This window comes from Erythrobacter sp. MTPC3 (assembly GCF_042854385.1).
In the GTDB taxonomy this organism is placed as follows: Bacteria; Pseudomonadota; Alphaproteobacteria; order Sphingomonadales; family Sphingomonadaceae; genus Erythrobacter.
The window spans coordinates 115,344-343,275 of sequence record NZ_BTGP01000001.1; the positions used below are offsets into that span (position 1 = coordinate 115,344).

Here is a 227,932-nt window from a genome sequence, read left to right on the forward strand (position 1 = left end):
GGCTTGAAGGCGCGATGATGATCATGCTTGGCCATGGTCTCGTATCGGGCGCGCTGTTCCTGTGCGTGGGTGTGATCTACGACCGGCTGCACACGCGCGAGATCGACCGATATGGCGGCCTCTCGATCAATATGCCGTATTACGCGCTGTTCTTCCTGCTGTTCACGATGGCCAGCGTCGGTCTGCCAGGCACAAGCAACTTTATCGGCGAATTCCTCGCCTTGGCCGGGATCTACCAGACGTCCACATGGGTCGCATTCGTCTGTACCACCGGCATCATTCTGGGCGCTGCTTACATGCTGTATCTTTATCGCCGCGTTGCCTTTGGCGTGCAGAAGAATGAAGACGCAGCCGCAATGCCGGATATCAGCGCGCGCGAATGGGCCATGATGGCACCAATCGCCGCAGCCGTGCTGTGGATGGGTGTTTACCCGGAAAGCTTCCTCGCCCCGATGCGGGCCGATATCGCTGCGCTCGATGCGCGGATCGCATCCGCTGCGCCGGCAGATGACAGCCAGCTGAAAAGCGGACCTCCACGCGCCGAGGCGGCGAATGCTATCGCCTACGAAGCGTATGAAGGGGGAGAGCACTAATGGATTTTGCAGCCTCTTTCGCGCTGATCGCGCCTGAATTGCTGTTGACTGCTGCGGGCCTCGCCCTGCTGATGGTCGCTGCGTTTGCCGGCGATAAAGCTGCCCGCTTTGTTTCGATTGCTGCGGTTACCGTGCTGTTCGGAGCGGGCTTCATGCTTGTCCCCGGACTGCATTTTGGAACCGACGGTCCGGAAACCTTTGCTTTCGGCGGGTTGATGCAGATCGACAGTTTTGCTCTGTTTGCCAAGGCGTTGATCTATCTCGCGGCGATTGCCTGTCTGATGGTGGCGCCTGCGTTCTTCAACAGCGCCGCTGCGGGGCAAGAGCGGGGGCTTCGCGCAGAATACCCGATCCTCGTTCTGTTCTCTGTGCTCGGCATGAGCATCATGGTTTCGGCCAATGATTTCATGACGCTGTATCTGGGGCTCGAATTGAACAGCCTTGCGTCGTACGTCCTCGCCGCCATCCTGCGGCGCGACACACGGTCTGCCGAGGCTGGCCTTAAATACTTCGTACTTGGCGCGCTTGCCTCAGGCATCCTGCTTTACGGGATGAGCCTGCTCTACGGCTTTACCGGCGGCACCGACTTCGCAACCGTGCGAGCAGGACTTACAGGCGAGCTGGCAACAGGCGCTTTGTTCGGCCTCATTTTCGTGCTGGCCGGGCTCGCTTTCAAGATTGCTGCTGTGCCGTTCCATATGTGGACCCCGGACGTGTACGAAGGCGCTCCGACGCCGGTCACGGCGTTCTTTGCCACTGCGCCAAAGGTTGCGGCCGTCGCTTTGACCGCGCGGGTGGTGTTCGAGGTGTTCGGCACTCAGGTTCTCGCTTGGCAGCAGATCGTGATGTTCACCGCGCTGGCATCCATCGTATTTGGCGCGCTTGGTGCGATCGGTCAGGAAAACCTGAAACGGCTTCTTGCCTATTCGTCGATCAACAATGTCGGCTTCATCCTGCTCGGTCTGGCAGTTGCAAACGAGGCGGGGGCCAGCGCGATGCTCGTTTACCTCTTCATCTATGTCGCCATGAGCATTGGTGCTTTTGTTGCGCTGTTGATGCTGCGCAGCGAAGATGGCGAGCTGTTTGAAACCTTCGCGGACATCAGCGGGCTTTCCGTGACGAAACCGGCGATTGCATGGTGCCTGCTGCTGACGATGTTCAGTCTGGCAGGAATTCCGCCGCTGCTCGGCTTTTACAGCAAGTTTGTGGTGTTCCAGGCGACGGTCGAGGCAGGCCTTATCGCATTCGGCGCTATCGCCATCGCGGCGAGTGTCATTGGCGCGTTCTATTACATCAAGTTTGTGAAGGTGATGTTCTTCGATGAGCCCGCCGATGTCGTCAAAGGCAAGAGCGGCGCGGCGCATTGGGTGCTGCTGTTCCTGACGGCCGTGATTATCTCACCGCTTGGATACCTGCTCACGCCGTCGCTCACCGATCTTGCCGATAAGGCGGCAGCTGCGCTGTTCATGGCGGTTTGACGAACACACCCTCAATCGAAGTTGTCGAGGAAACCGGCTCCACCAACGCAGATTTGCTGGACCGGTTGAGATCCGGCGAGACCCTCCGTGAGGGTTATTGGCTGCGAGCGGACAGGCAAACGAGTGGTCGTGGCAGATTGGCCCGGCATTGGGAGAGCCCCAAGGGCAATCTGCATTGCAGCACGGTCGTTAATCTAGGCGTCAGTGGCCCTGCACCCGCAACCTTGTCTTTTGCCGCTAGCCTCGCGGTGTTCGATGCGGTGAAAAGATGCTTGTTCGACCACACACCGATGATGTTGAAATGGCCTAATGACTTGATGGTGAGCGAGGCCAAAATTGCTGGAATTCTGCTCGAGAGGTACGGCAATTCTGTCGTTGTCGGGATTGGTATCAACGTTTCACACGCCCCGGATATTCCCAATCGCAAAACAACGCACATCGCTTTTGAAAATGGCAAGTTTGCGAATGGTCCGCAATCGGTTCTGGAAACGCTCGTGCCTGAATTCGCCAAACGGCTGAAACAGTGGCGCGAATGCCCGCTATCCGAAGTGTTGTTGGATTGGGCATTTCGCGGCCATCGCTTCAATGACCGGCTGACCGTTACGACATCCGACGGTAAGGCCACTTATGGAGCATATTGTGGGATAACCGGTGACGGGGGCCTGCGATTCAAGCCTTTGGGTGGACACGAATGTGTTATCCACGCGGGCGATGTCTCGCTTTTGTGGGAAGATGAAGAGGTAGAAACATAATGCTGCTGGCTGCCGATGTCGGGAACACCAATGTTGTATTCGCCCTGTTCGAACCGGACGGCGGGGGCGGTTTTAAGACCCGCGCACGCTGGCGCATCGCCACCGATCCGCGCAGGACAGGTGATGAATATGCGGTCTGGCTTCTCCAATTGCTCGCCATTGAGGATGTCCCGCGCGAGGATATTACGCAGATCGTCTATGCATCGGTCGTACCGCGCGCTGACCATAACCTTTCAGTGCTCGCGCAAAAGTATTTCGGCATCACTCCGATGAAAGCTGGTGAGGGCAAGGCGGCCTGGCAATTTGAGATCGACGTCGATCAACCCAGTTCACTCGGAGCGGACCGCGCCTTGAATATCCTCGCCGCGCACCACAAATATGGCGGAGACCTGATTGTTATCGATTTCGGCACCGCGACCAAATTCGAAGCGATTGATTTCAACGGAACTTACAAGGGCGGCTCCATCGCGCCGGGCATCAACCTGTCGCTGGACGCGCTCGTTGGCAAGACTGCCAAATTGCCGCGGATCGCAATCCGCGCGCCAGGATCCAAGAGCGTGATTGGCCGCAATACAGAGGACCAGATGCTGATCGGTGTTTTCTGGGGCTATGTCGCCATGATGGAAGGCATTGTCGAACGCATGAAAAGCGAAATCGGGCGCCCGGCAAAAGTCGTTGCGACTGGCGGCCTCGCCATCCTGTTCGACGATGCGACAGAAATTTTCGATTACGTCGATGCCGATCTCACGATCGAAGGGCTCGCCATCCTGGCGAAGCAGGCATCGCAATAATATCACTCAAATACAAAGCACTAAACAACCTAAGTGAAAAAGAACTTCAAACCTGAAAACGAACTTCTCTTCCTTGCCCTCGGTGGTTCGGGAGAGATTGGCATGAACGTCAACCTATACGGATGTGACGGCAAATGGCTCATGGTCGATCTAGGCATGACCTTTTCCGGCAATGAATATCCCGGAGTTGATCTGGTTTTTGCAGACCTGGATTTTATCGAGGAGCGCCGCCGCGATTTGCTCGGCATTGTGCTCACCCACGCGCACGAAGATCACATCGGCGCGGTCCCGTATTTTGCCGATGAACTTGGCGTGCCGCTGTATGCAACGCCGTTCACCGCTGATCTGGTCGCTCGAAAGCTGGAAGAGGCCGGACTGCTCGGCAAGGTCAAACTGAATATTATCGAGGAAGATCACGGACAGATCAATATCGGTCCGTTCTCCGTCGAATACCTGCCGCTTGCACACTCCATTGCGGAGGGCAACGCGCTGCTGATCGACACGTCATATGGCCGCATATTCCATACCGGTGACTGGAAATTGGACGAAGAGCCTATCATTGGCGAACCCACCACCGAAGAAGAACTGCGTGAGATTGGCGCAGAGGGCGTGCATGCGCTCGTCTGCGATTCCACCAATGTGTTCAATCCGAACCCGTCCGGCAGCGAAGGCGCCGTCCATCGGGCGCTGATGGAGGAGGTTGCACGGCACAGCGGTAAACGCGTGCTTGTCACGACGTTCGCCAGCAATGTCGCACGCCTGCAGACCCTTGGCGAAGTGGCGCGTGAAACCGGGCGGCAGGTTTGTGTGGCCGGACGATCACTCGACCGCATTATCGAGGTGGCGCAGGATAACGGGTATCTGGAAGATTTTCCGCCTACCGTCGATTTCAACACCGCCATGCGGCTGCCCCGCGGAGAGGTGATCATCCTCGCCACAGGCGGGCAGGGCGAGCCGCGTGCTGCTTTGTCCCGCATTGCCGACCAGAACCATCAAATCGACCTAGCGAGCGGTGATGTTGTCCTGTTTTCGTCGCGGCAAATTCCGGGCAATGAAATCGCCATTGGTAAAATCCAGAATATGCTCGCTGCGCGCGGTATCACCATGGTGACCGACAGGCAGGCGGGTATCCACGTATCCGGCCATCCCGGGCGGCCCGAACTCGAAGCACTTTACAGCTGGCTCAAACCGGAGGTGCTCATCCCTGTGCATGGAGAGATCCGGCACATGCGAGAGCAGGCGAAGGTGGGTAAAGAGGCCGGGATCCCGCACAATGTCGTTCAGAAAAACGGCGATATCGTGCGTCTCGCTCCTGGTGAGCCGGGCGTGATTGCGCAGGTTCGCAATGGCCGGCTTGTTCTGGATGGCGACATCATTGCCCCGGCGGATGGTGAATCCATCACAATGCGCCGCCGGATCGCGCAAGAGGGCGCGATGGTCGTTGTCCTCCAGCGCGGCGAAGCGCCTGCTATCGAGGCGTTCGGTCTGCCGCTTGATGAAGACATGCCGGACTTCATCGCGGAGGCGCAGGACGATATCCTGAAAGCCATCGGCAAGCTGAAAGGCCGCGATGCGCAGGACCCTGCAAAAGTGCATGAGGCTGCGCGCGTTACCGCACGCCGTGCCGCACGGCGCTGGGCTGGCAAAAGCCCGCAGGTGCGGGTCGTCATGCCGGGCCGGGCGAGGGAAGGGCGCCGCTAATGGGTTGGACCTCGATCCTCGCGATCTATTTTCTGTTCTGGGTGATGACCGCATTTGTCATGTTGCCATTCGGGGTGCGGACGGCAGACGAGGAAGGGATCGAGAAAGTCCCGGGCCAGGCAGAAAGTGCGCCAGTCAATTTCCGGCCCCGAAAGATCGCAATCGGCGCGACATTAATCGCTGCGGTCTTGACGAGCGCGTTCGTTCTTAATTTTGAATACGGTTGGGTGAGCGTCGATATGCTCGACATTCTGCCCAAACCGCCGGAGAGCGCCGCGCGCTGATTGCAGCGACCCTGTTCAGCTGCGGAACCGCTCGATCGCCTGCGCCAGAACGACATACAGCTTGCCCATATCCGACCCCAGCATGGTCACGCCAAGTGCGTTACCGTTGTGGGTGGAGAGCATAGACCGCAGCATCGCTTCGAAATCGTGGATGTAGCGTGAAACGTTGCCTTTAAATTCGGGGTCGCGCTGGTAAAGATCGGCGATCTCGCGAGCTTCGCCATTGTCGATCAGGCGCACTGCCCGCCGGGTAAAGATACCGCGATCGCCCTTAAGATACGCATCCCATGCCGTGTCGGTCACGTCATTCGACAAAGCGGCGGTGATGTCGATTGCGTTGGAATTGAGGTTATCCGTAATCAGCGCCATTCGCCGTGAGAAGTCGTTGTTGACCTGTTCTTCGGCCAATTCATGCGCGCGGGCGACCCGATGTTCCAGATTGCCTGTAAGCTCATTCACCTTCACTAGCTGATCGCGCAATTGCACTGCTGCTTCGCGGCCGACGCCGGACGCGTGAGCAGCCGCCTGTTCCAGCGCACCGATGGTTTCGGCGCTTTGCGAGCGAAGAGACCGTTCCAGCGCCTCGACCGCTTCTGAACTGATATCGCCTGCCAACGCGCCAATCTTTTCGCGCGCGCCTTCGTCGAGTGCAGCGAAGGCAGAGCGCGTGGCGCTTTCCAGCCCGGTCAACGCTTCGCGCAAAGTCGCCTGTGTTTCCTCACCGAATGCCTCCCCTTCTTCGGTTAGGCGGGCAAAGCCTGATCGAAGGCCATTTAGCTTGGCGAGTGCATCTTCGGATTGTTCAGATAGCTTGGACTGCAACGCATCAATCGAGACATCGGTTTCAGCGATCGTTTCGCGTGTTTTCAGCAGATAATCGGAAAGCTCCGTTGTCTGCTGGCTGGTCCTAAACATGACACTGTTGAGAGAGGCAGCCCGTTCCTCGACCTTGCGCAGATCATTTGCCGCTGTGCCGATGGCTGCTGGCAGATCCTCTCCTGCATGGAGCGCGCCAGAGCGGATGATCTCAAGCAATCGGATGCCGGATTCTGTAAGTTCGGCAATCTGTTTTTCGGTGTCCGCCAAGGCGGTGCGTTTTTCGCCGAGCTGGTGATCGAGTTCGGCCATCCCTTCGCCGAGTTTCGCGCGGGTCAGCTCGCCATGTTCTCCAATTTGCCCGATCAAGGCGCCAAGGCTATCTAGCTGATCGGCCATTTCCTGACTGTGCGCGACAAGCTTCGCTGTTTCAGCGGTTTGCGCCTCGCGTCGTTCGGCAATTGCCTCGTCCAGGTCTGCCAGGCGCTGGGCCAGCACTTCGCTCGCCTGTGTTTCGCGCGTTTCAAACGTGGCCTGACGGCGCTCCATCTCCTCCATGAAACGCTGATCGCGCTGCGCCAGGGTATCGTCGAAGCGCGTGGCCTCCGCATTCAGCTCCTCGACACGCAGACGCGCGGCTGACATCGCTTTCTGGTCGAGCTTATCGAGCGCTTCAACGGTGCTGCCGACCTCTTCATAGAGCCGGTCTTTCGCAGCGTGCATTTGTTCCATCGCACCGATTTCCGCCTCTCGAAGTTTGCCCGATACGGCTTTAACCTCGGACTGAAGCACCGTGATGCGATCGTTCAGAGCAGCAATCGCCTGTTCCTCCGCTTCGCCGATCTCACCGCGATATTCATCGGCCTGCACCTTGAGCGTTTCGAACCTACCGGAAACAAGCCCTTCGATCTGCCCGAGCTGCGTTTCAAAGCCTGTAAGCGTATCGCCTACGCGGCTGCCAAGGGCGGCAACCTGATTTTCGCTTGCTTTGCCAAACTCGTTCAGGCGTTCAAAACCGGCGATCAGCTTGTCCAGCTGGTCATGCGCGGTACGGCCAGCATTGCCCACCTGATTGGACACGTCGCGCGCGGAATTGGCCACCACTGGCAAATCGTCGCGAAGTTTGGTCATGTTGCTGAGCGCGGTATCGCTGGCGCTGCCAATGCGGTCGACCTGAGAGCCGTTCGTCTTGATCAAATCCTGGAGCTCAGAGGCGTGCGCAGAAATTTTCTCGCTGGCCATCCGGCCAAGCGACTCCAATTCTAGCGACTGGGCGCTGAGAAATTCGCGCGCCAGGCTGAGTTCGCGATTGACCACGTTCAGGCGGTCTTCCAACTGGCTGCTTTCGCGGCTGAGCAATGCCGCCGTGTTGGCGAACCGGTTCGCCTCTGAACGCGAATTGCGCATCGCGATCAGCCAGATGATCCCCACCAGCAAAACCGGCACGGACCAGTCGATGATCCAGCGCGTCCATTGCGCAGGCGCCGCGCTTGCCGCGTTGAGCAGTTCATCACGCATCGCCCAACCGTAAAGTGCGGTCCATGCTGCAACTGTAACAACAGCGATTGCGGGCCATATCCAGTCAAACCGCTGCTGCTGATACGCTGGATTATCCGGGTATTCTTCCTCGTAGGTGGCGAATCCCTCGGCGGGTTCAGCTACCAGATCGGGCTCCGTTTCCTCGGCATATTCTTCCAGCGACAGGACGTCATCTTCAGAAACCTTCTTGCTGGAATTGGCGGACATGCCAACGGCGCGAATGATGTGGTTTTTCCCGTTCATTCCGGGAAGATACCACAGGTTGGATCAGGATAAACCCCGCTTTAACTCCGATTGTCCTATGTCTGGCAGCATGGCTTATGAAACCGGCGCACTTGATTCGACATTGGCAGCGGCGGCGGGAGATGATCCCGTCCTTATGCGCGAGCTGCGCGGCGCATTCTACGAAAGTGTGGGCAAACAGCTCGATTTGCTGAAACGTTCGCGCTGCGATGGCAATTGGCACGTTGCGGCAATGCGGTTGAAAGGTCTCGCCGCCAGTTTCCATTCCGAAGACCTGCTAAACGCAGCAGAGAATGCCCTCAGCAGTGCGCCGGGCGAACCCGCAGCAATTCGCGAGATCGAGTCGGTTCTGGCCCGCTTCGCCGCTTGAGCAGATCGCTGGCTCGCAGAAAATAGCGGTAAATCACCGCCGCACTCCTTGATGAAGGCAGCGTAAGGCGGGTAGCGATAACGCAGATCGGAAAAGGACCGTCTGCGTGATCACAGCCATATTGTCTGCTCGGAAGATGACCGCTGATGGCGGTCTACGTGCCGGACTAAAGATGGGCGGCCGGTCGGTTTTGGCGTGGCAGACCCAAGTCATGCGTTCGCTTGGCTGTGAGCGGTTTATCTGCCTCTGCGACAGTCTACCAAAGGAGGTTGCAGACGTGCAGCTTTCCATCGAGGCAAGCGGTCACGAATTTCACGCAGTCCGGTCTTCACTGCAATTCGTCTCTTTGCTGCGCGCAGACGATGTCGCGGTGGTGATGCTGGATGGGCTGATGCCGCAAGAGGCGGTTTGCCATGACATGCTGGTCGGAAAAACCGGACTCAGACGAGCGATCCTGACCATCCCTGCCGATCATCCCCTAGCAGAGGCTCACCCAGAGGATTTCGAGCGGATAGATGCCCAGCGCAATTGGGGCGGCATTGCCGTAATGCGCGCGGTTCACGCGCAAAAACTTGCCGAGATGCCGCCGGATGTCGAGATTATGTCGCTTCTGCTGCGGTTGGGATTGCAGGCACGCTGCGACACAGTCCCGGTCCCAGCGGATGCGCTGACAAACGGCGACTGGCTGCTGGCCAATAGCGAACGCGCCATAGCCAGCCGCCAGAGTGCCCTGATCGCACGCAATGCCGCAGCGGCGCCGATTATCGCGCCACTCGATGCAATAGCTGCGAAAGTCGCGACAATGCTTGCGCCAAAAGGGATGAGCCAGGATTACGCGCTCATCGCGGGATTATCGGCGCTGACCCTGTTTGCAGGTGGCGCGATTTTCGCATGGTTTGGCTATGCGATTGCGGCTCTTTTTACCGGTGCTGTTGCTGCATTGCTCGCTTCATTCGCAATCTCTTGGAAAGAGTTGAAGTCCGCACTCTTGGGTGAGGGTAGGGATGAACGAAATACCATAATAATCAGATATATATTGGCAGCTATTGCCACAGTATTGCTCACTCTTTCCCTCATGGCATATGGCCAGAACAGCGCTGTTCTCGCGCTTGCGCCGCTGTTGTCCGGTCTGGCTCTGCTCGCCGGAACGGGCCGGCGATCAAGGCTAGCCGCGTTTTGGGGTGATACCGCGTTCCATCTGGCGATACTGGGGGTGTGCGCAGCTTTCGGTTTACTGGCGGAAGGTATGGCGGTGCTTGCACTGGGGGCTATGTCCGCTTTGATGCTGCGCTCCTTTCGCAACTGAGCTAACGCGCCCTTAACCAAGCCTGTGCAAAGGCGGTTCAATGGGCAAGATGGCGACCGATAAAAATAATTCACACGCTGGTGCAGAGGCTCGGATTCCCGCAGTGGAAGCCGCGCTGAAAGACGCGCTTGTCCGCGGCGACCGCGCCTTGAGCGGGGTTCCGCCTGTGCTCTCGCATATGCTGGCGACATCGGGGCAATCACTGGTCAGCGATGCCATCGTTGCCAAGATACGCGGGATGCTAGGTTCATTGGCAGAGCAGCTGCTCGCTGCGCGCAGCACGGCAGGCCGACAGCCGGTGGAACCGCGCGAGATCGACCATTTATCAGACCGGCTCGCCAATGACAGCGCGGTGCTGAGCTATTGTTATGCCCTGGCGATGGAAGGCCAGCTCGCCGAAAGGCTGGAGCAGCGCACATCAATTGACCCCATCCTAAGCCCGCTTTTGCAAGAGCTGATCGCGTCCGATGACGCATCCACGGCGGAACTCGCGATGTCCGCACTCGCCGCACAATCGCGGTTTGTGCAGAACCAGCGGCGCATGGACCTCGCGCTGACCGAATTGCCAGCCGATTTGTTTCATACCGTCCTCAAACGCTGGGAGGTGCATGATCGCAGCGATCCCGCGATTGCCCCGGCTATAAAGCGCCTAAAGGCCAGCTATGATGAAGGGGCGGGCCGCATCGGGCTGCTGGCCCGGCTGACCGCTTCGATGCGGGGAGGGATCCTTGCCGGGCTCGATCTGGAGCATGCCGGGTTCGCCATGTTTGTCAGCGCCCTGGCGCGGCTTAGCAATCAGCCGCGCGAACTCGCCATCCTTGCCTGCCATGAACATCAGGCCGTTAGGCTCGCGCTTAGCCTGCGGGCCGCGGGGCTGGATGCTGCGACAATCGAACGCCAGTTTGTGGCTCTTGAGCCGGCAGGCCGCCTTCCCAGTGATATCGGCGCAATTGCCCCAGAACGGGCCAGTGCCATGCTTAGCAATTCCAATACGCGGAATGCTGGGTGACTGGGCTGGTTATGGAGCGCCAGAAATCCTCCCTTGCCGCGCGGGGCATCACCGACGATCGCGACCGGCTGATAAGCGCGGACGAGGCACTCGCGCAATTGCAGGAGGATTGCGGCGGCACCGTGCCCGGCGCGCTGGCGGTACCGGAGCTGCGCGCCATCGTGCGACAGGGGCGCGAAATGGGCCTCAAGGTGGCAAGGGAATTCAGCGCATTTGACGGCGCAGACATAGTTTCGGGCTTCGTTCGGGTTCATCCGATCGACAGCGATGCAGGTGGCGGCTGCGAATTGCTGGTCGATAACTGGCAGCGCACACCCAGCGAGCAGGCAAGCACCAAGGAATTGGCAGAACGGCTCGATTCCATTGACCGGGCTGCGGCTGAAATTACGGCGCGGCTTGATGCGGATCAGCGGGTTCAATTGTTAAGCGCAGTCGCACCCGATGCGCAGCAGTTGGAAAAGGATGTTGCCGCGTCGGCGAGCAAGAACTGGATCGACTTTGTGACGCTGCGCGACGTAGCCCACCAACAGCCGCTCCACTGGCGGTTGCTGGATGGAGTGCATTGCACCGTTCCCGGTTCGGACCGCCAATGGCGCGTCCGGTTGCTACCTATGGGGTCACAGTCGCGTGAGCCAGTCGGATTTGAGTTGCTGCTGGTTGCCGATGAGCCGTTGCTTACTCCAATCGCCCAGCAGGGTGATGCGGAAGAGGCAGGCTATTCACGGTTGATGGGAAGCACGCTGACACCGGTCCTTCGCCAACCGGTTGCGCGGATCATCGCAAACGCGGAGACCATACGCGCAAAGCTCGCCGGGCCGCTGCGCAGCGAATACAGCGATTATGCCGGAAACATCGCGGCAGCCGGGCAGCACCTGTCCGCCATGCTCGATGATCTGGTCGATCTGGACGTAGTCGAATCGCCTGATTTCACGACTGCGAGTGAGAAAGTGGATCTGGGTGACGCTGCGCGAAAAGCTGCCGGTATCCTCGGCGTTCGGGCGCAGGCGAGGTCGATTGCGCTTGATCTGCCGGGAGAGGGCGAGGCAATTTTTGCCCGCGCCGAAGTGCGGCGAGTCCTGCAAATCCTCATTAATTTGATCGGTAATGCGATTGCCTATTCCCCGGAAGGCAGCACGGTTAGCGTAGCCGTACATCAGCAAGGCGATGGACAGGTTGCGTTGTCAGTGGCTGACGAAGGCGCAGGAATAGACCCTGATCAGGCCAGCCGGATTTTTGAGAAATTCGAGCGGCTAGGGCGCGATAGTGCGGGCGGAACCGACACCGGTTCTGGCCTTGGTCTGTACATTTCCCGAAAGTTGGCCCGCGTGATGAAGGGCGATCTGGCAGTGGATTTGCCGATTAGCGGTAACGGGGATGCGGGAGCGAGGTTTGTCCTCACCCTGCCAGAATTTGGCGAGTAACCTTTGGGCTTTGCAAGCTAGCTGCCGCGGCCGATCCTTTGGCCGAGCAAGATCATCACCACTCCGATCAAGGCGGTGACGCCGCCATAAAGCGCCCATTCGCGCTGTGCGAGCATAAAGCTTCCCGCAGGCCACATTAGAATGCCCAGACCTTGCAGCGCCCACATCGCGCCGGACACAAAAAGGGCGGCCCCGACGACTTGCAGTGCAAGTTTGATCGCGGGCCGCCCCATTTGCTGTCTTTCTTCGCGGGCTTAGCGGTTGCTGAGCGGCACGTAATCACGCTGCGTCGGGCCAGTGTAAAGCTGGCGCGGGCGGCCGATGACCTGGCCTGGATCCGAAATCATTTCGTTCCACTGCGCAACCCAGCCAACTGTGCGGGCGAGGGCGAACAGTGCGGTGAACATGGTGGTCGGAAAACCGATGGCCGAAAGGATAACGCCGGAATAGAAATCGACATTCGGGAACAGCTTTTTCTCTTGGAAATACGGATCGTTAAGAGCCATTTCTTCCAAGGCAAGTGCAGTTTCAAACACCGGATCCTTGACGTTCAGCGCCTCGAACACTTCGCGCACGGTTTTCTGCATGACAGTCGCACGCGGATCGTAGTTTTTGTAAACGCGGTGGCCAAAACCCATCAGACGGAACGGATCGTTCTTGTCCTTGGCCCGCTCAATGTAATGAGGGATGCGGTCAGGCGTGCCGATTTCGCGCAGCATGTTGAGAGCCGCTTCGTTGGCGCCGCCATGCGCAGGACCCCACAGACAGGCAATGCCCGCAGCGATACACGCAAATGGGTTCGCGCCCGATGACCCGGCAAGCCGCACGGTCGATGTCGATGCGTTCTGTTCATGGTCGGCGTGGAGGATAAAAATCCGGTCCATCGCCCGCTCTACTGCGGGAATGACTTCGTATTCCTCTGCCGGAACGCCGAATGTCATCCGCAGGAAATTACCCGTGTAGCTCAGCGAATTGTCCGGCTGCATCATGGGCTGGCCGACCGAATATTTGTAAGCGGCAGCCGCAATCGTCGGCATTTTTGCAATAAGGCGGTGTGAGCTGATCTTGCGGTGCTCTGGGTCCGAAATATCGGTGCTGTCGTGATAGAACGCCGAAAGCGCGCCAACCACACCGCACATGATCGCCATCGGGTGCGCATCGCGGCGGAAACCCTGATAAAACTGGCGCAGCTGATCGTGCAGCATCGTGTGGCGCGTAATGGTGTAGGTGAAATCGTCCAGATCTTCACCGCTCGGCAGCTCGCCATTCAGCAGCAGATAGGACACTTCCATAAAGCTGGAGTGTTCTGCCAGCTGGCCGATCGGATACCCGCGGTGCAGCAGGATACCTTCGTTGCCGTCGATATACGTCAGTGCGCTCTCGCAGCTGGCGGTGGATTTATAACCCGGGTCAAATGTGAATTTGCCCGTTTGGCCATACAGCTTGCGGATATCGACCACGTCGGGTCCGGTGCTGCCCTGGAGCACGGGAAATTCGTGGGTCTCTCCGCCGATATCGAGTTTGGCGTTTTGATCTGCCAAGATGTGTCTCCTGCTCAATTCCTGCCCGTTGATCCGGCTCACGCAGCGTGTGCGTTGAGCCGGGCGAGGGCTTCTTCCCGTCCAAGAAGGACCAGAACGTCGAAAATTCCGGGCGATGTCGTCGTCCCGGTAAGCGCAGCGCGCATTGGCTGCGCAAGCTTGCCAAGTCCCAATTCCAGTTCCTCGGCGAGCGACTTCGTAGTGGCTTCGAGAGCCTCGATTGTCCAGTCATTTTCCGCCGCAAGCGCACTGGAAATCTTGCCCAGCCGCGCCCTTCCGTTTTCGTCAAGCAGCTTTGCGGCCTTTTCAGTCATGGCTAGAGGCCGCTGAGCGAACAAAAACTGCGCTCCTTCAGCAAGTTCGTGGACGCTCCTCGCCCGCGTTTTCAGGACCGGCATCGCCTTGGCAAGCAGATCGATATCGACATCGCCGTCCATACCTTTTGCTGCCAGGTTGGCCAGCATCCTATCGTCAGCTTCGCGGATGTAGTGCCCGTTCAGATTCTCGAGCTTTTTCATATCGAAACGAGACGGACTTTTGCCCACTCCGCCCAATCCAAAAAGCTCAATTGCTTCATCCCGCGTGATTTCTTCGCGGTCGCCGTGGCCCCAGCCGAGGCGAAGGAGGTAATTGAACAGCGCCTCTGGCAAAATACCCATCTCGTCGCGGTAGGCATCAACGCCCAATGCGCCGTGACGTTTGGACAATTTTGCCCCGTCCGATCCGTGGATCAACGGAATGTGTGCGTAAACTGGCTCTGCCCAATCGCCCTCTATCCCGTCCATCGCATGATAGATCGGCAATTGGCGGAATGCGTTGTTGAGGTGATCGTCGCCGCGGATGACATGCGTAACTCCCATATCGTGATCGTCCACCACCGCTGCCAGCATATAGGTCGGCGTGCCATCTGCGCGGAGGATGATGTAGTCGTCGATCTCATCGTTCTTGACCGAGACAGATCCCTGAACCTCATCCTGAATTGTGGCTTCCCCGTCCTGCGGGGTCTTGAGCCGGACTGTATAGGATGCTCCATCGGGAGCCTCGGACGCGCTGCGATCCCGCCAGCGTCCGTCATACCGCATTGGCTGCTTATTTACGCGCTGTTCGGCGCGCATTTCCTCCAGCTCCTCACGCGTGGCAAAGCATTTATAAGCATGGCCAGCATCCAGCAGCTTGTGCGCGACTTCGGCATGGCGATCTGCGCGCGCGGACTGGAATGTCGGCTCCTCATCGTAATCAAGGCCGAGCCAGCTAAGTCCGTCGAGAATGGCGTCTATGGCTTCTTGTGTTGAGCGTTCCTTGTCAGTGTCTTCAATCCTGAGCAGCGCCTGCCCGCCGTGATGGCGGGCATAAAGCCAGTTAAAGAGCGCCGTTCGCGCACCGCCAATGTGCAAAAACCCGGTTGGCGAGGGCGCAAAGCGTGTAACCACTGCCTTACCGCCGTTTGCGCTTTCGCTAGCCATGTCCTTCAAATTCCTTTTCATTTCTGCCCTGATGCTTCAGGGGAAACACCATGCGCGACGCGCCATTAGTGCCTTTGGGCGGCGGTGCATCCGATGTTCCGGCCGCCGACAATGTTGCAATGCAGCGCCCTTGGCAAAGGGGCGCAGCGTTGTCCAGCATCCCGCGTATCATTGCGAGCGGCGCAAACAGGTTCCTGAGCGCTTCGGGGTTTGACCGTGCCCCGTGGCTCGCCGTTCTGTTTGCGAGCGGGATCTTAGCATGGTTTGCACTGAAATCGCCGCTGCAGTGGATCATGGCTATCACTGCCGCGTTGCTGGCCGCGCTGTTTGCACTCGCTGTCTGGAGACCGGGGGAGGGGCGAGATCACCTTCGCAGCGCGGTCGTCGCTGGAGGTGTTATTTTCGCCGCAGGAATATTGGTTATCTGGCTGCGTTCGGAGACCGTCGGTGCAGAGCCGATCGACCGGCCAACAATCGAGCGCGTCCAGGGTTACATCCTCGCCAGAGAGGACCAGCCAGCCCAAAATCGTGTGCGGCTGACGATGGCGGTACGCGACGCGGGAAGCGGTGAAAGCCGGAAAATCCGCGTTAATGTTCCGTTGGACACGCCAGTTTCAGGCGACAAATCGACTGCGATATTGCTGGAGGGTGCGATCATTCGGGCCCGCGTGCGCCTTATGCCACCTGCCAGCCCGATGCTGCCTGGCTCTTATGATTTTGCGCGTGCTGCATGGTTCAAAGGATTGGCTGCAACCGGCAGCGTGATGGGCGGCATCGAAGTCATGGAACAGGCCCCGCCTGCAAGCGGTCTGGCGGCTATTCAGCGCGCGCTTTCATCGCATGTCAGGGAGCGCGTGGACGGCTCCGCTGGAACAATCGCAGCCGCCTTTGCCAGCGGAGACAGAGGCGCCATTACCGAAGCTGACGAAGACGCGATGCGCGATTCCGGTTTGACGCATCTGTTATCAATCAGCGGACTTCATGTGAGCGCCGTGATCGCCGGTGGCTATCTGATCGCACTGAAGTTGTTGGCGGCGTTTCCTCCCCTTGCCCTTAGGGTGCGATTGCCGGTGGCGGCTGCGGCGGCAGGCGCGCTTGCCGGGATTGGATACACGCTGCTGACCGGTGCGGAAGTTCCGACTGTGAGAAGCTGCGCAGCCGCTATGTTGGTCCTTATTGCTCTGGCGCTGGGCAGAGACGCGCTATCATTGCGGATGGTGGCGGCTGCCGCAGTCTTTGTGATGCTTCTGTGGCCGGAAAGCGTGGTTGGGCCTAGCTTTCAGATGAGCTTTTCAGCCGTGCTCGCCATCGTCGCATTGCATTCTTCGGCACCTGCCAAGGCGTTCCTCGCCGCACGAGAGGAGCCTTGGTTGAAGCGAACCGGGCGAAAGGTCGCTATGCTGTTCATCACCGGCCTTGTGATTGAGATTGCGCTCATGCCGATTGTGCTATTCCATTTTCACAGGGCAGGGTTTTACGGCGCTTTTGCCAATGTCTTTGCGATCCCTTTGGTCACTTTTATTTCCATGCCACTGATTGCGTTCGCGCTGGCGCTCGACCTGCTGGGGTTGGGCGGGCCTGCGTGGTGGCTGGTTCAGAAATCGCTCGATGTGCTTCTTGGGCTCGCCCACTTCACATCCGCGCAGCCTGGTGCCGTCAAACTGATGCCGCAGATGGGTTATGGAACCATTGCCATGTTTGTCATCGGCGGCATGTGGCTCGCGCTGTGGAGCGGGAAGGCCCGTTTATGGGGACTGCTGCCTTCGGGCTTGGCCGCCGCGACCTTGCTCGCGACGCCAATCCCGGACCTCCTGATTGGCCGCGAAGGCCGGCATGTCGGCATCACAATCGAAAACGGCGAAGGCGCGCGCGATATGCTGTCATTGCGGAACAGTCGGTCGTCCTATTCGAAGGACAACCTGCTGGAACTCGCCAGCGTGGAAAGCGAACCTATCCCATTGGATCAGTGGAGCGGCGCCAATTGCTCGACTGAATTCTGCCTTGTCACGATCACGCGAGCAGCGCGAGAATGGACGATCCTGATGGCGCGTAACCGTGACATGGTCGAAGAACGCGCCTTGGCTGCAGCATGTGAACGATCCGACATTGTGGTCGCTGACCGGTTCCTGCCGCGATCCTGCATGCCGCGATGGCTTAAAGCGGACCGTCGCTTGCTCCAGAAAACTGGTGGTCTGTCCATCGACCTTGCCAATGAACGGGTCGTCAGCGTTTCAGCTGGTCAGGGACAGCACGGATGGTGGCGCGGGACGCAGGAATAGACCTGCTGCCCCGCGCAACACATCAGTGGTAGCGCCGCAGTAAGCCTGCAAGCTTGCCCTGAACCTTTACCTCACCCGCGCCGTAAACTTGCGGGTCGTACATCGCGTTGGCCGGATCAAGGCGGATATTACCGCCGTCCTTATGGAGGTATTTCAGCGTCGCTTCTTCATCACGGACCAAGGCAACCACGATTTCGCCATCGCGGGCATTGTCAGTCCGACGCACAAGTGCGAAATCACCGTCGAAGATCCCCGCCTCGATCATGGAATCTCCCGATACCTCGAGAGCGTAGTGCTCACCAGGACCAAGCAGCGCAGCCGGAACCGGAAGCGAGCTTTGACCCTCCAGCGCCTCAATCGGAGCACCGGCGGCAATCCGGCCATGCAGCGGGATCTCGATCACGTCATTGGCAGGCTCTGGCGCCTGTTTCATGACCGCAGAGGCCGAGGCGACCGTATCATTGGCATTAACCGTGGCGCGGGGCGTAGGCGTGGAATCTTCGGGTTGGCGGATCACTTCCAGCGCCCGCGCCCTGTTGGGCAAACGCCGGATAAACCCGCGTTCTTCCAAGGCAGAGATCAGGCGGTGAACACCCGATTTGCTCTTGAGATCGAGCGCCTCCTTCATTTCTTCGAAACTTGGCGAGATACCGGTTTCATCCAGACGTTTCTGGATGAATTGGATCAATTCGTGCTGCTTTGCAGTCAGCATGGGGTCACTCCCTAAAACGCACGTGCCGGACCGACAAATAGCCCGTAGTGCCTGTTTCACGCATCCGAAGAGGCACCGATAGCTGGTGCTTTGCCGATACTCCCCGCGCACCGATAAGGTGAACGAATGCGGAACGAATAGGCAACCCGATTCGACCTGTCAAGTTTCGTTAAGCGCGATAACCCGCAGAATTCAGCCGTTGTGGAGGTAAAACACCGGAACTGTCTCGCCTTTCCGCACGAAAAGCGATCCAGCGGGTCGGTCAATCAGGCAGTTCGCCGTGGCAAGCGCCTGCAACGCACTCGAATCCTGAACCGCCGACTGGCTGACGGTTTCACCATCGGCAATTCCTCTCAGGAATTCGCGGCGGCTCCCAGTAGCGGGCAAATCCTCCGCGGCGATGAGGTTGCGCGGCGCGCCCATCGGCGACGTCGATCCAAGCGCGGCGCGGACCAGCGGAATGCCGAACAGAAAACACGTCACGAAACTCGACACCGGATTGCCGGGGAGCCCGAGTATGATTTGCTCGCCGCGCGTCGCCACCATCAATGGCTTGCCGGGCTTTATCGCGACTTTCCAGAACGCGAGGTTCGCCCCCCAGTTGATCAGTGCCTGCTGGACAAGATCGTGATCGCCGACGGATGCGCCGCCTGATGTGATAAGGATGTCATGACCTTCAGCCAGAGCAAGTGCATCGGCCAATGCCTCCGTGTCATCCGCCACCGGGCCAAGCCGGGTTACACCGCCCACTAGAGGGCGCAGCATGGCGGCGATCATCGGGCCGTTGCTTGCAGGAATTTGGTCGGGGCCGCAATCCGCTGGATCGGAGGCCAGTTCATCGCCGCTGTCGAGCACTGCGATCCGTGGCAGCCTGCGCACCGGCAACAGGCCGTGTCCCGCCGCGATGGCTAGCGCGATCTGCGCCGGGCCCATGCTCGTTCCGATCCGCATCACCCGTTCGCCCGCAACAAAGTCGAAACCCTTGCTGCGAACGTGCCGCGCTGCTTCCGGCCGCGTCTCGCCTTGGGCAAGCGATACCGTATCACCCTCGACCACCGCATTTTCCTGTATCAGGACGCGGTCGCTTCCCTCAGGCATTTGGGCACCTGTAGAAATACGGGTGCATTGCCCTTCATCAAGACTGCCCGCAAAGGGGGTGCCGGCGCGGCTTTCTCCTACCTTTGACCACGGCCCGCCGCCGCAAATGGCGTAGCCGTCCATGGCGGACAGGTCCGCTGGCGGCTGCGTTCGCGCGGCCATGAGGTCCTCCGCCAGATAACGCTCTCCGGCAAAGCCATCCGCTGAAACGCGCTCAACACCGAGCTCTGGCGCAAGCGCGAGGAGGCGTGCCTGCGCCTCTTCCAGCGTGAGCATATCAGCCATCAGCTATCTGCTTTCCACGTGCCCGATTTACCGCCGCGTTTCTCAATCAGGCGCACGGCTTCGATAACCATCCCCTTGTCGATCGCTTTTGCCATGTCATAGATTGTCAGCAGCGCGGTGGAGACCGCCACCATCGCCTCCATTTCGACACCCGTTTTGCCGGTTAGCGATGCGCTGGCCGTGACAGCGACTCCGTCTTCTTCGAAGGTGAAGTCGATGCTCACCGCTTCCAACCCGAGGGGATGGCATAACGGGATCAGCTCGCCGGTGCGCTTGGCTGCCATAATGCCCGCAATGCGGGCCGTGCCAAGCACATCGCCTTTTGGCGCATTGCCTGCGCGGATCGCGGCCAGCGCGCTTTGCGACATGGTGATGCGCCCGGCAGCAATGGCAAGTCGCTGGGTTTCAGCCTTCGCGCCGACATTCACCATATGCGCCGCGCCGCTGTCATCGAGGTGGGTCAGATCGCTCATCAGACGCCTCCCTGCAGGGGAGACATGGACCGCATGTTACACGGTCCTGAGCGGGAAGATGGGGCGGCTGAAAAAGGGAGTGGATGCGCTGTCATTCGCCAACCATACCGCGATCCTTAGTGGTAGGACAGACCCGCTCTCAACCGTTCAAAAGCGCCGCCGTGGCCCCTGTGACATCATTCGCGCGCATCAGGCTTTCCCCGACCAGGAATGTGCGCACGCCGGACCGCGCAAGCCGATTGCAATCGGCGTGAGACGAAATCCCGCTTTCCCCGACGAGCAACGCGCCTTCAGGAGCGAGCGGGGCCAGCCTTTCGGTCGTTTCGAGCGTGGTAGTAAAGGTCTTCAGATCGCGATTGTTGACCCCGATCAGGCGCGATTTGAGCTGTTTTGCCGCGCGTTCCAGCTCGGTTTCATCGTGAACCTCGACCAGCACGTCCATCCCGTGATCCAGTGCCGCGCTTTCAATCTCGGCCATCTCGCCGTCTTCCAACGCAGCGACGATAACCAGAATGGCATCCGCACCCAGTGTCCGGGCCTCAAGACACTGCCATGGATCAACCATGAAATCCTTGCGCAGCACAGGCAGAGTGCAGGCCGCCCGCGCCGAGATCAGATATTCATCCGCACCCTGAAAATACGGCGCATCGGTCAGGACCGAAAGACAGGCAGCTCCGCCTGCCTCGTAATCGCTGGCATGTTGGGCGGGACGAAAATCTTCCCGGATCAAGCCTTTTGACGGGCTCGCCTTCTTGATCTCGGCAATAAGCGCATAGCTGGTTTGCGATTTTGTCCGCAGTGCTGCCTCAAACCCGCGAGGGCGGGTCTGGGTGCGCGCGGTCGTTTCCATTTGCGAAAGCGAAATGGCCGCTTTTCGAGCGGCAACGATTTCGCGTTTCGCCGCGCAGATTTCTTCCAGCTTGTTCATAAGGTTACTTTGCCAATTCAATCCATTTTGCGAGCAAGCCAGATGCTTTCCCGCTGTCGAGCGCTTCTGCTGCCATTGCGGCGCCGGTCTGCCAATCCTCCGCATCATCGGCGACCATCAGCGCGGCCGCTGAATTGAGCAAGACCGCATCGCGGTATGCGCTTTTGCCGCCTGCAAGCAGGCCTTTCAATGCCTCGGCATTGTGTGCCGGGTCTCCGCCGCGAATTGCCTCCACCGGAGAATTGGGAAGGCCGGCCATCCCTGCATCAACGCGCTTCATGGCGAAATCTGCGCCCGCGACATCTGCTAGCTCATTCCCGCCCGCAAGGCTCAATTCATCCAGCCCCTCATCACCCGAAACGATGAATGTGCGCTCTGTGCCAAGCCGAGCTTTCGCCTCGGCATAGATGGGGACATAGGCAGGGCGCGCGATCCCGATCAACTGACGTGACACTCCGACAGGGTTGGAAAGCGGCCCCATCAAGTTGAAGATTGTGCGGCGGCCCAGTTTCTTCCGGATAGGCTGAATACGGCCCATCGCGGGATGGTGGTTCGGCGCAAAAAGGAAACAGATGCCGATTTCAGCCAGCGTTTTTTCCGCTGTGCGTCCCGCCGCCTCCATGTCGAGGCCAAGCACCTCAAGAGTGTCGGCTACGCCCGCCTTTGAAGAGATCGCGCGGTTGCCGTGACGCGCGACCGGCACGCCGCAGGCGCCGACCACTAGGCCAACGGCAGTGGAGACGTTGAGCGTGTGGTGTCCATCGCCGCCAGTGCCGCAAACGTCGATAGCGTTGTCTGGTCCAGGCACCGGGATCAACCGGGCACGCAGAGCGCGGGCGGCGCCTGCGATTTCTTCTGCCGTTTCGCTGCGTTCGGTCATTGCGAGCAGGAAGCGGGCGATCTCCTCGTCACTCGCCTCACCGTCGAGGATCCATCCGAAAACCTCTTCGGCCTCGGCTTCATCCATGTGCGGAACGGCTAGCGGCAGCGTCTTCATTGGGTCAGCCTTTCGGGGAGCTTGGCATCGATGCCGCACACCTTCAGGAAATTGGCGAGCATGGCATGACCGTGTTCGGTTGCGATGCTTTCAGGGTGAAACTGCACGCCGTGAATGGGCAGCGTTTCGTGGCGGAAACCCATAACGCTTTGCTCGTCAAGTCCGGGCGTTGCAGCGTGGGCATTGGCGACGAGGACATCGGGCACGTCCACGACTTCAAGGCTGTGATACCGTGTCGCTGTGAAGGGCGAGGGGAGGCCTGCAAAAACGCCGCTATTGTCATGTGTTACAGGCGAGGTTTTGCCGTGCATCAACCCGCCGCGCACCACGCTCCCGCCAAAATGCTGCCCGATCGATTGATGGCCAAGGCATACGCCAAGCAGCGGTTTGCCCGCATCCGCACACGCAGCGACCAGATTAAGGCTGATCCCGGCTTCATTAGGAGTGCAGGGGCCGGGCGAAATGAGATAGCCTGCCGCGCCGATTGCCAATGCTTCAGACGCGCTGATGGCATCATTTCGCTCCACGCGGACGTCAACGTCCAGTTCCATCAGATAATGGACCAGATTGAAGGTAAAGCTGTCGTAATTGTCGATGACGAGGATCATGCGGAATGCTCGGCAAAGGCATCTGTCGCTCGCACCAGCCCATCTATGATCCCCGGTTCGCTGGCGCTGTGCCCGGCATCATGGACCATCCAAAGCTGGGCTTCGGGCCATGCCTTTTTCAGCGCCCATGCCGCTGCGGGCGGGGTGCAGATGTCGTGACGGCCCTGAACGATAATGCCAGGGATGTGTTTGATCCTGTCCATGTTTGCCAGCAGCTGACCTTCTTCAAGGAAGAAGTCCTCAAGGAAGAAACGCGCGCAGATGCGGGCAAATGGCACGGCTTTTGATGGGTCGGCAAATTCTTCGAGCAAACCTTCATTGGGCAGCAGCGTTGCCACGGTGCCCTCCCAAAGTGACCATTCGCGTGCTGCATCCAGACGGGTCTGTTCATCCTCGCTGGTCAGCCGCGCGTAATACGCTTTGACGAGGTCATCACGCTCGCTTTCGGGGATCAGGCCGGTAAAATTGTCCCATTGCTCCGCCATGATCTCGCTTGCACCAAAGCGATAGAGCCAGCCTTTCTCTTGCTGGCGGGCCAGAAACACCCCGCGCAGGATCAGTTCTGTCGTGCGTTCAGGATATGCCTGCGCATAGGCGAGCGAAAGGGTTGCGCCCCAGCTGCCGCCGAATACCTGCCACGCATCATGGCTGCACATCTTGCGCAGCGCCTCGATATCCTCGACAATGCGCTGAGTGTCGTTGTTTTCGATCTCTGCAAACGGCGTGGATTTGCCGCAGCCGCGCTGGTCGAACAGCAGGACATCATACCTGTCCGGGTTCCATTGCCTGCGATGCGAGGGGCTCATTCCGCCGCCGGGGCCGCCATGCAGGAACACTGCCGGTTTTGCGCCAGGTGTCCCGCATCGCTCCCAATACAGCGAATGCCCCTCTCCGACATCGAGCATACCGGTCTGGTAGGGCTCAATTTCGGGATAGAGCGTCCGCTCATAACTCTGCATGTTGGATGGCGGCATTACTTTTTCTCCACCACGAGCAACGGGCCCACGCGGCCTGTATCCATCCGGCCCGTCGCCGGGTTCCACAGCGATGACACATTGCCATCAAGATAGAGCGCATTTGGCGTCTGCAACTCATCGCGGAAGTACCGCGCAAACACTCCAAAGCTGACGGGTTCATCTGAAATGACAAAATGCGCTTTGCCATCGGCATCTACGCCGACACCGTTGCGGATCGCGCGCGACGGGCCGTTTTCCTGAAAGTCAGGGTGAAGCTCTCCGTTGATGACGAGCATCGGGCCGGATTGCGTGCCGAATTGCGGGCGGTCGCCAATAGTGCGAAAAAACGTATCGGTATCGAGCACCCGCCAATTGCAATCGCTGCCGAAGAAAACGCCGTTGGGTTTCATGTGGAAGTTGCCCTCACCATCGGCGCGGTTCAATTCTTTAAGACGCTGGCTGTCCTGCACAAAATATCCGATTGCATTAAGGTCATCTCCGTACATTCCGGCATTCGTCGCAAACGCTACCGTGCCCGGCTGCGCGATTGCCGCATATGAAGCGATCCGCCCGAAATCATCGCCGCTAACGGCGGCCTTGGCCGTGGTGATTGAGTGGCTGGCGGGATCGGCGATGCAATGGGTGAAAGCAGCCCCTTCAAACGTAACGCCCGAACAGTCGGAGGGAAGGGCGATCTGTTCGGCGGGCGCGTTGCTCGCATCATCAGAAGCAATGACCGTAACGCCGCCATCGCTTTCCAGTTGCGCGCGCATCACAGGCTCACCCGATGGTTCGGGATTGCACGCGGCCAGCGATACGATCAGGGCGAGGGAAAGGGTGCGTTTAATGGTCATAATTTCGCTCATTGTCCAAAACCAGGTTCGCTGGCAATGCGCACAGCCTCGCCTGCAGCTGCAATCAGCGCGCCTGCTTTCGCGCGGCATTCTGCGTATTCATAATCGGGGTTGCTGTCTGCCACGATCCCCGCGCCCGCCTGCACATGCATTGTCCCGTCTTTTACGACCGCCGTGCGAAGGACGATGCAGCTGTCAACGGAACCGTCGGGCGCAAAATAGCCGACGCCGCCAGCATAGGCCCCGCGCGTTTCCGGCTCCAGCTCTGCGATGATTTCGCACGCCCTTATCTTGGGCGCGCCGGACACAGTTCCCGCCGGAAAGCCTGCAAACAGCGCATCAAGCGCGTCTTTGTCATCATCCAGTGCGCCGATCACATTGCTGACGATATGCATCACGTGGCTGTAACGTTCGATGGTAAAGCTGTCGGTGACTTCAACACTGCCGCGCGCGGCGACGCGGCCTATGTCATTGCGCCCCAGATCGAGTAGCATCAGGTGCTCCGCCAGCTCTTTGGGGTCAGCCAATAGGCTTATTTCGTTATCGCGGTCCTCGGCAGGGTTTGCACCGCGCGGGCGCGTTCCGGCGATGGGGCGGATCGTGACTTCCTTCCCGCCCTTGGCATCATCGCGAACGCGCACCAGTATCTCGGGACTTGAACCGACAATCGCAAAGCCCGGCAGGTCGAGGAAATAAAGAAATGGGGAAGGGTTAACCCGGCGCAGCGCACGATATAATTCCAGCGGCGGCAGCTCGAACGGGCAAGTGAACCGCTGGGCCAGCACCACCTGAAAGATATCGCCTGCCACGATGTAATCCTTGGCGCGGGCGACCATGTCCTTGTAATCGCTTTCTGCCATGACCGGTGTCAGCTGCGGCGCAGGAGTGCCGCCGGCAACACGCGGTTCCGGGGGGCGCGGACGGGTGAGGGCGCGCAAGGTCTCGTCTATCCGTTCTTCCGCATCGGCAATTGCAGCTATCGGAGATGCGGCTTCCCAAATCGGGGCGATGCAGAACAGCTCATCGCCAAGGCTGTCGAACACTAGGATGATTGTCGGCCTGACAAACAGCATGTCTGGCAGCGCCAGCTCGCTCGCCTCGGCGCGGGGAAGCGTTTCGACAAGGCCAATCGTTTCGTATCCAAAATATCCAACCAAACAGGCAAGGGCAGGCGGCAGAACGTCGGGCGTATCGATCCGGCAGGCATCGGCTAGGGCGCGCAGTTCTGCCAAGGCGTCTTTGGCGCATGGCTCGAATGCGTCCCGATCCGTTCGCCAGGCGCGATTGATTGCCGCCTTGCCTTCGCTGCCCCTGAATACGAGGTCAGGGTCGAGCCCAAGCAGGCTGTAACGGCCGCGCACCTCGCCGCCTTCCACCGATTCCAGCAGAAAATCACCGCGGCCCGGCTCAATCAGCCGCCGCGCTGCGCCCACCGGTGTGTCGCTGTCGGCCACGATCTTGCGCCACACCAGCGCAGGTTTGCCAGCGGCGAGCGCATTTGAAGCGCCAGCGGCATTCTCAAGCGATGCGGATACGGATGGGGCGGAGGTCACGCGGCGAGGAGATTAAGCATCGATCAGTTCGTCTCGCCCAGCAGCTGGCGGCGCACGGCTTCGATAGCGTCTTCGTTGCGCTCGACACCGATCTCGGCACGGATCGCATTGGTCAGCTGCTCGGTGTACTCCCCGCTAAGGGCCGCTGCGAGCTGCTGGCGTGTCTGTTCGACAAGCGGATTGTCGTCCGGGATATCCTCGGTCACGATTTCGTTCAGGTTCACGATATACCACCCAATGTCCTGCGGCGCTTCGTAAATCTTGGTCGATCCCTGCGCCATGCTGAACATCAGCACCAGCGGCGGCGGCGGGTTTTGATCCTGCCGGGCAAACAATTGGCGGCGCTCCAGATCAATCTGCTCGACCGGGGGCAGGGCGGTGTCCTCTTCTGCGATGGCCGATGCCAGATCGCTGTCAGCGCGAACCTTTTCCAGAATGCGATCAGCGCTTTCTCGCGCGGCCTTGGCACCCTCAGCAAAACGCCACGCCATCTCGACCTCTTCGCGGTTTTCTGAAAGCGGCGGCGCTGCGGCCTCGGTGATGCTCGACACTTCGTATATGATGAACTGTGTGCCGGGCACGATTTCGGCCAGCTGCGGTTCACTTTCGTCCATCTGGAACGCTGTCTCCAGCGTCGGGACCAATCCGGGGTTAACCTGGCCGCCCTGCGGACCAAAAACCCGGCCATCTGCAAGCAGGGGCGGAGTGGTGGCGACCTCAAGATTATAGGCTTCGGCGACTTCGGTCAGCGGGTTGCCGGTATCGACTTCCTCTTCGATTCGTGCGCTCAAATCAGCGAGAGCGAGCGTGCGTTTCTGTGCCTGCAATTGATCGGTGATCTCCGGGGTTGCCTGGGCAAGGGTGCGCGCCGGCGTGCGTTCGATCCCGTCGACGCGCGCGACATACCAGCCAAGCCCGCTTTGCGCAGGCTCGGCAATCGCACCATCAGCCGCGGCAAATACATTTGCTGCGACTGCCGGGCTCAGCGTGCTCGCGACTTGGGACTGCGTCTGGTCCTGAGCGGTTGAAACGCTGAAACCGGCCTCCCTGGCTGCGGCTTCGAGAGAAAGTCCGCCGCGAATGCGCGAAACCAGCGATGTGGCGGCGTCCTGTGTCGGCACGAGGAAGGAGGACACGTCGCGCGTTTCGCTGGCCGCAAACTGCTCTGCGTTTTCTTCATAGAAAGCGCGGATTTCCTCCGGCGTCGGTTTGATACTGGCGTCAACGCTATCGGGCCCAAACACCGCATAACGCAGCGTGCGCCGTTCCGGCAGGACAAAGCGGGAGCGGTTTTCACTGTAAAACTCTTGCAATTGCTCATCGGTAGGGTCGCCTTCCGGTGCGAAAGCAAAGCTGGGGACAAATGCAATGCCGCCGCGTCGGCGTTCCAGCAGCAGCGCGGCGTATTGCTTGGCCGCCTTTGTTGGCATTCTGGGTGCAGACAAAGCCGGGACAAGCAATTGCTGGGCCAGCAGGCCATCGGCAAGGTCCCGGCGAAGGATTGCATCGGTCAAATTCTGTCTGGCCAGCGCAGCTTGATAAACGCCCTCGTCAAAATCGCCGGTCGGTCCGCGAAACGCTGCAATCTGAAGGATTTCGCTATTCACCAGATTGTTTCCGGCGCGCAGGCCATTGGCCTCCGCATACCCGCCAATGGCGTAGCGATCGATCAATTGCCGCAGCACTTCATCCAGCCCGCCTTGCTCGATAAATTCGGGCATTGTGATCGTAGGGTTCTCCTGACGCACGGTCTGGATCGCGGAATTGGTGGTGCTGACCAGTTCTGACGTGTCGATCCTATCATCGCCCACCACGGCAACCCTGTCACCGCCTGAAACGCCGCCGAACGTGCTGCCGGTTATGTCGGCAGCCGCAAATGCGAGCGCAACCAGAATGAGAAACCCGATAAAGATGGGCAGCCCGATTTTCGACTGAAAGAAATTGCGGAAAAACGAAATCATGGGTCGGTCAATTCCTGCCGGTTGCTGGCGCCCCCGGAAACACGCATGGGACAGTACGCCTGCGTCATTCCCGGGTGCGGGATCGGGTGCGGGCTTTATCGCCCCTGCGACCTCGCGGCAACAGGTTGACGCACGTTTTGACTGTATTCCTTTACTCGGGTAGCGGACGCGGCCCCTCGACCCTACATGGTTGTTCCAGATTCGAATTCGATCTTATTTCTCAGGATTACTTGATGCCTCAACGGCCCTACATTGTTGGAAACTGGAAGATGCATGGCACACGGGCCATGCTGTCTGAAGCGCGCGCGATTGATCGTGCGGCGCAGCGGCACATGAAAGTGGAGGTGGCCATCGCTCCGCCTTACACCCTGATTCACCCGGTTCACCGCGAAGCAGAACAGATCGGCGTCGGCGCGCAGGACTGCCATTATGAAGAAGGCGGCGCGCACACCGGCGATATCTCCGCCGCAATGATTGCCGATGCGGGCGCAAAGTTCGTGATTCTGGGGCATAGTGAGCGGCGCGAAAATCACGCCGAAACCGATGCTCTGGTGAAAGCCAAGGGCGAAGCGGCGCTCGCAACCGGTCTGCGCGTCATCCTGTGCTGCGGCGAAAGCGGGGATATTCGCAGTGCCGGCGACGCTGTCGAGCATGTGACGCAGCAAATCAGGGCATCTCTCCCTGACGGCGCGGCTGATCTGGAAGATTTGCACGAACGTATTACAATCGCATACGAGCCAATCTGGGCGATTGGCACGGGCGACACGGCAACAACTGCCGATATCGCAGAAATGCACGCCGCGATCCGCGCTTTGCTGGTAGAGCTTTACGGAGCCGAACTGGGCGGCGAAGTCCGCATCCTGTATGGAGGTTCGGTGAAACCTGATAATGCCGGCGAAATCCTTGGCACGGCAGAGGTCGGCGGCGCGCTGGTCGGCGGTGCCAGCCTTACAGCCGACAGCTTCATGGGCATCGCCCTTGCTGCTGGAGAAACCGCCGAAGGGTGATCGCGCGATCCACGCAGGCACAGGCTTACCCTTGCCGCACGCAATCACGCGCCCTAGATAGCGGCCACATTTGTAATAGAGACACGCATCCATGTTCCTTTTCCTGACCGTTCTTCAAGCAATCGTCGCGGCCGCGCTGGTCGGCGTCGTTCTCATGCAGAAATCCGAAGGCGGCGGCCTGGGCATTGGTGGCAGTCCGAACGGAGCCCTGGGGGCTCGCGGTGCTGCAGATTTTCTCACCCGCGCCACAAAATGGCTGGCGGTTGCGTTTGTCGCTCTGTCGATCTCACTGGCAGCGGTGGCAGTGAAGGAAACCGGCAGCGGTGGTATCAGCACCACGCTTGACCGGAATGTCGGCGGTGCTGCCGGTCCCGATCTGCTGGGCGAGCCTACTGGCACCAGCACAGACGGCGCAGCCCCGGCAGGCGCTTCGGAAACGCCGGCTGACAGCGATCCGCTCGCTGAATAATCTGCCAATGGTCACCCATAGAGATGGTGTGATCCGCCGGCTTTAGACCGGTATCTTTCATCGAATGCTGTGGATGGCACGCGTTTATCGTGTGTTATTTGCTTGCCCCGAATCCACTACGACGCTTAAGGCCCAACTCCCATGGCGCGGTACATTTTCATCACCGGCGGCGTGGTTTCCTCGCTCGGCAAAGGTCTCATGGCGGCTAGCCTCGCATCGCTTCTTCAAGCGCGCGGGTATAAGGTCCGTATTCGTAAGTTCGACCCCTATCTGAATGTCGATCCCGGCACGATGAGCCCGTATCAGCATGGCGAGGTCTATGTGACTGATGACGGGGCGGAAACGGACCTCGATCTCGGCCATTATGAACGCTTCACCGGCGTATCTGCGCGGCAAAGCGACAACATCACCTCTGGCCGAGTATATCGCGACATCATCGCCAAGGAACGCCGCGGCGATTACCTCGGCGCAACCGTGCAGGTGATCCCGCACGTGACAGACGCGATCAAAGAGTTCGCGCTCGCCGATCAGGACGATCACGATTTTATCCTGTGCGAAATAGGCGGCACCGTTGGTGACATCGAATCGTTGCCGTTCATGGAGGCGATCCGCCAGCTTCGAAACGAGCTTGAGCCGATGCAGACGCTCAGTGTGCACGTGACGCTGGTGCCTTACATTGCGGCTGCGGGTGAGCTTAAGACGAAGCCCACGCAGCACTCTGTTCGCGAACTGGCAAGCCTGGGGATCAAACCGGACGTCTTGCTGTGCCGCGCCGAACATCCGCTCCCCGATGGCGAGCGGCAAAAGATCGCGAATTTCTGCAATGTACGCAAAGAGGCGGTGATCCCGGCGCTGGATGCGCCATCGATTTACTCCGTTCCGCTGCAATACCATCTCGAAGGGCTGGATGCAGAGGTTCTGCGCGGTTTCGGGATTACCGATGCGCCGGCTCCGGATCTGTCTTCGTGGAACGATGTGACCGACCGTTATTTCAAACCAGAAGGCGAAGTGACCATCGGCGTGGTCGGTAAATATGTCGGATTGCCCGACGCCTATAAAAGCCTGAATGAGGCGCTTGTCCACGGCGGGCTGGCCAACCGGGCCAAGGTCAATATCAAGTGGATCGACGCCGAACTGTTTGAAGGTGACGAAAGCGAAATCGTCTCCGAGCTTGAGCCTCTCCACGGCATTCTCGTGCCCGGCGGCTTTGGTGAACGCGGCAGCGAAGGGAAGATTGCCAGCGTGCGCTTTGCCCGCGAACGCAAGGTGCCTTTCTTTGGCATTTGCCTAGGGATGCAGATGGCCTGCATCGAAGGAGCGCGCGAGGCCGGTTTTGCCGATGCTTCTTCGACCGAATTCGGCGAGACGCAGGAACCCGTAGTCGGCATCATCACCGAATGGATGACCGAAGCAGGTCTTCAGGAACGCGAAGAGGGCGGCGATCTGGGCGGCACCATGCGTCTTGGCGCGTATGACGCGAAACTCGGCGCTAACAGCCATGTCTCACGCATCTATGGCGGGGCAGAACAGATTTCGGAACGGCACCGCCATCGTTATGAGGTGAACGCGCGGTATATCGAACCGCTGGAGGGACAGGGCCTCGTGTTTTCCGGCATGTCGCCCGATGGCCTGCTGCCCGAAATCGTCGAGCGCCCGGACCATCCGTGGTTCGTAGGCGTCCAGTTCCACCCTGAGCTAAAGTCACGCCCGTTTGATCCGCATCCGCTTTTTGCAGGCTTTATCGAAGCGGCGTTAGCCCATTCCCGGCTTGTTTAGCGGCAATTTCCGCAGATAAATCAACCAGTCAGGCCCCCAAGCCTCTGGTTTTTATATGAATTTAGCTGAAGCGTGTGAAAATCACAGCTTTTTCGGCGGTTAAGTGACATGTGTCGCTTTCCTACAAGCCTGAAATTTAAGGGTTGCGTGTTGGTGCAAAGGGGCTTTACCCGCAGTTAGCACTACAGCTTTTCTTAAGGGACTAGGTGGGACAATCCCATCAAAGGCCACAGGACAGGGGTTGGCAGCGAACACCGCAAAATCTCGTTTCAGCTTCGCTTCGGCGGCTAGACCGGGATGGGGTTCGCGCAAAAGAGCTCGAAGCGTGGTTGACCGCCTTCTGCGACCCGGACGGTGAGCAACGCAACGAGGCGACTTATGGTCGCGAGGGCGGATCATTGCGATCCGCCCTCACTTGTTTCAGGGGTTGATTCTGCGCTGAATTGAACCGGCAGTTCAGGCCGCGCCTGCTGCCTTGTCCTCTTCATTTGCCGTATTATCGGTGACGGCGGTTAGTGTCGGCGTGGATGTGCCGTTCACTGCGATCTTTTTCGGCTTCATCGCCTCTGGCACTTCGCGCACCAGATCGATGGTAAGCAGTCCGTCGGCAAGACCGGCATTTTCCACCCGCACGAAATCGGCGAGCTCAAAACGGCGTTCGAAACCGCGATTGGCGATGCCGACATGGATCAGCTCCCCGCCTTCATCGGTTTCTTCGCGTTTCTTGCCTTGAACGACAAGCAGGTTTTGCTGCGCGGTAATATCGATATCCTGCGGCCGGAAACCGGCGACTGCCAGGGTGATACGATAATTGTCTTCGCCGCTCCGCGTGATGTTGAAAGGCGGGTAATTGTCGCCCGAATTGGTCCGTGCCTGGCTTTCAAGCAAATCGAAAACGCGGTCGAAACCAACGGTGCTGCGGCGATAAGGGGTAAAATCCAAACGTGACATAATCTTCAAATCCTCTTCGTTGAGCAATTTGTACAATTGTGCGAGGCCTGCCTCATGCAGCGCCTGCGTGTGTGCTGCCGCCGATTGCGTTTCCCATGACTGGCGAAACACGGCGACACGCCCTATTTGGGTAAAACAAAATCACGTTTCAAGAGGCCCGGGACACCCAATGAGCACACCAAAAATCGACATCTACAGCAAATTTGCCTGCCCATTTTGCGTGCGGGCAAAGCGTTTGCTGTCGTCCAAAGGGGCCGAATTCAACGAATTTGATATTACGATGGGCGGTCCGAAGCGTGACGAAATGCTCGCCCGTGCACCGAATGCGCGCACAGTGCCGCAGATATTTATCGGCGATACATATGTGGGCGGGTCAGATGAACTGGTCGCGCTCGACCGGGCTGGGAAGCTTGACGCATTGCTGGCGGGGTAAACGCGGCAAATGGCGAAAATCGCGCTTCTCCAGATGACTTCGGGCGTCGATCCGCAGGCGAATTTTGACGTAATCGCAGATGCAATGGAGCAAGCGCAAGCGGGCGGTGCAGAGGTGCTCTTCACCCCTGAAATGTCGCTGCTGCTGGACCGCAACCGGACCCGCGCTGCTGAAACTTTACAGAGCAGCGATTATTCCGGTTTTCTTCCGAGGCTGGCAAAACTTGCAACGCGCGGACAGACCGATCTAGCCATAGGATCAATGCCCATTGCGCTGGGTGATGGCAAATGGGTCAACCGGGCGCACTATTTCCCCGCCGACGGCCGAGATCCTGTGACGTATGACAAGATTCACATGTTCGACGTGGAACTGTCCACCGGTGAAACATGGCGGGAAAGCGCCACCTATGAACCGGGGAGGGCGGTGCAAACCTTGGCCGGAACCCCGCTGGGCATGCTGGGATTTACCATCTGCTATGACCTGCGCTTTCCGGCCCTGTTCGAGGCGCTGGGCACCGCGCGCTGTGATGCGATTTCCGTGCCGGCTGCGTTCACAGTTCCTACCGGCCAGGCGCATTGGCATGTGATGCTGCGCGCCCGCGCGATCGAGGCCAGCGCCTTTGTCATAGCAGCCGCGCAGTTCGGCACGCATGAGGATGGCCGCGAAACCTATGGCCACAGCCTGGTTGTCGATCCGTGGGGCGAAGTCCTGCTCGATATGGGCGGAGACGGCGCGGGGATTGCCTTTTGCGATATCGACTTAGACCGCATTGCCGATGTGCGCCAACAGCTTCCCAGCCTTGCCAACAAGCGGAAAATACCCAACTAGCGCGTCTATGATCGTATTCGACTTACACTGCGCACACGGCCACAAATTTGAAGGGTGGTTCGGTTCGACCTCTGATTATGAAGATCAGCGCGAAGGCGGTCTTTTGACGTGCCCGGAATGCGGCGTCGATGCGGTGAGCAAAGCTCCGATGGCGCCGTCTGTGCCCGCAAAAGGCAACACCAAGCAGGTGCGTCCTGTCCGTGCCGGAACAAACGACGCTGAGGAAACCGGCGCAGGTGCAGCGCGGCCGGTATCCAACACGCCCATGCCTGCTGAGGTTGAAAAAGCCATGAAGGCACTCGCCAAGGCTCAGCAAAAGGCGCTCAAGGACAGCACATTTGTCGGCGACAAATTCGCCGAGCAATCGCGCGAAATGCATTACGGTGAACGGGACGAAGCCCCGATCCATGGTCAGGCTACGCTTGAAGAGGCCAAAACGCTCATCGATGAAGGTGTGCCGGTTGCTCCGCTGCCTTTTCCGGTGGCGCCGTCCGACAAACTCAATTGATTCGAGAAACAGCGGTGCTATTGCGCATCGCGGCGACCCCGTAGCTCAGCCGGATAGAGCACCAGATTCCTAATCTGGGGGCCGCGCGTTCGAATCGCGCCGGGGTCACCAATTTTGCGCGTGGTAGTTTCGCGCTATCGGTTCGCTACTTTAGCGCGTTTTGTGCGCTATCGCTTCGCTACTTTAGCGCGGGGTCCGCCCATAGCGATTTGGCAATCACCGACAGCCCGACCACCAATCCCGAAATCGCCAGCAGCAATACACACGTGCCGCCCCATCCAGCCCAATCATATACCGCTGTGCCCAGAATGCTGCCGGCTGCTCCGCCCAGAAACATGATGACGATATAACTGGTGGTGAGCCGGGTTCTTATTTCGGGCTCCAAAGAAAGGAATGTCATGCGGCCGGTCACGTCGATGCTGGGACCGACAAGATTGACGATGACCAGAGGGATCAGGATGGTCCAGACGTCGAACCCGAACGGATAGAATAACGAGATGCCGATCAACTGGATCACGGCGGCGATCACGCGTGCACGGCGCGGCCCAACTTTATCAGCCCAGCTGCCGAGGCGCGGCGTGGACAAGATGCTCAGCGCCGATATTCCCGCCAAATATCCGACCGTGTCGACGCCATAACCCAGCTCATCACTGGTCAGATGCAGCGCCAGCGCCAGCCATGTTGCGATAAATGCTGCAAAATTGAGCGCCTGTATCGCAGCGGAAACCATCGTGTCGCGGTGCTGGGCGGCCAGCGTAAATACCGATGCAATAAGTGCGAGATACCCTGACCTAGGGGTCTTTGCAGGCGCTGTACCCGCCCGCATGGTGATCGGCAGAAACACGGTCACCCCGGCGATCAGGACGAACGCACACCAATATACCGAACGCCATCCGAATGTCTCGGCAATCACACCCGCACCCACCCGCGCGACCAGAATGCCGAAAATGACCCCTGCCGTCAGCAATGCTGTCACCTGTCCCAACCGCTGCGGCGCGACCCGTTTCGATGCGAAGGCTGGAATGAGGTAAGGCGCGATGGTCACGAAGCCGAGTAAGGTCGAGGCTATGGTAAATGCAGCGAAACTTTCCGCTAAAGCCATGATGAGCATGAAGATCGCCTGCGCGCTTACAAAAATGATGCACAGGCTCTTGTTCGAATAGCGATCACCGAGCGGCAGCAACAACAAGATCCCAATCGCAAGCGCAAGCTGGTTGAGCGCAGGGACAATCCCGATGCGCGCCTCGCTCACGCCGAAATCTTGGGCGACTTCTCCGATGATCGGGTGGATGTAATACGCATTCGCCGTCACCACGGCTACCGTCACTGCAAGCGCATATTCCTGCGTGCGGGAAAGATAGGTTGGCGCTGTGGGGGCGGGGGAGACACCTGCGGTCAAGCGAGAAAACCAGCTTTTCGTGCGGTGTCGATCATCCCTTGCGCAAGTTCGGCCGGGCGATCTTCCTGAGAGAAATGCCCGCACGTCTCCAGCATTGCATGGGGCATATCCTTCGCCCCGACGATCCGGTCGATCAAATGCTGCGACAAACCGCCGGTAACGGGATCGTCCTCTCCAAACAGGGTCAGGAAAGGCTTTTCAAAAGCGGCTAGACCCTGCCATGCGGCCTTGTTCTGCGCGATGCCGTCCATCCCGTCTTCAACCGGGACCAGGGCGGGGAAGGCCCGCGCTCCAGCCTTGCTCGCCTCATCGGGAAAGGGCGCGTCATACGCGGCAATTTCCGCATCCGTCCGCGGCGTCGCAGTGGCACGTTGTAGAAGGTCGCCAATTTTGAAATCAGGGGAGCTTTTCGCGAATTCGCGCCATGCGAGAAATGCGGGCGAGGGGGTGCCGCCGACCGGCAGAAAAGTGTTGCTCGCTGTCACGCAGGTGAAACGTTCGGGCTCTTCGCCGACCATGCGAAGCCCCAGCAATCCGCCCCAATCCTGACAGAACAGCGCCGCCGGTTGCGGGACGACCGCGTCGCGCCATTGTTTCAGCCAGCTTATGTGACGGTCATAGGTGTAAAACGCGATATCATCCGGCTTGTCGCTTTTGCCAAATCCGATCAGGTCGGGCGCAAGGCAGCGAAAGCCCGCATCTACGAGGTGCGGAATCATCTTGCGGTAGAGGAAGCTCCAGCTTGGCTCACCGTGGAACAGCAGGACAGGCGGTGCGTCCTTTGGTCCGGCGTCGACATAATGCATCCGGCCTTCAAGACCATCGCCAAAATCGATTTCGGTCCAGTTTTCCGCATAATCATAGTCCGGCAGATCGGCGAAGCGGGCAGCATCGTAGGTAAGAATTTTCATGATTCTCGTCTCCCTGAGCGCAAGATGAGTAGCACGGAAAAACCTATCGGCCACCGCCCGTCATGCAAAAAGATGCATGGGGATCAGCCGCCAGTGCTAGGTTCGCCCGGATCCTGGCCCATCGGCACACGCTCTTTAAAGGTGTGCGTGATGTATGGGAACGGGATTTCGATGCCTGCATCGTCCAGCCCGCGTTTGATGGCGCGCACAACCTTATCCTTGCTTTCCCAGCCATTGCGCGGGGTCGAGCCTGCCCACCACCGCACTAGGAAATCGACGGAGGAGGAATTGAATTCCTGTGCGAACACATCGAGGCCTTTTTCGGTATCGACCTCGTCGACGGCGGACACAGCTTTGCGGATAACCTCGGCGGCTTCGTCAAGGTCGGTGTCATAAGATACGCCAATCACCACATCGTGACGGCGCTGTTCCTTGTCGGTGAATATTTCGACCGGATTTTTGAACAGGATGGAATTGGGCACGACGGTCAGTTCGCCTGAAAGCGCGCGGATATGCGTTTCCCGCAAGGTGATGTGCTCAACCTTCCCAATGATCTCTTCGCATTCGATGACATCGCCAATGCGCATCTTTTCGCGCACCATGATCAGGACGCCTGCGAGAAAGTTCTCGAAGATATCCTGAAATGCAAAACCTATCGCGACCGCGCCAATGCCCAGTCCGGCAACCAAGCTGCCCACCGTCAGGCCGGGAAACACGACGATCATCGCGATCAGCAATCCAATGATCCACACGCCCAGTTTTACCAGCGTTTCAATCAGGTTGCGCAGCGAAGGCCGCAGGTCGGTCTTGCCGATGAAGGCATCGGCAATCTTTGCCGCAAAACGGGCGACAATCGCGGTCACGATAATGATGATGATCGCGATTGCGATGCTTGGCAGCGCGCGCACGAATTCCGTGCCCATGTCGTTCAACTGGTCGAGCAATGTGTTCAGCATAACTATCCGCTGGTCCTCCTGATTTAAACGACTAACGGGGACGGGGCGCGGACGTTCCGGCCCGCATTCACTCGAAAACGCCTTAAATCGGCAATTTCAACTTGATGCGGAGCGTTAACTATGATTCTGTGCAGATAAGGGGATAGTTTAGATGCGCAGACCACCAAGGGAACAGTTGCGGCAGGGCCTTGCGCTCTTTGCGCTGCTGATCCTGACCGGATTTGCCATCGCTGGCCCGACCGGCCTGCTTGCTTGGAGCGAAAACGCACAGGCGCTCGAGGTGAGCAAGGCGCGAATTGCACATCTCACTGAAAAGCGCGATGCGCTGCGCAACCGGGTCGACCTGCTCAATCCAGAAGCCGCTGATCCTGATCTCGCCAGCGAATTGGTCCGGCGCAATCTCGGCGTGCTGCATGCCGACGAAGTTATGATCACCATCGAAGACGAATAGATTGCTGAATAGCCGGTGCACTTTTTGCATTGCCTGCGCATACGAATGCGCATTGCCGCCAGCCTCGTGAACTCCTGAAATTGCTGTAAGGCTTGGCCTGTGGGCGCGCTTTACGTTGCGTCTACGCTGCACTCCTGCCTATAGGGGCCGTGGGAAATCCGGTGCGCACTCCTCCCCATTTGCGCGCCCGTAGATCAAGAGGAAACAAGACTTTGGCGAAACAGCCTGCTTCCGAAAAATCACCTGCAAAGGCGAAAGCGCCAAAGAGCGCGGCAAGAGATATTTCTGCCGATAGCGACGATTTTATCCTTCATTCGCTGCAAGAAGAATTCGAGAACAATAAGCGGTTCGATGCCGATGCCGACCAGATGCTCGAATTCTATCGCCAGATGCTGCTCATCCGCCGGTTCGAGGAAAAGGCCGGCCAGCTATACGGCCTCGGCCTGATCGGGGGGTTCTGCCACCTTTATATCGGCCAAGAGGCGGTTGCTATTGGTTTGCAAAGCGCGCTGGACGGGGACAAGGACAGCGTTATCACCGGGTACCGCGATCATGGCCACATGCTCGCTTACGGTATCGATCCGAAAGTCATCATGGCAGAGCTGACAGGGCGCGAAGCTGGCATTTCCAAGGGGAAGGGCGGCTCAATGCACATGTTCAGCACCGAGCATAAGTTTTATGGCGGCCACGGCATTGTCGGCGCGCAGGTTGCGCTGGGCGGCGGGCTCGCTCTGGCGCATCAATACAATGAAGACGGCGGTTTTTGCCTCGCCTATTTCGGCGACGGCGCAGCGAACCAGGGGCAGGTTTACGAAACCTTCAACATGGCGGCGCTTTGGAACCTCCCCATCGTGTTCGTGGTCGAGGACAACCAGTACGCCATGGGCACATCGACCAAGCGCAGTTCGGCTGAAACCCGTTTTTACCGGCGCGGCACATCGTTCCGCATTCCCGGCATGGATGTAAACGGCATGGACGTGCTCGAAGTGCGCGCCGCAGCCGAGGTTGCTTTCAAACATGTGCGGGACGGCAAAGGCCCGGTTCTGATGGAGCTGAATACCTACCGGTATCGCGGTCACTCCATGTCCGATCCCGCCAAGTACCGCACCCGCGACGAAGTGCAGGACCAGCGCGACAATCACGACCCCATCGAACGTTTGAAGAAAACATTGATTGATGCAGGCAAGACTGAGGAAGAGTTGAAGGCCATCGACAAGGAAATTCGTAAAGTTGTCGCTGAAGCAGCGGATTTTGCAGAAAATTCTGCTGAGCCGGAAGCGGGCGAGCTCTACACCGATGTTCTGGTGGAGGAGTATTGATCCATGGCTATTGAACTCAAAATGCCGGCGCTCTCCCCCACGATGGAGCAAGGGACGCTTGCCAAGTGGCTTAAATCCGAAGGCGACGCGATCGAGCCGGGTGATATCATCGCAGAGATTGAAACAGACAAAGCAACGATGGAATTCGAAGCCATCGACGAGGGCGTATTGTCGAAAATCCTGATTGCAGAAGGGACCGAAGACGTGGCTGTCGGCACGGTAATCGCCCAGCTTGAAGGAGAGGGCGATGAAAGCCCTGCTCCGGCGCCAGCACCTGCTCCCGCTGATCCAGTGCCAGGCGAAGGCAAGGACGAAGGCCGCGATGAACCGGGCGGCGTATCCGCTCCGGACAAACCCGCTAGTCAGCCGAAATCCGATCCAGCCATCCCTGATGGCACCAGCTTCACCAGCACCACCGTTCGCGAGGCATTGCGCGATGGTATGGCTGAAGAGATGCGCAGCGATCCGCGCGTGTTCGTTATGGGCGAGGAAGTTGCCGAGTATCAGGGCGCTTACAAGGTCACGCAGGGACTGCTGGACGAATTTGGTCCGAAGCGTGTGATTGATACACCGATCACCGAATACGGATTCGCCGGAGTGGGCACGGGCGCGGCAATGGGCGGTCTGCGCCCGATTGTTGAATTCATGACCTTCAATTTCGCGATGCAGGCGATTGACCACATCATCAATTCCGCCGCCAAGACGAACTACATGAGCGGCGGCCAGATGCGCTGCCCTATCGTCTTTCGCGGGCCAAACGGCGCCGCCAGCCGCGTGGGCGCACAGCATAGCCAGAATTACGGCCCGTGGTACGCCAGCGTCCCCGGTCTTATCGTAATCGCGCCATATGACAGCGCCGATGCGAAAGGCCTGCTAAAGGCGGCGATCCGTTCCGAAGATCCGGTCGTCTTCCTCGAAAATGAGCTGGTCTACGGCAAAAGCTTCGACGTTCCCGATTTGGATGATCATGTGCTCCCGATTGGCAAGGCGCGGACCATGCGCGAAGGATCTGACGTGACCATCGTCAGCTATTCCATCGGCGTCGGTTTTGCCTTGGAGGCGGCGGAAACGCTCGCTGGTGAAGGTATCGACGCCGAGGTGATTGACCTGCGCACATTGCGTCCGCTCGATAAAGACGCGATCTTGTCCAGTCTGTCGAAGACCAACCGTCTTGTAATTGCCGAGGAGGGCTGGCCGACCTGTTCCATCGCCAGCGAGATCATCTCGATCTGCATGGAGGAAGGCTTCGATGATCTCGATGCCCCGGTGCTGCGCGTCTGTAACGAAGACGTGCCGCTGCCCTATGCGGCGAACCTTGAGAAACTGGCGCTGATCGATGCGCCGCGTATTGTCGAAGCGGTCAAAAAGGTTTGCTACGTAGACTGACCGCCAGAGCTTTAGATATGAAGAGGGCCGCGCTGGCAGTACCGGCGCGGCCCTATTTTATTGCTCGTCGGATCTGACCTAATTGACGACCCAGACCGGCCGTTCATACGTGATCTTGCTTCCCGGTACTTCGATCGGCAAAAAATCGTTGAGCGTATATTGCAGCGTGATATCGATTTCGACTGCACCGGTGACCCGGCTTGTGCCCGAACGGTCGACTGTGATCACGAGGCGATCGGTATCCAGCATGTAGGGCGCGTTCACCGCTTCACCCAGAAGAACGGAACGGATTTGATCGTCCGTCAGGGGATTTTCCTTCTGATATTCCACAGTGACATAGCGCGCGCCGTCCGAGGCAAGCGATTGCACTGCGTTATAATTCTGCAGGTAAATTCCGGTCTGAAAGACGCCAAAGAGCATCGTGAAGAAAATCGGCGCAAGTAAGGCGAATTCGATCACGGCAGCGCCGCTATCGTCGCGTTGCAAATGCCGGTTTGACCGGCTTGCAAGTGTTTTGAGTTTGGCAATCATGAAATCTGCACCGTGCGGTTCACTGCGAAGTTAATGGTCGAGCCAACACCGAACGAGGTCCAGACGGGGGTGTATCTGTCCTTCACCCGAACCGTGAGGTACTCGGAAATCGTCGCAGTGGTGGGGCAGTTGCCCTTATTCTTGGTTTTACCGTTGCTTTGGTTGCAGCGGAATTCCCGTTCGACAGTTACCTGCTCAGAGGTGAGATCAACGCTGCTACGGATGATCTCCTTGATCTCTGATATCTCAACGGTGGCACCGCGATTGGTTGCAAGGATGATGATCTCCGCTTCGTTGGCGGCGGACTGCAATTCATGCTGCCGCGCGACAATCGTGCCGACTTCGAATGTGCCAAGCGTCATGATCATCAGCACCGGAGCGACGATAGCCGTTTCGATCGCTATTGAGCCGCTGATATCGGCGAGGAATTTTTTGATGCGCGATTTCATCATGCCACCAACCTGACATCAGCCACTGTATTACCAGCTTCGGTGGTATCATCTGTCGGACAAAGCGTTTCAAGAAACGCACCGCCGCGTACGTCGATCGTGTAAGCGGAAATTTGCAGACACTGCGCCGCGACGTTGGCCGTACCGTTTACCCTCATGTCGCCATCGGGCAGATAGATCAGACCTTCGATCAACGAATCCGAATTACCATTGAATATATGGCTCTGGGACGAATCATTGTCCCGATGTTCAAAAACCAGAATGTCGGAATAATCGTCCGCCTGTCCGGCATAAGGGCCACCGGCAAAGTCAGCGGCATCCATCGGCGTCAGGTTCAGCTTGTTCCCGTTGCCTGATCCGCCAAGCTTGATGTTGGCGCCGTTTTTAAGGACAAACATCACACCATTGCCGGTCACATCGTAATTACCGGTAAGGTCCAGAGTGCCTCCGTCGATTACATAAATCCCGCTGGCGAGAACGGTTTTGCATTTGACGACTAGGCCCTCATACGTGCCAGGAAGCAGAGAGGCCTGTTTGTTTTGGCCTTTACCCGAGCACTTGTTATCGCGCGGAGTATCGTTCTCCGGCGGATCTAGTTGAGCATAAGCATCAAACAGCCCGCGCACACCTTCCGTGGCCACATCTTCATTGTTGACCGCGTCAATGGTGCCGCACGCTGCAATCGAGTCTGTGTTCACGGTTGCATTGGAATCGATGACGATGGCATCTTCGCTGCATGAAAGGGCGGCGAGACCGCACTGCGCATTCACCGTCGAATTGCCGCCAATTGCCGTCCCCGTTCCGTCATCGCGCAACGAAATAAGGCAGGCGCTGAAAACGCCGCCCGCCTGAAAGCTTGCCTGCGCCGTGGCACGAATGGTTGCGGCGCCTCCATTCATAAGAAAGCTGCTGAAGGGAAGGGATTTCGTTGCTGTAGAGGTAACCAGTACGCTGTTTTGCGAACCTCCAGCATAATCCTGAACCTGAATCACCGGGACGGTGTCAAAGCCTTCGACCTGCGAAACGTTGGCATCATATTCCTGCTTTGCCCGTTCCTGGTAAAAGGCCTCTGCATCGGGGTTTGACTTCGCAAAAGCACCTGCATAAGCCGCCTGATCGACAGCATACTGCAGTTCGCGTTTCCACATATACCATTGCGCCGTATCGACTGCGAAACCGGCACCGCCGATCAACACAGGAAGGCCGGTGGCCACAATGATCAAGGCGTTGCCGCTGCGATTCGTGCGCAGTTTCGTTAGGAATTTGCTCAACTTACCCATGCGGTCCCTCATGTCCTTCTCTGCAAATCAAATTGCATCGGATGGAAATACCGCAGGCGTGGTATCGAATTCGTTTAATGCCATAGTTAGCAGAAACTTAATCGCGTGCCCGCGCCGTTTTTCCCGGAGCAGATCGCGTTTGGCGAGTTGACAGTGCGGGTTTTTTCATTGCCAAGAAAGCCGCACGATGACAGCTGCTCCAGACACACTCCCCCCTGAAATAGAGCTGGCTCTGGCGTACACGCCTGCCGACCTGCGCCCATTGCTTCAAACATTGTTTGCGCTGGATCAACGATTGTCGCGGATTGTGGCTGCGACCACTGAACCAATGTTAGGACAAATGCGGCTCGCATGGTGGCGCGATATGCTCGCTGCATCGGCGGATGACCGGCCATCCGGCGATGTCGTGCTTGATCTGATTGGCAAGCACTGGGACGGACGCGAAAGCGCGCTTTCGGACATGGTCGATGGATGGGAAATCTTGATTGTTGCCGAAAAACTTGACCGGCAGCAGCTCACAGAATTTGCCCGGCTGAGAAGCGCGCCATTTGCTGCGATCCTGCGGGCGCAGCAGAAGGAACCTCGCAGCCGAGCGGAACATGCCGCCATGCTCTGGGCGCTCGCCGATACGGCCAGCCGCATATCGGACGATGAGGAGCGCAGCGCAGTGCTGAAATGCGCCGCTTCGCTGGAGCGCCGGCCCGGAAAGCTGCCAAAAACACTGCGGGGCATCGCCGTACTGGAGGCATTGGCGAAACGCGCACTATCAGCTGGGGGACGTCCGCTGATGGAAGGGCGCGGCGCATCAATCGCCGCTTTAAGAGCGGGTATGCTTGGCCGCTAATTACGTGTAATCCCGCAACAATTCGCATATGGGAGGGAAACTTTGCGGCAGACTGTACTCGGTGTTTTTCTTGGATTGATCTTTGCGGGGGTCGGCGTGTTCTGGTGGCAGGGCCGTGCGCAGGTTGAAACGAACGCGCCGCCTCCGCCCGAAGCTGAAGAGCCCGCACCGCAACCGGAAGAACTGCCGATCACCGACCCTGGCGATATGGAGGGGCCGACCCCGCCCGAGGCCAGCGAGCTGACGCGCGAAGAAAAGCGGTTTTTCCGTTATGACCGCAACCGGGACCGCAAGATAACCCGCAATGAAATGCTTTCCAGCCGCTCGGACGGGTTTCGCAACCTCGATATCGACGGCAACAATCTGCTGACGTTCGAAGAATGGGCGGTGACGACCGCGACCCGGTTTGACGAGATGGACGCGGATGGCAATGCGGAACTTTCGCAGAGTGAATTTGCCACCAGCGCGCCCAAGAGACGGCCCAAACGCCCGTCCTGCCGCTGTTAGCGATCAGGCAGGAACCGCTTCGCTGGTTTCCGCGATCCATCGCTCAAGATCGGCTTTGGCACGCGAAGTGTAAGCCTCCTTGCGCTGTTTCTTCTTCACTTCGTGCAGCGGCGGGAAAAGGCCGAAATTGACGTTCATCGGCTGAAACGTCGCTGCCTCTGCATCACCGGTGATATGGCTAAGCAATGCGCCCAAAGCGGTTGATCGGGGCAGAGGGCTCCAGCTGCGGGCAGCCAGTTCGTTCGCCGTCATCATACCCGCAACCAGCCCGATTGCTGCGCTTTCGACATAGCCTTCACAGCCGGTAACTTGCCCCGCAAACCGAATATGCGGCGCTGCTTTCAACCGCAATTGCCGGTCGAGCACCTGCGGCGAATTGAGGAATGTGTTGCGGTGCAAGCCGCCTAGGCGGGCAAATTCGGCATTCTCAAGCCCCGGAATGGTGCGGAACAGGTCGGCCTGCGCGCCATATTTCAGCTTCGTCTGAAAACCGACCATATTCCACAGTGTGCCTAGCTTGTTATCCTGCCTTAGCTGCACAACCGCATAGGGCCAGCGTCCCTGCGGGTGCTCTTCATTGGTGTCGTAAGGATTGTCGAGGCCGACACCTTTCATCGGCCCATATCGCAGCGTTTCAACGCCGCGCGCAGCCATCACCTCAATCGGCATACACCCGTCGAAATAGGGCGTATCCTTCTCCCATTCCTTGAATTCGGTTTTGTCACCATCGACGAGGCCTTGATGGAATGCGAGATACTGCTCTTTCGTCATCGGGCAGTTGATGTAATCGCCGTCTTCGTTGGAAGCCTCTGTACGCTTGTTCCAGCGCGACTGGATCCAGCATTTGGACATGTCGATGCTGTCGCGGTGGACGATCGGCGCGATAGCATCGAAGAAGGCTAACCGCTCCTCGCCCGTCGCACCGACGATGCTCTGCGCGAGCGATTGCGCAGTAAGCGGCCCAGTGGCAACGATGGTGAGGCCTGCCTCGGGGAGGGTGTCCACCCGTTCCCGAACGACACTTATATTGGGATGCCCGGCGAGCGTCCGCTCGACTTCGGCGCTGAAGACATCGCGGTCTACGGCCATCGCGCTGCCTGCGGGAACGCGGGCGACTTCACCGGCGCGCATGACGATGCTGTCCAGTTCGCGCATCTCATGGTGGAGCAGGCCGACGGCATTCTGCGTGTCATCATCACTGCGAAAACTGTTGGAGCAAACCAGCTCAGCAAGACCATCGGTTTGATGGGCAGGCGTCATGTTGCCGCCGTCCGTGCCGCTTCCGCGCATTTCGGAAAGGCGGACCTTTACACCGCGCTTGGCAAGCTGCCATGCGGCTTCCGACCCGGCGAGCCCGCCGCCAATAATATGGACATCGTGGGATTTTGCGTTGTTGCTCATGGAGCGCGAAGTAATTGCGTGTTAGCGCCAAGGCAAGCGGCAGGCGCTGTAAGAAGGATGTTGTATGTCGAAACGCGCTCTGATCGAACACCGCCCCTGGCTGCTCGCCAGCGTCATCGCTGCGTGCGCGTATTACTTTCTAAATGACAACCCCATCGGAGAGCTGTGGCTGTTTCTGATCAAGGGTTCGGCAGTCGGGCTGCTGGCAGTTTACGGATATCAGCGCACCTCCGGACCGGATGGCGGTATCCTTGTGTTCGCGCTCGCTTTATCGGCCGCAGGCGATACGGTGCTGGGATTGTCGTTCGCGGGCGGCGGGGCGCTGTTCTTACTCTCGCATATTGCCGCCGTGGTGCTTTACCTTCGCAATCGCCGGGCATCGCCATCAGCCAGCCAAAGCCTGCTTGGCCTCGCGCTTTTGGTGGGTGTCCCAGCCGTTTCCTATCTCGTCAGCCGAGACCCGCTGATCGCAATCTATTCGATCGGCCTTGGTGCGATGGCGGCCGCCGCCTGGACCAGCCGTTTCCCGCGTTACCGCGTCGGGCTGGGGGCAGTGCTGTTTGTCGTCAGCGACTGGCTGATCTTCAGTGAAAGCGGCGCGATTGATCTGGGTGATCTGCCGGACCTATTGATCTGGCCGCTTTACTATGCTGGTCAATTAATGATTGCGACCGGCGTCGTGCAGACCCTGCGGGGCGAACACCCCGCAAGGTAAGCACGGGCTGCTGCGCCCTTACTCGGGCGGAGCCTTGCCAATGTCGTCGTCGGTTTTCGGCGTTGTTTCCGGCGCGGTTTCGTCACCGCCACCGCGCCGTTCCACCATTTCTTCCACCACGGCTTCTTCAGCTTCGTTCTCTGGCTCTTCGGTCTCGTCAATTTTCACGGCGCTAACGATGGTTTCGTTCTTGCCGACGTTGAAGAGCCGCACTCCTGCGGAATTCCGCCCGATCACTCGTAGGGCTTCCAACCCGATGCGGATCAGTTTCGCCTGATCGGTGACAAGCATCAACTGCTCGCCTGTCGAGACCGGGAAGCTGGCAACAACCGGCCCATTGCGAGCGATATTGTCGATATTGATCAGGCCCTGACCGCCGCGTCCGATGCGGCGATATTCATAGGCGCTGGACACTTTGCCATACCCATTGGAGCACACAGTGAGGATGAACTGCTCTTTTTCCTTGAGCGTTTCATACCGTTCTTCGGAAAGGTCCGGTTCGCCTTCCTTTTCACCCTTCCACGGCGCAAATTTGATGTATTGCTCACGCTCTTCGGGCGTGGTGCCCGTCGCACCGAGGGTGGAGAGCGAGACAACCTCGTCCCCGTCCGCCAGTTTCATGCCGCGAACACCGGTCGAGGTGCGCGAAGTAAACTCGCGCACATCCTCAGCGGCAAACCGGATCGCCTTGCCCTGACGCGAGGCGAGAAGGACATCGTCACCGGCCGCGACCAGACGGACGCCGATCAACTCGTCTTCGCTTTCTGCATCGAACTTCATCGCGAACTTCCCGTTTGACGGAATATTCGTAAACGCATCCATGTTGTTGCGGCGCACGCTGCCCTTTGCGGTGGCGAACACCACTGATAGCGCGCCCCATTCCGTTTCGTCTTCCGGCAATGGCAGCACGGTGCGGATCGTCTCGCCATCGTCTAGAGAGGGAAGCATATTTACAATCGGCCTGCCGCGCGTGGCCGGTCCGCCTTCGGGCAGTTTCCAGACCTTCAGACGGTAAACCTTGCCTGCGGTTGAGAAGAACAGCACGGGATTGTGCGTCGAGGTGACGAACATTTCCGCAATCGCATCTTCGTCCTTCGTCGACATTCCAGCGCGGCCTTTGCCCCCGCGCGCCTGGGCGCGGAAGGTCGAAAGCGGCGTTCGCTTGATATAGCCGTCGAGTGTCACGGTCACGACCATGTCGTCGCGCTCGATCAGGTCTTCATCGTCAAGTCCGTCCCATGCAGGCGCGATTTCCGACATGCGCGGTGTGGCATAGGTCGCTTTGATCTCTTCCAGCTCTTCGCGCATCACGCGGTAGAGCTTTACCCGGTCGCCCAAAATGGAAAGCAGCTCTTCAATCTGGATCGCGAGTTCTTTCAGCTCGTCGCCAATCTCGTCGCGGCCCAATGCCGTCAGGCGGTGCAGGCGCAGCTCAAGAATGGCGCGAACCTGTCTTTCGGACAGCGAATAGGTGCCGCCCGCCTCTTCGGCGTTTGGTTCAATTGCCTCGACCAGCCGGATATACTGCGCGATATCGCCAATCGGCCATTCTTTTGCGAGCAGTTTCGCGCGCGCTTCGGCAGGGTTGGACGCGCCGCGGATCATGGCGACAACCTCGTCCAGATTTGACACTGCCACCACCAGGCCGAGCAACAGATGCGCGCGTTCGCGTGCCTTGTTCAGCTCGAACTTGGTCCGGCGCGTGATGACTTCTTCGCGGAAACTGATGAACGACTGGATGATATCGCGCAGCGACAGCGTCTCAGGCCGCCCGCCACGGATGGCCAGCATGTTCGCCGGGAAAGAGGATTGCGCAGGCGTATAACGCCACATCTGGTTGAGCACGACTTCGGGTGACGCATCACGTTTCAGATCGACGACGACGCGCACACCCTCGCGTGAGCTTTCGTCGCGGATATCGGCGATACCTTCGATCCGTTTCTCTTTCGCGGCATCGGCGATCTTTTCGACCAAGCCTGATTTGCCAACCTGAAAAGGGATCGAGGTGAGAACGATAGACTGCCGATCACCGCGACGCTCTTCAATTTTGTGGCGGCAGCGCATCAGGATTGACCCGCGCCCAGTCGTATAGGCTGCCTTGGCACCCGCAGAACCGAGGATCAGCGGAGCCGTCGGGAAATCGGGGCCTGGGATGATCTCGAACAATTGCTCGGTCGTGATCGTTGGATCTTCAATGAATGCGAGGCAACCGTCGATCACTTCACCCAGATTATGCGGCGGGACATTCGTTGCCATGCCAACCGCGATGCCGCCTGCGCCGTTGACCAGCAGGTTAGGGAAGCGCGCCGGAAGAACCTGCGGCTCCTGTGTGCTGCCATCATAGTTATCGGCAAAATCGACCGTGTCCTTGTCCAGATCATCGAGCAGCGTGTTCGCAACCCGGGCAAGACGCGCCTCGGTATACCGCATGGAAGCGGGCGGGTCGGGGTCCATCGACCCGAAATTCCCCTGACCATCGATCAGCGGGACACGCAGCGACCAGTCCTGCGTCATCCGGGCAAGCGCATCGTAAATCGCGCTGTCGCCGTGCGGGTGATAGTTGCCCATCACATCGCCGACGATCTTCGCGCTTTTGCGGTAAGGACGTCCGGCGACAAAGCCGCCTTCCTGACTGGCGTAAAGGATGCGGCGATGCACCGGTTTCAGACCGTCGCGAACATCGGGAAGTGCGCGGCTGACGATTACGCTCATCGCGTAATCGAGATAGCTCGTCTTCATCTCATCAACGATGTCGATGCGCTCGTAATCTCCTGCGGGAGATGGTGCGGGGTTTTCGATGGTGTCGTTATCGTCGCTCAAGGTGCGGGCCGTTTCTGATTGTTATCTAGATTATCATCTAATGTAGGGTTTCGGCGGAGGAATCCCTAATTGGACGGAAGAACAAGAGGGGTACAAAGGCGTTTTTTCCACACCTGACGCGATGGTTTCGTATGATCTGGCGAAAACCCGCAATTACCGCCCGTTGAATTCGTATTCAGCGGCAGGTCTGCCCACCATTCAAAGGCCGTTCAGGCCGGTTCACCTAAGTTGAATTGCAAATCTGGGCGCACACGTTCAAAGGCGCATGACAGATTAAATTCGACCGCGAACCGCAATTCAAGGCAGGCGCGGCGTATAACACCCGCAGGAGATACTCTCAAATGACACTTTTCAATATGCGCAAGCGTAGCTCTGGCCTTGCCCTCGCGATTGCTTTGGCAACCGGTTCGGCAGTGGTCGCTACCGCCGTTTACCCGGCAGAAGCACACGCACAGCGCAAGAAAAAGAAAGACAAAGAAGGCGATGGCGGCGGCTATTCCAAAGAATTCGTGGCTGTGTATCAGCCCGTAAACGAAGGGTTGCAGGCCGAAGGCGCCGATGTCGCCGCGTTCAAACCGCAGCTTGAGGGTCTTATCCCGCTCGCCACCACCGCTGATGAAAAGATTGCTGCTGGCGGCCTGATCTTTAATTCCGGCATCAAATTGAGCGACCGCCCGCTCCAGCTTTCCGGCATGGAAATGATGCTGGCGAGCGGCAAGGTTCCCGTTGATCAGATTGGCCGGTATAACTTTATTGCATACCAGCTTTCCAACGCGGAGCAGGATTTCGCAAAGGCTCGCACCTATCTGCAGGGCGCTATCGACAACAATTTCAACACGCCCGATATTTCATCATCCGATCTTCAGATTGCGATGGCGGAAAGCTTTTTCTCTGCCGAGCAGAACCTTGAAGGACTTGCTTACCTTGAACAGGCGATTGCATCGCGCAAAGCCGCCGGTCAGCCGGTCGAGGAACAGTGGTATCGCCGCGGCCTGACTGTCGCGTACAACAATGAGATTACCCCGCAGGTCTATGACTTTGCCGCACAGTGGATTGCTGAATTTCCGTCGCCGACCAACTGGCGCGATGCGATCAATCTGACGCGTAATCTCAACAGCTATGAAGGCCAGCAAATGCTTGACCTTCTGCGTCTGCTGCGGACCACCGACGCGCTTCAGGACAAGCAGGATTATCTGTATTACGTCGAAGTGGCCGATGCGCGCCTGCTTCCAAAAGAAGTGAAAGACGTGATCGAGCAGGCTTATGCCAATCAGGCTGTTAGCCGCGATGATATTTTTGCCGCTGACGCGCTGAGCACGGCGAACAACCGTATTGCATCGGACCGCGCCGACTTGCCTTCGCTTGAACGCGATGCCGATGCGGCGTCTGCCCAGTTGCGCACTGTCAGCGCAGCAGCAAACGCGTTCTACAGTTACGGCGAATACGCAAAGGCGGCGCGTTTCTACGAAAAGGCGCTGGCTATGCCCGGTGTGAACACTGACGAAACGCTGACCCGTCTGGGCATGTCGCAGATTGCGCTTGGCAATTACGACGCGGCGCGCACCAGCCTTGAAAAAGTGGGCGGCGTCCGTGCACCGCTTGCCAAGCTCTGGATCGCTTACGCCAATGAAAAGAGCGGTCCCGCGACTGCCGCAGCGCCAGACATGAATGTGCAGGCTGACGCGACTAGCTAAACCTGCATCACCACCGATGTAAGAAGGGGCGCCGGGATTTGATCCGGGCGCCCCTTTTTCGTGCTTCCATCACTTTCAGAATTCAGCGCAGACGTTTTACGAATACCTGATTTCCGTCACGCCGCTCCAGCTTGAAATTCTCAAGCGAGGCAAACAGTTCGGACAAGCTATTGTATCCGTAATTGCGCACATCGAAGCTGGACCGGTTGCCAGCGATCTGGCCGACCTGCTGCAATTTAGCAAACCCTTCATCGTCGCGTTTTGCCTCGCGATAGGCAGCGAGAACCAGTTCGTTAAGGTCGTCGAGTTCCGCCTGTGAGCTGCGTTTGGCCTTGGACTTGCCATTATCGTCCGATGCGCTGGCGATCAGTTCATCAATATGCAGGAAACGGGTGCAGACCGCCTGAAACGCGGGCGGCGTCTTCTTTTCCCCAAAACCGTATACCAATATTCCGTCCTGTCGCAGGCGCGTGACGAGCGGCGTAAAATCGCTATCCGATGTCATGATGCCGAACCCGTCGACCTTGCCCTGATACAGCAGGTCAATCGCATCGATGGTCATCGCCATATCGGTCGCATTCTTGCCCTTCGACACGTCGAATTGCTGCTGCGGACGGATGCCGAATTTGTTCGTGATCTTGTCCCAGCGCGCGAGGTTTTCCTTGGCAAAGTTGCCGTAGGCGCGCCGGATATTGACCTGCCCAAGCTCTGCCATGACGGTCAGAACAGGGTCTATAGCCTGCGGAGAGGTGTTATCCGCGTCGATAAGCAGGGCGATATTTTTGAGTTCGGTAATAGACATTGCGTTCCTATGCAGATGAGGGGAGGGGGCGGCAAGTCATGGGGCGATAATCACTCGATTACTTCAAATTCGCCCTTACCTTCATCCAGCGAATACAGCCGCCCCTCGGATATGGCGAAATGCGTTCCGCGCAGCTTTAGCTCGCCGCTGGCTTCCTTTGCCGCGATCCACGGGAAAGTGCGCAGATTGGCAAGGCTTTGGCGGATGGCGGCAAATTCCATCGCTAACTCCGCCTCTGGCCCGTCTTTGCCGTACTTCGCCACAACCGGCGCGCGCGCCTCATCCAGCAGAGAAACCCACTTCGCCAGAAAGCCACCTTCGCCGGGAGCCGCATCGACCAGCGACCGGTCGAGCGCAGCCTTGCACCCTCCGCAGCGGCCATGGCCCATGACCAGGATTTGCCGCACTTCCAAAACCTGAACGGCAAATTCCACTGCCGAGGATACCCCCTGCTGCGCAGTCGATGTTTCAAATGGCGGGACAAGAGCGGCGACATTGCGCAGGACAAAGATATCGCCCGGATCAACGTCGAATATCTGCGCTGGATCGACGCGGCTATCGCTGCAACCGATCACCATCAGCTTGGGACGCTGGCCCTCTTCAATGGTCTGTTCAAACCGGGCACGCTGGCGCGGATAGACATCGCGGCGAAACCGGCGATACCCTTTTAACAGTTCGGCAAATTCAGGCACGCGTGTTCCCCCGTATACTCAAGGGGTTGGCGACGCGGTCAGAACCGCTCTCCCCTGATGACCTCGACATCCCACATGCTGAGGATGAAGCCGTATTTTGTAAGCATGGGAGCAAGATCCTCGGCAAGGGCCATCGCGCGTTCGTCCGCAGCTATTGTCAGGACGAACACCTTGTCAGTGCCCATGACCCGCTCTTCACGCCACGGGCCTTCGCGGCCTTTTCCGCTGGTGACAGGAACGATAGTCCAGCCGGTAATTCCGGCACGGTCGATCGCATCGGTGACGCGTCTTTTCAGCTGCACATCGGTGAGGATCTCAATCCGTTTGCGAATGACAGTTTCGATCATGGTCCGGTCCCTCCGCCGCCGGTCAGATAGACCGCGAATGTCGTGATAATGCCGATATTGATCAGGACATTAAAGGGGAATGTGATGCTTAGTGACATCGTGAGGTAAATGCCCGGATCGGCCTCTGGCAAGGCCAGCCGCATGGCTGCAGGAACAGCGATATAGCTGGCGCTGGCACACAGCACGCCAAGCGCGGCAGAAGATCCCGCATCCAGCCCGACAAATACACCCAGCGCTGTGCCAACGGCGCCGTTAAACAGCGGCAGAAAAATTGCGATTGCTGTTAGACGCCATGTGATGGAACGCGCATCCATGACGCGGCGCGCGGCGATCAATCCCATGTCGAGCAGGAAGATACACAATACGCCCTTAAAGCCTGCCTCGAAAAATGGACTGACCGGGGCGAACCCTTGCTCTCCTGCCAGCATACCGATTGCAAAGGCACCCAGCAGCAACACGATGGAGGAATTGGTAAATACCTCATGGAACATCTCGCCAGTAGACTGTCCGCCGTCATCCTTGCTGCCCAATCCGCGGGCCAGCAGCAGGCCGGAAAGGATCGCCGGAGCCTCCATCGCGGCCATCACCGCTACCATGTAGCCGCCCGGTTCCCGCGATTGTCCGGTCAGAATTTCAACAGCTGTCACGAATGTCACGACGCTGATCGACCCATAATGCGCCGCGACCGCGCCGGAATTGATCCGGTCGAGTTTGCCGAAAGTCTTGAGGACGCCATAGGCAAAGAATGGCAGTAAGAAACCGGCCACGATCCCCGCACCCAATGCGGATATAACGTCTGGACCGATGCCCGATTTCGACACCGCCACTCCGCCTTTGAGCCCGATCGCTGCCATCAGGTAAAGCGACATCGCCTTCGCGATGGCTTCCGGTATGGCCAGATCAGACCGGACAAAGGCTGCAAGCAGCCCCAGAACGAAGAAAAGAACCACAGGAGAGGTGAAGGTCTGGATTGCGGTTTCGAACATTGCAGGCCCCCTTAACGTCCATTGTGTTGCATGAATAGCAAAACCGATTGCGCCGATTTACGGCCCCATAGCCAGTTTTGTGAGGTCCACACAGGTTGCGGCAGGCGGCGTTGCAGCCTAAATGACAGCGTATGAACGATCTCGCCAATACGCCGCAGGCAAAGCCTGAGGGTGATCGCCCGCCGCGCCAGCGCAAGCCTGACTGGATTCGCGTCCGTGCGCCTGTGAGCGAGGGGTATCATGAAACCCGCCGCTTGATGCGCGACCTCAACCTCAACACGGTATGTGAAGAGGCTGCCTGCCCAAATATCGGCGAGTGCTGGACTCAGAAACACGCAACCGTGATGATCTTGGGCGATGTCTGCACGCGCGCCTGCGCATTCTGTAATGTTAAGACCGGTATGCCGCGCGCCGTTGATCCGATGGAGCCGGAAAACACCGCGATTGCGGCTGCGAAGATGGGGCTTAAACACATCGTCATCACCAGCGTCGACCGGGACGACCTGCCCGATGGCGGGGCAGGGCAATTCGTCAAGGTAATCGAGGCTCTGCGCCGCAACACGCCTGACACCACTATCGAGATCCTTACCCCCGATTTTCGCGGCAAGATGCGCCCTGCGGTAGAGGCGATCTGCGAAGCCGGGCCGGATGTTTACAACCACAACCTCGAAACGGTCCCGCGTCTTTATCCGATGATCCGCCCCGGTGCGCGCTACTACGCGTCGCTACGCCTGCTCGAAGAGGTGAAAGCGCACAACCCGCTCATATTCACAAAGTCGGGCATCATGCTGGGCCTTGGCGAGCAACGCCTCGAAGTGCATCAGGTTATGGACGACATGCGCAGCGCAGAGGTCGATTTTATCACGATGGGCCAATATCTTCAGCCAACGCCGAAACACGCTGCGGTCGAAGAATTTGTCACGCCCAAGGCTTTCGGCGCATATGGTTCCATCGCGCGGGCCAAGGGGTTTTTGCAAGTTGCATCCAGCCCGCTTACCCGGTCCAGCTATCACGCTGGGGATGATTTCGCGGTCATGAAAGCGGCGCGTGAAGAGAAGCTGGGCAAGTCAGCGGCGCGCAAAAAAGACCGTCTGGTCGGCTAATGGTTGGAATTCGCGAAACCCGCCGACTGCCCTACAGCGCAGAGCAGATGTTCGACCTCGTCGCGGATGTAAAACGTTACAACCAGTTTCTGCCGTGGGTTATCGCGACCCGCGTGCGCTCCGACAGCGAAACCGAAATGGTTGCGGACATGGTCGTCGGGTTCAAGGCTATCCGAGAGAATTTCACGTCCCGCGTGGCGAAGGATCGGCCGAAACAGATTGCCGTGCATTATGTCGATGGGCCGCTGTCCGATCTCGACAATGTCTGGACCTTTCGCGCAATCGACGAAAAGACCTGCGAGATTGATTTTTGCGTTGATTTCGAATTCAAGAACCGCGTTTTTCAGGCGCTTGCCGGGCAATATTTTGACCGGGCATTCCGCAAGATGGTCGCCGCGTTTGAACAGCGCGCGCACGACCTTTACGGCAACAACAATTCCAGCGCGCAAATCGTTGCTTGACGCCGGATAGAAGCGCGTTCGCTAAGGCCGTCTTCGCCGCTGTCGAAGTGCCTTAGTTCACCCTCTGGCTCCCCGTCCTGATTGCGAAACGCGCGGGCGAATACCACCGTGCCAACCGGTTTCAGCTGAGTTCCGCCGCCCGGACCGGCGACACCGCTGATCGCGACTGCAACATCGGCGTTGGAATATTTAAGAGCGCCCGCCGCCATCGCCCAAACACAGGCGATGGACACAGCGCCAAACGTCTCGATAATGTCGCTGCTGACACCGAGCGATTCCATTTTTGCCTCATTGGAATAGGTCACAAATCCGCGGTCAAGCACTGAAGAAGAACCGGGAATCTCGGTAATAGCCGCAGCCACCAGCCCGCCCGTACAGCTTTCAGCCAATACAACCGAGCGTCCGGCCGCCTTATTCTCGGCCACGACACGCGCGGCGAGATCATCAATATCGGCAGGTAGCAATTGCTTGGTCATATAGATTTCTTTCAGGCGCTTTTGCTGAGGCCGACAATGGCCTGCGCAGCGATACCTTCACCGCGCCCGGTAAAGCCGAGCCTTTCGGTTGTGGTTGCTTTTATACTTACGGCGCTCTCATCCAGCCCGGTCAGGCGGGCGACCTCGGCGCGCATCACGGGCCGGTGAGGGCCGATTTTTGGTGCTTCGCAGATGATCGTGAGGTCGATATTGCCAAGCGCGTAGCCCGCATTGCTTGCCAGTTCTACCGCATGTTCGAGGAACTGCGCTGAGCGCGCACCAGCCCATTTCGGATCGCTCGGCGGGAAATGGGTACCGATATCGCCATCGCCAATCGCTCCGAGCACCGCATCGGTGATCGCGTGAAGCGCGACATCGGCATCGGAATGTCCGGCCAGTCCTTTGTCGTGATCTAGCTTGATCCCGCACAGCCACAGTTCTTCGCCCGTGACGAGCCGGTGGACGTCATAACCCTGACCAATGCGGAACTGCGGCGCTTTCATCGTGTCGTCGAAATCCTCGGCAAATGTGATTTTCTTGAGGCGTTCGTCACCCTGCACGAGGGCGACTGAACTGGCGCTGTCCGGTCCTGCCGCTGCCAGCACCTGCGCATCATCGCCAGCATCGGTCGGACCTGTCCACGCGCGGTGCGCTGCGAGGATATCGCCAAACCGGAAAGCCTGCGGCGTCTGAACCCGGCGCAGCGCGCCCCTGTCGGCTTTTCCGGCCATGGTGCCGTTTTCTGCGGCGCGCGCAAGGCTGTCCACAACCGGCAGGGCAGGAATGGCGCCTGCATTGGCTTCCAACGCGGAAAGCAGACGTTCAATGACAGCAAAGGGCAGATCAGGGCGAGCCGCATCGTGGATGAGAACGCGATCGGGCGAAAATTCTACAAGACATTCCAACCCCGCGCGAACCGAATCCTGCCGTGATGCGCCGCCGTCGACTGCGGTGGCAATTTCCGGTGAACCTGCGGCGGCGAGTGCCTCGTCATGGAGGCCTGGCGGAGCAACAATCACGATCCGCTCGCATCCTGCTGCGACCAGCGCCTCTGCGGAATGCTGCAAAACGGGCTTGCCGCGCCAGCTGCGAAACTGTTTTGGCGTGTCACCCCCGACGCGCAGCCCTTTGCCAGCGGCAACGATAATCGCGGAGAGAGCGGGGAGGGCAGTGGTCGCTGGCATAGGGTCACCGCGCTTAGGGTCTGGACGGCCTTTGCGCAATCCACTATGCGCTGCCCAATATTTAGGCACTCCTGACATGATGAACCTTCCTACCCCTCCCGCGATGAAGCCGATCCAGATCGGTCCTGTAGAGATCGCTCAACCGGTGCTGCTCGCGCCGATGACTGGCGTGACCGATATGCCCTTCCGCACTTTGGTGCGGCGCTACGGATCTGGCCTCAACGTGACAGAAATGGTCGCGAGTGAAGCTGCGATACGCGAAACCCGCCAGTCGCTGCAGAAAACCGCGTGGGACCAGATCGAAGAGCCGGTTTCGATGCAGCTCGTTGGCTGTGACCCCGGCAGCATGGCAGAGGCTGCGAAGCTGCAACAGGGTAACGGCGCGGCGATCATCGACATCAATTTCGGTTGCCCTGTCCGCAAGGTCGTCGGCCAGTTTGCTGGCAGCGCGTTGATGCGCGAAGTGCCACTCGCTGCGAAACTGATGGAAGCCACGGTGAATGCCGTGAACGTCCCAGTGACAGTGAAGATGCGCATGGGCTGGGACCATTCCAGCCTCAACGCGCCGGAAATGGCCCGTATTGCCGAAGATCTCGGCGTGAAGATGATCACGGTTCACGGACGCACGCGCAACCAGATGTACAAAGGCAGCGCAGACTGGTCGTTCATCCGCAAGGTAAAGGATGCCGTGTCCATCCCGGTCATCGTCAACGGCGACATCTGCACGATTGACGATGCGTCCAAGGCGCTCGATCAATCCGGTGCAGACGGACTGATGATCGGGCGCGGGGCCTATGGCAAACCGTGGTTGCTGGGTCAGGTGATGCACTGGCTGCGCACCGGCGAAAGCGTGGAAACGCCCAGCTTTGATGAGCAATACAGCGTGCTGGTCGAACACTATCACCGGATGCTTGACCATTACGGCCGCGACGTCGGGACCAAGATAGCTCGCAAGCATCTTGGCTGGTATACCAAGGGAATGCACGGCTCTGCCGAATTCCGTAACAAAGCGAATTTCATCGACGACCCGGATGAAGTGCTCGGCGAAATCGAGCGGTTCTATGAACCGTTTCTCAAGCGCAGAGCCGCCTGAAATGCCCATTCCCGAGGTCGATCAAGGCCCCGAGCAACCGACAGCCGAAGCGCAAATCGGCGGATTGCTCTTCGCAATGTTCCTGATCGACGGGGAAGGGCGCATCGCTCAGGCCAACCATGCCGGAGAAAACCTGCTTGGCCAAAGCGAGAAACGCCTGAAAGGCAAATTGCTGGTCGAAGTTTTGCAAGGTGTTGATGCGCGCGTCGCCGACCGGCTTAACACCGATAGCGGCGCGCTGGTCGCCCGCGATATTCGGTTCGTTGCGGGAGAGACCGAAACAAGGGTAAACCTGACCGTGTCCCCGCTTAGCACGCATCCGGGCTGGCGCGCGGTAACCCTGTCCGAAATCACGCACGAAGAGACCGCCCGAGATTCCGATCTTGGCGCGACCATCGGTGCGCCTTCGATCCTTGCCCATGAAATCAAGAATCCGCTTTCCGCCATCCGGGGGGCGGGGCAACTGGTCGCACGAAAGCTGCCCCACAAGGATAAAAAGCTCGCGCGCATGATAACGGACGAGGTGGATCGTATCGCGCGGCTCATCGACCGGATGCAGCAATTGGGCAGCACGAAAACCGAACCCTCCGCGCCGTGCAACCCGCACGAAGCGATCCGCAGCGCAATCGCGACGGTCAGGGCAGGGGACGCTGCACAGGTCAGCATAAGAGAGGAATTCGACCCGTCATTGCCGCCGGTCATGGCCAACCGGGATGCGCTGGAACAGGTGCTCATCAACCTTGTCTCGAATGCCAGAGATGCAGCGAGCGGGTCTGACGACAAACCTTCGATTGCTGTGCAGACGCGCTTTGTCAGCGGCCTTGCTTTCAGTGCAATCCGCCTTGGCCGATCGGTCCGCCTGCCAATAGAGATCACGGTTACCGATAACGGTGCGGGCATCGATCCTGCACTGCGCGAACATGTGTTCGAACCGTTCGTCTCGTCTAAGCAATCGGGGCAGGGTTTAGGCCTCGCACTGGTGCGCAAACTCGTGCGCGATATGAACGGCAGCATCACCCACGAACGCGACGTGAAGCGCGGACTTACGCATTTCAGGCTTCATCTCCCGCAGTGCCAGACCGGCAGAAACGACGCGTAATGCCATCATCCAAGAAACATACGGTTCTTCTGGTCGAAGACGATGTGGCGATTGCCACCGTCATCATAGCGGCGCTGGAAGATGAAGGCTTTGCCATTGAACATTGCACCAGCGTTGCCGCGCGCGATGACTGGCTTTCGCAATGCCGTTTTGACGTCATGCTCACCGACGTCATGCTGGAAGATGGCGACGGATTGGACAGTCTGGACAAGGCGAGAGACGCGGCTCCCGACATGCCTTTCATCGTCCTTTCGGCCCAGAATACGCTGGATACGGCTGTGCGCGCCAGTGACAGCGATGCGTTTGAATACTTTCCAAAACCGTTTGATCTCGATGAGCTGGTGCAGGCCGTCCAGCAGGCGTGCGGCACCACCGAAAGCGCCTCTGGCGAGGCAGCCTTGCTGGGTGATAATGATGGAATGCCGCTGGTCGGACGTAGTCCGGCGATGCAGGGTGTTTACCGCATGATCACGCGCGTTTTGCGCAATGACCTCACCGTGCTTGTCACCGGCGAGAGCGGAACTGGAAAGGAATTGGTCGCAGAGGCCATTCATCAATTGGGAAGCCGCCGGTCCGGGCCCTTCGTTCCGGTTAACACTGCCGCGATCCCCGCAGACCTTATCGAAAGCGAACTGTTCGGTCACGAAAAGGGCGCTTTCACCGGTGCCATCGCGCAAGCGATTGGCAAGTTTGAACAGGCCAATGGCGGCACGCTGTTCCTCGATGAAATCGGAGACATGCCGGCAGAGGCGCAGACGCGTCTGCTGCGCGCGCTGCAATCGGGGCGTATCCGGCGGGTCGGCGGGCGGCAGGAAATCGCGGTCGATGTGCGTATTGTCGCCGCGACGAACCGCGATCTGGTACCTATGATCACTGCCGGGACATTTCGCGAAGACCTGTATTACCGGCTCAATGTTGTTCCGATCGAACTGCCGCCGCTGCGCGACCGGCGCGAGGATATCGAGGTGCTGTCGCAGCATTTCCTTGCGCAAGCTGCCGATGATGGCCTCCCCCGCCGTCAACTAACAGCAGGAGCGTTGGAGCAGCTGACATATCGTAGCTGGCGCGGCAATGTGAGGGAGCTGCGCAATGTCATCTATAGGCTGTCACTGATGGCCCGCGATGACATAATCGATAGCGCCAGCCTGACGGATATTTTGGGCGAAGAGACACTGCTGGCAAAGCAATCCGGCCGTCCAATGGACAATGGTATCGCAGCCGCCCTTGGCGCATGGCTGGACGAGGAAAACCCGGCGTCTGGGACCGTATATTCACAGGCAATCGCGGCGTTTGAAAAGCCGCTGATTGAACATGCGCTTGGCCGGACCAATGGCAACCAGCTGCGGGCGGCAAAATTGCTCGGCATAAACCGCAATACTCTGCGAAAGCGGATCGGCGAACTCGATATCGAACCCGACCGCTTTTCGCGCCCGCTTTAGCGTGCAAATAGGGGTTAACGGCTTATTGCCCCTTGCATATTGGCAACACTGGCGTTGTAACTAAGCAACGATGGCGACCTCTGTATCACCAGCGACAAAGACTTCGGCCCGCCAGATGCCGCGCTGGGTCAGGCAATTCATGGTGTCAGGTCGCCGCGCGAACATATTTCGCTGGCTGGAGGCTATTGCTGGCGTCTCTCTGATCGCCGCCATTATCGCCAATTACCTCGCATATTCAGCAGAGAGGGAACAGGGCGATCTGCTTTCGCCGATGCAGGTTTCGCTCCTTCTCATGTCGGTGCTGGTGCCTGCGATGGCCATTCTGATCCTCATCGGGCGGCGCTTTGCCTTGAGCCGAGCGGCAGGAAGCACGGCGCGGCTGCACGTGCGGCTTGTTTTCTTCTTCTCAATCGTCGCAGCGGTGCCGACCCTGCTCGTGTCAGGCTTTGCTGCGTTCCTGTTTCAGACCGGCGTGAATTTCTGGTATTCCGACGATTCCCGCGGCCTTATGGAAAACGCCAACACGCTGGCGCAAAGTTATTACGACGCGAACCAGCGCGAGGTGCAGGACGAAACCATCACCATGGCAAGCGACATGCGCGTGATCCTGGAGCGTGTGCCGATTACAGACGCCGATTTTGCGGATTTCTATGCCTATCAGGCGCAATCGCGCGACATTTCCGAAAGCGCTATTTTCCAGCGCCTGCCCGACAACACTTTGCGTACAGCAGCAATTTTTGAATTGCTGGCAGATAATGAACCGATCTCCTTCAGCGAAGATGTCCTGCCGCAGCTTGACGCTGGGGAATTTGTTGTCGTCCAAGGCAGCCCGGACAGGATTGCGGCGTTGGCGGCGATTGACCGTGAAAGCGGCATTTATCTGTATACCGCCCGCAATACAGAAGCGGCGATGTTCAATTCATGGACCCGCGCGCAGGCGGTGGCGAATGCTTACGAGACGCTGACCAATGAATCTGCCACGCTGCAATTGCGGTTTAACCTGGCGCTGCTGTTCGTAAGCCTGTTTCTGGTTGGAATGGGTGTTTGGTTTGCGCTGCGTTTTGCTGACCGGCAGGTGGAACCACTTACTGATCTGGTCGGTGCCGCCCGAAAAGTGGGGCAGGGCAATTTTGCACTTCGGGTCGAGGGGCGCACCGGCGCGGACGAAATCGGGCTGTTAAACCGTGCGTTTAACCGCATGACCGCTCAGCTCGAAAAACAGACAGATGCACTGGTCAATGCCAACCGCCAGATCGATGATCGCCGCGCATTCATGGAAGCGGTGCTGGAATCGGTGAGCGCCGGGGTCATTTCCGTCGATCAGGAAAGCCGCATCCTGTTGATGAACGAATCCGCACAATTGCTTCTGGCCGATGGAGACACGGCGAGCCTGGTGGGGCGTTCTCTGGACGAGCTTTCCCCTGAAATCAGCCAGATGGTCCGCGATGGGCAAGAGCGCGCAATCGTCAGCTACGCCAAGGGCACCGATCTTTTGACGCTGGCTGTTACGCTTGCCCCGGGCAACGCAGGATCGGTCATAACTTTCGAGGATATTACCCGCCAACTGCTCGATCAGCGGCAGGCTGCATGGTCCGACGTGGCCCGGCGGATCGCGCACGAAATCAAAAATCCGCTTACCCCGATCCAGCTGGCGACAGAGCGATTGAAGCGCCGCTATCGCAAACAGGTGGATGATGCGGACGGCGAACTGTTCGATGAACTGACCAGCACGATTGTCCGTCAAGTGGGCGATTTGCGCAAAATGGTCGACGAGTTTTCTTCCTTTGCACGGCTGCCCAAACCTGTTTTCCGGTCGGAGGACGCGGTCGACCTCGTCAAGCAGGCGGCATTTCTGCAAGAGGTCGCGCACCCGAAAATCGCCTTCGGTGTTTCAGCTGATGCTCTGGATCAACGCATGATCCGCTGCGATCGCCATCAGGTCGGGCAGGCGATGACTAACGTGCTTAAAAACGCTGTCGAAGCAGTCGAGGCGCGCGCTGGCAGCAGCGATGAGGATTATCAGGGCAAGATCGCCGTCACTATGACCGATGACGCCGATTATCTGTCCATCACGGTCGAAGACAACGGCATTGGCCTCCCGCAGGAACGCGACCGGTTGACCGAACCATACATGACCACGCGCGAGAAGGGCACCGGCCTTGGCCTCGCCATCGTAAACAAGATTGTCGATGAACATGGCGGCGACATGAGCTTTGCCAGCGTCGATAGCGGCGGATCGCGTGTCACACTGAAATTTGCCCGTGATCCGCAATTTTCCGGCGATGATGCCTCATGATCCCGCATTTCAATTTCCCCCGAACCAAGCCCCCGAGGAACCGTGAATGGCTCTAGAAATCCTGATAGTCGACGATGAACGGGATATCCGCGAACTCGTGTCCGGCGTGCTGGGCGATGAAGGCTACGAATGCCGCACCGCCGCCGACAGCACCAGCGCGCTCGCCGCGATAGACGAGCGCCGGCCAAGCCTTGTTCTGCTGGACGTCTGGCTCCACGGAAGCAACATGGATGGACTGGAATTGCTCGACGCGATCAAGGTTCGCGAACCAGACTTGCCAGTCATCATTTTCTCAGGCCACGGAAATATCGATACCGCTGTTTCGGCAGTGGGTCGCGGGGCGATGGATTTTATCGAAAAGCCGTTTGAGGCAGAACGGCTGCTGCTGCTGGTCGAACGCGCAACGGAAACCGAAAGGTTGCGGCGGGAAAACACCCAGCTTCGCGAAAACGGTTGGACGGGCGCAGAATTCACCGGCAATTCCTCGGCCATCAATGCGGTCCGTGCGACGCTAAAACGGGTCGCCAATACCGGCAGCCGGGTTCTGATTTCAGGACCCGCGGGGGCTGGGAAAGAGGTCGCGGCGCGGCTTCTGCATACGTGGAGTGGGCGTTCGGATGCGGCATTCGTGCTCGTCAATAGCGCCCGCATCACTCCCGAGCGGTTCGAGCAGGAACTGTTTGGCGAAGAGGCTGACGGCAAGCAGGTTCGTCCTGGCCTGCTGGAACTGGCAGATGGCGGCACGTTGTATCTTGATGAAGTGGCCGACATGCCGCTTTCGACACAGGCCCGCATCCTGCGCGTGCTGACCGACCAAAGCTTTGTCAGGGTTGGCGGCACACGCCAGATCGGCGTTGATGTCAGGGTGGTGTCATCCACAACGCGCGATCTCGATACCGAGATGGAAGAGAAAAGGTTCCGCGAGGATCTGTTTTATCGCCTGAACGTGGTTCCGGTGACCATCCCGTCGCTATGTGAACGGCGCGATGACATCCCTGCATTGGCGGAACATTTCTTCACTCGGTATTCGAATGACCAGGGGCTGGCCCCGCCCAGCATCTCTCAGGAGGCGATGGCCGCGTTGCAGGCATATGACTGGCCGGGCAATGTTCGCCAGCTGCGCAATGTGATTGAGCGCACAATCATCATGACGCCGCGCGACCGGCTGACCACCGTTGAGACCGACATGCTGCCATCGGAGATCACCGGCGGTAAACTGGCCGGATCGGGGCCGGGCTTGAGCGGTATGATGGGCGTCCCCTTACGGGAGGCGCGCGAGAGTTTCGAGCGGGAATACCTTACCATCCAGATCCGCCGGTTTTCGGGAAACATTTCGAAAACTGCGACGTTTATCGGCATGGAGCGATCGGCTCTTCACCGGAAGTTAAAGCTGCTGGGGATGGCCGACCGGCGCGAGGCCAGTCCGAAAGAGTAGCCATTTCGTCCGGCACAATTCCGCCCAAATCTTAGTTGTAATAAATTCAAGGATTGCCCGCAGCGCAGGCAGTCGCCATTATACAGTCAAGACGGGTTTGATAGAGGATCAGCACACTTTTGCCTGTGGACCGTAACAGCGGCCGCCAATAATATGGAGCATGACACATGTCGAATGGACGGACCCTCTCCCCGCGTCCAACCACCAGCACGGATATTGCTGGCGAAACCCCGCCCGCCGCTGGCCGCAAATCGAGCGGCAACCCTGCGGCGCAGGGAAACCTTCAAGACGCATTTTTGAACCTGCTGCGCAAGAACAAGGTGCCCGTGACGATGTTCCTCGTCAAAGGGGTCAAGCTTCAGGGGATTGTCACCTGGTTTGACAATTTTTCCATCCTGCTGCGGCGGGACGGTCAGGCACAGCTTGTATACAAACATGCGATCTCGACCATCATGCCGGGGCAACCGATTGACGCCAGCCAGTTTCAAAACCGCGCTGTGAATAAGAAACAGCGTCTGTTGCAGGATGTATTTCTGACCCGTGTCAGCGATGCGCATGTGCAGGTGACGATGTTCCTTGTGAACGGCGTAATGCTGCAGGGCCGCCTCGCTGCTTTCGATCTGTTCTGTATGCTTTTGGAGCGCGATGGTGCAGTTCAACTTGCCTACAAACACGCGGTATCAACCATCCAACCTGCCAGCCCCATCAATCTCAGCGATGAGGAAGACGATGACGAATACGGCGACGATTTTGGGGCGGTCGACTGAGTTTCGATGATGACCTAATGGACGAAGTGACCCGCGGTGCGCGGGCGCTTGTGCTGTGCCCGGATATCAGGACGGTCCGGTATGACCTCGACGCGCGAGAGCGGTTGGAGGAGGCAGAGGGGCTTGCGCTCGCAATCGGGGTGATCATCGGTCATTCCGAAATTCTTCCGATCCGGCAGATGCAGCCGAATACGCTTTTTGGCTCAGGCCAAGTGGAAAATATCTCCGCCCTGTGCGAGCTGCACGAATGCGAATTGGTCATTGTTGATGGCGCTCTTTCGCCGATCCAGCAGCGCAATCTCGAAGAGACGCTCAAACGCAAGGTGATCGACCGGACCGGGTTGATTCTGGAAATCTTTGGCGAGCGGGCGGCGACGGCCGAGGGGCGCTTGCAAGTTGAACTGGCGCATCTGGACTATCAGCAAAGCCGCCTGGTGCGCAGCTGGACCCACCTCGAAAGGCAGCGCGGCGGCTTTGGCTTCCTAGGCGGTCCGGGTGAAACGCAGATTGAGGCTGACCGCCGGATGATCCGCCAGCGCATGGGGCGTTTGCGGCGAGAACTTGAGCAGGTGCGGAAGACGCGCGCGCTTCATCGGGAGCGACGGGGAAGGGCGCCTTGGCCTGTCATCGCGCTCGTCGGTTACACCAATGCTGGCAAATCCACGCTATTCAACCGTTTGACCGGTGCCGAGGTGATGGCCGAGGATTTGCTGTTCGCAACGCTCGATCCGACGATGCGGGCGATCAGCCTGCCGGGGGTAGAGAAAGCTATCCTGTCGGACACCGTGGGATTTATTTCCGATCTTCCCACGCAGCTTGTCGCTGCGTTCCGCGCCACGCTGGAAGAGGTGACGGGGGCCGATATCATTTGCCACGTCCGGGATATGGCAAACCCGGCTCATGCCGCGCAGAAAAAGCAGGTGATGGACGTTCTCGCCGATCTTGAGGTGGTCGACCGCGAAACCGGGTTAAGCGATATTCCGATTATGGAAATCTGGAACAAGGCAGATTTGCTGTCGCCGGAACGAGAAAACGAACTGCGCGAAGCCGCACAAAATCATGACGCTGTGCTGCTATCGGCGGTTAGCGGCGCCGGGATTGACGAATTTACCGCCAAAGTTGCGGATATTCTTACGCAAAAGGCGGAAGAACTGACGGTCACCTTGTCTGCATCAGACGGGCGCAGGCTCGCCTGGCTCCACGCTCATGGCGATGTGTTGGCTGATGAAGATGCCGGGGAAGGGGAGGACGGCCCGCTTCGGAAACTGACGGTTCGCTTGAACCCGAAGGAACTGGGTCAGTATGACAGCCTAGAGGTCTGAATTATTGGCGCGATTTTGTTTTCACCGCCTGCCATAGCTCCTCTTTTTCATCGAGAGACAACGCGTTGAATTGTCCGGCGGCGAGTTCCTCCATCGCGCGAAACCGTTTCTCGAATTTTGCATTGGCTGCGCGAAGCGCCTGTTCTGCGTCAATGCCCTGCGCCCGCACATAATTAACCGCAGCGAATAACAGGTCGCCTGCTTCCTCGGCTCGCTCGTCAACCGAGGTTGCCGCTTTAACTTCCTCTATTTCTTCGTATATTTTCGCTTCTGATCCGGCCGGATCGGGCCAGTCGAAGCCAGTGCGCGCAGCCCGCTTTTGTATTTTCTGGGCGCGCATCAAGGCTGGCAAAGCAAGCGCAACACCATCAATCGCGCTGGTTGACCCTTTGCTGCGCCGCTCGGTTTCCTTCAGCGCTTCCCAGCGCGTTTCTTCCATCGTGCCGCCTTCGCCGCCAAAGATGTGCGGATGGCGGCTTTCCATCTTGCTGCTGATTGAGGCGGCCACATCGGTGAAATCGAATGCGCCTGTTTCCTCGGCCATGCGCGAATGGAAGACTACCTGAAGCAGCAAATCGCCCAATTCATCACGAAGCTCGCTCATATCCTGACGTTCGATCGCGTCGGCGACTTCGTACGCTTCTTCAATTGTGTACGGTGCGATGCTGGCAAAATCTTGAGCCAGATCCCATTCGCATCCGCCATCGGGATCGCGGAGCCGGGCCATGATGGCGAGCAGACGATCAATTTGCCTTGGTTCATCGGATGGCGGGGCACCTTGGCGCATAGCTTACCTTTAGATTGATAATATATATTATGTTAAATAATGGATACGCTCATCTTGGAATACTGGGTTCACATTAAGAAGCTGGCGATAACGAAACCACCTGCGAAAATCGCGAACCACACCAGCGCCATTTGCAGCACCTTGCTCCAGCCGAGTTGAAACGATGCCAGTGCACTGCCTGCCAGAAACAGCCAGCCAACCATTGCAACCACCGAGATGACCGTCATGTCATTCACGCCGTCATCTCCAAACCGTCATACCCAACTGTCACGAAGTCCGGAACTTCCTCAACAAGAGAACGGTAGTCCATGCTCTTGTCCAGATGGCTGAGCACCAGACGACCCGCATTACAACGCTCTGCCAAATCGATAGCCATTTCCAGATGTGCGTGTGTCGGATGCGGTTTGCGCCGCAGGCAATCGCTGACGAGGATGTCGACATCCTCATACAAGTCGATCATTTGATCGGAAATCGCGCTGTAATCAGTCGCATATGCGATCGACTTGCCATCAGCTTCGAACCGGAAACCGGTGGTTTCGCCGGGACCATGCTCCATTTGGCACCATTCTACCCCGAACCCGGAAACCATGCGTAACCGGTCAAGCGTATCGAGCGTGATGATCGTGGGATAACCGTCTTGTCCGGCAAAGACGTAGCCAAAACGTTGCCTTAACCGGCGGACGGTTTCTGTCGATGCAAACCCCGGAATAGGTCCGCCCCGTCCATAGCGCATCACGCGAAGATCATCGATCCCGTGGCAGTGATCGGCATGATCGTGCGTCCAGAACACGGCGTCTATGGATGGTATCTTGTTCGCAAGCAGCTGCGCGCGGCAGTCACTTGACGTGTCGACCAGCAGCCTTTTGCCTTCATCGCTTTCGACAAGGATTGAGACGCGGGTGCGGCGATTGCGCGGTTCATCCGGGTCGCATTCGCCCCAGTCTCCGGTTCCGTCAAGCCCACCGACCCGCGGCACACCGGTCGACGTGCCGGAGCCCAGCATTATGAACTTCACAGGCTAGCCTTCTTAAACAGGTTCGCAAAATTCGCGGTGGTCTGCTCTGCGAGCGTTTCCATATCGACGCCGCGCAGCCCCGCGACGAAGCGCGCCGTATCAGCCACAAATGCCGGTTCGCATGGCTTCCCGCGATTAGGCACAGGCGCCAGAAACGGGCTGTCGGTTTCTACCAGTATTCTGTCAGACGGCACCATTTTGGCCGTTTCCTGCAATTCCTTGGCGTTTTTGAAAGTGACGATGCCGGAGAGCGAAATCGTCAGACCCAGTTCGAGCACTTTGTGGCCGAAATTCTCCGATGCGGTGAAGCAGTGGATGAGAGCGGGGAACGCGCCCTTTTCCATTTCGTCGCTGAGGATTTGAAACGTGTCATCTTCTGCATCGCGCGTGTGGATGATGACAGGCAGTCCGGTTTCGCGCGCAACATCGATATGCATCCGAAACAGCTTGGCCTGAGTGGCGCGGTCGGAATGTTCGTAAAAGTAATCGAGCCCGGTTTCGCCGATGCCGATGACTTTCGGGTTTTCAGTGGCAGCGAGCAGAGCGCCCCGCCCCAAATCTTCGTGCGCGTCCGCTTCGTGCGGGTGGATCCCAACGCTGGCAAAGACATCGGTTTCGCGAGTAGCCGTTCCGACGACCTGATCCCATTCGGACTGCCTGGTCGAAATGTTGAGAAACGCCCCCACCCCTGCATCGCGGGCTCGGGTAAGAACGCCCTGCTGGTCTTCCACCACGCCTTTATATTCGAGATGGCAATGGCTATCGACGAGCATCATTCAGCCTCCGCCGGTTCGGGCAGTTCCAGCCTAGGGAAAATTGGCGTTGGCTTGCCTACGGTGAAACCGGATTTCACATGCCGTTCAAACCACTCAAGGTCTTCTAAAGAGGCAAAACTGCGCTCATTTTCGGGGATGCCGAGCTGGTCCAGTAGGTTCGCTGCTTTCTCCGGCACGACTGGCTGTATCGCGATGGCAAGGTCACGCAGCGCGATGAAAAGCGTCTGTAAAACAGCTTTCATTCGGTCGGGATCCGTCTTCTTAAGCGTCCACGGTGCCTGCTCGTCGACATACTGATTGCAGGCATAAACCGCGCGGAGCCATGCCTCGATACCAACAGAAAAAGCCAGTTTTTCAAACTCTCTTGGTAACTCAACTTTGCAAGCGTCGGATACAAGCCCTTGAATATCTGCGTCAGCGTCGATGGACTCGAAAGATTCCAATTCCCCGTCCATGTTTTTCGCGATCATCGATAGCGTGCGCTGCGCCAGATTGCCGAAAGAATTCGCAAGCTCTGCATTGGCACGCGTAACAATTGCCTCTGGCGAATAGCTGCCATCCTGCCCGTATGCGACTTCCCGCATAAGGAAATAACGCAAGGCATCGACGCCGAAATTCTCGGCCAGTTCCAGCGGATCCGTGACGTTGCCCAGCGATTTCGATTCTTTCTCGCCGCGGTTGAGCAGAAAACCATGACCGAACACCTGCTTGGGCAGCGGGAGGTCCGCGCTCATCAGGAACGCCGGCCAATAAATCGTGTGAAAGCGGACGATATCCTTGCCAATGATGTGGAGGTCAGCGGGCCAGAAATCGCGCATATCATCGGTGTCACTGGGAAATCCCAGCCCGGTGAGGTAATTGGTCAATGCATCGACCCACACATACATCACATGATTGTCGCTGCCCGGCACCTTCACACCCCAGTCAAAACTGGTGCGGCTTACGGAGAGATCGCGGAGCCCCTGTTCGGCAAATGCGATCATTTCATTGCGGCGGCTCGCCGGTTCCAGAAAACCGGGCTTTTTGAGCAGCTCAATTAGGCGGTCCTGATATTTTGAAAGCCGGAAAAACCAGCTTTCCTCGACCGTCCATTCTACCGGTGTGCCCTGAGGTGAAAGTTTGGCCCCGCCCTCACCCTCGGACAGTTCGCTTTCATCGTAATACGCCTCGTCGCGGACCGAATACCAGCCTTCGTAACGGTCAAGATAGAGGTCGCCTGCCGCCTCCATGCGCTGCCAAATTGCCTGACTGGCTGCATGGTGATCGTCTTCGACGGTGCGAATGAAGCGGTCATGCGAAATATTAAGCCCGGCGCACATCTCACGGAAATATCCGGACATTTCGTCTGCCAGATTGCGCGCTGTGCGGCCCTGCTCCTCCGCTTTGCGCGCCATCTTCAGGCCGTGTTCGTCGGTGCCGGTCTGAAACCGGACCCGCCGCCCGCGAAGGCGCTGGAAACGGGCGATAACGTCCGCCGAAATAGCTTCATAGGCATGGCCGATATGTGGGCGGCCATTGGGATAGCTAATCGCGGTCGTGATATAGAACGGAGAGGTGTTTTGGTCAGCCATTGGCGTGCTCGCTACCCGCGCTGGCATTGCTAAGCAAGGTTCCGATTTCCATCGCAAGCAATCCGGTATCGAAGTTGTATGTGGGTGCCTGCGCGGCCAGTTTCACAAGGTCACCATGCGCGGTTATCAATGGCAGCCGAACCTCGGCACTTTCCGCGTTGCGGGCGCGGTCAGCGACGATGGCCTGCGCCAGTTCCAGAACCGATTGAATGCGCTCCCTATCGGCGCGCGGTCCGATGGCGCGCGACAGTTCACCGCGGCCGGTGAATGCGGGGTCTCCTTCTGCAAGGATTCGCGCGATCAACTGGGCAAGCGAACCCATATCCTGTTCAATAAAGCGCAATGCGGCGCCAAACGAGCCTTCCGCTGCGTGAATTGCGGCCTGCCGCGCATCCTCGCCGGGCACACCGCCCTCTTCGTCCAGCATGGCAGACAAGTCGCCGTCAGCGATCAAAGGGAAACGTAACAGGCGGCAGCGCGATCTTATCGTGGGCAACAGCCGGGATGGCCGGTGGGTGACGAGCAGGAAGAAAGTGCCCTGCGGTGGCTCTTCAAGGCTTTTGAGCAAGGCGTTCGATGCACTTGGCTCCATATCGTCAGCCGGATCGATGACGATCGCGCGTCTTGAGCCCAATGTTGGGCGGGTTGTCAGCCGTTTCTGCATCGCCCGGATCTGGTTGACCGAGATATTGCGTTTGATCTGATACGGTTTGCCCTCGTCCCGTTTCTTTTCTTCCTTTTCGTCCTTTGGAAGATGCGTCAGCGTGAGAATATCAGGGTGATTGCCCGCAGGCATCTGGACACCTTCTTCGGCGACCAATTCGCGCGCTGCGGCGCTTGCAAAGTCGCGCTTGCCCAGTCCGCTTTTCCCGGCGAGGATCCAGCCATGGTGCATCCGGTCACCGCCAAGGGCGCGGCGCCATTCGGTCCAGGCATCACCGTGATTGCGCCAGTTTGTCACGCGCGGGCCTGCCTGCCCTGGGCTTCGGCGATCATCGGAGCGAGCGCGTACATGACCTGCCTGTGGACTGCTGCCGCATCACCGCTGCCATCGATAACCGCAAAACCTGCAGGATCCGCCTCGGCCAGAGCCGCGAAGCGCGCCGCGACCTTCCCGTGATAATCCGGCCCGCGTCCGCCAATGGCATCGCTTTCATCACCATCGCGCAAGGCGAGGCGCTGCGTGACCTTGTCCGGATCAGCTTGCAGCAATATCGTGAGATCGGGGCGTAACCCTTTGCTGCCAAAGTCATGCAGCATACAGATTGCTTCGTCCCCGATACCTCCAGCGCCGCCCTGATATGCTCTGCTGGAATCGACGAAGCGGTCGCAAACGATCCAGGTGCCTGCCGCAATCGCCGGGCGAATGCGTTTCTCTACATGGTCGGATCGTGCCGCAGCGAACAGCAACGCTTCCGATCTCGCCCCCCAACCGCCGCTGAGACCTGCATCGGGCGGTGACAGAAGCAGTTCGCGGATGGCCTCGGCCCCTGCCGTTCCGCCCGGTTCGCGGGTTACATCGGCGTCGATCCCGTGATGCTTGAGCGCATTGGCGAGCATACGGGCCTGCGTCGATTTGCCGGCCCCTTCCCCGCCTTCAAACGCGACGAAGCGCCCTGCGCGTTTTTCGGCGGTCATGCGAACCATCCGGTTATACCGTTAAATATACGCGCAAAAAAACCCGCCGTTTCAACGTCATGGCTGGCGAACAGGGGAATGCGCGCATCGTTCATGCCGGGCACCTCGACTTCTAGCATCGCGACCTCTTCTCCGGCGGATATCGGCGCGCGAAGCGGGCCATCATACACGATCCGCGCCGTGATTTCGGCATCGCTTCCTTTGGGGACGCTAACCAGCACCTCTCTGCCTGCTGTCACTTCGAGTGTGCGCGAGCTGCCGCCTTGCACCTGAACGTGGCCCACCAAGCCACCTTGTGTGAACAATCGCTTTTGATCGAATGCTTCAAAGCCCCATTCGGCAAAGCTGCGCGCAGCCCGTGCCCTTACCGGACTGCGCGGCACGCCCGCCACCACCAGAACAAGGCGCCGGCCGCCGCGCACGACAGTGCCCAAAAAGCCAAAGCCCGCCTCATTGGTGAAGCCGGTCTTGATCCCGTCAGCACCCTGCACGCGGCCCAGCATCGGATCGTGGTTAGGCTGTGTAATACCGTTATATGTGAATTGCGGCCTGCCAACATACCGCGCAAATTTCTGCGGATGCCTGCGCACCATCGCTTTCGCCAGCTTCGCAAGATCATTGGCAGAGGTGAATGTTCGACCTTCGTCGGGCCATCCGTTGGGCGTTCCGAAATGGCTGTTTTCCATGCCGATCTCGGCCGCTTTCGCGTTCATCATCTCAGCCCAACCCGCAACCGATCCCGCGGCGCTTTCTGCCAGAACGATGGAACCATCATTGGCTGATACATTGGCGATCCCCAGCAGCAAATCATCTACGCTGACGCGGGCATCGGCAGGAAGGAACATGGTCGATCCCTTCATGCTCCACTCACGCCAGCTTTCACGGCGCGGCGAAACAATCTGACGCGGATCAAGCACCCCCTCCTCGATCAGTTCGAAGGCGAGAAACAGCGTCATCGCTTTTGTAATTGAGGCCGGGATAAACCGCCGGTCTGCATTGCGGGTATGCAGCACCTGACCAGAGCTTGCATCGACCAACAGGGCGATGGGCGCGTCTTCTTGATCGGGCGGCGCTGGCGCCGTTCCTGTCTGTGCGGGTGCAGTCTGCGCGTGTGCAGCCAGCGGAGATGCCGCCAGGATGCAAGCTGCAATCAGTCGGGAAACGATGGTAGTCACACGCGGGATATAGCCCCCGCCAACCGGATTGGCGAGGCGGCGCCCGTGATTAGTTCACGATTTCGTCAGCGAGTAGGCCGACGCTCATCGCGTAATAGTTGGAGCAATTGTATTCGAGGATAACGCGGTAATTTCCGGTCAGCAGCCACGCAGGCGCGCCCGGCCCATCGGGTTGGAACAAGGATACAAGGGCATTGTCATCCAATGGGCGCTGCGGTCGCACGCCAAGGGCGCGCCATTCTGCGACGGTTTTCCATTGGCTGTGACGTTCATGCACACGCGAACAAACCTGCGCGTTAATCTCGCTTTTAAATGCATCGACGTTGAGGCCGCGCGGCACACTGGCGCGCACACCCCATGGCTGTCCGGTGCGCCAACCCGCATCGCGGAAATAATTGGCGATGGATGCAAAGGTATCGGCGCGATTGGTGAAGATGTTGGCGCGCCCGTCTCCATCACCATCAGATGCAAGCCTGAGGTAAACAGACGGCAGGAACTGCGGATTTCCAAACGCACCGGCATAGCTGCCGACCAGTTGCGACCGGGAATACCCCTTATCCGCGACTTTCATCAGCGCGATAAACTCACCGGAAAACAGATCACGGCGGCGCCCTTCCCATGCCAGCGTCGCCAGACTGCGCGACAGGTCGAAATTGCCGCGGATACGGCCGTAGCTGGTTTCATGGCCGAAGATCGCGACGATCACTTCTGCTGGAACGCCATATTCGGCCTCTACCGCGCGGAGGGTGGACCGGTTGTCGCGGTACACCGCCCTGCCCCCGGCAACTCTCGTCGAATTCACATGCGTCGCGATGTACGGTGCGAGAGCTGGATAGCCGCGCCGGGTCGGCCTGCCCGGCTGACCGCGATCAAGCCGGATAACACGGTCGTTCGGCGTCAGCCCCGTGGTCATGCGCTGAATGGTGTTTTCACTGACCCCTTCGGCCCGCGCGCGAGCCTTTAGCAGTTCCATGTAGGCATCGAAGGAAATCCCGTCGACTGCCGCACTTTGGGCGATACCCGGAGACATGGGAGTAGAAAGAGAGACGAATGCAAGGGCGCCGAGCGCAAGACGTTTGATCATGTCGACTATCTCACACATATTTCTTTGATTCCCAACAACTGAAGTAACGTGACAAGGTCGAAATGCCCCGTTATCAGGCCAATCCGCGCGGACAGGTGGCAGAGCGGTTGAATGCACCGGTCTTGAAAACCGGCAAGGGTGCAAGCCCTTCGTGGGTTCGAATCCCACCCTGTCCGCCAACCACTTCCCTCGTGTTTCAAATTGCGTCTTTTGCTGACTTTTCAGCAGCCGATCAATTCTCGAAAACGGCAATGAATTTGCTGCTGCTCAAGCGATTCAGTCACTGGAACCGCAAAAATCACAGTTATTCTAGTGCGATACCTTAGGCGCTCATTCTTATTACAAATGAACGATCTGGCAGATTTTGTTACCATTTTAACCTTCTCGATAAACGAAACCTGAGAAGGCCAAAGCCTAAATCCAATCCAGTCAGGCGCAGAATCGCGCCAGAAAGGTTTGGATCGACGGATGGCGTTTACGCCAACTCATGCTGATATTGCTGCGCGTGCTTCAGCGCTTGCCCAATCCGGGCGAGCGAAGGCGCACGCACCTGCTGTGCTGCGTAAGTGCATTCGTCAGGCCATCCGAACCATCCTGCCTGCAACCTTGATTGCGGCGACAATTCCCTTGCAAGCGATGGGACCGGATGCTGCGACCAGCGCCCCTCTGCCCGACGATCTGCTTGCTCACAGCCAGAACCCCAATCACACCATCACGACTTTGGATGACGTGCAGGCGGCTCGCAAGATAGGCGAGGAACTGCTGCTATCGGGCAATCTCGCCGAAGCCCTGAACATCGTCGATGCAGCTGCGGACAGGGCAGAAACAATCGCCCCCGATCACCCGGTGAATGCCGATCTGCATTTGATTCAGGGGCAAATCAGGACGCTGCTTGCAAACTATGAAGACGCGTTCCTTGCGTTCGATAAGGCTCGCGGGCAATATGCGGCATTAGGCGAAAAACGAAATCGCGCGCTCGCACGTCAAGGGATCGGTGCACTTCAACTGATTGCTCACGATTACGAGCAGGCGCTGACAAGTTTTGAAGCTGCCTACAACGTGTTTTCGGACGAAGCGCCGCTGGCCCTCACCGCGCACGAAAATCGCGGGATGGCTTTGCAAAATCTGGGCAGATTCGATGAGGCGAACGCGCAGTTCAGGCTCGCGCTGGGCATTGCAGGCGAATTGCGAGATGCCGAAGCTGAAGCGCGCATTCTGGTTTCTATCGCTTCGATTCAGCTTGCGGTCGGCCAATTCGCAGCCGCAGAGGAAACGGCGAGCCAAGCTGTCCGCTTGGCAGCAAAATCCGCGCCGCAGCAATTGCCTTTTGCTCAAGGTTTGAAGGCACAGATATTTGCCGCACGAGGCGACCTGGAACGCGCAGACCGCGAGCTGGCGGCTGTTTTCGAAGATCGCGATATCGGCCAAACGCCCGCCGCATTCCTGCGCCTTCATGAAGCGGCTTACCAGGCCTATGTCGGGCTGGGTTCATATGAACTAGCAATGGCGCATTTGGCCGCCTTCAATCGCCTGGACCGGACAATTCGAGAGACGGCGAGGGTTGCAAGCAACGCCCTCCTCGCAGCGCGTTTCAATTCGGAAAGCCGCGATCTGCGCGTTTCGAAATTGTCAGCAGAAAAAGCTGCAAATGAGGCGCGCCTTTCGACCGAGCGTGCGAAGAATGACGCGTTGATAATGCTAACAGCGCTGTTGGTATTCTTGTTCGTTGTGACACTCGTCAACTTGCGAATTGTATCGCGCAACCGCGCGATCATCGAGAGCAACAATGAGAAGCTCACCTATGCCTCCCAGCGAGATAACCTGACGAACCTGTATTCAAGAAACCATTTTCGCGCGCTTCTCGATCAGGAATGTCGGCGGTACGAGGGCGGCGGGGAAAGCGGCGCGTTCATGCTCATCGATCTCGATCGCTTCAAACAGGTAAACGACATATACGGCCATGCGGCAGGCGATGTCATTCTGGTGGAAACTGCGAAACGCTTTCGAATTGCAGCAGGATCCGAAGCCGTCATCGGAAGGTTGGGCGGCGATGAATTCGGGTTGTTCCTGCCCGGCCCTGTCACAATTGGGAAAGCCAGCGAGGTTGCAGCTGACATAATCGAAGCGGTCAGCACCAGCTTGCCGGTCGAGGGCAAAGAAATTGCAATCGGTGCCTCTATCGGCATTTCCGCAATGGGACCTCAGGAATGCTCTACCAGCGTGGTCATGACCAATGCCGACCTCGCCCTTTACGAGGCGAAGGACCGCGGGCGCAGCACCTTTGCGGTATATCGACCCGAGATGCGCAAAGAGCTGGAAAGTCGGGCGCAGCTGGAACTTGACCTGCGACAGGCACTGGAGCGCGGGGAGATCACCGTGTCATATCAGCCTATCGTTGATAGCGGAGGCACCAACGTCCTTTGTTACGAGGCTCTCATGCGCTGGACGCATCCAGAGCGTGGCCAGGTGCCGCCGCGCGAATTCATCCCGATCGCAGAGGAAGCTTTGTTGATCGAACCGCTGGGTGAATGGCTGCTGCGCACCGCCTGCGAAGAAGCGTGCAATTGGCCTGATGACGTCAAACTTGCGGTCAACATATCCGGCCTGCAACTGGGCAACCGCAAATTCCTTGGCACCGCTGTCGAGGCGCTTGCCGCAAGCGGCCTATCGCCAAACCGGTTGGTTTTGGAACTGACCGAATCCATCGTAATGGACATGGACAAAGACCTTGAGAAACTGATCAAGAGCCTAGGCGATATCGGCATTACCTTTGCTCTCGACGATTTCGGGCACGGCCACTCATCGCTCAATTATGTCGAGAAGATGAATTTCTCGATGATCAAGTTCGACCGTCATTTCGTCGAAGCGGCCACCGCAGGTTCGATCAAGAGTCAGGCCATTGTCTCAGCCATCGTCTCGCTCGCGCAATCGCTCAATATGGCCGTGGCCGCAGAAGGTATTGAAGCCGCCAGACAGGCTGATATCATGCGCGCGCTGGGATGCTCCTGTTTTCAGGGCTTCCATTTCGGTGTGCCATCCGCGACGGTCGGGGACGAAGCATCGCGAGGCAGCCAAGTCGCCTGACGCCGATCGGCCTAGCGCCTAAAAATGCAGCGCGCGGCCATATGCGTCGAGGACGCTTTCGTGCATCATTTCTGACAGGGTCGGATGCGGGAAAACCGTCTGCATCAACTCTGCCTCGGTCGTCTCCAGCGTCTTGCCCACGGTGTAGCCCTGGATCAGTTCGGTCACTTCAGCGCCGATCATATGCGCGCCCAGCAATTCTCCGGTCTTGGCATCGAACACCGTCTTGATGAAGCCTTCCGCTTCGCCAAGCGCGATTGCCTTGCCGTTGCCGATGAAGGGGAAGTTGCCAACCTTCAGCTCGTATCCTGCTTCTTTCGCCTTCGCTTCGGTAAGGCCGACGCTGGCGACTTGCGGATGGCAATAGGTGCAGCCCGGTATGGCATCGCGATTAAGCGGGTGCGGATGAACCTCCGTATTGCCCAACTCCTGGGCAATGGCCTCCGCGCAGGTCACGCCTTCGTGGCTGGCCTTATGCGCGAGCCACGGGCCCGGAGTGCAATCACCGATGGCCCATAGCCCTTTCGACTTTGTCCGGCCGAATGGATCGATCTGGACAAAGCCGCGCTCCATATCGGCAAGAGTATCGATGCCGATATTCTCTGTGTTGGGCTGGATGCCGATAGCGACGATGACGTGGCTGAATTCGCTCGGCGCGGACTTGCCCGCCTTGTCCTTGATCGTGGCAGTTACCCCTTTATCGGTGACCTCGAGCCCTTCGACCCCGGCGCCGGTCATGATCGTCATGCCCTGTTTGGTGAGGCTCTTTTCAAGGAAGACAGAAACATCCTTGTCTTCCACCGGCACCACGCGGTCCAGCATCTCTACCACGGTCACGTCGCAGCCCATATCGTTGTAAAAGCTGGCGAATTCTATCCCGATAGCGCCCGATCCGATCACCAGCAGCTTGCCCGGCATTTCGGTGGGCACCATTGCGTGGCGGTAGGTCCACACACGCTTTCCATCGGCGGGGGCAAACGGAAGGTCACGCGCCCGCGCTCCTGTGGCGACGATTACGTGTTTGGCGGTGAGCTTCTCTTCGCCCTTGTCACCTTTTACGGTCAGCGAAGTTGGCCCGGTCAGCGTGCCTTCCCCCATGTGCACGGCGATCTTGTTCTTCTTCATCAGGTGACCGATGCCCTGATTAAGCTGTTTTGCGACACCGCGGCTGCGTTTTACGATGGCGTCCAGATCAGCCTCGATCGCGCCAGCGACCTTGAGGCCGTAGGACGAGGCCTGATCCATGTAATGCTTGATCTCGGCAGAGCGAAGCAGCGCCTTGGTCGGGATACAGCCCCAGTTTAGGCAGATACCGCCAAGGTTCTCCCGCTCGACAATCGCGGTTTTCAGGCCAAGCTGCGCGCAGCGGATCGCCGCGACATAGCCGCCGGGGCCCGATCCTAGAACAACGACGTCGTAATTGGTGTCAGCCATGCTGTATTCCTGTGATCCCGATTGGTTTTGAGCCGAATGATACGTTGAAACATGGACCGCTTGTTACACGGTCTTGGAGACGAAAATTCCGCTGAAATTCAATGATAATTTTGCGCGCAAGCATGATGGAGGATCGAGACGAAATCATGCACAGGCCCTGCCATGTGCCGCGCCCTGTAGGACAGCGAAAATTCATGCGATGGCCCCGACTTGCCGCGGCTTTCCAGCCTCGTCGAGCAGCACGAATTTGAACGTGCCTTGCGATACCGACGTTTCAGTTTCGCCATTGCGCTCTCGCCCGACACCCTTTGTCAGGATCGTTAGCGACGTTTTGCCCGTGGCGATCACCTCACAATAGACCGACAGTTCATCGCCTAGCGCCATGGCTCCAGGAAAGGTGAAATCGGTAGCGTGAACAACAACCGCCTTCCCCTTCCCCACCCGGCTTGCGAGAGCGCCTGCGCCAAGCGCCATCTGCGCCATCAGCCAGCCTCCGAACACCCCGCCATAGGGATTGAGGTCCGTCGGCATCGCGGTGGCGCGGATCATGGGGTCACGAATGGTCACGGCCTAACTCGCAATCAGCTCGACAAAATTTTCGTTTATCCAACCAGATTTGCACGGCCCCTCATAGGCGCGAACACTCGGAACCGGCGATCCGGTGCCGCAGCGGTCAAGGCCATCGCTGCCGGTCGCGTAGACAATGCCGATCCAGTTGCCGACCTGCTGGCACATGGATACGCCCTGCCCTGCATCAATGCGGTCCACTTCCTCTGCGCTGCCGGATGGAGCGGAGCGCACGGGTAAGGCTCTACCAGTTGCGGCATTAAGGTTGGTGACACGGCCATAGCCTGCACATGCATCGAAACGCGGACCATCGAAACCGATTTGCACGGCACGCGGCGGCACGCTGTCCTCGATTGTGCGCGCTGTAGGGGCCGACGTGTCGCGCTCATCACGCTCGGCACATGCAGACAGGCCAAGGCCCGCTGCCAGAATTGTAGTCAGGAAAAGGCTGCGCGGCACAATCAAACGACGAGACCCATCGGGTTTTCGATGAGGCTGCGGAACTGGTCGAGCAATTTGGCACCGTCCACCCCATCAATTGCACGGTGGTCGAAACTGCCGGTTACGCTCATCACGGTCGCGACCTGCAATGCGCCATCGACGACATGCGGACGCTGTTCGCCTGCGCCCACGGCAAGGATCATGGCCTGAGGAGGGTTGATGACAGCATCGAAATTCTTCGTTCCGAACATGCCGAGATTGGAAAGCGATGCTGTGCCGCCCTGATATTCATGCGGCTGCAATTTCCCATCGCGTGCTTTTCCTGCAAGCTCTTTCATCTCTGTCGAGATTTCGGACAATCCCTTTCGCCCGGCATCGCGAATGATCGGAGTGATCAATCCGGTCGGTGCAGCCACCGCGACAGAGATATCCTGCCGCGAATACTGGTGCATGAAATCGCCTTGGAAACTGACGTTGCATTGCGGTTCGCGCTGCAGCGCGCGGGCCAGCGCCTTGATTATCAGATCGTTCACCGACAGCTTCACACCGTCGGCTTCGAGCGATGCGTTGAGCTGTTTGCGCAGCGAAAGCAGCGGGTCGAGGCGCACGTCAACGGTGAGGTAGATGTGCGGGATTTGCTGCTTCGCCTCTGTCAGGCGGCGAGCGATAACCTTGCGCACATTATTGAGCTTCTGCTCTTCATATGGCGCGTCAAATTCGCTTGCCGGCTGCGCTGCGGATGGTGCTGGCGCGCTGGAAGCAGGCGCCGGGGTACTGGCTGCGGGAGCGGGCGCGCTGGCGGGATCGAAGTTTTCGATGTCGGCTTTGACAATGCGGCCATTGGGACCGGTGCCGGTAACTGCCGATAGGTCAATGCTGCTTTGTTCGGCGATCCGTTTGGCGAGCGGGGACGCGATGATCCGTTCCCCCGGTGAGGATGATGCGGGCGCCGGTGCCGGGGATGGTGCGGGCTGAGGTGCAGGAGACGCGCCGGTGACGGTGGCCGCTCCGCCGCCGCCCATGGCAGTTTCAATATCACCCTTCGTGATCTTGCCATTCGGGCCGGTGCCTTCGATCTGGCCAAGATCTACGCCATTTGCCTCCGCCAGCCTACGCGCGGTCGGAGTGGCGGCGGGACCGTCTTTGGCCGCCGGAGCCGGGCTTGGCTCGGACTCGGGCTCGGGCGCAAGTGCTGGGGCGCTATCGCTGGAAGGTGCGCTCACTTCGCTGGCATCCTCACCCTCTTCGGCAAGCATGGCGATGACCGACCCGACTGATACGTTCTCGGTGCCTTCTTCGACCACGATGGCAGCCAGGACACCTTCGTCCACAGCCTCGAATTCCATAGTCGCCTTATCAGTCTCGATCTCGGCCATAATGTCGCCGGAATTGACCGTGTCACCGACCTTCACCAGCCATTTGGCCAGAGTGCCCTCTTCCATTGTGGGTGAGAGGGCGGGCATCTTGATTTCTAAGGCCATGTGCTTCCTGAATTTCCCTTGCGCCGATTGCCTAACGTCTCTGACGAATCCACAGGCATCGGGCAAGGCCTTGCATACGAAACCATTTGAAAGGATAGCTGCGCAAGGAGACTTTTCATGCGGACATTTCTGGTAGTGACCGACGATAGCGAGGAAGCGCGCGCTGCGCTGCGCTATGCCGCCCGCCGCGCTGTGGCGGTCGACGGCGCGGTGCATATCCTCGCACTAGTGCGCCAGCAGAATGTCAGCGCATTTGGCGCGGTGCAGGCCACCATCGAACAGGAAGCGCGCGACCGGGCAGAAATGCTGGCGCACGGTGTCGCCGGCAATTTGCTCGCGGAAAGCGGGATCATGCCCACAATCTCGGTCAAGATCGGCAACGGCCAGAAAATCGTCACGGAATTTCTGGGCGGCCACAAAGAGGTCGCTGCCCTTGTCCTGGGCGCAGCCAAGGGGAGCAATCCCGGCCCATTGGTGCAGCACTTTTCAGCGCATGCAGGAGAGCTCCCCTGCCCGCTTTACATCATCCCGGCAGATTATGACGAAAAGGCGAGCGACCACACGGTCTGATAGGGCCGCCTCTTACGTAAGCGTGCCGCGCGTCGGATAATCCTTGTCCATCACGAAATCGAGACCTTGCAGCAGCTGATCTAGCGGTGGACGGGTAAACGGCGCATTCTGGACGCTGGCAAAATACAGCTCGCCATCGGGGCGGATTACGAACAGGCCCGGTTCGGAAAACATTTCCGGCTCATCGCTGTCGGGACGTTTCTGCGAAATATAAAGACCCCATTCGCGCGCGGTCTCTTCACTCATGTCGTAAGCGAGCGGCACGTCGCCGGTATTCCATTCGCCATCCGTCACCATGGCGCGTTCCTTAGAATCCATTGAGACTGCGACGGTGTTGATCCCGCGCTTCGTAAACTCGCCCAGTTTGCTGCCCAGCTCTTCCAGATATTTCTTGCAGATTGGGCAATGTTTGCCCCGGTAGAACACAACCAGAGTGAAATTTTCCGGTGTCTGTTTGGCGAGGTCATACTCCGCATCGATCGTCAGCGGCAGGTTCAGTGCGGGCACTTTGGTTTTCGGTTTCAGCATTTTGATCTCCTGTTGTAAGACCAATGGCTGCTGACCGGCAGCGTTCCGAAGATTGCTACATTCGTTTACCCTTGTGCCGGATGTTGCCGGGGCGGCCGCGCTTGCCGGTTTGGTATTTGCCCTTCTTGGGACCGCCCGGGTTCCCAGAACCGCGCGGCCCGCCCGGTGCACGACGGTCATTTCGGCGCGCGCGCGTTTGCAGCACATTGCCATCCTCATCGACCGGCACGAATTTGAGCGCGCCCGTCAGCGCATTGGCCTCGTCCAGCTTCAGTTTTACCCGATCACCCGGCGAATAGGTCTGCCCAGTCTGCTCTCCGGTGAGCGTCTGCGACGCTTCGTCATGGCGGAAATATTCATCACCCAGGCTCGAAATCGGCACAAGCCCGTCTCCGCCCAGCCCGACAATGGTCGCGAAGAACCCGAAGTTCTGCACGCCGGTGATGCGCGTTTCAAACACTTCGCCGACGCGTTTGGACAGCCACGCAGCGACATAGCGGTCGATAGTATCCCGCTCCGCCTCCATCGCGCGGCGTTCGGTCTGGCTGATTGCGTCGGAAATTTCCTGAAGGCTTGCGCGATCTTTGTCCGAAAGCCCGGATTTTTCCGGCATGTCGCCCGGCGGTTTCGGCTGTTCCAGTTTATAAGCATCCACCAATGCGCGGTGGACAAGCAGATCGGCATAGCGGCGGATCGGTGAGGTGAAATGCGCGTACGATCCGAGCGCGAGGCCGAAATGCCCTGCATTTGCCGGACCGTAATATGCTTGCATCTGGCTGCGCAGCACAGCCTCCATAACCTGAGCTTTTTCAGACTCGTCGGTCACGTCTTTCAGCATCCGGTTGAAGAGGCTGGGTGTGACGACCTGACCCAAGGCCAGCTTTTTATCCATCGTCGCCATGTAGTCGCGCAGCGCGATCAGTTTTTCCCGGCTTGGCGTGTCATGCACACGGTAGACGACTGGCGAGTTTTTCGCCTCCAGCGCCTTGGCTGCTGCGACATTGGCGGCGATCATGAAATCCTCGACTACGCGGTGTGCATCGCGCCGTTCGCGCACGGCGATCTCCTCGATCTGCCCTTCGTCATTCAGCATCACGCGCCGCTCCGGCAGGTCGAGATCGAGCGGATCGCGCTTTGCCCTCGCCTCTGCGAGCAATTTCCACGCGGCCCACAAATTCGCCAGATATTCAGGCGGCTTGCCGGTGTCGACCGATGCCTGCGCGTCTTCGTAAGCGATGTTGTGATGGATGCGCACGATCGCACGGGTGAAACGGTGGCTCGTGACCTTGCCGTCTGCGTCAATGGTGATGTGGCATGCCATCGCGGCGCGGTCTTCATCCTCCCGCAGGCTGCACACATCCGCTGACAGGATTTCTGGCAGCATCGGCACGACGCGGTCGGGAAAATACACCGAATTGCCGCGCTTTCGCGCCTCTTGGTCCAACGCAGAGCCGGGGCGCACATAGAACGACACGTCGGCAATCGCGATCAGCGCGCGGAAACCGCCCTGCCCGTCAGGTTCGGCCCAGATCGCGTCATCGTGGTCCCGAGCGTCCGCCGGGTCGATGGCGACGATGGGAAGCGCGCGCAGGTCTTCGCGCTTGTCTTCGGAAAGTTTAAGCTCCGCCGCAACGCGTGCATTTTCGTGCACCGCTTCTGGAAAGACGTGCGGGATGCCGTGTTTGGCAATCGCGATCATGCTGAAACTTTTGGGAGCAAGCGGATCGCCGATGACCTCGATCACCTTGACGCCCGACCGATCCGACCGGCCCGTGCGTTCTGCGAGCACCAGCTCGCCTTCTTTCGCCTCACCCACATCGCTAATGGGGGAAGATTGCCGAATGCGTTTGTCCACCGGGGCGAGCCAGGCTTTGCCGCCGCCGTCGATCTCGACCACGCCCAGCAACCCTTCGCTGCGCGCGGGAAGTTTCTTCATGGGATAGCCGATCCAGCCGGTGTCGCGCTCTTCGGTTCGGGCCAGAACACGGTCGCCGCGTTTTAACGCGGGCGCGCGGCCGCTTTTCCCCTTGGCCTTCATTTCCTTAAGCACGATGCGCGGCGGCTTGCCCGGTGCATCGGGGGACCAATTGTCCGGTTCGGCAACCGGTTCGCCCTCTTCGATGGCAACAACGCGCAGCACCGTAACCTTGGGTACGCCGCCCATGCGGTGATAGGCGGTTTTCCTACCGTCGATCAGCCCTTCTTCTGCCATGTCTTTCAGCAGTTTTTTGAGCGCGATCTTTTCCTGACCTTTAAGGCCGAATGCTTTCGCAATCTCGCGCTTTCCTGCCGGAGTGTCGGAAGTCTGGATGAATTCAAGCACCTGCTTGGACGTGGGCATACCAGCGGGGCGTTGGGGGGTGCGTTTGGCCATGATTGCGGCCTATGGACGAGTGGTCACTCGCTGTCACCTTCTGGCTGCTCGACCGGCTCATACGCGCCGCCGGGAACCGCGCTGGAAATGGGCGAGCAATACTCTCCATTGCAGGCGGCCATGCCAAACAGCCAATCGTCACCGCGCAGCGGCACTTTCATCGAAAGCGGCCCTGCTTGCGCCGAAGTCACCAACAGGTTGGCCCACTCCTCACCCAGCGTGCCTTCCGGGTTTTGTTCCCGCCAGGCGCTTTCATCGGTCCGGCGGACAAATATCTGATATGTGCCCGCACCGGGCACCGCGTCCCACGTCAGTTCAGTATCGACCCGCACCGCTGCATCTGCCGTTACCTTGGGCGGCATCGGAGCCATTGCCAGGTTGTGCAGTGCGCGGACATTCAGGCGAGAGGCCCTGGTCAGGTATGTGAAATCCAGTTCATCGACCGTGTCGCCATATGTCACGCCGTCTTCGGTGCGCAGATCCTGATGCTGATGCTCATAATCCTCAACCGAAACGGTGATCCGCACCGCCGGATAGCCTTTATCGAGGAACGGGATCTGATCACCGCCACGCCCCATCCTGTCGGTGCGCCAGATTTGCCGGACCTGCATACCTGCCGGGTGGTCGCTGGCCAGATCACCGAGCCAGCGCGACAGATTGCGCCCGGGAGAATCGTTTTCGCCCCCGAACCGGCGTTGGCGGGCGCGAAGCTGTGCTGTCGAATCCGCGCGCAGACCTTCGGAGAAAACGCGCACATGATCAGGGTCGCAAAACCCGTCCGATCCGCAAGAATTGCCGATCATGTCGTTATTAAGGACAGCCTTCACCGTCATGCCCTGCTCTTCGACCCAGTCGGCAAGGATACGTGCGCCGTAGAGCCCCTGCTCCTCACCGGTCAGCAGTGCGTAGATGATTGTCGAGGGATATTCCTGCTGCGACAGGATGCGCGATGCCTCCAGTATCATGACGCTGCCCGACCCATCATCGTTCGCGCCCGGCGCATCGTCCGTCCCGTTCAGCGGATCGGTGACGCGGCTGTCATAGTGACCCTGCACGATGATGACTTCGTCGGGGCGCTGCGTGCCGCGCTGGATGGCGACGGCATTGCGGATGAGTGTCGGCTGCGGAATACGCCTGCCGTCAGGCTGGATCAGGCGCTCGACCGACTGGACTTCGAAACAATTGTCGCATGTCGCACCGATCCGGCGAAATTCATCAAGCGCCCAATTCACCGCAGCGCCAATCCCGCGCTCCGGATCTGTCTGGGTCGAAAGCGTGTGGCGCGTCCCGAACCTGACAATCTGGTCCATGTCGGCGCGCAAACGCTCTTCGGAAACCTGCTGGGCCAGCTTGGTGTCGATAGTATCTGCTTCGTCGTGTGCAGCAAGAGGCGCGGATACGAGCGCGGCGATTAAAGCGAGACGTTTGATCATGCGCGCACTTGTGCCGTGACTGTTTCGGCGGCGCAAGTGGCTTACCGAACTCTCGTCATCAAACCGGCACGCCGCCATATTTGTTGGGACCGGGCTGTGATTTGAGGACGCCAAACGCAATGACCACCAGATATCCCAGCCACCCCACGAAACTTAGCGGAGCAACCTGCGCCTGTATCGCAATCGGATTGACCCGCATCTGTGACCCTGCAAGGAGCTCGGGATTTTGCATCAAAGCCATGATGTCATCGATCACGGCAAATCCATACGCCAGACTGAACAATTGCGCGGCCACCGGGATGGCTGCGATCCAGCCCGCAAACCCAGCGTCATGCAACCGGCGAACGAATGCGGCGGTGATCAGGAACAGTATGATAAGACCGACGCCAATCGACGCGAGCATCTGTGTTTCGAGATAACCCGCCATTTCGGTCATCATGCTGGCCGCGATTTCCTCTTCGCTTGTGCCAGCAGAAATGGCGCCAACCGATTTCGTCACCGCACCGACCAGCATGGGAAGCGAGATGATCATGCCGATCGCATATTGCAGCACCACAAGGAACAGGACGTAAAACCAGAATGTCGCCCGACCATCGCGGCCCGACAGATCCCCGAGATGGGCCAGATTATACCGGATCGCATTCCACATATGTGCCCTCTCCCAAAGTGTTGGCGCGTGTTGTCAATAAGCGCGCGCGATCAGCACCCTTTCAGTGGCTGGTGCGCCTGTGAAAATGCACACGCCGTCAGCAGGTTCGCTATCGCGCGGCACGTTGCGGATCGTCAGTCTTTCGCCCTTAAGCTGCTCGACAACCTTGCCCAGCGCATCGCCGGTCGGTTTTGACCACTGCACCTCGACCCAGCCAGGATATTTACCATTCGACTTGTAAAATTCGACGACCGCGTCCCAGTCGGTCACGCCGCGCGTTATGTTGGCGTCGCGGCGCTCTCTCGCTTCGTTGAAGAGGTTGGCTTGTATCTCGGTGAGCAGATCCGCAATTCCGGCGATGAATTCCTCACGCTGGGGAAACTGCGTGGCGAGCTTTCCGTTATCCGCGTTCCAAAGCGCATCGCGGCGGATTGCGGCAACCTTGCCATTTTCCATGTCGCGCGGACCGACTTCGAGGATGACCGGCGCACCGCGGCGGACCCAGTCCCACCGTTTTGCCGAAGCTTTGCCCGGCGTCTTGTCGAGCAGGACGCGCACAGGTTCGCCCATCGCGCTGTGCGCAGCCAGACCGGCACGCAGTTCTTCGCAATAGGCGAGCAGCGCTTCGTCTTCGGGTTTTTCGCGCAGCATCGGCAGAATCACCACCTGATGCGGAGCGACACGCGGCGGAACGCGCAGGCCGTCATCATCGCCGTGCGTCATCACGATACCGCCGATCAGCCGGGTCGATGTGCCCCAGCTGGTCGTGTGGCAATGCTGCTGTGTGCCCTCGCGGTCCTGATATTGAATGCTCGCCGCCTTGGCGAAATTCGTGCCGAGGTAATGCGATGTGCCAGCCTGCAAAGCCTTGCCGTCCTGCATCATAGCCTCAATCGACCATGTTTCATCCGCGCCGGGGAAACGCTCATTCTCTGGCTTTTCGCCAGCGATGACCGGCACAGCGAGATCGTCTTCGACGCAGGCGCGATACATTTCGAGCGCGCGGTGCGTTTCCGCCAGTGCATCTTCGCGTGTTGCGTGGGCGGTGTGCCCCTCCTGCCAAAGGAATTCACTGGTGCGCAGGAACATGCGGGTGCGCATTTCCCATCGCACGACATTGCCCCACTGGTTCAGCATCAGCGGCAGATCGCGCCAGCTTTGCACCCAGCGGCTCATCGCATCGCCAATGATGGTCTCGGATGTCGGACGCACCACCAGAGGCTCTTCCAGCTTGGCCTCGGGATCGGGGATCAGTCCGCCTTCCCCATCGGCAATCAGCCGGTGGTGAGTGACGACAGCCATTTCCTTGGCAAAGCCTTCGACATGCGCCGCTTCGCGTTCAAAATTGGCGAGCGGGATGAAGATCGGGAAATACGTGTTTTGCACGCCTGCCGCCTTGATCCGGTCATCCATCAGGCGCTGCACGCGTTCCCAGATTCCATAACCCCACGGTTTGATAACCATGCAGCCGCGAACGCCCGATTCTTCGGCAAGGTCGGCGCTGCTGATGACTTCCTGATACCATTTGGCGAAGTCGTCTTCGCGCTTCACGGTCAGGGCGTGACGGATGTTGGACACGGTTTCGGATTTTCCTGTTTTTGAAAGAGCGCGGATCGGCGCAGACGACCTGCGCCTTTGCGTTATTTGCCGAGTTCGTCGAGCTTCTTTTGCATCGCGGCCATCTGTTTGCGCAGATCTGAAATTTCAGAGCCGGTATCGCTCACTGTTTCCGGGGAGGCGGCGGGCCGCTTTGCCAGAGATTTCTTTTGCCCAGGGATGAAAGTTTCTGCCGCCGCGCGCATCATCGCCATGTTCGTTTCATGAATCGCGGCGAGCGGTCCTGCCGACATGCCCTTTTCAAACGCATCGCGGATTTTCGACTGGTTTTCACGGAAGTTGGTCATGCTCGCTTCAAGATAGGACGGCATCAACGTCTGCATCGAATTGCCATACATGCCGATCAACTGGCGCAGAAAACTCACCGGCAGCATCTGCTCGCCATTGGCCTCTTCATCCATGATGATCTGGGTCAGTATCTGATGGGTGATGTCATCACCGCTTTTGGCATCGACCACTTCGAAATCGATATTTTCGCGAACCATCCGCGCAAGATCTTCCAACGTGATGTAGCTGGACGAGCTGGTGTTATAGAGCCGCCGGTTCGCGTATTTTTTGATGACGATGCTATCGCCCGCTTCTGCGTCTGGTTTCTTGGCCATGCTGATCCCTATGCCTGTCCCTGTTCTTGCATTGTGCACAGCCGTTTAGCATCTGCACAATGTGCAGTGCAACATCGCGTTAGCCGCCGCGCAGACGTTGTCCCAATACGGTAAGCAATTCATATTGAGAAACAGAGCTTTGCCGCGCAGCATCGGGTAAGTTGAATGGCACTTCCAGCCAGTCGCCTTCGTCCAGATCGGGAGCGGATTCCAGATCGGCGACGATCATGTCCATCGAAACCTTGCCCAGCAGCGGCAGATCAAGTCCGGAGTTTCGGAGCGAAAAATCTCTCCCCCGCGCGCGCAGGAATCCATCGGCATAACCCAGTGACACCGTCGCAACGCGCATCGGTTTGTCAGCTGTAAATTCTCCGTTGTATCCGACCCTGTCGCCCGGCTTAAGCATGCGCACCTGTATGATCGCGGCCTCGATATAGGCGACCTGTTTGATAATACCGGCAAGCTCTGGTCGGGGCACGCCGCCATACAGCGCAAGGCCGGGCCGGGTCAGATCGACCGCGAAATCCTTACCAAGCGCGATGCCCGCGCTGTTTGAAAGCGACAGGCGGCGATGGTCGATCTGCGGGATGGCGGCGCGAAATGCGGAAAGCTGGCGCGCATTGGTTTCACCATCCTCATCCGCCGCAGCAAGGTGCGACATCAGCGCATCGATATCGAGCGCCTGAACCGCCGGATCGGCCAGTTCTTCAATCGAAACGCCAAGCCGGTTTATGCCTGTATCGACCATCAGGTGGCAGATGCCGCCCCCACCATCGGTCCAGCGCCGCGCCTGCTGCAGGGAATTGATGACCGGCCGCACCCCCGCCGCATTGGCATAGCGCACATCATGTTCGGTCATCGGGCCGTGAAGCACGGCGACCTGTTCTGGGGGTACATGCGCAAGCACTGCGGAAACTTCGCTCCAATGGGCAACAAAGAACGCCTCGCAGCCCGCATCGCGCAGCACCGGCACGCAGATATCTACGCCGAGACCGTAACAATCCGCTTTTACAGCAGCGCCAGCCTTCGCTTCCCCGGATAACCGGTCAAGCTCACGCCAGTTGTGCGCCAGTGCATCGGTATCGACCCGAAGCCGGTGGCTGGGCGGCGGGGGCGGCAGGGACGAACTAGTCAGCGACTTCATCCGCAAAATCGCGCGGCGGGCCGCCGGGCAGTCCCCACCACGCCACGATTGTTCCGAAAGCGACAACGCCCCACGTATACCAGAGCCCGGAATAAATGTTGCCGGTGCTCGCCACGATCACACCAGCGATCAGCGGCAGAAAACCGCCGAGATAACCAGCGCCGATGTGATACGGGATAGACATGGAGGAATAGCGGATGCGCGGCGGGAACATCTCGGAAAGCAACGCTGCAACCGATCCGTAAGTCAGCGCTGATAGCATCCCAAGCCCCAGCAAAACCGCAATAATCCCGACAATGTTGGGTAGCGCAGGCTGCTGTTTTGAGAAATCGAAACCATATTGATTTAACGCGCCGCGAATGCCCTCGGTACGGGCTGCGCCGGTTTCAAACCATGCTGGGTCGATTGCAATCGCTTCTCCGCCAGCACTTAGCGTCAAATCGCTCCCTTCAACCAATGTGTAAGAGACCCCGGCAGCGGTCAGTGTTTCTAACACCTTGCCGCAATCGGTCTGTTCGCGGTCGAACAGGTCTGCAAACGGATCGGTCACGCATTGCGGCCCGCTCACTGTAATCGGAGTGCGCTCAGCAGCCTCGGCAAGGGCCGGATTGGCGAGAGCGCCCATCGCCCAGAAAGCTGGAAACAACAGAAACAAAGACGCGATTGCGCCGATAATGATCGGCTTTTTCCGGCCCACCCTGTCCGACCATTTGCCGATGATGATGTAAAACGTCATCGCGATAAGACCGGAAATCAGCAGGATCAGTTCAACCGTCAGATCATCGACATGCATCGGACCACGCAGAAAGCTCATTCCAGAGAAAAATGCGGTATACCAAATGGTCGTCAGGATTCCCGTGACACCGAACAGCGCGACGAAAATGCGTTTCTTGTTTCCGGGGTATGTAAAGCTTTCCTTGAACGGGTTGCCCGACGTTTCGCCTGCCTCTTTCATCGCCTGAAACACCGGACTTTCCGACAGCATCAGCCGCATCCACAGCGAAATGACCAGCAGGAAGATCGAAAGCAGGAATGGCACGCGCCAGCCCCAGCTGACAAAATCGTCTTCCGGGATCAGGAAACGGCAGGCGAGCACAACGATGATCGACAGAACGAAACCGCCCGCCACGCTGGCCTGAATGAAACTGGTATAGAACCCGCGCTTTTCCGGCGGGGCGTGTTCGGCGACATAGATAGCAGCGCCGCCATATTCACCGCCCAGCGCAAGTCCCTGTATCACCCGCAACAGGATCACGATGATCGGCGCCGCGATACCGATCGTATCAACCGTCGGGATAAATCCGACGCCGGCGGTCGCGATGCCCATAAGCGTCACTGTCACCAAGAACGTATATTTGCGCCCCAGCCTGTCGCCCAGAAACCCGAACAGGATTGCGCCTATCGGGCGAAAGGCAAAACCGACTGCGAAAGTGGACCACACCAGCAGCAGGCCCAGCGTATCGTTATCGACGTCGTAAAACGCGTCTTTCAGGATGTAGGCAAGCGTGCCGTAGATGAAGAAATCGTACCATTCGAAAACCGTGCCCGCGCTGCTCGCGCCGATGACAAGACGGATTTCCTTATCCGTAGGTTCGCGCGCCGCCAGAGCCTGTGCTTCTGCCATATTCCCCTAAACCCCTTACGCCTGTCTGCCCCTTACGTTTATATGGATGCAGGCCTGTATGATCCTGTCCCTAGCCCGCCATCGCATTTGTGCAAAGCGCATCCACCGCTGCTCTCCACGGGATCAGGATAGCCTCGTGCCGCGCAGGATATGCCCGCGCAGGTTCCACCAATTCCCAGCGGTCAAGCGATGGGGGCGGTGCATCGGTGGTCAACCACGCCTCTATCGCCTCGAGCTGTGCGATGATGTCCGCACGCGTTCTGCCGGGGGCGTAAGATGCCATGATCGCGGCCGAGCCCTGCCCCACCGCGCAGGCTTTCACGAGCATTCCTAGATGGCGCAGGCCGCCGTTGTCAGAGGTATCGCAGCTTACCGTAACTTCGCTTCCGCAGGTGCGAGATTTGGCATAGCCTTGCAAAGGCTGGCCATGATCATGGGGAAATTCGGCAAGCTCTATCGAAAGCGCAAGCAGGCTGGGCGAATAAAGTTTGGCGGCGGAATTATCCGGCATGGTGTCAGTGGCTGGACCCAGCCAACCTACTCCTCGCTCTCTTCCGCATCATTGCGAACACGCGCCCGCCGTTCTGCAATAAATTGCACCATTTCGCGGGAGAATGTGTCGACAGCCGGATAAGTCCGCGCGGTGGTGATCCATGTCGGGCGGCCTTTATATCCCCAAACATCATCGAAACCGATGGCAACGATAGAGAATGCAAAGACCACGATGAGGACACCTTTTATCGCGCCGAACCCGAAACCCAGAACGCGGTCAATCGGGCCAAGGATGGAATTGCGCGACGCCTCGCCAGCATTGTTGGCGATAACGCGCATGGCCGCATAAGGGATCAGCAGGAGAAGAACGAAAGCAAGGATAGGGGTCGCAGGCTCTGCATTGTACAAACCGCGCAGCCCCTCTGTCAGTGGGCCGTGAAGGTAATAGACGGCAAAAGCTGCGAGTATCCATGCTGCCAGCGACAGCACCTCCTGCACCAGACCGCGAATGAAACCCCCGATGGCCGCAAAGCCGATCAGCAGTAGTACGATAATGTCGAACAAGCTCATGGCGGTTAGAATTATGCGCTGCCCGCCACATGGTCAACGAGGTTCGCGAGTTGTCCCAATCCGCGATATTCCATTCCTGCCGTTCCGGTCTTCGCATCCTTTGGCCCAAAACCCTTGGTGAAGCCGAGCTTGGCAGCCTCTTTCAATCGCAAATCGGTGTGCGCAACAGGCCTGATTTCACCGGCGAGCGAGACTTCGCCAAACCATGCGGCCTTATCCGGGAGCGGCTTGTCAGCCAGCGCCGATACGAGCGCAGCTGCCACGGCAAGGTCGGCGGCAGGATCGGCCAAACGGTAACCACCCGCGATGTTGAGATACACTTCGGCCGAGCTGAAATTCAGCCCGCAGCGCGATTCCAGCACCGCCAGCAGCATCGCCAGCCTGCCATTATCCCAGCCTACAACAGCGCGGCGCGGCGTCGCACCTGATTGCAATCGCACGATAAGTGCCTGAATTTCAACAAGGACCGGTCGCGTGCCCTCCAGCGCAGGGAACACCGCGCTCCCGGCGAGCGGTTGGTCGCGGCCCGACAAGAACAGCATCGAAGGGTTCGACACTTCCTCCAGCCCCTCGGTCGCCATCGAGAACACACCGATTTCATCGACCGCGCCGAACCGGTTTTTGAGCGCACGCAGAATCCGGTATTGGTGGCTGCGCTCTCCTTCAAAGCTCATCACCACATCGACCATATGTTCGAGCACGCGCGGGCCCGCGATACTGCCATCTTTGGTGACATGCCCGACGAGAAACATCGCGACGCCGTTTTCCTTGGCATAGCGGATAAGTTCCAGCGCGCAGCCGCGCACCTGACTGACAGTGCCCGGTGCGCCTTCGATTGTGTCGGAGTGCATGGTCTGGATCGAATCGATCACCAGCAAGGCAGGCGGCTCCCCCTTCCCCAAGGTTGTCAGAATATCGCGCACCGAAGTTTCCGAGGCGAGCCGGATCGGCGCATCGACCACGCCCAGCCTGCTCGCGCGCAGCCGCACCTGACCCGCGGCCTCTTCCCCGCTTACGTAAACAACGTCATTGCCGCCGCGCGCGATAGTCGCTGCGGTCTGGAGCAAGAGGGTTGATTTACCGATGCCCGGATCACCGCCCATCAGCACCGCTGATCCCGGAACCAGACCGCCGCCCAGCGCGCGGTCAAATTCCGCTAGCCCGGTTGACTTGCGCACCGGCAATTCCGTCGGCTGGTTAAGCGCGACGAACTCGATGCCCCTGCCGCCGCTCGATAAATCATGCTTTTGCGAAAACACCGTCGCCGGCGCATCTTCGACCAGCGTGTTCCACTCCTTGCAATCGGGGCATTGCCCCTGCCAGCGCGGCGACACGCTGCCGCAGGACTGACATACAAACCGCTTTTTGCTTTTAGCCATGCCCGGCCAATATCGAGAACATTTGCAGAACGCAATTGCAAAGCCCGATTATCCCCGTCACAAGCCGAAACATGCGGCAAAAGGAATTGCGACTGGCTTTGGTATGTTACGGCGGGGTCAGCCTGGCCGTGTATATGCACGGGGTCACGAAAGAGGTCTGGCATCTGGCAAGGGCAAGCCGGAATTTTCATTCTGCCGGCAGCGATCCGATTGGCGGTGTCGCAGGCGTATACTGCGAATTTCTGCGCCAGATAGAGCAAGATCACCAGCTGCGCGTTCGCGTGCTGCCCGACATCCTGACCGGTGCAAGTGCGGGCGGCATCAATGCCATATTCCTCGCAAAGGCGATCCATTCTGGCGCTTCACTGGAACCGCTGACTGATCTGTGGCTGGAAAACGCCGACGTCAGTCAGCTGACCGATCCCAATGCCGAACCGATGTGGCGTTACGCCAAGATATGGGCGCAGCCGATCGCCGAATGGTTTTTGAGCAGGCCCGGCAACGCTGTCAGCGAAAGCGTATCGCCAGAAACGCGCGCAGAGGTGCGGACCAAGGTTTCGCGCCTTGTCCGGGGGCGCTGGTTCAATCCGCCTTTTTCGGGCGACCGTTTTTCCGAGATGCTGTTTGATGCGCTGCGCAGCATGGCGGTTTCTGACACCGGGCCGCCGCTGCTGCCCGATAACCACCCGATAGACCTGTTCGTGACCGCGACCGATTTTCGCGGGCGCAAGGAAATGCTGCGCCTGAATTCTCCGCCGATTGTCGAGGAAACCGAACACCGGATGCCAATCGGCTTTCAGGCGAAAGTATCCGGGCGCGCGGAAAGCCAATTGGCCGATCCGCTAGAGCTAGTCCTCGCCGCCCGCGCGACGGCCAGTTTTCCCGGTGCCTTCCCGCCGCTCAAACTCGACGAAATCGACAGGCTAGCAGAGGAAAAAGGCCACCACTGGAAAACACGCAGGGCATTCCTTTCGAATGTCATGCCCGTGCACGTTCGCAGCGAGAATGTGGAAAATGTCGCCTTGATCGACGGCTCTGTTCTGGTGAACGCACCATTCGGGGCCGCGCTCAACGCGCTTAGTGGACGGACATCGCAGCGCGAAGTGGACCGCCGGTTCGTTTATATCGACCCGCGTCCTGACCGCACTGGAAAGGTGGGCCAGGCGCAGGACCGGGATATCGGGTTCTTCGCCGCGATTTTCGGTTCGATCTCTACCATCCCTAGAGAACAGCCGATCCGTGACGACCTGGAACGCATTGAACAATTGTCGCGTGATGCAGAGCGGATGCAGCGCATCGTGATGGGCTTGCGGCCCGAGATCGACCGCGCAGTGGAACAATTGTTTGGCCGCACTTTTTTCCTTGATCACCCGACCACCAAACGCCTCGCAAAATGGCGCCGGAAAGCGCAGCAGACCGCCGCTGAGCGCGCAGGCTATGCGTTCGCCGCATACGCCCAGACGAAATTTACCGGCATCATAGACCGTCTTGCGGAGCTGACGCATAAAGGCGCACCCGAACTTCCGCTTGCCGATGAAGGGCTGATTGCGGCTGTATTGCGCCGGGAACTGGCCGCACAGGGTCTTCACCAACTGACCGAAGACGGCGCCGGTGCTAGCGAGGATGCCATCGCGTTTTACCGCGCGCATGACGTCGGTTTCAGGATACGCCGCCTGCAATTGCTGGCGCGGCGGCTATCGCGTGATTGGGAACGCGACCCCGAAATACCGGACGATGCGCTCGATCTGGCGCGCGCGAAGATTTACGACATTCTCTCGCTTTATTACGATGCGGATGATGACACTCTGCTCGACGGGGAGTTTGGCGATTTGGCGCATCGCGTGCTCGAAGATCCGGGTGCAGTGCTCGATTATCTGGAGCAGACCCGACTGCTGCCCGAAACCGACGCAAAGGCGGAGGAGATGCTGGCAGAGGCGCTGGAGGCCATGCCAAGCAATCTTAAGCGGCGGATGCTCCTGACCTATCTGGGCTTTCCATTCTACGATGTCGCCACCCTGCCGCTGGTGCAAAGCGACCGGTTGGCAGAATACAATCCGGTCAAAATCGACCGAATATCCCCCGATGACGCCCTAACCATCCGCGCCGGGGGAACCACCGCAACGCTGCGCGGCATCGAATTTTACAATTTCGGCGCGTTTTTCAGCCGCGCTTACCGCGAAAACGATTACATCTGGGGCCGCTTGCACGGAGCGGAACGTATGATCGATTTCCTCGCCTCCACAGTAGATGGTAGCGTGCCAGAACCGACGGTTCGAGGCTACAAACGCTTAGCATTTCTGGCAATTCTGGACGAGGAACTAGAAGCGGCACGCTGCGCGCCTGACCTGCTGCAGAGATTGCGCGCCGAAGTGATTGATCGGCTCGGCCAGTCCTGATTATTCGTTCATGCTGTTCCAAATCGCGGTGACGAAGGCGTCGGCATCAATAAAGCCGCCCTCCCCGCGATCAATATCGTCCAGCAGCTTGGCCGCAATCACGCGCTCCAACGTGGCGCCCTCGCTCGCGCTTTCGGCCTCAACGCGCTGCACCGCTTCACCGATCATCGCGCGGTAGGCGACGAGCTCGGCTTTATTCGACATCGGTCCGTGGCCCGGGATCACCTTCGTCTTATCATCGATCATGGCGATCACCAGGTCGAGCGAATCCATGGCGTTGTAGACACTTCCGCCTGAATTCGTGTCGATGAACGGATAGCCGGGGATGTTGAAATACAGATCGCCCATATGAACGATGTTCTTGTTTTCCCAGAACACCACGCTGTCGCCGTCCGTATGACCACCGCCGAGGAACATCAGGTTGATAGTGTCGTCATTGAGATGGAACCGCATCCCCTGTCCGTAAGTGACCACGGGCAAAGCGATGTCCGGCGCGGGCGGTGTGTTGTTTCCGGCTGCCATGCCGCCTTCGGCCATGCGAATACGAACGTTGTCATGCGCAAAAATGGTCGCCCCGGTCCCGCCGAAATGCTCATTTCCGCCCGTATGGTCAAAATGCCAATGCGTGTTCACGACGTATTTGACAGGCGATGCGCCGAGCGACGCGATAGCCGCTTCGATCTTGCCGGACAGCGGGGCGAACTGATCGTCAATAATGACCGTCGCATCGTCCCCGTGGCTGACCCCGATATTCCCGCCCGCGCCAAACAGCACAGCGACACCGGTTGCGATTTCCTCGGCTGTGACTTCAACCTGGCTGAAATCGCGCTGCGCGCTGGTAGGAGCCGCCACAAGAGCGGTGGATGCAAGAGCGACAGCGAATGCGGCGAAACGGTTCATGACTTGGTCTCCTGTTAAGGAGATAGCCTACCCCGCGCGCGCCTGACTGTCGAGCAGCCTAGGCTCCGAATGCATCTTTCAGTTTTGAGAAGAAGCCCTTGCTTTCAGGGCATTCATCACCGGTTTCCGTGTCACGAAATTGCTGGAGGATGTCTTTTTGCTGACGCGAGAGTTTCGTCGGCGTTTCAACCGCGATTTCAACCACCAGATCCCCGCGACCGCGCCCTTGCAGGACAGGCATGCCTGCGCCGCGAACGCGCAATTGCTTGCCCGACTGGATTCCAGCCGGAATATCAACTGTGTTGGTGGAGCCGTCGAGGTCGGGTATATCGACGCTGCCGCCGAGTGCTGCGGTCGTAAAACTGACGGGGATGCGCGCCGCCAGCGTCGTTCCCTCGCGCATGAACACTTCGTGATCGCGCACATGGATGAAAATGTAGAGATCGCCTGAAGGCGCGCCGCGCTGGCCTGCCTCGCCCTTGCCAGACAGGCGAATGCGCGTGCCGGTATCGACGCCTGGCGGGATTTCCACGCTTAGCGCCTGTGGTTGGTCCACGCGGCCTTCTCCGCGGCAATCGCCGCACGGGTCTTCGATTACAGAGCCGCGTCCGCCGCAAGTCGGGCATGGCCGCTCGACGACGAACAGCCCCTGTTTTGCGCGAACCGCACCCTGCCCGTGGCAAAGGTTGCACTGGCGCTCGCCTGTGCCCGGTGTTGCGCCTGAGCCATCGCAAGTCTCGCAGCTTTGCGAAACCTCAATCTCTATTTCGGTGGATTTGCCGTCAAATGCCTCTTCGAGCGTGACCTGCATGTCGTAACGCAGATCCGCGCCGCGCCGTTGTTGCTGGCGCGCGGAGCCGCCGCCGCCAAAGGCGCTGCCGAAGATGGTTTCGAAAATGTCGCCGATATCGCCAAAGTCGCCCTGATGGCCACGGCCTCCGCCAAAGCCGCCGCCACCGCCGCCATTCATGCCTTGAGTGAAGGCTTCGTGACCGAACCGGTCATAGGCTGCGCGTTTCTGCGGGTCCTTGAGGCATTCATATGCCTCATTACAGGCTTTGAAACGGGCTTCTGCCCCGGCATCGCCCGGATTGCGATCCGGGTGAAACTTCATTGCGAGTTTGCGATAGGCGCTTTTGAGAGTCGCGCCGTCTGCATCGCGCGAAACCTCAAGCGTCTGGTAATAATCGAGCTGTGTAGCGGCCATAGAAATCTGCGTCCCAAAGGTAATCACCACCGGCGCAAGAAACGCCGATGGTGATATTCCGTTAAGTCAGGACAATCAGTCCTTCTTGTCTTCGTCTACCTCGGAGAACTCGGCATCGACGACTTCTTCGTCGGCCGGTTCTTCGGCTGCGGTGTCTGCGCCTGCGTCACCACCTTCAGGAGCGGCATTGGCCTGATCCTGTTCGTAGATCTGCTGACCCATCTTCATCGCGGCCTGCGTCAGGGCTTCCGCCTTGGCACTGATTTCATCGCCGTCGTCGCCTTCAAGCGCGGTCTTGGTCGCGGCGAGCGCTTCCTCGACTTCGGTCTTGGTTGCGGCATCGACCTTGTCGCCGTGCTCTTCAAGCTGCTTTTCGGTCGCATGGACGAGGCTGTCGGCCTGGTTGCGCGCTTCTGCGGCAGCCCGGCGCTTCTTGTCCTCTTCGGCGAACTTTTCAGCATCCTGCACCATCTGGTCGATATCGCTATCGTTCAAACCGCCCGATGCCTGGATCTTGATCGTCTGTTCTTTGCCGGTGCCTTTATCCTTGGCAGCGACCGACACGATACCGTTGGCATCGATGTCGAACGTCACTTCGATCTGCGGCACGCCGCGCGGCGCTGGAGGAATTCCGACCAGGTCGAAATTGCCGAGCAGCTTGTTATCGGCGGCCATTTCACGCTCGCCCTGATAAACCTTGATCGTCACCGCATTCTGGTTGTCTTCGGCGGTCGAATAGGTCTGCGTCTTCTTTGTCGGGATCGTCGTGTTGCGATCGATCATGCGAGTGAAGACACCGCCCAGCGTTTCAATACCCAGTGAAAGCGGGGTCACGTCGAGCAACAGAACGTCTTTGACATCGCCCTGCAGAACGCCGGCCTGAATGGCGGCACCCATCGCAACGACTTCATCCGGGTTCACGCCGGTGTGCGGTTTGGCTTCGAAGAACTTTTCAACGACTTCGCGAACCTTCGGCATGCGGGTCATGCCGCCTACCAGGATCACTTCGTCGATCTCGTCCTTGGTCACGCCGGCATCGGCCAGCGCTTTCTTGCACGGCTCAAGCGTACGGTTGATCAGGTCGCCGACCATCTTTTCAAGGTCCGAGCGGCTGACAGTCTCAACTAGGTGCAGAGGCGTGGACGACCCGCCTTCCATACGCGCGGTGATGAACGGCAGGTTCACCTCTGTCGTCGCGGAGCTGGAAAGTTCGATCTTTGCTTTTTCGGCGGCCTCTTTCAGACGCTGAAGAGCGAGCTTGTCGGTCTTCAGATCCATGTTTTCCTTCTTGTTGAAGGCTGCCGCGAGGTGTTCGACAATCGCGTTGTCGAAATCTTCACCGCCCAGGAATGTGTCGCCGTTGGTTGACTTCACTTCAAACACACCGTCGCCGATTTCCAGCACGGACACGTCGAACGTACCGCCGCCAAGGTCATAGACAGCGATGGTTTTGCCATCTTCCTTGTCCATGCCGTAAGCAAGCGCCGCGGCGGTTGGCTCGTTGATGATGCGCAGCACTTCAAGACCGGCGATCTGGCCAGCGTCCTTGGTCGCCTGACGCTGGGCGTCGTTGAAGTACGCAGGAACGGTGATAACCGCCTGCGTTACGTCCTCGCCAAGGTAACTCTCAGCGGTTTCTTTCATCTTTTGCAGAATGAAAGCGGAAATCTGGCTGGGCGAATATTCATCGCCGCCTGCCTCGACCCATGCATCGCCGTTCTTGCCCTTGACGATGTCATAGGGGACGAGCTCCATGTCTTTCTTGGTCAGCGGATCGTCGAAACGGCGACCGATCAAACGCTTGATCGCGAAAAGAGTGTTGTCCGGATTGGTGACCGCCTGGCGCTTTGCCGGCTGGCCGATCAGTCGCTCACCATCCTTGGTGAATGCAACGATGGAAGGCGTGGTACGCGCGCCTTCGGAATTTTCGATAACCTTTGGTTTGCCGCCATCCATCACTGCAACGCAGGAGTTGGTGGTGCCGAGGTCGATACCGATTACTTTACCCATTATTTCCCCATCCTATCATGGTCGTTAGACACCGCCTTCGTGCGTTTCCCCGATGGAACATCCTTTGGGCGAAACACCTCGGCGGCTCGAATATGAGGCGGATATAGGTGCGGTTTTGCTTGGCACAAGGACCAGCCCGCACTAGTTTTCATGTCGTACAACGAGGGGACACAAACGTGAACAGGACAACACCGATGGGCCGCAGAATGAAGAATATCGCCATGGCCGCCGCCTTGGCCAGCGCAGCCGCGCTGACGGCCTGCAGCGGTGAAGCAGAGGCACCCGTCGCTGTCGAAGGCGAAGTTCCCGGCATGAGCATCGACAATGCCCGGATGGTGCTGAACGCGGTCGAAGGAAATCCAGCAGCGGTCTATTTTGACCTTACCTATTCCGGCGACCGCGGCCTTACCATTCGCAAGGCCGAAGTCGCAGGCGCTGGCAGCACCACGCTGCACGATTTCGGCGAATACGATTTCAAGGTGCAGATGATGGAGGCATTGCCGATCGCCATTTCCAACGGCAGCGAAGTCGCTTTTGAACCGGGCGGCCTGCATGTTATGGCATTTGAACCTTCGGCCGATCTTAAAGCGGGCGGCACTGCGGAAGTCACGCTGACCGTATCGGGCGGCGGCACGCACACTTTCAAAGCCGATATCGTCCCGGCTGGGGACCCGCGCAGCCTTCCGGCAGAAGACGAAGCCGGGGACGAAAGCTGAGCGAAAGCGCGCTTTCAGCGGCGGGACCACCCACACTGCCAGCCTGCCCGGTGGGCGGTGAGCGTCACCTGACGCCGGGCGAGGTCACACTCGCCCGGACCGTTTATGGCGATGCCATCGATTATTCCGGCGTAAAACTGAGACGGCGCAAATTCTTTCCCTTCCAGCCAAAGCGCGTCACGATGGCCCCGCGCGGGCATCTGCATTTTCACCCGAGCGGCAGCGCATATTGCGACGATTTTTCGGCCACAAACCTCGCCCGGCAGGGGTTGCTAATCCACGAACTGGCGCATGTATGGCAAACACAAACACGCGGTGAATGGTATCTCATTCTTAACCGGCATCCGTTTTGCAGATACGATTACGCGCTTAAACCCGGCCAGCCATTCCGCACCTATGGCATCGAACAGCAAGCTGAAATCGTGAAGCACGCATTCTGGCTGCGGCACGGTGCGAAAGTGGCGGGCGTTGCCGACAAGGCAGCCTATGACATGCTCGTCAAATTCGACGGCGCGACTCTTTAAAAAAGGACAAGCAATGATTTCGATCGAGCAGCATGATGGCGCGCATATCGTCACGATGGATGATGGCAAGGTGAACGCGCTGAACAAGGAGAAGCTGGACGCGCTCACCGGCGCCTTGGCACAGTGCGCCGAAGGACAGGCACCGGTTGTAATCCGCGGACGCAAGGGCATTTTTTCAGCGGGATTTGACCTCAAAGGCTTCGGCGCCGGCCCTGAAACCGCGACCGCGCAATTGCAGGCTGGGAAAGACGCAATCCTGGCGATCCTGCGCCATCCTGCCCCCGTCATCACCGTTTGCGAAGGACACGCCTATCCGATGGGCGCTTTTCTAATGCTTGCCGCAGATAATGCCATCGGGACCGAAGGCGAATTTGTCACCGGAATGAATGAAAGCGCGATTGGCATGGCGCTGCCGATCTATCCCATGATCCTGGGTGCAGACCGCCTGACACCAGCTGGTCGAAAGGCTGTTTCAACCTCGAAAATGTTCAGCCCGCACGCAGCGCGCGAAGTCGGCTATTTCGATACAGTTGTCGCTCCCGGCGATGTCGAGAATACGCTGACACAAACCATTGGCCACATGAAAACGCTGAACGCAGGTGCATTCAACGCCAACAAATCAGCGATGAATCGGCAGTTGATCGACGATATCGAAGCCAGCCCGCTTCCCGATTTTGGCTGATCAGTCCGGCTTTTTCGCCACGCCTACCATTGCGGGGCGCAGCAGGCGGTCCTTAATCATCCAGCCAGACTGCATTTCCTGCACGATGGTGCCCGGTTCCTGTTCTTCGGTGGGGACTTCCATCATCGCCTGATGCTGGTTCGGGTCGAGCGGCAGGCCCATGGCAGCAATCCGTTCGATGCCGTGTTGCTTGAACACTTTTTCAAGCTCGCGCTGGGTCGCCTCAATACCGATGACGAGATTTTTCATCTTCTCGTCTTCGCGCAGGCTTTCAGGGATCGTCTGGATCGCGCGCGAAAGGTTGTCGGCCACGCTCAGGATATCGCGGGCAAAGCCGGTTGCGGCATAGTTGCGCGCGTCCTTAACGTCTTTCTCCGCCCGGCGGCGCACGTTCTGCGTGTCAGCCTTGGCATAAAGCACTTCCTGTTTCGCCTCGTCCAGGTCGCGGCGCAGAGCCTCCAGCGCCTCCGTCATGTCGGCGTCAGCTTCAGGAGCTTCCAGCTCGTCATCATCGGTCAGGAACTCTTCAGGCACGCCTTTCAGTTCCGCTTTGACGTCCTCATTAGCCGCATCATCCTGCGGTTTGTTGTTGTCACTCATGTGCTTCAAGTTTTCCATTTAAACGATGAGCTTGTCCAATGAACGGCCAAGCGATCTTGCAGTTAAATCAACCATGGGGACGACCCGCGCGTAATTCAACCGCGTGGGACCGATCACCCCTAGCACTCCGACGACGCGGCCTTCGCGGTCGCGATACGGAGATGCGATGACAGAAGAGCCCGATAGGCCGAACAATCGGTTTTCGCTACCGATAAAGATGCGCGTCGCATCCGCTTCCTTTGCCGATTCCAATAAAGCTGAAACCGATTGCTTGTTTTCAAGATCGTCGAGCAGCGATCGCACACGGTCGATATCGCCCAGCGCCGCTTCGTCCAGCAGGTTGGCCGCACCGCGCACGATCAGGACGGGACGCTGGTCGGCATCCTCGCTCCAGACGGCCAACCCGCGCTCCACCAGATCGCGGCTTGCATCGTCGAGATCGCTTTTTCCGGCGGAAATTTCCTGGCGCATCATCTGCGCAGCTTCGCCCAGCGTCCGCCCGGCAAGGCGCGCGGTCACGTAATTGCTCGCCGCTTCCAGCGAACCGGCGGCGGCTGGATCGTCGAGTTCGAGGACGCGGTTTTCAACCCCGCCATCCTCGCCCACCAAAACCGCAAGCGCCCGGCCCTGTCCCAGCGGCACCAGGCTGAACTGCGCAAGGCGCTGCTCGCGGGTCGGAACCATCACCATGCCCGCAGCGCCGGAAAGATCGGAGAGCAGCGCGCTCGCCTGCTGCAAAGCCTGTTCCACCGGGCCGCCTTCGGATAGCCGCGCCTCGATCTGGGCGCGTTCCTCGCTCGTCGGTTCGGCAACGCGCATCATGCCATCTACGAAAATGCGCAGGCCTGTATCGGTCGGCATCCGGCCTGCGCTGGTATGCGGTGCAGCAAGCAGCCCCAGCCCCTCCAATTCGGCGAGGACCGCGCGGATTGATGCCGATGAAAGATTTAGCGCGCTGTCCGAGGCCAGCGTCTTGGAACCCACTGGCTGGCCGCTTTCGATATAGCCTTCGACAACCCGGCGAAATATCTCGCGGGCACGTTCGGTCATTTCAGTGATCGGGGGAGAGGCCATATACGACATTTAGCGTGCCAAACGCATTCGCCAAGCCTTGCAGCGCAGCGTTATCCCAGCCACACCGCGCGGCAAGATACGAATCGACCCCATTCAGGAGCTTTTTCATGCGGCCATCAGGACGCGCGCCAGACGAAATGCGCGCCATTACAATCGAAACCGGATACACCAAACATGCAGAAGGTTCCTGCCTCATCGGGTTTGGCGATACCAAGGTACTGTGCACTGCCAGCGTCGAAGAGCGCATTCCGCCATGGCTTCGCGGTAAAGGCGAAGGCTGGGTTACCGGTGAATATTCAATGCTCCCCCGCGCAACGCACACACGCGGCAGCCGCGAAGCCGCGCGCGGCAAGCAATCAGGTAGAACACAGGAAATTCAGCGGCTTATTGGGCGTTCTTTGCGCGCGGTAGTCGACCTGAAAAAGCTCGGCGAGCGTCAGATAACGCTCGATTGCGACGTTATTCAGGCGGATGGCGGCACGCGCACCGCTTCGATCTCAGGCGCATGGATTGCCTTGCGCCTCGCCGTGAACGGCCTGATGGCAAGCGGCGCGATCAAAGATGATCCAATCACCGGTCAGGTCGCCGCGATTTCCTGCGGTATCTATCAGGGCACGCCAGTGCTCGACCTTGATTATGATGAAGATTCGAACGCCGACGCGGATGCCAACTTCGTCCTGATTTCGGGCGGCCAGATTGCAGAGGCGCAGGCCACGGCAGAAGGCGCCACGTATGATGAAGAAGGGCTGCTGCGCCTGCTGCGTCTTGCGAAAATCGGCTGTGACGGGGTATTTGCCAAACAACTGGACGCGGTAAAATGACACGGAGGCTGGGCGGCGGGTCGCTGGTGATTGCGACCCATAATTCGGGCAAGCTGAAAGAAATTTCGGCACTGCTCGATCCATATGGGATGAAGTGCATCTCTGCCGGGTCGCTCGGCCTTCCTGAACCGGCTGAGACCGGCAAAACTTTCGTTGAGAACGCGCTGATTAAGGCGCGGGCGGCGGCTGAGGCTTCGGGCCTTGCCGCGCTCGCCGATGACAGCGGCCTCAGCGTCGATGCGCTGGATGGCCGGCCAGGCGTATACACTGCCGATTGGGCGGAACGCCAATGGTTCGAAGGCGATCCGGGGCGTGACTGGTATATGGCGATGGGCAAAGTCGAAGGGCTGCTGCAACAGATCGGCAACGATGCGGATCGCAGTGCCGCGTTTCATTGTGTGCTTGCGATTGCATGGCCCGATGGCGAACACGCCGTTTACGAAGGCACATGCCCCGGCAACCTCACATGGCCCCCGCGCGGCGAGCTAGGGTTTGGCTACGATCCTGTTTTCATTCCCGAAAACGCAAATCTGACATTCGCGGAAATCGATCCGGCTGAAAAACACGCCATCAGCCACCGCGCCGATGCGTTTGCGAAACTTGTCGCGGATCAATTCGGAAAGTGATGCTTTATTTCCTGCAGGATCAATAGACGTATCGCCCCATGATATTCCCTGCCGATGAATAGCGGCACACCAGCACGTCGCGGCCATTCCCGCTTGCCACACCGCAGCCCAGCTTTGCCGTGTCACGCCAGATGACCTGCGTGTAATGGCCCACGTCCTGCCAATTGCCCGTCTTGCTGACATTAGGGAATGCGGCGTGACGGTAATCCTGTTTTTCTTCGATCCATCCGCTGGCCATCTCTTCATAAGAATATGCGCCTTGCGTGCCAGCCCACAGATTTTCGCCCTGCCCGGGCCGGTCGCTTTTCGCACTGTGCCGAAACCGCCCGGTCGCGGCGAGCTTTTGCGCATATGCAAGCGCCTGCGCGCTAAGCGCGGCATCTAATCTTAGCGGAGGCGCTCCAACATCAGCGCGGGCGGCATTGTGTTCGCGCAGCAGGACGCCAAGCATTTCTTGCTGACGCGGAGTCCCTGTTCCGGTCCGTCGATGCGTCATCGGGGCTGTCGCGGCAGCTACCGTATTCGCGCTGATGCTGCTGGTAGGGGTATTCGCCCATGCGCCTCCAGTGACGGCGGGCGCGCCTGCGATTGCAATGATCATTGCGCCTGACATGCGCGGCAACTTGTCGCGGAATTTCATATGATCCTGCTTAAATCTTGTTATCCACTCTGATCTATCTGAGCAGGATTAACGCCGGTTTAGCAAACCATCTCGGCGCATGGTGCGCACCGTCCATGGCTCAGCGGTTTTATGATTAAGACTGATTGTCCGATTGGCTTTTTCAGGTGCGCAGCGCATATGACGATGCGATGGCGCGCGCTCTTTATATCCATTGGCCTTTCTGTGCGAAAAAGTGCCCCTATTGCGATTTTAACTCGCATATCCGCGAACAGGTCGAGTTGGCCGCGTGGCAGGACGCCCTGCTCGCCGATATGCGCGCTGAGGCGGCGGCGGCTGGCGGGGAACCGCTAACATCAATTTTTTTTGGAGGCGGCACTCCTTCGCTCATGCCACCTGCTCTTGTCGAGACGTTATTGGCCGAGGCTGAGCGGCTTTGGACTTTCGATCCAGAAATCGAAATCACGCTGGAGGCGAACCCGTCTTCGGTTGAGGCAGCGAAGTTTGCAGATCTTGCCGCAGCCGGAGTGAACCGCGTTTCGCTTGGCGTGCAATCGCTTGATGACGATGCCCTGCAATGGCTCGGCCGGCTCCACGGCGCAGACGAGGCGATCGCAGCAGTCGAAACGGCGCAGCGCAGTTTTGACAGGGTCAGTTTCGACCTGATCTATGCCCTGCCTGATCAATCCCCTGACCATTGGCGCGCGCAGCTGGACCGCGCCATCAGCTTTGGCACGTCGCACCTTTCGCTTTACCAGCTTACGATTGAGCCAGGCACACGGTTTGCCACCGATGTGCGGCGCGGGCTCTTTACACCGCTTGATAATGATGCCGCGGCAGAGCTGTTTGCGATCACGCAGGATGTGACGGGCGCTGCCGCAATGCCTGCTTATGAAACCAGCAATCACGCGCGGATGGGACAAGAGAGCAGGCATAATCTGACCTATTGGCGGTATCAGGATTACGCCGGGATTGGCCCGGGCGCGCATGGACGGCGCGGCGGGTTCGCCACGGTGCGCCACAAAAAGCCGGAAAATTTCCTGACCGCCGTTTCCCAGCGCGGTCATGGCATTAGCGAACAGCGCCTGCTCGCGCCCAGCGATCAGGCCAGCGAAGCGTTGCTGATGGGTCTGCGCCTTGCCGAGGGGGTGGATTTGTCTGCGCTTCAATCGCGGTTCGGGTTTGAGCGGACCGAATTGATCGATGAAGCGAAACTGGCGCAATATATTGGCCACGGTCTGGTGTGGGAGAAGGGTTCTCGCATCGGCGTTCGCCCCGATGGCCGCGCGGTGCTCGACGGGCTGCTGGCTGAAATTGTCGCCGATGCTTTGGTTGCCGCATGAGCCGCGCCGATTTGCTTGAGGCATGGCGAGCGCATCTCACCGACAACCAGCGCCGCTCTCCGCACACGGTCAGGGCTTACATCGCGGCTGCCGGGAGGCTGGCGACCTCACGCGGCCTTGTGAGCTTTGGCGAAATCGCTGCGCTTGAGGCGCATGATCTGCGCGCGCACCTCGCCGCGCGCCGGGCCGAGGGAATCGCCAATTCGAGCGCGGCGCGCGAACTTTCTGCGCTTAAAGCCTTCATTGCCTTCGCCCGCAGCGAAACCGGCGATCCCGATCCCGCCGCGCCCCGGCTGCGCGGACCACGGCTTAAGAAAGGACTGCCCCGGCCCATTACCCCGGACGAGGCGGTGAACATCACCGACCTGATTGATGGTACCGCAGCAGAAGACTGGATCGGCGCACGCGACCGCGCCGTCCTGCTGCTGATGTATGGGAGCGGGCTGCGTATTGCTGAGGCACTGTCGATCCAGGGCCGCGACGTGCCAATGGGCGATACGCTGCAAGTGACAGGAAAAGGCGGCAAGCAGCGGATCGTGCCCATCCTTCCGATCACTTCGCAGGCCGTCAGCGAATATATTGATGCCTGTCCCTACCCGCTCTCGGCCAGAGAGGCCTTGTTCAGGGGTGCAAAGGGCGGCGCGCTATCACCAGGCATGGTTCAGAAAGCGATGGCAAAAGCGCGCCGCGCGCTCGGACTGCCCGACACCGCAACGCCGCATGCCCTTCGCCACAGTTTTGCGACGCATCTTTTGAGTGCAGGCGCGGATCTGCGCAGCTTGCAGGAATTGCTGGGCCACGCATCGCTAGGCTCCACGCAGATCTATACGAAGGTCGATGCGGCGAGCTTGCTTGAAAATTATCGCAGCGCCCATCCCCGCGCCAAGAAAAGCTGAAAGCGCTCTTTTTGCGAGCGCGGATTGAGCGTTGTTAGCTAAAAAAATGGCCCCGTCCTAAGACGGGGCCAGTTGGAAAGAACAAAGATAAGTCTCCGTGTCCTTCGGGTCGCAACGCCTAAATAGCGCGCCCACATGTCGATCGTGTGAACGGAGAGGGAAAAGATTGGGTTAACAGCTCTTTCACCATCGTCCTCGGATAAGATAGGCATCCCGGGGGGCTTCCACGCAATTTAGCTAATCCGCGCCTCGATAGCGTCCCAGATCATGCCAGCCGTGTCAGTCCCGTTAAATTTATCGATGGCGACAATGCCGGTTGGCGAAGTCACATTGATTTCGGTCAGCCATTTGCCGCCAATCACGTCGATCCCCACAAATGTAAGGCCGAGCCGCTTGAGGTCAGGCCCCATCGCTTCGCAGATTTCCTGCTCCCGATCCGTCAGGCCGCTTGCCTCCGCACTGCCGCCCATTGCGAGATTGGAGCGGAACTCTCCCTCGCCCGGTATCCGGTTGATCGCGCCTGCAATCTCTCCGTCGATCAGAACGATGCGTTTGTCGCCCTCGGCCACTTCGGGAAGGAACGGCTGGACCATATGCGGTTCGGGCCATGTCTGATTGAACACCTCAAACAGCGCGGTAAGGTTTTCGCCATTTTCCGGCACGCGAAAAATCGCTTTGCCGCCATTGCCGTGGATTGGTTTAACAACGACGGCGCCGTGTTCCTCCATGAACCGCTTAACCTCGTCGCTGGAGCGGGTGATGAGCGTGGGCGGCATGAAACGGCGATAATCCAGCACCATCACCTTTTCAGGCGCATTGCGGACATTGGCCGGATCGTTGACGACCAGTGTCTCGCCCTGAATACGCTCAAGCAGGTGTGTTGCGGTGATATAGCCCATGTGGAACGGAGGGTCCTGCCGCATCAGGACGACATCGATATCCCTGCCCAGATCGAGCCGCTGTGCGTCACCTTTGGAAAAGTGATCCCCTTCGACGCGCTGAACCTTCACTGGATGACACTCGGCAAACAGCCTGTCATCGGCATCCAGCGTCAGGCTTTCGACATGATATTCAAACACCGAATACCCGCGCTCCTGCGCCGCCAGCATCAGGGCAAAGGAGGAATCTCCGGCGATATTGATATCTTCGATCGGGTCCATCTGGACCGCTACGCGCAAGGTCATGCGGGTATCCTCATCAGGGTTGAAATGCGTTTGTGATGTGGCGCGGACGGGTGCCGGGTGCAAGCAGGATGACGTCGATCCGCAGATCGTCATCCGGCTCTGCATAGTGATGTCCCACTGCTTCCGCGGCAGCGGCCACGCGCAAAAGCCTGCGTTCATCGATAGCTGTGGCAAGGTCGGCTGAACGTTTGCGCCACTTAACCTCGATGAAGGCAGTGAGGCCGTTTTTCTGGGCAATCAGGTCAATCTCACCCAGCGGTGTTTTTACCCTTTCCGCAACGATCCGCCAGCCCTGCTGCGCCAGCCATTGCGCAGCCTGCGCCTCGCCCTCGCGCCCCTTACGCTCGGCAATTTCGCGTTTCGCGCTCACTTTGTCTTAAGTTCCACGGCGCGGGCATAGAGCGTTTGCCGGTCCTCCCCGGTCATCCTGGCAACTTGGCCCGCCGCCTTGCTTGGGCTGAGATCGGCCAGCGCGCCAATCAGCAACGCGTCGATATCGTGATTTTGCGCGGTTTCGGCAGGGGGGCCGATGAGCAGCACGATTTCGCCTTTTGCAGGATTGGCCGCGTAGTGATCGGCCAATTGAGCCGCTGAACCGCTGCGGCATTCTTCGTGAAGTTTGGTCAGCTCGCGCGCGACGGCCACCTCGCGATCCGGCCAGATATCGGCAATGGCTCGCAGGCTGCGCTCTATACGAGGGCCGGTCTCGTAAAAAACCAGCGTTGCTTCGATCTCCGCCAGTTCGTTCAGCACATCAGTGCGCGCTTTTTCTTTTACCGGAAGAAACCCTGCGAACAGAAACCGATCATTGGGGAGGCCCGCCAGCGTCAATCCGGTGATCGCCGCGCAGGCACCCGGCAGGCTCGTCACTGCAATCCCGGCATCGCGGGCGTCTTTCACCAACCGGTAGCCGGGATCGGAGACAAGCGGCGTGCCCGCATCGCTGACCAGCGCCACTGCCTGTGACCGCGCCATATCGATCAAAGCACCGCGCTGCCGGTCCGACGCGTGATCATCATATCGCTGCATCCGTGTGGTAACGCAGCAGTGTTTCAGGAGCTTTCCCGTGACGCGCGTATCTTCGCACGCGATCACATCGCATCCGCGCAGCACATCGACAGCACGCACCGTTATATCGCCAAGATTGCCAATCGGTGTGGCGACAATATAAAGCCCGGCTTCAAGAGGTTTTCCAAGGGCTGATTCAGGAGCGGACGTGTTCATGCGAGCTCTTCCATGAAGCAGCGATCAGGGGTCGGCAAGAATGAAGCTTACGGGCAAGACAATTACACACGGTTTCTCTTCCATGTTTTCAAGGCGCAATCTGGTGGTGGCCAGCACAGCAGCATTGCTGGGCGGCTGCGCTGTCATCCCGAAGACCGGTCCAGCTACGTCGGGGACGGATACTGGTCCTGCGCCCGAGCCAAGTGCGACCGCCCTGCCCACCGATCAGACACGGCACCGTGTTGCTTTGCTTGTCCCGATGTCGGGCAACACGGCCGACGTCGGCCAAAGCCTCGCCAACGCAACTACGATGGCGCTGCTTGATACAAATGCGACCAATATCCGGATAACCACTTACGATACCGCGCAAGGGGCAGAGGCCGCGGCGCGGCAGGCGATTGCCGACGGTAACAAGCTGATCCTCGGCCCGCTTCTGGCGCAGAATGTGCCTGCCATTCGCAGCGCGGCGGCGCCCGCCGGCGTCCCGTCAATCGCGTTTTCCAACGATGTGAAAGTGGCCGGGTCCGATGTATTCCTAATGGGTCACGTTCCCGAACAATCGATCCGCCGCACCGTGCAATATGCGCGCGATCGCGGGTCCGAACGGTTCGCTGCGCTCGTCCCAGAAGGTGATTACGGTCAGCGTTCGTTCGACGCGCTCAACAATGCGCTCGGCGATTTCGGCGGCAATCTGGTCGGTTCGGCACGATATGCGCGCGGAAACACCTCAATCGTCAGCGCAGCGCAGCGCCTGCGGCAGGCGGGCGGATATGACACCGTCCTGATCGCTGATGGGGCTCGTCTGGCCGTGCAAGCAGCCGGAGAGATCAAGAGTAATGGCGCAGGGGGCACGCGCATTCTCGGCACGGAATTGTGGAGCGGTGAATCCTCGCTAACCCGCGCGAGCGCGGTAAATGGCGCGCTGTTTTCTGCAGTGTCCGATGGCCGCTACAAACGGTTTGCTGACAGTTACGAGGCACGTTTCGGATCGCGGCCATACCGGATTGCCACCCTCGGTTACGATTCGGTCCTGCTTACCCTGCGGATCGCCCGCGATTGGCGCGTCGGGCGTAATTTCCCGAAGAACGAACTTTACGATTCCGGGGGCTTTCTGGGTGTCGATGGCGCATTCCGGTTTGGCCGTGACGGGGTCGCCCGCCGCGCGCTGGAAGTGCGTGAGGTTCGCGGCAACGAAATCGTGGCGGTTGACGCCGCTCCATCCAGTTTCGGAAATTAAACCGGCGCAAAACCACCGGAAAACAGGGCAAACAGGGCGGCGCGCGCTTGTTAGAGAGCGCGCCCCGCGCCATATCTGATCCATGTCCGATGATCTGTTTGAAAACACGCCAACCTCAAGCGGCGATTACGATAGCTCTTCCATCGAAGTTCTCGAAGGGTTGGAACCTGTCCGGCGGCGCCCCGGCATGTATATCGGCGGCACCGATGACCGCGCCCTCCACCATCTCGCCGCAGAGGTGCTCGACAACTCGATGGATGAGGCTGTCGCGGGCCACGCCAACCGGATTGAGATGCGGCTGGAAGAGGGCAACCGGCTTACCATTTCCGATAACGGTCGCGGCATTCCGGTTGACGAACACCCCAAATTTCCCGGCAAGTCCACGCTTGAGGTGATCCTTTCCACGCTGCATTCCGGCGGCAAGTTCTCTGGCAAGGCATACGCAACCAGCGGTGGTCTCCACGGCGTCGGTGTCAGCGTCGTCAACGCGCTGTCATCACACACCCGTGTCGAGGTTGCCCGTGACAAGACGCTCTACGCGCAGGAATTTGCCAAGGGGCAGACGCTTGGCAAGATCGAAGAAGTTGGCGCTGCGCCAAATCGCCGCGGCACTCAGGTCAGTTTCACGCCCGACAGCGAGATATTCGGCGACCGCAAGTTCAAACCGCACCGCCTGTTCAAACTTGCCCGATCAAAAGCGTATCTCTTTGCAGGTGTCGAAATCCGCTGGAAATGCGCCGAGCGCCTGACCAGCGAAGACGTGCCCGCAGAGGCGACATTCAAATTTCCCGGCGGCCTCGCCGATCATCTGGCCGAACAAATCGGCGCGCGCGAATGTGTGACTGCCCAGCCCTTCACCGGCAATCAGGATTTCGCCGAGGGACCAGACGGCCAATCGCAGGGCAAAGTTGAATGGGCCGTCGCATGGCCGCTTTATTCGGATGGTTCGACCAGTTGGTATTGCAACACCGTGCCGACGCCCGACGGCGGAACCCACGAACAGGGCCTGCGTGCTGCTCTGACAAAGGGGCTGCGCGCCTTTGGCGAGCTTACGGGAACCAAGAAAGCTAAGGATATTACCGCTGACGACGTGATGACCGGCGGCGAAGTGATGCTTTCCGTCTTCATCCGCGATCCGCAATTTCAGTCCCAGACCAAGGACCGCCTGACCTCGCCAGAGGCCGCGCGCCTTGTCGAAAACGCCGTGCGCGATCATTTCGACCATTTCCTCACCGACAATATGGAGCGCGGAAAGGCGCTGCTGGGAGAGGTGATGGAGCGCATGGATGAGCGGCTGAAGCGCAAGCAAGAGCGTGAGATCAAGCGCAAGACCGCCACCAATGCAAAGAAACTGCGCCTGCCCGGCAAGCTGACCGATTGTTCGGGTGAAACGGACGCGGAAACCGAACTGTTCATTGTCGAGGGCGATTCCGCAGGCGGCAGCGCGAAACAGGCGCGCAACCGCAAAACGCAGGCGATCTTACCGATCCGGGGCAAGATCTTGAATGTGGCCAGCGCCACGGCCGACAAGATTCGCGCCAACAGTGAAATCGCCGACCTCGGCCTCGCGCTGGGCTGTGGGACTCGCAAGGATTGCGATGCAGAGGCGCTGCGTTATGACCGTGTGATCATCATGACCGATGCCGATGTTGACGGCGCGCATATCGCGACGCTGCTGATGACGTTTTTCTTCCAGGAAATGCCCGACCTCGTACGCAAGGGGCACCTGTTTCTGGCGCAGCCTCCGCTATACCGCCTGACTGCGGGTAAAGAAAGCCGCTATGCCCGCGATGACGCGCACCGCGCCGAGCTGGAAGAGACAGTTTTCAAGGGTAAGAAGGTAGAGGTGGGCCGCTTTAAAGGTCTGGGCGAGATGAACCCTCAGCAATTGCGCGAAACCACCATGAACCCCGACACCCGCTCTCTGGTGCGCATCACCCTGCCGCCCGAATTCGAGCAGCGCGCGGCGGTGAAGGAACTGGTGGACCAGTTGATGGGCCGGAACCCCGAACACAGGTTCAATTTCATCCAGAACCGCGCGGGTGAAATGGACCGCGACATGATCGATGCCTGACGAGGAACGCGATCCGCGTTACCCCGATCCGCGCACCGAAGACATTATGGCCGGGGATCGCCGCATCTCCCGCCCCGATAGCTCGCTGCCCGACTGGGAGGTTCCCGACACAGCCTATCGCCCGATCCCGATAGTCTGGTTCACCGGTGCATTCGTGCTGCAAATGGTCGTCGTATTCGCAATTTTTGTTGCATTGCTGAACCAGCATGGCGCGATCACCATCGGTCTTTGCGCCCTCGCCAGCGGCGCAATCGGCGCGTGGACATGGGACCGCGGAATGAAGGATGCAGGCACCGGCTGGAAAGCTGCCACAATCATCATCATGACCGCGACGTTCCTATTGGTCTGCGCCGGATCGCTTGACCGGCTCTAACCCTTGACCTGCGTGTGGATGTGCAAGTGCCCCTCCAGCGTTTTGTGGACGGGGCATTTGTCGGCGATCTCGATAATCTTCGCGCGCTGATCGTCTGTCAGATCATCGCCTAGAATTTCGATCTCGCGGTTCAGCGACTGGATCTCCATGCCCTCTTCCTCGTAGGCAATATGGCCGCAATCCTCTGCATGATTGCGTTCATGGGTGACGTGGATGCGCGTCCCTTCGAATGGCCATTTCTTGCGGTCGGCATACATTTTCATGGTCATCGCCGTGCATGTGCCCAGCGCCGCCAAGAGCAGATCGTAAGGCGTCGGACCGGTATCATCCCCGCCGTAAGATTTCGGTTCATCCGCGACAAAGCGGTGCGAGGATGTGTGCACCTCTGTGCCGAACTTTCCGTGTCCGGTCTGCACAACCACGCCGTCTTTCGGCAAGGCCATTACGTCTGCACCGGGAAGGTATCGCTGCGCCCAGTTGGCGATGATGCTGGCGGCAAATTTCGCATCTACCGGGTCGGTCAGAAGATGGTCTGCCCCGGCCAGGCTGATAAAACTCTTGGGATGGAACGCGGCCTGAAACAATGCGGCGGCGTGATCGATGCCGACAATCGAATCGCTGGGGGAATGCAGTGCGACATAGGGTATGCGCAGCTTTCCAACCAATTCGAGCAGGTCCACACCGCGCGTGCTGTGCAGGAAATCCCGGCTCAGCTTGAACGGGCGGCCTCCGATTTGCACTTCGCCCGTGCCATCCCGCTCTATTGCCTCCAAATCGCCGGAGATGTTTTCTAGCACATGCGGCACGTCGGACGGCGCGCCGATTGTGGCCAGCGCCGCAACCTTGTCGCTGCCAAGCCGCGCGGCAGCGGCCAGCACCGCTGCACCGCCGAGGCTGTGCCCGACCAGCAGCAATGGTCCGCTGAACTTTTCGTACAAATGATCGGCAACTGCGATCAGGTCTTCGATATCGGTCGCAAAACCTGCTGTGCCAAATTCGCCGTCGCTCCCGCCCAGCCCGGTGAAATCGAACCGCAGGCAGGCGATGCCTTCATCGGCCAAAGCGCGCGCCACGCTCACCGCCGCGCGGCTTTGCTTGGTGCAGGTAAAACAGTGCGCAAACACCGCCGCGCCGCGCACCAGCCCGCTCGGCATTTCAAGCGTGCCTGAAAGAACGTGGTCATCGCGAACCGCAATCGAAAGTGTCTGCATTGGCATCCTTGGCCCTCCTCCACCCGTCTATTCGCAGGTCTGCCTGATTTGGCTACACCGCAGAAGGGACTTTTTTCCAGCGCCCTTGTAAGAATTGTCGGCCGGGCGGGACTAAAGGGGCATGAAGAGCAAACAGGCAGACCTTTACCATGAGGCAGGCGACCAGTTCGCCCCTGCGATTGCGCGCCTCGCCAGAGCGGTGGAGCACGATGCTGAAAAGGCGCGCGATCTGGAGCAGGACATGCACTGCGCGCTGTGGACCAGCTTTTCGCGGTTCGATGGGACGTGCGCCCTTAAGACATGGGTCTATCGTGTCGCGCACAATGTCGCCGCCGATCACATCGCGCAAGCAGTACGAGGACCGAAACGTGTACCGCTGGAGCAGATCGAGACCCTTCCCGCGCCTGCCAACACCGAAATGCAAGCCGCCAAAACCCATGCAATGGCACAGGTCGCGGCACTGATCCGCCAGCTTCCCGCATTGGATGCGCAGGTCATCGTGCTCTGGCTGGAGGGGGAAAGCGGAGCCGATATCGCGGATATCACCGGCTTATCTTCAGGCGCAGTGAGCGTTCGCATCCACCGCATCAAATCCCTGCTCGCATCGCATTTTACCCAAACCGCCCCCGACGGAGAAACGTTATGACGAGCCCGCCAATCCTCGAATGGTGCGAAGCGGCAAACGACGCTGCGTTCAGCGCCCCTGCTGACTGCGCGGCTCGCGCGTCCAAATTCGAACGCCGCATCAAATGGCGCAATGTGACCGAGTATCTCGCCGGCGCGGTTGTGATTTTGCTGTTTTCCGGGACCACGATTGCAGCCGCCTACAAAGGTGAACTGTTGATCGCTGCATCTGCAGGTTTGATCGTGATGGGCTGTGCGGTGGTGCTATGGCAGCTCGCCAAACGGGCGAGCAATCTGGTGCGCCGTCCCGAAGATCCCTGCGTCATCCACCTTAGGCGTCAGTATTCGCGCCAGTATGAGGCGCTGCGATCCGTGCCGGTCTGGTATCTGGGCCCGCTGATCCCCGGTATAGTCGCGTTCAATCTCGCCATCACGGCGCGCGTTGCTGATGCAATCGGTTGGAGCGCGGCGATAAAAGGCGCCGCCGGAACCTTCGCCATTGTTGCTGGCGTTTTTGCCGCGGTCGCTCTGCTCAACCTGATTGGCGCCCGGCACCTGAAACGCAAAATCGATGAACTTGATGCTCAAATCTGACATCGCCGCTAACGTGCATCCCATACCTTTTCGGAGAGATAACATGAAACACACGCTTGCCGCCGCACTGGCCATCATTGCTATGACCGCCCCTGTTAATGCCCAAACCGAACCGCCTTTGATCGAGGAAGCGGAACTTTCCCCGATTTCGATGCGGGCCGACCAGGTTGTGGCATTGCTGAACGGTGACATCGCCATACCGCTGGAAGATGTCTTCACCCCGCAATTTCTGGCGGCGGTCTCACCAGATCAATTGGTAGCCCTCTCTCAGCAACTGACAGGTCAATTCGGCGCGGCGCTGGCGGTGGAGAAACTTGAACCGTCAGACGGCACGCAATCGGCTATCGAAGTCCGCATGGAAAAGGCCATCGCCAAGGGGAACATCGCAATTGACCCGGCGCAAAATAACAGAATTGGCGGCCTCGTTTTTCAGACTTTCGAACCAATTAACGACAGTGCCGAGAAAATTCAGGCTGATCTGGATGCCCTACCAGGCACCACCAATGCCTTGCTTGCAAAGATTGGCGCGGATGGCTCGGTCGATCCTCTATTTGCGCACAACCCCTCGCAGCAACTTGCCCTCGGCTCGACCTTCAAACTCTATGTCCTCTCGGCGCTCGCCCGCTCAGTGGACGCAGGGGAGCGCCGCTGGTCCGACATTGTCCCGCTGACAGAGAAATCGCTGCCAAGCGGGATGATGCAGGATTGGCCTGTGGGCGCACCTGTAACCCTGCAAACGCTTGCGACCTTGATGATCTCTATCAGCGACAACACCGCGACCGATCAGCTGATTTCAGTGGTGGGCCGCGATGCTATCGAAGCAGAACTGATCGCAAGCGGAAACAGCGATCCGTCGAAGTCGATCCCATTCCTAAAAACCCGGCAGTTGTTTGAAATGCGCGGAGCCACTGAGGAGGTGACGGCGCGGTACCTCGCCGGGGACGACGACGCGCAGCGCGTAATCATCGACAACCTTTCCGAGGGCGATTTTTCGATGGAACGGACTGAGCAGGTCTTTGCTGCGGGGACACCGGGAGCGATTGAGATTGAGTGGTATGCCTCACCCGAAGATCTCGCCAAATTGATGCGCCGAATGCGGTCGCACCAAAGCTCCGAGGCGCTGTCGGTAATGGCTGTCAGCCCGCAATTAAGCGGGGAGATGCTAGCGAAGTGGGAGTATGCCGGGTTCAAGGGCGGATCGGAACCCGGAGTGCTGAACCTCACATGGCTGCTGACAGACAAGGCCGGTGACGACTGGATCCTGACGCTTGGCTGGAACAACCCGGACGCCGCGGTGGAGACCGCGTCGTTACAGGCGTTATCCCAGCGGCTTTTTGCGCTCGTGCCCTGATCGCCTGTTTAATCGGATAGCGCGGTGAGGCACCCTCTTGCATGGCCGCGCCCTCACCCCTATCGCTGCACCCGCATTTAAGTTTCGAATACGGACCAATCGAAAGGACACCATGACCGATAAGCAGCGTTTTGAGGGAACGAGCGATTACATCGCGACCGACGATCTGAAAGTTGCGGTGAACGCAGCTGTGACGCTGCGCCGTCCGCTATTGGTCAAAGGGGAACCGGGCACAGGCAAGACCGTGCTTGCCCACGAAATTTCAAAAGCGCTGGGCGCTCCGATGATCGAATGGAACGTGAAATCGACCACCAAAGCGCAGCAAGGTCTGTATGAATACGATGCGGTCGCGCGCCTGCGCGACGGCCAGCTGGGCGAAGAGCGCGTCCATGACATTCGCAACTACATCAAGAAAGGCAAGCTTTGGGAGGCGTTCACCTCCGAAGAGCTGCCGGTGCTTTTGATTGATGAGATCGACAAGGCCGATATCGAATTTCCGAACGATCTGCTGCAGGAACTCGACCGGATGAGCTTCGACGTTTACGAAACGCAGGAGCGGATCGAAGCAAAAGAGCGCCCGATCGTAGTCATCACCTCGAACAACGAGAAAGAGCTGCCGGACGCGTTTCTTCGCCGCTGTTTCTTCCATTATATCAAGTTTCCCGACCGAGAGACGATGCAGTCGATCATCGATGTGCACTATCCCGGTATCCAGAAAACGCTGGCCAAAAAAGCGATGGATATCTTTTACGAGCTGCGCGAAGTGCCCGGCCTGAAGAAGAAACCTTCGACCAGCGAATTGCTGGATTGGCTCAAGCTGCTTCTGAACGAAGACATGCCGCTAGAGGTGTTGCAGGATGCCAACCCGAACAGCGCGATCCCGCCAATGCACGGTGCATTGCTGAAAAACGAACAGGACGTGATGCTGTTTGAACGGCTCGCATTCATGGCCCGCCGCAACCCGACCTGATCGCCGGCTACGCGATCAGTCGAACGCGTAAGCAAACTCAAAATCACCCCAGCGTCGTCCGTTGATATATAACGGTACGTAGACGTTGCGCACCACGACGTAATCCTTGCCGTCACCTTCCTGACGGTAGACGGCCATCATATACGGCGCGGTGCTGGACTTCGCTTTGCGGTCGAGCGTGTTGAAGATGATGCGCCCGTCGCGGCAGTATTTGGTGTCATGCGCCAGATCGCCGGTTGGTTGCTGCGACATCTTGCTGAGGTGGGTCGGCAGGAACCCTTTGGCATCGGTGCACGCCACGGCCCGGATTCTGGGATCAAGGTCATAGGCAGCGTCCAGGTTGGGCTGCCAATTGGCTTTTGCCCAATCTGACAGTTTCGACCGAAACCTTGGCGGATTGCTGCCTGCAATGGGTACGTAATCCTGATCGAAAGCGGCTGTTTCGGTGAGCTCACCGCTTTTGATCGCCTGTTCGATCATCTCGGTCAGCTCTTTGGTCACGGTCTGTGCGGTATCGACCATCGCGCTGTCCTGCGGCGATAGGCCAGCGTGCACGATCCGGTCGAACATCTCGCTCGCCGTTAGTTCCAGCTCTTCCATGCGTGAGTGGGCATCTTCAAGCTGGTCCTCATTGGATCTTGCCGCTTTATCGAAACTGGTGAGGACGTCCTGCACCGCGCCCACGTGATTGCTGATCGTGCCGGTTGAACGGGCGATGACGTCGTTCTGCTTGTCGACTTCTTCAACCAGTTCGCCGACGCTGCTGATGGTGCTTTCGATGCGGGAAACAGACGCTTTGGCATCGCTGCTGGCCTGTGAACCGGCTTCGATCCGTCCTATGACCACGCTTGCTTCACTGCCCAACGCCTCGACCGTCTGGGAGATTTCCTCGGTCGCTTTTCGTGTGTCATTCGCGAGGCTTTTGACCTCGCTGGCGACCACTGCGAACGTGCGCCCGGCCTCGCCTGCACGCATCGCTTCGATTGTGGCGTTCAGAGCAAGGATATTGGTGGTTTCGGCAATATCGTCGATGTCCTGCGCGCTGCGGCGCACCTGTTCCATCGCTGCAGAAAAACTTGTCACGTGCTGGCCAAGGGTATCGACAAGATCGAGCAGGCCATTGATCTGCTCCAGCGACGACTGGATCAGCCCCGTTCCCTCACCAAGACGTTCGATAGCGCGTTCTGACAGCAGGCGGGCCTCGTCACTGGCTTCGGCCACTTTTGCCTGGTCCGATTCAAGTGCTGCGACGGTCACGCTCAAGGCTTCGTGTTCGGAACGAAGCGTTTCGGATGACCTGATTACCGCTTCGACAATTCCAGCGACATCGGTGCAACCGACAGTAACAGCGCCGCAGCTTTCAGGGATTTGTTCGAGCGCGCTTGCGTCAGATGCGTCAATGATTTCTGGCTTCATGGCTTTGCAACCCTGTAATTATCAATTGTTTCGACTGGTAAACGGCGATGGTTTGCAAAATGTGAAGATCCGGCGACTGCACTGTTAAAAATGCCGAAAAGTCGAATTAGTCATTTTCCCTTAGATATAATCCGCAATGTCGTGAAATCATGCGGAAACAGGCAATGCCATCGGCAAATGCCTGTTCGGATAGAAGTCCCGCTTGGCGATCTTTCGCTGATCTTCCTCAAGCTCACGAACGCTTTGTGCCAGATGCACGCGCTCTGTTGCAGGATCGTCCGGGAATGATTTACCATTTCGACGATCGCGGCGGGCGTAGAATACGCCAGCGCGAATTTCCCGCAAATTTCGGAAATCTCATCAAGAGCCTGCGCTTCCGCAGTGTCGCAGAAATCCCACTAATTTGACGGCAACCCGTTTTTTCGGACACGCAAAAGGTGTTTGGAGAGAGTCAAAAACCTTTAATCCGGCATCCTTTTCTTGGACTGGCGTCTGGGGCAATTGCGCGCTAGATTTGTATGCATGTTTTTCAACTTCATGGACGAACTGCGCGAAGCGGGCATCGGCGCGAGCTTTAAAGAGCACCTCACATTGCTGGAGGCGCTGGACAAGGACGTGATCGAACAGACGCCCGAGGCGTTCTATTACCTCTCGCGCGCGACCTTTGTGAAAGACGAAGGGATGCTGGACCGGTTCGATCAGGTTTTTCACAAAGTATTCAAAGGCGTGATGACCGATTACGGTCAGAACCCGGTCGACATCCCCGAAGACTGGCTGAAATCGGTCGCCGAAAAATTCCTCACCGAAGAGGAAATGGCCGAAATTGAGGCTCTGGGCGACTGGGACAAGATTATGGACACCCTGAAAGAGCGCCTGGCCGAGCAGGAAAAGCGCCATCAGGGCGGCAACAAATGGATCGGCACCGGCGGAACATCCCCGTTCGGCAATTCCGGCTACAATCCCGAAGGCGTGCGGATCGGCGGCGAAAGCAAACACAAGCGCGCGGTAAAGGTGTGGGAAAAGCGCGAGTTCAAGAACCTCGACAACACCAAGGAACTGGGCACGCGCAACATCAAGATGGCGCTGCGCCGCTTGCGCCGTTTCGCCCGTGAAGGGGCTGCTGACGAGCTGGACCTTGATGCGACCATCGACGGCACGGCCAAACAGGGCTGGCTCGATATCAAGATGCGGCCAGAGCGGCACAATGCCGTGAAATTGCTGCTGTTCCTCGATGTGGGCGGGTCGATGGACCCGTTTATCAAGCTGTGTGAGGAATTGTTCAGCGCGGCCAATGCCGAATTCAAGAACCTCGAATTTTTCTACTTCCACAACTGCCTTTACGAAGGGGTATGGAAAGACAACAAGCGCCGCTGGCAGGAACGCACGAAAGTGTGGGACGTGCTCCACAAATATGGTCATGATTACAAGGTGATCTTCGTCGGTGATGCCGCGATGAGCCCGTATGAAATCACCCACCCCGGCGGCAGCGTCGAACACATGAACGACGAAGCAGGTGCGGTCTGGATGCAGCGTGTGACCAACACCTATCCCGCTACCGTCTGGCTGAACCCCGTTCCCGAAAAGCAGTGGAGCTATTCACAGTCCACCAAGATGATGAAGGAACTGGTCGGTGACCGGATGTACCCGCTGACGCTTGAAGGGCTGGAAGAGGCTACTCGCGAACTTTCCCGCAAGCAGGGGCATTAAACGGAGGATACGATGCGCACAGCCTTGATACCAATCGCCGGTCTGGCTTTGATCGCCGCAAATGAACCTGCCGCTGTGCCTGTTGCAACGCCGCTCGATAATCCTGCATATTCTGAGCCTGCTGAAAAATGGTCAGTCGACACTGCGGAAACGCTTCACGGAATTATCGCGCGTCAGGTTCGTCCAGCGGACGATAACCTCCTGATTGACGAATGCGCAGACAAGATCATGCAGGCACGCGATGAGAGCGGCCTGCCAGCGCTTGGGGATCGCCAAATCGCCGATCCTGATAATCCCCTGCTGTATTATGCCGTTGATCGCCGCGAAGATGGTTGCGGTGTCATGGTCATGAAAGGCAATCGGTCTGACATCCGCCCCGTGCCTGCCCTGCCCGAGGGACCGATCTCGGTCATCCCTGCGGATGCAGGCATTCCGGCGGAATAATCTGCCAAGTCAGGCTGGTCCGTGACACTTCCTAACGCGGGCCATTCCCGGTTTCAGCATTACCGCGAGCGGCTCGAGGCGTTCGATCCCGGATCGGGATGGCGGCTGTGGTTGTACGAATTTCTGCTGTTCGGCTTCAAACAGGCGTGGGCGTGTCTGTTCGGCGGGCTGCTGCTATTTCTCCTGCTGGCCACTCACCTTTTCTACCCCGAGGACGTGGCGCTTCACCGATACGATTTCCTGACCTTGGCCGCCATCGCCATTCAGGCCGGTATGCTCGCTTTCCGGTTGGAAACGCTGGGAGAGGCCAAGGTCATCCTGATCTTCCACATCGTTGGTACGGTGATGGAACTGTTCAAAACCGCAGTCGGATCTTGGACCTACCCAGAGGCAAGCGTGCTGCATATCGGCGCTGTCCCGCTGTTTTCAGGCTTCATGTATGCCGCCGTCGGCAGTTACATCGCGCGGGTCTGGCGCATTTTCGATTTCCGGTTCAGTCGCTATCCGCCGCGCTGGGCGACTTGGCTCCTTGCGATAGCGGTCTACACCAACTTCTTTGCGCATCACTGGACGGCCGACATCCGCTGGGGCCTGTTCGCCGCGACCGCGCTACTCTTTTGGCGGACAAAAGTCCATTTCCGCAATTGGCGCGCGCACCGCTGGATGCCGCTGCTCGTCGGCTTTGGCCTCGTCGCGCTGTTCATCTGGTTTTCGGAGAATATCGCAACCTTTGCCAATGCGTGGAATTATCCGGGGCAGGAAGCGGGCTGGGAAATGGTGAGTATCGCCAAATACGGCAGCTGGTATCTGCTCATGCTGATCAGTTTCGTGCTCGTAGAACTGGTACAGCCTGCGCGCAAACCAGATCAATAAAGCAGGTGGCCGCGCACCTGCTCCACCCAGGCCGCCTCATCATTTGAAGCCATCGAATCCAGATCGTCAGGCGCAGCAGCGGGGTTATCGACCCATTCCCGCAAAGCCGGTCCGCCATTGATCACGTCGATGGCGAGCACATTGTCGGTGTATTCGTATTTGAACTCTTTGCCGCGCCACAGCGGATAATCGGGATACAGCTGCCGGATCGCTTTGAAGGCCAGCGCCTGCAGCCGCCACGGTTTGAACGCGTCGTGATCGTAATGCGGCCCTTCTGCGTGGATCATCAGGGCGTTACACAGCTTACTTGCGTGTTTGTGAAAAGTCGGTTCGAACCAGCAATCGCGCAATATGCAGCCCTGAAGCCAGTCCGGCGCGGTCTTGCGCATCTCTGCCAGCACCGCCTTTGCGTCGATATCCGGGGCGCCGAACAGCACCTCCAACGGGCGGGTCGTGCCCCTGCCCTCGCTGACATTCGCGCCCTCGATCATGACTGTCCCGGCATAGGCGCGGGCCATATTGACGCTCGCCGCATTGGGTGAGGGGTTGATCCACACGCGGTCCTGCGGCCAGCCATGACCCGGACCATTCGGCTCCCACCCCTCCATTGCAACTACGCGGTAGTCGGTTTTCAGATCGAAATGCTCGGTAAACCAGTGGCCCATTTCGCCCAGGGTCAGCCCATGCCGCATCGGCATCGGCGCCGCGCCGACAAAGCTTTCATGACCGGGTATCAGCAGCGTCCCTTCAACCGGACGACCAGCGGGATTGGGGCGATCCAGAACCCACACGCTTTTGCCATGCTCCTCCGCCTCTTGAAGCAAATACAGCAGCGTCGTCACAAACGTGTAAATGCGGCAGCCAAGGTCTTGCAGATCAAACAGAAAGACATCGGCACTCGACATCATCTGGCCGGTGGGCCTGCGCACTTCGCCATAGAGCGAGAATACGGGAATGCCATAATGCTTATCAAGCTCATCCGGCGTTTCAACCATGTTGTCCTGTTTATCGCCCTTCAGCCCATGCTGCGGGCCAAACGCGTTGGTCACGTTGACCCCTGCTGCGATCAGGGCATCCAGACTGTGGGTCAGATCCTCTGTCACGCTGGCAGGATGGGCAACGAGGGAAACGCGCTTACCCTTTAGTTCGGCAAGCATTTCAGGGTCGGCGAGCAGGCGGTCGATTCCAAATTTCATGGGCGGAGAATTGGATCACCGCGCATCTAAAGGCAATGGCCTTTGCGACGATAACAGCCTATGCGGCGGAAATGGAATGGACCCCCGCGATCATCGCAGCCCTATGGGCTATCATCCTTGGAGGCGCCGGCGGCGCACTCACTGAAATCGGCGAATGGTATCGGAACCTTAACAAGCCAAGCTGGCAACCACCAGACTGGCTGTTTGGTCCGGCATGGACCATCATCCTTGGGCTGTCAGGTTGGAGCTTTTATCTCGCATGGACAGGTGCACCCAGCGCGGCGGATCGCAATGTCGTGTTCGCGCTGTTCGCGGCGAATTTCGTACTGCACCTCGCGTGGTCGCCGCTGTTCTTCAAGATCAAACGGCCCGACTGGGCTTTGGTCGAGAACCTATTTCTATGGCTTTCCGTGGCCTCGCTATGCGTGGTTCTGCCCCGTTATGCACCGCTCGCCGGATGGCTGAACGCGCCGTATCTGGCCTGGGTTAGTTTTGCGATGCTGCTGAATTGGAAGATCGTGCGGTTAAACAGTCCGTTTGGCACCAAGCGGGCTTAATCCCGCTCGATAATCATTTGCCGGCACGCCTCTGAATGGAATTCCGGTTTTCCGGGGCCAAATGCGAGCGCCCAGAATTGCAGACTGCCGCCCTCGTGTTCGACAATCGCGTTCAGCGCGACCTGCGCTGGATCAGGCAATTCCGCGGCGATGCTCGCATTAAGGGTTAGGCCGCTGCGGTCGCGGGCAGTGGAAATGCTGACCGCAGAAACGGGCGCATCACGCATCCCTTCGCGAAAGCTATCGAAATCATACGCGGCCCAGCGCCCCGACGGTGAAAGATTGAATTCGCGGTAAGCGGTACCGCCGATTGGCTGCCAGAATATCTCGAAACACGTGGTCTTCCACAGATTGTCCGTCCGCTCCGGCGAAGCAGGCTGCGGCAGCACGATTGCATCGGCCCGCCCCTCAAGCCGGAACTGCGCATCGGAGCCAGCCTGCGTGGGGGTAATTGAGGCGGTGACGGCCATGATCGGGCCGAGATCGCATGTCTGGTGCAGCATAAGCGGGTTCATCGCCTCCCTATCGCGAAGCTGGGCGCTGCGGGCAAGCACTTCCCCCTCCCCGCCGACGCTGTTAAGCGCGGCTGCATTATGAGCGAGAACTTCGAATCCGATCTGCTGCGTTTGCTGGAAAGCCGCGGCCATCTGCACCAAGTGACTGACGCTGGCGCGCTGGACGCACTTGCGCAAAAGCAAGTCATCACCGGTTATGTCGGGTTCGACCCGACTGCACCGTCGCTGCATATCGGCAATCTAGCCTCGATCATGCTACTGCGGCGCTTGCAGCAGGCGGGGCACCGCCCGATTGTGATAATGGGCGGCGGCACTGCCAAGGTTGGCGATCCTTCGGGTAAGGACGAAACCCGCCAGATGCTGACCGAGGAAAAACTCGCCAGCAATGTCGCCTCAATCAAAGGCAGCTTTGAGAAAATCCTGCGCTTTGACGACAGCGAAACAGGTGCGCTGCTGATCAACAATGACGATTGGCTGAGCAAGGTCGGCTATATCGAAATGCTCCGCGATGTCGGCCCGCATTTCACAGTCAACCGGATGCTTACCTTCGATTCGGTGAAAACCCGGCTTGATCGCGAACAGCCGCTGACCTTCATCGAATTCAATTACATGATCATGCAGGCGTATGATTTTCTCGTGCTTGCGCGCGATTATGATTGCCGTCTGCAACTGGGCGGCAGCGACCAGTGGGGCAACATTGTTAACGGGATCGAGCTGACCCGCCGCATCGATGGCAAGGAAGTGTATGGCTTTACCGCGCCGCTGATAACGCGCGCGGATGGGGCTAAAATGGGCAAGTCTGTGGATGGGGCCATCTGGCTTAACGAAGAGCAACTTCCCGCGTATGATTTCTGGCAATACTGGCGCAACACCGATGACCGCGATGTCGGAAAATTCCTGCGCCTTTTCACGGACCTTCCGCTGGACGAAATTGCCCGTCTTGAAAGCCTCCAAGGATCTGAAATCAACGACGCCAAAGTGATCCTCGCCAATGAGGTCACCCGGATGGTGCGCGGCGAAGATGCGGCCAAGGCGGCCGAAGCGACTGCACGCGAAACCTTCGCTGGCGGAGGAGCGGGTGAGGATTTGCCGGCTTTGTCAGTGGGCGCAGAAGGGATGCGGATCGGCGGCGTGCTGACCGAACTCGGCTTCACCGCCTCCAACAAAGAGGCGAAGCGCAAGCTGGCAGAGGGCGCAGTAAAGCTCAATGACGAGACCATCACCGATCCCGGCTATCTGGTTTTGCCCAGCGACGGCGAGAGCCTCAAGCTGAGCCTTGGCAAGAAAAAGCACGGCATCGTCACGCGGTAAGGTTTTTCGCGATAACGCCCATGATCGGCGGTTTACCAATTATCAGCCTTTCGCTGGCAAAGGTATCTCCAGTCAATAATAACGGAGGTCGTGCAATCGTGTCAGCGGGAGCCAACTTAAGCGTCACAGACTTACGCAGAGCAGCGCGCCATCCGGTGGATTTCCCGGTGATCGTCGAACATTTTTCGCATGGCGATCTGAATTTGCATGTCAGCAATCTGTCCGCACATGGCTTTATGGTGGATGACGCAACAAAATTGAACCGCGGCGACCGCGTCATCATCCGGCTCCCGGTCGTTGGCCGAATTGAAGCGTATGTCATCTGGACGCGTGATAACCGCGCCGGGTTCCAGTTCGAACGCATTGTCCGCCTTGATGATTTCATGGCCATTATCGATACTCTGCAGCCGAACCCGCGCCTCCGCCGCAAGCGTTAAAGCGCTGGCTATCTCGCACTGCGCGCAGTCCAAGCAAACGCGTCTATCCCGATAGTTTAGCTGTCTTGGCAGGTGACCTCCCACCTGCCATTGCGGCTGCGTGGACCAGACAGACGACATAACCCGCAGCCACCCGTTCAGGGTCGTCAATTTCCGGTATTACTGGGTCAGCCGCCTTGCGATGACGCTGGCGCAATATGCCATGCTGCTGATCATCGGTTGGCAAACCTACAATATCGCCCGCGACGGCGGCATGACCATTGCCGAGGCATCGGGGCAGCTCGCCCTGATCGGCCTGCTCCAGTTCCTTCCGCTTTTTGTTCTAACCCCCTTTTCCGGGCTCGCTGCCGACAGGTTAGACAGGCGCGCGCTGGGGCGGCTTACGGTGCTGCTACAATTGCTGTGCGCCAGCGCATTGGCGTGGGCGACATGGAACGAGGCAATTTCGATCCCGATCCTGTATGCCGTGGCTATCGTGCTGGGGATTGCAAGGGGATTTGCCGGACCTGCACTGTCCGCACTCGCCCCCAATCTTGTCCCGAAAGCGATCCTGCCGACCGCAATCGCGCTGTCGTCAATATCGTGGCAGGTCGGTATGATCGGCGGACCGGCGCTGGGCGGATATCTGTATTCGGTCGGCCCTGCCCTGCCCTATATTGTCGCTGCCTGCCTTTTTGCCATTGCAATGGTTGCCCTTACGCTCATCGGGAAAGTGGCGCAGCCTGCAGTGCGCAAAGACCAGCGTCCCATCGGTGCGGTTGTCGATGGTCTGCACTATGTCGTGCATAACAAGATGGTGCTCGGCGCAATCACGCTCGATCTGTTTGCGGTGTTCCTCGCCGGAGCGACCGCCCTATTCCCTGTTTACGCGCGCGATATTTTGCAAGTTGGAGAAACCGGCCTGAGCCAGCTTGCCATGGCCCCGGCAATTGGCGCTGCGCTGACCGCATTGTGGTTTTCATTCCGTCCGATCAAAACCAATGTCGGCCCCAAGATGCTAGGAGCGGTTGCGATATTCGGTGTTGCGACAATCGTGTTCGGCATTTCAACCTACATGCCGCTTAGCCTCGCCATGCTGTTCATCGTGGGCGCTGCGGATATGTTCAGCGTGTATATCCGCCAATCACTGATCCAGCTGCACACCCCCGACGACAAGCGCGGCAGAGTGTCATCGGTCAGCCTGCTTACTATCAGCGCCTCCAACGAAGGCGGCGATTTCTTTTCCGGCACCCTCGCCTTTTTGATCGGACCGGTTGCTGCCGTAGTCGCGGGCGGCATCGGAGCTCTGGTTACTGTGGTTCTGTGGGCACGCGTGTTCCCGGTATTGCGGACGACAAAAACCTTCGATCCGCCGGACAATTTGCTAGAAGACAACGAGAAAACAGAAGAAACCAATCCGCAGGAGGCCTGACATGCAAGCACACAGCATTCTCGACACAATCGGCAACACCCCGCACATTCGCTTGTCGCGGCTGTTTCCGGATCACGAAGTATGGCTGAAATCGGAAAGGGCCAACCCCGGCGGATCGATCAAGGATCGCATTGCGCTCGCAATGGTCGAGGACGCGGAGAGCGCGGGCAAGCTTAAACCCGGTGGCACCATCGTTGAACCGACCAGCGGGAACACCGGAATCGGCCTTGCCATGGTCGCCGCGGTAAAGGGTTATAAACTGGTGCTCGTCATGCCGGAAAGCATGTCGATAGAGCGCCGCCGCCTGATGCTCGCCTATGGTGCGACTTTCGATCTCACGCCCAAGGAAAAGGGCATGAAGGGCGCCATCGAACGCGCGACCGAGATCGTAGAGGGCACCGATGGCGCATGGATGCCGAGCCAGTTTGAAAATCCTGCGAACGTCGCTGTGCATGTCCGTACCACGGCACAGGAAATTCTAAAGGACTTCGCGGACAACCCGATCGACGTGATGATCACAGGCGTTGGCACAGGAGGTCACCTTACAGGCTGCGCCGAAGAACTGAAAAAGCACTGGAGCGGTTTCAAGGCTTACGCCGTTGAGCCCGCCGCTTCGCCCGTCATTAATGGCGGATCGCCCGGCCCTCACCCGATTCAGGGTATCGGCGCTGGGTTTATCCCGGATAACCTTCACACGGACTCCATCGACGGAGCGATCACGGTGGATCCGGACGATGCCAAAGAGATGGCTCGCCGGGCAGCACGCGAAGAAGGGATGCTGATTGGTATTTCTTCGGGTGCAACCCTGGCTGCAATTGCCAAGAAATTGCCAGAACTGAGCGCCGGAACCCGTGTCATGGGTTTTAACTACGATACGGGCGAGCGGTACCTTTCCGTCCCCGATTTTCTGCCAGTCGAGTAACCTGCTTCAATCGCCGACGGGCGGAAGCATTTGGAGCGCTCGCGCTGCAACCTTCCGCCCCAATTCTTCCCCCGCTTCGTTCGAAAACCGATAGTGAACGCCGCCGTATATCCGGGACAAGGAAACTTCCTCGACCCATTGATCCAGTGTCGGCAAGACTTGCGTCGTTGCAAATTCGAGCGAACGTGACCCAACCTGAACGCCTCCTTCCGGGGCATTACCAACTTCCGCTTTGAGCACTTCGGCTACCGCCGCAGTGTAGCTGCAATGGGCGCAGGGATATTCCGGGTGATTAGGCGTGAAGATCAACGATTCCCACGTCGGATCAATTTCCGTGTCCGGATTGCCATCCTCGTCTGCATTGCGAATGGCAGTGATCGGCCGCCAGAAATTGTATTTAAGCTTTGCCAATCCGGTCACGACGTTCGTGTCTGTCCCGGCAATTTCAACCAGCGCCAGCATCCGTGCATTCTGCACAGTGCTCCGCCCCGTTCTATCTGCAATCGAACGAAGCATGGGGATGATGACCGGGGTTATTCTGTATCGGGCAATTCGGCTTTGAATGGATGTGCGCGTCTCGCTGTCCTTGCCACCTATCAGTTTGACTTCATTCAGAGCGCGCGCCCATTCTTCGCTATCCAACGCGGGCGGCGGTGGCGGGAGCATTTCGCGGTAATCGTCAATCGACCAGGTCTTCACGACTTCGTAGTCGTCCGGGTACACAGGCAATTGAACAGGCACCCACACTCCCGGTGTCGATTTCGGTCGATACGGTACGGATGCGGCATCACCGCGCCTTGCAGGCATCGCGAGCGCCGCGCTTGCAGCTTTTTCGCCGACCGCAATCCCGATGCGGCGCGCATTCCCATCTGGAATCATGGATAGCGCCAGTTCGTAACTGTATTCGATATCCTGTTTGCGTTTTGCAAATTTTGCCAGCAACACATCCCGTGCAGCCGTCATCACGGCTGCATTCAGCGACGCCTCGTCTGCGACCTGCTCTAGTCCGAGCATGCTTTCATACCGGCGATCTATCGCATTCGCGGCTTCGAACATTGTGATCGCCAACTGGATGTCGGTGTGATGGTTTTCCGGGCTCCAGGGAGTCTGGTCGTCGGTGTCAAGTGTCTGGGCAAAATCAGCCCAATCAATAACGATATCGGCCTTCGCAGGTGCGCTGAGCGCGGCGAATGAAAGCACCGTTGCTGCCAGTATATTCCTCACGATAACCCCCAAGCTGTCGCGCGACCCGGGAATACCTCAGTCGGAAGTCTTAGCAACGCAATCGTGCCGGGTGAAAATCCAAGTCTATGGGCGAAGAAAAAGGGCCCGAACCTTTCGGTCCGAGCCCTCTTACAAACTGAGAATAGTGCAATCAGGCCGCTGTTGCGAACGCCTCTTCGCCCAGTTTCATCATGTTTTCGCTGCCTGCTTCCAGCTTGCGGCGCAGTGCGCCTGCATCGGGGAGGAAGCGTTCAGCGTAATAGGCGGCGCTGGTCATTTTCGCTTCGTAGAAAGCCTTGTCATCCGGCGTTCCAGAAAGCGCATCGTTCGATACCTTCGCCATTTTCAGCCAGAAGAAACCAAGCGTTACGATGCCCATGATGTGCATGTAATGATGCGCGCCCGCGCCGAGATGGTTCGGGTTCTGCATCGCATTCTGCATGAACCACATGGTCGCGGCCTTTTGCTCGCCCAAAGCCTTTTCCAGCTTCTCGGCAAACTCTTTCAGTTCGGGCACGTTTTTCGCGTCGGCGATTTCATCGTCGATCATCTTGAAAAATGCCTGAACCGCGCGGCCACCCTTTGATGCTAGCTTGCGTCCGCAAAGGTCCATCGCCTGCACACCGTTGGTGCCTTCGTAGATCATGGCAATACGGCTATCGCGCACGAACTGCTCCATGCCCCATTCCTTGACGTAGCCGTGGCCGCCATAAACCTGCTGCATGTTGTTGGCGATGTCATAGCCCTTGTCGGTGCCGTATCCTTTGATGACCGGCGTGATCAGGCCGATGAGATCGTCGGCAAGCTGGCGTTCTTCTTCGGTCTGGGCCTTGTGCGTCAGGTCCACCTGCAATGCGCCCCACAGACACATTGCGCGCATACCTTCGTTGAATACCTTCGCATCCATCAGCATCCGGCGCACATCAGGGTGCACGAAGATTGGATCGGCTTTGGCGTCGGTATCCTGCGGACCCGTAAGCGCGCGGCCCTGACGGCGATCCAGCGCATAGGTCACGGCGTTCTGATAGGACACTTCGGCCTGAGCCAGTCCCTGCAGGCCGACACCCAAACGCGCCGCGTTCATCATCACGAACATCGCGGCCAGCCCCTTGTTTTCCTCACCCACCATGAAGCCGGTGGCCTCATCGTAATTGAGCACGCAGGTCGCGTTGCCGTGGATGCCCATCTTCTTTTCAATGGAGCCGCATGACACGCCGTTGCGCTCACCCGGTTCACCGTTTTCATCGAGGATATACTTCGGCACGATAAACAGCGAAATGCCCTTCGAGCTATCAGGCGCGCCCGGCGTCTTGGCGAGCACCAGGTGGATGATGTTGCTGGTCAGGTCATGCTCACCGGCGGAGATGAAAATCTTGGTGCCGGAAATCTTGTAGCTGCCATCAGCCTGCGGCTCCGCTTTGGTACGGATCATGCCGAGATCGGTGCCGCAGTGCGGCTCTGTCAGGTTCATGGTGCCCGACCATTCGCCCGAAATCATCTTTGGAAGATAGGTCTCTTTCTGCTCTTGCGATCCGGCCGCTTCGATAGCCGCCGACGCGCCATTGGTCAGGCCCGGATACATGCCGAACGCCTGATTAGCGGTCGCGGTGAACTCTTCCATCACAAACCCGAGTACATGGGGAAGCCCCTGACCGCCGAATTCTTCTGGTTTGGACAAAGTGCCCCAACCGCCCTCGACATACGCCTGATACGCTTCCTTAAAGCCGTCCGGCGTGGTCACAGAACCGTCTTCATGACGGGTGCAGCCTTGTTCATCGCCAATCTGGTTGATCGGGGCGAGCACTTCGGATGCGAATTTGCCAGCTTCGTTGACGATTGCTTCGATCATGTCAGGCGTCGCGTTCTCGAAACCCGGCAGATTTCCAAAGCTGGCAAGATCCAGCATTTCATTGACGATGAAGCGCGTGTCGCGAGTGGGGGCGGTGTAGGTTGGCATCAGGAAGTCCTCTTGATGGGTATAGAAATAGGTGCGCTGGAGGAAACTCGGATCAGCCGAGGTCCAGATTCTGAATTTCGCTGACGAACTCGGTCAATTCCTTGATCGAGGAATCGATGTCGGCACGCTGCGCTTTCAATTTGGCGATGTGGTCCTTGCACTTCTCCACGGTGACGCGGCGCTGTTCAACGCGCCCGTCGTCCAGATCATACAGGTCGATCATCTCGCGGATTTCGGTTAGGCTGAACCCGACATTCTTGGCCCGCATGATCCAGGCAAGCCGCGCGCGGTCGCGCTTTGAATACACCCGTGTCAAGCCAACACGGGCCGGATTGATCAGCCCTTCATCCTCGTAAAATCGCAGAGCACGTGCGGTGCAGCCAAATTCGGATGTGAGGTCTGAGATGGAGAATTGCTCACGCTCATGCTTGTCAGGGCGGTCGAGATGCGCGCCATTGCGGCGCTGCTCTGTGCCCTTCGGCTTGGCGGATTCTGTGTTTGCGTGTGCTGTAGCCATGAGCAAATGACTACCTTACCTTTACGTGAACGTCAAGTCCTGCCCTTAACGGGAGACCTAGTGCTTTACCGGAGAGAGTGCCTCGCCATCGTCCGCTGCCCGGTCGAGCACGCGGTAAAAACACGAGGTCGCCCCTGTGTGGCATGTCGGTCCGGCTGGCTGCGCATGGATCACCAGAGCATCCTGATCACAATCCACCCTGATTTCCTGAACCGTGAGATAATTGCCCGAGGTTTCGCCCTTGAGCCACAGCGATTGGCGAGACCGTGACCAGAAATGCACCCTGCCCGTCGCTCTGGTTCGCTCCAACGCGTCGGCATTCATGAACGCCACCACCAGCACTTCGCGGGTGCCAGCATCCAACACTACCGCTGTGAGCAAGCCGCTTTCATCATACTTTGGTGCAAATACGGGGCCGGTTTCGCGGTCTTTGGAGGGTAATGTGTCATCGGCCATGGTGAGAACTCCCGGTTGTTAAGACGACAATAGGCACGAGCGGCGAACAGGTCACCCTCTGCGATGGTTTGTTGCACTATGACAACAGATGAGACTCAAAATCCGGCTCATTCACGGATTCAACTTTAAGAATTAAGTCCACAATGGAACAAGACTACCCAAGAGCGATCAAAAGCTCTCCACCAGACAACGGCACATCATAGTGCCAGGTTCAGGGGGTGGTTGGATCAAAAACAGCAGCGGGGTGCTGGATTGGTCCAATTGAACGATAAGGACAGGATCCTGATAGCCAAGTTAGGGGGTGGCTATCTGAGCTCTTTAGAGCGGTTCCAAACCATTTCGTCACGTGGCGCCCGGGGTCTTCGGACCTCGGGCGTTATGTTTTCCGGCTTCTTTTCTTTCCAGTATTTCTTGCTGCAATGACGCGCTATCCGTCCACCACCCGCGAGAAACATGCCACCCGAACAGAGTTAGCCCCGGCGTCTAGCAACGCCGCCACGCACGCATCGCTGGTCGCTCCGCTTGTCAAAACATCGTCGACAAGGATTACGTTCCGCCCGGCCACCGTCTTGGCACGGCTGCTAACCACGCTGATCGCCCCTTGAAGCGCTTTTGCCCGCGCTTCCTTGCCTAGGCCGCCGAGGCTCGGCGTGCGGCGATGGCGGCGCAGTGCATCGACAGCCAGCCCGCCGCGTCCCAATTTTTCAAGCTCGCGCGCGATCAAAGCCGCCTGATTGTATCCCCGGCTCCATAACCGGGTCCGGTGCAATGGCACTGGCACAAGCAGAGGCATGTCGGCAGTTTCTGGCGGTATGCGGTTTGCGATCATACGGGACAACAGGCCCGAGAGAGCGATCTTGCCGCCATGCTTGAACGACAGGATGAGCCTGCGCGAGGCATCGTTGTAAAGCGTTGCCGCGTAAACCCCCGAATGGCGCGGCGGATTAGCAACGCACGCAAAGCACAAATCGGACGGCGCATTGCCCGATTGGCCAATAGGCCGCGCACATGCCGAACACGCCGGCTCGCTCGGAAACTCCAAGCCTCCCCAGCATTCAGAGCAAAGCCCGCCCTGATCCGCGACCGCATCGCCGCATAAAGGGCACCGCGGAGGGTATATCAGATCAACAATCGGTTTTAACCCGCCGGCAATTTGGCCCCTGAAATCCATGCCTTATATGTCGCACGGCTTGCACTGGAGTGGCAAGCGCGGCAGGGCGCATTGCCATGAATACCGCCCCGCCCCGCATTTTCGACCGGACTCGCTCAAGCGCGAAATGGAACCGCGCACGTACCCGGCAAAAACTTGGCGGTGCGGCCAATTATTTGAACGAGACGCTGGGTGATGATTTGGCAGAGCGGCTCGATTTCATGAATTTCACAGGCGGCAAAGCGCTGATCGTGGGCGATGCCCCGGAACCACTTTCCCGCATGTTGCTGGATAGCGGCACTGTCATAAACGCAGCGCCGCTTGGCCTTTTTGACGAGGAAGCGCCCGATAAATTCGAAGCTTACGATCTGGTCATCCACCTGCTCGGTCTGGGGATGGTCAACGATTTGCCCGGCGCGCTGATCCATGCCCGCAATGCACTGGCCGATGGCGGGTTGTTTATGGCAGCGTTTCCCGGTGCGGGCAGCTTGCCGGTGCTGCGCCAGCTTGCGCTTGTCGCCGATGGAGATCGGCCAGCGGCGCGCATGCATCCCCAGGTCGATAACCGGGCCGGAACTGCTTTGCTGGAACGCGCCGGTTTCAGCCGTCAAGTGGTCGACAGCTATGCCGTCAACGTTCGCTATTCTGCTGCAGAACGGCTTGTCGAAGACTTGCGCGACCACGGGCTGACAAGCTCGCTTGCAAGCCCCGCTCCGCCTGTCACGCGAACTGGGTGGGAGCGGGCGCGCAAAACCTTCGATGACCTGCGCGAAGATGACGGGAAGGTCACGGAAACCTTCGAAATCCTCACGCTGACAGGTTGGCGCTGAACGCCCCTTGATCAGCCTTTCAGCGCAGCCTGAGCCGCGGCGAGCCTCGCAATCGGCACGCGGTATGGCGATGCACTCACATAATCGAGACCAACTTTTTCGCAGAACGCGATACTGGCTGGATCGCCGCCATGTTCACCGCAGATCCCCAGCTTGATATCAGGCCGGGTTGCCCTGCCCCGCTCGGCTGCGAGTTCAACCAGCTGTCCGACCCCATCGACGTCGAGGCTGACGAATGGATCGCGCGGAAAGATGCCCTTGTCGACATAAGGCGCGAGGAACCGGGCTGAATCGTCGCGCGAAACGCCGAGTGTAGTTTGGGTCAGGTCATTGGTGCCGAAGCTGAAGAACGCGCCTTCTTCGGCAATTTCCCCTGCCATCAGCGCCGCTCGCGGCAGTTCGATCATGGTGCCGACCAGGTATTCGACCCGCGCACCTTGTTCTGCAAAGACCTCTTCGGCCACCCGGTCGATCAGCGACTTCAGCAATTCCAGTTCACGCTTGGTCGCAACCAGCGGGATCATGATTTCAGGAAGCGGCGCCTCCCCGCTCGATTTCTGAACAGCACAGACTGCCTCGAATATGGCGCGCGCCTGCATCTCATAGATTTCAGGGTAGGTGATGCCCAGACGGCAGCCGCGGTGGCCCAGCATCGGGTTGAATTCGTGCAGCTCATCCGCGCGCCGTTTCAAGTGATCCACACCGAGGCCAGTGGCATCGGCCAGATCTTCGAAATCTGCGTCCTGCGTTGGCAGGAATTCGTGCAAGGGCGGATCGAGCAGCCGGATCGTGCATGGCAGACCGGTCATCACTTCGAAAATACCGGTAAAGTCCGCGCGCTGTTCAGGCAGTAGCACTTCGAGAGCCTTGCGCCGTCCCGCTTCGTCTTCGGCAAGGATCATCTGGCGAACCGCACTGATCCGGTTCGCGTCGAAGAACATATGCTCTGTACGGCAAAGCCCGATGCCTTCTGCGCCAAATTGGCGCGCCATGCGGCAATCATCGGGCGTTTCGGCATTGGTGCGCACTTTCATGCGGCGCAGCTTGTCTGCCCAGACCATCAGCGTGCCGAAATCTCCAGCGAGCTCCGGCTTTACCGTCGGCACAATGCCCAGCATCACCTGGCCATTTGCGCCGTCGAGAGTGATCTCATCGCCCTCTTTCAGTTCGGTGTCGCCGATCCGAAGGACGCGGGTCTTGCGATCAATCGTCACGCCGCTCGCGCCCGACACGCATGGCCGCCCCATACCGCGCGCGACCACTGCCGCGTGTGACGTCATGCCGCCGCGTGCGGTCAGGATGCCCTGCGCCGCGTGCATACCGTGAATGTCCTCTGGCGAGGTCTCTACGCGGACAAGGATCACTTTATCGCCGCGCTGGGACCATTGCTCCGCCGTGTCGGCATCCAGCACGATCTTGCCGGCAGCTGCGCCCGGCGATGCAGGTAGCCCGGTGGTCAGCACATTGCGCTCTGCGTCAGGGTCCAGCGTAGGGTGAAGCAGCTGGTCGAGCGCCATCGGATCGACCCGCCGCACAGCCTCTTCCTCGCCGATCAATCCCTCACCCACCATATCGACCGCCATTTTGAGCGCAGCCTTGGCCGTCCGCTTGCCAGAACGGGTTTGCAGCATCCAAAGCTTGCCGCGTTCTACGGTGAACTCGATGTCCTGCATGTCGCGGTAATGCGCCTCCAGCAGGTCAAATACGTGCGCCAGCTCGCCGTAAGCGTCTGGCATCGCTTCTTCCATGCTGAGCGGTTTCGCGCCCGCCGCATCGCGCGCTGCTTTGGTCAGGTATTGCGGGGTGCGGATGCCGGCTACTACGTCTTCGCCCTGCGCGTTGATCAGGTATTCGCCGTAATAGGCACGGTTGCCGGTGGCCGGGTCGCGGGTGAAGGCCACGCCGGTCGCGCTGGTGTCCCCCATATTGCCGAACACCATCGCCTGCACATTGACCGCCGTGCCCATGTCGCGAGGAATGTCGTTGAGCCTGCGGTACACCTTCGCCCGGTCGGTGTCCCAGCTGTCGAAAACCGCACCGATTGCGCCCCATAGCTGCGCCTGCGGGTCCTGCGGGAATGGCTGGCCCAGCTCCTTGTCCACGATGGACTTGAACTCGGCAACCAGAGTGCGCCAGTCATCAGCAGACAGCTCTGTATCGGCGTAAAAGCCGTTGTCTTCCTTGGTGATCTCCAGCGCCTCTTCGAAGAGGCCGTGATCCACGCCCAGCACCACGTCGGAGTACATCTGGACGAACCGGCGGTAACTGTCCCACGCAAACCGGTCATCACCGCTCGTCTTCGCCAGCCCCTTAACCGTCTCGTCGTTCAGGCCCAGGTTCAACACCGTATCCATCATGCCCGGCATTGAGATTGCCGCGCCGGAACGCACCGATACCAGCAGCGGATCGGCGGCATCGCCAAAGCTCTTGCCAACCGACTTCTCGATGTGAGCAACCGCCTCTGCGACCGAAGCCCTCAGGCTCGCATCGAACGTCTTGTCTCCGGCAAGGTACTCAAGGCACTGATCGGTCGTGATGGTAAAACCCGGCGGGACCGGCAGACCGATGCTCGCCATTTCGGCAAGGTTTGCGCCCTTGCCGCCCGTGACGCTCTTGTCGCCCTGACGCGGGTCATCGTGGGCGGCGCTTCCGCCGAAGTGGTATACCGTATTGCTCATTGAATGGGCCCTTTTGAGGCTGCGAGTAGGGGAACTGGCATCGGAGACAGTTGAGACATGGACCGCGTGTTACACGGTCCTGAGGCAGAAAAGCGATCCTCCAAAAGACGTATCGGCCCTGCCCATCGGTTAGCCTTCGATCCGGCTGAAGTCGGCGACATTGCCCACGGCTTTGGTGAAACGGGAAAGGAGGTCCAAACGCGCCTCGCGCTTTTCAGGATCATCGTCATTGACCGTCACATCCTCGAAAAAGGCATCGATTGGACCGCGCAGAGTGGCGAGCGCCGCCATCGCGGTTTCAAACTCTTCAGCATTGACCGCAGCAGCCGCTTTTGGTGCCGCGGCATCCAGTGCATCTATCAGCGCCTTTTCGGCAGGCTCGGGCGAGTAGGAAAGCGAATTGCTTTCGGCCGTTGCAGCTACGACGGCGTCGAATTCCGGCTTACCCGCCAGGGCAAGCGGATCTTCTTCGCCGGTGTGTTCGATGCCGTCTCCGGCGGATGTGTCCCAATCCTCCTTTTTGAGGATATTGGCCGCGCGCTTGTATCCTGCGAGCAGGTTTTGGCCGTCTTCGCTTAAAACGAACGACTGCAGAGCACCAGCACGCTTTTCGACGCGATCAATTCTCCCATCATCAGACGTGCCCCAGTTCGTCGACGCTGCAACGAAATCATGCCGGATGCCAGCATCTTTCAAAACAATTTTAAGTCTGTCTAATAGGAAGTCAGGGACCGAAGTCATAATCTTTCTACGACTGAATTCGGACTGCGATAGTTCTCGCTTTTTACTATGCCCAAGCCACCCTTGGCCCAACACTTCGCCTAAGTGGATTTTTAGTCCGTTCTGACGAACGAGAGTCAACACTCCTATCGCTGCACGACGAAGTGCATAAGGGTCCTTTGAACCCGTTGGGAATTCCTCGATTTCAAAGAACGATGCCAGCGTGTCCAACTTATCCGCAAGAGACACCGCAACCGTCACTGGAGCGGTCGGTACATCATCGCCCTGGCCCACCGGCTTGTAATGATCGCGGATCGCATCCGAAACCTCGATCGGCAGGTCTTCCGTCTCGGCGTAATATCCGCCCATCAGGCCTTGCAGCTCGGGAAACTCGCCAACCATCTCGGTGACCAGATCAGCTTTACACAAGCGCGCAGCCTGCTCCGCAAGATCAGGATTGCCTTTTACAACGTCTTCTTCGCAGAGCCACCGCGCAAGCTTCGCAACACGGTCAACCTTGTCCGCGACTGTGCCCAGCTTTTCGTGGAACGTGATCCGCTCAAGACCCTCGGCGTGCTGGGCGAGGGTTTTCTTCTGGTCTAATTCCCAGAAAAACCGTGCGTCCGATAGGCGTGCAGCCAGAACCTTGCGATTGCCATCGACCACAACCTCGGGATGGGTCGCCGCAATGTTGGCCGTGCAGATAAATGCGTTGGCGAGGCGGTTTTGCCCGTCATTGGCCGCATCCTCGCACACGAAGTATTTCTGGTTCACGCGCGCAGTCAGCTGGATGACCTCGGGCGGCACGTCGAGATAATCCTCGTCAAAGCGCCCCAGCAGCGGAACCGGCCATTCGGTAAGGCCCGCATTCTCGATCACCAGACCTTCGTCCTCGACCAGCGCGAGACCCGCCGATTGGGCAGCGTCCTTGGCTCCCGTGCGGATCATGTCCTCGCGCTCTTTATGGTCGACAATAACGGAGGCGAGGCGCAGTTTCGCCGCGTAATCGTCTGCGCCATCGATGCTGATAACGCCGTCCGAGTGGAAGCGGTGCCCCATCGTTTCTCGGCCGCTGGCTAGGCCATGCGTGATGCAGGACACAACTTCGCCGTCCAACAGCGCCACGATGCCTGACAGCGGGCGCACCCAGCGCAGGCTTTCGCTGCTGATCGACGCATCGCCCCAGCGCATGGATTTGGGCCATGAGAAATCGTCGATGATCGCGGGGATCGCGGCGGCGAGCAGTTCGGCCACCGGCTGCCCCGGCTTTTCGATCACGGCGAAGTACGTCGCGCGGCCCTTTACCTCGCGCTCTTCCAACTGATCGCGGGTAACGCCGTTTTTGCGGCAAAAACCGTCAACAGCCTGATCGGGCGCACCCACCGGCGGGCCTTTTGCCTCGTCGCGCACAGCCTCTGTTTCGGTCGGCAGGCCGCGCGCAATCAGGGCAAGGCGGCGCGGCGTGGACCAAACCGAAAGATCGCCCACCGCGACACCGGCGGCATCCATTTCGCGCCGGAACAGTTTTTCCAGTTCGCCGCGCGCGCCTTTTTGCATGCGCGCAGGGATTTCTTCACTGCGCAGCTCAAGCAGGAAATCGGCCATCAGTTGAGGCTCCATTCCGGGAATTTCTCGGCCCATTCAGGCGCTTTCAATTCTGCGTATTTCTCGCAAGAGCCGCGCGCCAGATCGCGCACCCGGCCCATATAGCTGGCGCGTTCCTGAACGCTGATCACGCCGCGCGCCTGCAACAGGTTGAAGATGTGGCTCGCCTCTACCGCCTGTTCATAGGCGGCAATAGGGACGTCGTTTGCCAGCGCGTTGCGGCATTCCACCTCAGCCTTGGCAAACAGGTCGAACAGCGCATCGGTGTCGGCGACCTCGAAATTCCATTTCGACATCTGCTTTTCGTTTTCGAGGAATACTTCGCCATACGAAACACCGCGGCCGTTGAAATCGAGGTCGTAGACGCTGTCGACGCCCTGAATATACATTGCGAGCCTTTCGAGCCCGTAAGTCAGCTCGCCCGCAACCGGTTTGCAATCGAAACCGCCCATTTGCTGAAAGTATGTGAACTGGGTGACTTCCATCCCGTCGCACCAGACCTCCCAGCCCAGCCCCCAAGCGCCGAGAGTTGGCGATTCCCAGTCATCTTCGACAAAGCGGATATCGTGTTTAAGCGGGTCGATACCGATGGCTTTCAGGCTGTCGAGGTAAAGCTCCTGAATGTTCTCCGGCGAAGGCTTCAGGATGACCTGATACTGGTAATAATGCTGGAGCCGGTTGGGGTTTTCGCCATAGCGCCCGTCGGTAGGACGGCGGCATGGCTGAACGAACGCCGCATTCCACGGTTCCGGGCCAAGCGCGCGCAGCGTTGTCGCGGTGTGGAACGTTCCGGCGCCCATGCGCATGTCATACGGTTGCAGTATAACGCACCCCGCCGCCGACCAGAAATCGTGCAGCGTCAGGATCATGTCCTGGAAAGAACGGGTCGGATCGCGCGTCGCAGCGGACGATCCGCGCGTGACGGTTTTTACCTCGGATTCCATGGTCGCGGCTTTGGCGGATGGCCCCATCAGCGTCAATGCCGCAGCGCAGCACCGACAGGATTTGCGCACCCGAAACCCCGGAAATCTGCGGTTCTTGTCATGCCAGCATTACCAAAAGTCAGGTCTTGTTGACATAGTCAGCGAATCGCGACATAAAGTAAGGGCAACCTGACATATCGGAAGGTTGAGGTTACAAACTTCTCACTCCCCAGGAGAACCACAATGGCTAAACTGACTGCTCTTTTCGCCGCTCCCGCTCTCGTTCTTATTGCTGCTCCGGCTGTTGCCGCTGGTCCGAACACGACAGATTTCGATGCTTCTGTCGCTCATGATGATCTGGATCTGACCACAGAAAATGGTGTCGCTGTTCTGGATCAGCGCGTGAAGACAATCATCCGTAGAAACTGCGCCAATGGCGGCCGCGACAGCGTATCGCTGCGCCTGGAACGCCAATGCCGCGCTACCGCATTCGCTCGGGCCGAAACGCAAATTCGCGTCGCGATCGCCAATGCCAATCTCAATCGAGTTCGTCTCGCTTCAACCAACACTCCAGTTGCGCCGGAAGCTTGATGATAGGTTCCCGGTGGATGAGGTGGCCTCCCCGCTGTCCTTATCCGCCGGGAACAGCCAATCATGCCCCCCCAAGTCAAACCTCAAATGCCGAAGGAGTAATTCGCCGTGAAGATATTGAAATCAACATCTACCCTTCGCTGGTGGCAGCTTTTCATCCTCATCGGTTTGGCGGGTTATGCGGTCGGCGCGATTGCTGCCAAAATCATGAATGCCTCCGGAGCGTGATAAGTGATGAGTAATCGTCAGAAGAAAGCTGATCGTTTTTATCTGGCCAGCACGGTGGGCGCGATCGCGCTTTTTGTCTCGTTGGAATTATACGTCTTCGTCAACTACATCCTTCTCACCCTGCCCGACGCGATGCACGCGCCCGGAATGCTCGCGCGAAACCTTTTGAATCTTCCGACTTTGGCAGCCTTGGCCGGGGCGCTCATCACGCTGATCGTACTACGGAACAGCGACGAATTCGCGTTGGCCATCTGGAACAGCGGAACGACATCCGGCTTCTTCATGTCCATCATCTGGCTGTTTTTCGTCCCCGTTTTTCTCTCCGCGCAAGCGGCGCTATCAGGTTCGTCTGAAAAGCCCGACTTTGACTTTCTGATAGCCTGGGGTGCTCCCGTCATCATGGCTGCGGTCTTTGTCGGCCTACATATCAAGCGTCTAAGAGGCTGAGTTAATGACCAAAGCAAACATTTTCATGGGCGCAGGATGGGTCGGTCTGGTCGCATTGCTGGCCATCGGCATCGGGGGTCTGGCTTCCGTTCCTAAAGCGTTTCTGGTCGCGGGGGTTATGATCTGTGTCGCCTGCTGCTGGGTGATTTTATTCACCAGAAACGCCGATGAATATACACGGGGCCTGTGGACTTCGGGCGCAAGCCTCGCCTTTGCGACGCTTCTAATCCTGTTTCTCGGCCTTCCATTCGCCGAAGGTTTCTATGACGGCTTTCAATCCGCACGCGACGGCGGCACCGGGCAAGACAACGAACGCGATATTCCGGCAATCGCAACCATAGCCCTCGCGATTATCGCCTTTTACATCGGCCTGTTCTGGAAACGGATCAGGGGGGGCATCTGATGCCGTATGTTCCCAATCAGCCGGGCGAGGAAAACCGTAACTTCGCTTTGCAATCGATGTGGGTTGGTTTTGCAGCCGCATGGCTGTTGCTTGCTGGCAAAGCGTTTGGCTTTTTTGACCATGTCGATGCCATTGGCGGCGGTTTCGCCTCCGGCTCGCTTATTGGCCTTATCTTCTTCTCGTATCAGGATGAATATATGCAGCGCCTGATCGGGAAGGCATCCGCCTGGTCATGCGCGGTCGTGGGATTGTGGCTTTTCGCCAGCGTTGTGTCCTTCACCAGTGGATATGTGCAGGATCACGTATTTGGCCTGATCATCGTTGCGGTAACGTTCCAGACGTCCTTCGCAATTTCACGGATCAGGGGATATTGTTAGCCTATGCCTAAACCCACAATAATGCAACGCTTGCGCAAGCTTAACCGGTTCTATGATCCGCTGGTGGATGCTGCGTTTTATTTGATGATTGTGCTGATGCTTTACAGCAAGGGCCTCCAATTTCTTATGCCGCCTGAAGAGATCAAAGCACTGCCGACGTCGGGGATATATGTCACTCTCTTTTTGATTACGTGGCCATTGCTTTTCCTTCTTGTGGCGGCTCGTTTCATGCGGGACGAGTTCGCGCAGAAGATCTGGTCGAAAACTGCCGGGACTTTCACCTATTTCGTTGTCTTCTTCCCCCTCTTCTTCATGCTCACAATTGCCGCATTCGGCACCGATGCATTTTTGTGGTTCGAAGCAGGCGGGACATTGTTTGATGACAGGCTGGACACCCCGCCTCCTCCTGACGTCACATTTGAGCAGGCTCCCAGAGAAGTCACCCAATTTGTCATGTTCTACGGGCTGGTTGAAACGATCAGTCAAATAGCAATCTGGTCTCCTATAATCTTCTTTGCGATCTACAAGTTTTACCGATGGCGTGACAGCAGATGAAGGACCGCCTCAAAGTCTTACGCGCCGTCCGGCTCAGCGCTCTAACTGGGTCCGAAGCACTTCTGCACGCTCAAATTTTTGACGGGAACTCCCTATGAATATTCTCGGATCAAGAAAGTCAGGTTCGGGTCGCGATCGTACCGACACTTCTACCGGCGAGGGTCCACTCCGTTTCCGGCTCTATTATCGGCTGATGGATGCTGCCCTAATTTACCAAGTCTTTGCGCACAGTCTGATTACGATCATCGGCTTCTCGCCTACGGATCTTCATCCGGTGCTATCGGGCGTGATCAGAGCAATCTTGATTTTGTTTCAGCTTGTGATTGTTCCGTTGTTGATCATCGTGCCGACTTGGCGTGATGAATATGCCGATCTGCTCTGGAAGCGCACTATGGTGCAGTTGGCGTTCCTGATGACGATCATCCCGCCATTTTTGCTCCTTTCCATCAATTTCATCTCGACCGTGTTTATCCAGGGTGATCTCGACAATTGGGGAGGCAACCGTCCCGACTGGCTGCTCGACCCGCTGCTGAAAGAGGCTTGGGTATTGCAAACGACGCTTTATGTCTGGCTCGTTTTCACCAGTGCTTTCGTCCTCTTGTTCCAGTTCAATCGATGGCGCGACAGTCGCGAAACTACAGAATGAAGAACCGCCTGAAAGTCTTACGCGCGGAGCGTGATTGGTCGCAGGCCGAATTGGCCGGGCGGCTCGACGTGTCGCGCCAGGCCGTGAATGCGATCGAGACAGGAAAGCATGACCCCTCGCTGCCGCTTGCCTTCAAAATCGCCCGCCTGTTCGATTCCAGCATCGAGGAGATTTTCGATGACGAACTCTGACACAGAACTCCAGACTGGTGCCGCGTCGAGGAAGGTCGTCATTTTGGTGATCTCGAGCGTATTGCTCCTGTTTCTCCTCGCCTTTCTTGCAGGTTTTGCAAAAGGAGCGCTTGAACACGGCACGCCTTCGATGACGGATATCGGTGTTGGCTTTGGCATTCTTGCTGCGATCTCAGCGACAATCGCCGTGAGCTGGAAGCTATGGCCGGCGACTGATCCCGAACCAATCGGCCCGAGCGTCAGGAAATCGCGCAACCTTATGGGCATTTTGATCGGCATTGGAACGGCGTTAGGCGTGGGTTTCGCGGTTGCCGGCCGCGATAAAGGTAGCATTCTGTTTTCGAACGATCCTGTCAGCCCTGCCATTGCCATAGCGGCGCTGATCGCCTGGCTGGTTATAGTTCCGGCTGTCAGCTGGAAATGGTGGAAAGCCGTCGATGAACATGAAGCCAAAGCCTATCTGGAAAGCACTTCCATTGCTCTGCATATCTATTTACTTGTGACACCCGCTTGGTGGCTTGCATCACGCGCGGGATGGGTCGCGCCGCATGACCCCATGGTCGTCTTGCTGATCGTCTCAATCGTCGGTTCGGCAGTGTGGCTGCATCGCAAATACATGTGAAGTTCTCCCACAATGCCAGAACCGTTCAAACACCCGCCATATTTGATTGCTATCTCCCGATAAAAAGGACCATTTCATGAAACTGACTTCACTGCTTCCATCGTCCGCCGCTGCTATCGCGCTCCTCGCCGGTGCCCCGGCAATCGCCCAGCAGTCCGCGCCCGCTCCGGTCGAGGAAGAGAAGGTTCCGGCTGCCGAAATGGAGCTGGAAACCGCGCCGGGCGCACCGGCCCTGTGGCAGGTCGCGGACGAAGACACGACGATTTACCTTTTCGGCACTGTGCACATGCTGCCCGATGACGTCGAATGGTATAGCGGCCCCGTGAGAGAAGCACTGACCGACGCGGAGGCTCTTGTCACTGAAATCGACATGAACCCAGAACTCGCGGCATCGATGGGCGCGATGGTCGCTGAAAAGGGTATGCTGAGCGATGGCCAGACGCTGCGCGACCTGATGGACGAAGACCAGCGCGCTACATTCGAAGCGGGCCTCGCCAAGGTTGGTATCCCGGCTGCTGCGTTCGATACGATGGAACCGTGGCTTGCCTCCATCGCCATCCTGCAGATCGTGACGCAGGCATCCGGTTTCAGCGACGATAAAGGCGTCGAAACCGTGCTTGAGGCGACGGTCGGTGAGGACGTAGACCGGGTCGCATTGGAAACGATCGACTTTCAAATCTCGATCTTTGATGAATTGCCGCTTGATCAGCAGGTCCTCTACCTTCTCGAAGGTGCCGAAGACCCGATGGAAGGCATCCAGATCCTCAATCAACTAGTTGCCGAGTGGGCAGAGGGCGATGTCGATGCGCTTGGCGCTTTGATGAATGAAGGTTTCCTGTCGCACCCGAACCTTGCGGAAAAGCTGCTTTATGAACGCAACGCCAACTGGGCCGAGTGGATTGATACACGTATGGATGAACCCGGCAATGTGTTCATCGCGGTAGGTGCAGGTCACCTCGCGGGAGAGCGCAGCGTGCAGGATTACCTCGCTGAGCGCGGAATTACTGTCACGCGCGTGCAGTGACGCCTGCGGTTCGGGCCAGCTTTGCGGCGCTGCTCGGAGTACTGGCCTTGGCCGGTTGCTCCGAGGCGCCGCAGGATGGCCCGGTTGATGCGGACCCGCTGCTTTATGAGATTATCGGCACCGATGGCGCGGTCGAAGGGTGGATGCTGGGCACCATCCATTCCCTGCCCGATGGTATACGCTGGCGCACACCCGCAATAACGCAGGCAATCGACGATGCAGACTACCTGATTGTCGAGGTCGCTGCCTTGGAAGATGGCGAGGCAATTGCGCGCACCTTTGCCCAATTGGCGACGACGCCGGGACAGGCACAGCTTGCGGAACGGATCGATCCTGCTTTGCATGGCGAGCTGGATGCACTCATCGACCGGTCCAGCTATTCTGCGGAGGATTTCAGCGCGACGGAGACGTGGGCGGCCGCCCTTATGCTGGCGCGCGTTGAGGCGACAGGGGAGCCGGCCAACGGTGTAGACCGCGCCATTATCCGCGATTTTACCGGCAGGCAGGTGCGCGAATTCGAAGGCGCGACGATGCAACTCGGCATTTTCGACAGTCTGCCCGAAGCGGACCAGCGCGACCTGCTCGAAGGGGTGCTGCGCGAAGTGGAAACGCTCCGCAATCGCCCTGACAGGCTGCACAGCGCGTGGCTTTCGGGCGATACTTCGGTTCTGGAAGAAGCGACGCGCACGGGCATCATGGCTGACCCCGAACTGCACACGGCGTTGATTGTGGAGCGCAATTTCCGCTGGGCCGAAATGCTGCAAGACGATTTGAAAGCCGCGCCCCGCCCGCTCATCGCCGTTGGCACCGGGCATCTGGTCGGGCCAGACAGCCTGGCCGTGCTGCTGGAAAAGCGTGGTTACAAGGTTGAGCGCGTAACGCAGTAAATCCTTGCCATTGTGCCCGCCTATCGGTAGTGGCGCGCTCTTCGATGTCTCGGTCATCCCTGGAGGCGGACATCGATAGACTGAATTTCAACTAATGCATTCGAAAGGCACGTATCATGAGCGACGCTCTTACACTGCCGGCCGAAGCGCGCGAACGGGCAGGCAAGGGAGCCTCCCGTGCACTTCGCCGCGAAGGTCGGGTACCCGCTGTTATTTATGGCGGTAATGAAGAACCCACACCCATCCATCTTGAAGCGAAAGAACTGGTTCGGCAAATGTCGACTGGCCACTTCATGAACTCGATCGTTCAGGTCGAAGTGGATGGCAAACAGGTTCGCACCATTCCCAAGGATGTCGCTCTGCATCCGGTCACAGACCGTCCGGTCCATGTCGATTTCCTTCGCCTGTCGAAAGACTCGAAGATCGAAGTCCAGATCCCGGTTGTCTTTACAAACGAAGAAGAATCGCCCGGCCTCAAGAAGGGCGGCGTTCTGAACGTGGTCCGTCACGAGCTGGACCTGATCTGTGCTTCGGACAGAATCCCTGACGAGATCGAAATCGACGTCACCGGCAAGGAAGTCGGCGATTCGATCCACATCAGCGAAATCACGCTTCCCGATGGCAGTGAAAGCGCGATTACGGATCGCGACTTCACCATCGCAACCCTCGTCGCTCCATCCGCTCTCAAGAAGAGCGAAGAAGAAGGCGGAGACACCGAAGAAGTCCCGGCAGATGGCGTTGCAGCCACCGAGCAGGGTCCGGATGCGGATGCCGCCGAAGAGCAGGAAGCAAAGAGCGAATAAACCGCTTTTTCCTCAAGCAATCACCAAGAGCGCCGGGCTGGGAAACCAGTCCGGCGTTTTTGTTTGTCGGGCTCTTGCGTTCCGAATCCTTCTTCGGGATGCGATCTCCTTAGCCTTGTCGGGCTTCACGGCGGGCGCTGACCCTTGCTGCGCTTGAGGGGCAAGCAAAGCCTGCTAAGGAGCGAAAATGCAAATCTGGACTGGCCTAGGAAATCCCGGACCGCGTTATGCGATGCACCGGCACAATATCGGTTTCATGGCGATCGATGTCATTGCAGAAATGCATGGCTTTGGTCCGGTTCAGAAGAAGTTTTCCGGCTGGGTACAGGAAGGGCGCATTGGATCGCACAAGGTCCTCCTGCTGAAACCCGCGACCTTCATGAATGAAAGCGGGCGCAGTGTCGGTGAGGCTCTTAGGTTCTACAAATTGGGCACCGATGCGCTCACGGTGCTGCATGACGAGCTTGATCTCGCCCCGTTCAAGGTGAAAGTGAAGGAAGGCGGCGGCCATGCGGGGCACAACGGCCTGCGATCCATTGATCAGCACCTCGGCCCGGATTTCCGCCGCGTTCGCATCGGTATCGGCCATCCGGGACACAAAGACCGCGTGACCGGCCATGTCCTCGGCAATTATGCCAAGGGGGAACAGGATGACCTCGTCCAGATGCTCGGCGCAATCGGAGCAGAAGCGCCGTGGCTCGCGGACGGCGACAACCCGCGTTTCATGAGCGAGGTTTCGCTGCGAATGCAGGATTGATTGCCGTCATTCGGCAACCATGTGCGGCGTTGCACGTTGAACGCACCATATGAAAACTGAAATTCGATCAAACTGGTCCCATGCGATACTGATCTGCAAGAAGTGCAGCAAAAAAGCGAAAAAACGCGGCATCGCGTTCGGCAGTGGCCAAACGGCCCTGCCCAAAGCCTTGAAAAAGGAGCTTGGGACGAAAAAGGGCCGCAAATCGTCGCTGGGCATCATCGAAGTTTCCTGCCTCGATATCTGTCCGAAGAACGGCGTTGTGCTGATTGATAGCCGCACGCCCGCACAGTGGCGCATAATTGGCGAAGGGGCTGATATCGGCGAACTTGCGCGTCAATTATCCAGCGTTGGGTAATCCTTCGCGGCTGGTGCGTTGACAGGCTTCGCGCTAGACTGCCGGAAACTATCGGAGACCGCCAAATGACCAGCATGAACCGCCGCACTCTTCTGGCAGGAGTGGCCGCAACAGGCGCCCTCGCCGCGACGACGACAATCGCAGCCGAGGATATCCTGCCCATTCCGACCGATCTCTCGGGCAAAAGCATGTTGATCACCGGCTGTTCGACAGGCTTCGGGCGTCTGGCTGCCGAGCATTTCGCCCGCAGCGGAGCAAGAGTCTTCGCCACAATGCGCAATATGCCGCGCCCTGAAAGCGAAGAGCTGATCAAGCTGGCGGGTGACGACGCCCTCGATCTGCACGTCATCGAAATCGATGTTCTCTCCGATGCCTCGGTCAATGCAGGCGTGGCGAAAGCGATGGAGATCAATGGCGGCGCAATCGATGTTTTGATCAATAATGCCGGTATCTCATTCGGCGGCCCGGTAGAGATACAGGACATGGAAGCCACCCAGCTGACGTTCGATACCAATGTGTTCGGCCCTCAGCGCATGCTGCGCGCCGCCCTGCCCGCGATGCGCGCGGCGAAAACCGGGCTCATCATCAATGTCTCGTCGCAACTGGGCCGCGTCATTGCGCCCTCTTACGGAATGTATTCACCGTCGAAATTCGCGCTGGAAGCATTGAGCGAAGGGCTTGCATACGAGCTTGTCCCGCACGGCGTAGATGTAACGGTGATCCAGCCCGGCGGGTATCCGACGATGATCTGGAAGAACGCCAATGAAAATTCGCTGACACTGCTGAACCGGTCAGACGGCACCCACACTGCCGGTTACCCCGCGCTGGTTCAGCGATTGGGCCAGCGCACCGGCGGCGGATCGACCGATCCAATGGATGTGCCGCGCGCAATGGCAGAAGTGATCGCGATGCCGGCCGGAACGCGCCCTCTGCGCCGCGAAGTGCATCCTGGAACAAAGCCGCAGATCGCAATCAACGAAGTCAGTGCAAAGGTGCAGGTCGGGTGGCTTGGCGAATCCGGCTTCGGTCCATGGGTGAAAGCGGTCCACAAGGTTTAGCCCCTTTGCGCCGCGCATGGCCTGTTACCCACTGGTAAAGACGCGCCGACGGCGCTATCGGCGCGGTCTCCAATAGATAGAAAGAGCTTCCCATGGGTTTCCGATGCGGGATCGTGGGTCTTCCCAATGTGGGCAAGTCCACCCTTTTCAATGCACTCACTGAAACGCAGGCCGCACAGGCCGCCAATTATCCCTTTTGCACGATCGAACCGAATGTCGGACAGGTCGCGGTCCCCGATGAACGGCTGGACAAAATTGCAGGCATCGCAAACAGCGCGAAAGTGATCGCGACGCAGCTGGGCTTTGTCGATATTGCAGGTCTCGTGAAAGGCGCGAGCGCGGGTGAGGGTCTGGGCAACCAGTTCCTTGGAAATATCCGCGAGGTGGACGCCATTGTTCACGTCCTGCGCTGTTTTGAAGACGACGACATCCAGCACGTCTCTAACAAGGTCGATCCGCTTGCCGATGCCGAGGTCGTCGAAACGGAACTGATGCTGGCCGACCTCGAAAGCCTCGAGAAACGCGTGCCCAATGCCGAAAAGCGCGGCAAGGCGGGCGACAAGGAGGCAAAGGCGCTCGCCAGCGTGCTGGGTCAGGCTCTTGAACTGCTGAAAGACGGCAAGCCTGCGCGGCTGACCGAACCGAAAGACGATGAGGAAGAGCGTCTGTTTGAACAGGCGCAGCTGCTGACCGCAAAACCCGTCCTTTATGTCTGCAACGTCGCCGAAGAAGACGCCGCCGATGGCAATGAATTGTCTGCTACGGTGTTTGCCAAGGCAGAGGCTGAAGGCGCGCAGGCCGTTGTCGTATCCGCTGCTATTGAGGCTGAACTGGTCGAGATGCCGATGGAAGACAGGGCGGAATACCTCACCGAACTTGGCCTGGAGGAAAGCGGCCTCGCCCGCGTGATCCGCGCCGGTTACACGTTGCTGGGTTTAAAGACTTTCTTCACCGCCGGTCCCAAGGAATCGCGCGCATGGACATTCCCCGACGGCGCAAAGGCGCCCCAGGCGGCTGGCGAGATACACAGCGACTTTGAAAAAGGCTTCATACGCGCAGAAACCATCGCTTACGATGATTATGTCGGACTGGGCGGAGAAAGCGCGGCGCGCGATGCGGGTAAATTGCGTCAGGAAGGCAAGGAATACGTCGTGCAGGACGGCGACGTGATGCTTTTCAAATTTAACGTCTGACTTTTTTGGAACCGCTTACCCTGAATTACCGTTGGGAATTCAAACATTCATCAGGGGTAGCTCGTGGTAGACAAGTCAGAAAAATTCAATTGGTTCGTGCGACTGGGCTATTTCAGCCGTGCGATCCTCTATTTCGTTCTCGGGCTCATCGCGCTGACCAGCGCAGGGGCCATCAGCCAGGGCACTGACGGAATTTTCCGCGCGGTCGAGGAATTTCCCGGCGGCAACGTCTTGCTCTGGATCATGGTCGTGGGCCTGTTTGCATACGCGCTTTTCCGGTTTGCCTCGCCGCTTTTCGATATTGAGAACATTGGCTCCGATGCGAAAGGCTGGGGCAAACGCATCGGCCACGCCGGTAGCGGTATTGCCCATCTTGTCCTTGCATGGACTGCCTACCAGTTTGCAACGACTTCGTCCGGCGGCTCGGGCGGCAGCGGCGCGTCTGAAGCAACGGCAGGCGTCCTGTCGATTGACTTTGGCGGTGTCGTGATCGGAATTCTTGGAATTGCGTTCTTCATCGCGGCACTTGCTCAGGCGAAAAAGGCGATCAGCGGCGATTTCATGAACCGTATTTCTGCCAGTGCGCCATCTTACACGCGGATGCTGGGCGGTGCCGGCTTCGGCGCGCGCGCAGTTGTCTATGCAGTGATCGGCTGGTCGTTGGTCAATGCCGGCTTTATGTCCGGCGGTGCGGAAGACGTGAAAACGCTTGGCGGCGCGGTCGCCTCGCTCGCCGGAACTGGCTGGCTATTCACGATCACCGCGCTGGGACTGCTGTTGTTCGGCGTCTTCAGCCTCATCCTGTCGCGTTACCGGATTATCCCGGAACTGGACCGCGATGCCGGCGTACCGCAATTCCGCACATCTTGAATTATACTCCTAGGGGGTATATTTGAGAGTGATGGAAAAGACAGCTCGACTGCATAGAATGGTGATGGACAAACATGTCTGTCCCTACGGTATTAAGGCGAAGTATTTGCTCGAAAGCCGTGGTTTCACGGTCGAGGATAATTATCTCACCTCGCGGGAAGAAACCGACGCGTTCAAGTCGAAGCATGACGTTGAGACGACACCGCAGGTTTTCATCGGTGATGAACGGATCGGCGGCTACGACGCGCTGCGCGAGCATTTCGATATTGCGAAATCCGGCAGCGGCAAAAGCTATCGCCCGGTGCTCGCTGTATTCGCCGTCGGTCTGGCGCTGGCCGTCTCGCTCTCGATAGGAGTGCTGGGCGAGCTGAGTGTTCGGACAATCGAATGGTTCGTCGCGTTTTCAATGGCCATGCTGGCAATGCTCAAATTGCAGGACGTCGAGCAGTTTTCGACCATGTTTTTCGGCTATGACCTACTTGGCAAACGCTTCGTCCCCTATGCCTAAGCCTACCCCTATCTGGAGGCGCTTGCCGCCGTGTTGATGGCGGGCCGAGTGCTACCGTGGCTCTCGATCCCGGTTGCATTCATCATCGGGACAATCGGAGCTGTCAGCGTGTTTTACGCGGTCTACATCCAGAAACGCGACATCAAATGCGCCTGCGTGGGCGGCAGCGGCAATGTACCGCTGGGCTTTATCTCGCTGAGCGAAAACCTCGCGATGATGGGCATGGCGGTTTGGATGCTGGTTCGGATGGGAATGTGATGCCGAGCGGCTTTCACGTCCAATTTTGGGGTGGGACGCGGGCATTGCGTACTATGCCAGCTTAGAGTTATCTCGCTCGGCTTTCATATACCAAACAAAGCACATTGCGTCGTTCACTTTGCCACCTTTGGCCTCGAAGGCATCAAAGTGTTTCTTGAATGCGGTCCTGCCTTCAGCAATGAAGTCAACTCGATCTAACAGCCCTTGAAATTGCAATCTTGCCGTTGCTGCTGTTTCCTCAACCCGCTCCTTCCAAGGTAGGTCCGACGAAACTGCTTTGTATGTATCGACCTCGACCCAGTGGCACTCGCATGTCCCGCCATCGGGAAAGCGAAATTGCAACTGACCGCCAATGTTAAGTAGATCAGCCAGCGACGCTGCCTCAATCACCTTGGGTATGTCGCTAATAGGCCATGCATACTCATTGCCACGAAGGGTAGCGCATTCCATTAGGCGAGAGGGCAAATGTATCTGACAGCCGGTCATTCGCTTGTTATGGCCTCTAAAGCCAAAGTCGGCTAGTGTGTCATAAGCAGATATGCGACGACGCCCGTCAATGCCGCCCGAACAGCTTCTCAACGTCTTCCATATCCAGCTTCACCCAGGTCGGCCTGCCGTGATTGCATTGGCCTGAACGCGGGGTTGCTTCCATTTCGCGCAGCAGCGCGTTCATCTCTGCAACGCTCAGCACGCGCCCTGCCCTAACCGATCCGTGGCAAGCCATCGTCGCGAGAACGTATTCAAGCCGCTCGGCCAGCAACAGCGATCCGCTGTCCTCCTGCTTGCCATGCTTTGCAATGTCGTCCGCCAGATCCTGCAACAGCTTGCCACTATCTGCCTTTGCAATGGCGGAGGGGACCGCGCGGACAAGCATCGCGCCAGGTCCGAACCGCTCTACGGTCAGGCCGAACCGCGCGAGGCCCTCTGCCGCATCTTCGAGCCGGTCGCAATCCGCCTCATCCAGCTCGACCACATCGGGCACAAGCAGCGCCTGCGACCGCGCAACCGCCTCGCCCGCGCCCGCAGCGCGCAGTCTTTCGAGCACGAGGCGTTCGTGCGCAGCGTGCTGATCGACCAGCACCAGCCCGTCCGCGCTTTCCGCAACGATATAGGTATTGGCGACCTGACCGCGCGCAATGCCGAGCGGAAATTCCTGCGCATCTTCGGGGATCGGTGCGGCTTCCTCTGCGCGGCCCGTGGGTAGCGCGCCGGATGATTGCGGCATCCATGCAGGCCTTGGCTCGCTGACGCGTGAAGGCTCGGCTGCGGTCCAATCCCGCCCTTCGAAAATAGAGCGCATCGCCGCCGGTTCCTCGCGCGCAGGCTCCTGCTGCCAGCGATCCATCGCCTTGCGGTCCGGGCCTTGCGCGCTGCGCCGGTCGCCGGTTGCAAGTGCCTGCCTTAAACCGGAAACGATGAAGCCGCGCACTCCGCTTGCATCGCGAAACCGAACCTCGGTTTTTGCCGGGTGCACATTCACATCGACATCCTGCGGCGGCAGGTCGAGGAACAGCGCCAGCACCGCGTGCCTGTCCCGCGCAAGCATATCGGAATACGCCCCGCGCACCGCACCTGTCAGCAGCCGGTCTTTCACCGGACGGCCATTCACGAACAGATATTGATGATCGGCAACGCCCCGATTGTAGGTCGGCAGGCCGGCAATACCGGTGAGGCGCATTGCGCCGTGCGGTGTCTCCCGCGCCAACTCGATAGCAACAGCGTTGTCTTTCAACTCGCGCGCGATGATCTGCGACACCCGCACCGCGAGCGGCTCATCAACCTGTGTTGTCAGGGCTTTGCGGGTTTTGCCCTCCGCGCCGTTTTCAAGCGCAAACGCGATTTCGGGACGCGCCATGGCGAGCCTGCGGACGATGTCGAGGCAGGCAATGTATTCGCTGCGCGGGGTGCGCAGGAATTTGCGGCGAGCGGGGATTTTCGCAAACAGGTTTTCGACCCGGACACGCGTACCGGGGGGCAAGGCAGCCGGACCTTCATCCACCACATCGCCGTGGTCGACCACCATGCGCCAGCCATCGGCCTCGCCGCGAACCCGGCTTTCAATCGTTACCCTGGCAACGCTGGCAATTGATGGCAGCGCCTCTCCGCGAAATCCGAGCGTCGAAACCATTTCGATAGCGTCGTCGGGCAGTTTGGATGTTGCATGGCGTTCAAGTGCGATGGCCATGTCATCCCGGCTCATCCCGCAGCCATCGTCGGTCACTTCGAACCGCGTCAGCCCACCATCGGTCAGCGCAATGGCGATTCGCGTTGAACCGGCATCAATCGCGTTTTCGACGAGTTCCTTGAGCGCAGAAGCGGGTCTTTCGACCACTTCGCCCGCTGCAATACGGTTCACGAGATCGTCTGGAAGGCGGCGGATTTGGGGCATTTGTCGCAGGCTAGCCTTCATGCACCGCAAATTCGAGTGTTTCGGGGCATATTTGCATAGCTCTCAACAATTATTTTAGCCTTTTATATTCAGATTCGCTACGCGGAACATGTACAGCCTTGATAGGCTTAATTAACCATGGGGGAGCGGCACGCAGCGACCCCGAAATCCATGGAATACCAGATATAATGAGCTTCTTTGCAAATCTCTTCAAATTCGGTTCGCAGAACATGGCAATCGACCTCGGAACGGCGAACACGCTGGTCTATGTGCAGGATCAGGGCATCGTCCTGAACGAACCATCCGTGGTCGCGATCGAGACGATCAACGGGATCAAGCGGGTCAAGGCTGTGGGCGATGATGCCAAGATGATGATGGGCAAGACACCCGACACCATCGAAGCAATCCGTCCCCTTCGTGACGGCGTTATCGCCGACATCGAAATCGCCGAGGAGATGATCAAGCACTTCATTCGTAAAGTGCATGGGAAGCGCAATCTGTTCCGCTACCCTGAAATCGTGATCTGTGTGCCATCGGGATCGACCTCGGTTGAGAAGCGCGCGATCCGGGACGCCGCCTCCAACGCTGGCGCGTCTGAAGTTCACCTGATCCTTGAGCCGATGGCAGCGGCAATCGGTGCCGACATGCCTGTGACTGAGCCTGTTGGATCGATGGTGGTCGACATTGGCGGCGGCACGACCGAGGTTGCCGTCCTTTCGCTGCGCGGCCTCGCCTATACCACCTCTGTCCGCACCGGCGGTGACAAGATGGACGAAGCCATCGTCTCCTATGTCCGCCGCCACCACAACCTGTTGATCGGTGATGCAACGGCTGAGCGGATCAAGAAGGATTACGGCATCGCCGTGGTGCCTGAAGACGGCATTGGAGAGACGATCACCCTTAAAGGCCGCGATTTGGTAAACGGCGTGCCGAAAGAAATCACGATCAATCAGTCCCACGTGGCAGAGGCTTTGAGCGAACCAATTGGCGCCATTGTCGAAGGGGTTCGCATCGCGCTTGAAAACACCGCACCGGAACTCGCTGCCGACATCGTCGATCAGGGCATCGTCCTGACAGGCGGCGGCGCATTGATCCGCCGGCTGGATGAACATTTGCGCGAAGAAACGGGCCTGCCGGTTTCCATCGCGGAAGATCCGCTCACCTGCGTCGCAATCGGTACTGGCCGTGCGATGGAAGACCCTGTCTATCGCGGCGTTTTGATGAGCGCATAATCTCAACCGGGCCTTTGCGGGCCTGATTGGCTTTAAGAGAGGATTACGGGCATGGCGCCGCCGTCATCGCGCCGATCATCGGGGTTTTCCAAAAAGGCCCAGTATTCGGTATTTACCGGCTATGTGTTGGCCGCACTTGGCGCTTTGCTGGGCCTCGCATTGCTTGCCCTGTCCCTTTGGCAGCCTGCTGCCCTCGCCCCGCTGCGTGGCGGCGCAAGCGACGTGGTCGCGCCGGTGGGCGAAGGCACTGCGGTGGTTCGCAGCGGTTCAAACGGCATCTGGGATACGGTGACGGGTTTCTGGTATGCGGGCGTCCAGAACAAAGCTTTGCGTAAAGAGATGGAAATCGCCCGCATCCGGCTGAAAGAGGCAGAGGCTGTCGCGCTGGAAAACGAACGGCTGAAATCGCTGCTCGCCCTTGCTGAAAGCGAGATTGAGCCGATTGCCGTTGCCCGACTGACCGGATCGACATCCACCAGCAGCCGCCGCTTTGCTTACATTGGCAAGGGGCGTTCCGAAGGTATCGAGGTTGGAATGCCGGTGCGTTCCCCGCGCGGCGTCGTCGGCCGCGTGCTCGAAGTGGCGCGATCATCGTCCCGCATCCTGCTGCTGACCGACACCGAAAGCGTGCTGCCAGTGCGCCGCTCCACGGATGAAACGGTCGCTTTTGCTGAAGGGCGCGGCGACGGGATGGTTCGCATCCGTCTGATCAACCTGGGATTGAACCCGCTCGAAATAGGCGATGTGTTCGTCACCAGCGGCGCTGGCGGATATTATCGGCCGGGTGTTGCAGTCGCGATCCTCAGCGAACTGACCCCCGATGGCGGGATCGCGCGATTGGTCGCCAACCCCTCGGCCACCGATTTTGTCTCGGTAGAGCCAATCTACGAACCTGAATCCACCGCAGCATCGGATGTCCCTTCGGAAATGACGCTTTCCGAAGCGGAGGAGAGGAATTGAGGGACGGTCTGGGAGCGCCACCGCGTCGCAGCGCGAGCCGTTTCAGCGGCGGTATCGGACGCACGGTCGCACCGTGGCGGGCAAACACGGTCCCATATGTCAGCATTATGATCGGATCGCTGTTTCCGGTCTTCTTCCTCGCCCCGCTGATGCCGATCTTGCCGCCCACAGGCTTTATGATGCTGCTGGCCTGGCGTATCATGCGTCCCGGGTTTCTCCCGCTTTGGATCGGAGTGCCGCTGGGCGCATTTGACGATCTGTTTAGCGGGCAACCGTTTGGCAGCGGCATATTGCTATGGTCGATCTGTATGATTGTGCTTGAAATGATCGAGGCGCGCTTTCCGTGGCGGGGGTTCTGGCAGGACTGGTTCACCGCAGGTATAGCCTTGGTTATCTACATCACCGCCGCCATGGTGATGTCCGGTGCAACTCTTTCCTTGCCATTGTTTCTGGCTGCAGTCCCGCAGATCGTTCTCGCGATCCTGCTGTACCCAGTGCTGTCCCGACTGGTCGCGTGGCTTGACCGGTACCGACTGGCCCGCGCGCGAAGGGTCGGATGATGGCAGGCCTTTTCAAGAAAAAACGCGGTCAAAAACGCCGCACCCCGATGATCAACGCCTCGACGCTGAAGAACACGTTCGACCGGCGCAGCATGGTTATCGGCACCATTCAGGGCGGTATCGGAGTGCTTCTGGCGGTCCGAATGGGGTATCTGGCAATTGCGGAAAACGAGAAATACCGGCTCGAATCCGAAAGCAACCGCGTCAACCTGACGCTTATCCCGCCGCGCCGCGGCTGGATCCTTGATCGCAATGGCGCCCCCCTCGCCTCCAACCGCGCCGATTTCCGTGTCGATGTCATTCCAGAACGGCTGGTCGATCCCGACGCGACAATCGATGAGATCGGCGAGCTGCTGGAACTGAATGAAGCGCGCATCGCAGATATCAAGCAGGAGCTGACGACAGCGCGCGGCTTTGCGCCGGTCGAGGTTGCCAGCGGCCTGAATTACGAGCAGTTCGCCTCGTTAAGTGTGCGCCTCCCCGATATGCAGGGCGTCGTGCCGCAGCGCGGGTTCTCGCGCTTTTACCCGACTGCCTCCAGCGTGGGGCATCTGATCGGTTATGTGGGTCCAGCATCGGCTGAGGAATATGAAGAGGATCGCAACCCGATCCTGATCACGCCCGGATACAAGATCGGCAAGGACGGCCTCGAAAAACAGTTTGAACAGGAACTTCGCGGAGTGCCTGGTGCGCGCCGGGTAGAGGTGACCGCATCGGGGCGCATCATCCGCGATCTGGAAACGCGTGAAGACATTCAGGGCGATCCGGTCAAGCTGACGATTGATGGCCCGCTTCAGGATTACGCCGCGCGGCGCATCGGTTTGGAAAGCGGATCGGTTGTTGTCATGGACTGCCTGACCGGCGACCTTTTGTGCATGGCGTCCATGCCCAGCTTTGATCCGAACAGCTTTTCCGACGGCATCGGCAGTGTCGAATATGCGATGCTGCGCGAGGATGTGCGCGTGCCGCTGCGTAATAAGGTGCTGAAAGGGCTCTACCCGCCCGGATCAACGGTAAAACCGATGCACTGCATGTCTTTCCTCAAAGCCGGGATAGACCCGAATGAGACCATCATTTGCGGCGGCGGGCGGCGGATCGGAAACCGGTTCTTCAATTGCTGGAGCAATCACGGCGTCGTGAACATGGGCAAGGCCATTTACCAAAGCTGCGACAGCTATTTCTACCATTTCGCCCAGCAAGTCGGTTTCGACAATGTGGCAAGCTTCGCCAAGGAGCTTGGACTGGGGCAGGAATTTCCGCTGCCGGTGACCAGCCAGTTTTACGGGACTGTGCCGACCTCCGACTGGAAGATGAACAAGTTTGACCGCGCTTGGCAGCCTTATGACACGGTGAATGCCTCGATCGGTCAGGGCTATTATCTCACGAGCCCACTGCAATTGGCAGTGATGAGTGCGCGGCTGGCGACCGGCAAAGTTCTCAACCCCCGATTAATTCTCGACGGTCAGCCGTCGAACGCGAAAAGCTACAACTTCGCCGCTGAAGAGATAAACTACATCCGTCAGGCGATGAGCGATGTTGTGAACGGCCCGGGCACGGCGGGCCGCGGACGGCTGCCGCTGGATAACGTGCAGATGGCGGGCAAAACCGGCACGGCGCAGGTCGTCTCGCTCAGCGTTTCCGATGGCCGCAGCGGGCCGTGGAAATACCGTGACCACGGCCTGTTCACATTCTTCGCTCCGACCGAAAACCCGCGTTATGCCGGCGCGGTCGTGATCGAACATGGCGGCGGGTCCGGCGCAGCCTATCCAATTGCGCGCGATGTCATGACTTTCATGTTTGATCCGCAAAAGGGATTGGAAGCCCTTGATGCGCTTGAAAAACAATGGGGCGGCACCGCGCAGCAGCGTTTGGAAACCCGGTACGCAGCCTACGCCGCCGAACGCGGCGCCACGGTTAAGCCACCGCCGCGCCGCGATGAGGATATTTTCGACCAGGTCGAGGCCGAGGCACGACTGGCTGCGGCCCAGTCTGAAGCGATCGCCGAAGACGCGATTGCACCGCGCCCGGACCCCGCCGCCTCCGGTTCGCCTCCCCCTGCCGAGGCCGCGCAGCCGTGAACCGGATCATCCCTGAACCCATTGCGCGCCAACCGTGGGGCATGTTGATCCCGCTGTTTATGCTTGTCGGGTTCGGCGCAGCGGTATTGTATTCTGCAGCGGGCGGATCAATGCAGCCATTCGCCGCTTCGCACCTGATCAGGTTTGGCGTGTTCATGGTGATGGCAGCCGTAATTGCCTCCCTGCCCCGGCCGCTCGTCAAATTTATGGCCTACCCGGCCTATATCGTTGTTTTACTGCTTCTGATCGCGGTGGAGATCATCGGACAGGTCAATGGGGGCAGCCAGCGTTGGCTCAACCTTGGGCCGATAGTGCTCCAACCATCCGAGCTTATGAAGCCGGTCGTCGTCGTGACGCTGGCGCACTATTTCTCGACGTTGCCTGTCGGAATGTTCGCCAATTGGCGCGCGGTTGTGCTGCCCGGCATATTGATTGGCCTGCCAATGGCGTTCGTCCTGTTGCAGCCCGATCTGGGCACATCGCTCGCCATTGCATTTGGCGGCGGCGTGGTCATGCTGCTCGCCGGACTGCCGCTGCGCTGGTTTATCGGAGCCGGGCTGACAGCAGCGGCGGCGGCGCCTGTCGCGTTTTATTTCGGGCTTCAGGAATACCAGCAGCGCCGCGTTCTGACGATGTTCGACCCAGAGGCGGACCCGTTGGGTGCAGGCTATCACATCACCCAGTCCAAAATTGCCATCGGGTCCGGCGGGATTTTCGGCAAGGGGTTCAACAACGGATCGCAAAGCCACCTGCAATACCTCCCCGAACCCCACACCGATTTCGTTTTCGCCACGATGGCGGAGGAATGGGGCCTGCTGGGCGGATTGTTTGTCCTTGCGATTTTCGCGATAATCCTGCGGTGGGGCTGGAAGGTAGCGCTCGCTTCCCGGGACCGGTTTTCGAACCTGCTCGCGTCGGGAATGGTGGCCACGATATTCTTCTACATCGCGGTCAACCTTCTGATGGTTATGGGCTTTGCACCGGTCGTGGGTATTCCTCTGCCATTTATGAGCCATGGCGGTTCTTCGATGCTGACAAACATGATCTGCATCGGATCGCTGATGATGGTTAACAGCTGGAACCGCGACGCACCGCGCGGCGGCCTCAGCGGGTAAAGCGGCAGATGATGCGCAAGGTCAGCCGCGCATCAATCCCATCTTCAACGCCTTGACCACGGCCCCAACCCGGTCGGTCGCGCCCAGTTTTGCGTAAATCCGCTTTGCGTATGTCCTGACTGTATCGGGCGACAGATCGAGGATTTCAGCGATGACTGATGCTGATTTGCCCCTGACGATCCAATCCAGCACTTCCTGTTCGCGCTGAGACAGGGTGACGCCGCCCATCTCTTCATCCAGCAGGACGCACACTTTCTGGTGAGCCGCCTGCGACACGCTGCGAATGATGCCGAGTGTCTTGTCCTTTTCCTCGCTTATAGGGTGCCCGAAGTCGAAGGAGGCATATGCACTACGACAGCGCGGACCAAATAGCGGAACGCCAAAGCCGTGCTCGAGACCAAATTCGCGCATCGCGGCAAAATATTCCTCGTTCTCGGGCGTATTCGAGGCAAGCTCGATCGCGTGTTTCCAGGTCATCATCAGGCCGTAATCCATAATGCGCGAAGGAATAGGGTCTTTCTCCCTGAAGCCCGACTCGTCGTAGAGCTTTAGCCATTCAGGATCGAAGCCAATGGCGTGCACCACAGTGCTTGCCGATGTTGGCCCCTCGAAAACCGGAGTGAAATGATAGCTTTGACGGATTACGCCCAAATCGGTGCACACGCCTGCCGCGTACCAGAGGACGTCTCCAATATCATCGAGCGTCTCAATCTTTGCGAAATGCTTCTGCATCGAACGGGCACGATACACAACGTCCCCCAATTGGGCGACTTTCCGCAAACGTCAACTAAGCTCATATATGGTCAAGGTTACTTTAACGAGTGCCCACGTTCGGGTCGCGAACCAGCGGTCAAACGCTGGCGAAAGTTGGACGTGAAAGCCCTGGCGGCGGGGTTCCCCCCAAAGACCCCTGTCGCCAGGCAACCCTCGCAGAACACCGTTTACGGAGAGCTTCATGTTTCGCATTGGCGAGAGAGGCGCTGCCTTGTGCAGAAAGCTGGGCCTAGGCAAGTTTGCCCGTCCGACCACGCCAACCGACCGTGTTTCCCGGGCCGCGATTGTGGCCCAGGCCATCTACTCGCGCGAGCAGAATGACATGCCGACTACGTTGCGCCTGCTGCATCAAGTGACACCCCTCACCCAGCCACAAGCGTTGAAAGCTGTTGCTGAATTGGAAAAGTCGCAGATGGTCGTCTTGCAACGCGAAGCGAACGATGTGCTGGCATCGTCGATCATCCTCACCGATGAAATGCGCAGCCAGCTTTCCAGCGCACAGCAAAAAAGCGCAGCCTAATCCCTTTTCATCCCGGCCCGCGTCGCTATATGCAGCGCCTCGCTTGATTCGAGCCGCAGGTTTTGCGCCCGAACATAGCAGTCCGGTGCAGATCGGAATGGACGCATAGCTCAGTTGGTAGAGCAGCTGACTCTTAATCAGCGGGTCCTTGGTTCGAACCCAAGTGCGTCCACCACCATCAAATCACCGTTACCCTGCAAGCCAGAACGCTCTGCCTGCGATGCGTTTTGGCAATTTGGCTCTAAGTCTGAGCATATCGCGCCGCCTTGCCATCACATTGCAATGTGATAAAGAGGCTGCATGAGCACATCAATCATCACACGCGTCCGCGATCTCGTTTCATCTGGCGAGTTCACCAAAGCCGGCCTGGCCCGCGCGGCTGGCCTTCACGCCAACACGCTGCGCGATGCCTCCGCATCGGACTGGAACCCCACTGCCGACACGCTGGCAAAGCTTCAGACGTTTCTGGATGCGAATGATGAACGCCCCGTGCTTGTCGGTATTGAAGAAATCATTGACGAGGCGCGCAATGGCAGAATGTACATTCTTGTCGATGATGAGGACCGTGAGAACGAAGGCGACCTGATCATCCCCGGCCAGATGGCGACACCCGCTGCGATCAACTTCATGGCGACCCACGGGCGCGGCCTGATCTGCCTCGCTCTGGACAAGGCGCGAGTTGATGAACTTGGTCTTGAACCGATGAGCCGCAACAACAAGGAAAGCATGCAGACCGCTTTCACCATTTCAATTGAGGCGAAAGAAGGTGTCACCACCGGAATTTCGGCAGCTGATCGGGCGCGCACGGTCTCAGTCGCCATCGACGCGACCAAGGGTGCCGAAGACATTGTTACGCCCGGACATGTTTTCCCGTTGATGGCACGCAATGGCGGAACATTGGTTCGTGCCGGGCACACAGAAGCAGCGGTTGATATCTCCCGTCTCGCCGGTCTCAACCCCAGCGGTGTCATCTGCGAGATCATGAACGATGACGGCACGATGGCGCGGCTGGATGATCTGGTGGCCTTTGCCCGGATGCACAATCTCAAGATCGGGACGATCCGCGATCTTATCGCCTACCGGATGCGCAACGATCACCTGGTCGAGCGCATCGGCGAAGACACGTTCGAGAGTGATTATGGCGGCCAATGGCGACTGATAACCTACCGCAACACGGTCGAAAACAGTCAGGCCTATGTCTTGCAGAAAGGGCATGTCGCGCCGGACCAGCCTACCCTCGCCCGTGTGCACCCCATTTCTGTGTTCGACGACATTCTCGGTCAGCCCGGCTCACGCAAACGCACGCTTCAGCGCGCCATGAGCACAATCGGCGATCACGGCTCCGGCATAATCGTGATCCTGACAAGCCGGATCGGCGGGAAAGAATGGAGCCAGGACGAGGAAATTCGCAATATCGGCATCGGATCGCAAATCCTCGCGGATCTCGGCGTGAACGAAATGATCCTGCTTTCCAATTCCCGCCCCGACCTGGTCGCCATCGAAGGATACGGCCTGACCATCACCGATTTCAAATCCATCCCGGAGTAATAGAACATGGCCCGTTTCCTGATTGTCGAGGCGCGTTTTTATGCGCAGCTGAACGATATGCTTATCGCGGGTGCCAAGGCGGCTATCGAAGCTGCAGGGCACGAAGCGGAAGTGCTAACCGTTCCCGGAGCGCTTGAGATCCCTGGGGCAATCGCGCTCGCGGTTGAGAGCGGCGAGTATGATGGCTTCGTCGCCATTGGCGTCGTGATCCGCGGAGAAACCTACCATTTTGAAATCGTCGCCGGTGAAAGCGCGCGCGCGATCATGGCGCTAACCATGGACGGCATTCCGATTGGCAACGGCATCCTGACGGTAGAAAATGACGATCAGGCGCTGGTCCGGGCCAATCCAGCGCAAAAGGATAAAGGCGGCGAAGCTGCGAAAGCGGCGATTGCCCTGCTTGATCTGAGCACGCGTTTCGCGCGTTAATAGCGGAAATAGGGGCAAAAACCGCTCAGATATACGTATTTACACGGATGTAGAAATTCATAAGCGGGGCGTAGAATACTCTCACGGCGTTCGCGAGACGGGAATGTCGTCATCCCGGGGTCGCGAATACTGATTGGATTGTAACTATGATCGAAGCAAACCTTCCAGAGGTTCATGACCTCCATACGGTTCTCTACACTTTAGAGCGGCAGCTCATTAAACTGGACGCGATGGGGGCAGGCATTGCCGCCATCCACGTGAACGCGGCAATCGAACAGCTGCGCAGCAATATCGAGATCGTGAATGAAGTGGTTGCAACCCCATTCGATCCGACCTTGATCAGTTTGCACAATGCATACTGACCTCCAGATTGCCTCGATCTTTCAAAGACTAGGGGTTCACCCTTAATGACCGCAGCTGCGCTTCTTGCCTATTAAATCGGCCAAGGGGATAGCACCTTTAAGTCACGGTTGATGCTTCCCCGTCAGGAGGAGCGATGCAAATTTCAAGCTCGGACACAGGGGAAATTCCGACCTGCTGCCGCGCGGCGTTTACGGCCGCGCAGCAAGAGCGCGCTCGCAGCCTTTCAAACAGCGCACCTCCCAACCACTACAATAGGCGGGTCAGCAATGGGTAATCCGCATCCCAGAGACCTGCATGACATCGGTAATGACGAAAGCCGTCGAGGCAGCGACAGGCCCACCGACCTTAGTGAACTGCGCCCGCTGGCCGAACAATTGTCGCTTATCGCGCAGCGATTGATGTCCGGGGATTTCAGTGGCCCGGTGACGCTTTCCGCACATAATGATCCAGTCACGACCCATAAGAAAGAGAATGCTGACCAGCGCGCCGCCTTTGCGGCCATGGCGCGCGACGTTTACCGCATTCGCAGGGATCGGGAGGCGATATTCGGGACGCCAGGACTGTTTGGAGAGCCTGCCTGGGATATCCTGCTAGATCTGTATGTCGCACATGCAGAGGGCAATCCTGTCTCGGTTTCCAGCGCCTGCATCGGATCGGCAGCCCCCTCCACCACCGGACTGCGCTGGCTCGGAGTGCTCACCGATGAAGGTTTTGTAAAGCGCACGCACGATCCAGAAGATCAGCGGCGCGTGCTCGTCGAATTGTCGGAAACCGGGCTTGCGGCGATGGATGCCCACTTTGCTCGCGCGTTGACCGGTTAAGCCGCCGCGATCCGGGCTTTAGCGGCCGAAACAACCGCGCCCGGCATAGACCGCGCTGTCGCCCAGTTCTTCTTCGATGCGGATCAGCTGATTGTATTTCGCCAGACGATCTGACCGCGCAAGAGAGCCCGTCTTGATCTGCCCGCAATTGGTCGCGACGGCCAGGTCGGCAATGGTCGCGTCCTCTGTCTCGCCCGAACGATGGCTCATAACAGAGGTGTAGCGCGCGCGGTGCGCCATATCGACCGCAGCCAGCGTTTCGGTAAGGGTGCCGATCTGGTTGACCTTTACCAACAGAGAATTGGCAAGACCGCGCTCGATGCCGTCGGAAAGCCGCGACGGGTTTGTCACGAACAGATCATCGCCGACCAGCTGCACCGTGTCACCGATGGCATCGGTCACCGCTTTCCAACCGGCAAAGTCATCTTCGTCCATGCCGTCCTCGATCGATTTGATCGGATAGTCCCCGCACAGTTTAGCGAGATAATCGGCCATCTGCACGCCATCGAGGCTCAGCCCCTCGCCCGAAATTTCATACTTGCCGTCTTTGTAAAATTCGCTGGCCGCACAATCGAGAGCGAGGACAATGTCTTCGCCCGGCTTGAAACCGGCCTGCTCTACCGACGCCATAATGAAATCGAGCGCCGCGCGGGTGCTTGCAAGGTCGGGTGCAAAACCGCCTTCATCGCCGACACTGGTGGCCAGCCCTTTGTCCGACAAACCTTTTTTGAGCGTGTGAAAAACTTCAGAGCCCCACCGCACAGCTTCAGAAAGGCTGTCTGCCCCAACCGGCATGATCATGAATTCCTGAATGTCGATTGGATTGTCGGCGTGCTCACCGCCATTGATGATGTTCATCATCGGCACCGGCAGGACATGCGCGGACACTCCGCCGAGATAGGAATACAGCGGTAGACCGCGCGCATTGGCCGCCGCCTTTGCCACGGCAAGGCTGGTGCCGAGGATCGCGTTGGCGCCGATCCGGCTCTTGTTTTCGGTCCCGTCGAGCGCGATCAGCGACAAATCGATATCGCGCTGGTCCTCTGCATCATATGCGCCGATCAACAGGTCGCGGATTTCGGTGTTCACGGCTTCAACCGCTTTCAAAACGCCCTTGCCCTTGTACCGGTCCTTGTCCCCGTCGCGCAGCTCGACCGCTTCGTAAGCGCCGGTAGACGCGCCGGAAGGAACCGCAGCGCGGCCGAAACTGCCGTCGTCGAGCAGGACATCCACTTCGACGGTCGGATTGCCGCGGCTGTCGAGAATCTCGCGTCCGTGCAGGTCGATAATGGCGGTCATACTTGGCTCCAATGCAAAAGTGTTGTATGAAGATAACACACCTTGACCGATGCCGGGTCTGCTGGTGTGCAGCTTGAAATTCCGAAATCCCCCTATTCCTCGGAACATCAAGGCGCAAGCTGCGTTAATTTGAAAACATCAACCCCGCGTATTCCTTCTGGAATTGCAATATATTGGAGGGCAAAGAGAAACCTTATGGCCGACACAAAAACCGTTAAAACCACCAAAACCGCCGTTAAACCGGCGACAGTCAAGACAACAACGCGCAAGGCAACTGGCGCGAAGAAGGCAACACCAAAGAAAACCGGCGCGACCGCAAAACCTGCCGATGAAGCGAAAACACGTTTCAACGCCGCTCTCGAAGAAGCGAAGGCCGGTGCTGCTGCACTCCGCGCGGAAGCCGGTGACCGTGCAAACAATTACCGCGATCAGGCCAAGAGCAAAGGCGACGATCTCGCCGGAGAAGCCCGCGCATATGGCGCCAAGGCAAAAGACCGCGCAGGCGAACTGGCTGTCGATGCAAAGTCCGCCACCAGCGACGGGATCGCATCCATTGGCCGCGTCATCGCCGACACCGCCCCGCAGATCGACGATCGTCTAGGCGAGCAATACGGCGATTATGCCCGCCGCGCATCGCGCAGCCTTGCCGAAACATCGGCCAAGATTGATGCCAAGAGCGTGGACGAGCTGGGCGAAGATGCCCGCGAATTCGTCCGCAAGAGCCCGGGCACTGCTGTGGGCATCGCTGCCGTCGCCGGATTTTTGCTGGCACGTATGTTCCGCGGATCGCGTAACTAATTCGGCATTGCAGGGGGTATTGCATGCGTGATGAGGAAAGTCCGGTAGGCGAGGAACGCGGCGCGTTCACCCCGGCTGGTACCGATGATGCGGATGCATTGCCCTCTGGCGATGCTGCGGGGAGCGACGTCGCTGAAGATGACGCTGACTACGACGAGTCGCTGACGGAAGAACTTGCGGCACTGATTGATGACGGGCGCACCTATGCCGAGGCTGAGGTTGCGTTTCAAAAGACCCGTGCAAAGCTGGCTGGCGTCAGCATTGGCAAGGCTGCTGCCTTGCTCGTGGTCGCCGCAATTACGCTTCACATCGCTGTGCTGGCCCTCGCGGTCGGCCTGGTGATCGCATTGGAGCCCCTGGTGACGATTTGGGGCGCTATCGCCATTGTTGTGGGCGTCCTGTTGCTCATAACAGGATGGCTGGCTCTAAAAGCGAAACGCAACGGCGATAAACTCGGCGTGCTGTTTGGCTCCGCAAATGGAGACGGCAACGGATGAGCAATGTCGACCAGCAGTTTTTCGAAGACCGCGCCATCCGCGATGCGGCTCGAGAGAATTTGATGGCAGACGTCGCGCATGTTCGCGCGTCACTGTCTGGGGCCGGCATTGCTAGCCGGATGTTTGGCCGCGTCGGTGACGGCGCTAAAGACGTACTCGAAGTGGCAAAAGATAGCGCCGAAGATAATCGCGGCATCGTCGCGGCGTTGGTCGGCGCAGTGCTGCTCTGGCTGTCGCGCGGACCGATTATGGACCTGCTGGGCCTGGCCGACGACCGGATCGGTGAAGACGATCCGGCGCTGAACGAAGAAAACGAAAACACGCCGCAGGAGGAAGAGCCTGCCGCTTATGTGACCCCCGGAGAACCCGAATGACCGAGACTACCCCCGACACTCATAGCGCCGAAACCTCCAGCCCAGAAACCTCAGCGCATGAAAATCCTCCCGCGGACAAGCGCGACGAATTGCGCGCCAAGATCGAGGCGAGCGAGCGCCGAATTGAGCAGCGCACCCTCGCCGATCAGGCAAAGGAGGCTGCCGGTGCCGCAACGCAATATACGAAAGATAACCCGCTGAAAGTGGTTGGCGGCGCTGTTGCTGCTGGCGTTATTATCGGTTTGATGACCGCTCCGGGACGCCGCGCCGCGCGGAAGGCGGCCACTTCGACCGCGGGTGCGGTTAACAATGCGGCTCGCGGTACGGCATCAGCTGCGCGGAACGTATCCACAAAAAGCGTTTCACAATTTGGCACGCTGATTGCCGACGCGCTGGTCGCTTACGGCGTTAAGATGATCGATGACGTGATGGACACAGCGCAGGCCGGTCAGGACAAGATCGAGGATATTGGCGACGGCGCGGCGACCCGCGCACGCAAATTGCGCCGCGAAACGCAGCATATGGCTGGAAACGCGCTCGACAAGGGACGCAGCGTCACTCGCCGGACACGTCGCCGTGCGCAGCGGGCCGTGCGCGATGCGAAGGATCGCGTTGCAAACTGACCCCTGCCCCCTTGTCCGCGCGCCGCGATCAGGTAAGGGGCGCGTGCAATTGAACAATTCTTCGCAAGGGATACCGGTCATGGAAGAAATCACCCCGTCACAGCGCCTCCACCTCGTAATGGGTGGGCGCGTGTCCGATCCGCGCGGTCTTGAATTTCAGGACCCGGAAAGCCTGCATGTGGTGGGCGTTTTCAGTTCGTATGACGATGCGGTCGACGCGTGGCGTGCACAGGCGCACCGCACTGTCGATGATGCGGAGATGAAATACGTCGTCGTTCACATCCACAAATTGCTGACACCGGACAATTGAGATTTAACGGTCGGGCTCAAGCTCGGCCTGCTCGGCGGGGTGCATGATGGCTTACGCAATCCGCGACTTCCGCAGCGAGGATGCGGTTCCCGTCGCCGCACTGACGCTTAAAGCCATCCACGAAGTCGGCGCGCAATCGTACAATCCTGAACAAGTGGCCGCTTGGGCTGCGCATCATCCAGCGCCTGAACGGTTCACCGAACGGGCATCGGCGGGCGCGCACATAAAGGTTGCTGCGAATGCGGATGATATCGCGGTAGCCTATGCTTTGTTGGAGCCGGACGGGCATCTGGACATGCTCTATTGCCACCCGGATCATACAAGGCGCGGCCTCGCTGATGAACTGCTCGCCGAATGTGAGATGAAGGCCCGCACGCTGAGCCTGACGCGGCTTTACACCGAGGCAAGCGACCTTGCCCGCCCCGCTTTTGAGCGCGCAGGTTACGCCATGCAACACAGACGCGATTTTACGATCGGGCTGGCCGGTAAAGCCGTACCGATTCACAATTACGCAATGGAAAAGCCCCTGAATTAGGGACTTATTCCTGATGATTTAGATGAATTCGATCTTTTGGACGAGGTAGAACTTGTCACCTGACGGTACCGTCACTTCGATCTCGTCATCGACCTGCTTGCCGATCAGCGCACGCGCAAGCGGAGAACTGAAAGAAATGCGTCCCGATGCCGCATCCGCCTCGGTTTCGCCGACGATCTGGTATTTGATCGGCTTGTCATTTTCGTCCAGCAGGGTGACGGTTGAACCGAACACGATCTTGTTACCGGTCAGCGTCGCCGGATCAATGATCTGCGCGCGGCTGATTTTGCCTTCGATATCGCCAATCATGGCCTCAACCTGGCCCTGACGCTCTTTTGCTGCGTGGTATTCGGCATTTTCCGACAGGTCGCCATGCGCACGGGCTTCCTCGATTGCATCGACAATCTTCGGACGCTCATCGCGCAGAACCTTGAGATCGGCTGTCAAACGCTCATAGCCCTCGGCCAGCATCGGCACCTTATCCATCGTCGCCATTCCAGTTCTCTCTATCTTGCCCTGCCCCGCTCGATTGCGTCATTTTCACTGTGGCCGTCTCTGGTTGAGGCGGCCTCGACGCTACAGAATGTCGGGAGGGGCGGCGTTAATTCTCAGCTATAATAGTCTTGCAAACTGCGGACTTCAAGCTGCTCGGGCTTAATCGCCGCAATTGCCTGCGCCGCAGCGACCGAAGCGGCTGCAGTCGTGTAGTACGGAACCTTCTTTTCGAGAGCCGTTGCGCGAATCGATTTTGAATCGAGCAGCGATTGCCAACCTTCAGTGGTGTTGAAGATCAGCGCGATGTCGCCGTCGATAATCCGGTCGACAATATGCGGCTGCCCCTCTGCAACCTTGTTGACCTGGTCCACCGCCAGACCCTGCTCGCTAAGATAAGTGTGAGTCCCGCCTGTCGCGATGATAGTAAAGCCCTCGTCGATCAACGTTTTTACCGCAGGCAGTATCACCGGCTTGTCCGAATTCTTGACCGAGACAAACACGGTCCCGCTATCGGGCAAGGCCATCCCTGCGCCCATTTGTGATTTTAGGAATGCAGCCGGGAACGTCTTGTCGATCCCCATAACCTCTCCGGTCGATTTCATTTCCGGGGTCAGGATTGGATCAGAACCGGGAAAACGGCTGAATGGGAAAACCGCTTCCTTGATCGCCATATAAGGCAAATCGCGGCGGAACGGTTCGAAAGTCGCCAATTTTTCGCCTGCCATGACGCGGCTGGCGATCTTGGCCACCGGCTGTCCGATTGCCTTGGCCACGAAGGGGACGGTGCGACTGGCGCGCGGATTAACTTCGATCAGGTAAACCTCGCCGTCCTTGATCGCGAATTGCACATTCATCAGCCCGCGCACCTTCAGCGCGTTGGCCAGTTCGACCGCCTGACGCTCCATTTCGGCGATGATCTCGTCTGATAGCGAATAGGGCGGAAGCGTGCAGGCGCTGTCGCCCGAATGCACTCCGGCCTCTTCGATATGCTGCATGACGCCTGCGATGCGCACTTCATCGCCATCACACAGCGCGTCAACATCGCACTCGATCGCATCGCGGAGATACTGATCTACCAGCACCGGACTGTCGCCCGACACGTTGACTGCCGTCTTGATGTAATCATCCAGCTGCGCTTCGGAATCGACGATTTCCATCGCCCGTCCGCCCAGAACATAAGATGGGCGCAGCAACACTGGATATCCGATGCGCGATGCCACAGCAGCGGCTTCATCGCGGCTATAAGCGATGCCATTATCGGGCTGTTTCAGCCGCAGCTTGTTGACCAGCTTGGCAAACCGTTCGCGGTCTTCGGCAAGGTCGATTGCATCGGGCGACGTGCCAAGGATGGGGATCCCCTCATCCTCCAACGCCTGAGCCAGTTTCAGCGGCGTCTGCCCGCCAAATTGGACGATTACGCCCACCAGCTCGCCCGCCTGCTGTTCGACGCGCAGGATTTCCAGCACATCCTCGGCAGTCAGCGGCTCGAAATATAGCCGGTCGGACGTGTCGTAGTCGGTCGAAACAGTTTCCGGGTTGCAGTTGACCATGATCGTTTCATAGCCCTGCTCGGCCAGCGCAAAACACGCATGGACGCAGCAATAATCGAACTCGATGCCCTGCCCGATCCGGTTCGGTCCGCCGCCAAGAATGACGATTTTCTTGCGGTCGGAAGGTTGCGCCTCATCCTCTGCCTCCCCAAAACTGGGCGCTTCGTAGGTCGAGTACATGTAAGGCGTGATCGCCTCGAATTCGGCGGCGCAGCTGTCGATCCTTTTGAACACCGGCAAAACGCCGAGTTTATGGCGTAGCGCGCGCACTTCGGCCTCGCTCGTCGCACCGGCCATCGCCTGCAACGCATCATGCAGCAAGCCCGAACGCCGCGCCTGTGTTTCGGCGAGGCCGCCCGCGACCCCGACCGAGCGGACGGCCAGAGTTGCCAATCGCTTGTCCGAAAACCCCATGGATTTGAGCCTGCGAAGTCCGGCCGCATCGGTCGGCAGACCATTGGCCTGCACCTCCTGCTCCGCCCTGACAATTGCCTCAATCTGGCGCAGGAACCACGGATCGAAACCGGTCACGGCGTTGATATCGGTGACGCTCAGGCCCTCACGGAATGCCTGCGCGATTTTCAGGATACGGTCGGGTGTGCGGCGCGATATCGCGGCGTTGATGACATCGCGATGAACCCCTTCAAGCTCAGGGACGCGGTTAAACCCGTCCAGCCCCGTTTCGAGACTGCGCAATGCCTTTTGCATGGATTCAGCAAAGTTGCGCCCAATGGCCATAACCTCGCCAACCGATTTCATCGCGGTAGAAAGCGTCGCCTCGGCTCCTTTGAACTTTTCAAATGCGAACCGCGGGATTTTGGTCACGACATAATCGATAGTCGGTTCGAAACTGGCAGGCGTCGCACCGGTGATCTCGTTCGTGATTTCATCGAGCGTATAGCCAACCGCCAGCTTTGCCGCGACGCGTGCAATGGGGAAACCGGTCGCTTTTGAAGCAAGCGCGGATGAACGCGACACGCGCGGGTTCATCTCGATCACGATCAAGCGGCCGTCGGCAGGATTGATCGCAAACTGCACATTCGAACCGCCGGTCTCCACACCGATTTCACGCAGCACCGCAATGCTGGCGCTGCGCATGATCTGGTATTCTTTGTCCGTCAGGGTAAGCGCCGGGGCGACCGTAATTGAATCGCCAGTATGCACGCCCATCGGATCGACATTTTCGATGGAGCATATGATGATCGCATTATCCGCCTTGTCGCGGACGACCTCCATCTCGTATTCTTTCCAGCCGAGCAGCGATTCCTCAATCAGCACTTCTGTCGTGGGCGACGCGTCCAGCCCCTCGCCCACGATCCGGTCAAATTCCGCCTTGTTGTAAGCGATCCCGCCGCCCGTGCCGCCCAGTGTAAAGCTGGGACGAATGATTGCAGGAAGCCCGGTGTGGTCGATCAGGGCGCGCGCTTCCTCCAGGGTGTTGGCCACGCCGCTGCGCGCGCTTTCCAGGCCGATAGAATCCATCGCCTCGCGGAAGCGTTGCCGATTTTCAGCCTTGTCGATGGCATCGGCCTTTGCCCCGATCATCTCCACGCCGTGCTCCGCTAGCACGCCTTGTTCATCCAGCGCCAGCGCGCAGTTGAGCGCAGTTTGCCCGCCCATCGTCGGCAGCAATGCGTCAGGTTTTTCCTTCGCGATGATTTTGGCGACGATTTCAGGCGTGATCGGTTCGACATAGGTCGCGTCTGCAAATTCCGGGTCGGTCATGATCGTCGCCGGATTGCTGTTGACCAGGATGACGCGGTAGCCGTCTTCTTTCAGCGCCTTAATCGCCTGCGTGCCCGAATAGTCGAACTCGCACGCCTGCCCGATGATAATCGGACCGGCGCCAATGACGAGGATGGAGGAAATGTCGGTGCGTTTGGGCATCAGTTGGTGTTCTCGTTTTCTGTGGCCGCATCGGCCTCGTCATTTGCTTCAGGTGCAGGAGGCGCCGGCGCCCAGTCGAGCCTGACGAGACGCATATTGGATTGTTGCCGTTCGCATCCGGCAGCGATCAGCTTGTCTTTGGGCGCAGGCTCGCCGCGAACGCGGTAAAGCGCGGGATCGCGGCCCATGAAAAAAGCGCCCTTTTCATCAACAGGCATCGCATTGAACTGCGCGACCGCAGTAGAGACTTCATTGGTTGATGCGGTCAAACGTCTCCCGGCGGATTCGTCGCTTCCCTCGACCATCAGGGCTTGGAGATTTTCGAGATCCATTTTCGTCACGTCGTACGTATAGGTCGGGGACCAGACCCCGGTGTCCAATCGGTCGAAATTGGTGCGGAACTGTGCGCTCATGGCTCCCGTGAAACGTGCCACACACGCATTGACATTTTCCGCGCCCTCTCTCGGATCGCTGTCATCAAACAGCGAACAGGCGGGTAACGCCGCCAGACATGTGATGAGCAACCCCGACCTGATATTCACCCCAGCCCTCCGACGAATTTTTCAAACAGATAAAAGCTATCCTGCGGCCCCGGGCTCGCCTCGGGATGATACTGCACCCCGAATGCGTTCTTCCCCTTTACCGCGATACCGCAATTGGAGCCATCGAACAGGCTCACATGCGTTTGTTCCAGCGTGTCGGGCAAAGTGGCCGCATCGACCGCAAAGCCGTGGTTCATGCTCGTGATCTCGACCAGACCCTGCGTCTCGCCCCAGCTTTCTCCGACCCGTTGGACCGGGTGATTGGCGCCGCGATGGCCTTGATGCATCTTCGCCGTCTTCGCACCCGCTGCGAGAGCAAGCATTTGATGGCCCAGACAGATGCCGAAAATCGGCACGTCGCGGTTAAGCAATTCTTTGATGACCGGCACTGCGTATTCGCCGGTCGCCGCCGGGTCCCCGGGACCGTTCGATAAAAAGACGCCTTCCGGTTTCAGCGCCATGATCTGATCAATGGTGCTGGTTGCAGGCACCACCGTCACTTTCGCACCGGCCTTCGCCAGATTGCGGAAGATGTTGTCCTTCGCCCCGTAGTCGATGGCGACGACATGCGGGCGTTCCCGATTGCTCTCGGTATAGCCAAAGCCAAGCTGCCAGTGCCCGCCGCGCCAATCTTCGTTTACCTGACGGGAAACGCGCGGGACCAGATCCAACCCTTCCAGCCCGCTCCATTCCTGTGCCTGACGCAGCAGCGCATCGACGTCGAATTTGCCAGCAGGATCATAAGCGATGACAGCATTGGGCGCGCCATTCATACGGACGCGTCGGGTGAGCGCGCGGGTATCCACGCCGGACAGGCCAATTTTGCCGTGAGCTGCCATCCATTCGATAAATTCGTCGCGGGCGCGGAAATTGGAATGCGGGGTTACTTCTTCGCGCACGATGCAGCCGACAGCGCCCAGCCCGCGGCTTTCGACGTCTTCTTCATTGGCGCCGACATTGCCGATATGGGGGAAGGTGAACGTGACGATCTGGCTGTCATAAGAGGGATCGGTCATTACCTCCTGATACCCGGTCATCGCGGTGTTAAAGCACACCTCGCCAACCGCTGAACCGACCGATCCGAAACCCATTCCCCAGATCACCGATCCATCGGCCAGAACGAGGATTCCCGTCGCTCCCTTTGGTTGCGCAGGACGATAGGCAGCAGAAGCCATTCGGGGCTCTCCGAGTCAGGTGTTTCCAGCAATGTCGCTAAGTCCCATCGGCTAGGCGCAGACCGGGCAGCCGTCAACCTAGTCGGGTGACAAGGAATGCGTTAGAGCGCAGCCATAGACCAATCCATCCACAACTTAGATGAAAAGATCGAAGAAACATGATCCGTGATGACATCAAAGCCGCCACCATCACCGCGATGAAGGCAAAGGAAAAAGATCGCACAGCGACGCTTCGCCAGATCTCCGCCAAGATCAAAGACCGCGACATTGAACAGCGCACCAGTGGAAAGGACATCCCGGATGACGAGCTTGTCACAGCTGTCTTGCAAAAAATGGCGAAGCAGCGGCGCGAATCGATAACCATGTATGTTGACGGTGGCCGCGAAGAATTGGCCGATAATGAACGCGCGGAACTGGCGATCATCGAGGAGTTTCTGCCGCAGATGATGAGCGAGGAAGAAACCATAGCTGCAATCGCCGCGGCCAAAGAAACCACTGGCGCCACTTCTGTTAAGGATATGGGAAAAGTCATGGCGGAACTGAAGGGTAAGTACGGCGCTGTTATGGATATGAGCCAGGCTAGTGCGCTGGTCAAAAACAGCTTTTGAGGGGAAATACCATGAACCGTCCGCTTATCCTTGTGCCAATGCTTGGCTCGATGCTGGCTCTTGCCGCATGCGGCGATCCTGCCGAGGACACATCCGTGCTCGACATGCCGGAAGACAGTGCCGAGCTGGAAACGCCGACAACCGACGGCGAAGCGGCCGCGCTGGCCCGGTCGATTGAGCCGGGCGATTTCGCCGACCTTAGGCTCGGCGCCAAGATCGAAGGACCGCAAGGTCCCGAGGTTCAGACCAGCCTGTCCAACGGTGCCGGCATCTTTGCCGATATTACATCTTATGTCGCCTGCCCCGACGGCATGGAGGTCTGCGACCCGGCTACTGCGCCCGAGGGCACGATCTATACTTACGTCCACATCGTGTATCCAGGTGAGGACAATGATCCGGCAACAGGCGCGGGAACCGGAGCGGATGATGTTGATGTGGAAACGGCCGGCGCGTTCATGATGACGCAGCCCTCGTCGGGTTTCACCGGCGTGGCAGGTTTCTCCAAAGCCGAAGCAGAGGTTGCGATCGGTCCCGGTGACAATCTGGTCATCACGTGCGGCGAAGACGGCAATCTCATATGGACCATCAATGCAGGTGATGGCGGCGATCAATGGGAAGATGCAGAGCCGCTGACATTTTTCTGGCAATCGACACTGCCGCCCGCCGGTCCTGCCGAATCCTATGCGATCAAAGCCAACGACGTGGTCGCTGCAGGAGAAGGTCCGTATCCCGCTGTTGACGACACCGCGACCAATGCTTGCACAGCTATACCCACAGCCGCTTGATCTTGGCGCTTGAATGATTGTCGTGCGGGGCGCATTTTCCCCGTATGACCATCACCCCACAATGGAAGGATGAACTGCGCGCGCGCGTGACCCTGTCGACGGTCATCTTGCGCACGGACAAAATCACCAAGGCGGGGCGTGAATGGAAAGGGTGCTGCCCGTTCCATGACGAGAAAACGCCAAGTTTTTACGTCAACGATCAGAAACAGTTCTACCACTGCTTTGGCTGCGGTGCGCATGGCGATGTCATAAGCTGGATGACGGAGCAGCGCGGCATGTCATTCATCGACGCGGTCAAGGAACTCGCTGCCGAGGCAGGGATGGAAGTCCCCGCTCCTGATCCTGTCGCGGCCAAGAAAGCAGAAAAGCGCGCCAGCCTGATCGATGTCACTACGGACGCACAGGACTGGTTTGCCGACACCCTGAAAACCGCGGATGGGCGGGCGGCGCTGGAATATCTCAAACGGCGCGGGATGAAGGGCGAAACTCTGCGCGAATTCGGATTTGGCTACGCGCCCGATAGCAAACAGGCGCTCAATCGCGCTCTGGCCCGGTATGATGATGAAATGCTGGTGGACACCGGCATGCGCATCAGGACCGATGACGGCACGACGTATGACCGGTTTCGCGGCCGCGTCATGCTGCCCATTCAGGATGCGCGGGGGCGAGTGATCGCGTTTGGCGGCAGAATACTGGCCGACCGCGACGGGGTCGCGAAATATCTGAATTCTCCTGACACGCCGCTCTTCGACAAGGGGCGCACGCTTTACAACCATCACCGCGCCGCCCCTGCCTCCCGCCAGACGGGCCGGATCGTAGTTGTCGAAGGGTACATGGATGTGATCGCGCTCGCGCAGGCGGGCATTCCCGATGCCGTCGCTCCGCTCGGCACGGCGCTCACGGAAATGCAGCTGGAGATGCTGTGGCGCATGGTCGAGGTGCCGGTGCTGTGTTTTGACGGGGACAAGGCGGGTCAACGTGCCGCGATGCGGGCTATCGGACGAGCCTTGCCCATGCTCGCGCCGATGCGATCCCTCTCCATTGTCAGACTGCCCGCTGGACTGGACCCGGACGATTTGATCAACCAGCAGGGCGTCGGCGCGCTGGAAAAGCTGCTTGCCCAGCCCAAAAGCCTGCTCGACACGCTTTGGGAAACGGAGCGCGATGCCCTGCCGCTTGAAAGTCCCGAGGCAAAGGCCGGGCTGAAAGCGCGGCTGATGGAGCACGTCGATACGATCCAGGACCGCGATATCCAGTCGCTCTACCGGCGCGAGCTGCTCGACCGGTTTTCCGCTTTCGCCTATCCGCCCCGCCCTCCGAGAAACCAGTCGGGCAGCTTCACGCGCGGCACGAAAAGCGGACCTTGGCGCGGCGCGACTGCGGTTCCCCGCACGCTTTCAAGCGGGGCACAGGCCATTTTACAAAACGCGATGTCCGGCGGCCAGCGGTCCGATTTGCTGACGGCGGTAGTTGCCGGTTTGGTCCGGCATCCGGGTGAGATTTCGCGCCATTCGGAGGCGCTTATCCGCCTCGCCAAACATGACCAAAACGCAGCACCCGCAATTGAATCGCTGATAGAGCTGTCGGAAACGCTTGATTCGAGAGGGGCAAACGCCATATCAGACGCGCAAGGCTATCCTGCCCCACCGGTAGACAATCGTTACACCTTCCTCAGAGAAGGCACGCCCCCCGGTGAAGCGCGCGAGGAACTGGCCGAAGCTGTGTCGTTGCTGGCCCATAAACCAGCACTCGAAGCCGCTATGGCGGCGACGATTGCCCGGTTCGACGATGATCCCGAAGGATCTTTTGCGGAACAGGCGCGGCTGCGGCAACAGCTCATGACAGTTGACGAACGCTTGAAGGCATTTGGGCGTAAAAGGGCCGCCACACAGGCGGACTGGGATCAAAAATCGGACCTGCCAGACAGCCATTCCGGCGAAACGGCAGAACACCGCGAGATGGATTGATAGCGATACATGGCCTCGACCGCTAAGAACAACAAACAGGACAATGATGACGCTCCACTGATCGACCTCAATGAGGCGGCAGTGAAGAAGCTCATGACCAAGGCAAAGAAAAAGGGTTACATCACGTATGATGAGCTCAACGAAGCCTTGCCTTCGGGGGAGATGAGTCCCGACCAGATCGAAGACATCCAGACCGCGCTGTCAGAAATGGGCGTGCAGATCGTCGAAAACGACGAAGATGCCGAAGCCGAGGCCGAGCAGGAAAACGAGGTCGAAGAGATCTCCGTCGGTGCCGATGCCAAGAAAGACACCAAAAAAGACACCAAGGCTCCCTTGGTTAAGAAAGCCGCCACCGAGGGCCGCACCGATGATCCGGTGCGTATGTATCTGCGCGAAATGGGCGCGGTCGAACTGCTCAGCCGCGAAGGCGAGATCGCCATTGCAAAGCGGATCGAATCCGGCCGCGACATGATGATCATGGGCCTTTGTCAAAGCCCGATCACCTTCCACGCCATCATTCAATGGTCCGAGGCGCTCAATGCCGAGGACATGCAGCTGCGCGAAATCCTCGATCTGGACGCGATGCTTTCAAAAGAGCCTCCGCCTGACAAGATGGAGGAGGAAAACGAAGAGGACGACGGCGAGATCTCCGAAGAGACCGCCGGCCCAACCATTCGCGACGATGACGAGGATGACTCCGATTCCGAAGACGTGGATGGCGAAGAAGGCGAAGACGGCGAATCCAAAAAGGATGACGAGGAAGAGGAGGACAACACCCTTTCCCTCGCCCAGATGGAAGCCACGCTGAAGCCGGACGCCATCGAACGGTTCGCGCGCATTACCAAGCTGTTCAAGACCTTCGAGAAATTGCAGGCCGAGCGTGTCGATGTGCTCGCCGCCGGCGGAGAATTTCCGAAGGCGAAAGAAAAGAAATACGAAACCCTCGGCGATGAACTCACCGCCGAAGTTGAGAGCATGCAGTTCCATGCGACCAAGATCGAATTCCTGGTCGACAATCTCTATGCCTTCAACCGCCGCCTGACCGCTCTAGGCGGCCAGATGCTTCGTCTGGCTGAACGCCACAAGATCAAGCGGATCGACTTTCTGAAATCGTATGTCGGTAACGAGCTGGACGACGGCTGGATCATCGCCAATGCGAAAAAGGATAAAAAGTGGAAAGACTTTGCCGAGAAGGAAGAGCCAGCGATTGACCGTATCCGTGCGGAAATCACCGATATCGCCGCGCAAACCGGCATGGCGCTCCCCGAGTTTCGCCGCATCGTGAACATGGTGCAGAAAGGCGAGCGTGAAGCGCGCATCGCGAAGAAGGAAATGGTCGAGGCGAATCTGCGCCTCGTGATTTCGATCGCGAAGAAATACACCAATCGCGGCCTCCAATTCCTCGACCTTATTCAGGAAGGGAATATCGGCCTGATGAAGGCGGTCGATAAATTCGAATACCGCCGTGGTTACAAGTTCTCCACTTACGCAACGTGGTGGATCCGACAGGCGATCACCCGCTCGATTGCGGACCAGGCCCGCACGATCCGTATTCCGGTCCATATGATCGAGACGATCAACAAACTGGTCCGCACTTCGCGTCAGTTCCTTCACGAGGAAGGCCGCGAGCCGACCCCTGAGGAAATGGCTGCGCGCCTGTCCATGCCGCTCGAAAAAGTGCGCAAGGTGATGAAAATCGCCAAAGAACCGATCAGCCTCGAAACGCCTATCGGCGACGAGGAAGATTCGCATCTCGGCGACTTCATCGAGGACAAGAACGCGATCATTCCTGTTGATGCGGCCATTCAGGCAAACCTGAAAGAGACCGTCACCCGTGTTCTTGCATCGCTGACCCCGCGCGAAGAACGCGTGCTGCGTATGCGGTTCGGCATCGGCATGAACACCGACCACACTCTTGAAGAAGTTGGCCAGCAGTTCAGCGTGACGCGCGAACGTATCCGCCAGATCGAAGCAAAGGCGCTGCGCAAGCTGAAGCACCCAAGCCGGTCGCGGAAGATGCGTTCCTTCCTGGATCAGTGATGCTGATACGCACACTGATCATCGCAGGGGCGGCCGCGGCATTCCTGACTTCACCGCTCAGCGCGCAGGGCGATGCTGTTTCAGGGGAGATCGGCGTATCAGAAGGTGCGGAAACGCGGCTCGAACTGGCGAATGCGATCCTTGAAAAGGCATATCCCGAAGAAGCGCAGGTCGCGATGTTTCAGGCAGTCGCGGACCAGATGGAAGCGCAAATGATGCAAAGCATCAGCCAGATGATCACCGATCCCGGTTCGCTTCAGATTATTGCAGATTGGCAAGACCGTATCTCGGTCGAGACGGATGCGATCATGCGCCGTCAAATCCCGGACCTGATGCAGGCTTGGGCCATTAGCTATGCAGATATTCACACTGAAACCGAACTGCGCGACATTCTGGCATTCGTTTCCACGCCAAGCGGGAAAGCGATGATGAGCAAGTCTGCCGACATAATTTCGCACCCGGCATTCGCTGCTGCAAATCAGACATATATGGACGAAACCACTGCCGTCGTAATGTCGAAATTGCCTGAGCTTGTTAAAGAAGTCTCCGCGTATAAAGCTGCTGCAGACTCCGAAGGTTTATAACCAACCTCGCGTCAGAAAGGTCTAATGGTGCCGATTGCCGCTCCAACTGTGATCGCCATCGTTAGCCAGAAAGGCGGCTCAGGCAAGACCACGCTCGCTGTCCATCTTGCAACGCGCGCGGCGCAGGCAGGGCGCGAGAGCTGCGTGATTGACACCGATCCGCAGGCGACAGCCGCAGCATGGAGCGATTGGCGCGGAGATTACCTCCCCGTTGTCGTCACCAGCCCCCCTGCCCGGCTTGGCCGCACCATCGAAAGCGCCAAGAAGAACGGCGTCGATTTCGTGGTGATCGACACGCCGCCCCACGCTGACGCCGCAGCGCGCGAAGCGATCAAGGCCGCCGACATCGTACTTGTCCCTTCAAAACCGCGCGCATTTGACCTGCACGCGCTGGAGCCGATCGCAGAACTGGTCTCTTTCGCCAAAAAGCCTGCTTACGTCGTCCTCAACAGCGTCCCCGCCGGCGCGACCGTATTGTCGGAAGACGCGCGCAAGGCGGCAAAGCAAATGGGGCTGAAAATGTGCTCGGTCACTCTGGGCGACCGCGCAGCATTTCACAGATCGTCTGCCAAGGGTGAAACAGCCGCCGAAATCGATCCCGGTGGCAAAGCCGCCAATGAGATCGAAAAACTCTGGAAATGGCTCGGCAAAAAGCTCGCCTGACGCCGCTTTTTGCGGCGCATCATGCCCACATGCGATAAAATCACGCCGCGTCCGTAGAAAAGCGGCCTTGGCGGGGTGGAGAAAATGGCCCGGCGCTACTATAACTGCCCCATGCGTATTGCCATTGCTTCCGATCACGCCGCCACCGACATGAAGGCCGAACTGGCCGAATGGTTGATGGACGAAGGCCACGAAGTCGCCGATCTCGGCCCCAATGCGGGTGAGAGCGTCGATTATCCCGATTACGGGTACAAACTCGCGAGTGTCGTCGCAGATGGCACAGTCGCATACGGAATCGCACTGTGTGGCAGCGGCATCGGTATATCGATCAGCGTAAACCGGCACCCGTCGGTCCGCTGTGCGCTTGTTTCAGAGCCGCTTTCCGCAGCCCTCGCCCGCGAACACAACAACGCTAACTGCATTGCACTGGGCGCGCGTCTGACAGGCATCGAAATGGCCAAGAGCTGCGTAGCTACCTTTATCAGCACCGAATTTGCCGACGTGGGTGACCCCGCCGGCCGTCATCAACGCCGCGTGGCAAAGCTCGGCAACCCGCCCCTCTCTCCCGATCATATCGAGACGCACCAATGAGCACGAAGCCTTCTGAAGTTCTGAATTCCATGGACCCATTTTGGAACGATGACCTTGCGACCGCCGACCCGGAAATTGCAGCTGCGATTCGCAACGAGCTGGCCCGTCAGCAAGACAAGATCGAATTGATCGCAAGCGAGAATATCGCGTCCAAAGCAGTTCTCGAAGCAACCGGCAGCGTCTTCACGAACAAATACGCCGAGGGGTATCCGGGGAAACGATATTATGGCGGGTGCGACTACGCCGATGTGGTCGAAACGCTGGCGATTGAGCGTGCGAAAGAGCTGTTCGGCTGCAATTTCGCAAATGTTCAGCCCAACAGCGGCAGCCAGATGAATCAGGCAGTGTTCCTCGCGCTGCTTCAGCCGGGCGATACGTTCATGGGCCTCGACCTCAATTCAGGCGGACATCTGACCCACGGTTCACCGGTCAACATGTCCGGCAAATGGTTTAACCCGGTTAGCTACGGCGTGCGTGAAGGCGATGAATTGATCGATATGGACGCGGTTGCAGCCAGCGCCCGCGAACATAAACCGAAACTGATCATCTGCGGCGGCACCGCCTATTCGCGCACATGGGATTTCGGAGCATTTCGCGCTATCGCCGATGAAGTCGGTGCAATCCTGCTGTGCGATATGAGCCATATTTCCGGCCTTGTCGCAGGCGGCGCGCATCCATCGCCGTTCCCGCACTGCGATATCGTCACCTCGACCACGCATAAAAGCCTGCGCGGCCCGCGGTCCGGTATCATCCTGTGGAATGATGAAAAGTATACCAAGCCGCTGAATATGGCGGTTTTCCCCGGCCTTCAGGGCGGACCACTGATGCATGTTGTCGCCGCCAAAGCGGTCGCATTCCGCGAGGCGTTGACGCCGGAATTCAAAAGCTATGCACACCGCATCGTTGAAAATGCGCGCGCTCTTGCTGCCAGTCTTGAGGAAAACGGTCTGCGCATCGTTTCCGGCGGCACGGACAACCACTCCATGCTGGTCGATCTCACCGCAAAGGGTGTGACCGGCAAAGACGCTGAAAAAGCCCTCGATCGTGCCTGGCTCACCTGTAACAAGAACGGCATCCCGTTCGATACCCGCTCACCATTTGTGACCAGCGGCATCCGGCTGGGCACACCGGCTGGCACAACGCGCGGATTTGGCCCGGCGGAATTCCGCACTGTGGGCAAATTGATCGCCGAAGTGATCGACGGTCTCGCCAAGAGCGGTGCAGAAGGTGACGCACAGGTCGAAGAAAGCGTGCGCAGCCGTGTTGCCGATTTGTGCGCAGCCTTCCCCGTCTATCCCGACGCGTAAGAGCAACCCTTTATGCGTTGCCCTTTCTGCGCGTTCGATGACAGCCAGGTAAAAGACAGCCGCCCGACAGAGGATTCCACCTCTATCAGGCGGCGGCGTCAATGCTCGTCTTGCGGCGCGCGCTTTACGACGTTCGAACGTGTCCAGCTGCGCGAGGTGACCATCGTCAAAAGCGGCGCCGAGGGCGAAGAGCGGCGTGAAGCGTTTGAGAGGACCAAGATCGAACAATCCGTCGCCCTCGCCTGCCGTAAACGCGGGGTCGACCAGGAACGGATCGACCAGCTTATCTCGGGCATCCAGCGGCAGGTCGAAACTGCGGGAGAACCCGAAGTCCCCTCCGCCAAGATTGGCGAGATGGTTATGGACGGTCTCAAACAGATCGACAGCGTCGCGTATATTCGCTTCGCCAGTGTCTACCGCGATTTTTCCGAAGCGCGCGATTTTGAAGAGTTTGCCAGCACCGTCGCCGAAGCGGCTAAGGAATAGTTCGCGTGACCGCGCCCATAATTGTGCTCGTCCGCCCGCAATTGGGCGAGAATATCGGCAAAGCGGCGCGCGCAATGCTCAATTTTGGCCTCACCGAAATGCGTATCGTGAGCCCGCGCGACGGCTGGCCCAACCCCTCTGCGGGTCCAGCAGCGGCAGGCGCGGATATCGTGCTGGATCAGGCAAAGGTTTATGACAGCACTGCAGAAGCCATCGCAGATTGCGAACATGTCTACGCCACCACGGTGCGCAAACGGGGCGTGACAAAACCTGTTGTCGGCCCTGATGGCGCCGCGCGGATGATGCACAGCGAAAGCGGTCGGCACGCCATTCTGTTCGGCCGTGAGGCATCAGGCCTGGGGACAGAGGATGTGGCGCTGGCCCGGCATATTTTGACCGTGCCGATCAATCCGGAATTCGGGTCGCTCAATCTTGCGCAGGCGGTAATCCTGACCGCTTATGAATGGTCCCGCATCCGACGGGAGGCTGGCAACGAAGAACTGGTGCAACCGACTGCGGAAGAGGAACTGCTCCCCCCTGCCCCTCAAGAGGAGCTGGACGGCCTGGTCGCACATTTTGAAGAAATGCTCTCTCCGCGCGGCTATTTCCTACCCGAAGCACGGGCCGAGGCCAGCCTTCGCACTTTGCGCAATGTGTTGACCAAACCAGGCTGGAATCATTTGGAAATCCGCACCTTGCGGGGAGTATTGAGCACGCTCGAACGCGATCGCCGCGACTGATCTGCCGACACTATAGACATCGGCAATTGCGGCGATTAGGCCAGCCAGACCTCTTCCCAAATGTAACTTCACGAGAAATCTATGAAACTCCCCCTCCTCCGTTCGGCGGCTATTCTTGCCGCGCCTCTTTTCGCTGCATCCGGTTTCGCTGCTCAACCTGAACCGCAGGCGGGCGAAGCCACGGCCGAGCCGGCAGCCGAAGAAACAGCGCAAGAAGGCAAGGACGCAGCAATCGTCGCTCCGGAAATCAAAGAGGAAAAGCGGATCTGCCGCCGGATCGCGACCGACATGAGCAGCCGCCGCAAGGAACGCGTCTGCCTGACAAAAGAAGGCTGGCGCGAACTTAACCAGCGCCGATAATCATTGCGGGCGCGCGCAACAGGTTTCGTCCGCCAGACTTGACGCGGGCGCGATTTCTGTTAATTGCGCGCCTTCGCGAATTGGCCCCGCACCCCGGTGAAGCGGTGGCCGCGTTCAGAGTTAATCCTGAACGGTGCGATGCCGGGTTGAATGGCCACCATTTTCGGGTGGCTCAGCAAATTGAAGGAAAGACTTATGTCGAAGCGCAAAAGCGCCAAGTACAAACTCGACCGCCGGATGGGTGAAAACATCTGGGGTCGCCCAAATTCTCCCGTGAACAAGCGTTCCTACGGCCCCGGCCAGCATGGTCAGCGCCGCAAGAGCAAGGTGAGCGACTTCGGTCTGCAACTGCGCGCCAAGCAGAAGCTGAAAGGCTATTACGGCGACGTGACTGAAAAACAGTTCCGTTCGACCTACAAGGACGCCACCCGCATGAAGGGTGACACCGGCCAGAACCTGATCGGCCTGCTTGAACGCCGTCTCGACATGATCGTATACCGTGCCAAATTCGCACCTACGATCTTTGCCGCGCGTCAGATCGTCAACCACGGTCACATCTACGTCAACGGTGTAAAGTGCAACATCCCGTCGCGTCGCTGCGATCTCGGCGATGTCATTAGCCTGGGCAGCAAGGCCAAGGAAATGGTTCTCGTCATCGAAGCGCAGAGCCTGCCAGAGCGTGAAATTCCAGACTACGTTGTGCCTGAAGGCAACGACAAGGTCGCTTTCAGCCGCGTGCCAAAGCTTGATGAAGTGCCCTATCCGGTAACGATGGAACCGAACCTCGTGGTCGAGTTCTATTCGCGCTGATATTTGCGCAAAACTGTATTACGAAAACGGGCGGTCCTTCGGGGCCGCCCTTTTCTTTTGTCACTGCGCGGCGCCAGCTTGCGGCGCAAATTCACAGCCCCAAACAAAAGAAGGCGGCCCCGAACGGACCGCCTTCATATGTGCCTCTTAGAGAGACCACTTATACGCATCACTTTCGAATTTGATCCCACTTTTCAAATTCATATTCGATTGAACCTTCGACCAATCGCTCCCAGATGTCCGCAATCACCTCTGCAGGCATCCCGCGCGTTTCGGCATCGTTGACCGCCGCGGCAATAACATACGCTTTGCGAACCTCATCTCGCACCGCACCGCGATCCGGTTTGATTCGTGCAGCTGCACGCATATAGCCAAAGCGGCGATCAAGCAGCGCGACAAGCTCCCGATCAGTGGCATCTACGCCCACCCTGACCTCGATCATTGTCTCGCATTCGTCCGGCGTTTTTGCAGGGGTATCAGTCATGCCTGCGCATTGGCCCGACCGGCGCAATTTGTCGAGTGTCTATGCGCGCAAGTCGCCCGATTACGATCCTATGTTCCCAGACTATTGGACAGGAAGGACTGAATTTCTCCCAGCATTTCGACGCGCGCCCTGCTGTCATCCAGCCCATGCTGAAGGTCTTCGAATTCGGTGTAAGTTACGGTCTTACCCTTGTCCTCTAGCGCATCGGCCATGATTTGTGAGTGACGCACATCGACATTCACGTCCAACGTGCCGTGAAACAGGGCAACCGGCGCGCGGAATTTCTCCGCGTGGCGTTTCGGACTGCCCGCCGCGATGTGCGGGCCTTCGCCTAGCTGTTCATCGCGAAGCCGGAAATTGGTGTAGCTGCGCGCCTGGTTTCGCAGCAGGCCAAGATCGGTGACCGGTGCAATCGCAACCACGGCCTTGAACAGATCGGCATCGACAACCTGCGATTGAAGCGCAGCATATCCGCCATAGGACCATCCCACGATTGCCAGTTGATCCGCGTTGGCAATTCCCTCCGAAACGAGCCAGCGGCCCGCGTCGTTTACATCGCCAATCGCGACATCCCATGCCTGATAGCCGTTTCTGCCGAACCATGCCTCGCCATAACCCGATGAGCCGCGGTAATTTGGTTGGAGCACCGCATATCCGCGTGCCGTGAAGAATTGCACCAGCCAGTCAAAGCCCCAGAAATCGCGTGCGGCAGGCCCGCCATGCGGCAGAACGATCGCGGGAAGCCCCTTGCCATCCGAACCGGGCGGCAGTGTCAGATAGCCGGGTATCTGTGTCCCATCGCTTGCCGGATATGTGATTGGCTGCATCTCTCCCATCGGCTTACCGACAAGATATTGCCGCACCGGCAGCAATTCTTCGAGCGCGCGGGTGGATTTGTCGTAAAGGTAAATTGTGCCTGGGTCGGTGTCGGACGAAGCGATCACGAGCAGCCGGTTTTCATCCGCGCTTGATCCGCCGATTGTAATAAGCGGCTGGTCGGGAAGCGCCTTGCCCAGCGCGCTCGCAAATGATGCGAGTTCCTGATCGAAATATTCGATCGAGCGTTTCTCGGTCGCATAGCTCACACCGACGACGCGGCGCTGGCGGCCGATGCGGATCAGGTTCTGCACATCTACATCGTCGCGGCTGGCCAGCACCTTTGCCTCACCGCTCCCGTCAAAAGGAATTTCGATGACGCCGGTGAACCCGCCTATCGAATGGTAGGCGAAAATCGAGTTGCGCACCGCGTCGACTGCGACAGGTGTAAAGCCGCTGATCGTCTTGCCATTCAGACTGACATCTTCGAGCGAGCGCCAGCGAGAGCTTCCGGCATCGCGGATGCGGTATCTGCGCTCTCCGGTGAGATACCCTCTGCTGTCCGACATTCTGAGCGCTTTCAGACGCAATTCGCCATTTTGATCGGCGAGGTAATATCCCGCATCGTCATCGGGACGTTCTTCGACCTTTACCTTGCCGGTTTCGATATCGATCCGGTCCACGCCAAGGCCGCTGTCTTTATTGGCCATGCGGGTGCCCATCGAGTTTTCCTCGACCCAGTCGCGTGTCATAAGGATCTGCCCGGCATCGCCTGCAACATCGAGGGCAACGATAGAGCCACCATCCTGCTTGAACCGCATTGCGCGAAAAGACTGCCGCTCAAATAGCGCGTCGGAATTCGACCCGTCATCATCAATGGCAAACATGCGGGAAAAAGGCAGCAGCGTGCCATCGCCGGAACGGGCCATGCCGAAAATTTCGCATACCAGTCGGGTATCGGTTGCCCACTGACACCGTTCCAAATCGCCGATGATCTCGGAATTTGCGGCGATCTGCTTCACTTGCGCATCGCCCTCAAGATTGACGACGTTCAGCACTTCGGTGTGATTGGGTCCAGCGGCGATCCATGCCACCTTTGAACCCGATGGCGACAGGCTGATATCGAGGACCGAGGCGCGAATGCCAAAATCCATCGCCGGATCGCCTTCGCCCGGAGCGGCTGTATCCTGCGCGATAACAGGCGCTGATCCTGCCGCTAGAACGGCGCACGCAGACGCGCACAGAAGCACAGCCGAAAACCGGCGAAAACGAAATTGCATGAATTTGACCCCTATTGCGATGGGGCAAAGCATAGAAAACTAAGCTATTGAGTCAAAGCCTAATTTGGCAAGTAATTGTGCCTAAAGTCGGCTGCAAATGCATCAAAGCCCTGACTGGCGATTGCCGTTCTCATCGCGCGCATCAATTGCTGATAAAACGCAAGATTGTGTTCCGTCACCAGCATCGCACCAAGGATTTCGCCCGATTTTTGCAGGTGATGCAGGTATGCGCGCGAATAGCTGGCACAGGTCGGGCATTCGCAGCTTTCGTCAAGCGGCGCGGTGTCTTCCTTGAATCGGGCATTGCGCAAATTGATCGGGCCGTTCCAGGTGAACGCCTGGCCGTTGCGTCCTGACCGGGTAGGCAGCACGCAATCGAACATGTCGATCCCGCGCTCTACCGCGCCAACCAGATCATCAGGTTTTCCGACGCCCATGAGATAACGCGGGCGGTCCCGCGGCAACATTTCCGGCGCATAATCCAGCACGCCAAACATCGCCTCCTGCCCCTCGCCCACGGCCAGTCCGCCGACCGCATAGCCATCGAAGCCGATATCGGTCAGCTTTTCCGCGCTGATCTGGCGCAGTTCCTGATCCAGCGCGCCCTGCTGAATGCCGAACAGGGCGGACCGCGCTGCGTGCTCCTCTCCGCTGTCGAACCCATCGCGGCTGCGTTTGGCCCAGCGCATCGACAGCTCCATACTCGCCGCGATCTCGTCACGAGGCCGGTCTGCACGCGGGCATTCATCAAACGCCATAACAATATCGCTACCGAGCAGGCGCTGGATTTCCATTGACCGTTCCGGGGTCAGCATGTGTTTCGACCCGTCCAGATGGCTGCGAAATTCCACGCCCTCCTCGGTCAGCTTACGCAGGTCGGAAAGGCTCATGACCTGATACCCGCCGCTGTCCGTCAGGATCGGGCGGTGCCAGTTCATGAATTTGTGCAGACCGCCCAGCTTCGCAACGCGCTCCGCACCGGGACGCAGCATCAGGTGATAGGTGTTGCCGAGGATAATATCCGCACCCAGCGCGCGCACAGCCTCCGGCTTCATCGCCTTGACCGTCGCGGCAGTTCCAACTGGCATGAAAGCGGGCGTATGGATATCGCCGCGTAGCATCGAAATGGTGCCGGTGCGGGCGCGGCCATCGGTGGCCTTCAGGTCAAAGGAGAAACGTCGGGACATGGGCCGCGCGCCCTACCCGATCACTCGCGAAGCCGCCAGCCTGTCTTGAAGATATAGGCGATGATCGCGGTGCATACGGCCAGAAATCCCAGCGTCAGGGCCAGCGAGATGCCAATCGACACATCCGAGGTCCCGTAAAATGTCCAGCGCAGCCCGCTGACCAGAAACGCAATCGGATTGGCCAGCGCAATTGTGTCCCACGGTTTTGGCAGCATATCGAGTGAGTAAAATGTGCCGCCCAGAAATGTCAGCGGCGTCAGGATCAGCACGGGAATAATGCCGAGCTTCTCGAAACTGTCCGCCCAGATGCCCAAGATGAAACCGAAAAGAGAAAAACTGGCCGCAACCAGCATTATGAACCCGACTGCGTAGAATGGATGCGCAATGGTATAATCGACAAACAGGGTCGCCGTGGCGAGGATGATCGCTGCAAGGATCAGGCTCTTTGTGGCGGCCGCACCGACAAAGCCGACCAGCGTTTCCGCCACCCCGACTGGAGCGGAAAGCAGCTCGTAAATCGTGCCGGTGAAACGCGGCATGTAAATGCCGAAACTCGAATTGCTGGTCGTCTCGCCCAGCAGGGTCAGCATGAGGAGGCCGGGGATGATGAAAGCTGCGTATTCGACGCCCTGCACCGGCTCCATCCTGCTGCCGATCGCCGATCCGAACACGATAAAATACAGCGATGTCGTCAGCACCGGGGCGAGCAAGGACTGGAAGGCCGTGCGGAACGCGCGCATCAATTCGCGCTGATAGATCGACCATGCTCCGCGAAAATTGAAACCGCTCATGCCGCTTCCTCTTCGGTGACGAGACCCACAAAGATATCTTCCAGCGAGCTGTCGTGAATGTCGATGCCGCGGTAATCGATCCCTTCGGCAATCAGCGCCTTGGTCAGCGCCGCGACATCCTCACGCCCTTTGCCGCTGCCATCGCCGCCGCGATAACAAAGTTCGGTTCCACCAGCCCGCAGTTCGACAGGGAATGCAGCGATGGAGGGGAGCAATTTGCCCAGAGGCTCGCTCAGCGCAATGACCGCTTCGGTGCGGCCCATGCGCTGCATCATGGCGGCCTTATCATCGACCATCAGGATTTGCCCCTTGCGAATGATGCCAACGCGGTCGGCCATCTCCTCCGCCTCTTCGATGTAGTGCGTCGTCAGGATGATCGTTGTGCCGCGTTCACGCAAAGCCGCAATTTGCCTCCACATATCCTTGCGCAATTCGACATCGACGCCTGCTGTGGGTTCATCGAGAAAAAGCAGGTCCGGCTCATGCGCCAGTGCCTTGGCAATAAGGACGCGGCGCTTCATCCCGCCAGACAATTCGCGGATCTGGCTGCTGCGCTTTTCCCATAGCGACAGGCTGCGCAGCACCTCTTCGATTTGCGCTTTATCAGGTGCAAACCCGAAAAGCCCGCGCGAATAGCTGACGGCGCGCTCCACGGTTTCAAACATGTCGGTGCTGAGTTCCTGCGGGACGAGGCCGATGCGTCCGCGCGCCTCGCGCCAGTCCTTGGCCAAATCGCGCCCGAAGGCTGTGACCGTCCCTGCCGTGGGCCGCACCAATCCGCACACCGCGCCGATCAGCGTGGTCTTGCCCGCGCCATTGGGTCCGAGCAGCGCGAATATCTCGCCCTGCCGGATATCCAGATTGACATCATCGAGCGCCTTTACGCCGCCCTTGTAAACCTTGCTCAGGCCGCTGATCGAAAGAATGGGTTCAGGCATTTGCCCGGATTAGGGAAGGAGCAGGGAGGAGTCACCATAGGAATAAAAGCGATATTCGTTGTCGATCGCGTGCTGATACGCCGCCATCATCCGGTCGCGTCCCATCAAGGCACTGACAAGCATCATCAAAGTCGATTTGGGGAGGTGAAAATTGGTCATCAACCCGTCCACACCTTTGAACGAATACCCCGGTGTAATGAAGATGTCGGTGTCGCCTGCAAACGGCGCAATGGTGCGATCATCGCGCGCCGCGCTTTCCAGCAGCCGCAGCGCGGTCGTGCCGACCGCGATGATCCGCCCGCCCGCGCGGCGAGCCGCGTTCAATCGCTCTGCGGTTTCAGCCGTGATGCGCCCGAATTCCGAATGCATGGCATGGTCATCGGTGTCGTCCGCCTTTACCGGCAGGAACGTGCCCGCACCCACATGCAGGGTAAGAGTTTCGCGTTTAATGCCGCGCGCATCGATTGCCTCGATCAGTTCGGGCGTAAAATGCAGCGAAGCCGTTGGCGCAGCGACCGCCCCATCCTCTTTTGCAAACATCGTCTGGTAATCGGCGAGGTCGCGTTCATCCACGCCGCGCTTTTGGGCGATATACGGGGGAAGCGGTATGGTGCCTGCCCGGTCGAGCAAGACTTCGACCGGCTCGTCCCCTTCGAAAAACAGCTGGATACTGCCATCAGGCAACCGCTGCTCAGCGATGGCAGTCACGCCGCCGCCAAAGATCAGCTGATCGCCAATTTTGACCCGTTTTGCGTTGCGAACAAACGCCTGCCAGCGGCGCAGGTCGATGCGTTTGTGCAGTGTCGCGCCGATTTTGGCCTCACCGCCCGCACGCCGCCCTTCAAGCTGCGCAGGGATGACGCGGGTGTCGTTGAAAACGAGGACATCGCCCGGTTCCAGCAATCCGGGCAGATCGCGCACGCCCCTGTCGTCAAACGCAGCCCCGCTGCCGCGAACCAGCAGCATACGCGCCGCATCGCGCGGGCGCACGGGCCTCAGGGCTATGCGCTCCTGCGGGAGCTCGAAATCGAAAAGGTCAACGCGCATGGCCGCGCAATTAGCGCGCGCCCGGACTAACGCAAAGCCTTACTGTTCGGGAATCGGCGCGCTCAGCATGTCGGCAGTGAATTCCTGTTCCTGCTGCGCCGGAGCTGGTGCCGGCAAAGGCGGCGCCTTGTCATCGCTGGCGAGGGAGGCCTGAAGGATGCGGGTCGGGTTCTGCGGCGGCTCGCCGCGCGTAATCGCGTCGACACCAGCCATGTTATCAATCACGCGGCCGAAATTCGTGTACCGCTTGTCGAGGCTGAAACGTGGGTAGAACACGATGAAAAACTGACTGTTTGCGCTGTCTTCTTCACTCGCGCGCGCCATGGCCACACTGCCGCGCACATGCGGCATCGGGTTGAATTCCGCTTCGAGATCGGGAAGCTCGCTGCCGCCCTGCCCGGTGCCGGTCGGATCACCGCTTTGCGCCATGAAACCGTCGATTACACGGTGGAAGATGATGCCGTCGTAAAAACCTTCGCGGGTGAGTTTCTTGATCCGCTCCACATGTTCAGGCGCCCATTCGGGCATCAGGCGGATCGAAACGCGCTCTCCGTTCGACAGGTCGAGCACCCACACGTCTTCGAGGTCCTGGGTTTCGTCGAATTCAACCGGGATGAACCGGCGCGTATCTGCGCGCGTTTCCGCACGCTCTTCTTCGACATCCTGGGCAAAGACTGCGGATGGCGCAGCGAGCAGCGAAAGTGCGGCCAGCGCGCCGAGGGTGTGCTTGATCATATTTATCTTCACTAAATTGTCCGAATGCCGCGCTTTTAGCCGCCCCTGCCTGACACTTCAATGAATGAAGCGCAGCCATCGACAGCTATTGCCGCTTTCAATAATCGCCCTTGCGCCCGATCTCTTCGACACGCGCCACCACTTCGGCGCGCACGGGTTCGCTCACGAATAGCGAAATGTCCCCGCCATAGAGCGCGATTTCCTTTACCAGCTTGCTCGCGATCGGTTGCAGAGAGACATCTGCCATCAGGAAAACGGTTTCAATATCGTCATCCAGTTGCTGGTTCATACCGGCCATTTGGTATTCGTATTCGAAATCCGCCACGGCCCGCAATCCGCGAATAATGACGTTGGCTTTCTGTCGCTGCGCGAATTTGACGAGCAGCGCGTTGAAGCCGACGACCTCCACGTTGCTCAGGCCCATTGCCGCAACTTCCCGCTCCACCATGGCAAAGCGTTCCTCGGTCGAGAACATGGGGTTCTTCGACGGGTTGGTCGTCACACCGATGATAAGTTTGTCGACCAGTTTGGACCCGCGCCGGATGATATCCGCGTGGCCCAAAGTAATCGGGTCGAATGTTCCGGGATAGATCCCGATACGCTCAGTCATTCCTGTATCCTCTCCCAGATGACACTGCCTTCGGTATTTTCTCCGGTCTCAGTCATCTGGAGTTTCTGCCTATAACCGGCCTCACCTTCGGCGACCAGTTCTCCCTCTGGATTGGTGGCAAAGCCTTTAGCTTGCGCTTTTTCGCGAAGCCCGGCGAGGCAATCGGCAGAGACGGCGAATGCGGTCCAGTGATTGTATGCGATAGGCTCATTGCGAAATGCAGATCCCAAAACCCTTGCGTCGCTGCACGCGGCAACCTGGAAATGATCGCTGAGACAAAGCGCCTGCCCCTCCGCATCGCGTTCACAGGACGCCGGATCGTGCGCAATTTCTGCGTCATACCCGCACGCGGACAAAGTCAGCACGGCCAGCACAGTGGAAGACCGCGCAGATGCCCGGATTTTCAACGGTCCCGCTCAACGATAAAGCGTGCAAGGGCGCGCAGCATGTCCGCCTCTTCGCCGTGGCTGGCGAGGTGGCCGATGGCTTGGTCGACAAGAGCGCGCGCCTGATCGCGGGCCTGATCGACCCCCATCAGCGTGACGAAGGTTTGCTTGCCCTGCTCTTCATCCTTGCGCAGCGCCTTGCCCGCTTTTTCCTGATCTCCGGTGACATCCAGCAGATCGTCCGCAATCTGGAATGCAAGACCGATATCGCGTGAATAGGCCCGCAGGTGGGCGCGAGCCTCTGGCGCAACCTTGCCCATGATCGCGCCCATTTCCACGCTAGCGGCCAGCAACGCGCCCGTTTTGAGCTGCTGCAGGCGCGTGATGGAATGAAGGTCGTATTCGACTCCTTCCTCGTCTGCGACCATGTCCATGATCTGACCGCCAGCCATGCCGTTCATACCGCTCGCCATGCCCAGCGTGGCGATCAGCTCGCTGCGAATGAACGGATCAGCGCTGGTTTCGGTGTCAGCGAGAATCTCAAAGGCAAGCGCATGCAGCGCGTCACCTGCAAGCACGGCAGTCGCCTCGTCAAACACCTTGTGCAGGGTCGCCTTACCGTGCCGCAGGTCATCATCATCCATGCACGGCAGATCGTCATGGATCAGTGAATACACATGGATCGATTCCACTGCAGCCCCGGCTCGCAAAGCGGCAGTGCGATCAACGCCGTACATTTCCGCCGTGCTTACCAGCAGCAGCGGGCGCACCCGTTTTCCGCCGCCGATCGTGGCATAACGCATCGCCTCGACCAGCCGCGCGCGGGTATCGTCTGGTTCTGGCAGGAACGCGTCGAAAACCGAATCGATCTCGCGCTGAACCCGTTTTAGCCCGTCGCCAAGCGTATCTGCCGCAGCCTCTGTCACAGACATCAGTTATCACCGTCCAGAGGGACAGTGCCGCCCGGCTTGCCATCGGCGCCCGTCACGATTTTCTCAATCCGGGCCTGCGCTGCATCCAGCCGTTTCTGACAGGCAGCGCGCAATTGCTCGCCCCGCTCGTATAAAGAGATCGAATCGTCCAGCGGCACATCGCCGCGTTCAAGCTGGGTAACGATGGCCTCAAGCGCGCGAAGCGCCTCTTCAAAGCTCATCTGGGTGATATCATCCGCTTGCTGTGCGGAACCATTTGCCTCGTCCATGCGCTAAAGCATTGGCCGCAGGGTACATCCCGGTCAAGGTCCAGAGATTGAGATACAACGACATATATCGATACAACGGCTGCTCGACACACGCGGCTGACAACAGGGAACCTGCCAATGCTGCAATATCTAATCGCCTTCGCCATCGCAGCCATCGTATTCGGCGTGCTCGACGCAATGTGGCTGAGCTGGGCCGGACCAAACCTCTACCGTCCGGTGATCGGCGAGATCATGGCGGAGAAATTCAATGTCGGAGCGGCCGGGGTGTTTTACGTCATCTATCTGTTCGGCATGATCTGGTTCGCAATCAAACCGGGTCTGGATAGCGCCTCGGTCGCCACCGCGCTGCTGAACGGCGTTCTTCTCGGAGGGCTGTGTTACGCCACGTTCGATCTGACAAGCCAGGCGGTGTTTAAGGTTTGGGCGACGAAAATATCCGTCATGGACATCATGTGGGGCGCATTCGCCACCGGCACGACCAGCGCGATTGCGACCTGGCTAACCTTGCGCTTTACCAGCTAACCAAATCGCCATAGACCCGCGCGCATGTTTATCGGACATTTCGCACCGGCCTTCGTCGCAGCAGCCGTCAGCCCGAAAGGGCCCAAGCTCGCGGTGTATTTTATCGCTGCCCAGCTTGTCGATTGGGGCTTTTTCGCATTTGCCCTAATCGGCATAGAGCGGATGCGGGTTGATCCCGGGGCGACAACGATGGTCCCGTTCGATCTATACCACATGCCTTACACCCACTCGCTGCTCGGCACTGCGATCTGGGCCACAGCTATGGTCCTGATCATTTTAATTCTTCAGCGCAATGTGCTGGGCGGATTGCTTGCAGGATTTGTGGTGATGTCACACTGGTTGCTCGACTTGATCACCCACCGCCCCGATCTGACGCTGGCGGGCGGAGACAAGACGTACGGGCTTGGTCTCTGGAATTACCCTTACGCGGCGATACCTCTGGAAATTGGCATCACGCTGCTTGCTTTCGTGATTTATCTCAAACGGACGCGCGGCCCGGTTGGTCCGCCGCTGATCCTGCTGATGGTGCTGCTGGCGTTTCAGGTGATCAACTGGTTCGGGCCTGAGCCTGCCTCTGCCGGTCCTGCCCTGTATCTTCAGGCGCTGCTTGCGTTTGCGATCGCAACCGGATTTGCATGGTGGGTCGGGGAGAACCGCTATTTCATTCGACGCGGTGGGTTGGCGGCAACGAACGTCTGAATTAAAGCGTCGCGCATGAGCGAAATTACCCCCGAAGTCGTCGAACAGCACGGTCTGAGCCCCGAAGAATACGAACGCGTCCTCGCAGGCCTTGGCCGTGAGCCGAATCTGGTGGAGCTGGGCATCTTTTCCGTCATGTGGTCGGAGCATTGCAGCTACAAATCATCGCGCCTGCATCTCAAGAAACTGCCGACCGAGGCACCTTGGGTGATTTGCGGTCCGGGGGAGAATGCCGGGATCATCGATATCGGCGATGGTCAGGCAGCGATCTTCAAGATGGAGAGCCACAACCACCCGTCCTATATTGAACCGTATCAGGGCGCGGCCACGGGCGTTGGCGGTATCCTGCGCGATGTCTTCACCATGGGCGCGCGCCCGGTGGCGAACATGAACGCGCTGCGGTTTGGCCGTCCCGATCACCCGAAGATGAAACATCTTGTTCAAGGCGTGGTCGCCGGCATCGGCGGATACGGCAATTGCGTCGGTGTGCCGACTATCGGCGGGGAGACAAACTTTCACCCCGCCTATGACGGCAACATCCTCGTCAATGCGATGACCGTGGGCGTCGCCGATACAGACAAGATTTTCTATTCCGCTGCGACCGGAGTGGGCAATCCCATCGTCTATGTCGGGTCCAAGACCGGGCGTGACGGCATTCACGGCGCAACCATGGCCAGCGCCGATTTTGAGGAGGATGCCGAGGCAAAGCGCCCGACCGTGCAGGTCGGCGACCCCTTCACCGAAAAACTGCTGATCGAGGCGTGTCTGGAATTGATGGCAACCGACGCCATCGTAGCGATTCAGGATATGGGCGCGGCAGGACTCACCTCCTCCAGCGTCGAAATGGCGACCAATGGCAAAGCTGGTATCAGGCTGGACATGGACAAGGTGCCGTGCCGCGAAGAGGGCATGACGCCATACGAAATGATGCTGAGCGAAAGCCAGGAGCGGATGCTCATGGTGCTTAAGCCCGGCAAAGAGGCGATGGCCGAGGAAATCTTCCGCAAGTGGGAGCTGGATTTCGCGATTATTGGCGAAGTGACCGATACGCGCCACATGGTGCTGGAATTTGGCGGAGAAGTTGTCTGCGACATCCCGCTCGGCCCGCTTGCCGCCGATGCACCCGAATATGACCGGCCTTATCTGTCGAAAGACGAATACAAGGAATGGGCAGGCATCGCTCCATTGGACAGCGTCCCCACAACCGATAATCCGGGCGCTGACCTGCTTAAAATGCTCGCCTCCCCCGCCCTCGCCTCGCGCGGGTGGATCGCGCAGCAATATGACAGCCAGGTCATGGGTGATACACTCCAGACCGGCGGCGATGCGGGCGTGGTCCGCGTCCACGGCACGAAAAAAGCGCTCGCCATGAGCACCGATTGCACCCCGCGTTATGTCCATGCCGACCCGTTCGAGGGAGGCAAACAGGCCATCGCGGAGGCATACCGCAACCTTTGCGCAGTGGGTGCGCGCCCGCTGGCGGTGACCAATTGCCTCAATTTTGCAAACCCGCAGCGTCCGGAGATTATGGCGCAATTCGTCCACGCACTTGAAGGAATGGGCGATGCCTGCCGCGCGCTCGATTTTCCGATCGTGTCGGGCAATGTCTCGCTTTATAACGAGAGCAAGGCGACTGGCGGCGGCAGTGCGATCCTGCCCACCCCGGCAATCGGCGGCGTCGGCCTGATCGATGACGCGGCAAAGATGGTGACATCCGCGTTCAAGGCGGAGGGCGATGCCATCTACCTGATCGCACCGGAATTCTGGGCGAAGCCTGATCCGACCCGCTCACACCTAGGCAAATCGCTATGGCTCGACATTGTAAAGGGACAGGACGCAGGCCGTGCGCCGCCCGTTGACCTGTCGGCAGAGCGCGGCGCGGGTCACATTGTGCTGCGCCTGATCGAAGCAGGCTTGCTGAGCGCGGTGCATGATCTGTCCGATGGCGGTCTGGCAGTGGCTCTGGCCGAAATGGCAATGTCCGGCGGCATCGGCGCGGAAGTCACCGCGAATGACGCCTATTCAGCGGCGCAGTGGTGGTTCGGAGAGGATCAGGCGCGCTACGTCATCACCGTCTCACCGGGCAATGCCGAGGCGTTCAACCGCATGGTCGCAGAGGGACCTGAAATCCCCGAGGCCGAAATGGTCGGGTTCCACCGCATCGGCACGGTCGGCGGTGACAGCCTGCTCGGCGTCTCGCTGGATGACATGCGCACGGCCCACGAAAGCTTTTTCGCTGAATGGATGGAAGCCTGATCGGCGGCGCCTGCTTTGGACTGGCTCCAACCTGTCCTGCATTATGGCGGCCACTGGCTCGCACCGTTCGCGATTGCGGCGCTGATCTGGCGCGGTAAATGCTGGAAAGCCGGTCTGGTCATCGCTGCGGGAAACCTGATCGACCTCGATCACCTGCTCGCCGATCCGATCTTCGATCCCAACCGGTGCAGCATCGGTTTCCACCTGCTGCACGGCTGGGAGGCCGCCCTCGCCTATGCCGTAATGCTGTTTGTCCCGCGCTGGTGGGTGCGCGCCTTCGCGCTCGGTGCCTTGTGGCATCTTGCGGTGGATTATGGCGATTGCCAGTGGATGAGCATTACCTAAAGCGGCAATTCGCTGGAAATCGTCTTCGGTTAGTTGAATACCGGCGGCATGAAAGATCATGACACCGTCCCGTATGCACTTGAGCGGCTGCCCGACGAAGATAGCATCGCCCGCGCAGCCGCTTTGCGCGACAGGTTGAAACAGCGCCGCAGCTGCCGGTATTTCTCTGACGAGCCGGTGCCCCGCGCGGTGATAGAGGCCGCCATCGAAGCCGCCGGGACGGCTCCCAATGGCGCGAACCATCAACCGTGGCATTTTGCCGTCATCGAAAGCCCGGAAAAAAAGCGCGCTATTCGGGAGGCTGCCGAGGCAGAGGAACGCCGGTTTTACGGGCAGGACGAGGATAAACCAAAAGCAAGCGATGAATGGCTCGATGCGCTTGACGATCTGGGGACCGATGCGGACAAGCCTTTTCTGGAAACAGCCCCTTATCTGATCGCGGTCTTCGCCCAGCGCAAAGGCGGCATCGAAGAAGACGGCAAGACACAGAATTACTACGTCAATGAAAGCGTCGGGATAGCGTGCGGGTTGCTGATCGCGACCCTGCACGAGGCGGGTCTGGCCACTCTCACCCACACGCCCTCGCCCATGGGTTTTCTGAGGGAAGCCTGCGAGCGCCCCGAATGGGAGAAACCGCTGATGATCGTGGTGGTTGGCCGGCCAAGCGCAGACGCAACTGTGCCGGCACATGCGCTAAAGAAAAAGCCGCTGAGCCAGATTTCAAGCTGGCTCTAATGACTTTTCGCAACTCGGTTCACACTGGCAAATTACGCGGAGGCGAGCTCGTCTTCGCCCGCGTTTTCCGTGGCGAGCATATTGTAGGGGTCGATGCCCTCCTCGCGCCAGATCCGGTGGCATTCGCGATAAAGCGTTGGCTCAGCGATATTGAGCGAAGCGCGCACTTCATCGAGCGGTCGCTTCAACAATTCGAGGATCGGCTGGTTGATCAGGCTGGGCGCGCCTTTGCCCGTAGCTTTCGCCTGACGGACAGCGCCCATCACCGGCGCTTTGCCGCCGCCTTTCAGGCCCAACGCGATTTTCTTGATATTAGCGGCCCCGGCATAACCGATCAGCAGGTGGCCCTGTGTGGGTGACTGGCCGTGCGTAAACAGCAGCACGCATTGCTCGCCCAGAGCATCGCGGCCATATCCGGTGAGGACGTGAAACAGATCATGCGTGTCGCGCGAACGATCGCCGAACCACTGCACCAGATCGGGATATTTCGCGCGGCCCAGCTTGTCCGCTTCGGCAACCAGACCCGCCGCGGAAAGCCCCTCGTTCTCCATGAAATCGCAATACGCATGGGCAAGGCTGCCCTTTGGCGTCTTGCGAAGCTGTGCATGGTCATCGAGGATTTCTGGCAGGTTCGGCTCGGTGCTGCGCAGAAACTCGCCGCGTTCTGACAAGGCAAGCTGTTCAACGCGGGGCATGAATCCCCGCGATGGCAGCGATTCGTAAATCTTGAAGACGAGGCTGGTGTCTTCCTTATTCTTCATCAGCAGGCGAAAATTCTTGACCGCGCGCGGCAGGGAATAACGCGGCTGCGGACGTTCGGGATGGCGCAGAACGGTGCCGTCTGCGGCGTGCTTGGATGAATAATCGGTTGCGGGCATGGTCACGGGCCTCTTCACTTCGTTCGTTATGACTGCCTACCAGCCATTACTTACACGAATGTAAATAGCAGAAATAGGTTCCAAGTCAAAACCCTTTTTCGGCACCCTCGCCGTAAGGTCAATCAGCAACCCAATCACGCTTGGGAATGCCGAGCAATGAAAGCACCGCTGTAAGGTCGCCGTTGTCGATCCGCCCGTTCGCTGCCGCACGCGCTTTCGGTTTGGCACGGTACGCAAACCCATATGTCGCCGCTTCGATCATCGGGATATCGTTGGCTCCGTCTCCAGTCGCCAAACTGTGCGTATTCACGCCAAGTTTGCCCGCTTCTTCGTGCAGAACAGCCGCTTTGACCCCGGCATCGGTGATATCGCCGACAAGCTGGCCGGTCAGCTTTGCGCCGTTCACTTCAAGCCTGTTTCCCACCACCCGGTGGAAGCCCAGCTCTGCTGCCACCGCGTCGGCAAAGTGATGGAAACCGCCCGTAACCAGCACGCACCGCGCACCGCGTGCAGCCAAGGTGCGTGTCAGAATGCGCGCACCCGGCGTCGCCGTGATGCGTTCGTCGAGGCAGGTCGCAATTGCGCTTTCATCCAGTCCTGCGAGCAATCCCACCCGCTCCCGCAAGGCGGTTTCGAAATCCAGCTCACCCTGCATGGCGCGCTCGGTAATATCGGCGATCTGCGGCTTCAAACCGGCAAAATCTGCTAGTTCGTCGATACATTCCTGTCCGATCATGGTTGAGTCCATGTCAGATACAAACAATTGCGGAACCGCGATGTCAGCCGCGCTCACCAATGCGTCACATGGCGCGAAGAATTGGTCGATACCCGCAAACACCGTCGCGGCGTCGCCTGCTGCAAATCGCATCTCCAGCACATCGCGCCCGACATCCAGCATGACTGCAGATGCCAGCGGCATTCCCTCGGCGGCAAAGCTGTCCGCCGCCGCATCCAGTCGGTTTTCAAGATCGGCAGTTTCACCTGCGCCAGTGTCTGCTATCAGGCGGGCAATGAGCACTAAGACATCTCCGAAAACGGCTTCACAAAATCGGCTCGCGCTCATCGCAGGGCCGACCGCCAGCGGCAAGAGCGCAGTTGCACTGGACCTCGCAAAACAGCGTGCCAAGTCCAAGCTGGATACGTGGATCATCAACGCCGACAGCATGCAGGTCTATGGCGATATCCCGATCCTGTCAGCCGCGCCGAGCGAGGCGGAGAAGTCAGTGTGCCCGCATCATCTTTACGGCGAATGGGATGGCGCGCAGGCCTGCTCCGCCGCGGACTGGGCGAGACGCGCCAAAGCCATTATCGCCGATGCACACGAAGCAGGTACTCTACCAGTTCTGGTGGGCGGCACGGGCATGTATATGAAAGTGCTGCTGGAAGGGATCGCCCCCATCCCTGCCATCGAACCCGAAGTGCGCGAAGTGGTGCGCGCTCTTGATACCGAAAGCGCCTACGCCGCTCTGATGATCGAAGATCCCGTCCGGGCAAGCGAGCTGGAGCCAGCGGACAGCCAGCGGATCGCCCGTGCATTGGAAGTCAAACGGTCGACCGGAGTGACGCTGGGCGACTGGCAATTGGCGAAAACGGGAGGCATTGGCGATTATGTCGACTTGCATACCGCGATCATGCTGCCGGAACGCCAATGGGTTTATGACCGATGCGACACCCGGTTTTCGATGATGCTGGATGAAGGCGCAATCGGCGAGGTCGAGGCGCTGCTTAAACGCGGGCTGCCATCCGACCTGCCCGTAATGCGCGCGATCGGGGTGCCGGAAATCGCGGCATTTCTGGCGGGCGATTGCTCTTTGGACGAGGCGACCGAGCGCGGCGCCCAGGCGACCCGAAACTACGCCAAGCGGCAATTCACCTGGTTCCGGCGGCAGTCGCCCGATCACTGGGCACAGATAGAGTCCGAAAATATCGACATAGCCACCCAATTCGCATCATTATTACGCAATTAACCGTTGACACGTTAGATTATAATCAATAGCGCAGCAAATATTGGTCCGGCGCGCGCCCCCTGCGTCGGGCCTCATTTTTTGTTACAAGCGCATACGGTTTCTAACCCAGACGACCCCCCACTCAGTCAACGCCAACGCAACAAAGGAAATAATTCGTGTCGGATCAGCCAAAGCCGGACAAGCAAACCGGCGCCGCCATCCTGACCCAGTGTCTCGTCGATCAGGGAGTCGAATTTGTCTTCGGCTATCCCGGCGGCGCGGTGCTGCCGATTTATGACGAGCTGTTCGGAGACGAGCGGCTGCGTCACATCCTCGTCCGCCATGAAGCGGGCGCGGCCCACGCGGCAGAAGGTTATGCGCGCTCCACCGGGAAGCCGGGCGTTGTGCTCGTCACATCCGGCCCCGGCGCGACCAACGCGGTCACTGGCATCGCAGACGCGTTTCTCGATTCCATCCCGCTCGTCGTCATCACCGGACAAGTACCGACCGCGCTTATCGGAACGGATGCTTTTCAGGAAGCGGACACGGTCGGCATCACGCGCCACTGCACGAAACACAATTACCTCGTAAAAGACCCGGCAGACCTTGCTGCCACCATCGAAGAAGCGTTTCGCATTGCCACAACGGGCCGTCCCGGTCCTGTGGTCGTCGATATTCCGAAAGACGTGCAGATTGCCGTTCCGTCGCAGCGCCGTGCATCGAAACTGTCGGCCTCGCATCGCTATGCCCCGCAGATGGCGGCCTCGCCCGAACATATTGTCGAAGCGGTCGAGATGATCGCAGCTGCCGAACGTCCGATCCTTTACACCGGCGGAGGCATCATCAATTCCGGTCCCGAGGCAAGCGAGCTGCTGCGCCGATTTCAGGATATTACCGGCGCGCCTGTTACATCGACGCTGATGGGCCTTGGCTGTTTTGCCAACACGCATCCCGACTGGCTCGGAATGCTGGGAATGCACGGCACGTTTGAGGCGAATATGGCGATGAACCGCTGCGACGTGATGGTCTGCATCGGAGCGCGTTTCGATGACCGCGTGACCGGCAGGCTGGATGCGTTTTCGCCCGACTCGAAGAAAATCCACATCGACATCGACCGTTCTTCAATCAACAAGAACGTCCCGGTCGATCTCGGCATCGTCGGCGATTGCGGCACCGTGCTGGGCCAGATGCTGGAGACTTGGGGCACGCGCAAGGCGCAGGATCTGGGCGAATGGAAAGCCCGCATCGCCGGTTGGCGTGCACGCGAATGCCTCTCCTATCCCGACAAATCCAAGAAAGACCCTTCGGCCATCATGCCGCAAAAGGCTGTCGAGCGCCTCTATGCCCTGACAAAGGACCGCTCGCCAATCATCACCACCGAAGTCGGCCAGCACCAGATGTGGGCGGCGCAGTATTTTGGTTTTGACAAACCGAACAAATGGCTCACCTCTGGCGGGCTTGGCACGATGGGATACGGAATGCCGGCGGCTATCGGCGCGCAGCTGGGCCATCCCGATGCGCTGGTGATCGACATCGCTGGTGAGGCTTCGATCCAGATGAACATTCAGGAACTTGGCACGGCGAGCCAATACCGCCTGCCGGTCAAGATTTTCATCCTCAACAACGAATATATGGGCATGGTCCGCCAGTGGCAGGAACTGACCTATGAAAGCCGGTATTCGAACAGCTATTCCGACAGCCTGCCCGATTTCGTCGCCTTGGCAGAGGCATATGGCTGGAAAGGCATCCGGATCGAACGCGAAGAGGATCTGGATGCGAGCATTCTTCGGATGATCGAGCATGACGGCCCCGTTATCGTCGATTGCTGCGTTGCCAAGGATGCGAATTGCTTCCCTATGATCCCGTCAGGCGCGGCGCATACCGAAATGCTGCTATACGGCGATCAGGTCGAAGGCACGATGGATGACGAGGCGAAGGCGCTGGTCTAACCGCCGCGTCTTTCAGGGGAACCCAGACATGAAAATCAAAAGCGCCGAGAGCGAACGCCACGTCTTGAACGTGACCGTCGATAACGAGCCGGGTATTCTGGCGAAGATCACCGGCCTGTTCACCGCGCGCGGATACAATATCGATAGCCTGACCGTGGCCGACATTTCGGACGATCACGCAATCAGCCGGATCACCGTTGTCACCAATGGCCCGCCAGAGGTGATCGACCAGATCGAAGCGCAGCTTGAACGGCTGGTCCCGGTTCACAAAGTCACCGACCTCACCACCGCCGGCCCGCATGTTGAGCGCGAGCTTGCCCTGATCAAGGTCGCCGGCACCGGGGAAAAACGGGTGGAGGCGCTGCGCGTGGCAGAAATCTTCCGTGCAAGCGTGGTCGACACGACCACTGAAAGTTTCGTTTTCGAGCTGACCGGCGCGCCGGACAAGATTGACAGTTTCATCGTCCTGATGCGCGACCTCGGCCTGGTCGAGGTTGCACGGTCGGGCGTGGTTGGAATGATACGCGGTGCCGCTGGCGCCTAAGGAGAATACTCAAATGAAAGTTTACTACGACGCCGACGCCGATCTGGGTCTGGTCAAATCGAAGAAGATCGCCGTGCTCGGCTATGGCTCACAGGGTCACGCCCATGCGCAAAACCTGCGTGACAGCGGCGTAAGCGAGGTTGCAATTGCGCTGCGCGAAGGCTCCAAGACCGCCAAGAAGGCCGAAGACGCTGGTTTCAAGGTGATGTCCAACACCGAAGCCGCCAAATGGGCCGATATCCTCATGATCCTTGCGCCCGATGAACATCAGGCCGGTATCTGGGAAAACGATCTTGCCGGTCACATGAAGCCGGGCAGCGCGCTCGCATTCGCCCACGGCCTCAACGTGCATTTCGGCCTGATCGAGGCGCCGGATGACATCGATGTCATCATGATCGCGCCTAAAGGTCCGGGCCATACGGTTCGCAGCGAATACCAGCGCGGCGGCGGTGTCCCCTGCCTCATCGCGATCCATCAGGACGCCAGCGGCAACGCGCATGACGTCGCCCTCGCCTATGCCAGCGGTGTCGGCGGCGGACGCAGCGGCATCATCGAAACCAATTTCAAGGAAGAGTGCGAAACCGACCTGTTCGGTGAGCAGGCTGTGCTGTGCGGCGGCATCACCCACCTGATCCAGGCCGGGTTCGAGACGCTGACCGAGGCGGGATATGCGCCGGAAATGGCATATTTCGAATGCCTCCACGAAACGAAGCTGATCGTCGATCTGCTTTATGAAGGCGGCATTGCGAACATGCGGTATTCGATCAGCAACACCGCTGAATATGGCGACATCAAAACCGGCCCGCGTATCATCACAGAAGAAACCAAAGCGGAGATGAAGCGTGTGCTTGCCGACATTCAGTCGGGCCGGTTCGTGAAGGACTTCGTGCTCGATAACCGCGCCGGACAGCCGGAATTGAAAGCCAGCCGCAAGGCCGCAGAAGCGCATCCGATCGAAAAGACCGGGGCCCAGCTGCGCGCGATGATGCCTTGGATCAGCGCGAACCAACTGGTCGACAAATCCAAGAACTGACCCCATTTATCCGGGCGAAATGAAACTCACCCGGAACAATGCCCTGATATTAATTGCGTGCGCGGCGGCCTGGATCTTCGTCATGATCCGGGTCGCCAATCACGAGCCGGTGTATGAACCGCGCGAGATCGTGGCCGCCCCTGCCGAGGTGGAGCGGTATGCGCGTCAGCAATTGAACGATCTCCAGCGGCGATCCTTTGCCGAACAGCGCGAATTTTGCGGCGTGATCGTCGAGGATGATCGCGGCACGCTTTCCACCCTCGAAGTGTTCGAAGGCGACATCGCCAGTTGCAGCTATGAAAACAGCGGTAAAGTCGGGCTGAAGCCGGTGGCGACGTTCCACACGCATGGCGGCGCCAGTGTCGTTTTCGATGACGAAGCGCCCAGTTTTCAAGACCTTCAAAGCGATATTGCAACCCGGCTCGACGGGTATCTCGCCACGCCGGGGGGCCGTTTCTGGCGCATCGACTGGCAATCGCAAACTGCCAATCTGGTCTGCGGCGAAGGGTGCCTTGAACAGGACCCCAATTACCGCCCCTGCCCTGCAAGCGCCCCTGAAACGCAATACGATATCAAGCGGTTGCAGGCGCGGTTCCGCAACGCCTCCGCCACTTGCTAAATCGCACAGTTCGAACCCGGCCGCTATTCGAATGGATGTGACCGAGACGACTAGGAGGAAATCAATTCGGCCACATCCGGAATGCGCGCCGTCGGGCATTCGGCGCACAAACTCCCGTTTTGAACACGCTAGTCATTTGAGACACCGCGCACATTTGGTGTTCGCACAGCCCACACAATTGGTGACACGCCGGGCAAATAATTTTGCCGGCGTCGGCGGCTGAGGCATCAGATTGCATCACGCTCGACACATCTGGCGCAATCGGCCAAGGGTCATCGCGCTTATCTGAGAGATACGATGCGACTGTCCGACTGCCACAATATCGGTGATTTTCGTGCTTTTGCCCGCGCACGGCTACCATTCCCGGTGTTCGATTATATTGACGGCGCTGCCGATGACGAAGTTACCAAGGCGCGCAACACGCAAAGCTATGATTGTGTCGATCTAGTGCCCGATGTGCTGGCCGGTGTGGAAAGCATCGATACATCGTGCACCATCCTTGGCCGGAAGAGCGCTTTACCCTTGATGCTATCGCCAACCGCGGTCCAGCGCGCATTCCATTGGCAGGGGGAAACCGCAGTCGCCAAAGCGGCGGAAAAGTTCGGTCTGTGGTTCGGCATCAGCAGCCTTGCCACCCGCTCAATCGAAGAAATCGCCGCGCTGACCGCCGGGCCAAAACTGTTTCAGCTTTACGTCCACAAGGACAAGGGGCTGAACACCCACATGATTGAACGGTGCCAGCAGTCTGGGTTCGATGCGCTGGCGCTGACGGTGGATACGATCGTATCGGGAAAACGCGAACGGTGTCTGCGCAGCGGATTTACCACCCCGCCCCGATTTACCCCGGCCAGCGTGTGGAGCTATGCCACGCGGCCGCGCTGGACTCTCGATTACCTGCTGCGCGAAAAATTCCGCCTGCCCAACCTTGATACGCACGTGACCGAGGGATCGAGCAAGGCTGTTAGCATCGCGGAATATTTCAATACGATGCTCGACACATCGATGGACTGGGACACCGCCGCTGCGATCCGTCAGCAATGGGGCGGGAAATTCGTGCTGAAAGGCGTGATGAGCGCCGGTGATGCGCGCCGTGCGGTCCAGATCGGCGCAGATGCGATCATGATCTCCAATCACGGCGGCCGGCAGCTTGACGGCGGCCGCGCGCCCTTCGACCAATTGCCTGAAATTGTCGATGCAGTCGGCGGAGAGATCGAAATCATCTGCGATGGCGGCATCAGGCGCGGCACGCACGCATTGAAAGCGCTGTGCAGCGGGGCAAGCGCGGCGTCGGGCGGAAGGCTGTATCTTTATGCACTCGCAGCTGCGGGACAGGACGGCGTAGAACGGGCACTCGGCATACTGAAAGACGAGATCGAACGCGGGATGCGCCTGATGGGCGTGACGAATATCGCCGCGCTGAACCGCGACCGGCTCCGCACACGTTAATCCAGCCCTCATATGCTGCGCTGCAGCTTAGGGTCATGAAAATGGCTGCAAATCTGCTGATAGGTGCTGCGATGTTGACGGGGTGCACCCCGTCTGTGGGCGATGCTCCGACCGAGCCCGCACCGGCTCAAATAGCTAAGGCCGATAGAGCCACACCTCTGCCAGATCTCACTCCCTGTCCCGGCATCAATCCCGATATTCGCCGCCCGGCGGGCAGCAATTGCCTCGGCATCACGCCAGATCGGTGCGGCGCTGATGCGGTCCAGCAATATGTCGGGCAGCAGGGCACCCCGGAATTGCGAGAGCGGATCGCCAAGGCGACAAACAGCGCCACCGCCGGTGATCTTCGCTGGATACCCCGCGGAACTCCCGTGATCGAAGATTTGCGCGCCCACCGCATCAATATCGAATTGGATGAAGCAGGCGTAATTGAACGGATCGACTGCTATTGACGCGGGCGCTTCGGCGCGATTTACCCTCAATGTCACGAAACTGAAACGCAAAGGGCGATTAAACACAGGGCGAGCTTAATTCGTGACGGGGGTTTCGATGAAGTCACTTGCAGTGTGTTTGACGGCGGTATGCTGCCTCACTCTGGCCGCGTGCGGAAATGACCCTGCGGCGGGCGAAACGGATACGGACGCTGCGGATTTTGCCGCGCGAATCAACAATGGAACCGCCGCGTCATCGGAACCTGCCGCGAACGCAGTGCAAGCACCCCTCGCCCAGCAATCGCCAAACGTCGCTCAGCCAATACCTCCCGCCCCGGCACCTGCCAACGCGGCTCCCGGTGCCTTTGCAGCAGGGACCGCGACCGATCCTGCATCTGCGACCTGCAATGCCAACCGGATGGGCCCTTTCATCGGAAAAGTTGCAGATTCCCGCACCCGTGTAGATATCGAGGATACTGCAGGTCCGGGCGCGCAAATCCGGTTTGTCCGGCCGGGCGGCGATTACATCGCGCCCAACCCGGAAAGCCCGCGGTTGAATATGATGCTGGACAATCAGGATATCATCCGGGACGCGCGTTGCGGCTGAAGCGTTCAAACATCGCTGATATAGAGCGCGCACAAAGCGCCCTGAGGCGTTTCATCAGCGGCACCGCTTCTCAGCTTCGCGCTTGCACCGCGCCGCGTTATCGGCAAGAAGATAGCGCATGATCCGCAGCAATGGCATCCTACTACGACTAACGCGCCCTTGGGCGTGACCGGCTGCGCGTGATACCGGCGCGGCCCACCGCTCAAGGGTGATCGCAGCAGCCAGTCTCACAAAGTTTTGAAAAGTCGTATTCCATGCCCATGCTTTCCAACCCCGCTGCCAAATACCGTCCGTTTGGCCAGATCGATCTTCCCAATCGTGAGTGGCCATCCCGCCTGATCGACAAAGCGCCGCGCTGGCTTTCAACCGATTTGCGCGATGGCAACCAGTCGATCATCGATCCGATGGACGGGGTCAAGAAAGCGCGGTTTTTCGATCTGCTAGTCGAGATAGGCGTGAAGGAAATCGAGGTCGGTTTTCCCAGCGCAGGCGCGACGGAATTCACCTTTATCAAACACCTGGTCGAATCCGGCACGATACCTGACGATGTCGTTGTGCAGGTTCTCACGCAAAGCCGCGAAGACCTGATCCGCACCAGTTTCGAAAGTCTCGAAGGCGCTCGCGCAGCCATCGTGCACCTTTACAACGCCGTCAGTCCAGCATGGCGCGATATCGTGTTCCGCATGTCGAAAGACGAAGTGCGCGAAATCGCTGTTGCCGGTGCAAAGGTCATGCGCGACGAGGCGGCGAAACGTCCGGATACAGCCTGGCAGTTCCAATATTCGCCGGAGACATTTTCCACCGCAGAGCTCGATTTTTCGATCGAGGTTTGCGAGGCGGTGATGGGCGTGCTTGCCCCGACGCCGGACGATCCGATCATTCTCAACCTCCCCGCCACGGTGGAGGCGGCGACGCCGAACATTTATGCCGACCAGATCGAATATTTCTGCCGCAACCTGCCGAACCGCGAAAGCGCGGTGATCTCGCTCCACACCCACAATGACCGCGGAACCGGAGTGGCGGCGGCCGAGCTGGGGCTGATGGCGGGCGCGGACCGGGTCGAAGGTTGCCTGTTCGGCAATGGAGAGCGCACGGGCAATTGCTGCCTCGTGACGATGGCGCTCAACCTCTACACGCAAGGCGTCGATCCCGGCCTTGATTTCTCCGATATCGACCGGGTGATCGAAACGGTCGAATATTGCAACGACCTGCCCGTACATCAGCGGCACCCCTATGGCGGGGAACTGGTCTACACCGCGTTTTCCGGCAGCCACCAGGACGCGATCAAAAAGGGTTTCGAGGCCAACGACGCGCAGAATGACGAAGAATGGCGCGTGCCCTACCTTCCAATCGACCCCGCCGATCTGGGCCGCGATTACGAGGCGGTCATTCGCGTCAATTCACAAAGCGGCAAAGGCGGCTTTGCATGGGTGTTGGAACAGAAACAGGGGCTGAAACTGCCCAAGACCATGCAGAAAGATTTTTCCAAGCACGTCCAGACACTTGCCGACACCAGATCACGCGAACTGGACGCGAATGACATTTGGGAGGCCTTCAAGGCCGCCTATCACGTGCAAACCCCGAACAAGCATTTCCAGCTGGTCGATTACGACGAGACCCGAGCGTCAGACGGCACGCGCGTTTTCTCAGGCAAGATCGCGGTCGAGGGGCAGACGCAAAGCGTGTCCGGCCGCGGCAAGGGATTGATCTCCAGCGTTATGGATACGCTGCGCGAGACATTCGGTGTGGAACTGGAAGTTGTCGATTACACGCAGCAGGCGCTGGGCAGCGGCACAGATGCAAACGCGGCGACATATCTGGAGTGCGTCGATGCATCGGGCCGCACGGTCTGGGGCTGCGGCATCGATGAAGATGTCGCAACCGCCAGTGTGCGGGCTGTCCTGTCCGCTGCGAATTCGGCGGTCGGTTAGGCCGTCAGGCTAGCGGTGGTCGCGCGGTGAAGCTTAACCTTTGACGGGTTTGCCTTTGAACGGCTTGGCTTTCTTCGGCCCGCCTTTGAACCCGCCCTTGTCCTTTGGCTTGCCTTCGAATTTGCCGCCTGGCTTGTCGTTCGATTTGCCCGCGTAAGGTTTGCCGCCAGACTTTCCGCCCGGCTTGCCTGCAAATTTACCGCCGGGTTTACCCCCCGGCTTGCCTTTTCGAAACGGCTTTGCGTGGGTTTGCCCCCCTTGGCCGCCTGGGCCGCCCTCTTTACGATTGCGGCGACCGGCATCGCGCGGCGCTTCATTGGTCATTTCGATGTGTACCGGCTTGTCATGATCGTCGGTTTCAGCCGTCCGCTGGATCGCATCGTTGAATTTGTCCGCGTGGGTGCGCGGGATCTGGAAGAACGTCTCGCCTTGCGCGATGCGGATGGCTCCGATTTCATTGCGCGTTACATGACCGCGGCGGCAGATCAGCGGCAATATCCAGCGCACATCGGCATTCTGCTGGCGGCCAATATCCATTTTGAACCAGACGGTGTCTTCAAAGCCGGGACGGTGCCGTTCCTTTTGCGCATCGCGCCGCGCCTCTGGCGTGTTGGCGGTGAGCTCTTCGGGTTCTGGCATTTTCGCCCGGTGCGTCTGGACAAGCTGGGCTGCGATATCTTCGGGGCTTTTCTCGGCGAGGATTTTCTTCGCCAGTTCCCGGTCCGCATCATCAATCTCGACCGGCTCCAGCAAGACGGACAGCAGCCGTTCGTGATCTTTTGCCTTGATTGCGTCTCGATCTGGCGCGTCAATCCATTCTGCGTTGATCTTGGCATGACGGAGCATGCTTTCGACCCGCTTGCGCCGGCTGAAGGGCACGATCAGGACCGCAGTGCCTTTCTTGCCAGCACGTCCGGTCCGGCCCGAACGGTGCTGCAACGTTTCGCCATCACGGGGTATCTCGACATGCACGACGAGGCTGACGCTGGGCAGGTCGATACCGCGCGCAGCCACGTCGGTGGCGACGCAGACGCGCGCACGCTTGTCACGCAGCGCTTGAAGCGCCTGATTGCGTTCCTGCTGGGAATGCTCACCCGACAGGGCAACCACGCCAAACCCGCGCTCCTGCAAGGTCGCATGAAGATGGCGCACCTTGTCACGCGTGCCGCAGAACAGGATCGCCGTTTCCGCCTCGTGATAACGCAGCAGGTTGACCACGGCGTTTTCGATTTCCGGCGGAGAAACGGTAACGGCCTGATAGGCGATGTCGCCGTGGCCGCGCTCTTTTCCGATGGTCGCGATACGCAGCGAGTTAAGCTGGTAACGGCGGGCCAGCGCCTCAATCGGGCGCGGCATCGTGGCGGAGAACAGCAATGTACGGCGCGACTGCGGGGTCGCGTCTAGGATTGCTTCGAGTTCCTCGCGGAAACCCATGTCGAGCATCTCGTCCGCTTCATCCAGCACCGCAACAGCCAGCTCCGACAGGTCGAGAGCGCCGCGTTCCAGATGGTCGCGCAAACGGCCCGGAGTGCCGACGACGATGGTCGCGCCGCTACGCAGCGCCTTGCGCTCTTGCGAGGGGTTCATGCCGCCGACGCAGGTCGTGACGCGCGCACCGGCCTTTGCATACAGCCAACCGAGCTCGCGGCTGACCTGCAATGCCAGTTCACGTGTCGGGGCGATAACCAATGCTTTTGGCGCGATTGCGAAAGGCACCTTGCCATTTTCATCGAGCATCTCGCCCGCCATGGCGAGGCCGAATGCCACCGTCTTGCCCGAGCCTGTCTGGGCCGAAACGACCAGATCGCGGCCAATCGCCTCCGGTTCTAGGACCGCCGACTGGACATCGGTGGCGGAGGAATATTCCCGCTCTGCCAAAGCAGATTGCAGGGTTTCGGGAAGATTGGAAAAAGACATGACAAAAAACTCGAATGGCGCACACGCGCCATGCGCAGTGAGCGGGGAAAATGGCCGACAGAATAGGGGTTGCTGGCGGGCGGAACGAACAGACGTGCCGCAGGGGTTGGTGCGCCTATACGCGATCTTTGCAGGTTTGGCTTGCGAAAAATGCTGCAATAGCGAAGGGGCGCAGTTGCGGCGGCTTTGAAGCGGACCGGTTTCCTACTCGAAATCGCATGGCTACCAGCGGCAGCATGTCCCCTTTTACCGCCCTTGCCTGCTGCCTGAATTCGTGGGTCCTACACACAATGCGAGATTTCCGCTCAGGACCGTGTAACATGCGGTCCATGTCTCGCCCAATGGCGTGGACGCGAGGCCGCAAAAGCGGTCCGATTTGGGAGAGAACGACGCCGTGACCGAAGCCATCCTTGAACCCGATCTGCCGATCATCGACCCGCATCACCACCTGTGGGACTTGCGGCCCATGCTTCCGATGTTCCCGGAGCCGCGCCACCGTTTCCTCGAGACGCTGGTTCCGGCGGCGCACTACACTTTCGACCACCTTCATGCCGACGTCACCAGCGGCCACAATGTGATCGCCACCGTGTTCATGGAATGCGGCGCGTTCTACAACGCCAGTTACGGTGACGCGAAGAAGCCAGTTGGCGAGGTCGAATTCGTTAACGGTGTGGCCGCGCAATCGGCGAGCGGGCTTTACGGTCCACTTCGTGCGTGTGCAGGGATCGTGGGACATGCAGACCTGCTGGCTGGCAGCGCAGCGGGTGATGTGCTCGACGCGCTCATTGCAGCGTCCCCCGGCAGGTTCAAAGGCATCCGGCACCAGGGCGCGTGGGATGCCGATCCAGAGGTGCTTGGCCCGCCGTTCCATGCTCCGCCAGAACTGTACCGCGACACGGTGTTCCGCGAAGGTTTCGCGGAACTTGGCAAACGCGGCCTCAGTTTCGATGCGTGGATACTGGAGCCGCAAATCCCCGACGTGATCGACCTTGCCCGCGCGTTTCCCGATACACCGATCTGCCTCGACCATTGCGGCACGCCGCTGGGCATGGCGAGCTATGCCGGCAAGCTGCACGAACGCTTCGACACGTGGCGCGCCAACATCAAGGAACTGGCCACGTGCGAAAACGTGGTCGTCAAACTGGGCGGGCTGGCAATGCACAATTGCGCCTTGCCGGAAGAAGGGCCAGCCGCAGGTGTGGGTTCCGAGCGGCTCGCGGCGCTGTGGCGGCCCTATATCGAGACGTGCATCGAAGCCTTTGGCCCGGAGCGTGCGATGTTTGAAAGCAATTACCCCGTTGACCGGTGGGGCGCGACGTATCCGGTGCTGTGGAACGCATTTAAACGCCTGACACACGGCGCGAGCGATGCTGATAAGGCCGCGCTTTACGCGGGCACGGCAGCGCGGTTCTATCGGATTGAAGAGGTGCTTGCCTGATTGCGATTTGCAACCTACCGCGCTCGCAAAGCCATCTACGGAGAGACCCATGCCCCTTCCCGCCCCGTTCGACCGTCTTCGCCTGCCGCTCATCGGTTCGCCGCTGTTCATCGTTTCGGGACCGGAGCTGGTCATTGCGCAGTGCAAGGCGGGCATTGTCGGCAGCTTTCCGGCGCTGAACGCGCGGCCGCAAACGTTGCTCGACGAATGGCTGCACCAGATCACCGAAGAACTGGCGAAGCATAACCGCGAAAACCCGGACCGCCCGGCAGCTCCCTATGCCGTCAATCAGATCGTCCACAAGTCGAACGACAGGGTCATGGCCGACATGGCGACTTGCGAAAAATGGCAGGTGCCGATGGTCATAACCTCTCTGGGCGCGCGCGAGGAGATCTTTCAGGCGGTAAGCAATTGGGGCGGCATCACCATGCACGATGTCATCAACAACCGCTTCGCCAAGAAAGCGATCGAAAAAGGCGCCGACGGGCTTATCCCTGTGGCAGCGGGCGCTGGCGGACATGCGGGCGCGCTTTCGCCGTTTGCCCTGATGCAGGAAATCCGCGAATGGTTCGATGGCCTGATCGCCCTGTCCGGCTCTATCGCGCACGGTTCATCAATCCTCGCTGCGCAGGGAATGCGCGCCGATTTCGGCTATTCAGGAAGCGCCTTCATCGCAACCGAAGAAGCGAACGCCGATCAGGCTTACAAGCAAGGGATCGTCGATGGCGACGCGAGCGGGATCGTCTACACCAACCTGTTCACAGGGGTTCACGGCAATTACCTGCGCTCTTCGATCGAGAATGCCGGGTTGGACCCGGATGACCTGCCGACCAGCGACCCGTCCAAAATGAACTTCGGCAGCGGCGGCAACACCAAGGCGAAGGCCTGGAAAGACATCTGGGGATCGGGTCAGGGCGTCGGCGCGATCAAGTCGGTCGGCTCGGTCGAAGATTTGGTCGCCCGGATGGAAGCGGAATATCACGAAGCGAAAGCGCGCCTGCTCGCCAATTCGAACTATTCGTCATGGGCCGCAATGTCTCAAGCTGCGGAGTAACCGCCGCGAGGAGCCCTACTCGCGGGTAACGCGCACATACCTGCCATTGCGCGACGGCCTTAACATCAAGATATTGCCGTCGAGCCCGACCATCCGCTCGCTGGTATCCAGCCCGCCCAGCGGCACGAGCCGGTTGATGATCCGCACACCAAGACGTCCGGCTTCGGCAGTGTCATTCGACAGCGGCTCTTCGATCCTGAGTTCCTGACCGGTCCAGAAATCGAGCCCGACGCTCTGCACTGCCCCGTCGCGCGTGTCGCGAAAGGCGACAAGGCCGGGTGCGGGGAATGCTCCGCCGTCAAGCCATGCGGTCGCGATGGATTCGAAGAAACGGCGACCGATCGCGCTGCTTGATGGCTCCCAGATTACGGCTGTGAGGTCGTCGAACTGGCGCACGAAGTCACGGGCAAGTTCGATCATACAGCGCGCGACCGGCATTGTGTGTGCAGCGCCTTTGATGTGCCGTCCGGGAAGCAGTTGCAGAGCCTCAAGCCGAAGTGCCCCTGGCCGTTCGGTCATGTCAAACATATGATCGACATCCGGCACCGCGCTCTTCGCACCGGGCGCAAGCCCGTGCAGGTCGAACGTCAGACCATCGCACAGCAATTCGGTGGATAAGCGGTTATCGCCTGTGCGCATATCTACTGGGGTGGCTTGCGGGTCACGCTTGCCCGGCTGGGCCAATTGCAGTGGACCATCGGGAAACGGATCGTTGGAAATGCTTGTGCGGCCGTGGCCTTTGAAAAATTCTCGAATAGCAGAGTGCGCCGGCCGCTTGCCACTGGCAAACAGCAAATGCAGTCCGGTGCCGTTCGCAGGCTGAAATTCAGAAATTAGTAGAACCCTCCTGCAATCCGCGAACCTGATTTTGGCAAGCGGACCGAACCTCTTCGGTTCATCTCATAACCGCCGAGCACTGAATTCCAATGCGAATTTGTAATCGTCTGACATCAAAATATGCCGGCATGGATCCCTTCTATCAGCGCGAGGCCCATATCACCCGCGTCATCCAGAGCGGATTGAGGGACCTGTTTGGCGGCGAGGATCGCTTCGGGTGTCTGCGCATCAATGTTGACGATTGCGTGCTCCGCCACCCGCTTCAATCGCCAGCCCTTCACAATCCGGTCAAGCTGGCGCTGCGCCCCCTCCCCGTCCGATCCTGCTGCGATAATGGTGGCGTAAGGCCGCCCCTCGATCTGGCCGAGGACCGGGTAATATGTGCGGTCGAACATCTCTTTCATCTCGCCGCTCAATGCGCCGAGGTTTTCAGGGCAGATAAACAGGTAACCCGCCGCTGATAGCAGATGGTCGGCGGTGACATCGCTTGCCCGAATTAGCAGCGCGTCGCCGGGTCGCGCAGCAGATCGCGCCAACGCTTCACTCGCGCCAGTGCGACTGTGCCACACGACCAGCAAGGTTTTAGACGAAGCATCCGAGGGCATTGGAAGAAGGAAGCCCGCTCGGCTGTAGATTGTCAATGCCGGGCGGGTGTTGCACCGCGCCGTGATCGGGTATCATGCTGCAATGGCAACCCGATCCCTTTCCAACGTCCTAGGTGTTTCAAAATCGCTGAATGGCCGCGCCTGGCTTTGGCGGGGCGGCAATATGGACCTTGGCGAATCCTCCGCATCGGGGATGAGCAGCCTCGATTACGATATCCTCTCGCAGCTGCTGATGACGCGCGGCGTGGCAGCGGATGATGTATCGCGCCATGCCAATCCGACCATGCGCGGTTTCCTTCCTGATCCGTCGGAATTTCGCGATATGGATCAGGCCGCTGAACGCATCGCGCAGGCGATCCTCGCTCAGGAAAAAGTGACCGTTTACGGCGATTATGACGTCGATGGAGCGACCAGTGCGGCCCTTCTTGTGGAGCTGCTCAGCGATCTGGGCCTGAACGCCGAATACTACATTCCCGACCGCCTGCTCGAAGGGTATGGCCCCAGCGGAGAGGCATTGGTCAAACTGGCAGAAGCCGGGTCTAGCCTAATTGTAACCGTCGATTGCGGCGCGATGGCGCATGAGGCACTGGGCATGGCCCGCGATGCGGGGGTCGATGTGATCGTGGTGGATCACCACAAATGTTCTGCCGACCTTCCCCCGACAGTCGCTTTGGTCAATCCAAACCGGCTCGACGAAAATGACCTCGCCGCCAGCCACGGCCATCTTGCCGCCGTTGGCGTTGCGTTTCTGCTGGGAATTGCCCTCACGCGGACATTGCGAGCGCAGGGTTTTTTCAAGGATCGCAAAGAGCCCGATCTGATGAGCCTGCTCGATTTGGTTGCACTGGGCACGGTCGCTGATGTTGCCGCGCTGCACGGGTTGAACCGGGCATTTGTTTCGCAGGGGCTGAAGATACTCGCCCGGCGCGACCGCATTGGCATGTCGGCCCTGATGGATGCGAGCCGGCTGAAACGTTCGCCGCAAGCGAGCGATCTGGGTTTTGCGCTGGGCCCGCGCATCAATGCTGGCGGGCGTATTGGCGAATCGACACTGGGCGTGCGGCTGCTGACCACCAATGATCCCGAAGAAGCGCGCGCCATCGCCGAGCAATTATCCCAGCTTAACGAAGAACGCCGCGCGATCGAGGCAGAGGTGCAGGAACAGGCCGAGGACCAGATCGCCGCGCAGCACAACATGTCGGTGCAGGTGCTGTCGGGTGATGGGTGGCATCCCGGCGTCATCGGCATCGTGGCTGGTCGGATCAAGGAAAAGACCGGCAAACCCTCCATCGTCATCGCTAACGATACAGCCGATGGCACCGGCAAGGGATCAGGGCGCTCCATCAGCGGCGTTGATCTTGGCGCAGCTATTATCGCAGCGCGCGAACAAGGTCTGCTGGTCGCAGGCGGCGGACATGCGATGGCGGCTGGCCTTACAATTGAAAGCGCCAAATTGCCCGCGTTCGCAGAATTCCTCGACACCCGGCTGGCCCGCGATGTCGAACGTGCCCGCGCAGAGCAATCCATGCAGCTTGATCTGTCACTGGCCCCGGGCGGACTGACGCCGGACCTCGTGAACACCCTTGATGCGGCTGGTCCATATGGCGTGGGCTGGCCTGCGCCGCGCATTGCGGTGGGCCCTGTGCGCATCGTTAAAGCCGATATCGTAGGCAAAGATCACCTGCGCATCATCGCGGCAGGCGAAGATGGCAGATCGTTCAAAGGAATCGCATTCAGGGCCGCAGAGACCGAAATGGCGCAGACCCTGCTCCACCGCAGCAAGGGGCGCCGCTTCCACCTTGCAGGACGGGTAAAGATTGACGACTGGGGGCCAAGACCTGCCGCCGAACTCCATCTCGAAGACGCCGCATTCGCCGATTGACGGATTGCGCCGATAATTTTTCCAGAAACCGGCGCATACGGGCTTGACCGATTCCTCACACACCCCTAGATGCGCGCTCTCGCAAACGAGCGTGGCCCCTTCGTCTAGCGGTTAGGACGCGGCCCTTTCACGGCTGAAACACGGGTTCGATTCCCGTAGGGGTCACCACCTTTTCTTACATTGGTGTGACACACTGCCCCGCCCTCGCTCGGGCTGGAAAGCGTGCGTTTGCGCGCTTTGCCCGCATGGCGCTGTGCGCATGGGACCCTAGGCGCTTTCAACGCGCAGCTTATGGGGTTAAGGCACCTGCGCTATGAGCTTGAGGGACACCATTCCAGTCGCGGGCATTATGCTGGCTATTGTGACGTTTGTCGCAATGCTGATGCTGGGCCTTGATCCGATTATCTCGCTGACGGTGCTTGGCGTGTGGATCGGCTCTTTGATGCTGGACATAAGCGGTGCGCCAGAACCTGAAAGAGTGGTGGTGGACCAATCTTTCAGCGTCGATTCGATGCGCAAGCTCCTCGAAAATTCATCGACCCCAGTCCTAGTGACAGAGAAAAACACCATCGCCATTGCCAACGCAGCGGCGCGCCGCATTCTGGGCCAGCACATGGTCGGGCAGGACGCCCGCGTCGCCTTCCGCCAGCCCGAGGCAATCGCGCTTTTCAACAAGGACCGCAGTGGCCGCGCGATAGTGCGCGGACTCGTCAGGCGGCAGGACATCTGGGAAATCAACCGCCAGACGGTCTATCGCGGCGTTGCGGTGATTGAGTTGATCAATCAAACCGCAGAGGCAGACATCAGCCGTGCACACACCGATTTCGTCGCCAACGCCAGTCACGAACTGCGCACCCCGCTTGCCGCGATCCTCGGCTATGTCGAAACTCTGAGCGAGAGCAATGACAGTCTGGATTCGCCGACCTCGCAAAAATTTCTCGGCATTATCGAACGCGAAGGCAAACGACTGCAAAGCCTGATCAGCGATCTGATGAGCCTGTCGCGGGTGGAGGCGGAAAAGCACGACTTGCCCACAGATCTAATCGAATTGCCGGGGATGGTGGAGCGTGCGGCTCAGGACGCTGCAGGTCCGAACCGCGCCGAACAACTGGTGCTAAGCCTGTCGGCCGAAGCAAAGGTGCGCGGCGATCGCCAGCAATTGGAACAGGTGATCCGCAATCTCGTCGACAATGCGCTGAAATATGGCACTCCGGGCTCACCGGTCAACGTAACGCTGGACCGGTCACGGGACAGCCAGGCGCGCATCACCGTTGTCGATCAGGGCGAAGGAATCGCGCCGGACCAGCTGCCCCACCTTACCCGCCGATTCTATCGCACCGATCCTGGCCGCAGCCGCGCGTCGGGCGGAACCGGTCTTGGCCTTGCCATTGTAAAACACATTGTCGAACGCCATCGCGGCAGGCTTGAGATCGACAGCGATCTTGGCAAAGGGACACGCGTTTCGGTCCGATTACCGCTGGCGGAACAGGGTGATAGCGCAAAATCCGGTGCCGTGGCAGCAAACGCCGATCCGATTGCCTGAGGCCGATTACTTGAGAATTGTCTTTGCAGTGTCTTATTTTTTGAACATCGCGCCTGCATGGGGCACCAACCACGATAAGGCTGATGGGGATCGAAGCCGCGATCCTCGCAGTGAACGCGATCCTCGCAGTGAACTTGCGGGCATTCACACGCATTCGGTTTACGGACAAGTCGCCTTGGGCGCTCAGGGGAAACAGGTTTAACTCATGTCGCCGATCACGCTCATTCTGATTGCCATCGGGCTGGGTCTGGCAGGGTGGCTGGCTGGCCGCGCAAAGGCGTGGAGCTTTCAAAAGGCCAGCCCCGACGTGCGCCCGATCGCGCGCCCGACCTATCACGCATGGTATGTGGCACTCTGGATTGTCATTCCAGTGCTCGCATTCGTCACCCTATGGTCCTTCATCGCGCCGCAGCTTGTCACGCAAAGCGTCCTGACCTCTCCCGGCGCGCAAAGCTTGCCAGCCTTTGGTTTTGAACGCGATTCATGGTTGGCAGAGGCGCGAACAGTCGCGCTTGGCAATGCACCGGGCGTGTTCAATGACGGTGCGGATGCACTGGTAGAGCCTTTTCGCGAGGCGATCAGCCGCTACAACCTGATCGGTATCATCCTTACCCTGATGATCGGTTTTGCAGGCGGTGCTTTTGCGTTCCTGCGTGTGCGCCCCGACTTCAAGGCGCGCACCCGGGTAGAGCGGACGGTGATGATCATCCTGCTGCTTGCCTCGCTGGTGGCGATCCTGACGACATTCGGCATTTTCGCGAGCCTGGTGTTTGAAACCTATCGGTTCTTTACGCTCGTTTCGCCGGCCGATTTCTTTTTTGGCACATTCTGGGGCCCTGACCCGATGAGCGCCGCCGACAATCCCGATGGGTCACGCTATGGCGCGATCCCGCTGTTCTGGGGCACGCTGTTCATCGGTGCGATCATTGCCATGATCGTCGCCATCCCGCTCGGGCTGATGAGCGCGATTTACCTGACCCAGTATGCTGATCCAAAACTGCGGCAATGGGTTAAGCCGGCGCTAGAGATTCTCGCCGGTGTTCCAACCGTTGTTTACGGGTATTTCGCCGCGCTCACCATTGCCCCGGCCATCCGCGATGCAGCGGTTGCTATCGGGATCACTAGCGCATCGACGGAAAGCGCGCTTGCCGCAGGTATCGTCATGGGCGTGATGATCATTCCGTTCGTCTCGTCGATGGCCGACGATTCCATCGCCGCTGTGCCGCGCGCCATGCGCGATGGCAGCTATGCAATGGGCGCGACGAAATCGGAAACGATCAAAAAAGTCCTGTTTCCCGCCGCTCTCCCCGGCATTGTCGCAGGGATCATGCTCGCGGTCAGCCGTGCAATTGGCGAGACCATGATCGTGGTCATGGCCGCTTCAACCGCAGCCAATCTCAGCGCCAATCCGCTCGACCGGATGACCACTGTGACCGTGCAGATCGTGAAACTTCTGACCGGTGAACAAAGCACCGATCACCCGACATACCTCAGCGCATTCGCCCTTGGATTTGCGCTGTTCCTCGTCACCCTTGTGCTAAATGTCATCGCGCTGCGCGTCGTGAAACGGTTCCGTGAAGCTTATGAGTAATACAGCCAACCCTGCCGCCGGTGCTGCGCCGATGATGACCGCCGATAATGTCGGACCCACCCGAACGGGCGAGTTCGAACAGCGGCTGGCCAAACGCTACCGCGCCGAACGCAATTTCAAACGCATGGGCCAGGGCGCGATCCTGTTCTCGGTCGCGGTGCTGATCTTTCTCCTCGGCAATATGCTGCTGAACGGAATTGGCGGTTTTCAACGCGCCGAACTCGAAGTGCCAATCGACTTTCCCGAAAGCGGGGTCACCGGCGACGAAGTTTCGCTGACTGCGCCATCCGCGCTTCAGGTGCTCGAATTGCAGGGCCTCGACGAAGTCGTCTATTTCTACGCCGAAGAAGCTCTTGGCGAAGAGGCCGCCAGTCAGGTCAGCCGTGAAGCCTGGCGCGATGTTGCTGCTGCCTTGCAGGCCGATCCATCGCTGATCGAGCGGTCAGAAACCTTCTATCTTCCGGCGTCGTCAGACCTCGCCGCCGGTCTTGCTGGAGAGGGTTCGCCAGAGATGCAGGCGCTCGCGCAGCAATTGGAGGCAGAGGGCAAGCTTGCAGAAAACTGGGATCTTGGCTTTCTCTCGCGCTCGGACGCCACCAGCCCTCAGGCTGCGGGGATCTGGGGCGCGCTTAAAGGTTCGATCCTGACCATGATCGTGACCTTCCTGCTCGCCTTCCCGATTGGCGTTCTGTCGGCGCTGTATCTGGAGGAATACGCTCCGAAAAATCGCTGGACCGACCTGATCGAGGTTTCGATCAACAATCTGGCGGCGGTCCCTTCGATCATTTTCGGTTTGCTGGGCCTGTCGGTGTTCCTGTGGCTCTTTCCCAATTACCGCTCTGCACCGCTTATTGGCGGGATGACGCTGGCGCTGATGACGATGCCTATCATCGTGATTTCGGGCCGCAACGCGATCAAGGCTGTGCCGCCGTCCATCCGCGACGGCGCATTGGCAATCGGCGCATCGCCGGTGCAGGTCGTGTTCCATCACGTGCTCCCGCTTGCAATGCCGGGCATGTTGACAGGCACGATCATCGGCATGGCGCGCGCGCTCGGTGAAACCGCGCCGCTGCTGCTGATCGGTATGCGCGCCTTCGTCGCGACGCCGCCGGATGGCTTTACGTCGCCATCCACTGTACTACCGATGCAAATCTTCCTGTGGTCCGATGAAATCGACCGCGGCTTCGTTGAGCGCACAAGCGCGGCGATCATCGTACTCCTGCTGTTCCTCCTGTTGATGAACGGCCTCGCAATCTACCTTCGCAACAAATTCGAGAAGACCTGGTGACTGTCATTCACGAAAATATGGAAGACACCGCCGCCAAAATGAAGGCGCGCGATGTCTCGGTCTATTACGGCGACAAGAAAGCCATCGACGAGGTGTCGATCGACATTTCGCCCGATTATGTGACCGCGTTCATCGGCCCGTCGGGCTGCGGAAAATCGACCTTCTTGCGGTGCTTCAACCGCATGAACGACACGATCCCGTCGGCCAACGTGACCGGCCTGATCGAACTGGACGGCGACGACATCCATTCCAACGCGATGGACGTGGTGCAGCTGCGCGCGCGTGTTGGAATGGTTTTCCAGAAACCGAACCCGTTTCCGAAATCCATCTACGAAAACATCGCCTACGGCCCGAAAATTCACGGCCTCGCTGAAAAGAAGGCTGATCTTGATGCTGTGGTCGAAAAATCACTGACCCGCGCTGGCTTGTGGGACGAGGTGAAGGACAGGTTGGAGGATTCGGGCACCGCGCTGTCCGGCGGTCAGCAGCAGCGTCTCTGCATTGCGCGCGCTATTGCGGTCGATCCCGAAGTTATCCTGATGGACGAGCCAGCATCCGCGCTCGACCCCATTGCCACAGCCAAGATTGAGGAGCTGATCGATGATCTATCGGGCCGTTACGCCATCGTGATCGTCACCCATTCCATGCAGCAGGCTGCGCGCGTCAGTCAGCGCACCGCGTTCTTCCACCTTGGGCAAATCGTTGAATATGGCCGCACATCGGACATCTTCACCAACCCGATCGAAGACCGCACCAAAGATTATATCACCGGACGGTACGGCTGATGGCCGACCATACGGTCAAAGCGTTCGATGAAGACATTACCCGGCTTCGCGGCCTGATCGCGGAGATGGGCGGCCTTGCCGAAGTGGCCATCCAGGAAGCGCTGGAGGCGATGGTTCGCGGTGATGAAGAGCTGGGTGACCGGGTGGTTGCGCGCGATAAAAAGATCGATGCGCTCGAAGCGGAAGTCGACAAGCTGGCCGTGCGCATCATTGCGTTGCGTGCGCCGATGGCCGACGATTTACGCGAAGTGATCGCAGCTTTGAAAATTGCCGGCGTGATCGAACGGATCGGCGATTACTCGAAAAACATCGCCAAACGTGTTCACATGATCGAGGGGCGCGACCGGTTCGAACCGCTCACGCTGCTGCCTGCGATGGGCGATCTGGCGGGCGAAATGGTGCACGACGTGCTGACCGCATATGCCGCGCGCGATCCCGAACTGGCCCGCGAAGTTATCACGACAGATGCGAAGGTTGACGCCTTCTACAACAGCATTTTTCGCAATCTTGTCAGCCACATGGTCGAAAACCCTGCCACCATTTCCAGCGCCGCGCAGCTGCTGTTTGTCGCGCGCAACCTGGAACGGATTGGCGACCACGCGACCAATGTGGCTGAAATGGTGCACTTTGCCGCGACCGGCTCTTACCCGCCAGAGGAAGACCGTCCCTAGGCGCTTATTCTTTGGCTGTGGAAAGATAGCAGGGCACCATGTCATAAAACGGTAGCCGATTTGCAACATGACCCGGAACGAAGGCACGATAGGTTGTGCCGGGGGTGAGAGGGAGTTGTGCGAATGTCTGCCGCCAAACTGCTGCTGGTCGAAGATGATCCGGCGCTGTGCGAACTGCTCGAATATCGTTTTCAGAACGAAGGGTACGATGTCCGCTCCACCAGCGACGGTGACGAAGCGTTGGTTCTGGCAAGCGAAGACGTGCCCGACCTCATCATCCTCGACTGGATGATCGAAGGCACCAGCGGCATCGAGGTTTGCCGCCGCCTGCGCCGTGACAAGGAAACGGCCCATGTGCCGATCATCATGCTCACCGCGAGAGAGGCCGAGGATGACCGTGTTCGCGGGCTTGAAACAGGCGCCGATGATTATCTGACAAAACCGTTTAGCCCGCGCGAATTGCTGGCGCGCGTGGCGGCAGTGATGCGGCGTATCCGCCCCGCCCTCGCCGGAGAGACAATCGAAGTCGGCGATATCAAACTGGATCCTGTCGCGCACAAGGTTCAACGACGCGGCAATTCGCTTCAGCTTGGCCCGACCGAATACCGTCTGCTCAAATTCTTCATGGAAAGCCCGGGCCGCGTGTTCAGCCGGGGCCAGCTGCTTGACGGGGTATGGGGCACGGGCAGCGATATCGAATTGCGCACGGTCGATGTGCACATCCGCCGCCTTCGCAAGGCTATAGTGGTCGACGGGGCGAAAGATCCGATCCGCACTGTCCGGTCAGCCGGCTACGCGCTCGAAGTGGCCTGATTTGTGAGCCTGACCTGACTTAGCGGCAAACACCGCTCCAGCGGCCCTGCTGGTCGAAATGGAAATGGTTCGCATGGGCCGCGTTGTAATCGGGTGAAAGCACGGTTGCGAAAACATTGCAGGCTCCGCCGCGCACTTCGCGCAGAAATCGCGCCTTGTCGCCTCCCTCGTCCCAATCATCCAGCACACTGATGCGCGTTCCGTCGGTCAAGA

Annotated in this window: 225 protein-coding genes, 4 tRNA genes and 1 pseudogene (2 of these 230 only partly in view); 130 read left to right on the plus strand and 100 right to left on the minus strand. The window is 58.8% G+C overall.

Features of this window, described 5'->3' with window-relative positions; translation table 11 throughout:
- The 6 genes in view from ACGHU1_RS00565 to ACGHU1_RS00590 are tightly spaced (at most 33 nt apart) and all read left to right on the plus strand, a layout consistent with a single transcriptional unit that may run on beyond the window.
- A protein-coding gene (locus ACGHU1_RS00565) for an NADH-quinone oxidoreductase subunit M (RefSeq protein WP_390582421.1) crosses the window boundary here: on the plus strand, positions 1-593 show its final stretch. 955 nt of this gene lie to the left of the window's left edge; the window shows 593 of its 1,548 coding nt (coding positions 956-1,548); its start codon lies beyond the left edge, outside the window; the stop codon is at positions 591-593.
- Positions 593-2,071 (plus strand): NADH-quinone oxidoreductase subunit NuoN, encoded by a 1,479-nt coding sequence (gene nuoN / locus ACGHU1_RS00570; protein ID WP_390582422.1) that lies wholly within the window; start codon positions 593-595, stop codon positions 2,069-2,071. The genes ACGHU1_RS00565 and nuoN overlap by 1 nt, the downstream gene beginning before the upstream one ends.
- A complete protein-coding gene (locus ACGHU1_RS00575; RefSeq protein WP_390582423.1) occupies positions 2,068-2,823 on the plus strand; it encodes a biotin--[acetyl-CoA-carboxylase] ligase in 756 nt (251 codons plus the stop codon). The genes nuoN and ACGHU1_RS00575 overlap by 4 nt, the downstream gene beginning before the upstream one ends.
- Positions 2,823-3,614 (plus strand): type III pantothenate kinase, encoded by a 792-nt coding sequence (locus tag ACGHU1_RS00580; protein WP_390582424.1) that lies wholly within the window; start codon positions 2,823-2,825, stop codon positions 3,612-3,614. Before ACGHU1_RS00575 ends, ACGHU1_RS00580 begins: the two co-directional genes overlap by 1 nt.
- 33 nt (positions 3,615-3,647) lie before the next feature.
- On the plus strand, positions 3,648-5,315 hold the full coding sequence (locus tag ACGHU1_RS00585) for a ribonuclease J (protein ID WP_390582426.1): 1,668 nt from the start codon (positions 3,648-3,650) through the stop codon (positions 5,313-5,315).
- Positions 5,315-5,599 carry a DUF1467 family protein gene (locus tag ACGHU1_RS00590; protein WP_390582428.1) on the plus strand — a complete coding sequence of 95 codons (285 nt, stop codon included), beginning with the start codon at positions 5,315-5,317 and terminating at the stop codon, positions 5,597-5,599. The genes ACGHU1_RS00585 and ACGHU1_RS00590 overlap by 1 nt, the downstream gene beginning before the upstream one ends.
- Before the next feature lie 15 nt (positions 5,600-5,614).
- On the opposite strand, the gene ACGHU1_RS00595 is transcribed toward ACGHU1_RS00590, so the two are convergent.
- Positions 5,615-8,197, minus strand: a complete 2,583-nt coding sequence (locus tag ACGHU1_RS00595; RefSeq protein ID WP_390582430.1) for an ATPase — start codon at positions 8,195-8,197, stop codon at positions 5,615-5,617.
- A 70-nt stretch (positions 8,198-8,267) separates the two neighbouring features.
- Here ACGHU1_RS00595 and ACGHU1_RS00600 point away from each other — a divergent pair, with 70 nt between their 5' ends.
- The 4 genes from ACGHU1_RS00600 to ACGHU1_RS00615 all read left to right on the plus strand — a co-directional run bounded on the left by ACGHU1_RS00600 (position 8,268) and on the right by ACGHU1_RS00615 (position 12,303).
- Entirely contained in the window at positions 8,268-8,567 is a 300-nt protein-coding gene (locus tag ACGHU1_RS00600; protein ID WP_390582432.1) for an Hpt domain-containing protein, read from the plus strand.
- A 106-nt stretch (positions 8,568-8,673) separates the two neighbouring features.
- A complete protein-coding gene (locus ACGHU1_RS00605) occupies positions 8,674-9,873 on the plus strand; it encodes a hypothetical protein (protein ID WP_390582434.1) in 1,200 nt (399 codons plus the stop codon).
- Positions 9,874-9,922: 49 nt separating this feature from the next.
- Positions 9,923-10,882 (plus strand): hypothetical protein, encoded by a 960-nt coding sequence (locus tag ACGHU1_RS00610; RefSeq protein ID WP_390582436.1) that lies wholly within the window; start codon positions 9,923-9,925, stop codon positions 10,880-10,882.
- A complete protein-coding gene (locus tag ACGHU1_RS00615; RefSeq protein WP_390582437.1) occupies positions 10,879-12,303 on the plus strand; it encodes a sensor histidine kinase in 1,425 nt (474 codons plus the stop codon). Before ACGHU1_RS00610 ends, ACGHU1_RS00615 begins: the two co-directional genes overlap by 4 nt.
- A 17-nt stretch (positions 12,304-12,320) precedes the next feature.
- On the opposite strand, the gene ACGHU1_RS00620 is transcribed toward ACGHU1_RS00615, so the two are convergent.
- From ACGHU1_RS00620 to gltX, 3 genes are read right to left on the minus strand one after another with little or no spacing between them, the layout of a single operon-like run.
- Complete coding sequence (locus ACGHU1_RS00620) at positions 12,321-12,536, minus strand: hypothetical protein (RefSeq protein WP_390582438.1); 216 nt, start codon at positions 12,534-12,536, stop codon at positions 12,321-12,323.
- Positions 12,537-12,557: 21 nt separating this feature from the next.
- Positions 12,558-13,844, minus strand: a complete 1,287-nt coding sequence (locus ACGHU1_RS00625) for a citrate synthase (RefSeq protein ID WP_390582439.1) — start codon at positions 13,842-13,844, stop codon at positions 12,558-12,560.
- A gap of 38 nt (positions 13,845-13,882) precedes the next feature.
- Positions 13,883-15,307: a glutamate--tRNA ligase gene (gene gltX, locus ACGHU1_RS00630; protein WP_390582440.1), complete on the minus strand. Its 1,425-nt coding sequence runs from the start codon at positions 15,305-15,307 to the stop codon at positions 13,883-13,885.
- Between the two features lie 50 nt (positions 15,308-15,357).
- On the opposite strand from gltX, the gene ACGHU1_RS00635 reads away from it, so the two are divergent.
- Positions 15,358-17,586, plus strand: coding sequence for a ComEC/Rec2 family competence protein (locus ACGHU1_RS00635; RefSeq protein WP_390582441.1), 2,229 nt, complete (start codon positions 15,358-15,360; stop codon positions 17,584-17,586).
- 22 nt (positions 17,587-17,608) lie between these two features.
- Here the strand turns inward: ACGHU1_RS00635 and lexA are convergent, their stop codons facing one another.
- The 10 genes from lexA to ACGHU1_RS00685 all read right to left on the minus strand — a co-directional run bounded on the left by lexA (position 17,609) and on the right by ACGHU1_RS00685 (position 28,011).
- Entirely contained in the window at positions 17,609-18,298 is a 690-nt protein-coding gene (lexA, locus tag ACGHU1_RS00640; protein ID WP_390582442.1) for a transcriptional repressor LexA, read from the minus strand.
- Positions 18,299-18,490: 192 nt separating this feature from the next.
- Positions 18,491-19,681 (minus strand): molybdopterin molybdotransferase MoeA, encoded by a 1,191-nt coding sequence (locus ACGHU1_RS00645; RefSeq protein ID WP_390582444.1) that lies wholly within the window; start codon positions 19,679-19,681, stop codon positions 18,491-18,493.
- Positions 19,681-20,154 carry a cyclic pyranopterin monophosphate synthase MoaC gene (gene moaC / locus ACGHU1_RS00650; RefSeq protein ID WP_390582446.1) on the minus strand — a complete coding sequence of 158 codons (474 nt, stop codon included), beginning with the start codon at positions 20,152-20,154 and terminating at the stop codon, positions 19,681-19,683. Before moaC ends, ACGHU1_RS00645 begins: the two co-directional genes overlap by 1 nt.
- 139 nt (positions 20,155-20,293) lie before the next feature.
- A complete protein-coding gene (gene trpC / locus ACGHU1_RS00655; protein ID WP_390582448.1) occupies positions 20,294-21,082 on the minus strand; it encodes an indole-3-glycerol phosphate synthase TrpC in 789 nt (262 codons plus the stop codon).
- 4 nt (positions 21,083-21,086) lie between these two features.
- Positions 21,087-22,079, minus strand: a complete 993-nt coding sequence (gene trpD / locus ACGHU1_RS00660) for an anthranilate phosphoribosyltransferase (protein ID WP_390582450.1) — start codon at positions 22,077-22,079, stop codon at positions 21,087-21,089.
- Positions 22,076-22,687, minus strand: a complete 612-nt coding sequence (locus ACGHU1_RS00665) for an anthranilate synthase component II (RefSeq protein WP_390582451.1) — start codon at positions 22,685-22,687, stop codon at positions 22,076-22,078. Before ACGHU1_RS00665 ends, trpD begins: the two co-directional genes overlap by 4 nt.
- A complete protein-coding gene (pip, locus tag ACGHU1_RS00670; protein ID WP_390582453.1) occupies positions 22,684-23,661 on the minus strand; it encodes a prolyl aminopeptidase in 978 nt (325 codons plus the stop codon). Before pip ends, ACGHU1_RS00665 begins: the two co-directional genes overlap by 4 nt.
- A complete protein-coding gene (locus ACGHU1_RS00675; protein ID WP_390582455.1) occupies positions 23,661-24,497 on the minus strand; it encodes a phosphodiester glycosidase family protein in 837 nt (278 codons plus the stop codon). The genes pip and ACGHU1_RS00675 overlap by 1 nt, the downstream gene beginning before the upstream one ends.
- An 8-nt stretch (positions 24,498-24,505) precedes the next feature.
- Entirely contained in the window at positions 24,506-26,050 is a 1,545-nt protein-coding gene (gene trpE / locus ACGHU1_RS00680; RefSeq protein WP_390582457.1) for an anthranilate synthase component I, read from the minus strand.
- Between the two features lie 23 nt (positions 26,051-26,073).
- Positions 26,074-28,011, minus strand: coding sequence for a peptidyl-prolyl cis-trans isomerase (locus ACGHU1_RS00685; RefSeq protein WP_390582459.1), 1,938 nt, complete (start codon positions 28,009-28,011; stop codon positions 26,074-26,076).
- A gap of 233 nt (positions 28,012-28,244) precedes the next feature.
- On the opposite strand from ACGHU1_RS00685, the gene tpiA reads away from it, so the two are divergent.
- The 3 genes from tpiA (at position 28,245) to ACGHU1_RS00700 (ending at position 31,263) form a co-directional block, all read left to right on the plus strand.
- Positions 28,245-29,018 (plus strand): triose-phosphate isomerase, encoded by a 774-nt coding sequence (gene tpiA / locus ACGHU1_RS00690; RefSeq protein ID WP_390582461.1) that lies wholly within the window; start codon positions 28,245-28,247, stop codon positions 29,016-29,018.
- Positions 29,019-29,109: 91 nt separating this feature from the next.
- Positions 29,110-29,487 (plus strand): preprotein translocase subunit SecG, encoded by a 378-nt coding sequence (gene secG / locus ACGHU1_RS00695; RefSeq protein WP_390582463.1) that lies wholly within the window; start codon positions 29,110-29,112, stop codon positions 29,485-29,487.
- Between the two features lie 141 nt (positions 29,488-29,628).
- On the plus strand, positions 29,629-31,263 hold the full coding sequence (locus ACGHU1_RS00700) for a CTP synthase (protein WP_390582464.1): 1,635 nt from the start codon (positions 29,629-29,631) through the stop codon (positions 31,261-31,263).
- A 456-nt stretch (positions 31,264-31,719) separates the two neighbouring features.
- Here the strand turns inward: ACGHU1_RS00700 and ACGHU1_RS00705 are convergent, their stop codons facing one another.
- Entirely contained in the window at positions 31,720-32,214 is a 495-nt protein-coding gene (locus tag ACGHU1_RS00705) for an Hsp20 family protein (RefSeq protein WP_390583155.1), read from the minus strand.
- 169 nt (positions 32,215-32,383) lie between these two features.
- Between ACGHU1_RS00705 and grxC the strand changes: the two genes are divergently transcribed.
- The 4 genes from grxC (at position 32,384) to ACGHU1_RS00725 (ending at position 34,094) form a co-directional block, all read left to right on the plus strand.
- On the plus strand, positions 32,384-32,647 hold the full coding sequence (gene grxC, locus ACGHU1_RS00710) for a glutaredoxin 3 (RefSeq protein WP_390582466.1): 264 nt from the start codon (positions 32,384-32,386) through the stop codon (positions 32,645-32,647).
- A 9-nt stretch (positions 32,648-32,656) separates the two neighbouring features.
- Positions 32,657-33,475 (plus strand): carbon-nitrogen hydrolase family protein, encoded by an 819-nt coding sequence (locus tag ACGHU1_RS00715; protein ID WP_390582468.1) that lies wholly within the window; start codon positions 32,657-32,659, stop codon positions 33,473-33,475.
- A 7-nt stretch (positions 33,476-33,482) separates the two neighbouring features.
- Positions 33,483-33,983 carry a DUF1178 family protein gene (locus ACGHU1_RS00720; RefSeq protein ID WP_390582470.1) on the plus strand — a complete coding sequence of 167 codons (501 nt, stop codon included), beginning with the start codon at positions 33,483-33,485 and terminating at the stop codon, positions 33,981-33,983.
- A gap of 34 nt (positions 33,984-34,017) precedes the next feature.
- Positions 34,018-34,094: transfer RNA gene (locus ACGHU1_RS00725), tRNA-Arg, on the plus strand.
- 67 nt (positions 34,095-34,161) lie between these two features.
- Here ACGHU1_RS00725 and ACGHU1_RS00730 read toward each other — a convergent pair.
- From ACGHU1_RS00730 to ACGHU1_RS00740, 3 genes are all read right to left on the minus strand, one after another.
- On the minus strand, positions 34,162-35,382 hold the full coding sequence (locus tag ACGHU1_RS00730) for an MFS transporter (protein WP_390582472.1): 1,221 nt from the start codon (positions 35,380-35,382) through the stop codon (positions 34,162-34,164).
- Complete coding sequence (locus ACGHU1_RS00735; protein WP_390582474.1) at positions 35,379-36,293, minus strand: haloalkane dehalogenase; 915 nt, start codon at positions 36,291-36,293, stop codon at positions 35,379-35,381. Before ACGHU1_RS00735 ends, ACGHU1_RS00730 begins: the two co-directional genes overlap by 4 nt.
- Before the next feature lie 83 nt (positions 36,294-36,376).
- Entirely contained in the window at positions 36,377-37,249 is an 873-nt protein-coding gene (locus ACGHU1_RS00740; protein WP_390582476.1) for a mechanosensitive ion channel family protein, read from the minus strand.
- A gap of 151 nt (positions 37,250-37,400) precedes the next feature.
- Between ACGHU1_RS00740 and ACGHU1_RS00745 the strand changes: the two genes are divergently transcribed.
- The 3 genes from ACGHU1_RS00745 to ACGHU1_RS00755 all read left to right on the plus strand — a co-directional run bounded on the left by ACGHU1_RS00745 (position 37,401) and on the right by ACGHU1_RS00755 (position 40,405).
- Positions 37,401-37,700 (plus strand): septum formation initiator family protein, encoded by a 300-nt coding sequence (locus ACGHU1_RS00745; protein ID WP_390582478.1) that lies wholly within the window; start codon positions 37,401-37,403, stop codon positions 37,698-37,700.
- A 212-nt stretch (positions 37,701-37,912) separates the two neighbouring features.
- Complete coding sequence (gene pdhA, locus ACGHU1_RS00750) at positions 37,913-39,019, plus strand: pyruvate dehydrogenase (acetyl-transferring) E1 component subunit alpha (RefSeq protein ID WP_390582480.1); 1,107 nt, start codon at positions 37,913-37,915, stop codon at positions 39,017-39,019.
- Positions 39,020-39,022: 3 nt separating this feature from the next.
- Positions 39,023-40,405 (plus strand): pyruvate dehydrogenase complex E1 component subunit beta, encoded by a 1,383-nt coding sequence (locus ACGHU1_RS00755; protein ID WP_390582482.1) that lies wholly within the window; start codon positions 39,023-39,025, stop codon positions 40,403-40,405.
- A 78-nt stretch (positions 40,406-40,483) separates the two neighbouring features.
- Here the strand turns inward: ACGHU1_RS00755 and ACGHU1_RS00760 are convergent, their stop codons facing one another.
- The 3 genes from ACGHU1_RS00760 to ACGHU1_RS00770 are packed head-to-tail and all read right to left on the minus strand — an operon-like array spanning position 40,484 to position 42,665.
- Complete coding sequence (locus ACGHU1_RS00760) at positions 40,484-40,936, minus strand: TadE/TadG family type IV pilus assembly protein (protein WP_390582484.1); 453 nt, start codon at positions 40,934-40,936, stop codon at positions 40,484-40,486.
- Positions 40,933-41,388 carry a TadE/TadG family type IV pilus assembly protein gene (locus tag ACGHU1_RS00765; RefSeq protein WP_390582486.1) on the minus strand — a complete coding sequence of 152 codons (456 nt, stop codon included), beginning with the start codon at positions 41,386-41,388 and terminating at the stop codon, positions 40,933-40,935. The genes ACGHU1_RS00760 and ACGHU1_RS00765 overlap by 4 nt, the downstream gene beginning before the upstream one ends.
- Entirely contained in the window at positions 41,385-42,665 is a 1,281-nt protein-coding gene (locus ACGHU1_RS00770) for a pilus assembly protein TadG-related protein (protein WP_390582488.1), read from the minus strand. The genes ACGHU1_RS00765 and ACGHU1_RS00770 overlap by 4 nt, the downstream gene beginning before the upstream one ends.
- Positions 42,666-42,852: 187 nt before the next feature.
- On the opposite strand from ACGHU1_RS00770, the gene ACGHU1_RS00775 reads away from it, so the two are divergent.
- Positions 42,853-43,509 carry a hypothetical protein gene (locus tag ACGHU1_RS00775; protein WP_390582489.1) on the plus strand — a complete coding sequence of 219 codons (657 nt, stop codon included), beginning with the start codon at positions 42,853-42,855 and terminating at the stop codon, positions 43,507-43,509.
- 42 nt (positions 43,510-43,551) lie between these two features.
- Positions 43,552-44,016 (plus strand): hypothetical protein, encoded by a 465-nt coding sequence (locus ACGHU1_RS00780; RefSeq protein WP_390582491.1) that lies wholly within the window; start codon positions 43,552-43,554, stop codon positions 44,014-44,016.
- Between the two features lie 3 nt (positions 44,017-44,019).
- Here ACGHU1_RS00780 and trmFO read toward each other — a convergent pair whose 3' ends face one another.
- Positions 44,020-45,417: a methylenetetrahydrofolate--tRNA-(uracil(54)-C(5))-methyltransferase (FADH(2)-oxidizing) TrmFO gene (gene trmFO / locus ACGHU1_RS00785; RefSeq protein WP_390582493.1), complete on the minus strand. Its 1,398-nt coding sequence runs from the start codon at positions 45,415-45,417 to the stop codon at positions 44,020-44,022.
- 64 nt (positions 45,418-45,481) lie between these two features.
- Between trmFO and ACGHU1_RS00790 the strand changes: the two genes are divergently transcribed.
- The gene (locus ACGHU1_RS00790; protein ID WP_390582495.1) at positions 45,482-46,132 is read left to right on the plus strand and encodes a lysoplasmalogenase family protein; all 651 of its coding nucleotides are present in this window, start codon (positions 45,482-45,484) and stop codon (positions 46,130-46,132) included.
- Between the two features lie 18 nt (positions 46,133-46,150).
- Here the strand turns inward: ACGHU1_RS00790 and gyrA are convergent, their stop codons facing one another.
- The gene (gene gyrA / locus ACGHU1_RS00795) at positions 46,151-48,952 is read right to left on the minus strand and encodes a DNA gyrase subunit A (RefSeq protein WP_390582497.1); all 2,802 of its coding nucleotides are present in this window, start codon (positions 48,950-48,952) and stop codon (positions 46,151-46,153) included.
- 341 nt (positions 48,953-49,293) lie between these two features.
- Between gyrA and ACGHU1_RS00800 the strand changes: the two genes are divergently transcribed.
- A complete protein-coding gene (locus ACGHU1_RS00800; protein WP_390582499.1) occupies positions 49,294-50,646 on the plus strand; it encodes a tol-pal system YbgF family protein in 1,353 nt (450 codons plus the stop codon).
- A gap of 82 nt (positions 50,647-50,728) precedes the next feature.
- Here ACGHU1_RS00800 and ACGHU1_RS00805 read toward each other — a convergent pair whose 3' ends face one another.
- From ACGHU1_RS00805 to ACGHU1_RS00820, 4 genes are read right to left on the minus strand one after another with little or no spacing between them, the layout of a single operon-like run.
- Complete coding sequence (locus tag ACGHU1_RS00805; RefSeq protein ID WP_390582501.1) at positions 50,729-51,448, minus strand: NYN domain-containing protein; 720 nt, start codon at positions 51,446-51,448, stop codon at positions 50,729-50,731.
- Positions 51,449-51,498: 50 nt separating this feature from the next.
- A complete protein-coding gene (locus ACGHU1_RS00810) occupies positions 51,499-52,140 on the minus strand; it encodes a carbonic anhydrase (protein ID WP_390582503.1) in 642 nt (213 codons plus the stop codon).
- Between the two features lie 38 nt (positions 52,141-52,178).
- The gene (locus tag ACGHU1_RS00815) at positions 52,179-52,487 is read right to left on the minus strand and encodes a P-II family nitrogen regulator (RefSeq protein WP_390582505.1); all 309 of its coding nucleotides are present in this window, start codon (positions 52,485-52,487) and stop codon (positions 52,179-52,181) included.
- Entirely contained in the window at positions 52,484-53,473 is a 990-nt protein-coding gene (locus ACGHU1_RS00820; RefSeq protein WP_390582507.1) for a sodium-dependent bicarbonate transport family permease, read from the minus strand. The genes ACGHU1_RS00815 and ACGHU1_RS00820 overlap by 4 nt, the downstream gene beginning before the upstream one ends.
- Positions 53,474-53,604: 131 nt before the next feature.
- On the opposite strand from ACGHU1_RS00820, the gene lipA reads away from it, so the two are divergent.
- Positions 53,605-54,576 (plus strand): lipoyl synthase, encoded by a 972-nt coding sequence (lipA, locus tag ACGHU1_RS00825; protein WP_390582508.1) that lies wholly within the window; start codon positions 53,605-53,607, stop codon positions 54,574-54,576.
- A complete protein-coding gene (locus ACGHU1_RS00830; RefSeq protein ID WP_390582510.1) occupies positions 54,576-55,037 on the plus strand; it encodes a type II toxin-antitoxin system RatA family toxin in 462 nt (153 codons plus the stop codon). The genes lipA and ACGHU1_RS00830 overlap by 1 nt, the downstream gene beginning before the upstream one ends.
- Here the strand turns inward: ACGHU1_RS00830 and ACGHU1_RS00835 are convergent.
- Positions 54,998-55,513, minus strand: a complete 516-nt coding sequence (locus ACGHU1_RS00835; RefSeq protein WP_390582512.1) for a CinA family protein — start codon at positions 55,511-55,513, stop codon at positions 54,998-55,000. The two genes, ACGHU1_RS00830 and ACGHU1_RS00835, sit on opposite strands and share 40 nt — an antisense overlap.
- Before the next feature lie 11 nt (positions 55,514-55,524).
- Positions 55,525-56,697 carry a bifunctional 2-C-methyl-D-erythritol 4-phosphate cytidylyltransferase/2-C-methyl-D-erythritol 2,4-cyclodiphosphate synthase gene (locus tag ACGHU1_RS00840; protein WP_390582513.1) on the minus strand — a complete coding sequence of 391 codons (1,173 nt, stop codon included), beginning with the start codon at positions 56,695-56,697 and terminating at the stop codon, positions 55,525-55,527.
- Positions 56,698-56,773: 76 nt separating this feature from the next.
- On the opposite strand from ACGHU1_RS00840, the gene dusB reads away from it, so the two are divergent.
- The 7 genes from dusB to hflX all read left to right on the plus strand — a co-directional run bounded on the left by dusB (position 56,774) and on the right by hflX (position 66,148).
- Positions 56,774-57,790: a tRNA dihydrouridine synthase DusB gene (gene dusB, locus ACGHU1_RS00845; RefSeq protein WP_390582515.1), complete on the plus strand. Its 1,017-nt coding sequence runs from the start codon at positions 56,774-56,776 to the stop codon at positions 57,788-57,790.
- Positions 57,759-58,889, plus strand: a complete 1,131-nt coding sequence (locus tag ACGHU1_RS00850; protein ID WP_390582517.1) for a nitrogen regulation protein NR(II) — start codon at positions 57,759-57,761, stop codon at positions 58,887-58,889. The genes dusB and ACGHU1_RS00850 overlap by 32 nt, the downstream gene beginning before the upstream one ends.
- The gene (locus ACGHU1_RS00855; protein ID WP_390582518.1) at positions 58,889-60,328 is read left to right on the plus strand and encodes a sigma-54-dependent transcriptional regulator; all 1,440 of its coding nucleotides are present in this window, start codon (positions 58,889-58,891) and stop codon (positions 60,326-60,328) included. The genes ACGHU1_RS00850 and ACGHU1_RS00855 overlap by 1 nt, the downstream gene beginning before the upstream one ends.
- A 70-nt stretch (positions 60,329-60,398) precedes the next feature.
- Positions 60,399-62,624: an ATP-binding protein gene (locus ACGHU1_RS00860; RefSeq protein WP_390582520.1), complete on the plus strand. Its 2,226-nt coding sequence runs from the start codon at positions 60,399-60,401 to the stop codon at positions 62,622-62,624.
- A gap of 46 nt (positions 62,625-62,670) precedes the next feature.
- Positions 62,671-64,059: a sigma-54-dependent transcriptional regulator gene (locus ACGHU1_RS00865; RefSeq protein ID WP_390582522.1), complete on the plus strand. Its 1,389-nt coding sequence runs from the start codon at positions 62,671-62,673 to the stop codon at positions 64,057-64,059.
- A 167-nt stretch (positions 64,060-64,226) separates the two neighbouring features.
- Entirely contained in the window at positions 64,227-64,826 is a 600-nt protein-coding gene (gene hfq, locus ACGHU1_RS00870; RefSeq protein ID WP_390582524.1) for an RNA chaperone Hfq, read from the plus strand.
- Between the two features lie 17 nt (positions 64,827-64,843).
- Positions 64,844-66,148 carry a GTPase HflX gene (gene hflX, locus ACGHU1_RS00875; RefSeq protein WP_390582526.1) on the plus strand — a complete coding sequence of 435 codons (1,305 nt, stop codon included), beginning with the start codon at positions 64,844-64,846 and terminating at the stop codon, positions 66,146-66,148.
- 1 nt (position 66,149) lies between these two features.
- On the opposite strand, the gene mazG is transcribed toward hflX, so the two are convergent.
- The 9 genes from mazG to ACGHU1_RS00920 all read right to left on the minus strand — a co-directional run bounded on the left by mazG (position 66,150) and on the right by ACGHU1_RS00920 (position 74,194).
- Positions 66,150-66,935, minus strand: a complete 786-nt coding sequence (gene mazG, locus ACGHU1_RS00880; RefSeq protein ID WP_390582527.1) for a nucleoside triphosphate pyrophosphohydrolase — start codon at positions 66,933-66,935, stop codon at positions 66,150-66,152.
- 68 nt (positions 66,936-67,003) lie between these two features.
- Positions 67,004-67,171, minus strand: coding sequence for a hypothetical protein (locus tag ACGHU1_RS00885; RefSeq protein WP_390583189.1), 168 nt, complete (start codon positions 67,169-67,171; stop codon positions 67,004-67,006).
- Positions 67,168-67,950, minus strand: a complete 783-nt coding sequence (locus ACGHU1_RS00890; protein WP_390582529.1) for an MBL fold metallo-hydrolase — start codon at positions 67,948-67,950, stop codon at positions 67,168-67,170. Before ACGHU1_RS00890 ends, ACGHU1_RS00885 begins: the two co-directional genes overlap by 4 nt.
- Positions 67,947-68,723 carry a TatD family hydrolase gene (locus ACGHU1_RS00895; RefSeq protein ID WP_390583157.1) on the minus strand — a complete coding sequence of 259 codons (777 nt, stop codon included), beginning with the start codon at positions 68,721-68,723 and terminating at the stop codon, positions 67,947-67,949. Before ACGHU1_RS00895 ends, ACGHU1_RS00890 begins: the two co-directional genes overlap by 4 nt.
- On the minus strand, positions 68,723-70,297 hold the full coding sequence (gene metG, locus ACGHU1_RS00900; protein WP_390582531.1) for a methionine--tRNA ligase: 1,575 nt from the start codon (positions 70,295-70,297) through the stop codon (positions 68,723-68,725). The genes ACGHU1_RS00895 and metG overlap by 1 nt, the downstream gene beginning before the upstream one ends.
- Complete coding sequence (locus tag ACGHU1_RS00905; protein ID WP_390582533.1) at positions 70,290-71,258, minus strand: DNA polymerase III subunit delta'; 969 nt, start codon at positions 71,256-71,258, stop codon at positions 70,290-70,292. The genes metG and ACGHU1_RS00905 overlap by 8 nt, the downstream gene beginning before the upstream one ends.
- On the minus strand, positions 71,255-71,935 hold the full coding sequence (gene tmk / locus ACGHU1_RS00910) for a dTMP kinase (RefSeq protein ID WP_390582535.1): 681 nt from the start codon (positions 71,933-71,935) through the stop codon (positions 71,255-71,257). The genes ACGHU1_RS00905 and tmk overlap by 4 nt, the downstream gene beginning before the upstream one ends.
- On the minus strand, positions 71,932-73,110 hold the full coding sequence (locus ACGHU1_RS00915) for a D-alanyl-D-alanine carboxypeptidase family protein (protein WP_390582537.1): 1,179 nt from the start codon (positions 73,108-73,110) through the stop codon (positions 71,932-71,934). The genes tmk and ACGHU1_RS00915 overlap by 4 nt, the downstream gene beginning before the upstream one ends.
- Before the next feature lie 49 nt (positions 73,111-73,159).
- Entirely contained in the window at positions 73,160-74,194 is a 1,035-nt protein-coding gene (locus tag ACGHU1_RS00920) for a lytic transglycosylase domain-containing protein (RefSeq protein WP_390582538.1), read from the minus strand.
- Positions 74,195-74,283: 89 nt separating this feature from the next.
- On the opposite strand from ACGHU1_RS00920, the gene ACGHU1_RS00925 reads away from it, so the two are divergent.
- Positions 74,284-74,373, plus strand: a tRNA-Ser gene (locus tag ACGHU1_RS00925).
- Positions 74,374-74,662: 289 nt separating this feature from the next.
- Positions 74,663-77,278: an EAL domain-containing protein gene (locus tag ACGHU1_RS00930; protein WP_390582540.1), complete on the plus strand. Its 2,616-nt coding sequence runs from the start codon at positions 74,663-74,665 to the stop codon at positions 77,276-77,278.
- Between the two features lie 18 nt (positions 77,279-77,296).
- On the opposite strand, the gene lpdA is transcribed toward ACGHU1_RS00930, so the two are convergent.
- The 4 genes from lpdA to ACGHU1_RS00950 form a co-directional block, all read right to left on the minus strand.
- Positions 77,297-78,712, minus strand: coding sequence for a dihydrolipoyl dehydrogenase (lpdA, locus tag ACGHU1_RS00935; protein ID WP_390582542.1), 1,416 nt, complete (start codon positions 78,710-78,712; stop codon positions 77,297-77,299).
- A gap of 192 nt (positions 78,713-78,904) precedes the next feature.
- A complete protein-coding gene (locus ACGHU1_RS00940; RefSeq protein WP_390583159.1) occupies positions 78,905-79,243 on the minus strand; it encodes an acyl-CoA thioesterase in 339 nt (112 codons plus the stop codon).
- A 39-nt stretch (positions 79,244-79,282) separates the two neighbouring features.
- A complete protein-coding gene (locus ACGHU1_RS00945) occupies positions 79,283-79,738 on the minus strand; it encodes a hypothetical protein (protein WP_390582544.1) in 456 nt (151 codons plus the stop codon).
- Positions 79,739-79,740: 2 nt separating this feature from the next.
- A complete protein-coding gene (locus ACGHU1_RS00950) occupies positions 79,741-81,201 on the minus strand; it encodes a 2-oxo acid dehydrogenase subunit E2 (RefSeq protein WP_390582546.1) in 1,461 nt (486 codons plus the stop codon).
- A gap of 117 nt (positions 81,202-81,318) precedes the next feature.
- Here ACGHU1_RS00950 and ACGHU1_RS00955 point away from each other — a divergent pair, with 117 nt between their 5' ends.
- Positions 81,319-81,771, plus strand: a complete 453-nt coding sequence (locus tag ACGHU1_RS00955; RefSeq protein WP_390582548.1) for a universal stress protein — start codon at positions 81,319-81,321, stop codon at positions 81,769-81,771.
- A gap of 12 nt (positions 81,772-81,783) precedes the next feature.
- Here ACGHU1_RS00955 and ACGHU1_RS00960 read toward each other — a convergent pair whose 3' ends face one another.
- From ACGHU1_RS00960 to radA, 11 genes are all read right to left on the minus strand, one after another.
- Positions 81,784-82,299, minus strand: a complete 516-nt coding sequence (locus tag ACGHU1_RS00960) for a peroxiredoxin-like family protein (RefSeq protein ID WP_390582550.1) — start codon at positions 82,297-82,299, stop codon at positions 81,784-81,786.
- 55 nt (positions 82,300-82,354) lie between these two features.
- Positions 82,355-84,673 carry a ribonuclease R gene (rnr, locus tag ACGHU1_RS00965; protein ID WP_390582552.1) on the minus strand — a complete coding sequence of 773 codons (2,319 nt, stop codon included), beginning with the start codon at positions 84,671-84,673 and terminating at the stop codon, positions 82,355-82,357.
- A 23-nt stretch (positions 84,674-84,696) separates the two neighbouring features.
- Positions 84,697-86,106 carry a M28 family peptidase gene (locus ACGHU1_RS00970; protein ID WP_390582554.1) on the minus strand — a complete coding sequence of 470 codons (1,410 nt, stop codon included), beginning with the start codon at positions 86,104-86,106 and terminating at the stop codon, positions 84,697-84,699.
- 58 nt (positions 86,107-86,164) lie between these two features.
- Positions 86,165-86,755 (minus strand): DUF805 domain-containing protein, encoded by a 591-nt coding sequence (locus ACGHU1_RS00975; protein ID WP_390582556.1) that lies wholly within the window; start codon positions 86,753-86,755, stop codon positions 86,165-86,167.
- A gap of 33 nt (positions 86,756-86,788) precedes the next feature.
- Positions 86,789-88,333, minus strand: a complete 1,545-nt coding sequence (gene proS / locus ACGHU1_RS00980; RefSeq protein WP_390582558.1) for a proline--tRNA ligase — start codon at positions 88,331-88,333, stop codon at positions 86,789-86,791.
- Positions 88,334-88,395: 62 nt separating this feature from the next.
- A complete protein-coding gene (phaR, locus tag ACGHU1_RS00985) occupies positions 88,396-88,974 on the minus strand; it encodes a polyhydroxyalkanoate synthesis repressor PhaR (RefSeq protein ID WP_390582560.1) in 579 nt (192 codons plus the stop codon).
- Between the two features lie 79 nt (positions 88,975-89,053).
- Positions 89,054-90,118, minus strand: a complete 1,065-nt coding sequence (gene alr / locus ACGHU1_RS00990) for an alanine racemase (protein ID WP_390582562.1) — start codon at positions 90,116-90,118, stop codon at positions 89,054-89,056.
- The gene (locus ACGHU1_RS00995) at positions 90,102-91,742 is read right to left on the minus strand and encodes an MFS transporter (protein WP_390582564.1); all 1,641 of its coding nucleotides are present in this window, start codon (positions 91,740-91,742) and stop codon (positions 90,102-90,104) included. Before ACGHU1_RS00995 ends, alr begins: the two co-directional genes overlap by 17 nt.
- 70 nt (positions 91,743-91,812) lie before the next feature.
- Positions 91,813-92,253, minus strand: coding sequence for an iron-sulfur cluster assembly scaffold protein (locus ACGHU1_RS01000; RefSeq protein WP_390582566.1), 441 nt, complete (start codon positions 92,251-92,253; stop codon positions 91,813-91,815).
- Positions 92,254-92,279: 26 nt separating this feature from the next.
- A complete protein-coding gene (locus ACGHU1_RS01005; protein WP_390582568.1) occupies positions 92,280-92,804 on the minus strand; it encodes a CvpA family protein in 525 nt (174 codons plus the stop codon).
- A gap of 11 nt (positions 92,805-92,815) precedes the next feature.
- Positions 92,816-94,183: a DNA repair protein RadA gene (radA, locus tag ACGHU1_RS01010; protein WP_390582570.1), complete on the minus strand. Its 1,368-nt coding sequence runs from the start codon at positions 94,181-94,183 to the stop codon at positions 92,816-92,818.
- A gap of 71 nt (positions 94,184-94,254) precedes the next feature.
- Here radA and ACGHU1_RS01015 point away from each other — a divergent pair, with 71 nt between their 5' ends.
- Positions 94,255-96,579 carry a patatin-like protein gene (locus ACGHU1_RS01015; protein WP_390582572.1) on the plus strand — a complete coding sequence of 775 codons (2,325 nt, stop codon included), beginning with the start codon at positions 94,255-94,257 and terminating at the stop codon, positions 96,577-96,579.
- Here the strand turns inward: ACGHU1_RS01015 and ACGHU1_RS01020 are convergent, their stop codons facing one another.
- The 3 genes from ACGHU1_RS01020 to dnaK all read right to left on the minus strand — a co-directional run bounded on the left by ACGHU1_RS01020 (position 96,580) and on the right by dnaK (position 100,696).
- On the minus strand, positions 96,580-97,479 hold the full coding sequence (locus ACGHU1_RS01020; protein WP_390582574.1) for an MBL fold metallo-hydrolase: 900 nt from the start codon (positions 97,477-97,479) through the stop codon (positions 96,580-96,582).
- Positions 97,480-97,537: 58 nt separating this feature from the next.
- Entirely contained in the window at positions 97,538-98,686 is a 1,149-nt protein-coding gene (gene dnaJ / locus ACGHU1_RS01025) for a molecular chaperone DnaJ (protein ID WP_390582576.1), read from the minus strand.
- 75 nt (positions 98,687-98,761) lie between these two features.
- Positions 98,762-100,696 carry a molecular chaperone DnaK gene (gene dnaK / locus ACGHU1_RS01030; protein WP_390582578.1) on the minus strand — a complete coding sequence of 645 codons (1,935 nt, stop codon included), beginning with the start codon at positions 100,694-100,696 and terminating at the stop codon, positions 98,762-98,764.
- Positions 100,697-100,872: 176 nt separating this feature from the next.
- Here dnaK and ACGHU1_RS01035 point away from each other — a divergent pair, with 176 nt between their 5' ends.
- The 3 genes from ACGHU1_RS01035 to ACGHU1_RS01045 are packed head-to-tail and all read left to right on the plus strand — an operon-like array spanning position 100,873 to position 102,618.
- Positions 100,873-101,412, plus strand: coding sequence for a copper chaperone PCu(A)C (locus tag ACGHU1_RS01035; RefSeq protein WP_390582580.1), 540 nt, complete (start codon positions 100,873-100,875; stop codon positions 101,410-101,412).
- 50 nt (positions 101,413-101,462) lie between these two features.
- Entirely contained in the window at positions 101,463-101,936 is a 474-nt protein-coding gene (locus tag ACGHU1_RS01040; RefSeq protein ID WP_390582582.1) for a vgr related protein, read from the plus strand.
- A 13-nt stretch (positions 101,937-101,949) separates the two neighbouring features.
- Complete coding sequence (locus ACGHU1_RS01045) at positions 101,950-102,618, plus strand: crotonase/enoyl-CoA hydratase family protein (RefSeq protein ID WP_390582584.1); 669 nt, start codon at positions 101,950-101,952, stop codon at positions 102,616-102,618.
- On the opposite strand, the gene grpE is transcribed toward ACGHU1_RS01045, so the two are convergent.
- Both grpE and hrcA read right to left on the minus strand, forming a co-directional pair.
- Positions 102,619-103,218: a nucleotide exchange factor GrpE gene (gene grpE, locus ACGHU1_RS01050; RefSeq protein ID WP_390582586.1), complete on the minus strand. Its 600-nt coding sequence runs from the start codon at positions 103,216-103,218 to the stop codon at positions 102,619-102,621.
- A gap of 18 nt (positions 103,219-103,236) precedes the next feature.
- Complete coding sequence (gene hrcA / locus ACGHU1_RS01055; protein ID WP_390583161.1) at positions 103,237-104,292, minus strand: heat-inducible transcriptional repressor HrcA; 1,056 nt, start codon at positions 104,290-104,292, stop codon at positions 103,237-103,239.
- Between the two features lie 107 nt (positions 104,293-104,399).
- Between hrcA and rph the strand changes: the two genes are divergently transcribed.
- Positions 104,400-105,113 (plus strand): ribonuclease PH, encoded by a 714-nt coding sequence (gene rph / locus ACGHU1_RS01060; RefSeq protein ID WP_390582587.1) that lies wholly within the window; start codon positions 104,400-104,402, stop codon positions 105,111-105,113.
- Positions 105,110-105,739: an RdgB/HAM1 family non-canonical purine NTP pyrophosphatase gene (gene rdgB / locus ACGHU1_RS01065; RefSeq protein ID WP_390582589.1), complete on the plus strand. Its 630-nt coding sequence runs from the start codon at positions 105,110-105,112 to the stop codon at positions 105,737-105,739. Before rph ends, rdgB begins: the two co-directional genes overlap by 4 nt.
- Before the next feature lie 19 nt (positions 105,740-105,758).
- On the opposite strand, the gene ACGHU1_RS01070 is transcribed toward rdgB, so the two are convergent.
- A complete protein-coding gene (locus ACGHU1_RS01070) occupies positions 105,759-106,379 on the minus strand; it encodes a CAP domain-containing protein (RefSeq protein WP_390582591.1) in 621 nt (206 codons plus the stop codon).
- A gap of 170 nt (positions 106,380-106,549) precedes the next feature.
- On the opposite strand from ACGHU1_RS01070, the gene hemW reads away from it, so the two are divergent.
- Complete coding sequence (gene hemW / locus ACGHU1_RS01075) at positions 106,550-107,701, plus strand: radical SAM family heme chaperone HemW (RefSeq protein ID WP_390583163.1); 1,152 nt, start codon at positions 106,550-106,552, stop codon at positions 107,699-107,701.
- On the plus strand, positions 107,698-108,597 hold the full coding sequence (locus ACGHU1_RS01080; protein ID WP_390582593.1) for a tyrosine recombinase XerC: 900 nt from the start codon (positions 107,698-107,700) through the stop codon (positions 108,595-108,597). Before hemW ends, ACGHU1_RS01080 begins: the two co-directional genes overlap by 4 nt.
- Before the next feature lie 233 nt (positions 108,598-108,830).
- On the opposite strand, the gene gshB is transcribed toward ACGHU1_RS01080, so the two are convergent.
- The 3 genes from gshB to rsmI are packed head-to-tail and all read right to left on the minus strand — an operon-like array spanning position 108,831 to position 111,005.
- The gene (gene gshB, locus ACGHU1_RS01085) at positions 108,831-109,781 is read right to left on the minus strand and encodes a glutathione synthase (protein ID WP_390582595.1); all 951 of its coding nucleotides are present in this window, start codon (positions 109,779-109,781) and stop codon (positions 108,831-108,833) included.
- A gap of 13 nt (positions 109,782-109,794) precedes the next feature.
- Entirely contained in the window at positions 109,795-110,151 is a 357-nt protein-coding gene (locus tag ACGHU1_RS01090) for a YraN family protein (RefSeq protein ID WP_390582596.1), read from the minus strand.
- Positions 110,148-111,005, minus strand: coding sequence for a 16S rRNA (cytidine(1402)-2'-O)-methyltransferase (gene rsmI / locus ACGHU1_RS01095; RefSeq protein ID WP_390582598.1), 858 nt, complete (start codon positions 111,003-111,005; stop codon positions 110,148-110,150). The genes ACGHU1_RS01090 and rsmI overlap by 4 nt, the downstream gene beginning before the upstream one ends.
- A 40-nt stretch (positions 111,006-111,045) precedes the next feature.
- On the opposite strand from rsmI, the gene ACGHU1_RS01100 reads away from it, so the two are divergent.
- The 3 genes from ACGHU1_RS01100 to ACGHU1_RS01110 all read left to right on the plus strand — a co-directional run bounded on the left by ACGHU1_RS01100 (position 111,046) and on the right by ACGHU1_RS01110 (position 114,689).
- Positions 111,046-112,242 (plus strand): penicillin-binding protein activator, encoded by a 1,197-nt coding sequence (locus ACGHU1_RS01100; protein ID WP_390582600.1) that lies wholly within the window; start codon positions 111,046-111,048, stop codon positions 112,240-112,242.
- Between the two features lie 82 nt (positions 112,243-112,324).
- Positions 112,325-114,316 (plus strand): DNA topoisomerase IV subunit B, encoded by a 1,992-nt coding sequence (gene parE, locus ACGHU1_RS01105; protein WP_390582601.1) that lies wholly within the window; start codon positions 112,325-112,327, stop codon positions 114,314-114,316.
- On the plus strand, positions 114,309-114,689 hold the full coding sequence (locus ACGHU1_RS01110; protein WP_390582603.1) for a hypothetical protein: 381 nt from the start codon (positions 114,309-114,311) through the stop codon (positions 114,687-114,689). Before parE ends, ACGHU1_RS01110 begins: the two co-directional genes overlap by 8 nt.
- Here the strand turns inward: ACGHU1_RS01110 and ACGHU1_RS01115 are convergent.
- Positions 114,686-115,900 carry an alpha/beta fold hydrolase gene (locus ACGHU1_RS01115; RefSeq protein ID WP_390582605.1) on the minus strand — a complete coding sequence of 405 codons (1,215 nt, stop codon included), beginning with the start codon at positions 115,898-115,900 and terminating at the stop codon, positions 114,686-114,688. The two genes, ACGHU1_RS01110 and ACGHU1_RS01115, sit on opposite strands and share 4 nt — an antisense overlap.
- 121 nt (positions 115,901-116,021) lie before the next feature.
- Between ACGHU1_RS01115 and ACGHU1_RS01120 the strand changes: the two genes are divergently transcribed.
- The 4 genes from ACGHU1_RS01120 (at position 116,022) to ACGHU1_RS01135 (ending at position 119,439) form a co-directional block, all read left to right on the plus strand.
- Positions 116,022-116,546: an RNA polymerase sigma factor gene (locus ACGHU1_RS01120; protein ID WP_390582606.1), complete on the plus strand. Its 525-nt coding sequence runs from the start codon at positions 116,022-116,024 to the stop codon at positions 116,544-116,546.
- Complete coding sequence (locus ACGHU1_RS01125) at positions 116,543-117,118, plus strand: hypothetical protein (protein WP_390582608.1); 576 nt, start codon at positions 116,543-116,545, stop codon at positions 117,116-117,118. The genes ACGHU1_RS01120 and ACGHU1_RS01125 overlap by 4 nt, the downstream gene beginning before the upstream one ends.
- Before the next feature lie 43 nt (positions 117,119-117,161).
- The gene (locus ACGHU1_RS01130; protein WP_390582610.1) at positions 117,162-118,469 is read left to right on the plus strand and encodes a serine hydrolase; all 1,308 of its coding nucleotides are present in this window, start codon (positions 117,162-117,164) and stop codon (positions 118,467-118,469) included.
- A 112-nt stretch (positions 118,470-118,581) separates the two neighbouring features.
- On the plus strand, positions 118,582-119,439 hold the full coding sequence (locus ACGHU1_RS01135) for an AAA family ATPase (protein ID WP_390582612.1): 858 nt from the start codon (positions 118,582-118,584) through the stop codon (positions 119,437-119,439).
- A 15-nt stretch (positions 119,440-119,454) separates the two neighbouring features.
- On the opposite strand, the gene ACGHU1_RS01140 is transcribed toward ACGHU1_RS01135, so the two are convergent.
- Positions 119,455-120,855 (minus strand): methyl-accepting chemotaxis protein, encoded by a 1,401-nt coding sequence (locus ACGHU1_RS01140; protein WP_390582614.1) that lies wholly within the window; start codon positions 120,853-120,855, stop codon positions 119,455-119,457.
- 522 nt (positions 120,856-121,377) lie between these two features.
- Here ACGHU1_RS01140 and ACGHU1_RS01145 point away from each other — a divergent pair.
- Genes ACGHU1_RS01145 through ACGHU1_RS01155 form a run of 3 tightly spaced genes read left to right on the plus strand, consistent with a single transcriptional unit; the run spans position 121,378 to position 123,879 of the window.
- On the plus strand, positions 121,378-122,562 hold the full coding sequence (locus tag ACGHU1_RS01145) for a VWA domain-containing protein (protein WP_390582615.1): 1,185 nt from the start codon (positions 121,378-121,380) through the stop codon (positions 122,560-122,562).
- A 12-nt stretch (positions 122,563-122,574) separates the two neighbouring features.
- A complete protein-coding gene (locus ACGHU1_RS01150) occupies positions 122,575-123,006 on the plus strand; it encodes a hypothetical protein (protein WP_390582617.1) in 432 nt (143 codons plus the stop codon).
- 21 nt (positions 123,007-123,027) lie between these two features.
- Positions 123,028-123,879 carry a DUF817 domain-containing protein gene (locus tag ACGHU1_RS01155; protein WP_390582619.1) on the plus strand — a complete coding sequence of 284 codons (852 nt, stop codon included), beginning with the start codon at positions 123,028-123,030 and terminating at the stop codon, positions 123,877-123,879.
- Here the strand turns inward: ACGHU1_RS01155 and ACGHU1_RS01160 are convergent.
- Positions 123,873-125,075: an exo-beta-N-acetylmuramidase NamZ domain-containing protein gene (locus ACGHU1_RS01160; protein WP_390582621.1), complete on the minus strand. Its 1,203-nt coding sequence runs from the start codon at positions 125,073-125,075 to the stop codon at positions 123,873-123,875. The genes ACGHU1_RS01155 and ACGHU1_RS01160 overlap by 7 nt on opposite strands.
- A gap of 35 nt (positions 125,076-125,110) precedes the next feature.
- Here ACGHU1_RS01160 and ACGHU1_RS01165 point away from each other — a divergent pair, with 35 nt between their 5' ends.
- A complete protein-coding gene (locus tag ACGHU1_RS01165) occupies positions 125,111-125,632 on the plus strand; it encodes a TspO/MBR family protein (protein WP_390582623.1) in 522 nt (173 codons plus the stop codon).
- Here the strand turns inward: ACGHU1_RS01165 and ACGHU1_RS01170 are convergent.
- Positions 125,629-126,186 (minus strand): DOMON-like domain-containing protein, encoded by a 558-nt coding sequence (locus ACGHU1_RS01170; protein ID WP_390582625.1) that lies wholly within the window; start codon positions 126,184-126,186, stop codon positions 125,629-125,631. The genes ACGHU1_RS01165 and ACGHU1_RS01170 overlap by 4 nt on opposite strands.
- A gap of 39 nt (positions 126,187-126,225) precedes the next feature.
- Here ACGHU1_RS01170 and tyrS point away from each other — a divergent pair, with 39 nt between their 5' ends.
- The 4 genes from tyrS to cysK all read left to right on the plus strand — a co-directional run bounded on the left by tyrS (position 126,226) and on the right by cysK (position 130,228).
- Entirely contained in the window at positions 126,226-127,458 is a 1,233-nt protein-coding gene (gene tyrS / locus ACGHU1_RS01175; RefSeq protein WP_390582627.1) for a tyrosine--tRNA ligase, read from the plus strand.
- A gap of 98 nt (positions 127,459-127,556) precedes the next feature.
- On the plus strand, positions 127,557-127,895 hold the full coding sequence (locus ACGHU1_RS01180; protein ID WP_390583165.1) for a PilZ domain-containing protein: 339 nt from the start codon (positions 127,557-127,559) through the stop codon (positions 127,893-127,895).
- A 100-nt stretch (positions 127,896-127,995) separates the two neighbouring features.
- A complete protein-coding gene (locus tag ACGHU1_RS01185) occupies positions 127,996-129,306 on the plus strand; it encodes an MFS transporter (RefSeq protein WP_390582629.1) in 1,311 nt (436 codons plus the stop codon).
- A 1-nt stretch (position 129,307) separates the two neighbouring features.
- On the plus strand, positions 129,308-130,228 hold the full coding sequence (gene cysK, locus ACGHU1_RS01190) for a cysteine synthase A (RefSeq protein ID WP_390582631.1): 921 nt from the start codon (positions 129,308-129,310) through the stop codon (positions 130,226-130,228).
- Between the two features lie 6 nt (positions 130,229-130,234).
- Here cysK and ACGHU1_RS01195 read toward each other — a convergent pair whose 3' ends face one another.
- From ACGHU1_RS01195 to ACGHU1_RS01215, 5 genes are all read right to left on the minus strand, one after another.
- Positions 130,235-131,452, minus strand: coding sequence for a vanadium-dependent haloperoxidase (locus tag ACGHU1_RS01195; RefSeq protein WP_390582632.1), 1,218 nt, complete (start codon positions 131,450-131,452; stop codon positions 130,235-130,237).
- 151 nt (positions 131,453-131,603) lie between these two features.
- Positions 131,604-133,409 (minus strand): acyl-CoA dehydrogenase C-terminal domain-containing protein, encoded by a 1,806-nt coding sequence (locus ACGHU1_RS01200; protein WP_390582634.1) that lies wholly within the window; start codon positions 133,407-133,409, stop codon positions 131,604-131,606.
- A 52-nt stretch (positions 133,410-133,461) separates the two neighbouring features.
- The gene (locus tag ACGHU1_RS01205) at positions 133,462-133,926 is read right to left on the minus strand and encodes a MerR family DNA-binding transcriptional regulator (RefSeq protein WP_390582636.1); all 465 of its coding nucleotides are present in this window, start codon (positions 133,924-133,926) and stop codon (positions 133,462-133,464) included.
- Positions 133,927-133,983: 57 nt separating this feature from the next.
- A complete protein-coding gene (hisI, locus tag ACGHU1_RS01210) occupies positions 133,984-134,382 on the minus strand; it encodes a phosphoribosyl-AMP cyclohydrolase (protein ID WP_390582637.1) in 399 nt (132 codons plus the stop codon).
- A gap of 427 nt (positions 134,383-134,809) precedes the next feature.
- Positions 134,810-135,553 (minus strand): double zinc ribbon domain-containing protein, encoded by a 744-nt coding sequence (locus tag ACGHU1_RS01215; protein ID WP_390582638.1) that lies wholly within the window; start codon positions 135,551-135,553, stop codon positions 134,810-134,812.
- A gap of 56 nt (positions 135,554-135,609) precedes the next feature.
- Here ACGHU1_RS01215 and ACGHU1_RS01220 point away from each other — a divergent pair, with 56 nt between their 5' ends.
- Positions 135,610-136,362 carry a methyltransferase gene (locus ACGHU1_RS01220; RefSeq protein WP_390582639.1) on the plus strand — a complete coding sequence of 251 codons (753 nt, stop codon included), beginning with the start codon at positions 135,610-135,612 and terminating at the stop codon, positions 136,360-136,362.
- 11 nt (positions 136,363-136,373) lie between these two features.
- Here the strand turns inward: ACGHU1_RS01220 and ppdK are convergent, their stop codons facing one another.
- The 3 genes from ppdK to ACGHU1_RS01235 form a co-directional block, all read right to left on the minus strand.
- A complete protein-coding gene (ppdK, locus tag ACGHU1_RS01225; protein ID WP_390582640.1) occupies positions 136,374-139,040 on the minus strand; it encodes a pyruvate, phosphate dikinase in 2,667 nt (888 codons plus the stop codon).
- A gap of 129 nt (positions 139,041-139,169) precedes the next feature.
- Positions 139,170-141,365, minus strand: coding sequence for a glycine--tRNA ligase subunit beta (gene glyS, locus ACGHU1_RS01230; RefSeq protein WP_390583166.1), 2,196 nt, complete (start codon positions 141,363-141,365; stop codon positions 139,170-139,172).
- Positions 141,365-142,234, minus strand: coding sequence for a glycine--tRNA ligase subunit alpha (locus ACGHU1_RS01235; protein WP_390583168.1), 870 nt, complete (start codon positions 142,232-142,234; stop codon positions 141,365-141,367). Before ACGHU1_RS01235 ends, glyS begins: the two co-directional genes overlap by 1 nt.
- A 297-nt stretch (positions 142,235-142,531) precedes the next feature.
- Here ACGHU1_RS01235 and ACGHU1_RS01240 point away from each other — a divergent pair, with 297 nt between their 5' ends.
- From ACGHU1_RS01240 to pth, 12 genes are all read left to right on the plus strand, one after another.
- Positions 142,532-142,879, plus strand: a complete 348-nt coding sequence (locus tag ACGHU1_RS01240) for a UrcA family protein (RefSeq protein ID WP_390582641.1) — start codon at positions 142,532-142,534, stop codon at positions 142,877-142,879.
- Between the two features lie 234 nt (positions 142,880-143,113).
- Positions 143,114-143,554: a hypothetical protein gene (locus tag ACGHU1_RS01245; protein WP_390582642.1), complete on the plus strand. Its 441-nt coding sequence runs from the start codon at positions 143,114-143,116 to the stop codon at positions 143,552-143,554.
- A gap of 4 nt (positions 143,555-143,558) precedes the next feature.
- Positions 143,559-143,957, plus strand: a complete 399-nt coding sequence (locus ACGHU1_RS01250; protein WP_390582644.1) for a hypothetical protein — start codon at positions 143,559-143,561, stop codon at positions 143,955-143,957.
- Positions 143,957-144,334, plus strand: a complete 378-nt coding sequence (locus tag ACGHU1_RS01255) for a hypothetical protein (RefSeq protein WP_390582646.1) — start codon at positions 143,957-143,959, stop codon at positions 144,332-144,334. Before ACGHU1_RS01250 ends, ACGHU1_RS01255 begins: the two co-directional genes overlap by 1 nt.
- A 3-nt stretch (positions 144,335-144,337) precedes the next feature.
- Positions 144,338-144,889, plus strand: a complete 552-nt coding sequence (locus tag ACGHU1_RS01260) for a hypothetical protein (protein WP_390582647.1) — start codon at positions 144,338-144,340, stop codon at positions 144,887-144,889.
- A gap of 94 nt (positions 144,890-144,983) precedes the next feature.
- Positions 144,984-145,535 (plus strand): hypothetical protein, encoded by a 552-nt coding sequence (locus tag ACGHU1_RS01265; RefSeq protein WP_390582649.1) that lies wholly within the window; start codon positions 144,984-144,986, stop codon positions 145,533-145,535.
- Positions 145,532-145,726, plus strand: coding sequence for a helix-turn-helix transcriptional regulator (locus ACGHU1_RS01270; protein ID WP_390582651.1), 195 nt, complete (start codon positions 145,532-145,534; stop codon positions 145,724-145,726). The genes ACGHU1_RS01265 and ACGHU1_RS01270 overlap by 4 nt, the downstream gene beginning before the upstream one ends.
- The gene (locus ACGHU1_RS01275) at positions 145,713-146,348 is read left to right on the plus strand and encodes a hypothetical protein (protein WP_390582652.1); all 636 of its coding nucleotides are present in this window, start codon (positions 145,713-145,715) and stop codon (positions 146,346-146,348) included. Before ACGHU1_RS01270 ends, ACGHU1_RS01275 begins: the two co-directional genes overlap by 14 nt.
- A gap of 76 nt (positions 146,349-146,424) precedes the next feature.
- Complete coding sequence (locus tag ACGHU1_RS01280) at positions 146,425-147,372, plus strand: TraB/GumN family protein (RefSeq protein ID WP_390582654.1); 948 nt, start codon at positions 146,425-146,427, stop codon at positions 147,370-147,372.
- Complete coding sequence (locus ACGHU1_RS01285) at positions 147,369-148,259, plus strand: TraB/GumN family protein (RefSeq protein WP_390582656.1); 891 nt, start codon at positions 147,369-147,371, stop codon at positions 148,257-148,259. Before ACGHU1_RS01280 ends, ACGHU1_RS01285 begins: the two co-directional genes overlap by 4 nt.
- Before the next feature lie 116 nt (positions 148,260-148,375).
- Positions 148,376-149,062, plus strand: a complete 687-nt coding sequence (locus ACGHU1_RS01290; protein WP_390582657.1) for a 50S ribosomal protein L25/general stress protein Ctc — start codon at positions 148,376-148,378, stop codon at positions 149,060-149,062.
- A gap of 187 nt (positions 149,063-149,249) precedes the next feature.
- Positions 149,250-149,819 (plus strand): aminoacyl-tRNA hydrolase, encoded by a 570-nt coding sequence (pth, locus tag ACGHU1_RS01295; RefSeq protein ID WP_390582659.1) that lies wholly within the window; start codon positions 149,250-149,252, stop codon positions 149,817-149,819.
- Positions 149,820-149,886: 67 nt separating this feature from the next.
- On the opposite strand, the gene ACGHU1_RS01300 is transcribed toward pth, so the two are convergent.
- A complete protein-coding gene (locus ACGHU1_RS01300; RefSeq protein ID WP_390582660.1) occupies positions 149,887-150,159 on the minus strand; it encodes a hypothetical protein in 273 nt (90 codons plus the stop codon).
- Positions 150,160-150,242: 83 nt separating this feature from the next.
- On the opposite strand from ACGHU1_RS01300, the gene ACGHU1_RS01305 reads away from it, so the two are divergent.
- From ACGHU1_RS01305 to ACGHU1_RS01320, 4 genes and pseudogenes are all read left to right on the plus strand, one after another.
- Positions 150,243-151,235, plus strand: a complete 993-nt coding sequence (locus ACGHU1_RS01305) for an SDR family oxidoreductase (RefSeq protein WP_390582662.1) — start codon at positions 150,243-150,245, stop codon at positions 151,233-151,235.
- A gap of 92 nt (positions 151,236-151,327) precedes the next feature.
- Positions 151,328-152,428, plus strand: a complete 1,101-nt coding sequence (gene ychF, locus ACGHU1_RS01310; protein ID WP_390582664.1) for a redox-regulated ATPase YchF — start codon at positions 151,328-151,330, stop codon at positions 152,426-152,428.
- Between the two features lie 63 nt (positions 152,429-152,491).
- Complete coding sequence (locus tag ACGHU1_RS01315) at positions 152,492-153,298, plus strand: DUF1206 domain-containing protein (protein WP_390582666.1); 807 nt, start codon at positions 152,492-152,494, stop codon at positions 153,296-153,298.
- A gap of 31 nt (positions 153,299-153,329) precedes the next feature.
- Positions 153,330-154,064, plus strand: a pseudogene (locus ACGHU1_RS01320) (MauE/DoxX family redox-associated membrane protein).
- A 51-nt stretch (positions 154,065-154,115) separates the two neighbouring features.
- On the opposite strand, the gene ACGHU1_RS01325 reads toward ACGHU1_RS01320, so the two are convergent.
- The gene (locus tag ACGHU1_RS01325; protein WP_390582668.1) at positions 154,116-154,454 is read right to left on the minus strand and encodes a hypothetical protein; all 339 of its coding nucleotides are present in this window, start codon (positions 154,452-154,454) and stop codon (positions 154,116-154,118) included.
- 163 nt (positions 154,455-154,617) lie between these two features.
- Positions 154,618-156,453 carry a DNA mismatch repair endonuclease MutL gene (mutL, locus tag ACGHU1_RS01330; protein WP_390582669.1) on the minus strand — a complete coding sequence of 612 codons (1,836 nt, stop codon included), beginning with the start codon at positions 156,451-156,453 and terminating at the stop codon, positions 154,618-154,620.
- Positions 156,454-156,641: 188 nt separating this feature from the next.
- On the opposite strand from mutL, the gene ACGHU1_RS01335 reads away from it, so the two are divergent.
- Genes ACGHU1_RS01335 through rodA form a run of 5 tightly spaced genes read left to right on the plus strand, consistent with a single transcriptional unit; the run spans position 156,642 to position 162,398 of the window.
- Complete coding sequence (locus tag ACGHU1_RS01335) at positions 156,642-157,685, plus strand: rod shape-determining protein (protein WP_390582671.1); 1,044 nt, start codon at positions 156,642-156,644, stop codon at positions 157,683-157,685.
- Positions 157,686-157,736: 51 nt separating this feature from the next.
- Positions 157,737-158,645, plus strand: a complete 909-nt coding sequence (mreC, locus tag ACGHU1_RS01340; RefSeq protein ID WP_390582673.1) for a rod shape-determining protein MreC — start codon at positions 157,737-157,739, stop codon at positions 158,643-158,645.
- The gene (locus ACGHU1_RS01345) at positions 158,642-159,205 is read left to right on the plus strand and encodes a rod shape-determining protein MreD (RefSeq protein WP_390582674.1); all 564 of its coding nucleotides are present in this window, start codon (positions 158,642-158,644) and stop codon (positions 159,203-159,205) included. Before mreC ends, ACGHU1_RS01345 begins: the two co-directional genes overlap by 4 nt.
- Positions 159,205-161,283, plus strand: a complete 2,079-nt coding sequence (gene mrdA / locus ACGHU1_RS01350; RefSeq protein WP_390583170.1) for a penicillin-binding protein 2 — start codon at positions 159,205-159,207, stop codon at positions 161,281-161,283. The genes ACGHU1_RS01345 and mrdA overlap by 1 nt, the downstream gene beginning before the upstream one ends.
- Positions 161,280-162,398, plus strand: coding sequence for a rod shape-determining protein RodA (gene rodA, locus ACGHU1_RS01355; protein WP_390582676.1), 1,119 nt, complete (start codon positions 161,280-161,282; stop codon positions 162,396-162,398). Before mrdA ends, rodA begins: the two co-directional genes overlap by 4 nt.
- 21 nt (positions 162,399-162,419) lie before the next feature.
- Here the strand turns inward: rodA and ACGHU1_RS01360 are convergent, their stop codons facing one another.
- A complete protein-coding gene (locus ACGHU1_RS01360; protein ID WP_390582678.1) occupies positions 162,420-163,130 on the minus strand; it encodes an autoinducer binding domain-containing protein in 711 nt (236 codons plus the stop codon).
- 328 nt (positions 163,131-163,458) lie between these two features.
- Between ACGHU1_RS01360 and ACGHU1_RS01365 the strand changes: the two genes are divergently transcribed.
- The 6 genes from ACGHU1_RS01365 to ACGHU1_RS01390 all read left to right on the plus strand — a co-directional run bounded on the left by ACGHU1_RS01365 (position 163,459) and on the right by ACGHU1_RS01390 (position 166,853).
- Positions 163,459-163,692, plus strand: a complete 234-nt coding sequence (locus ACGHU1_RS01365) for a hypothetical protein (protein WP_390582679.1) — start codon at positions 163,459-163,461, stop codon at positions 163,690-163,692.
- A 99-nt stretch (positions 163,693-163,791) separates the two neighbouring features.
- A tRNA-Lys gene (locus ACGHU1_RS01370) sits at positions 163,792-163,867 on the plus strand.
- Positions 163,868-163,992: 125 nt separating this feature from the next.
- Positions 163,993-165,240: a 3,4-dihydroxy-2-butanone-4-phosphate synthase gene (ribB, locus tag ACGHU1_RS01375; RefSeq protein WP_390582680.1), complete on the plus strand. Its 1,248-nt coding sequence runs from the start codon at positions 163,993-163,995 to the stop codon at positions 165,238-165,240.
- A gap of 6 nt (positions 165,241-165,246) precedes the next feature.
- On the plus strand, positions 165,247-165,669 hold the full coding sequence (gene ribH, locus ACGHU1_RS01380) for a 6,7-dimethyl-8-ribityllumazine synthase (protein ID WP_390582682.1): 423 nt from the start codon (positions 165,247-165,249) through the stop codon (positions 165,667-165,669).
- Positions 165,670-165,815: 146 nt separating this feature from the next.
- Positions 165,816-166,031 carry a hypothetical protein gene (locus ACGHU1_RS01385; RefSeq protein WP_390582684.1) on the plus strand — a complete coding sequence of 72 codons (216 nt, stop codon included), beginning with the start codon at positions 165,816-165,818 and terminating at the stop codon, positions 166,029-166,031.
- Between the two features lie 267 nt (positions 166,032-166,298).
- Complete coding sequence (locus ACGHU1_RS01390; protein WP_390582686.1) at positions 166,299-166,853, plus strand: MarR family winged helix-turn-helix transcriptional regulator; 555 nt, start codon at positions 166,299-166,301, stop codon at positions 166,851-166,853.
- Between the two features lie 18 nt (positions 166,854-166,871).
- On the opposite strand, the gene eno is transcribed toward ACGHU1_RS01390, so the two are convergent.
- Positions 166,872-168,152 (minus strand): phosphopyruvate hydratase, encoded by a 1,281-nt coding sequence (gene eno, locus ACGHU1_RS01395; protein ID WP_390582688.1) that lies wholly within the window; start codon positions 168,150-168,152, stop codon positions 166,872-166,874.
- Between the two features lie 195 nt (positions 168,153-168,347).
- On the opposite strand from eno, the gene ACGHU1_RS01400 reads away from it, so the two are divergent.
- The 6 genes from ACGHU1_RS01400 (at position 168,348) to ACGHU1_RS01425 (ending at position 171,289) form a co-directional block, all read left to right on the plus strand.
- Positions 168,348-168,950, plus strand: coding sequence for a hypothetical protein (locus ACGHU1_RS01400; protein WP_390582690.1), 603 nt, complete (start codon positions 168,348-168,350; stop codon positions 168,948-168,950).
- Between the two features lie 23 nt (positions 168,951-168,973).
- A complete protein-coding gene (locus tag ACGHU1_RS01405; RefSeq protein ID WP_390582692.1) occupies positions 168,974-169,447 on the plus strand; it encodes a phage holin family protein in 474 nt (157 codons plus the stop codon).
- A complete protein-coding gene (locus ACGHU1_RS01410; protein WP_390582694.1) occupies positions 169,444-169,821 on the plus strand; it encodes a hypothetical protein in 378 nt (125 codons plus the stop codon). The genes ACGHU1_RS01405 and ACGHU1_RS01410 overlap by 4 nt, the downstream gene beginning before the upstream one ends.
- On the plus strand, positions 169,818-170,444 hold the full coding sequence (locus ACGHU1_RS01415; protein WP_390582696.1) for a hypothetical protein: 627 nt from the start codon (positions 169,818-169,820) through the stop codon (positions 170,442-170,444). The genes ACGHU1_RS01410 and ACGHU1_RS01415 overlap by 4 nt, the downstream gene beginning before the upstream one ends.
- Before the next feature lie 79 nt (positions 170,445-170,523).
- Positions 170,524-170,754 carry a DUF4170 domain-containing protein gene (locus ACGHU1_RS01420; protein WP_390582698.1) on the plus strand — a complete coding sequence of 77 codons (231 nt, stop codon included), beginning with the start codon at positions 170,524-170,526 and terminating at the stop codon, positions 170,752-170,754.
- A gap of 43 nt (positions 170,755-170,797) precedes the next feature.
- Positions 170,798-171,289 (plus strand): GNAT family N-acetyltransferase, encoded by a 492-nt coding sequence (locus ACGHU1_RS01425; protein ID WP_390582700.1) that lies wholly within the window; start codon positions 170,798-170,800, stop codon positions 171,287-171,289.
- Between the two features lie 18 nt (positions 171,290-171,307).
- Here the strand turns inward: ACGHU1_RS01425 and greA are convergent, their stop codons facing one another.
- The 4 genes from greA to carA all read right to left on the minus strand — a co-directional run bounded on the left by greA (position 171,308) and on the right by carA (position 176,938).
- A complete protein-coding gene (gene greA / locus ACGHU1_RS01430) occupies positions 171,308-171,784 on the minus strand; it encodes a transcription elongation factor GreA (RefSeq protein ID WP_390582702.1) in 477 nt (158 codons plus the stop codon).
- 113 nt (positions 171,785-171,897) lie between these two features.
- Positions 171,898-175,221 carry a carbamoyl-phosphate synthase large subunit gene (carB, locus tag ACGHU1_RS01435; protein WP_390582704.1) on the minus strand — a complete coding sequence of 1,108 codons (3,324 nt, stop codon included), beginning with the start codon at positions 175,219-175,221 and terminating at the stop codon, positions 171,898-171,900.
- Positions 175,221-175,763 (minus strand): hypothetical protein, encoded by a 543-nt coding sequence (locus tag ACGHU1_RS01440; RefSeq protein WP_390582706.1) that lies wholly within the window; start codon positions 175,761-175,763, stop codon positions 175,221-175,223. Before ACGHU1_RS01440 ends, carB begins: the two co-directional genes overlap by 1 nt.
- Positions 175,760-176,938: a glutamine-hydrolyzing carbamoyl-phosphate synthase small subunit gene (carA, locus tag ACGHU1_RS01445; protein ID WP_390582708.1), complete on the minus strand. Its 1,179-nt coding sequence runs from the start codon at positions 176,936-176,938 to the stop codon at positions 175,760-175,762. The genes ACGHU1_RS01440 and carA overlap by 4 nt, the downstream gene beginning before the upstream one ends.
- Positions 176,939-177,096: 158 nt before the next feature.
- Here carA and ACGHU1_RS01450 point away from each other — a divergent pair, with 158 nt between their 5' ends.
- From ACGHU1_RS01450 to rpsD, 12 genes are all read left to right on the plus strand, one after another.
- Positions 177,097-177,546 (plus strand): GatB/YqeY domain-containing protein, encoded by a 450-nt coding sequence (locus ACGHU1_RS01450; protein ID WP_390582710.1) that lies wholly within the window; start codon positions 177,097-177,099, stop codon positions 177,544-177,546.
- 11 nt (positions 177,547-177,557) lie between these two features.
- Complete coding sequence (locus ACGHU1_RS01455) at positions 177,558-178,331, plus strand: hypothetical protein (RefSeq protein WP_390582711.1); 774 nt, start codon at positions 177,558-177,560, stop codon at positions 178,329-178,331.
- Between the two features lie 44 nt (positions 178,332-178,375).
- Positions 178,376-180,298: a DNA primase gene (dnaG, locus tag ACGHU1_RS01460; RefSeq protein WP_390582713.1), complete on the plus strand. Its 1,923-nt coding sequence runs from the start codon at positions 178,376-178,378 to the stop codon at positions 180,296-180,298.
- A gap of 9 nt (positions 180,299-180,307) precedes the next feature.
- Positions 180,308-182,338 carry an RNA polymerase sigma factor RpoD gene (gene rpoD, locus ACGHU1_RS01465; protein ID WP_390582715.1) on the plus strand — a complete coding sequence of 677 codons (2,031 nt, stop codon included), beginning with the start codon at positions 180,308-180,310 and terminating at the stop codon, positions 182,336-182,338.
- Positions 182,338-182,922: a hypothetical protein gene (locus ACGHU1_RS01470; protein ID WP_390582717.1), complete on the plus strand. Its 585-nt coding sequence runs from the start codon at positions 182,338-182,340 to the stop codon at positions 182,920-182,922. Before rpoD ends, ACGHU1_RS01470 begins: the two co-directional genes overlap by 1 nt.
- A 24-nt stretch (positions 182,923-182,946) precedes the next feature.
- Positions 182,947-183,585 carry a ParA family partition ATPase gene (gene parA, locus ACGHU1_RS01475; protein WP_390582719.1) on the plus strand — a complete coding sequence of 213 codons (639 nt, stop codon included), beginning with the start codon at positions 182,947-182,949 and terminating at the stop codon, positions 183,583-183,585.
- 111 nt (positions 183,586-183,696) lie between these two features.
- Entirely contained in the window at positions 183,697-184,176 is a 480-nt protein-coding gene (locus ACGHU1_RS01480; protein ID WP_390582721.1) for an RpiB/LacA/LacB family sugar-phosphate isomerase, read from the plus strand.
- Positions 184,173-185,483 carry a serine hydroxymethyltransferase gene (gene glyA, locus ACGHU1_RS01485; RefSeq protein WP_390582723.1) on the plus strand — a complete coding sequence of 437 codons (1,311 nt, stop codon included), beginning with the start codon at positions 184,173-184,175 and terminating at the stop codon, positions 185,481-185,483. Before ACGHU1_RS01480 ends, glyA begins: the two co-directional genes overlap by 4 nt.
- A gap of 12 nt (positions 185,484-185,495) precedes the next feature.
- Complete coding sequence (gene nrdR / locus ACGHU1_RS01490; RefSeq protein ID WP_390582725.1) at positions 185,496-185,969, plus strand: transcriptional regulator NrdR; 474 nt, start codon at positions 185,496-185,498, stop codon at positions 185,967-185,969.
- A 5-nt stretch (positions 185,970-185,974) separates the two neighbouring features.
- Entirely contained in the window at positions 185,975-186,709 is a 735-nt protein-coding gene (locus ACGHU1_RS01495) for an RNA methyltransferase (RefSeq protein ID WP_390582726.1), read from the plus strand.
- A gap of 81 nt (positions 186,710-186,790) precedes the next feature.
- Positions 186,791-187,069 carry a hypothetical protein gene (locus tag ACGHU1_RS01500; protein ID WP_390582728.1) on the plus strand — a complete coding sequence of 93 codons (279 nt, stop codon included), beginning with the start codon at positions 186,791-186,793 and terminating at the stop codon, positions 187,067-187,069.
- 195 nt (positions 187,070-187,264) lie between these two features.
- Entirely contained in the window at positions 187,265-187,879 is a 615-nt protein-coding gene (rpsD, locus tag ACGHU1_RS01505; protein ID WP_390582729.1) for a 30S ribosomal protein S4, read from the plus strand.
- Between the two features lie 169 nt (positions 187,880-188,048).
- Here rpsD and ACGHU1_RS01510 read toward each other — a convergent pair whose 3' ends face one another.
- The 11 genes from ACGHU1_RS01510 to ACGHU1_RS01560 form a co-directional block, all read right to left on the minus strand.
- Positions 188,049-188,363 carry a chorismate mutase gene (locus tag ACGHU1_RS01510; protein WP_390582731.1) on the minus strand — a complete coding sequence of 105 codons (315 nt, stop codon included), beginning with the start codon at positions 188,361-188,363 and terminating at the stop codon, positions 188,049-188,051.
- Positions 188,364-188,431: 68 nt separating this feature from the next.
- Positions 188,432-190,459, minus strand: coding sequence for an alpha/beta hydrolase family protein (locus tag ACGHU1_RS01515; RefSeq protein WP_390582733.1), 2,028 nt, complete (start codon positions 190,457-190,459; stop codon positions 188,432-188,434).
- A gap of 59 nt (positions 190,460-190,518) precedes the next feature.
- Positions 190,519-191,646 (minus strand): tRNA guanosine(34) transglycosylase Tgt, encoded by a 1,128-nt coding sequence (gene tgt / locus ACGHU1_RS01520; RefSeq protein WP_390582735.1) that lies wholly within the window; start codon positions 191,644-191,646, stop codon positions 190,519-190,521.
- 20 nt (positions 191,647-191,666) lie between these two features.
- Positions 191,667-192,437: an ABC transporter permease gene (locus ACGHU1_RS01525; RefSeq protein WP_390582737.1), complete on the minus strand. Its 771-nt coding sequence runs from the start codon at positions 192,435-192,437 to the stop codon at positions 191,667-191,669.
- Positions 192,434-193,375, minus strand: coding sequence for an ABC transporter ATP-binding protein (locus ACGHU1_RS01530; RefSeq protein WP_390582738.1), 942 nt, complete (start codon positions 193,373-193,375; stop codon positions 192,434-192,436). Before ACGHU1_RS01530 ends, ACGHU1_RS01525 begins: the two co-directional genes overlap by 4 nt.
- 9 nt (positions 193,376-193,384) lie before the next feature.
- Complete coding sequence (queA, locus tag ACGHU1_RS01535) at positions 193,385-194,422, minus strand: tRNA preQ1(34) S-adenosylmethionine ribosyltransferase-isomerase QueA (protein WP_390582740.1); 1,038 nt, start codon at positions 194,420-194,422, stop codon at positions 193,385-193,387.
- A 39-nt stretch (positions 194,423-194,461) separates the two neighbouring features.
- On the minus strand, positions 194,462-195,157 hold the full coding sequence (locus ACGHU1_RS01540) for a peptidylprolyl isomerase (protein ID WP_390582741.1): 696 nt from the start codon (positions 195,155-195,157) through the stop codon (positions 194,462-194,464).
- A 97-nt stretch (positions 195,158-195,254) separates the two neighbouring features.
- A complete protein-coding gene (gene coaD / locus ACGHU1_RS01545) occupies positions 195,255-195,767 on the minus strand; it encodes a pantetheine-phosphate adenylyltransferase (protein WP_390582743.1) in 513 nt (170 codons plus the stop codon).
- Positions 195,764-196,174, minus strand: coding sequence for a hypothetical protein (locus ACGHU1_RS01550; protein ID WP_390582745.1), 411 nt, complete (start codon positions 196,172-196,174; stop codon positions 195,764-195,766). The genes coaD and ACGHU1_RS01550 overlap by 4 nt, the downstream gene beginning before the upstream one ends.
- Complete coding sequence (locus ACGHU1_RS01555) at positions 196,171-197,085, minus strand: polyprenyl synthetase family protein (protein ID WP_390582746.1); 915 nt, start codon at positions 197,083-197,085, stop codon at positions 196,171-196,173. The genes ACGHU1_RS01550 and ACGHU1_RS01555 overlap by 4 nt, the downstream gene beginning before the upstream one ends.
- The gene (locus tag ACGHU1_RS01560; RefSeq protein WP_390582747.1) at positions 197,085-197,354 is read right to left on the minus strand and encodes an exodeoxyribonuclease VII small subunit; all 270 of its coding nucleotides are present in this window, start codon (positions 197,352-197,354) and stop codon (positions 197,085-197,087) included. The genes ACGHU1_RS01555 and ACGHU1_RS01560 overlap by 1 nt, the downstream gene beginning before the upstream one ends.
- 117 nt (positions 197,355-197,471) lie before the next feature.
- On the opposite strand from ACGHU1_RS01560, the gene ACGHU1_RS01565 reads away from it, so the two are divergent.
- Genes ACGHU1_RS01565 through ACGHU1_RS01585 form a run of 5 tightly spaced genes read left to right on the plus strand, consistent with a single transcriptional unit; the run spans position 197,472 to position 201,911 of the window.
- Positions 197,472-197,876, plus strand: coding sequence for a DUF2177 family protein (locus tag ACGHU1_RS01565; protein ID WP_390582749.1), 405 nt, complete (start codon positions 197,472-197,474; stop codon positions 197,874-197,876).
- Positions 197,877-197,900: 24 nt separating this feature from the next.
- On the plus strand, positions 197,901-198,575 hold the full coding sequence (locus tag ACGHU1_RS01570; RefSeq protein ID WP_390582751.1) for a hypothetical protein: 675 nt from the start codon (positions 197,901-197,903) through the stop codon (positions 198,573-198,575).
- Between the two features lie 15 nt (positions 198,576-198,590).
- Positions 198,591-200,831: a phosphoribosylformylglycinamidine synthase subunit PurL gene (gene purL / locus ACGHU1_RS01575; RefSeq protein WP_390582752.1), complete on the plus strand. Its 2,241-nt coding sequence runs from the start codon at positions 198,591-198,593 to the stop codon at positions 200,829-200,831.
- A gap of 15 nt (positions 200,832-200,846) precedes the next feature.
- A complete protein-coding gene (locus ACGHU1_RS01580) occupies positions 200,847-201,176 on the plus strand; it encodes a DUF6122 family protein (protein ID WP_390582753.1) in 330 nt (109 codons plus the stop codon).
- A gap of 48 nt (positions 201,177-201,224) precedes the next feature.
- Positions 201,225-201,911: a nitroreductase family protein gene (locus ACGHU1_RS01585; RefSeq protein ID WP_390582755.1), complete on the plus strand. Its 687-nt coding sequence runs from the start codon at positions 201,225-201,227 to the stop codon at positions 201,909-201,911.
- Positions 201,912-201,943: 32 nt separating this feature from the next.
- Here the strand turns inward: ACGHU1_RS01585 and ACGHU1_RS01590 are convergent, their stop codons facing one another.
- Together ACGHU1_RS01590 and serB are read right to left on the minus strand one after the other, a co-directional pair.
- Positions 201,944-202,789, minus strand: coding sequence for a Coq4 family protein (locus ACGHU1_RS01590; RefSeq protein WP_390583172.1), 846 nt, complete (start codon positions 202,787-202,789; stop codon positions 201,944-201,946).
- Positions 202,790-202,907: 118 nt separating this feature from the next.
- Positions 202,908-203,807 carry a phosphoserine phosphatase SerB gene (serB, locus tag ACGHU1_RS01595; protein ID WP_390582757.1) on the minus strand — a complete coding sequence of 300 codons (900 nt, stop codon included), beginning with the start codon at positions 203,805-203,807 and terminating at the stop codon, positions 202,908-202,910.
- Here serB and miaA point away from each other — a divergent pair.
- The 9 genes from miaA to leuA all read left to right on the plus strand — a co-directional run bounded on the left by miaA (position 203,800) and on the right by leuA (position 213,295).
- Entirely contained in the window at positions 203,800-204,756 is a 957-nt protein-coding gene (gene miaA, locus ACGHU1_RS01600) for a tRNA (adenosine(37)-N6)-dimethylallyltransferase MiaA (RefSeq protein ID WP_390582758.1), read from the plus strand. The two genes, serB and miaA, sit on opposite strands and share 8 nt — an antisense overlap.
- A 155-nt stretch (positions 204,757-204,911) precedes the next feature.
- Positions 204,912-206,684, plus strand: coding sequence for a biosynthetic-type acetolactate synthase large subunit (ilvB, locus tag ACGHU1_RS01605; RefSeq protein ID WP_390582760.1), 1,773 nt, complete (start codon positions 204,912-204,914; stop codon positions 206,682-206,684).
- A gap of 28 nt (positions 206,685-206,712) precedes the next feature.
- Positions 206,713-207,228, plus strand: coding sequence for an acetolactate synthase small subunit (gene ilvN / locus ACGHU1_RS01610; RefSeq protein WP_390582762.1), 516 nt, complete (start codon positions 206,713-206,715; stop codon positions 207,226-207,228).
- A gap of 13 nt (positions 207,229-207,241) precedes the next feature.
- Complete coding sequence (gene ilvC, locus ACGHU1_RS01615) at positions 207,242-208,261, plus strand: ketol-acid reductoisomerase (RefSeq protein WP_390582764.1); 1,020 nt, start codon at positions 207,242-207,244, stop codon at positions 208,259-208,261.
- Positions 208,262-208,280: 19 nt separating this feature from the next.
- Entirely contained in the window at positions 208,281-208,880 is a 600-nt protein-coding gene (locus tag ACGHU1_RS01620; RefSeq protein ID WP_390582765.1) for a DUF4329 domain-containing protein, read from the plus strand.
- A 297-nt stretch (positions 208,881-209,177) separates the two neighbouring features.
- Complete coding sequence (locus ACGHU1_RS01625) at positions 209,178-210,326, plus strand: alpha-hydroxy acid oxidase (RefSeq protein WP_390582767.1); 1,149 nt, start codon at positions 209,178-209,180, stop codon at positions 210,324-210,326.
- A gap of 41 nt (positions 210,327-210,367) precedes the next feature.
- Positions 210,368-210,778 carry an I78 family peptidase inhibitor gene (locus ACGHU1_RS01630; protein ID WP_390582769.1) on the plus strand — a complete coding sequence of 137 codons (411 nt, stop codon included), beginning with the start codon at positions 210,368-210,370 and terminating at the stop codon, positions 210,776-210,778.
- Positions 210,779-210,875: 97 nt separating this feature from the next.
- Entirely contained in the window at positions 210,876-211,364 is a 489-nt protein-coding gene (locus ACGHU1_RS01635) for a hypothetical protein (protein WP_390582771.1), read from the plus strand.
- A gap of 254 nt (positions 211,365-211,618) precedes the next feature.
- Complete coding sequence (leuA, locus tag ACGHU1_RS01640; protein ID WP_390582772.1) at positions 211,619-213,295, plus strand: 2-isopropylmalate synthase; 1,677 nt, start codon at positions 211,619-211,621, stop codon at positions 213,293-213,295.
- Positions 213,296-213,328: 33 nt separating this feature from the next.
- Here the strand turns inward: leuA and ACGHU1_RS01645 are convergent, their stop codons facing one another.
- Positions 213,329-215,212, minus strand: coding sequence for a DEAD/DEAH box helicase (locus tag ACGHU1_RS01645; RefSeq protein WP_390582774.1), 1,884 nt, complete (start codon positions 215,210-215,212; stop codon positions 213,329-213,331).
- A gap of 394 nt (positions 215,213-215,606) precedes the next feature.
- Between ACGHU1_RS01645 and ACGHU1_RS01650 the strand changes: the two genes are divergently transcribed.
- Positions 215,607-216,650 carry an amidohydrolase family protein gene (locus ACGHU1_RS01650; RefSeq protein WP_390582776.1) on the plus strand — a complete coding sequence of 348 codons (1,044 nt, stop codon included), beginning with the start codon at positions 215,607-215,609 and terminating at the stop codon, positions 216,648-216,650.
- 49 nt (positions 216,651-216,699) lie between these two features.
- Complete coding sequence (locus ACGHU1_RS01655; RefSeq protein WP_390582778.1) at positions 216,700-217,704, plus strand: NAD(P)H-dependent flavin oxidoreductase; 1,005 nt, start codon at positions 216,700-216,702, stop codon at positions 217,702-217,704.
- A gap of 15 nt (positions 217,705-217,719) precedes the next feature.
- On the opposite strand, the gene ACGHU1_RS01660 is transcribed toward ACGHU1_RS01655, so the two are convergent.
- Positions 217,720-218,499 (minus strand): hypothetical protein, encoded by a 780-nt coding sequence (locus tag ACGHU1_RS01660; RefSeq protein WP_390582780.1) that lies wholly within the window; start codon positions 218,497-218,499, stop codon positions 217,720-217,722.
- 155 nt (positions 218,500-218,654) lie between these two features.
- The gene (locus ACGHU1_RS01665) at positions 218,655-219,146 is read right to left on the minus strand and encodes a flavodoxin family protein (RefSeq protein ID WP_390582782.1); all 492 of its coding nucleotides are present in this window, start codon (positions 219,144-219,146) and stop codon (positions 218,655-218,657) included.
- An 82-nt stretch (positions 219,147-219,228) separates the two neighbouring features.
- Here ACGHU1_RS01665 and recJ point away from each other — a divergent pair, with 82 nt between their 5' ends.
- The 8 genes from recJ to phoB all read left to right on the plus strand — a co-directional run bounded on the left by recJ (position 219,229) and on the right by phoB (position 227,719).
- Entirely contained in the window at positions 219,229-221,028 is a 1,800-nt protein-coding gene (gene recJ / locus ACGHU1_RS01670) for a single-stranded-DNA-specific exonuclease RecJ (RefSeq protein ID WP_390582783.1), read from the plus strand.
- A 93-nt stretch (positions 221,029-221,121) separates the two neighbouring features.
- Positions 221,122-221,196 (plus strand) — tRNA-Glu (locus ACGHU1_RS01675).
- A 145-nt stretch (positions 221,197-221,341) separates the two neighbouring features.
- A complete protein-coding gene (locus ACGHU1_RS01680) occupies positions 221,342-222,571 on the plus strand; it encodes a sensor histidine kinase (protein WP_390582785.1) in 1,230 nt (409 codons plus the stop codon).
- Between the two features lie 205 nt (positions 222,572-222,776).
- Entirely contained in the window at positions 222,777-224,162 is a 1,386-nt protein-coding gene (gene pstC / locus ACGHU1_RS01685) for a phosphate ABC transporter permease subunit PstC (protein ID WP_390582787.1), read from the plus strand.
- 31 nt (positions 224,163-224,193) lie between these two features.
- Positions 224,194-225,450: a phosphate ABC transporter permease PstA gene (pstA, locus tag ACGHU1_RS01690; RefSeq protein ID WP_390583174.1), complete on the plus strand. Its 1,257-nt coding sequence runs from the start codon at positions 224,194-224,196 to the stop codon at positions 225,448-225,450.
- 17 nt (positions 225,451-225,467) lie between these two features.
- Positions 225,468-226,235 carry a phosphate ABC transporter ATP-binding protein PstB gene (gene pstB, locus ACGHU1_RS01695; protein ID WP_390583176.1) on the plus strand — a complete coding sequence of 256 codons (768 nt, stop codon included), beginning with the start codon at positions 225,468-225,470 and terminating at the stop codon, positions 226,233-226,235.
- Positions 226,235-226,906, plus strand: a complete 672-nt coding sequence (gene phoU, locus ACGHU1_RS01700) for a phosphate signaling complex protein PhoU (RefSeq protein WP_390582789.1) — start codon at positions 226,235-226,237, stop codon at positions 226,904-226,906. Before pstB ends, phoU begins: the two co-directional genes overlap by 1 nt.
- Positions 226,907-227,029: 123 nt before the next feature.
- Positions 227,030-227,719 carry a phosphate regulon transcriptional regulator PhoB gene (gene phoB / locus ACGHU1_RS01705; protein ID WP_390582790.1) on the plus strand — a complete coding sequence of 230 codons (690 nt, stop codon included), beginning with the start codon at positions 227,030-227,032 and terminating at the stop codon, positions 227,717-227,719.
- Positions 227,720-227,738: 19 nt separating this feature from the next.
- Here the strand turns inward: phoB and ACGHU1_RS01710 are convergent, their stop codons facing one another.
- On the minus strand, positions 227,739-227,932 hold the 3' end of the coding sequence (locus ACGHU1_RS01710; RefSeq protein WP_390582791.1) for an extensin family protein. The gene runs 547 nt beyond the window's last position; the window shows 194 of its 741 coding nt (coding positions 548-741); its start codon lies off the right edge, out of view; its stop codon occupies positions 227,739-227,741.

Excerpts from the sequence above, each read along its gene's own strand:
- nuoN (WP_390582422.1), top strand. The coding sequence starts at position 593 with ATGGATTTTGCAGCCTCTTTCGCGCTGATCGCGCCTGAATTGCTGTTG.
- ACGHU1_RS00580 (WP_390582424.1), top strand. The coding sequence starts at position 2,823 with ATGCTGCTGGCTGCCGATGTCGGGAACACCAATGTTGTATTCGCCCTG.
- ACGHU1_RS00590 (WP_390582428.1), top strand. The coding sequence starts at position 5,315 with ATGGGTTGGACCTCGATCCTCGCGATCTATTTTCTGTTCTGGGTGATG.
- ACGHU1_RS00595 (WP_390582430.1), bottom strand. The coding sequence starts at position 8,197 with ATGAACGGGAAAAACCACATCATTCGCGCCGTTGGCATGTCCGCCAAT.
- ACGHU1_RS00600 (WP_390582432.1), top strand. The coding sequence starts at position 8,268 with ATGGCTTATGAAACCGGCGCACTTGATTCGACATTGGCAGCGGCGGCG.
- ACGHU1_RS00610 (WP_390582436.1), top strand. The coding sequence starts at position 9,923 with ATGGCGACCGATAAAAATAATTCACACGCTGGTGCAGAGGCTCGGATT.
- ACGHU1_RS00620 (WP_390582438.1), bottom strand. The coding sequence starts at position 12,536 with ATGGGGCGGCCCGCGATCAAACTTGCACTGCAAGTCGTCGGGGCCGCC.
- gltX (WP_390582440.1), bottom strand. The coding sequence starts at position 15,307 with ATGGCTAGCGAAAGCGCAAACGGCGGTAAGGCAGTGGTTACACGCTTT.
- ACGHU1_RS00635 (WP_390582441.1), top strand. The coding sequence starts at position 15,358 with ATGCGCGACGCGCCATTAGTGCCTTTGGGCGGCGGTGCATCCGATGTT.
- lexA (WP_390582442.1), bottom strand. The coding sequence starts at position 18,298 with ATGCTGACTGCAAAGCAGCACGAATTGATCCAATTCATCCAGAAACGT.
- ACGHU1_RS00645 (WP_390582444.1), bottom strand. The coding sequence starts at position 19,681 with ATGGCTGATATGCTCACGCTGGAAGAGGCGCAGGCACGCCTCCTCGCG.
- moaC (WP_390582446.1), bottom strand. The coding sequence starts at position 20,154 with ATGAGCGATCTGACCCACCTCGATGACAGCGGCGCGGCGCATATGGTG.
- trpC (WP_390582448.1), bottom strand. The coding sequence starts at position 21,082 with ATGAACAAGCTGGAAGAAATCTGCGCGGCGAAACGCGAAATCGTTGCC.
- trpD (WP_390582450.1), bottom strand. The coding sequence starts at position 22,079 with ATGAAGACGCTGCCGCTAGCCGTTCCGCACATGGATGAAGCCGAGGCC.
- ACGHU1_RS00665 (WP_390582451.1), bottom strand. The coding sequence starts at position 22,687 with ATGATCCTCGTCATCGACAATTACGACAGCTTTACCTTCAATCTGGTC.
- pip (WP_390582453.1), bottom strand. The coding sequence starts at position 23,661 with ATGCCGCCATCCAACATGCAGAGTTATGAGCGGACGCTCTATCCCGAA.
- ACGHU1_RS00675 (WP_390582455.1), bottom strand. The coding sequence starts at position 24,497 with ATGACCATTAAACGCACCCTTTCCCTCGCCCTGATCGTATCGCTGGCC.
- ACGHU1_RS00685 (WP_390582459.1), bottom strand. The coding sequence starts at position 28,011 with ATGATTTCGTTTTTCCGCAATTTCTTTCAGTCGAAAATCGGGCTGCCC.
- tpiA (WP_390582461.1), top strand. The coding sequence starts at position 28,245 with ATGCCTCAACGGCCCTACATTGTTGGAAACTGGAAGATGCATGGCACA.
- secG (WP_390582463.1), top strand. The coding sequence starts at position 29,110 with ATGTTCCTTTTCCTGACCGTTCTTCAAGCAATCGTCGCGGCCGCGCTG.
- ACGHU1_RS00700 (WP_390582464.1), top strand. The coding sequence starts at position 29,629 with ATGGCGCGGTACATTTTCATCACCGGCGGCGTGGTTTCCTCGCTCGGC.
- ACGHU1_RS00705 (WP_390583155.1), bottom strand. The coding sequence starts at position 32,214 with ATGTCACGTTTGGATTTTACCCCTTATCGCCGCAGCACCGTTGGTTTC.
- grxC (WP_390582466.1), top strand. The coding sequence starts at position 32,384 with ATGAGCACACCAAAAATCGACATCTACAGCAAATTTGCCTGCCCATTT.
- ACGHU1_RS00715 (WP_390582468.1), top strand. The coding sequence starts at position 32,657 with ATGGCGAAAATCGCGCTTCTCCAGATGACTTCGGGCGTCGATCCGCAG.
- ACGHU1_RS00720 (WP_390582470.1), top strand. The coding sequence starts at position 33,483 with ATGATCGTATTCGACTTACACTGCGCACACGGCCACAAATTTGAAGGG.
- ACGHU1_RS00735 (WP_390582474.1), bottom strand. The coding sequence starts at position 36,293 with ATGAAAATTCTTACCTACGATGCTGCCCGCTTCGCCGATCTGCCGGAC.
- ACGHU1_RS00740 (WP_390582476.1), bottom strand. The coding sequence starts at position 37,249 with ATGCTGAACACATTGCTCGACCAGTTGAACGACATGGGCACGGAATTC.
- ACGHU1_RS00745 (WP_390582478.1), top strand. The coding sequence starts at position 37,401 with ATGCGCAGACCACCAAGGGAACAGTTGCGGCAGGGCCTTGCGCTCTTT.
- ACGHU1_RS00755 (WP_390582482.1), top strand. The coding sequence starts at position 39,023 with ATGGCTATTGAACTCAAAATGCCGGCGCTCTCCCCCACGATGGAGCAA.
- ACGHU1_RS00760 (WP_390582484.1), bottom strand. The coding sequence starts at position 40,936 with ATGATTGCCAAACTCAAAACACTTGCAAGCCGGTCAAACCGGCATTTG.
- ACGHU1_RS00765 (WP_390582486.1), bottom strand. The coding sequence starts at position 41,388 with ATGATGAAATCGCGCATCAAAAAATTCCTCGCCGATATCAGCGGCTCA.
- ACGHU1_RS00770 (WP_390582488.1), bottom strand. The coding sequence starts at position 42,665 with ATGGGTAAGTTGAGCAAATTCCTAACGAAACTGCGCACGAATCGCAGC.
- ACGHU1_RS00775 (WP_390582489.1), top strand. The coding sequence starts at position 42,853 with ATGACAGCTGCTCCAGACACACTCCCCCCTGAAATAGAGCTGGCTCTG.
- trmFO (WP_390582493.1), bottom strand. The coding sequence starts at position 45,417 with ATGAGCAACAACGCAAAATCCCACGATGTCCATATTATTGGCGGCGGG.
- ACGHU1_RS00790 (WP_390582495.1), top strand. The coding sequence starts at position 45,482 with ATGTCGAAACGCGCTCTGATCGAACACCGCCCCTGGCTGCTCGCCAGC.
- ACGHU1_RS00800 (WP_390582499.1), top strand. The coding sequence starts at position 49,294 with ATGACACTTTTCAATATGCGCAAGCGTAGCTCTGGCCTTGCCCTCGCG.
- ACGHU1_RS00805 (WP_390582501.1), bottom strand. The coding sequence starts at position 51,448 with ATGTCTATTACCGAACTCAAAAATATCGCCCTGCTTATCGACGCGGAT.
- ACGHU1_RS00815 (WP_390582505.1), bottom strand. The coding sequence starts at position 52,487 with ATGATCGAAACTGTCATTCGCAAACGGATTGAGATCCTCACCGATGTG.
- ACGHU1_RS00820 (WP_390582507.1), bottom strand. The coding sequence starts at position 53,473 with ATGTTCGAAACCGCAATCCAGACCTTCACCTCTCCTGTGGTTCTTTTC.
- lipA (WP_390582508.1), top strand. The coding sequence starts at position 53,605 with ATGAACGATCTCGCCAATACGCCGCAGGCAAAGCCTGAGGGTGATCGC.
- ACGHU1_RS00830 (WP_390582510.1), top strand. The coding sequence starts at position 54,576 with ATGGTTGGAATTCGCGAAACCCGCCGACTGCCCTACAGCGCAGAGCAG.
- ACGHU1_RS00835 (WP_390582512.1), bottom strand. The coding sequence starts at position 55,513 with ATGACCAAGCAATTGCTACCTGCCGATATTGATGATCTCGCCGCGCGT.
- ACGHU1_RS00840 (WP_390582513.1), bottom strand. The coding sequence starts at position 56,697 with ATGCCAGCGACCACTGCCCTCCCCGCTCTCTCCGCGATTATCGTTGCC.
- dusB (WP_390582515.1), top strand. The coding sequence starts at position 56,774 with ATGATGAACCTTCCTACCCCTCCCGCGATGAAGCCGATCCAGATCGGT.
- ACGHU1_RS00850 (WP_390582517.1), top strand. The coding sequence starts at position 57,759 with ATGAACCGTTTCTCAAGCGCAGAGCCGCCTGAAATGCCCATTCCCGAG.
- ACGHU1_RS00855 (WP_390582518.1), top strand. The coding sequence starts at position 58,889 with ATGCCATCATCCAAGAAACATACGGTTCTTCTGGTCGAAGACGATGTG.
- ACGHU1_RS00860 (WP_390582520.1), top strand. The coding sequence starts at position 60,399 with ATGGCGACCTCTGTATCACCAGCGACAAAGACTTCGGCCCGCCAGATG.
- ACGHU1_RS00865 (WP_390582522.1), top strand. The coding sequence starts at position 62,671 with ATGGCTCTAGAAATCCTGATAGTCGACGATGAACGGGATATCCGCGAA.
- hfq (WP_390582524.1), top strand. The coding sequence starts at position 64,227 with ATGTCGAATGGACGGACCCTCTCCCCGCGTCCAACCACCAGCACGGAT.
- hflX (WP_390582526.1), top strand. The coding sequence starts at position 64,844 with ATGGACGAAGTGACCCGCGGTGCGCGGGCGCTTGTGCTGTGCCCGGAT.
- mazG (WP_390582527.1), bottom strand. The coding sequence starts at position 66,935 with ATGCGCCAAGGTGCCCCGCCATCCGATGAACCAAGGCAAATTGATCGT.
- ACGHU1_RS00895 (WP_390583157.1), bottom strand. The coding sequence starts at position 68,723 with ATGCTCGTCGATAGCCATTGCCATCTCGAATATAAAGGCGTGGTGGAA.
- metG (WP_390582531.1), bottom strand. The coding sequence starts at position 70,297 with ATGGCTGACCAAAACACCTCTCCGTTCTATATCACGACCGCGATTAGC.
- tmk (WP_390582535.1), bottom strand. The coding sequence starts at position 71,935 with ATGACCGCCGAAAAACGCGCAGGGCGCTTCGTCGCGTTTGAAGGCGGG.
- ACGHU1_RS00920 (WP_390582538.1), bottom strand. The coding sequence starts at position 74,194 with ATGATCAAACGTCTTGCGCTCGGCGCCCTTGCATTCGTCTCTCTTTCT.
- ACGHU1_RS00930 (WP_390582540.1), top strand. The coding sequence starts at position 74,663 with ATGGCGTTTACGCCAACTCATGCTGATATTGCTGCGCGTGCTTCAGCG.
- lpdA (WP_390582542.1), bottom strand. The coding sequence starts at position 78,712 with ATGGCTGACACCAATTACGACGTCGTTGTTCTAGGATCGGGCCCCGGC.
- ACGHU1_RS00940 (WP_390583159.1), bottom strand. The coding sequence starts at position 79,243 with ATGCCGACGGACCTCAATCCCTATGGCGGGGTGTTCGGAGGCTGGCTG.
- ACGHU1_RS00950 (WP_390582546.1), bottom strand. The coding sequence starts at position 81,201 with ATGGCCTTAGAAATCAAGATGCCCGCCCTCTCACCCACAATGGAAGAG.
- ACGHU1_RS00955 (WP_390582548.1), top strand. The coding sequence starts at position 81,319 with ATGCGGACATTTCTGGTAGTGACCGACGATAGCGAGGAAGCGCGCGCT.
- ACGHU1_RS00960 (WP_390582550.1), bottom strand. The coding sequence starts at position 82,299 with ATGCTGAAACCGAAAACCAAAGTGCCCGCACTGAACCTGCCGCTGACG.
- rnr (WP_390582552.1), bottom strand. The coding sequence starts at position 84,673 with ATGGCCAAACGCACCCCCCAACGCCCCGCTGGTATGCCCACGTCCAAG.
- ACGHU1_RS00970 (WP_390582554.1), bottom strand. The coding sequence starts at position 86,106 with ATGATCAAACGTCTCGCTTTAATCGCCGCGCTCGTATCCGCGCCTCTT.
- ACGHU1_RS00975 (WP_390582556.1), bottom strand. The coding sequence starts at position 86,755 with ATGTGGAATGCGATCCGGTATAATCTGGCCCATCTCGGGGATCTGTCG.
- phaR (WP_390582560.1), bottom strand. The coding sequence starts at position 88,974 with ATGGCCAAGAAACCAGACGCAGAAGCGGGCGATAGCATCGTCATCAAA.
- alr (WP_390582562.1), bottom strand. The coding sequence starts at position 90,118 with ATGAAGTCGCTGACTAGTTCGTCCCTGCCGCCCCCGCCGCCCAGCCAC.
- ACGHU1_RS00995 (WP_390582564.1), bottom strand. The coding sequence starts at position 91,742 with ATGGCAGAAGCACAGGCTCTGGCGGCGCGCGAACCTACGGATAAGGAA.
- ACGHU1_RS01000 (WP_390582566.1), bottom strand. The coding sequence starts at position 92,253 with ATGCCGGATAATTCCGCCGCCAAACTTTATTCGCCCAGCCTGCTTGCG.
- ACGHU1_RS01005 (WP_390582568.1), bottom strand. The coding sequence starts at position 92,804 with ATGAGCTTGTTCGACATTATCGTACTACTGCTGATCGGCTTTGCGGCC.
- radA (WP_390582570.1), bottom strand. The coding sequence starts at position 94,183 with ATGGCTAAAAGCAAAAAGCGGTTTGTATGTCAGTCCTGCGGCAGCGTG.
- ACGHU1_RS01015 (WP_390582572.1), top strand. The coding sequence starts at position 94,255 with ATGCGGCAAAAGGAATTGCGACTGGCTTTGGTATGTTACGGCGGGGTC.
- ACGHU1_RS01020 (WP_390582574.1), bottom strand. The coding sequence starts at position 97,479 with ATGAACCGTTTCGCCGCATTCGCTGTCGCTCTTGCATCCACCGCTCTT.
- dnaJ (WP_390582576.1), bottom strand. The coding sequence starts at position 98,686 with ATGGCCGCTACACAGCTCGATTATTACCAGACGCTTGAGGTTTCGCGC.
- dnaK (WP_390582578.1), bottom strand. The coding sequence starts at position 100,696 with ATGGGTAAAGTAATCGGTATCGACCTCGGCACCACCAACTCCTGCGTT.
- ACGHU1_RS01045 (WP_390582584.1), top strand. The coding sequence starts at position 101,950 with ATGATTTCGATCGAGCAGCATGATGGCGCGCATATCGTCACGATGGAT.
- grpE (WP_390582586.1), bottom strand. The coding sequence starts at position 103,218 with ATGAGTGACAACAACAAACCGCAGGATGATGCGGCTAATGAGGACGTC.
- hrcA (WP_390583161.1), bottom strand. The coding sequence starts at position 104,292 with ATGGCCTCTCCCCCGATCACTGAAATGACCGAACGTGCCCGCGAGATA.
- rph (WP_390582587.1), top strand. The coding sequence starts at position 104,400 with ATGCGGCCATCAGGACGCGCGCCAGACGAAATGCGCGCCATTACAATC.
- rdgB (WP_390582589.1), top strand. The coding sequence starts at position 105,110 with ATGACACGGAGGCTGGGCGGCGGGTCGCTGGTGATTGCGACCCATAAT.
- ACGHU1_RS01070 (WP_390582591.1), bottom strand. The coding sequence starts at position 106,379 with ATGAAATTCCGCGACAAGTTGCCGCGCATGTCAGGCGCAATGATCATT.
- hemW (WP_390583163.1), top strand. The coding sequence starts at position 106,550 with ATGGCGCGCGCTCTTTATATCCATTGGCCTTTCTGTGCGAAAAAGTGC.
- ACGHU1_RS01080 (WP_390582593.1), top strand. The coding sequence starts at position 107,698 with ATGAGCCGCGCCGATTTGCTTGAGGCATGGCGAGCGCATCTCACCGAC.
- gshB (WP_390582595.1), bottom strand. The coding sequence starts at position 109,781 with ATGACCTTGCGCGTAGCGGTCCAGATGGACCCGATCGAAGATATCAAT.
- rsmI (WP_390582598.1), bottom strand. The coding sequence starts at position 111,005 with ATGAACACGTCCGCTCCTGAATCAGCCCTTGGAAAACCTCTTGAAGCC.
- ACGHU1_RS01100 (WP_390582600.1), top strand. The coding sequence starts at position 111,046 with ATGAAGCTTACGGGCAAGACAATTACACACGGTTTCTCTTCCATGTTT.
- parE (WP_390582601.1), top strand. The coding sequence starts at position 112,325 with ATGTCCGATGATCTGTTTGAAAACACGCCAACCTCAAGCGGCGATTAC.
- ACGHU1_RS01110 (WP_390582603.1), top strand. The coding sequence starts at position 114,309 with ATGCCTGACGAGGAACGCGATCCGCGTTACCCCGATCCGCGCACCGAA.
- ACGHU1_RS01115 (WP_390582605.1), bottom strand. The coding sequence starts at position 115,900 with ATGCAGACACTTTCGATTGCGGTTCGCGATGACCACGTTCTTTCAGGC.
- ACGHU1_RS01120 (WP_390582606.1), top strand. The coding sequence starts at position 116,022 with ATGAAGAGCAAACAGGCAGACCTTTACCATGAGGCAGGCGACCAGTTC.
- ACGHU1_RS01125 (WP_390582608.1), top strand. The coding sequence starts at position 116,543 with ATGACGAGCCCGCCAATCCTCGAATGGTGCGAAGCGGCAAACGACGCT.
- ACGHU1_RS01130 (WP_390582610.1), top strand. The coding sequence starts at position 117,162 with ATGAAACACACGCTTGCCGCCGCACTGGCCATCATTGCTATGACCGCC.
- ACGHU1_RS01135 (WP_390582612.1), top strand. The coding sequence starts at position 118,582 with ATGACCGATAAGCAGCGTTTTGAGGGAACGAGCGATTACATCGCGACC.
- ACGHU1_RS01140 (WP_390582614.1), bottom strand. The coding sequence starts at position 120,855 with ATGAAGCCAGAAATCATTGACGCATCTGACGCAAGCGCGCTCGAACAA.
- ACGHU1_RS01145 (WP_390582615.1), top strand. The coding sequence starts at position 121,378 with ATGTTTTTCAACTTCATGGACGAACTGCGCGAAGCGGGCATCGGCGCG.
- ACGHU1_RS01150 (WP_390582617.1), top strand. The coding sequence starts at position 122,575 with ATGCGCACAGCCTTGATACCAATCGCCGGTCTGGCTTTGATCGCCGCA.
- ACGHU1_RS01160 (WP_390582621.1), bottom strand. The coding sequence starts at position 125,075 with ATGAAATTTGGAATCGACCGCCTGCTCGCCGACCCTGAAATGCTTGCC.
- ACGHU1_RS01165 (WP_390582623.1), top strand. The coding sequence starts at position 125,111 with ATGGCCTTTGCGACGATAACAGCCTATGCGGCGGAAATGGAATGGACC.
- tyrS (WP_390582627.1), top strand. The coding sequence starts at position 126,226 with ATGAGCGAGAACTTCGAATCCGATCTGCTGCGTTTGCTGGAAAGCCGC.
- cysK (WP_390582631.1), top strand. The coding sequence starts at position 129,308 with ATGCAAGCACACAGCATTCTCGACACAATCGGCAACACCCCGCACATT.
- ACGHU1_RS01200 (WP_390582634.1), bottom strand. The coding sequence starts at position 133,409 with ATGCCAACCTACACCGCCCCCACTCGCGACACGCGCTTCATCGTCAAT.
- ACGHU1_RS01205 (WP_390582636.1), bottom strand. The coding sequence starts at position 133,926 with ATGGCTACAGCACACGCAAACACAGAATCCGCCAAGCCGAAGGGCACA.
- hisI (WP_390582637.1), bottom strand. The coding sequence starts at position 134,382 with ATGGCCGATGACACATTACCCTCCAAAGACCGCGAAACCGGCCCCGTA.
- ACGHU1_RS01215 (WP_390582638.1), bottom strand. The coding sequence starts at position 135,553 with ATGGATTTCAGGGGCCAAATTGCCGGCGGGTTAAAACCGATTGTTGAT.
- ACGHU1_RS01220 (WP_390582639.1), top strand. The coding sequence starts at position 135,610 with ATGAATACCGCCCCGCCCCGCATTTTCGACCGGACTCGCTCAAGCGCG.
- ppdK (WP_390582640.1), bottom strand. The coding sequence starts at position 139,040 with ATGAGCAATACGGTATACCACTTCGGCGGAAGCGCCGCCCACGATGAC.
- glyS (WP_390583166.1), bottom strand. The coding sequence starts at position 141,365 with ATGGCCGATTTCCTGCTTGAGCTGCGCAGTGAAGAAATCCCTGCGCGC.
- ACGHU1_RS01235 (WP_390583168.1), bottom strand. The coding sequence starts at position 142,234 with ATGATCCTGACGCTGCACGATTTCTGGTCGGCGGCGGGGTGCGTTATA.
- ACGHU1_RS01240 (WP_390582641.1), top strand. The coding sequence starts at position 142,532 with ATGGCTAAACTGACTGCTCTTTTCGCCGCTCCCGCTCTCGTTCTTATT.
- ACGHU1_RS01245 (WP_390582642.1), top strand. The coding sequence starts at position 143,114 with ATGAGTAATCGTCAGAAGAAAGCTGATCGTTTTTATCTGGCCAGCACG.
- ACGHU1_RS01250 (WP_390582644.1), top strand. The coding sequence starts at position 143,559 with ATGACCAAAGCAAACATTTTCATGGGCGCAGGATGGGTCGGTCTGGTC.
- ACGHU1_RS01255 (WP_390582646.1), top strand. The coding sequence starts at position 143,957 with ATGCCGTATGTTCCCAATCAGCCGGGCGAGGAAAACCGTAACTTCGCT.
- ACGHU1_RS01260 (WP_390582647.1), top strand. The coding sequence starts at position 144,338 with ATGCCTAAACCCACAATAATGCAACGCTTGCGCAAGCTTAACCGGTTC.
- ACGHU1_RS01265 (WP_390582649.1), top strand. The coding sequence starts at position 144,984 with ATGAATATTCTCGGATCAAGAAAGTCAGGTTCGGGTCGCGATCGTACC.
- ACGHU1_RS01270 (WP_390582651.1), top strand. The coding sequence starts at position 145,532 with ATGAAGAACCGCCTGAAAGTCTTACGCGCGGAGCGTGATTGGTCGCAG.
- ACGHU1_RS01275 (WP_390582652.1), top strand. The coding sequence starts at position 145,713 with ATGACGAACTCTGACACAGAACTCCAGACTGGTGCCGCGTCGAGGAAG.
- ACGHU1_RS01280 (WP_390582654.1), top strand. The coding sequence starts at position 146,425 with ATGAAACTGACTTCACTGCTTCCATCGTCCGCCGCTGCTATCGCGCTC.
- ACGHU1_RS01290 (WP_390582657.1), top strand. The coding sequence starts at position 148,376 with ATGAGCGACGCTCTTACACTGCCGGCCGAAGCGCGCGAACGGGCAGGC.
- pth (WP_390582659.1), top strand. The coding sequence starts at position 149,250 with ATGCAAATCTGGACTGGCCTAGGAAATCCCGGACCGCGTTATGCGATG.
- ACGHU1_RS01305 (WP_390582662.1), top strand. The coding sequence starts at position 150,243 with ATGACCAGCATGAACCGCCGCACTCTTCTGGCAGGAGTGGCCGCAACA.
- ychF (WP_390582664.1), top strand. The coding sequence starts at position 151,328 with ATGGGTTTCCGATGCGGGATCGTGGGTCTTCCCAATGTGGGCAAGTCC.
- mutL (WP_390582669.1), bottom strand. The coding sequence starts at position 156,453 with ATGCCCCAAATCCGCCGCCTTCCAGACGATCTCGTGAACCGTATTGCA.
- ACGHU1_RS01335 (WP_390582671.1), top strand. The coding sequence starts at position 156,642 with ATGAGCTTCTTTGCAAATCTCTTCAAATTCGGTTCGCAGAACATGGCA.
- mreC (WP_390582673.1), top strand. The coding sequence starts at position 157,737 with ATGGCGCCGCCGTCATCGCGCCGATCATCGGGGTTTTCCAAAAAGGCC.
- mrdA (WP_390583170.1), top strand. The coding sequence starts at position 159,205 with ATGGCAGGCCTTTTCAAGAAAAAACGCGGTCAAAAACGCCGCACCCCG.
- ACGHU1_RS01360 (WP_390582678.1), bottom strand. The coding sequence starts at position 163,130 with ATGCAGAAGCATTTCGCAAAGATTGAGACGCTCGATGATATTGGAGAC.
- ribB (WP_390582680.1), top strand. The coding sequence starts at position 163,993 with ATGAGCACATCAATCATCACACGCGTCCGCGATCTCGTTTCATCTGGC.
- ribH (WP_390582682.1), top strand. The coding sequence starts at position 165,247 with ATGGCCCGTTTCCTGATTGTCGAGGCGCGTTTTTATGCGCAGCTGAAC.
- ACGHU1_RS01385 (WP_390582684.1), top strand. The coding sequence starts at position 165,816 with ATGATCGAAGCAAACCTTCCAGAGGTTCATGACCTCCATACGGTTCTC.
- ACGHU1_RS01390 (WP_390582686.1), top strand. The coding sequence starts at position 166,299 with ATGGGTAATCCGCATCCCAGAGACCTGCATGACATCGGTAATGACGAA.
- eno (WP_390582688.1), bottom strand. The coding sequence starts at position 168,152 with ATGACCGCCATTATCGACCTGCACGGACGCGAGATTCTCGACAGCCGC.
- ACGHU1_RS01400 (WP_390582690.1), top strand. The coding sequence starts at position 168,348 with ATGGCCGACACAAAAACCGTTAAAACCACCAAAACCGCCGTTAAACCG.
- ACGHU1_RS01405 (WP_390582692.1), top strand. The coding sequence starts at position 168,974 with ATGCGTGATGAGGAAAGTCCGGTAGGCGAGGAACGCGGCGCGTTCACC.
- ACGHU1_RS01410 (WP_390582694.1), top strand. The coding sequence starts at position 169,444 with ATGAGCAATGTCGACCAGCAGTTTTTCGAAGACCGCGCCATCCGCGAT.
- ACGHU1_RS01415 (WP_390582696.1), top strand. The coding sequence starts at position 169,818 with ATGACCGAGACTACCCCCGACACTCATAGCGCCGAAACCTCCAGCCCA.
- ACGHU1_RS01420 (WP_390582698.1), top strand. The coding sequence starts at position 170,524 with ATGGAAGAAATCACCCCGTCACAGCGCCTCCACCTCGTAATGGGTGGG.
- ACGHU1_RS01425 (WP_390582700.1), top strand. The coding sequence starts at position 170,798 with ATGATGGCTTACGCAATCCGCGACTTCCGCAGCGAGGATGCGGTTCCC.
- greA (WP_390582702.1), bottom strand. The coding sequence starts at position 171,784 with ATGGCGACGATGGATAAGGTGCCGATGCTGGCCGAGGGCTATGAGCGT.
- carB (WP_390582704.1), bottom strand. The coding sequence starts at position 175,221 with ATGCCCAAACGCACCGACATTTCCTCCATCCTCGTCATTGGCGCCGGT.
- carA (WP_390582708.1), bottom strand. The coding sequence starts at position 176,938 with ATGGCTTCTGCTGCCTATCGTCCTGCGCAACCAAAGGGAGCGACGGGA.
- ACGHU1_RS01450 (WP_390582710.1), top strand. The coding sequence starts at position 177,097 with ATGATCCGTGATGACATCAAAGCCGCCACCATCACCGCGATGAAGGCA.
- ACGHU1_RS01455 (WP_390582711.1), top strand. The coding sequence starts at position 177,558 with ATGAACCGTCCGCTTATCCTTGTGCCAATGCTTGGCTCGATGCTGGCT.
- dnaG (WP_390582713.1), top strand. The coding sequence starts at position 178,376 with ATGACCATCACCCCACAATGGAAGGATGAACTGCGCGCGCGCGTGACC.
- rpoD (WP_390582715.1), top strand. The coding sequence starts at position 180,308 with ATGGCCTCGACCGCTAAGAACAACAAACAGGACAATGATGACGCTCCA.
- ACGHU1_RS01470 (WP_390582717.1), top strand. The coding sequence starts at position 182,338 with ATGCTGATACGCACACTGATCATCGCAGGGGCGGCCGCGGCATTCCTG.
- parA (WP_390582719.1), top strand. The coding sequence starts at position 182,947 with ATGGTGCCGATTGCCGCTCCAACTGTGATCGCCATCGTTAGCCAGAAA.
- ACGHU1_RS01480 (WP_390582721.1), top strand. The coding sequence starts at position 183,697 with ATGCGTATTGCCATTGCTTCCGATCACGCCGCCACCGACATGAAGGCC.
- glyA (WP_390582723.1), top strand. The coding sequence starts at position 184,173 with ATGAGCACGAAGCCTTCTGAAGTTCTGAATTCCATGGACCCATTTTGG.
- nrdR (WP_390582725.1), top strand. The coding sequence starts at position 185,496 with ATGCGTTGCCCTTTCTGCGCGTTCGATGACAGCCAGGTAAAAGACAGC.
- ACGHU1_RS01500 (WP_390582728.1), top strand. The coding sequence starts at position 186,791 with ATGAAACTCCCCCTCCTCCGTTCGGCGGCTATTCTTGCCGCGCCTCTT.
- rpsD (WP_390582729.1), top strand. The coding sequence starts at position 187,265 with ATGTCGAAGCGCAAAAGCGCCAAGTACAAACTCGACCGCCGGATGGGT.
- ACGHU1_RS01510 (WP_390582731.1), bottom strand. The coding sequence starts at position 188,363 with ATGACTGATACCCCTGCAAAAACGCCGGACGAATGCGAGACAATGATC.
- ACGHU1_RS01515 (WP_390582733.1), bottom strand. The coding sequence starts at position 190,459 with ATGCAATTTCGTTTTCGCCGGTTTTCGGCTGTGCTTCTGTGCGCGTCT.
- tgt (WP_390582735.1), bottom strand. The coding sequence starts at position 191,646 with ATGTCCCGACGTTTCTCCTTTGACCTGAAGGCCACCGATGGCCGCGCC.
- ACGHU1_RS01525 (WP_390582737.1), bottom strand. The coding sequence starts at position 192,437 with ATGAGCGGTTTCAATTTTCGCGGAGCATGGTCGATCTATCAGCGCGAA.
- ACGHU1_RS01530 (WP_390582738.1), bottom strand. The coding sequence starts at position 193,375 with ATGCCTGAACCCATTCTTTCGATCAGCGGCCTGAGCAAGGTTTACAAG.
- queA (WP_390582740.1), bottom strand. The coding sequence starts at position 194,422 with ATGCGCGTTGACCTTTTCGATTTCGAGCTCCCGCAGGAGCGCATAGCC.
- ACGHU1_RS01540 (WP_390582741.1), bottom strand. The coding sequence starts at position 195,157 with ATGATCAAGCACACCCTCGGCGCGCTGGCCGCACTTTCGCTGCTCGCT.
- coaD (WP_390582743.1), bottom strand. The coding sequence starts at position 195,767 with ATGACTGAGCGTATCGGGATCTATCCCGGAACATTCGACCCGATTACT.
- ACGHU1_RS01555 (WP_390582746.1), bottom strand. The coding sequence starts at position 197,085 with ATGTCTGTGACAGAGGCTGCGGCAGATACGCTTGGCGACGGGCTAAAA.
- ACGHU1_RS01560 (WP_390582747.1), bottom strand. The coding sequence starts at position 197,354 with ATGGACGAGGCAAATGGTTCCGCACAGCAAGCGGATGATATCACCCAG.
- ACGHU1_RS01565 (WP_390582749.1), top strand. The coding sequence starts at position 197,472 with ATGCTGCAATATCTAATCGCCTTCGCCATCGCAGCCATCGTATTCGGC.
- ACGHU1_RS01570 (WP_390582751.1), top strand. The coding sequence starts at position 197,901 with ATGTTTATCGGACATTTCGCACCGGCCTTCGTCGCAGCAGCCGTCAGC.
- purL (WP_390582752.1), top strand. The coding sequence starts at position 198,591 with ATGAGCGAAATTACCCCCGAAGTCGTCGAACAGCACGGTCTGAGCCCC.
- ACGHU1_RS01585 (WP_390582755.1), top strand. The coding sequence starts at position 201,225 with ATGAAAGATCATGACACCGTCCCGTATGCACTTGAGCGGCTGCCCGAC.
- ACGHU1_RS01590 (WP_390583172.1), bottom strand. The coding sequence starts at position 202,789 with ATGCCCGCAACCGATTATTCATCCAAGCACGCCGCAGACGGCACCGTT.
- miaA (WP_390582758.1), top strand. The coding sequence starts at position 203,800 with ATGAGCACTAAGACATCTCCGAAAACGGCTTCACAAAATCGGCTCGCG.
- ilvN (WP_390582762.1), top strand. The coding sequence starts at position 206,713 with ATGAAAATCAAAAGCGCCGAGAGCGAACGCCACGTCTTGAACGTGACC.
- ilvC (WP_390582764.1), top strand. The coding sequence starts at position 207,242 with ATGAAAGTTTACTACGACGCCGACGCCGATCTGGGTCTGGTCAAATCG.
- ACGHU1_RS01620 (WP_390582765.1), top strand. The coding sequence starts at position 208,281 with ATGAAACTCACCCGGAACAATGCCCTGATATTAATTGCGTGCGCGGCG.
- ACGHU1_RS01625 (WP_390582767.1), top strand. The coding sequence starts at position 209,178 with ATGCGACTGTCCGACTGCCACAATATCGGTGATTTTCGTGCTTTTGCC.
- ACGHU1_RS01630 (WP_390582769.1), top strand. The coding sequence starts at position 210,368 with ATGGCTGCAAATCTGCTGATAGGTGCTGCGATGTTGACGGGGTGCACC.
- ACGHU1_RS01635 (WP_390582771.1), top strand. The coding sequence starts at position 210,876 with ATGAAGTCACTTGCAGTGTGTTTGACGGCGGTATGCTGCCTCACTCTG.
- leuA (WP_390582772.1), top strand. The coding sequence starts at position 211,619 with ATGCCCATGCTTTCCAACCCCGCTGCCAAATACCGTCCGTTTGGCCAG.
- ACGHU1_RS01645 (WP_390582774.1), bottom strand. The coding sequence starts at position 215,212 with ATGTCTTTTTCCAATCTTCCCGAAACCCTGCAATCTGCTTTGGCAGAG.
- ACGHU1_RS01655 (WP_390582778.1), top strand. The coding sequence starts at position 216,700 with ATGCCCCTTCCCGCCCCGTTCGACCGTCTTCGCCTGCCGCTCATCGGT.
- ACGHU1_RS01665 (WP_390582782.1), bottom strand. The coding sequence starts at position 219,146 with ATGCCCTCGGATGCTTCGTCTAAAACCTTGCTGGTCGTGTGGCACAGT.
- recJ (WP_390582783.1), top strand. The coding sequence starts at position 219,229 with ATGGCAACCCGATCCCTTTCCAACGTCCTAGGTGTTTCAAAATCGCTG.
- ACGHU1_RS01680 (WP_390582785.1), top strand. The coding sequence starts at position 221,342 with ATGAGCTTGAGGGACACCATTCCAGTCGCGGGCATTATGCTGGCTATT.
- pstC (WP_390582787.1), top strand. The coding sequence starts at position 222,777 with ATGTCGCCGATCACGCTCATTCTGATTGCCATCGGGCTGGGTCTGGCA.
- pstA (WP_390583174.1), top strand. The coding sequence starts at position 224,194 with ATGATGACCGCCGATAATGTCGGACCCACCCGAACGGGCGAGTTCGAA.
- pstB (WP_390583176.1), top strand. The coding sequence starts at position 225,468 with ATGGAAGACACCGCCGCCAAAATGAAGGCGCGCGATGTCTCGGTCTAT.
- phoU (WP_390582789.1), top strand. The coding sequence starts at position 226,235 with ATGGCCGACCATACGGTCAAAGCGTTCGATGAAGACATTACCCGGCTT.
- phoB (WP_390582790.1), top strand. The coding sequence starts at position 227,030 with ATGTCTGCCGCCAAACTGCTGCTGGTCGAAGATGATCCGGCGCTGTGC.